Consider the following 225,465-nt stretch of genomic DNA (forward strand, 5'->3'; position numbering starts at 1 on the left):
CCCGGCATCCGGCGAAGCCCTGATGCCGGCTGTCTCCTCGAAGAAGGGCGGATTGGTGACGACGAGATCGGCGGGCACCGCAGGCGGCCCTCGACGATCGCCCGCCTGATCCGGGCAGGCTTCGGCAAACGAGGGCTCGCCGATGCCGAACACGTCGCACTCGAATGCAGCCACCCGGCCGCCGACGTCGTTCAGCCCGATGTTCTCGCCCGCGAGGGCGACGAGACCCGGCTCGCGCTCGATAAGGCTCACCCGCGCCGTCGGAACATGCGCAGCGATCATCAGCCCGACCGCCCCGCTCGCACTGCCGAGATCGATCACGTGCTCCCCCGCACGCGCCCCGCTCAGCCCTGCGAGAAGCACCGCATCGGTTCCCGCCCGATGGCCGATGCGCGGCTGCAGCAGCCGAACCCTCCCGCCGAGGAGCCGATCCTCGCTCGTCCGCTCGGGTTCAGGGAGCACGAAGTTCGGCCTCGAGCCCGGCCTCGACGACGAGGCGGCGCGCCTTGGACGCCCAATCGTCAGGGACGAGCAGGCGGCGCGGAAAGGCGCCGATGCCGCCCTCGAGCGCACTGATATGGCCGTCCGCCACGAGGACCGGCACGCGCTCGGCCTCGAGGAGGTTGCGCACGACGTCGATGAGGACGACGTCGCTGGTCCGGATGAGTTCGTGCATCGTCGCTCGGATCCCCGTCTGCTCTTGCGGCAAGCCGCGCGTTGCGGTGCCGCAAAGGGCATGCGAGACCATCATCCGATCGGCCGGCCGATCCGGCAACCGGGGGTACGGGTCTTGGGTGTGGTTCTTCCGTTCGAGGACAAGGCGCCGGGCACCGCGGCCGGGATCGACGATCTCGTCCGGCTGGTGAAGGCGGATATGGCGCGCGTGAATGCGCTCATCCTCTCCCGGACGGGCTCTCGCGTGACGATGATCCCGGAGGTCGCGAACCATCTCATCTCCTCGGGCGGCAAGCGCCTGCGCCCGATGCTGACCCTCGCGACCGCCGCGCTCTCCGGATATGGCGGCGAAGGCCATGTCCGGCTCGCCGCCGCCGTCGAGTTCATGCACACGGCGACGCTTCTGCACGACGACGTCGTCGACGCCTCGACCATGCGGCGGGGCAAGATCGCCGCCCGGATGATGTGGGGCAACGAGGCCAGCGTCCTGGTTGGCGACTTCCTCCTCGGCCAGGCCTTCAAGATGATGGTCGAGACCGGCTCGATGACCGCGCTCGACATCCTCTCCTCGGCCGCGACGGTGATCGCGGAGGGCGAGGTGCTCCAGCTCTCCGCCGCGAAGAACGTCGAGACGAACGAGGACGAGTACATGGCGGTGATCCGCGGCAAGACCGCGGAACTCTTCGCCGCCGCCTGCGAGGTCGGCCCGGTCATCGCCGACCGCCCCAAGGCCGAGCAGGCGGCCTGCCGCTCCTACGGCATGAATCTCGGGATCGCCTTCCAACTCGTCGACGACGCGCTGGATTACGGCGGGTCGGCTTCGGCGCTCGGCAAGAATGTCGGGGACGATTTCCGCGAGGGCAAGATCACCCTGCCGATCGTGCTCGCCTTCCGCCGCGGCGACGAGGCCGAGCGCGCCTTCTGGCGCCGCTCGCTGGAGACGGGCGAGATCGGGGACGGCGACGTCGAGCGCGCGATCGCGATCCTGCGCCGTCACCGGGCCATCGAGGACACGATCGAGCGCGCGCGCCATTACGGCAAGATCGCCTGCGACGCGCTCGCCTTGTTCCCGAACAGCGCTCACAAGGGCGCCCTCCTGGACACGGTCGAGTTCTGCGTCTCGCGAACGCATTGAGAGGGAGGAGCGAAAGGCCGTGAGGCGCACGCTGTCGGTCGCCGCTTTCTGCTCCGCAATAGGCGGGACATGCGGCACGGCTGCCCAGACCCTCAGCGCCCCCGATCTCCTAAGATTGCTCTCCGGCAATACCCTGACCGGTTACAACGGCAAGCTTTTGTTCAGCGAGTGGCATGCTCCCGACGGGCGCGTCCTTGGACATAATGGGGGCATAAAAAACCAGAATTCCTGCTGGACACTGCGAGGCGACGCCGTCTGCTACTACTATCCTCAGCACCGACAGAGCGGGCAGAACGCCCGCACCGAGTTCTGTTGGCATCTCGAATCGGCGAGCCCAACGGCCTACCGCCTCCGCGCCGTCGGCAAGCCGATCAGCGGGCTCGCATGGATCACGCCCGGCAATTCGCGGGACCATTCCGACGAGGGCAAAGCGTGGATCTGCGACACCCTGATGTCGCGGCGCAATCCGGGAGGGGCCGAGGTGGCCGACGCGACGGCACGGAGCGAGACCGCACAGCACTGACGGTGCCGATCGGCGACGAAACGAGCGAGCGCAAGACAGCCCTTGGCCCTCAGGTGCTGCGGAGTTGGACGCCCTGCCGGCCACGGTCGCGACGACGATCGATTACGAAACCCTCGTGGCCGACAGTGGTACCGAGGACGCGGCTGATGGGGCCGCCTTCGACGAGCCGATGGCCGCGCTCGAAAGCGGGGAGAATCATCATCTGAACCTCACACAGATGGTTTCCTTCTACGGCCGTCCCGACTTCTCGCGCGGCCTCTGTAAAGGCAAGGGTCCCGCTCGAAGCAGGTGGCCGAATCCGCTAGCATTCGGCAGGGATTCCTCTCCGACATCGAGTCCGAGCGCAGGAAGCCCTCCGATGAAACCCTGCGGAAGATCAGGGGGTCTGGAAGACTGATCCTTCTCGTTGACTCCTGCCTCGCCGGTTGCTCCCTTCCTATCAAAGTCGGATAGGAGGAAACGATGGCGACATCGGAGCAGGAGATTGAGGCTGCTCAACTAAAATACGCCGACCTTATGGAAGAGATCAAAACGCGAATTCGATACATAAACGCTGTCGTATCCAATGACATCTCACTTCCGGCGCGCATTGCTGAGGAATTCTGCTTCCTACAGGTGCGCATGGTTTGCGAGACGGTGGCCCTTGGGTGCTTGATCGCTCACGGAGACATAGAGTACGCAAACTCCAAGGCTATGCTACGCGCTTATGAAGCCAAGGTGATACTTTCAAAACTTGAAGCGCTCCGTCCGAATTTCTTCCCCCGTCGCCTTAAGGACGGTCAAGGCCGCGGGGGAGTTCGCTCGATGGAGGGGGACGACAGCCAGGAGCCGTTCACCAAGGACGAGCTCCTCGAATTGCACGGGCGCTGTGGCAATTACACACATCGAGGGCGTCTCGGAAGCTTAACCCTCATGCATAGTCAGTCGACCAATGACTTTATCGAGATGGCGCCAACGATGCAGCGTTTGGTTGATCTTCTATCGTACCATGCAATATTCTTCACAACCGACCGATTTTGGCTTTGTCACCTCCACACGAAGGAGAGTCAGGCTGTTCAGGTTTACGAGATGATCCGGGCCAAATCACCCCGATGATGTCATAGCCAAAGCCGCCGACGACGCCCGTTTGCGGGCGTCGCATCCCGAGGCTCTGCTCAGCCGAAGGCGGGACACCCAAACTAGCGATGCCATACACCACCTGCCCGCCTTCTCAGGAAGCAGATGAGCAGATCAGCGCAAAGCCTTGGAAAACGATGGTGCCCAGGGACGGAATCGAACCGCCGACACTGCGATTTTCAGTCGCATGCTCTACCAACTGAGCTACCTGGGCGTCCTCGGCCTAAGGCCGGGAGAGCGGCGCTTATATCAGGACATTTTTCTGTGTCCAGCACCCTCGTCGTCAGAAACGTCATCGTCCATTTCATCCTCGGCCACGGGGATGGCGTAGCTGCCCGTGAGCCAGCGGCCGAGATCGACATCCGCGCAGCGGACGGAGCAGAACGGACGGGTCTTGTCCGCCGCCGGCCGGCCGCAGATCGGGCAGGGCTTGAGCGCGATCGCGGTCATGCGGCCGCCTTCGCCCAGCCGCTTCGAACCGGGAACCCCTCCCCCTCGAGCAGGGTCGCGGTCTCGTAGAGCGGCAGCCCCACGACGCCGCTATAGGAGCCGATGAGGCCCAGCACGAAGGCCGAGGCGAGCCCCTGGATGGCATAGCCCCCAGCCTTGCCGCGCCATTCGCCGGACGCGAGATAGGCGTCGATCTCCGCCGGCGCGAGCCGCTTCACCTTCACCCGTGTCTCGACGAGGCGCTCGCGCAGCCGTCCGGCCGGCGTCACGAGCGCGACGGCCGTGTAGACCCGGTGGGATCGGCCGGAGAGAAGATCGAGGCAGCGGCGTGCGTCCTCCTCGCTCTCCGCCTTCGGCAGGATGCGACGGCCGGCTGCGACGACGGTGTCGGCCGCCAGGATGAAGGCTTCCGGCGTCCCGAGGGCATGACGACAGGATTCGGCCTTCTCGCCAGCGAGGCGCCGGGCATGGTGCGCCGGCAGCTCCGCCTTGCGGACCGATTCGTCGATGTCGGTCTGGTGCACGAGGTCGGGCCTGATCCCGATCTGCCCGAGAAGGGCGAGACGTCGCGGCGATGCGGAGGCCAGGATCAGGCGGGCTGGCCGGATGGGCCCGCTCAGGACGGCGCCCCCCCGCTCTCCGGGCGAGCTGGAACGCCCTCCGCAGGAGCTGGCGCCTGCGCCTCTCCGTCGGCCGGCAGGCTCGGCGCTGCGGCCTCCTTGCGCGCGAAGACACGGTAGCGCGAGACGCTGATGGGAATGGTCGCGAGGTAGAGGATCGAGAGCACCGCCATGGCCTCGAACGGAAAGCTGACCATCAGCCCGAACAGCGCTACGGTGAGCACGAAGAGCGGCAGCACCCAGTCGCGGGGGATGCGCTTGCCCCAGGTCTTGCCCGACCAGGTCGGGACGGTCGAAACCATCATGAGGGCGATGGCCAGCACATAGACCATGGCCACGGGCGCGGCCGCCTGGACCGGCACGCCGAGGAAATGCAGGTAGATCGGCAGCAGCGCCGCGCCGGCCCCGGCAGGAGCGGGCATGCCGACGAAGAAGTCCTTCTTCCATTCCGGCGTGTTCGGCTCGTCGAGCGCCGCGTTGAAGCGGGCGAGGCGCAGGGCGGCCGCGATCGCGAAGATGAGCGCCACCACCCAGCCGACCGCCTTGATCTCGTGCAGGATGAAGGAATGCAGCACGAGCGCGGGAGCGACGCCGAAATTCAGGAAGTCGGCCAGCGAATCGAGCTCGGCGCCGAAGCGGGAGGTCCCCTTCAGCAACCGCGCGACGCGGCCGTCGACACCGTCGAGAATGGCCGCGACGAGGATCGCGAAGACGGCCGGCTCCAGCCGGCCGTCGAAGGCGAGCCGGATCGCCGTCAGCCCGAGGCAGAGCGCGAGCAGCGTGATCAGGTTCGGTGCCACCATCCGGAACGGCACCGGCTTGAATCGGCGCTTCCTCGGCTCGGCCGGATCGGGCGCGTAGGGCTGGAAGAGGTCGCTCATGGCTCTCGGAAGGTAGGGGGCGGCCGGGACGCCATCAAGCGGCGCTCAGGCCTTTACGAAGCTGCGGGCACCGCTGCCGGGTCCGAGATCCGCGAGAGGGGTCTCGCCGGCGATCGCGGTCTGGCCCACGCCCACCAGCACCTCGGTGCCGAGCGGCAGGTAGACGTCGACGCGCGAGCCGAAGCGGATAAGGCCGAAGCGCTCGCCGACGGCGACGGTCTGTCCTTCGGACACCCAGCCGACGATGCGGCGCGCCACGAGGCCCGCGATCTGAACCACGCCGATCGTGTGGCGCCCGGTCTCGATCACGAGCGCGTTGCGCTCGTTGTCCTCGCTCGCCTTGTCGAGCTCGGCGTTGAGGAACAGGCCGGGCGTATAGACAATCCGGCTGATACGGCCGGGCACGGGCGCGCGGTTCACGTGGCAATCGAACACGTTCATGAACACGGAGATTCGAAGGAGCGGCGTCGGCGAAAGGCCGGTCTCCGGCGGAGGCATCACCGTCGTGATCATGCTGATGCGACCATCCGCCGGCGAGACCACGAGCCCGTCGCGGACGGGCGTGACGCGGGCGGGGTCGCGGAAGAAGTAGCAGACCCAAACCGTGATCAGCATCAGGAACCAGAACAGCGGCTGCCACAGGAAGCCAAGCGCGATCCCGAGCGCGAAGGCGATCCCGATGAAGGGGTAGCCCTCTTTCCTGATCGGCACGAAGATCCGCCGAATCGACTGCATGATGTCGTTCATGGGGAGTGTTGGTCCTCGGATTGTCTTGCCCCGACGCGGGCAGGAGGGGTCGCAGGCCCTGCCGCCGCCGTCAATCCGCCCGCTCCTTCCGAGAGGAGGAGACGATGGGTCGGCTCTTCGGCGGCCTCGGTCTCGTGAAGCGTCTCGCGCGCCTCGGCGGCGCGCCGCTGGCGATCCCACATCGCAGCGTATGTGCCATCGCTCGCGAGGAGGGCCTCGTGCGTGCCTCGCTCGACGATGCGTCCCCGGTCGAGCACGATGATCTCGTCGGCCGAGACGATGGTGGAGAGGCGGTGGGCGATGACGAGGGTCGTCCGCCCGCGAGAAACCCGTTCGAGAGCGTCCTGGATCTCCCGCTCGGTGAAGCTGTCGAGCGCGGAGGTCGCTTCGTCGAGGACGAGGATCGGCGGCCCTTTCAGGATGGTGCGGGCGATGGCGACGCGCTGCTTCTCGCCGCCCGAGAGCTTGAGACCGCGCTCGCCGACCGGCGTGTCGTACCCTTCGGGCAAAGCCTCGATGAAGCCGTCGATCTGGGCGAGCCGGGCCGCCTCGCGGACCTCGTCCTCGCTCGCGTCCCAACGACCATAACGGATGTTGTAGCCGATCGTATCGTTGAACAGCACCGTATCCTGCGGGACCATGCCGAGCGCGGCCCTCAGGCTCGCCTGTGCGACGCCGGCCATGTCCTGCCCGTCGATGAGGATGCGTCCGGATTGCGGCTCGTAGAAGCGGAACAGGAGGCGCGAGATGGTCGACTTGCCCGCGCCTGAGGGTCCGACGATCGCGACCGTATGCCCCGCGGGCACCGTGAAGCTCACACCCTTCAGGATCGGCCGCGCCGGCGTGTAGGCGAAATGCACGTCCTCGAAACGCACCTCTCCCGCCTTCACGGCCAGATCGGGCGCGCCCGGCCTGTCCTCGATCTCGGGATTCCGCTCGAGGATCCGGAACATGTCGTCGATGTCGATCAGCGACTGTTTGATCTCGCGATAGATCATGCCCATGAAATTCAGCGGCATGTAGAGTTGGATCAGCATCGCGTTGACCAGCACGAAGCTGCCGATGGACGCCTTTCCCGAGGCGACGTCCCGTGCGGCCAGCAGCATGACGATCGCCATGCCGGCGGAGTAGATGATCGCCTGGCCGCTATTGAGGATCGCAAGCGACGTGTAGGTCTGGGTGGAGGCGCGCTCGTAGCGCGCCATCGACCTGTCGTAGCGCTCCGCCTCGCGGGCTTCGGCTCCGAAATACTTCACGGTCTCGAAGTTGAGCAGCGAATCGACCGCCCGCACGTTCGCGTCCGTGTCGGATTCGTTCATCTGCCGGCGGATCGCGATCCGCCATTCCGTCGCCCGGTAGGTGAAGGCGAGATAGACCCCGATCATCGCGGCGACCACGACCGAGTAGATCCAGCCGAATTGCCAGGCGAGGATCGCGATCACCATCACGAACTCGATGATGGTCGGGATCAGCTGCAGCACGAAGAGGCGCGACAGCTCCTCGATCCCGTTCCGGCCGCGCTCGAGAACCCGGGTCAGTCCGCCGGTCTTCCGTTCCAGATGGAAGCGCAGCGAGAGCGCGTGCATATGCTCGAAGGTCCGCTGTGCGAGCCGCCTCACGGCGTCCATCGCGACCTTGGCGAAGACGCCGTCCCGGGCCTGGGTCAGGAGCGCCATCAGCGCCCGCGATCCGCCGTAAGCGACGGTGAGCAGGGCGGGAGCCGACCAGAGGAAGGCCGAATCCGCGGATACGAGCGGCGCCTTCCCCTCGGCGATGGCGACCAGCGCGTCGGTCGCCCACTTGAACGTGAAGGGCACGAGCATCGTCACGCCCTTGGCGACGAGCAGCAGGCCGAAGGCGATGAAGACCCTGCGCTGGAGGTCGCGGCGCCCCCTGGGCCAGAGGAAAGGCCAGAGTTTCAGGAAGGTGCCGACGAGACCGGGGCCGCCGACCGGAGCCGGAGCGGCCGTCGCGGGCGGCGTGGGGGCGAGCATCAAAATCTGTCCGGAGAGATTCCGGTCCCTATACAGCCGCCCGCTGCCGGATGCACGCCCGGTCGGGCGTCAGTGCTTCGCGGTTTCGCTGGACGGAGCCGGCAGGACGAATATCTGTCCGGGATAGATCAGATCGGGGTTCCTGATCTGCTTGGCATTGGCACCGTAGATCACGCTGTAGCGCCAGCCGTCGCCATAGGTCCGATGGGAAATCGCCCAGAGGCTGTCGCCCCGGGCCACGGTCGTCGTCGACACGGAGGGAATCACCACTATCGGCCCCGGAGGCGCCGACGAGGACGCCAGGTCGCTGCCCGCTCGCGAAGCGCCCGCATCGCCGGCATGCTGGGATCCCTTTTCCGTCCGCTCCCGAGGCTCGGGCGAGGATCCGGCGACGACGTCATCGCCCGCCGCGGCCATGCGCGTCTGCTCGCGCCCAGTCGCCGGAGCTGCGCCGGACGGAGCGGGAGCCTTGCCGCCGGCCAACTCGATCGGCATCTCGAACGGGACCTCGGCACGCGAGCGCACCTGCCCGGATACGGGGTCGATATCGTCCAGCCGCACCCTGTAGCTGCCCGGCCGGATGCCGCGGTCGATGGCGAAGGCGACGCGGCCATCGCCCCCGGCCGCTGCCGGCGCGATGAAGCTGTCATTGAGGTAGAGCCGCACGGTCGCGGCCGGCGCGGCGCTCGCCGAGACCAGAAGGCGACCTGCCCCCTCGACCTCGACGCTCGCGATCTGGATCGGGGGCCTGGACTTCGCCGGAGCCTGGACGGGCCGGGAGGGATCGGCCTGCACCGCGCCCCCCACCGGCTTGTCCGGCCGAGGCGGCGCTTCCGAGGACGCCCCCTGCCCTGCCGAACCCGGCCGCGGCGACGGCGAGGCCGGCGGGCTCGCCGATGCCACCTTCGGCTGCGCATCGGGGCGCGACAGGACGACCGCCGGCTGTCCCGGCGCCGTCACCGTCACGAGCGGCGCATCGAGCCCGTTATCGGCGACGACGACGGTGACGGTCTGCGTCGAGAAGAGCTTGCTTCCGTCCCCGTTCGGAACCTGCAGCACCAGCTCGTGACTGCCGCTCGGCAGCGGATCCGGGACCAGCGCGAAGAGCCCCGAAGGATCGGCGACGACGCGCGCATGGCGCCGTCCGTTGACCAGCAATTCGACCGTCGCGCCCGGCGCGGCACGCCCCGCGACCACGGTCTCGCCGGTCGGCTCGACCCGCACGACATCGAAAGCCGGTGAAGCGCCCGGCGCGGGGGCGGTGGAGGGTGCATCCGCGGCACGCTTCGCCGGTGCATCGGCTGACGGGGGCCTGTCGGCAGGCTTCTGCGCGACCGGCTTGGGGCCTGGATTGGCAGGAGGCGCCTCGGCGGCTGGCGCAGCGGAACCCTGTCCGGGATGGGACGGGTTCGATTGTGCAGGTGCAGGCGCGGGTCGGGTCGCGTCCGGGGCGGCCTCCGCGACCGTGTCCGCACCTCGGCCACCGCCATAATAGCGGTAGCCGTACCAGCCCAAGCTTGCGGCGAAGGCTGCGACCGCCAAAATGGGGAGTGCGAAACTGGATAGGCCTGCGCGCATCGTAATCCGATCTAACGCATCTATTGGGACAACAACAAGGAAGCGCGCATGCGTGATGAAAAATCGGCCGATTTGGCGCACCGGACGCGCGGATCGGCGAGCCGGCTCGGAAGCGTCTGCGTCTATTGCGGCTCAAGCCCGGGAGCGGACCCCGCGTTCGCGGCGGCCGCCGAGGAGCTCGGCCGCCGATTCGCCGAATCGGAGATCGAACTCGTCTATGGCGGCGGCAATATCGGACTGATGGGAACCGTCGCGCGGGCGACGCTGGATGCCGGCGGCCGCGTGACCGGCATCATCCCCGATTTCCTCAAGCGGGCCGAGCGCATGCTGGACGACGTCCAGGAGCTGATCGTCGTGCCGGACATGCACACCCGCAAGCAGTTGATGTTCGAACGGGCCGACGCCTTCGTCGCAATGCCCGGCGGCATCGGCACGCTCGAGGAACTGATCGAGCAGATGACCTGGGCTCAGCTCGGCCGGCACCGCAAGCCGATCCTGCTGCTCGACATCGGCGGCTTCTGGCGGCCTCTTCTGACGCTGATCGGTCACATGGGCGATCAGGGCTTCATCCGGCCGGGGCTCGAGCTGACCTATCTCGTCGCCGAGACGCCCGCCGACGTCCTCCCCATGCTGGAGCAGGCGATGCCGCCGCCCTCGGAAACGGCGCAGGACGAACTGGTGACGGAGCGCTTCTGAGACGGACCGACGACGCGGCCACGATCCGAGACCTGTCCCCAGCGAAGCCCCCGCGGGCCTTAGGTCGCACGGCCGCCGGCCTGGACAGGGGGGCGGCATTCTGGTCTCACCCCGCGCGTGGATCGCGAGGAGAGCATCATGACAAGAGCACGGACGGCGACATTCATGGCGACCGGGCTCCTCGCTGCGGTGCTCGGCGCGACCCCGGCGCTCGCTCAGCGCTCGCTCTTCGATCAGCCGATCCAGAACCCGACCGAGAGCCCCGCCCCGGAGCCGGCCGCTCCCGTCGCTGCCCCGGTCGCCCCGCCCGCCCCCGCGCCGACGGCCCAGGCCGCCCCTGCGGAGCCGGCGGCCGAGGAGGCCGCCGAGCCGGCGCCTCAAGCCAAGCCGAGGCCGCGCAAGCCCAGAGGCCCCGTCCCGGCCCGCTCGCTCGTCGTGACCAATGGCGGCCCGATCGGACTCGTCGCGCTCGAGGTGAGCCAGGACGGTCGCGGCGCCTCTCTCAAGGCACCGCTCGCGCCGGGCAAGAAGATCACGCTGCGGCTGCCGGCCTTCAAGGGCTGTGAGGTCAACGTCGTCGCCACCTTCGAAGGTGGGCAACCCGATACGCATCAGGTCGACATCTGCAAGGAAAAGACCCTCAACTTCAAAGGTTGACCGGTTTGGCCGACGAAGCGATTCCCGACGGCAGCGCACCTCGCTCCTTCACCGTCATCTACACCGAAGACGTGCTGCGCGACGCCGTGCGGACCTTCGTCTGGCGCCGCTTCGTCATCGATCAGGCCCGAATGTGGATCGTGGCGCTCGTGATGGCGGGCGTCGTCTTCGCGGGCCTCATGGAGGGCGGCTCTCAGCTCGGACTGACGCTCGCCGCCATCGCGACGCTCATTCCCCTCGCCTTGGCGCTGATCGCCTGGTGGGTGCACGGGTCGAGCACGCTCGGCGCCTTCCGCCGGATGCGGATTCCGCGCGCGACCTTCACCCTGCACGAGGACGAGATGGACATCGCCTCGGACATGGCGACGGGCACGGTGCCTTGGTCGGCGCTCACGGAGATCTGGGAGCGCCCGCGCTTCTGGATGATCTTCACGGCCAGGAACCAGTTCAACGTCATCCCGAAGGACAATGTGCCGGAAGAAACCCGCGCCTGGTTCAGGGCGCGGAACCGTCGCATCCTCAAGCAGATGTGACGTCGCCTGCGGTGAGCAGCAGGCGAAGCTCGCCCGGCATCAGATCCGGCAGATCCTCCGCGATCAGTCCGGGCCCGAACCGCCCGCCCGCCGCCGCATGCAGCCAGACCGCGGCGCATGAGGCCTCGAAGGCGTCCATGCCTTGCGCCATGAGACCGGTGATCAATCCGACGAGCACGTCGCCGCTGCCGGCCGTCGCGAGGTAGGCGGAGCCGTTCTCGTTGATGGCAGCCCTTCCATCCGGCGCGGCGATGACGGTATCGGGCCCTTTCAGCACCACCACGGCGCCCGTGTCGGCAGCCGCTCGACGAGCACGATCGAGCTTGGACAGGCCCGTGCCTTTTCCGAAGAGACGGGCGAACTCTCCCTCATGCGGCGTGAGCACGACGGGGTGCTCACGCCCTGCCCCGATCAGGTCCGCCAGGGCCTGCGCGTCGCCCGCGAAGCTCGTCAGGGCATCCGCATCCAGGACCGTCGCTCGATCCGATTCCAGGACGGCTGCGACCCATGCCCGCGTCGTCTCGCCGATTCCGAGGGCAGGCCCGAGAGCGACCGCGTTGAAGCGGTCGTCCATCAGAAGATCAGACAACTCGTCCGGCTCGTCGCAGACCCGGATCATGATCGCCGTCAGATGCGCCGCGTTCACGGACAAGGCGCGTGCGGAGGTGACGAGCGTCACGAGCCCGGCCCCGATCCGGAGCGCCCCTCGGGCGGCGAGGCGCGCCGCGCCCGTATGCGAAGGACCACCCGACAGCACCACCGCATGGCCGCGATCGTATTTGTGCGAGATCGAGCCCGGCCGCGGGAAGGTTGCGAGCCAGGCGGCCGGCTCATTCGCCACGGTGAGGACACCCGCACCGTGCGAGACCTCGGACGGAATGCCGATATCGGCGACCGTCACGCAGCCGCTGTATTCGCGCCCCGGCTGCAGCAGATGGCCGGGCTTGCGCGCAGCGAGCGCGATCGTCCGACCAGCCCTGATCGCGACGCCCCTGACCTGTCCGCTATCGGCGTCGACGCCGCTCGGAATATCGATCGCCACCACGGCGGCACCGCTGTCGCTGACGCGCCCGACGATTCCCGCGACCTCGCCCTCGAGATCGCGGCCGATGCCGGTGCCGAACAGCGCGTCGACGATCAGGTCCGCCGGGTCCGGCACGGCATCCTCGAGCGGAAGGACCGGGCCGGGCCAGTCGGCAGCGGCGAGAGCGGCGGCGCCGCGGAGCTCACCGCCGAAGGCGGCGACCCTCACCCTCCGTCCCGCCTCGGCCAGGAGCCGCGCCACGACATAACCGTCACCGCCGTTGTTGCCGGGTCCGCAAAGCACGAGAACGGGCGCGGAGCGCCAACGCGCCTCGGACAGGATGACATCGGCCACGGCTCGGCCTGCCCGGCGCATCAGATCGATCCCGGGCGTGCCCGACGTGATCGTTTCGGCATCCCACCGACGCATTTCTGCCGAAACCGGAAGCAGCTCGCCCCTCATGACTCTCCCCAACCGGCCGCCGCGGCCAAAATTGCTTACGAACTAGCCCATCTGCTCACGTTTTAGGCAGACACTGCCCACCGGGCCGGTGATTCGCCATGGCGGGCCAATGGGGGGAATGATAAGCCTTCGACATCGCTTCATTCCCAGGTGCCGAGCCATAGCTGCGATGAAAAAGATCGAAGCCATCATCAAGCCCTTCAAGCTCGACGAGGTGAAGGAAGCCCTGCAGGAGGTGGGCCTCCAGGGGATCACCGTCGTCGAAGCGAAGGGCTTCGGCCGCCAGAAGGGACACACGGAATTGTACCGCGGCGCCGAGTACGTGGTCGATTTTCTGCCCAAGGTGAAGCTTGAGATCGTGATCGGCGACGATCTCGTCGACCGCGCGGTCGACGCCATCCGCAAGGCGGCCCAGACCGGCCGCATCGGAGATGGCAAGATTTTTGTATCGAACATCGAGGAAGCGATCCGCATCCGCACCGGCGAAACCGGCTCCGACGCGATCTGACCTTCTACCTGTTGTTTGCAGCCTGCCTCCCGGCGCACCGCCGGGTTTTGTCGTGGACAAAAGAAAGGACCATCGTCAGATGAAGACGGCCAAGGATGTCCTGAAATTCATCAAGGACAACGACGTCAAATACGTCGATCTGCGCTTCACCGATCCGCGCGGCAAGTGGCAGCATGTCACGTTCGACCAGACGCTGGTCGACGAGGAACTGTTCGCCGAGGGCACCATGTTCGACGGCTCCTCGATCGCCGGCTGGAAGGCGATCAACGAGTCGGACATGATCCTCATGCCCGATCCGGCCACGGCCCAGATGGACCCCTTCTTCTCGGCCCCGACGCTGTCGATCGTGTGCGACATCCTCGAGCCGTCCACCGGCGAATCGTACGAGCGTGATCCGCGCGGCATCGCCAAGAAGGCCGAGGCGTACATGAAGTCGCTCGGCATCGGCGACACGACCTATTTCGGTCCGGAAGCCGAGTTCTTCATCTTCGACGACGTCAAGTTCACGGCCGACCCGTACAACACCGGGTTCAAGCTCGACGACGCCGAGCTGCCGACCAATGGCGACACGGATTACGAAGGTGGCAATATGGGCCACCGGATCCAGATGAAGGCCGGCTACTTCCCCGTCCCGCCGCTGGATTCCGCGCAGGACATGCGCGGCGAGATGCTGGCCGCCATGGCCGCCATGGGCGTCCGGGTCGAGAAGCATCACCACGAGGTGGCGTCGGCGCAGCACGAACTCGGCATGAAGTTCGACACGCTCGTCCCGATGGCCGACCAGCTGCAGATCTACAAGTACTGCATCCACAACGTGGCCCAGAGCTACGGCAAGACCGCGACCTTCATGCCGAAGCCCGTCTACGGCGACAACGGCTCGGGCATGCACGTGCACCAGTCGATCTGGAAGGACGGCAAGCCGGTCTTCGCGGGCGACAAGTACGCCGATCTCAGCCAGGAATGCCTGTGGTACATCGGCGGCATCATCAAGCACGCCAAGGCGCTGAACGCGTTCACCAATCCCTCGACCAACTCCTACAAGCGCCTGGTCCCCGGCTACGAGGCCCCCGTGCTGCTGGCCTATTCGGCCCGCAACCGCTCCGCCTCCTGCCGTATCCCGTGGACGCAGAACCCGAAGGCCAAGCGCGTCGAGGTTCGCTTCCCCGATCCGACCGCCAATCCGTACCTCGCCTTCTCGGCGTTGCTGATGGCCGGCCTCGACGGCATCAAGAACAAGATCGATCCCGGCCCGGCGATGGACAAGGACCTCTACGACCTTCCGCCGCGCGAGCTGAAGAAGATCCCGACCGTTTGCGGCTCGCTTCGCGAGGCTCTGCAGAGCCTCGACAAGGACCGCGCCTTCCTCAAGGCCGGCGATGTCTTCACGGACGCCTTCATCGACAGCTTCATCGAGCTGAAGATGACCGAAGTCGCCCGGTTCGAGATGACCCCGCATCCGGTGGAATTCGTGATGTATTACTCCTGCTGATCCGCAGGACATTCTGATCCGAGGAGGCCGCAGACTCGTGCTGCGGCCTCTTTCTTTTTGTGCTAAGGGCACGGTGCGGCGATTTCGCCGTGCTCGGAGAAAGGGACGGTGCCTGCATGGGCCGCCCCTTCATAGGACTACGTGTTCGAACTCATCATTGCCGTTGCCCTGATCGCGCTGAACGGGGTGTTTTCTCTCTCTGAGCTAGCCATCGTTTCGGCGCGCAAGTCGCGTCTGAGAGCGATGCGAGACCAGGGGCGGCGGGGGGCTCACGCGGCCGTTGCCCTCTCCGAAGATCCCGGTCGTTTTCTCTCGACCGTCCAGATCGGCATCACGCTCGTCGGCATCGTCGCCGGCGCATTCTCCGGCGCAGCCCTGAGCGAGCAGCTCACCGCCATCCTTCGCGAGGCGGGCGTCCGGGACAAGCTCGCACAGCCTCTCGGCTTCACGATCGTGATCGGCGCCATCACCTATCTGTCCGTCGTGGTCGGAGAGCTGGTGCCGAAGCATTTCGCGCTGCGGAATCCCGAGACCATCGCCTGCATCGTCGCACCGTTGATGCGGCTCCTGTCGCGCGTCGCGGCGCCGGTCGTCTGGCTGCTCGACACCTCGACCCGCCTCGTCTTCCGCCTTCTCGGCGTCAAGCCGGTCTCCGAGAGCGTCGTGACGGAAGAGGAGATCCGGACCCTCGTCGCGGAAGCCGAACATGCCGGGGTCATCGAGAGCGACGAGCGCTCGATGATCGCAGGCGTCCTGCGCCTCGGCGACCGAACCGTCCGCGGCCTTCTCACGCCGCGCACCGAGGTCGATTGGCTCGATCTCGACGACGACGAGGCGACCAACCGCGAGACGCTGTTCACGACGCACCATTCCCGCCTGCCCGTCATGAAGGGCGATCCGGACGACATTCAGGGCGTCGTGCATGTTCGCGATCTGCTCGCAGCGCTCGTTCAGGGCGAGCCGCTCGACATCGCCTCACGCCTGCGCAAGCCTCCGATCGTTCCCGATACGCTCGATGCGCTCGAGGTGGTGAAGGTGCTGCGCGATGCGGAGGTGCCGATGGCCATCGTGCATGACGAGTACGGACATTTCGAAGGCATCGTCACGCCCGCCGACGCGCTCGACGCCATCGTCGGCGCCTTCCGCTCGGACACCGACGAGGACGAGCCGGAGGGCGTTCGCCGCGAGGACGGCTCCTGGCTGATCTCCGGCGCGATGCCCTTCGACGAGATGGCGGACCTGATCGGGATCAGGGCGCCCGAGAACCGGGCCTACGAGACGGCAGCCGGTTTCGTGATCGACCTCCTCCAGCATCTGCCGGCGACCGGGGAGCATGTCTCCACCCAAGGCTGGCGGTTCGAGGTCATCGACCTCGACGGGATGCGGGTGGACAAGATCCTCGCCTCCCGCATCGGTCACGTGACCGAGGCCGCGGCCTGATGGCCGGGCGGAGATACGGAACAGCCCCCATATCCGGCGGACCGCGCGGTCGGCAGCGGGCTTAAAGGACGCAGATTGGCCGTTTCCACCAAGCGACCGGGCGGCGGCGCCGCCCTCCCCTCCCGGGACGAGATCGCGGCGTTTTTCGCCTCGGCGACGGGAAAGGTCGGCGCCCGCGAGGTCGCGCGCGCCTTCGGCATCGGCGCGGCCCAGAAGGGCGCGCTGAAGGATCTCCTGCGAGACCTCGAGGAGGACGGCACGCTGGCGCGGCGCGGCCGCCGCATCAGTCGCGCGGGGCAGCTTCCTCCCATCCTGCCCGTGACCATCGTCGCGCGCGACAAGGACGGCGAACTTTTAGCCGAGCCGCTCGATTGGGACAGATCGGACGGCCCGGCACCCCGCATCGCGATCCTCCCCGGCCGCAGGCTCGGCGGGCGCCAGCGGCCGGCCGGTCTCGGAGACCGCGCGCTCCTGCGGCTCGATCGGCGCGCGACGGCCGAGGGCGGCTATGTCGGCCGCATTCAGAAGGTGCTGCCGAACGAGCGGGCGACCATGCTCGGCGTGTTCCGGTCGCACCCGGCAGGAGGCGGCCGGCTCGTCCCGGTCGACAAGAAGGCGGCGGGGCGCGAGCTGACGATCAGCCCCGGCGACGAGAATGGCGCCGTCGATGGCGACCTCGTCTCTGTCACGCTCGCGGGTACGGGCGCATTCGGCGCCAAGACAGCAAAGGTGCGCGAGCGTCTCGGCTCGCTCACGTCCGAGAAGGCCGTCAGCCTCGTCGCGATCCACGCCCACGCCATCCCGCATGTCTTCGCCGCCGAAACGCTCGCCGAGGCCGAGCAGGCGAAACCCGCGACCCTGAAAGGGCGCGAGGACTGGCGCGCACTCCCCCTCGTCACCATCGACCCGCCCGATGCGAAGGACCACGACGACGCCGTCCACGCGGCCCCGGACGACGATCCGGGGAATGCCGGAGGGCATGTCGTCACCGTCGCGATCGCCGATGTCGCGGCCTATGTGCGCGAGGGCGCGGCGCTCGACCGGGAGGCGCTGGAGCGGGGCAACTCGGTCTATTTCCCGGATCGGGTCGTGCCGATGCTGCCCGAGCGCATCTCGAACGACCTCTGCTCGCTACGCGAAGGCGAGGCACGCCCGGCCCTCGCGGTGCGCATGGTCTTCGACAAGAACGGGCACAAGCGCTCCCATGCCTTCCACCGGGTGATGATGCGCTCGGCCGCAAAGCTCTCCTACGCCCAGGCTCAGGCCGCGATCGACGGGCAGCCGGACGACGCCACCGGCCCGCTGCTCGATCCCGTGCTGCGCCCGCTCTGGGCCGCCTATTCGGCCCTGGCGACGGCGCGGGATGAGAGGGGGCCGCTCTTTCTCGACCTGCCCGAGCGCAAGATCCTGCTGAAGCCGGACGGTACGGTGGACCGCGTCATCGTTCCCCAGCGCCTCGAGGCCCACCGGCTCATCGAGGAGTTCATGATCGCCGCCAATGTCGCGGCGGCCGAAACGCTGGAGAAGGCGAAGTCCCCGCTGATCTACCGCGTCCACGACGAGCCCTCGCTGGAGAAGATGCGCGCGCTCGGCGACGTTCTCGCCTCGGTCGGGATCAAGCTGCCGAAGGCGGGCGCCCTCCGACCGAGCCTCTTCAACGGCATCCTGCGCCAGGTGACGGGCTCGAAGCACGAGATCTTCATCAACGAGGTCGTGCTGCGTTCGCAGGCCCAGGCGGAGTACGCCGCCGAGAATTACGGCCATTTCGGCCTGAACCTGCGCCGCTACGCGCATTTCACCTCGCCCATCCGGCGCTATGCCGATCTCGTCGTCCATCGCGGCCTGATCCGCGCGGCGGGCCTCGGCGGCGACGGATTGCGAGGCGACGCGACGAGCGCCGATCTCGCCAAGATCGCCGAATCGATCTCGGTCGCCGAGCGGCGCGCGATGGTCGCCGAGCGCGAGACCGTCGACCGTCTGATCGCCTTCCATCTGTCCGACCGGGTCGGCGCGAGCTTCGCAGGTCGCATCTCGGGCGTGACGCGCTCGGGACTCTTCGTGAAGCTCGCCGAGACGGGGGCCGACGGATTCGTTCCGGCCGCGACGCTCGGCGCCGATTACTACCGTCACGACGAGGCCCGCCACGCGCTCGTCGGGCAGCGGACGGGCGAGACCTTCAGGCTGGGCGATCCGGTCGAGGTGCGGCTCGTCGAAGCCGCGCCGGTCGCCGGCGCGCTCCGCTTCGAGATCATGAGCGAGGGCGGTGCGACGCCTGGACGGGGCCGCAGGGGCGCCGGACGTGCTAGCGAGGCGCGGGCGTCGAAGGGCGCGGGCGGCCCCCGCAAGAGCAAGGCGAAGACACCGAAAGGACGATCGAGGGCATGATCACCATGGAGCCCGCCTCGCGGCCGAGCCATGCGAGGCCGGACGTGGTCCAGGCGGTCGGGCGGGGCCTCCGCTGCCGTTGTCCCGCCTGCGGCGAAGGTCGCCTGTTCGAGCGGTTCCTCAAGGTCGCTCCGTCCTGTTCCGAATGCGGACAGGCCTTCCATCATCACCGGGCCGACGACTTCCCCCCCTATCTCGTCATGTTCATCGTCGGCCACATCGTCGGCTACGGCATCTACGTCGCCGAGACGCGCTACGAGAACGTCCCCGTCCTGTTTCACGCGCTGACCTGGCCGACGCTTGCGGTCGTCCTCTGCCTGGCGCTACTCCAGCCCGTGAAGGGCGCAGTGATCGGCCTTCAATACGGCAACGGCATGCACGGCTTCGATCCGTCGCGTCCAGGACGCCAGGAGGAGACCGATGAGCGACGGAAACCCGACGACGGACGAGCGCGGCGAGAAGCTGCGGATGGCGTTCCAGACGGCGCAGCGCGAACGGACCTCGCCAAACCAGAGACCCCGTGACGCGGCGACGCTGATCGTCGTCGACCGGCGCGCCGCCGCGCCCAAGGTCCTGATGGGGCGCCGGCACGACGGCCACAAATTCATGCCGGGCAAGTTCGTCTTTCCCGGCGGCCGGCTGGAGCGCTCGGACCGCTTCATGCGCGCGGCCTCCGAACTCAGCCCCGAGACGGAGGTCCGCCTCGCCGCGAGAGTCGTCCGCCCCTCATCGAGCCGCGGCCGGGCGCTCGCCCTCACCGCGATTCGCGAAACCTACGAAGAGACCGGCCTCGTGATCGGCCGCTCCGCGCCGGCGCAGCCGGCCTCGTCCCGGCCGATCCCGGCCGGCTGGGCGCCGTTCCTGGGCGCCGGCGCCTTGCCGCATCTCGGCTCGATCGCATTCATCGGCCGCGCCATCACGCCCCCGCGGCGCCCGAAGCGCTTCGACACGCGCTTCTTCAGCGTCGACCGCGAGGAGATCGTCGCGACCGCCGATGGATTCGTCGGCCCTGACAAGGAACTCGTCGAACTGGTCTGGGTCGACCTCAGGGAGGCTCAACAGCTTGACCTTCCGCGCATCACGTCGATCATGCTGCAGGAACTCGAGGGCCGGCTGGAGGCCGGATTCCCCCACGACGCGCCGATCCCTTTCTACCGCGAACGCCACGGGCGCTTTCTTCGGGACCTTCTGTAGACGCGCTCGGTTCTTGACCTCGCGTGGCTTTTCGGCGAGTAGGACGCCTCGCTCGATTTCTGTCGTCTCAGACGATGCGTCGCTTCGCGACCATCGTCCACATCTCCTTTGGAGCTCGTCATGGCTAAGGCCGTCACCATCAAGGTGAAGCTCGTGTCGACCGCCGACACCGGTTATTTCTACGTCACCAAGAAAAACTCGCGGACGATGACCGACAAGCTCGCGGTCAAGAAGTATGATCCCGTCGCTCGCAAGCACGTCGAGTTCAAGGAAGCCAAGATCAAATAATTCCGGCTCCTTAGGCAGATTGTTCGTTATGAAACGCTCCGTTCAGGAGCGTTTCATGTTTCTGCAGGTTTGATTACGTCGACCACGCGGCGCAGCCGCGCGCCTGCAGATCCGACGATTGGAATTGACGACATGGCCTCCTGGGGAGACATCAACGCGGCACTCAACCGCCTCGTACGGGAAGGCGTCATTGCCGGGTTCAAGACGAATCGTGGCGACAAGTCCTCCCGCGACGGTCTCCACGTGGACATCGTGCCGGCCGCAGGCGGCGATGCCGAAGGGACCCGCCAGACGATTCTCGACCTCCTGACGCCGCTCGACGACGAAGTGACGGTGGCCGTGACGACGGCAACGCCGGCCAACGCCTGAGTCGCACCGAGGCGACGGCGCGATCGCCTTTCGGCGAAAGGTGGTATGTGTCGTCGCCCGGGCGCCCGCAGCGCCCCAAACCGTAGGTCCGACCATGCGTCTCGCCACGATCGCCGGCCTCCTTGTTGCGCTCTCTGGAATGGCGGCGGGCGGGCCGGCATACGCCCAGCAGAGCTGCAGCGCGCATCGGGCAGCCTGCGAATCGGTCTGCACGCCGAACTGGGTTTCGTATTACTACGCGGGCTCGATGCGCCGTTGCACGGCGAGCTGCGAGCCGCGCTGGCAGGAATGCCTTCGCACCGGCACCTGGGTCGATCTCGAGCGACGCCGGACGGGTTGGTGGGAAGTCGCCAAGCCGTACTGAACCCGCGGGCCCGGACCGGCCGAAAGGTGGCCGGCCGGGAGCGACTGTGAGGAGGCTGGTGCCGCTCCCGGGCCGGCCGTGCCCTCGAAACCCAGGAGATGCGGCGGACCTGAGCATCGTAGGGCATCCGCGAGCGCGTCTTGCGATGCGCCGAACACCGGAACGGACCCTACCGAACTCACCTGATGCAGCACAATACGCGTACGATGCGCCGCGGCATTAAATCTCTGTTTAGGTTAAGAACAGGTCATGTCCGCGGCGGTCAGGCCGCTGCGGCGACGACCCGGTTACGCCCGGCATTCTTCGCGCTGTAGAGGGCGACGTCGGCGCGCTTGAGCATCTCCGACGGTGCCGTGTCATCGGGCTCACGCGCCGCGACGCCGATCGAAACCGTCACCCTCAATCCGCCCAGCCTCTCGTTCGGCGTGAAGGGCAGCGTCCCGATCCGCTCGCGGATACGCTCGGCCACCGCCCGCGCCTCCGACAGGGAGGTGTCGGGAACCACCACGACGATTTCCTCGCCGCCATAGCGCGCGACGAGATCGACGCCTCGCGTCAACGTGCCGATCCGCTTGGCGAATTCACGCAGAACGGCGTCGCCGACATCGTGCCCGAAGCTGTCATTGACGGCCTTGAACCGGTCGATGTCCACCAGCAGGACCGCGATGCTCGCGTTACGGCGGGTGGCGTCGTTGAACAGCGCGTCGAAGTGGACGTCGAGATAGCGGCGGTTGTGAAGCCCCGTCAGGCCGTCGGTGACGGCCAGTTCGAGCGACGTCTGAACGCTGTCGCGCAGGCGTTCCGTGAAACGCTTGCGCCGGATCTGCGTCTTGACCCGCGCCACCATCTCGTTGCGGTCCACGGGACGGAGCAGGAAGTCGTTGGCGCCGATATCGAGCCCCCGGAGCACGCGTGCCCGGTCCTCGACCTCGGCCAGCAGCAGCACCGCGACGTCCCGCGTCCGGTCCAGCGACCGGAACTGCCCGCACAGCCGCAGGCCGTCGAAGTCGCGCAGCCCGAGGCTGACGAGCACAGCGTCGATCTCACCCTCCGCGCAGCGCATCAGGGCCGCGTGCGGATCCGGCTCGACATCGACGAAATGATAAACGCTGAGCGCGGCCCGCATGCGTTCGGCGGAATGCGGCCGATCGTCGACGATGAGGATCCGGCCGTTTTGCCCCGTCTCGGCGGTGGCTGCGAGAAGGGGATCCTCCCCCAACCCCCGCGATCCGACCACGCGGGCCCGCAATTCGTCCGTCACGGATTTGAGTCGCACGAGGCTCCGCACGCGGGCCAGAAGCGCCGTGTCGTCGACCGGCTTCGTCAGGAAGTCGTCCGCCCCCGCGTCGAGCCCGCGCAGCCGGTCGGCCGGCTGGTCCAGCGCCGTCACCATCACGACGGGAAGATGCGCCGTGGTCGGTGAGCTCTTCAGCCGGCGGCATACCTCGAAGCCGTCCATGCCGGGCATCATCACGTCGCTGAGGACGATGTCGCACAGGCCCTTCTCGCAGATCGCGATGGCATCGGCGCCGTTCGAGGCGGTGACGACCTCGAAATACTCAGCCGACAGCTTCGTTTCGAGGAGCTTCACGTTCGTCAAGACGTCGTCGACGATGAGGACCCGAGCGGACATTCACCCTGATCCTTAAGCGGCGTGCAGATAGGTGCGAACGGTCTCGAGGAACTTCGCAACCGAGATCGGTTTCGACAGATAGGCCTCGCAGCCCCCCTCGCGGATGCGTTCCTCGTCGCCCTTCATCGCGAAGGCCGTGACCGCGATGACGGGGATCGAGCGGAGCTCGTCATCCTCCTTGAGCCAGCGGGTCACGTCGAGGCCGGACACCTCCGGCAGCTGGATGTCCATGATGATCAGATCGGGACGATTCGCGCGCGCGAGCTCGATGGCCTCAACCCCGTTGCCGGTCTTGATGGTCGCATAGCCGTGCGCCTCCAGCAGGTCGCCGAACAGCTTCATGTTGAGCTCGTTGTCCTCGACAATGAGCACGGTCTTGTTCATCAGGGTCTGATCCAGGCGGAGCAGAGCGGAGTTGTCCCCCTGCCCCCTCGTGATGTCGACGGCAAACTATCGGAGACATCTTGATGAAAGGCGAATCCACTTTCCGAAATCGGCGACCTTTGCGGCTCTCGGTTGAGAGCGCCGAAGCCCTGGCGCTCGACTCGCTGCAATGCCTGGCGGCGGACGGGGAGAGGTTGGGCCGTTTCCTTTCCCTGAGCGGGCTCGATCCGACGACGATCCGCACAGCCTCCGCCGATCCCGGCTTCCTGCCGGCGGTGCTCGACTACATCGCGGCCGACGAGGAGCTGCTGCTCGCGCTCGCCCGCGAGACGGGCCATGCGCCGGAGCGCTTCGTCGAGGCTCGCCGCATCCTCTCTCCCGAGCCCGACTGGGGCGCATGATGGCGGTCGCGGCGCCGCGCATCGCCTGCCGGGATTGCGAGACGCTCGACCGGGCCAGGGACGGGCGCTGCCTCGCCTGCGGCTCGCCCCGCCTCGCCTCGCACCCCGAATTGTCGAGCCTCTCGATCGCTCATGTCGATTGCGACGCCTTCTATGCGTCGGTCGAGAAGCGGGACCATCCCGAGCTTCAGGACAAGCCCGTCATCGTCGGCGGAGGACAGCGGGGGGTCGTCTCGACCGCCTGCTACATCGCGCGCATCCACGGGGTGCATTCCGCGATGCCGATGTTCAAGGCCCTGCGGGCATGCCCCCAGGCGATCGTGCTCAAGCCCGATTTCCCGCGCTACGTGAAGGTCAGCCGCGAGGTCCGCCGGCTGATGCTCGAGCTGACGCCCCTCGTGGAGCCCCTCTCGATCGACGAGGCCTTCCTCGATCTCGGCGGCACGGAAACGGTGCACGGCGCCGTGCCCGCCGTCTCGCTGATCCGCTTCGCGGCAAGGGTCGAGCGTGAGATCGGGATCAGCGTCTCGGTCGGGCTCGCACCGAACAAGTTCCTCGCCAAGATCGCCTCGGACCGGGGCAAGCCGCGGGGCTTCTCGGTGATCGGGCGCGCGGAGGCCGCCGATTTTCTCGCGGACCAGCCGATCACCATCATGCCCGGGATCGGCCGCCAGACGCAGGCGCGGCTGGAGAAGGCGGGAATCACGCTCGTCCGCCACCTGCGCGAGCGCTCTCTCCACGATCTCGCGGGGGCGCTCGGACGCGAAGGCGACCGCCTCGCGCGGCTAGCCCGCGGGGAGGATCCACGGCGCGTCGAGCCGCATCACGAGGCGAAGAGCATCTCGGCCGAGACGACCTTCAACCAGGACCTCGCCGCGCTGGCCGATCTCGAACCGATCCTGTGGCGGCTCTGCGAGAAGGTCTCGCGCCGGCTCAAGGCGGCAACGCTCGCCGGCACGAGCGTGACGCTGAAATTGAAGGACCGCCATTTCCAGACCGTCACCCGCACGCGGTCCGGCCTTCCCGCGACGCAGCTCGCACGTCGCCTCTACGAGCCCGCGCGGGCTCTCCTGCGTGCCACGGCGACGGGAGCGGCCTATCGCCTGATCGGGATCGGCGCGGGCGACCTGTGCGGAGCGGAGTTCGCCGACCTCGGCGACCTCGCCGACCCGGATGTCGGGGAGCAGGCCCGGATGGAAGCCGCGATCGACCGGCTGCGCGACAAGTTCGGACCCGAAACGGTCCAGACCGGCCTCGCCTTCCCATTCCGTCAGCGCTGACAGCCGCTCCGATCGGGCAGCATGTCGAGCTGGACGAGGTCGCCGCGCAGGCTGGAATCGCCGTAATCCAGGCGCAGAGCGCGGCTGACGCCGTTGTCGTAGACGTCGAAGCCGAGCACGTAGCTCGGGGTCTGATCCGCCCGGCCGAGCGGGAAGTAGCTCAGCGTCACGGGCCAGCGCGAGCGCGTCGAGACGCCGTCCTGCCGCGCCGGCTTCTCGACCTCGCCGCCCTCCCCCGCCTTGATCTCGCGCCCGATGACGGCGAGCGTCTCGTAGACCTTGCGGCCGTCGTCCGAGCCGTCGAACAGCTTCATCTGCAGCATGGGCTTGCCCTCGCGCGCGGCGGCGATGACGTCCTTCATCTGGGCATTCGGGAAGATGGCATCGCCATCCAGCGACACCGATTGCCGCCGAGGCGTCCGCAACTGGACGGACAGCGGCGCCCCGGCGCGCCGTTCGGCCGTGCCGTCGACGCTCGTCGTCCGGCCCTGCACAACCGAATCGTTGCGGAAGCGGTAGCTCCGTCCGTCGCCGCTCTCATGGGTGGCCATGCGGAGATCCGACATGCGCGAGCCGCTTTCGGCGCTTTCGAGAACCGTGACCTGCCGGAACTTCATCGAATAGCCCTCGCAGGCATCGCCGGTGAATTCGAGCGCGATCCGCCCTCGCGCGCTCTCGACGCTGCGCATGCCGCGGCTCGAGACGAGGGAGAGGTCGTAGACGGCACGATGCGGTGCGAGGACGATGCGAGACGCGGAGGAGGACCCGGCATCTTGGCTGATGGCAGGGCCAACGGACAGGATGAGGGCCGCCGCGAGGGCGAGGCTTCGAATCGGCATGGAGAGCTTGGCGTATCCCGTTCCGCCGAGCTTAGCATCCGCACCTTTCCCCGCAACGAAGCCGCTTGCCGCGGGCGCGGCCATGGGTGAGAAAGCCCGCACGGCATGCCGCCGCACGGTAGGAGATGACGACGTGGGACGGATCGAGGCTCGCCTGACGGAACTCGGGATCACCCTGCCGAGCCCGGCCGCGCCGGTCGCGAACTACGTCGCCTTCGTCCGGGACGGGGACCTCGTCACGATCTCCGGCCAGCTCTGCCTCGGTGCGGATGGCAAGCTCGCTCCCGAGCATGTGGGGCGGCTCGGCGACGGTGTCTCGCCGGACGCGGCCAAGGCGGCTGCGCGCCTCTGCGCCATCAACGTGATCGCCCAGCTCCGCGCCGCGATCGGCGATCTCGACCGCGTCCGCCGCTGCGTGCGGCTCGGTGGCTTCATCGCCAGCAATCCCGATTTCACGGGCCAGGCTCCGATCATGAACGGCGCCTCCGACCTCATGGTCGAGGTGTTCGGCGATGCCGGGCGGCACGCCCGCTCGACGATCGGTGTCGCGGCGCTTCCGCTTGGCGCGGCCGTCGAGGTCGAGGCACTCTTCGCGGTCGAATGAGCACGCCGGCCTGGCTCGTCGCACGGCCCATCGCGCATCGCGGCCTGCACGACCGGGCGCGCGGCATCCCCGAGAATACGGTCGCCGCGGCCGAGGCTGCCATCGCCGGCGGCTTCGGCATCGAATGCGACGTCCAGCTCTCGCGCGACGGCGAGGCCATGGTCTTCCACGATCACACGCTGGATCGCCTGACGGCCGAGACGGGCCCGGTCCTCGACCGGAGCCGCGCCGAGCTCGAGGCGATCGCGATCGATGGCACCAGCGAGACCATCCCGACCCTCGCTGCCTTCCTCGACCGGATCGGCGGCCGCGTTCCGCTGGTCGTCGAGATCAAGAGCCGCTTCGACGGAGACGAGCGCCTCGCCCGCCGAACGGTGGAGGTCCTGGCCGGGCGGACGGAGCCGTTCGCGGTCAAGTCCTTCGATCCGCGCATCGTCGCCTTGCTGAGGCAGATCGCCCCGCGCATCCGCCGCGGCATCGTCGCCCAGACCCGATACGATGGTCCGGACTGGGGCGACACCAGCGCCGCCGAACGACGGTCGATGGCAATGTTCGGCCACTGGAACGAGACGCGCCCCGACTTCATCTCCTACCGCTATGCCGACCTTCCGAGCCAGGTGGTGGTGATGCCGCGCATCCTCTCCGGCATCCCGGTCATCACCTGGACCGTCCGCAGCCAGCAGGAAGCAGATCGGGCTTCGGCCTTCGCCGACCAGATCGTCTTCGAAGGCTTCGTCCCGGCGTGAGCGATCGGGCGGCCGAGACGCCCCCCGTCGAGGTCCGGCTCGCACAAGGTCTCGGCGCGGTCGCTGCGGCGGAATGGAATGCCTGCGCCAATCCCGGAACGCCTCATCCGGGTCTCGACGAGACCCACAATCCGTTCGTCTCGCACGCCTTCCTGTCGGCCCTCGAGGATTCGGGATGCGTCGGAAGCCGCACCGGGTGGAGCCCGGCCCATCTCCTGGTTCCCGGGGCAGACGGCCGGCTCGCCGCCGCGGCGCCCTGCTACCTCAAGAGCCATTCGATGGGCGAGTACGTCTTCGATTCCGGCTGGGCGGACGCCTACGAGCAGGCGGGAGGGCGGTACTATCCGAAGCTGCAGGTCGCCGTGCCCTTCACGCCCGTCTCGGGCCCGCGCCTGATGGTGCGGCCTGGCGCGCCGGACGAGGCGCGCGCGGCCCTGATCGGCGGCCTGAAGGCCCTGCGGACGCAGATCGGCGCCTCGTCGACCCATGTGACCTTCCTCGGCGAGCCGGATTGCGAGGCGCTGGCCGCGCGGGGCTACCTCGTCCGGACGGACAAGCAGTTCCACTGGATCGACGAGGGCTTTGGCGATTTCGAGGGCTTCCTTGCCGCCCTCGCCTCTCGCAAGCGCAAGGCCATCCGGCGCGAGCGGCGCGAGGCCCTCGCCACGGGCATCACGATCGAACGCCTGAGGGGCCGCGAGATCACGGAGGCGCATTGGGATGCCTTCTTCGCCTTCTACATGGATACCGGCTCGCGTAAATGGGGCCGGCCCTACCTCAACCGCCGGTTCTTCTCGCTGATCGGCGAGCGGATGGCCGAGCGCATCCTGCTCGTCATCGCCAAGCGCGACGGCCGCCCGATCGCCGGCGCCATCAATTTCATCGGCGACCGGGCGCTCTACGGCCGCAACTGGGGCTGCATCGAGGATCACCCGTTCCTGCATTTCGAGGTCTGCTATTATCAGGCCATCGATTTCGCGCTGGCACACGGGCTCGCCCGCGTCGAGGCGGGCGCACAGGGCGAGCACAAGCTCGCGCGGGGCTATCGGCCGGTCACGACCTTCTCGGCCCACGACATCGCCGATCCCGGCTTTCGCCGCGCGGTGGCGGATTACCTGAAGCGGGAGCGCGGCTACGTCGCCGCCGCCCAGGCCGAGTACGAAGGGGCCATGCCCTATCGCCAGGACAGCGGGACCGCGGGTCGCGACGACGATTGACGAGGCGCCGTCCGGAGCCGAAGACGGCTCCGACGCGAACCGAGACCGGGCGATCCATGACCTCCTACGATCCGAACAACGTCTTCGCCAAGATCCTGCGCGGCGAGTTGCCGAGCCAGACCGTCTACGAGGACGAGCGCACGATCGCGATCATGGACATCATGCCCCGCGCCGACGGCCACGCGCTGGTGATCCCGAAGGCGCCGAGCCGCACCTTCCTCGACATGGCGCCCGAGGACATCGCGGCCGTCTACCGGACCGTCCAGACGGTGGCCCGCGCGGCCAAGACGGCCTTCGCGGCCGACGGCATCACGATCCAGCAATTCAACGAGGCAGCCGGCGGGCAGGTCGTGTTCCACACCCATGTCCACGTCCTGCCCCGCAAGGCCGGCGTGCCGCTCCGCCCGCATACCGGCGAGATGGCGGCCAAGGAGGTGCTGGAGGCCCATGCGGCGAAGCTGAAGGACGCGCTGGCGAAAGCGGGCTGAAGGCTCGGGCGGAAGCCCTTCTCCCCTTGCGGGAGAAGGTGGCCCTGCAAAGCAGGGTCGGATGAGGGGTGGAGACTCGACGTCGACGGGAGCGTTACACCCCTCATCCGTCAGCGCTCCGCGCTGCCACCTTCTCCCGCAAGGGGAGAAGGAAACTCCCCGTCACCTCAGCAGAAGCGGTCCAGCCGGATGATGCGGCAGGCATCGCCTTCGGCGGCCGCCGGCTCGTGGGGCTTGCGGACGATGAGCGCGTCCGAGCCTGCGAGCACCGCCACCATCGAGGAATCCTGCCGGCCATGCGCCACGGCGCGGTCGGGCCCGTCCGAGCGGCGTTCCAGACGCGCTCGCATATAGTCCTGCCGCTGGTCGTTGGTCGGGAGCGCGGCACCGAGGACCGCCGCCTCCGTCGGGTCCTCGCCGGCCGCCGGATCGCCGAGCAGCGCGCGGATCGCAGGCACCACGAAGAGGATTCCGCAGACGATCGACGAGACAGGGTTGCCCGGCAGGCCGAGCAGCAGCATCCGGCCGAGACGCCCGTTCATCAGCGGCTTGCCGGGACGGAGCGCGACCCGCCAGAAGCCGAGTTCCATGCCGGCCCCCGCCAGCGCCTGCTGGACGAGATCGTGGTCGCCGACCGAGGCGCCTCCGAGGGTGACGAGAAGATCGGCCTTCGCGGCGCGGGCCGCCTCGATCCGGCGGCCGAGATCGTCGAGGGTGTCGCGCGCGATGCCGAGATCGAGCATCTCGCCTCCCGCGCGCTCGATCAGCGCACGAAGACCGTACGGGTTCGAGGCGACGATCTGGTCCGGCCCCGGTGTCTCGCCGGGTCGGACGAGTTCGTCGCCCGTCGCGAGCACGGCGACGCGCGGCCGCCGTCGCACGAGGAGGCTCGCACGACCCGCCGAGGCAGCGAGCGTGATCAGCCGCGCGTCGAGCCGCTGGCCGGCGCGGACAAGCGTCTCGCCCTGCCGGAAATCGAGCCCGGCCGGGCGGATGTAGCGGCCCGGCGGCTCCTTCGCACGCACGGCGACGGTGTCGTCCGCGGCTTCCGTATCCTCCTGGATGACGATGGCGTCCGCTCCCTCCGGGATCGGCGCGCCGGTGAAGATGCGGACGGCCTCGCCCGGTCCGACGATTCCGGGATGGCGGCGGCCGGCGACGCTCGTGCCGACGACGATCAGGCGCCGCGGGAGGTCGGCGAGGTCCGCCTCGCGCACGGCATAGCCGTCCATCGCGGAGGCGGCGAAGGGAGGCTGGTCGCGCGTCGCGGCGACGTCTTCGGCGAGGGTCCGGCCGATCGCGTCCGCGAGAGCCACCTCCTCACGTCCGACCGGTCCCTCGATCGAGCCGAAGACCCGCGCCAGAGCCTCCGCGACCGAGATCATCGCCATCGCGTCAAGCCTCGTAGGTGCCGGACCGGCCGCCGCTCTTGGCGAGAAGCCGGATGCCGTCGATCCGCATCGCCCGATCGGCCGCCTTGACCATGTCGTAGAGCGTCAGGCAGGCGACGGAGACGGCGGTCAGGGCCTCCATCTCGACGCCCGTCTGGCCCGAGACCGAGACCTCGGCCTCGACCCGGACGCCCGGCAGGGTGTCGTCGAGACGGCACTCGACCGCGACCTTCGTCAGCAGCAGCGGATGGCAGAGCGGGATCAGATCATGCGTGCGCTTCGCCGCCATGATGCCGGCGAGGCGGGCGGTGCCGAGCACGTCCCCCTTCTTGGCATCCCCCGCCCGGATGAGCGCGACCGTCTCCGGCAGCATCACGATCCGTCCCTCGGCCCGCGCGACGCGCTTCGTCGCCGCCTTGTCCGAGACGTCGACCATGTTGGCCGCGCCGGTACGGTCGAGATGGGTGAGCTCGGCCATCGCTCAGGCCGCGGCCGGAGACCGCGACAGGAGCCGGCGCGTCGCGGCGGCGACATCCGCCTGCCGCATCAGGCTCTCGCCGACGAGGAAGGTCTCGATGCCGACCGCGCGCAGCCTGACGATATCCTCGGGCGTCGCGATCCCGCTCTCGCCGACAATCATGCGGTCGGAAGGAATGCGAGGCGCAAGCCGCTCAGAGGTCGCGAGCGTCACCTCGAAGGTGCGCAGGTTGCGGTTGTTGATGCCGACGAGATCGGCCCCGAGCGCGAGCGCCCGGTCGAGCTCGGGCTCGTCATGGACCTCGACCAGCACGTCCATGCCGAGGGCCTTCGCCGTGTCCTGGAGCGCCCTCGCCTCCCCGTCCGTCACGGCGGCCATGATGATCAGGATGCAATCGGCGCCGAGCACCCGCGCCTCGTGAACCTGGTAGGGCTCGAACAGGAAATCCTTGCGCAAAGCCGGAAGCGAGCAGGCGTCCCGCGCCAGGGCCAGAAATTCCGGCCGGCCCTGGAAGGACGGCGCGTCGGTCAGAACGGAGAGGCAGGCCGCCCCGCCAGCCTCGTAGGCCCGAGCCAGCGAAGCCGGCTCGAAATCCTCTCGGATCAGCCCCTTCGACGGGCTGGCCTTCTTGATCTCGGCGATGAGGGCCGGCTCGCCGGCCGCATGCTTCGCCGCGAGAGCGCGGCGGAAGGGGCGGACGGGCGGCGCCGCGAGAGCGCGCTCGGCCATCCGCGCCTCGGGCACGGCCCGCTTGGCGGCCGCGATCTCCTCGCGCTTGTAGGCGGCGATCCGGTCGAGCACGTCGGTCACGGCGATACCCTGTTCGAGACCTCGACCAGACGGTCGAGCGTCGCCTTCGCGGCGCCGGTCTCGATCGCGGCGCGGGCCTTCGCGACCCCCTCGCCGAGATCGGCGGCGACACCCGCCACCGCCAGCGCCGCGCCGGCATTGATGAGGCCGATGTCACGATAGGCCGAGGGCTCGCCGTCGAGAACGGCGCGGAGCGCCCGGGCATTATGGGCCGGATCGCCCCCCTTGAGGTCGGCCGGCTTCGCACGGGGCAGCCCGACATCTTCCGGCGCCACGGTGATCTCGCGGATCTCTCCCCGCTCCAAGATGACGATCTGGGTCGGGCCGGTCGTCGTGATCTCGTCGAGCCCGTCCGAGCCGTGCACCGTCCAGATCACCTCCGAGCCGAGTTCCTTGAGGGTCTCGGTGAGCGGCCGCATCCAGGCGGTCGAGGGCACGCCGACGAGCTGCCGCTTGACGCCCGCGGGGTTCGAGAGCGGGCCGAGGAAGTTGAACAGGGTCCGGGTGCCGAGTTCGGACCGGACCGGCGCCACATGGCGCATCGAGGCGTGGTGCGTCTGGGCGAACAGAAAGGCGAGCCCGACCTCCGCAAGGCAGGTCTCCAGCGCATCGGCCGGCAGGCCGATCTTGACGCCGAGGGCCGTGAGCACGTCCGCAGCGCCCGATTTCGAGGAGGCCGCGCGGTTGCCGTGCTTGGCGACCGGCACGCCGCAACTCGCAACGATAATCGCGGCGAGGGTCGAGATATTGTAGCTGCCCGCGCCGTCCCCGCCCGTCCCGACGATGTCGATGGCATTCGGCGGCGCCGCGACGCGCGTCATGCGGCTGCGCATCGCCTCGACGGCGCCGACGATTTCCGGCAGCGCCTCGCCGCGCACGCGCAATCCCATCAGGAACGCGCCCGCCTGGGCATGCGTCACCTCCCCCGAGAGCAGCGTCTCAAAGGCGTCGCGCGCTTCTTCGCGAGTCAGCGCGGCGCCGGTCGCGATCTTGCCGAGATGGGGCTTGAACGAGTCCATGGCGGCTCAATGCACGCCGGACGCGCGGTTGTCACGGGCGAACGGACGCCGCGCGCTCAGAACGGCAGCTTGCCGCCGAACGAGGCGACGGTGCCGAAGACGATGGCCGCAGCCAGGACGAGGCAGACGAGCGCACGCAGCCAGACGTGAGAGGCCGGGACCATCTCCGGCTGGTCGGCATAATCCGCCGCGGGCTTCCGGCCCGTGACCATCGCGCGCACGAGCGGATCGCGCTTCACCCCCTCATAGAGCAGGTTCACCACGACGTGGACGACCGCGAAACCGAGGAAGAGGTAGAAGCCCTGGTGGTGCCAGCGTGACAAGGTCCGCTGGACCGGCGTCGGATCGCCGAAATCGAGATTGGCGAAGGGGCCGCCGCTGATCCCGTTGGAGTCGACCGTGAACAAGCCGCTGATGGCCTGCGCCGCCACGAACAGCAGCAGCACGACGATCATCCAGCCGCCGAGCGGGTTGTGACCGAGATAGCGCCGCGCCCGTCCGGTGACGAGGGCGCCGCCATAGGCCAGCGCGGACCAGGGCCAGGTGATCCAGGCCCCGAAGCGCGCGGTCGAGGAACCGGCGAAGCCCCAGAGGATGCGGAACGTGACGAGGATCAGCGCGGCATAGCCGTTCCAGATATGCCATGTCAGCGCGGCATCGCCGATCTGATAGGTCAGGTATCCGATCGCCACCGATGCGACGAGCGCCCATTTGAACAGCCGCGTCGGGCCATCCCATGCGCGCACGCTGTGGCGGGCGCCGGACGCCGTGCGGCGAGGGGCAGCGCTCACCCCGCCGTCTCCGCTCAGGTCTTGATGCGATAGACCTCGTGGCAGCCGCGACAGGAGCGCATGACGGAGCCGAACGACGCCTTGAAGCTGCCGAGGTCCTTCGTGTCCTCCGCCGCCTTCCGGATATCCGCACCCCAGGCGTCGAACTTCGCCTTGAACTCCGCCGGGCTCTCCCAGATCTTCGGGCTCGCCGACGTGCCGCCGCCGGTCTTGGACGTCTCGGGGTAATAGGTGTGGAAGGTCTCGGCTGCCGTCGCGTAGGTCTTCAGGACGTCCTGCGCCTTGGCGAGATCGAAGGGCGTTTCGCCCTTGACCATCTCCACCCCCGCCTTGGTGGCGGCGCCGACCCCCTTCATGACGTCGCGCCTTTGCGCGATCGGGTCCGTCTGAGCGACGACGACGGTGGCGAGCCCGAGAAGGACAGCCGTGGTCAACACGAAGCGGGTCATGAACGATCCTCGAGCCAGGGCGGCGATGACGAAGACGCTACCTGTCTCGAATTATTCCAGATCGATTCTGATTATCCAAGCCCGATATCGGCTGTGTCCGGCGGACCACCGCCGACCGCCGCGGTCTCGCGCCTATCGGGATCGAACCAGATATCCGCACCGGGATGTGGCCCGCGACGATCACCCTCGCGCCGCCTGATCGGCGGCGTTCCCTGCGGCTCGAACCGCCGGGACGCCGCCGCTCGCTACCGTCAGTGAGCCCCTTGCGGCACCGATCCCGGGCTCGGAGCCGGCCCGTCCGACGGCGGCTCCTGGGACGGGGGCGGAGATTTCCGCTTCCCGAGATTACCGAACCAGATCATCGTCGTGCGGATCACGATGTAGAAGACCGGCGTCAGGAACAATCCGAACACGGTCGCCCCGCTCATGCCGAAGAACACGGCCGTGCCGAGAGCCTGCCGCATCTCGGCGCCGGGACCGGTCGCGATCACCAGCGGCACGACGCCGAGAATGAAGGCGAAGGCCGTCATCAGGATCGGGCGAAGCCTCAGGCGGGCCGCCTCGACGACGGCCGGCACGGGAGCCTTGTTCTCGAGCTCCTCGATCTGCTTGGCGAACTCGACGATCAGGATCGCGTTCTTCGCCGCTAGGCCGATCAGTACGACGAGGCCGATCTGGGTCAGGACGTTGTTGTCCATCCCCCGGAGCCCGACGCCTGCCAGCGCCGCGAGAACGCCCGTCGGCACGACGAGAATGATCGCGAGCGGCAGCGACCAGCTTTCGTACTGGGCTGAGAGAACGAGAAACACGAACAGCACGCCGAGGGCGAAGACGTAGATCGCCGTGTTCCCGACGGCCCGCTCCTGGAATGCGAGCTCCGTCCATTCGTAACCCAGCGTGTCCGGGAGGCGGGCGGCGAGGCCCTCCATCGCCGAGAGCGCGGTGCCGGACGATACGCCAGGCGCCGAGTCACCCTGGATCGGCACGGCGGTGTACATGTTGTAGCGCTGCACGAGATCCGCGCCGGCCACGTCGGTGATATCGACGAGCGAGCCGAGCGGCACGAGCGCGCCGTTGGACGAGCGGACCTTCAGCCGCAAAATGTCCTGGCGCTCGGTCCTGAAGCGGTCGTCGGCCTGAATTCTGACCTGATAGACACGACCGAACACGTTGAAATCGTTGACGTAAGCGCCACCCAGATTGACCTGGAGGGTATTGAAGATGTTCGACAGCGGCACGTCGAGCATCCGCGCCTTGGTCCGATCGATGTTCAGATAGATCTGCGGCGTGTTGTTGCCGAAGGTCGTGAAGACGCGGCTCAGGTTCGGGTTCTGGTTCGCCTGGCCGATGACCTCCCCGGCGGACGCCAGAAGGGCTCCGAGACCGGCGCCGGTGCGGTCCTGCAGCATCATCTTGAAGCCGCCGGCATTGCCGAGGCCGCGAACGGGCGGCGGCGGCAGCGCGAAGATCATGGCCTCCTGGATCACCGACAGGCGCATGATCACCTGGCCTGCGATCGCACCCGCGGCGAGGTTCGGCGTCTTGCGCTGTTCGAACGGCTTGAGCGGCAGGAACATCACGCCGCCGTTGGTCGCGTTCGTGAAGGTCGCCCCGTTGAACCCGGAGATGCTGATGATGCTCTCGATCCCCGGCACGTCCGCGATGATCTTCTCGGCCTGCTTCATCACCTCCTCGGTGCGGTTCAGCGAGGCGCCATCGGGCAGCTGGACGACGGCGATCAGGTAGCCCTGATCCTGAGCGGGGATGAAGCCGGTCGGGGTCGTCCGCGCGAGGTACACGGTCGTCGCGATCATCGCCGCGTAGACGCCGAGCATAACCAGCCGCATGAAGACGCTGGACACGAGGAACCGGACCAGCGCCGCATAGCCGTTCGAGAAGACGTCGAACGTCTTGTTGAAGCCGTTCGCCAAGGCGGCGCCCCAGCGCGCGAGGAAGAAGCGGGGCTTATGGTGCTCGCCCCGATGGGGCTTCAGCAGCAGAGCGCAGAGCGCCGGCGACAGCGTCAGGGAGTTGAGCGCCGAAATGACCGTCGCCACGGCGATCGTCAGGGCAAACTGGCGGTAGAACTGACCCGAGATGCCGGGAATGAAGGCGGTCGGGATGAACACGGCGGACAGCACGAGCGCGATCGCGATCACCGCGCTTCCGACCTCGTCCATGGTCACGTGGGCAGCCTCGCGCGGCGTCTTCCCGTCTGCGATCTGACGCTCGACGTTCTCCACCACGACGATGGCGTCGTCGACGACGATGCCGATCGCGAGCACCAACCCGAACAGCGACAAGCTGTTCAACGAGAAGCCGAATGCGCTCATCAGCGCGAAGGTGCCGATGAGCGAGACCGGAATCGCGACGATCGGGATGATCGCGGTGCGCCAGCTCTGGAGGAAGACGAGAATGACGATGATGACCAGGATCACCGCCTCGCCGAGAGTCTTGTAGACCTCGAACACCGATTGCTCGACGAAGGTCGTCGGATTGTACGCGATCTTGTACTCGAGCCCCTTGGGGAACTGCAGCTGAAGCTGCTGCATCTTCGCGATGATGGCTTCGGCCGCCGCGATCGCATTCGTTCCGGGGCGCTGGAAGATGCCGATGCCGATCGCGGGTTTGCCGTCGAGGTAGGACCCCGTCGTGTAATCGCGCGCGCCGAGTTCGACCCGGCCGAGTTCCCTCAAGCGGACGAGGCGTCCGTCCACCGCCTTGACGATGATGTCCTGGAACTGATTGACGCTGTGGAACCGACCCTGGGTCTGGACGATGAGCTGGAACGCGCTGCCCTGGGGGGTCGGAGGTCCGCCGAGCGCGCCGCCGGCCACCTGAATGTTCTGCTCCTGCAGCGCAGCGGTGACGTCGGTCGTCGATAGCCGGTAGGCGGCGAGCTTGTTCGGATCGAGCCAGATCCGCATCGAGTATTCGCGCGCGCCGAACACGGTCACGTCGCCGACGCCTTCGAGGCGGATCAGCTCGTCGCGAACGCGGATCAGCGCGTAGTTCGAGATGTAGAGCTGGTCGAAGCTGTCGTCGGGCGACAGCATGTGGACGACCATCAGGAAGTCCGACGACGCCTTGCGGGTGACGACGCCGAGCGAGCGCACCTCAGCCGGCAGGCGCGGCGTCGCCGTGGCGACGCGGTTCTGGACGAGCACGTTCGCCTGATCGAGATTGGTACCCGGCTTGAACGTGATCGTCAGCTGCATCGCGCCGTCGGCGCTCGAATACGAGGACATGTACAACATGTCCTCGACGCCGTTGATCTCCTGCTCGATCGGCGTCGCCACGGTTGCGGCGACCGTCTCCGCATTCGCCCCCGGATAGGTCGCACGGACGGTGATCGTCGGCGGCGCGATCTCCGGGTACTGCGCGATCGGCAGACGCGTGTAGGAGACGTAGCCGACGAGGACGAGGACGATCGAAAGGACCGATGCGAAGATCGGCCGATCGACGAAGAAGTGGGCGAAGCGCATTTACTGACCGTTCACCGCTTTCACGGGCGGCAGTTCCTGCCGTTCCGGAGTGACCTTGATGCCAGGCCGAACCCGCTGCAGACCGTTGACGACGATCGTCTCGTCGCCGGTCAGGCCGCTCCGGATGAGCCGGTAGCCGTCGATGCGCGGACCAGGTCGAACGACCTTTGCCGACACGGTGCCATCACCGGCGACGACCCAGACGAATCTCCGGTCCTGGTCGGTCGCGATCGCCTCATCGGGGATGAGGACGCCTCGATGGGGCGGAGACCCCGTCACCTGAACCCGCCCGAACAGGCCGGGCACGAGCAACAGGTCCTTGTTCTCGGCGATCACGCGCGCCTGGATCGTGCCGCTCGCCTGATCGATCCGGTTGTCGATGAAGTCCATCTTGGCGGGGCGCTTGAACTCACGCTCGCCGGTCAGCGCCAAGAGCGCGTCCGAGGTCGGCTCGTTGCCCGATTGGCGGGCCATCAGCAGGACGCGCGAATAGGCGAGGTACGACCTCTCGTCGACATCGAAATAGAAATAGATCGGATCCATCGTCACGATGTTGGTCAGCAACGTATCGTTCGCGTTGACGAGGTTTCCGACCGAGATGTTTCGTCGGCTGATCCGGCCGGAGACCGGCGCCTTGATCTCCGTGAAATCGAAGTTGAGCTGGGCGTTGCGGAGAGCGCCCTGAGCGCTGTCGAGATCGGCGCGCGCGCTCACGTAGGATTGCCGGCGCTGATCCACCAGCTGATCCGAGATGTTGCCCGTCCGCTGCAGCGACTGGGCACGCTCGTAATCCGTCTGGGCGAAGGTCAGCCGCGCCTGGGCCGAGGCGACGCTCGCCTGCGCCTGATCGAGAGCGGCCTTGTAGGGCCGGCGGTCGATCACGAACAGCAGATCGTCCTTCTTGACGATCGCCCCATCCGTGAAGCCGACCTTCTCAAGGTATCCCGAGACGCGGGCCCGGACATCGACCGAATCGACCGCGGCGAACCGGCCGGTGAACTCGTCGTACTCGACGACGTCCTTGACCACAGGCTTCGCAACCGTGACCTTCGGCGGGGGACCGCCCGGCATCTGAGCAGTAGCAGCGCCGACTGCGAAGGCCGAAATAGCCATCGCAGCGGCCAATATCGCCGTCTTGGTCAACCGCATCGTCAATCCACTTCTGCAGCGCCCATAAAGGGCGCCACGTCGGAAGTCAGGTGTGAAGACGCACTCCCGCAAGCGGGCTACGCCCTACGAAGGTCTCATGTCGGGAGAGCGACGGCCCCGCCTTGTGCCACCCATCCCTTGAAACCGGGAGCAAGATGCTCGCGGACGTCGATCCCTGCCTGGCGAGCCGCCTCGATCGCGATGCGCGACCGAACGCCTCCCGCACAGACGAACACAATACGCCGGCCGTCGTCGACGGGCAGACCCGCCGGGTCGAATTCCGACAGCGGCATCGCGACCGAGCCCGGAATCATGCCCGCTGCGAGTTCCCTCGGTTCGCGCACGTCGACGACGATCATCGTGCCGTCTTCGATACCGCCGATGACCTCGTCGACGGTCAAATCGACGATCGCTCCAGAACCGGGCATCCTCATCCTTCCCGTCGACAGCTGCGGTTCGTCTGTAGCGCTACGCGCGGCGGCGTTCCAGAGACCTTCATCGGAACACGGGCGAAATCGGCGCCATCGTGAGGAGCTTCTCACCTCCTGCCGATCGCGCCGGCACTTCTCGCGATGATCGACGTTAAGGCTCGACCGCAAAGGAGCCTTCTACCGTGCAGGACAATGCGTGGCAGCCGATCGAGACCGCCCCGAAAGACTTGGACATTCTCGTCCATACACCCCCGTGGGGGTCGATCATCGCGCGCTTCAGCGAGGAGTTCGGGCAATGGTTGTCGCGGATGCAGATGCCGGCCTCGATCCAGGCTGCGGACGAGTTGCCGACCCACTGGCAGCCCCTGCCTGACGCTCCCGTGGGCAGCGAGGCGAAACCGCTCGCCAGGCCTGCTGCGATTTAGATCAGATCCAGCCTTGACAGGTTTCGAGAGCCGGTCAGATTGTTAGTGTACGAACGATCTGGCCACTCTGGCCCTGCGAGGGTGCATGTACCTTCGGCCGTCGACCCTGCGCGAAGCCTGTGAGGCCCTCGTCGAGGCGCCGGCCGCGATCCTGGCCGGCGGCACCGACTTCTTTCCCGCTCTGGCCGATCGCCCTCCCCCGCCCCGCATCCTCGACCTGTCCCGCATCGACGGGCTCGACGGACTCGAGATCATCGACGGCGTGCTGCGGATCGGCGCCCGCGTGACCTGGAGCCGGATCGCCAGGGCGCCGCTCCCGCCCTGTTTCGACGGTTTGCGGGCCGCCGCGCGCGAGGTGGGCTCGGTCCAGATCCAGAACGTCGCCACGCTCTCAGGCAATCTCTGCAACGCCTCGCCGGCCGCCGACGGCGTCCCTCCCCTTCTGACGCTGGACGCATCCGTCGAGCTTGCCAGTTCTTCGGGAACGAGATGCCTGCCGCTGGCGGCGTTCCTCCTGGGAAACCGACACACCGCGCGGCGCCCCGACGAGATCCTCACGGCGATCCTCGTCCCTGTGGCCAGCCCCGACGCCACCTCGTGCTTCCTCAAACTCGGCGCGCGGCGCTATCTCGTCATCTCGATCGTCATGGTCGCGGTGCTGCTCGAGGTCGCCGAGGGGCGGGTGCGCTCGGCGCGGATCGCCATCGGCGCCTGCTCGGCCGTCGCCACCCGCATGCCGGAGCTGGAGGCGGCGCTGATCGGTGCCTCGCCGGCCGCTCTGGGCAGCCTGGTGCGGCCACACCATCTCGAGCGTCTCGCTCCGATCGCCGACGTCAGGGCCACGGCAGATTATCGCAGCGAGGCGGCGCTCGAGCTCGTCCGGCGCGCGCTCCGTCGCTGTGACGGAGCCGCCGCATGAGCGCGGCCCTTTCGAGCACCTCGCCGATCTCCTGCCAGCTCAACGGCGCGCGCGTCACGTTCCCGCCCGACCCTTCGGCACGCCTCAGCAGCGCGTTGCGCGGGCTCGGCCTGACGGGCACGAAGGTCGGCTGCGATGCCGGGGATTGCGGCGCCTGCACGGTCCTTCTCGACGGCGCCCCGATCTGCGCCTGCCTGTGCTCCACCGCTCAGGCCGAAGGGCGGGACGTGCGGACGATCGAAGGCCTGACGGCGACGAACCCGGCGGCCGTCCAGCTTCAGGCCGCGTTCCTGCGCCACGGAGCCGCCCAATGCGGCTTCTGCACGCCGGGCATGATCGTCGCAGCGACCGCGCTGCTCGAGCGGAACTCCCGGCCGACCGAGGCGGAGGTGTCGGACGCCATCGGGGGCGTGCTGTGCCGCTGCACGGGCTACCGCAAGATCGTCGCGGCGATCCTCGACGTGCCCGCGACCGCATTCGACGGGCCGCAGCCGCCCTCCGGCACCGCGATCGGTGCCCGGATCGCCCGCCTCGACGGCAGGCGGAAGGTCACCGGGGCCGACAGCTACGGTGACGACGGAGCGCCTGCCGACGCGCTCGTGCTGAAGGTCGTGCGGAGCCCGCACCATCGCGCCGCCTTCGCCTTCGGCGACATCGGCGCATTCCTGACCGCGCATCCGGGTCTGATCGCCGTCCTCATGGCCCCGGACGTGACCGGCGTGAACCGCTTCGGCGTCATCGCGCCCTTCGCCGATCAGCCGGTCTTCGCCGAACGCGAAACACGCTTCAAGGGCGAGGCGGTCGCGGCGATCGTCGGCGAGGCGGAGGCCATGGCGGCGCTGGACCTCTCGGCGTTCCCGGTCGCCTGGACGGAGCTGCGCCCCGCGCTCTCTCCCGACGAGGCCCGTGCGATGGGAGCCAGCCGTCTGCACGAGAGCCGGCCGGACAACGTGCTCGTGCGAGGCCGAGTTGCCCGCGGCGATGTCGAGGCCGGCCTTGCCGCTGCGGCCGTCCGAGCCGAAGGGCTCTTCGAGACGGGCTTCGTCGAACATGCGCCGATCGAACCGGAGGCGGGATGGGCGCGCCGGGTCGGCGACCGGATCGAGATCCACGCCTGCACCCAGGCGCCCTACATGGACCGGGACGACGTCGCCGCGATCCTCGGCATCGCGCCCGAGGCGGTGCGGATCGTGCCGACGGCGGTCGGCGGCGGCTTCGGGACGAAGCTCGACCTCTCCGTGCAACCCTTCCTCGCCCTCGCCGCCTGGCGGCTCGGCCGGCCGGTGCGGATGACGTACTCGCGCCGCGAATCCATCATGACGACGACGAAGCGCCATCCGGCCCGCATCCGGATGCGGGCCGGGGCCGCATCGGACGGCCGCCTCCTCGCGCTCGACGTCGAGGCCGAATTCAACACGGGCGCCTATGCCTCCTGGGGACCGACCGTCGCCAACCGCGTACCCGTCCACGCCTCCGGACCCTATCTCGTGCCGAACTACCGGGCGCGGAGCGTCGCGGTGCACACCCATGTCGTGCCAGCCGGGGCCTTCCGCGGCTTCGGCGTGCCGCAGGCCGCCGTGGCGCAGGAGCAGATCTACGACGAACTCGCCGCGGCCCTCGGCATGGATGCGTTGGATTTCCGCATCCTGAACGCGCTCGGCCCGGACGATCCCACCGTGACGGGCCAGATCCTCGGCCCGGGCACCGGCATCCGTGCCTGTTTCGAGGCGCTGCGGCCGGCCTGGACCCGCGCGCGAGCCGAGGCCGCCGCCTTCAATCGAGGCCGCGCGGCGAACGGACATCTGCGCCGCGGCGTCGGCATCGCCGGGATGTGGTACGGCTGCGGCAACACCTCGATGTCGAACCCGTCCACCATGCGGATCGGCATCACCCATGACGGCCGCATCGTCCTGCATCAGGGCGCGGTGGATATCGGCCAGGGCTCGAACACGATCATCCCGCAGATCGCGGCGGACGCGCTCGGCGTGCCGCTCGGCGCGCTCGATCTCGCGCCGCCTGATACGGACCTGACGCCGGACGCGGGCAAGACCTCGGCCTCGCGTCAGACGGTCGTCAGCGGCAAGGCGACGGAACTCGCCTGCCGCGCTCTGCGCGCGGCGATCCTGCGAATGGCCAATGCCGGCAGCGACGCCACCATCCGGCCGGCCCCGGGCGAGCTCCGCGTCGATGAAGCCGGACATCGGCGCCTCATCCGCCTCGCCGATCTGCCGCTCGACGAGCGCGGCTACGCCATCTCGGCCGAGGAGACCTTCGATCCGCCGACGACGCCGCTCGACGAGGACGGGCAGGGACATCCCTATGCCGTCTACGGCTTCGGCGCGCATCTCGCCGAGATCGAGGTCGACCTCGCCCTCGGCACGGTGAAGGTCCTCCACGTCACCGCCGCCCACGATGTCGGCCGGGCGATCAACCCGACGCTGCTCGAAGGTCAGATCGAGGGCGGCATTGCCCAGGGGCTCGGCCTCGCCTTGATGGAGGAGTTCCATCCCGGCCGCGGCGAGAACCTGCACGATTATCTGATCCCGACGGTCGGCGACGTGCCGCCGATCACCACCATCCTGATCGAGGACCCCAACCCGGTCGGCCCCTCGGGCGCCAAGGGCATCGGCGAGCAGGCCCTGATCCCGACGGCGCCGGCGATCCTCAACGCCATCCACCACGCGACGGGAACCCGCATCCGGCGCGTGCCCGCGACGCCGGACCGCGTGCTGGCGGCGATCAGAGAAGCGCATCTTGCCGCCGATCCCTCCCCTCCAGGGGAGGGCGAGTCGGCGCCAGCCGACCGGGGTGGGGTGCTGCCCGGCTGGGGGTGTCCCCACCCCGGTTCGACGCTCCGCGTCGACTCGCCCTCCCCTATCGGGAGGGATCGGGACAGGACGGACCAAGGGCAGCGCCCATGAGCGAAGCGCTGTCGAAACCCGCCGACGACCGCATCCGCTGCGACGCCTGCCCGGTGATGTGCTTCATCCGGCCCGGCCAGGCCGGAGCGTGCGACCGCTACGCCAACCGGGACGGCGAACTGATCCGGGTCGATCCTCACGTCGTGCTCGAGCGGACCATCACAGCGAGCGGCGCCGTGGTGCCATTCGCCGGCGGGAGCGGCGGCCATGATTGGGACGGCCGGGTCGTCGGGAGGGAGCCGGTCTTCGTGACCGCCATCGGGGCCGGCACGACCTATCCCGACTACAAGCCGGCCCCCTTCATCGTCGCCTCGGAGGTCGAGGGCGTCGACATGGTCACGGTCGTGACCGAGGGGATCTTCAGCTATTGCGGCGTCAAGGTGAAGATCGACACCGACCGCCATCTCGGCCCCGAGAGCGCCACCGTGCGGGCCAAGGGCGAGGCCGTCGGGCATGTCACGACCGGCGAGTACGGCTCGCAGATGCTCTCGCTCGGCGGGGTCAACCACCTCACAGGCGGCTCGAAGAAGGAGGGCCGCGTCACCTGCGACACGCTTCTCGCCCTCTGCAACGGCGGGGCGGTCGAACTCGAGGTGGACGAGGGATCGACCATCGTCATCCAGGCCGGGCGGCCGCCCGAGGTCAACGGACATCGCGAGGAGCGCATGCGCGTCGGCTGCGGCTCGGCGACAATCGGCATGTTCGCCAAGCAATGGGAGGGCAAGGTGGACGAGGTCGTCGTCGTCGACGATCACATCACCGGCGTCCTCTCGGAGCATCAGGCCGGCAAGGTCCTCGGCATCCGCGAGACCGGCATCCGCATCAAGGGGCGCCGCTCGACGCCCGGCCGCTACTTCCAGGTCGCCGAGCCGGGCACGGGCTGGGGCGGCACCGACATCACCGACCCGCTCTCGATCCTCGGCGATTTCGACCCCAAGACCGCGCGGCCCGGCCTCTCGCTCCTGATGGTGTCCACGACCGGGGAGCAATTCGCCTATTACGAACTCGACGAGGCGCTGCGGCCCGTCGAGCGGGACCTGCCCCCGGATCTTCGACATTCCGTGGACCTCATCGAGGAGAATTGCGAGCCCGCTCTGTCGACGGTTCTGTTCATGGGCGGGGCCGGCGGCTCGCTTCGCGCGGGCGTGACCGAGAACCCCGTCCGCCTGACGCGATCGGTCAAGGAGGCGCTGACGACCGTCACCTGCGGCGGAGCGCCGGTCTATGTCTGGCCGGGCGGCGGCATCACCTTCATGGTCGACGTCACCCGCGTGCCCGAGAACGCCTTCGGCTACGTGCCGACGCCGGCTCTCGTCGCACCGATCGAGTTCACGCTGCCCCTCTCGGCGTACCAGGCGCTCGGCGGGCACATGGCCGACATCCGGCGCCTCTCCGACATCGCGGCCGACCCCGCCCGGCGGACGGTTTCCCAGGTCGGACGCAATCCCTGGCCGCTCGCGGCTCGCCCCCACCGGAGCCTCGGGTGATGCTGCCGCCGCAGATCTCCCTCCTGCCGGACGGGCGGCGGCTGCATCTGCAGCACGGCCCCATCGACCTCGTGGTCGAGGTGGACGGGGAGGAGGCCGCCGTCAGGGCTGCCTACGACGCCGCGGCGCGGCTGTTCCCGACCATCCTTCCGACGCTGTGCGAGGAACTCGTCACGCTGCGCCGCTGCGTCGCCCAGCCGGGCGGGCATCTGCGCGGGGCGGTCGCCCGGCGGATGCAGGCCGCCGTCATGCCCTTTGCCGCCGACGCCTTCATCACGCCGATGGCCGCCGTCGCCGGCGCCGTCGCGGAGGAGGTCCTGCGGACGATGCTCGCCGCAGCGCCGCTCCGACGCGCCTTCGTCAATAACGGCGGCGACATCGCTCTGCATCTCGCTCCCGGGGAGATCGCGCGCATCGGCCTCGTCGACCGGCCCGACCGCCCTGCCCTGTTCGGTTCGGCGGTCATCGATTCCGCGTCCGGGATCGGCGGCATCGCGACCAGCGGCTGGCGCGGACGCTCGTTCTCGCGCGGGATCGCGGATGCGGTGACGATCCTCGCCCGCACGGCCGCCGAAGCGGATGCGGCGGCGACCATCGTCGCGAACGCCGTCGATTGCCCCGGCCATCCTGCCGTGACGCGCGTTCCGGCCCGCGAGGTGCAGGCCGACAGCGACCTCGAGGATATCCTCGTCACGCGGGACGTCGGGCCGCTCGGGCCGGCCGAGATCGCCGGAGCCCTGGGCCGCGGCCGGGCCTGCGCCGAGACCTTGATCCGGCGCGGCCTCATCGCAGCGGCCGCCCTGCACCTCCAGGGCGAGACGACGGTGGTCGGGGAGCGGTTCGAGGCGCGTCCATCTCAGGCTACCGCTTTCGATCCCTCCCCTGCAGGGGAGGGCGAGTCGGCGCCAGCCAACCGGGCTGGGGTCTATCCGCAGCCGGATTACCCCGCCCCGGCTCGAAGCCTCGCTTCGACTCGCCCTCCCCTTCAGGGAGGGATCGGCAGTGCAACGAGCACCATCGGGAGGGCCGCATGAAGGCGGAGATTCGCAAGATCGTCGTCCTCGTCGAGGAGACGCTGACCGAGATGGGCCGGCCGGTCGCGCCGCCGACGCGGCGGGCGGCGGCGATCGCCGTCATCCGGAACCCCTTCGCCAGCCGCTATGTCGAGGATCTGTCCGACCTGATGGAGATCGGCGTCGAACTCGGCGGGCTGCTCACCCAGCGGGCGGTCGCCGCGCTCGGCATCCCGGGCACCGCCGTCCAGAGCTACGGCAAGGCAGCGGCCGTGGGCGAGGATGGCGAGCTCGAACACGCGGCAGCGATCCTGCATCCGAAGCTCGGCGCGCCCGTCCGGGCGGCGCTCGGCAAGGGGGCGGCGCTGATACCGTCCTCGAAGAAGCGCGGAGGCCCGGGCGTGCCCTTCGACATCCCGCTGGGACACAAGGATGCGGCCTTCGTGCGGAGCCATTTCGACGGGATGGAGGTGCGGATCACGGACGCGCCGCGACGCGACGAGATCGCCGTCGCCGTCGCCGTCACCGATTCCGGACGTCCCCTCCCGCGGGTCGGTGGGTTGACCATCGGGGAGGTCAAAGGAGAAGACGGCTTGCGATAGAGGCGATGGGGCGCGCCACGCGGCGCCAACCGAAGGGGAACGGCATGGATACGAGACGAACGATTCTCACGGGGATGGCGCTCGGCGCCGGCATGGCAGCCCTTCCGGCCCTCGCCCAGCAGGGTGAGATCAAGATCGGCGAGATCAATTCCTATTCGGGACTGCCGGCCTTCACCGAGCCCTATCGCAAGGGTCTCCAGCTCGCGGCGGAGGAGGTGAACGCCAAGGGCGGCGTCCTCGGCAAGAAGCTCGTCGTCATCACCAAGGACGATGCCGGCAAGCCGGCGGATGCGGTAACGGCTGCCAACGAACTCGTCTCGCGCGACGAGGTCGCCATGATCGCGGGCGCCTTCTTCTCGAATGTCGGCCTCGCGCTCGCCGATTACGCCAAGCAGAAGAAGATCTTCTATCTCGCGGGCGAGCCGCTGACCGACGCGATGGTCTGGTCGTCCGGCAACCGCTACACCTTCCGCCTGCGCCCCTCGAACTACATGCAGGCGGCGATGCTGGCGGAGGAGGCGGCGAAGCTTCCGGCCAAGAAATGGGCAACCATCGCCCCGAACTACGAATACGGACAATCGGCCGTGAAGGTGTTCAAGGAGCTTCTCTCGAAGAAGCGCCCGGACATCGAATGGGTCGGCGAGCAATGGCCGCCGCAGGGCAAGATCGACGCCGGCCCGGTCGTCCAGGCCATCGCCGCGCTGAAGCCCGACGCCATCCTCAACGTCACCTTCGGCCCCGACCTGATCAAGCTCGTGCGCGAGGGCAATACGCGGGGCCTGTTCAAGGGGCGCTCGGTCGTCTCCTTCCTCACGGGCGAGCCCGAATACATGGATCCGCTGAAGGACGAGACGCCGGAAGGCTGGCTCGTGACCGGCTATCCCTGGAACAACGTCAAGACTCCGGAGCACGAGGCCTTCCTCAAGGCCTATCAGGCCAAGTTCAACGATTATCCGCGGCTCGGCTCGATCGTCGGCTACTCGCTCGTGAACGCCGCTGCCGCCATCATCCAGAAGGCCGGCTCCACCGACACCGAGAAGATGATCGAGGCGGCGCGCGGCATCTCCTTCGACACGCCGTTCGGCAAGGCCACGTTCCGCGCGATCGACCAGCAATCGACCCTCGGCGCCTTCGTCGGCAAGACAGGCGTGAAGGACGGCAAGGGCGTGATGGTCGACCCCGTCTATCGCGACGGCGCGGATTATCTGCCGTCGGACGACGAGGTGAAGAAGATGCGGCCGCAGGACTGACCGGGTGACGGCGCTCGCCTCTCGACATCCGGCCGGATGTTCGGATCGCCGGCCGGGTTCGCCCTCCCCCCGTTTTCGGCGGGGAGGAGCGAGCCGCGGCGGTCCGGTCGGGGCTCGCCTTAGCTGATGGACTTCTACTTCTCCCAGTTCCTGACCGGGCTCGCCGGCGCCGCCTCGCTGTTCCTCGTCGCGTCGGGGCTGTCGATCATCTTCGGCGTCACGCGGATCGTGAATTTCGCGCACGGCGCCTTCTACATGGCCGGCGCCTACATCGCCTGGTCGCTGACGGAACGGCTCGAAGGGGCCGTCGGATTCTGGGGCGGGCTCGTGATCGCGGCGATCGCCGTCGCGGCGCTGGGCGCGCTCGTGGAGATCGTGCTGCTGCGCCGCATCTACCACGCGCCCGAACTCTTCCAGCTGCTCGCGACCTTCGGCGTCACCCTCGTCTTCCAGGACCTTGCGGTCATGATCTGGGGGCCAGAGGACCTCGTCGGGCGCAGGGCGCCCGGCCTCCGCGGCGCGGTCGACGTCTTCGGCCAGGCGATCCCGGCCTACGACCTGTTCCTGATCGTTCTCGGCCCGACCGTGCTCGGCCTGCTCTGGCTCCTGTTCCACAAGACGCGGTTCGGCGTCCTCGTGCGGGCGGCGACGCAGGATCGAGACATGGTGGCGGCGCTCGGCGTCAACCAGAAATGGCTCTTCACCGCCGTCTTCGCGCTGGGCGTCTTCCTCGCGGCACTTGGCGGCGCGCTGCAATTGCCTCGCGGCGGCGTGAACCACGCGATGGACCTCCAGATCATCGTCGAGGTCTTCGTGGTGGTCGTGGTCGGCGGGCTCGGCAGCGTGCCGGGGGCCTTCGTCGCAGCGCTGCTCGTCTCGGAGCTGAACGCCTTCGGCATCCTCGTCCTGCCGCAGGTCTCGCTCGTCCTCGTCTTCCTCGTGATGGCGGTCGTGCTCGTCATCAGGCCCTTCGGTCTGTTCGGCCGGCCCGAGGGGCCGGCGCGGGCCTCGGTCTCTGCCACCGTGCGGCCGTGGCAGCCGCTGGGGACGAGCGGAAGGGTCCTCGCCGTCGCCGCTATCGCCGCCGCCGCATGCTTGCCGCTCGTCGCGGGGAACTACATCCTCGCCGTCGGCTCCGAGCTTCTGATCTTCGCGCTGTTCGCGGCATCGCTGCAGTTCATCATGTCGACGGGCGGCCTCGTCTCGTTCGGCCATGCCGCCTATTTCGGCCTTGGAGCGTATGGGGCAGCGCTCGTCACGAAGGCCTTCGGCCTGCCCATGCTCGGCGGCATCGCCTCCGGCGTCGCACTCGCCTCGATCGGGGCCGTGGTGTTCGGCTGGTTCTGCGTGCGGCTGACGGGCGTCTATCTCGCCATGCTGACGCTGGCCTTTGCGCAGATCGCCTGGTCGGTCGCCTTCCAGTGGACGGCCGTGACGGGCGGCGACAACGGCATCCTGGGGGTCTGGCCGGACGGCTGGGCCTCGCGTCCCGGCGCATTCTACTGGCTCTGCCTGACGGCCGCGGCTCTCGGGATCGCGGCTCTGCGGGTCGTCGTCTTCTCCCCCTTCGGTTTCGCGATGCGGGCCTTGCGGGATTCGCCTCTGCGATCGGAGGCGATCGGGATCGACCGCAAGCGCACGCAATGGACCGCCTTCGTCATCGCCGGCGCGGCCGCCGGACTGGCGGGCGCCCTCTTCGCCTACCTGAAGGGGAGCGTCTTCCCGGACACGCTCGGCATCCCGACCTCCGTCGACGGGCTCGTGATGGTGCTGCTCGGCGGCGTCGAGACCGTGTCGGGCGCCGTCATCGGCGCGATCCTGTTCCGCGCCTTGACCATTTTCCTGATGAGCTACACGGACGCCTCGAAGCTCGTGCTGGGCCTTCTAATCATCGTCCTCGTCGTCGCCTTCCCGCGCGGCGTCGTCGGCACGCTCTCCGGCCTTCTCGCCCGGCTGGGGGCGAGGCCTTCGGCCACTCCGGCGATGGCAGGTTCCGGCCAGGCCCGGGGAGGCACGCCGTGACCCCTCCCCTCCTCCAGGTCGAGCATCTCTCGAAGGCCTATGGCGGCGTCCATGCGGTGCGGGATGTCTCCTTCTCGCTCGAGGCCGGCGAACTCCTCGCGATGATCGGACCGAACGGCGCCGGCAAGTCGACCTGTTTCAACATGCTGAACGGGCAGATCTGGCCGGATTCGGGCTCGGTGCGGATCGCCGGGCGCGATACGGCCGGGCTGACGCCGCGCGAGGTCTGGCGCCTCGGCGTCGGACGCACCTTCCAGATCACCGCCACCTTCCCGTCGATGACGGTCCGGGAGAACGTGCAGTTGGCGCTGCTGTCGCATGAGGGGCGCCTCTGGCGGCTGTTCGGCTATGCCGCCGCCGACATGCGCGGCGAGGCCGAGCGCCTCTGCGCCCTGGTCGGCATGGATCGGGCGCTCGACCGGCCCTGCGCCGAACTCGCCTATGGCGACCTGAAGAGGCTCGAACTCGCCGTCGCGCTCGCCAACGCGCCGAAGCTTCTCCTCATGGACGAGCCGACCGCGGGGATGGCCCCCGCCGACCGGGTCGCGATGATGCGCGTCGCGGCCGAGATCGCGGCCGAGCAGAGGATCGGCATCCTCTTCACCGAGCACGACATGGACGTGGTGTTCGAGCATGCGAGCCGGATCATCGTGCTCGATCGCGGCCGCATCATCGCCGCGGGCTCGCCGGCCGCCATTCGCGACGATCCGGCTGTGAAGGCGACCTATCTCGGCGAAGGACTGACCTTCTCGGCAGCCGAGGCGACCCATGCTTGAGGTGGGCGCACTCAACGGCTGGTATGGCCCGGCCCATATCCTGAGCGACGTCGACCTCGATGTCGGGACGGGCGATGTCGTCGCGCTTCTCGGGCGCAACGGCGCGGGGAAGTCGACCACCTTCAAGGCGATCGTCGGCCTCCTCGGCAAGCGGACCGGTCACATCGTCTTCGACGGCCGGGACGTCTCGACCGCATCGACCCACGCGATCGTCCGCGCGGGGCTCGGCTACGTCCCGGAGGATCGACGCATCTTCACCGAACTCTCGGTGATGGAAAACCTCGAAGTCGGCCGGCAACCGCCGCGGGCCGACGCGCCGACCTGGACGCCCGACCGCCTCTTCGCGCTGTTCCCGAACCTCGCCGAGATGCGGAACCGGCTCGGCGGCCGGATGAGCGGCGGCGAACAGCAGATGCTGACGATCGCCCGCACGCTGATGGGCAATCCGCGCCTCGTCCTTCTCGACGAGCCGTCGGAGGGGCTCGCTCCCAAGATCGTGGAGGAGATGGCGCATGCGATCCTCGCGATGAAGCGCGAGGGGCTGTCCATCGTGATCTCCGAGCAGAACCTGCATTTCGCGCGGCTGATCTGCGACCGGGCCGTCATCCTCGAATCGGGCCGCGTCCGCTTCAGCGGCACGATCGCGGAACTCGAGGCGCGCCCGGAGATCCGCGACGCCTACCTCGCCCTATGAGACCGATGAGCAGCGATCACCAGCCACCCGATTCCGTGACGCCCGCCCGGACGATCGCCGGCGTTCAGCTCACCTACGACGATCTGCTGGACGGCGCCCGAGCCCATTTCCGAGCGGCGATCCGGCGCCGACGGGTGCTTGTGATCGTGGCCCTCATGGTGGCGGCAGCCTTCGCCTTCGGGACCTGGGTCATCCCCTCCGGCGACCCCGACCCGACGACCGGAATCGTCTCGGGCGTCGTCGTCCTCGCCTATCTCTGCGGGCTCGCCGGACTGCTCTACCTCGTCTCGGTGCCGCGCGGCGTCCGCAAGGTCTGGCGGCAGAACAAGGTTCTGCACGAGACGATGGAGGTCTCCTGGGAGGGAGGGCGCTATCGGGTGAGCGGCGAGAACGTCAATTCGGACATGCCATGGTCCTACTATCTCGGCTGGCGCGAGACGCCGACCATCGTCCAGCTCTACTATTCGCCTGCGAACTATCAGATCCTGCCGAAACGCCATCTCGACGCCGCCCAGCAGGGGGACCTCAGACGCACGCTGGCGGAAGCCGGTGTCGAGGAGAAACGCGGTCCCGTCTGATCGCCGGTCTTGGCCCGGCGCCAAAGAAAAGGGCCGGCGTCGCCGCCGGCCCCTGTTTCCCTCGGCCTTGATGGGCGGCCGAGCCGGTCCTCAAGCGGTCTTGAGGTCGTCCGGAACCTTGCCGCCATTGGCCGCGAGCTTGGTCATGACCTGCTTGTGCAGCCAGATGTTCATCGACGCCGAGTCGTTCGTGTCACCCGTGTAGCCCAGTTCCTTGGCGAGCTCCTTGCGGGCGGCGAGCGAGCTGTCGAGCCCGAGCAGGTTCATCGTATCCACGATGGACTGGCGCCAGTTGGACGGCTTGCCGGACTTGTTGGCGAGGTCCTGCATCACAGCCTCAACATCGACCCCGCCACCGGCGCCTGCACCGGTTCCCGTGGCCGCCGGCGCGGAGGCAGACGCATCGGCCTTGGCTTCGCCGCCGAAGATCTTCGACATGATCGAACCGAAAATGCTCATCTGCTTCTCCCTGGAAAACACGTCTCTGAACCAAAACGTACCTTAACGATCCCCGCTGGCGAGGGGAACGATGAAATCCCCGATCGATCTTGCGATCGCCCGCCGGATCGACCGGCGCTGGACAATGGCAAACCCCGCCCGCGGTTCCGCCGATATCGGCACAACGTCGAGCTCGGACGCTGAATTCCGTCTGAACGGGGACTAATCCCCTCCGATGACGACAGCACGACCGCCGCTGCCGAAGCGCTCGGCATGGTGTGGCCTGTAAACCATGCCAAAGCAGAACGTGGCCGTTTGGCGACATTTTGGTGGTCCGATTGGAGCCAATGGCCAAGCTCAGCGTTAGGATCGCGCGAATCTCGCCGCCGTGGCGATTCACGTTCTCACGAGGGTCCGTATGCGTCGCTTCCTCCCCCTGCTGGCCGGGATGGCCTGTGCGGCCGCCGCCGCCCTTCCCGCCGCCGCCTATGAAATCGATCCGCTGACGCGCCAGCCGCTCATGCCCCTCGGCAACAGCGTGCCCCAGGCGACGGCGATCCCGCGCGAGGTGGTGTCGTATAGCGGCCGTCACGCGCCCGGCACGATCATCATCTCGACGACGGAGCGGCGCCTCTATCTCGTCCTCGGCGGCGGTCAGGCGATGCGTTACGGGGTCGGCGTCGGACGGCCGGGCTTCGACTGGGCCGGAACCAAGACGATCACCCGCAAGGCCGAATGGCCGACCTGGACCCCCCCGGCCCAGATGCTGAAGCGCCGCCCCGACCTGCCGCGGTTCATGAAGGGCGGGCCGGATAACCCGATGGGCGCCCGCGCGCTCTATCTGGGCTCCTCGCTGTATCGCATCCATGGATCGAACGAGCCCGACACGATCGGCCAGGCCGTCTCGTCGGGCTGCATCCGCATGCTCAACGACGACGTGATCGACCTCTACAACCGGGTCAGGGTCGGAACGCGCGTGGTGGTCCAGCGCTGAGCGAACGCGACCTCGCGTTCATTCGATCGACGGGGCGGCTTCGGCCGCCCTTGTCGTCTGTGAAGCGGACGATGGTCACTCGTGCGTGAGGCCGGCGGCCTGCAGTTCCTGCCGGTAGCGTTGGAGGCGACCCTCCGGGTCCTCCGCCATCCCCGCCAGGTATCCCCATCCGTAGATTCCGGTCGAATGGCCGTCCCCGAACACCAATCGCACGGCATAATTCCCGACCGGCTCGACCGAGGCGATCAGGACATCCGCCTTGCCTCCCACCAGCTTTCGCTCGGACGGCGAATGCCCCTGGACCTCCGCCGACGGGCTCTCGCAACGCAGCAGTTCCGCCGGGAGATCGGCCGTGCGCCCGTCGTCGAACGCGACCCGCAGCGACCTCCGGTCGGAGGCGAGGCGGATCTCGGTGGGCCAGGGCTGCGACACGGTGGTGATCCCGGAGCGATTCTGCACGGCGTCATTTGACGATAGGCGCATCGTCCCTAGATTAGAACGATGTCCCTCGTCGACGATCCGATGATGCCGCCGTTTGCCGAACACGGCTCGGACGGTGCGCTCGCGACGCCCTCTGCCAGGGGCGCGCGCGGCCTCGTCGATCCGTTCGGACGCCACGTCACCTATCTGCGCGTCTCCGTCACCGATCGGTGCGACCTTCGCTGCGTCTATTGCATGGCGGAGGACATGACGTTCCTGCCGAAGCGCGATCTGCTCACGCTCGAGGAACTCGACCGCCTCTGCTCCGCCTTCATCGACCGTGGCGTGCGAAAGCTCCGGCTGACGGGAGGAGAGCCCCTGGTCCGTCGCGACGTCATGCGGCTCGTCGGATCGCTGTCGCGCCATCTCGTCTCCGGGGCGCTGCAGGAACTGACCCTGACGACGAACGGCACCCTGCTCGGACGCTATGCCGACGAGTTGGCCGGTCATGGCGTCCGGCGAATCAACGTGTCCCTCGATTCGCTGGACCCGGCCCGGTTCAAGGCGATCACGCGGCGGGGAGACCTCGCCCAGGTCCTGCGCGGCATCGAGGCCGCCCGGCGGGCGGGCATCAAGGTTAAGATCAACACCGTGGCGCTTCTCGGCGTCAACGAGGACGAGATCGCCCCGATGCTCGAATGGGCGCATGGGGAAGGCATGGACCTCACGCTGATCGAGGTCATGCCGATGGGCGAGATCGAGCCCGGCCGACTGGACCAGTACCTGCCGCTCTCGGTGGTTCGCGATCGGCTCGCGGAGCGTTTCACGCTCACACCTCTTTCGGAGCGCACCGGCGGGCCGGCCCGCTATGTCAGGGTCGAGCAAACCGGGGGGAAGCTCGGCTTCATCACGCCCCTGACCCACAACTTCTGCGAATCCTGCAACCGCGTGCGACTGACCTGCACCGGGCAGCTCTACCTGTGCCTCGGCCAGGAAGACGCGGCAGACCTTCGTGCTCCCCTCCGCGCCTCGGAGGCGGACGACAGGCTGCGCGCAGCGATCGACGAGGCGATCACGCGCAAGCCGCGGGGCCATGATTTCGTCATCGACCGTGACCACACGGCTCCGGCCGTCCCCCGCCACATGAGCGTCACCGGCGGCTGACCGCCGAGACACCGGTCTCGTCCTTTCGACGGCCTTGACGTGAAGCCCCTTTCGGACCGAAGGCAGAACGCCGCGCAAGGCGGCCGCTGCTTTTGTCTGGGGAGGCCACATGGAAGCGTTACGGTCCGTGTGTCGTGGCATCGATCGCATCAGCCAAGGCTTTGCCTGGATCTCGGACTGGCTGGTTCTCTTCGCCGTGCTGATCAGCGCGGCGAATGCCGTCGTGCGCTACCTCTTCAGCTACTCCTCCAACGCCTTTCTCGAAGTGCAGTGGTACATGTTCGGCGCGATGGTCCTTCTCGGCGCCGCCTACACGCTGCGCATGAACGAGCATGTCCGGGTTGATCTGATCTACTCGGCGGTGTCTCCCCGGACCCAACTGTGGATCGATATCGTCGGGTTCGCCGTCTTCTTCTTGCCCGTGATGATCTATCTGACCTGGCTGTCGTGGCCGTTCTTCTGGCAGTCCTTCAAGAGCGGCGAGTATTCGAACAGCCCCGGCGGCCTGATCCTATGGCCGGCGAAGATGCTGGTGCCCATGGGCTTCGGCCTGCTGACGCTCCAGGGCTTCTCGGAACTCGCAAAGCGCATCCTCGCGCTCGAAGGGGTGATCGAGATCGACGCCCGTTACGAAAAACCCGTCCAGTAGGCCGACCGGCCCCGCTCCCGTCTGAAGAAAAGGCCGGCTCATGTTCGCCTACGGACCGCTTCCGCCTCTGATGTTCGGAGGAATGATCGCATTCCTCCTGATCGGCTTCCCCGTCGCCTTCTCCCTGTCCGCAGTCGGATTGCTCTTCGGCCTCTTCGGGATCTGGACGGCCCATTTCAGCCCCGACTTCCTTCAGGCGCTTCCGTTCCGCTTCTTCGGGATCATGTCGAACGAGCTGCTGCTCGCGATCCCCTTCTTCACCTTCATGGGCGCCATCCTCGAGAAATGCGGCCTCGCCGAGGATCTCCTGGAGGGCACGGGACAGCTGTTCGGCAGCGTTCCGGGCGGCATCGCCTATGCCGTGATCGTCGTCGGCGCGATCCTGGGCGCCATCACGGGCACGGTCGCGGCATCGGTCATCGCGATGGGCGTGATCTCCCTGCCGGTGATGATCCGCTACGGCTACGACATGCGCCTCGCGACGGGCGTCATCGCGGCTTCGGGCACGATCACGCAGCTCATTCCGCCCTCGCTCGTGCTGATCGTCCTCGCGGACCAGCTCGGCCGGTCGGTCGGCGACATGTACCTCGGGGCGATCGGGCCTTCGATGCTGCAGGTCCTGATCTTCGTCCTCTACATCGCCATCCTGTCGTTCCTGCGTCCAGGCTCGATGCCGCCGATTCCGCCCGAAGCGAGGACCGAGCGCGGCTGGCCGCTGATCCGGCGCGTCCTCTGGGGCATGGTGCCGTCGATCGTTCTGATCTTCCTCGTGCTCGGCACGATCTTCCTCGGCCTCGCGACGCCGACCGAAGCGGGCGCCATGGGCGCCGTCGGCGCCATCGGCCTCGCCGCCCTGCACCGCCGCCTGAGCTGGACGCTGATCCGGCAGAGCATGGAATCGACCATGCGGATCACCTCCATGGTGGTCTTCATCCTGATCGGCTCGACCTGCTTCAGCCTCGTCTTCCAAGGCATGGATGGCGGACGCTGGATCGAGCACCTGCTGTCCCAACTTCCCGGCGGTCAGGTCGGCTTCCTGATCTTCGTCAACGTGTTCATCTTCTTCCTGGCGTTCTTCCTCGACTTCTTCGAGATCGCCTTCATCGTGATCCCGCTTCTCGCCCCGGTGGCAGCGAAGCTCGACATCAACCTGATCTGGTTCGGCGTCCTCCTCTGCGTGAACATGCAGACGAGCTTCATGCACCCGCCCTTCGGTTTCGCGCTGTTCTACCTGCGCGGCATCGCACCGAAGACCGTGCGCAGCCGGGACATCTACTGGGGCGCCATCCCCTGGGTGGGCATGCAGATCCTGCTCGTCGTGATCGTCATCATGTGGCCCGGCTCCGTGACGTACTGGCTCGGAGGCCAGGTCCAGAAGGATCCGGCGGAAGTGGAGCGCTCCCTTCGCGACCTGCCCTCGCCCCTCGATGGCCCCGGCGGTCTGCCCGGCCTCGACGGCCCGCCGAAGATCGAGTGACCGCGATTCCGCCCATCGTTGCGACGAGGAGGCGCGCCGCTCGCGTGGCGCGGCTCGCTTTCGTCCTCGCCCTAATCTTCGGTCCGTCCGGCGCCCTCGCGCAGGCCCAGCTCCGCATCGCCGTCGAGGGCGCCTATCCCCCCTTCAACTACGCCGAGGGGCAGGAGCCGGCCGGCTTCGAGGTCGATCTCGGCCGTGCGCTCTGCGAGGCGATGGGCCTGCCCTGCACCTTCGTCCTGCAGGATTGGGACGGGCTGCACGCGGCCCTGAAGGAGAAGCGCATCGACGCCATCATGTCGTCGATGGAGATCACGCCCGAGCGGCGCAGCCGCTATCGCTTCTCGCGTCCGTATTACCGGATGCCCTCGCTCCTGATCGGGCGGCGGGACGCCGACATCCCCGATCCCTTCAACACCACGTCACTCGCCGGCAAGCGCGTCGGCGTCGTGGAGGACGGCGAGTTCGCGGCCTACCTCGAGAGCCTGCCCGCGAAACCCGAGATCCGGCTCTATCACAAGCTCGACGATGCCGAGCTCGACCTCCTGGCCGAGCGGCTCGACTTCGTCCTCGGCGACAAGCTCGAGATCCAGTCCTTCCTTCAGTCGCGCGAGGGAGGAGATTGCTGTCGGCCGGTCGCAGACCTGCCGGTCGATCGCGGCGAAGGCTATGGGGTCGCCGTCAGGAAGGGCGACCGAGGGCTGGCGGAGATGTTCGACGCCGCCATCGCGAAGGTGATCGCCGACGGAACCTATGATCGCATCCGCGCGAAATACCTGCCGTTCGATATCAAGTGAGCGCCGAACGGCGCAGACAAGGAGTAGATGATGGCGAAAGTGGCGTTCCTCGGCCTCGGCGTGATGGGCTACCCGATGGCGGGCCATCTCGCGAAGAAGGGCCATTCCGTCACCGTCTACAACCGCACGGCGGCCAAGGCGGAGAGATGGGCCGGCGAGCACGGCGGCGCCTTCGCCAAGACGCCGGCGGAGGCAGCCCAGGGCCAGGAGATCGTCTTCTGCTGCGTCGGCAACGACAACGACCTCCGCGAAGTGACGATCGGCGCCTCGGGTGCGTTCCAGGCGATGGGCAAGGGCACCGTCTTCGTCGACCACACGACGGCGTCCGCCAATGTCGCGCGTGAGCTCGACGCGGCGGCAAGGGCGGCCGGCTTCGGCTTCATCGATGCGCCGGTCTCCGGCGGTCAGGCCGGTGCCGAGAACGGCGTCCTGACGGTCATGTGCGGCGGCGATGACGCCGTGTTCCAGCGCGTCGAACCGGTCATCATGAGCTTCGCCCGGGCTTGCCGGCTGCTCGGTCCGACCGGGTCCGGCCAGCTCGCCAAGATGATGAACCAGATCTGCATCGCCGGCCTCGTCCAGGGCCTCGCCGAGGCCGTGGCCTTCGGCCAGCGGGCCGGGATGGACATCGAGGCCGTGATCGACGTCATCTCGAAGGGCGCGGCAGGCTCCTGGCAGATGGAGAACCGATACAAGACGATGAACCAGGGCAAGTACGATTTCGGCTTCGCCGTCGACTGGATGCGCAAGGACCTGTCGATCTGCCTCGACGAGGCCCGCAGCAACGGCGCCCTCCTGCCGGCGACCGCGATGATCGACCAGTTCTACGCCGAGGTGCAGCGCATGGGCGGCGGCCGCTGGGACACGTCGAGCCTCCTCGCGAGGCTCAACCAGACCAAGTAGGGCACATTCCGGGCTCCGCTGCAGCCGAGCCCGGACCGCTCTCGCAGGCTGCACACATGCAAACGCCGGCCAGTGGCCGGCGTCTGACGATCCGGGTTCCGCGTCGCGGAATCCCGATGGCGGTTGCGCCTTACTCTGCGCTGGCGAGGTACTTCATCGGGTCGACCGGGGTCGAGCCCTTGCGGATCTCGAAGTGCAGCTGCGGCGACGTCACGTTGCCGGTCTGCCCCGACCGGGCGATCGACTGGCCGCGGCTCACCCGCTGGCCGCGCTTGACGTCGATCTGGCCGTTATTGGCATAGGCCGAGACGTAGCCGTTGTCGTGCCGGATGAGGACGAGGTTGCCGTAGCCCTTCACCTCGGAGCCGGCATAGGCGACGGTGCCGTCGCCGGCCGCCTTCACCGGCGTGCCTTCCGGCACGGCGATGTTGATGCCCTCGTTGCCGCCGCTCCCGCCGAAACCGGCGATGACCCGGCCGCGCGCCGGCCAGCGGAAATCGGTCGTGCCGCCGGAGGCCGTGGTCTTGGCCGGCGCCGACGGCGCGATCGCTCCCGTCGACTCGGGCTCTCTCGCAACCGTCTTCGGCGACTCGGCCGCGGCCTGCCTCGTCGGAACGGTCTTGGCCGGTTCCACGGATGCGACCCTCACAGGCTCCTTCCGCGACGCCGCCGGTTTCGCAGGCTCGACCGGCTTCGATGCGGCCGCGGGCTGGGCCGAAGCGACGACCTTCCTCGCCGGGAGGACGATCTCCCGCTCCGCAACCCTGGCAGGCCGCGTCTCCGGCTTGGTGGCCGTCCTCGCGGGAACGGGGGGCGGCGCGCGGAGAACCTGCTGGCGCGCCTCGGCCACGCGCTGAGCGGGGGCGGCGCGGGTCGGCTCCGGGGCTTGCGCGACGACCGGCCGGCCGGGACGCATCTGAGGCTTCGGCGGGGCTGCCTCGGCGATCGTCCTGGGCGCCGACCTCGCGACGTCCATCCGCGAAGAAGCGACCACGCGGCCCGCGGGCTGGGGTGCCGGCGGCGCGGTGTAACGCACGGGAGCCGGAGCCTCGGCGCGGCGGGCAGGCGCCACGCCGGCATCTCCCCTGGCGCTGTAGACCGGAATGACGACCCGACGGCCGCCGGTCACATCCCCGTGCTTCAGCCCGTTGGCCGACAGGATGGCGTCGGCCGGAACGCCGTAGCGGCTGGACAGGGTCGTGACGGTTTCGCCGGGTCCGACGATGACGGTCGTGCCGCCGGTCGTCGACCAGCCGGGACCGCCGCTTGCAGTCCTCGGACGCGACGGCATCGCGTGGGACGGAGCCTCATACGGCGCCGCGCTGGACGTCCCGATCGGCGGCAGCGGCTGCGCGTCGATCGTGCTGCGGGGCATCGCAGCCGCAGGCGGCTCGCGATTGATGCTTCCCGTATGGATGGGATCCGCGCCCTGACCCGCGCTCGGGAAGGGATTGGAGAAGGGGTTGCCGCCGGCGAAGCGGTCGGTCGAGCAGGCTGCGGCCAGGCTCCCGACCATCCCGATGATCGCGAACCGCGACACGGCCCGCATCATCTCGCCCCCGAGTCCGTTACGCATCACTGAACGCCCCAAACGCAAAACCGTAGATCGGATTAAAGGCCTTTTGGGGTTAAGCTTCCGTTGAACGCCGCCCATTCGGATTCACGATATTGCAGGAAGGCGGATGGGCGCGCCCATCGAGACGGCGAGTTCCCCTTCGGAGGCGCACAGGACGGTCATGAGGCGGACGGAACCGGACGCGTCCCGGTTGCCCGCGACGAGCCGGCCGCCGGCCGCGAGCAGGGAGGTCAGAGATTCCGGCACGGTCCCTTCGGCGAGAGCCCCGTTGACGAGGATGCGATCGTACCGTGTCTCACGGCCGTCATCCGCAAAGCCGTCGCGGCAATCCATGCCGCAGCGCTCCGAGAAACCGGCCGCCTTGATCCTTTGCCAGGCGCTGTCCGCGAGGACCGGCCGCCGCTCGATGGAATCGACATCGCCCCCGAGGGCGCACAGCAACGCGGTCACGTAGCCGGAGCCCGTTCCGATCTCGAGGATGCGCTGACCGGATCCGACGCCGAGGGCCCTCACCATCACGGCGACCACGGTCGGTGCCGTCATCGTCTCGCCGCAGGGCAGAGGGAGCGCGATGTCGTGCCGCGCGAGATCCGCATAGCGGCGCGGCGCGAACAACTCGCGCGGCACCGTCTCCATCGCCCTCAACAGCGACAGATCGGCGATGCCTCTCGTCCGCAAGGCGAGGACGAAGGCGGCAGCCTCCGCCCGGGGCTCGTAGGCCCGGGTTTCATCGATGAGTGCGAAGGCGGCAGACACAACAAGCCCCCGAAAGGAATGCTCCATCCTCGTCGGGGGAGATTGACGTTTGGTGTGCGAGGTCTCGCCAGCGGTTGTGGACGCCGCCGCGAACGGCCGTCAGTTACCCTGCGCCAGAGCCTGCGCGAAATGGGTCATGGTCGGCTCGTCCGTCATGTCGAGGCGCAGCGGCGTCACCGAGATGCGGTTCTGGACGAGGGCCAGGAGATCGGTCCCGTTGCCGGGATCGTAGTGCTTGCGCGCGAAGCCGATCCAGAAATACGGATTGCCGCGCCCATCCGCGCGCTCCTCGATGGACAGCAACTCCTTGTCGCGCTTGCCCTGGGCGGTGACGGCGATGCCCTGCACCTCCTCCGGCTCGCAGTCGGGGAAGTTGATGTTCATCAGCGTCCCATCCGGGATGCCGACATCGACGATCCGGCGGATCGTCTCGGCACCGTGATGACGCGCGCAATGCCACTTGATGTTAGCGCGCCCGCTCCGGCCATAGGCCTGCGACAGGGCGATCGAGGGGATGCCGAGGATCGTACCCTCCGTCGCGCCCGCGACCGTGCCCGAATAGGTGACGTCCTCGGCGACGTTCTGGCCCCGATTGATGCCGGAGAGGACAAGATCGGGCCGCAGATCCTTGATCACGTGGCGCGTGCCCATGATGACGCAATCCGTCGGGGTGCCCTTCACCGCGAAGCGCCGCTCGGCGACCTGACGCAGCCGCAGCGGATCGGACAGCGAGAGCGAGTGCGACACGCCGGACTGATCGAATTCCGGCGCGACGGTCCAGACGTCGTCCGACAGCTCGCGCGCGATCTCTTCGAGGAATTCGAGGCCCGGCGAGTGGATGCCGTCGTCGTTCGTGATCAGAATGCGCAAGCGAACCTCCGGGTGACGCGGCCGTATCGCATCGGCAGCACCCGAGGTCCATGCCGGGCATGTGACGAGCCTGCCGTGAGCCGCGCCGCCGGCGCCCTAACCTCGTCGCTCAGGTACGGTCGCTCTCCCTGAGATCGGAGAAACTCCTGATCTTGACGGCGCGATCGGGGAACCTCGCAACGATCTCCAACTCGCCCCCCATCGCCTCGATGAAGCGGCGCAGGGTGCTGACATACATGTCCGTCCGCTTCTCGATCTTGGCGACCGATCCCTGGTTGATCTGGAGAGTCTGCCCGAGTTCCTCTTGGGACAGCTTCAAGGCACGGCGCACTTCGGCGAGGTCCATCTCCTCTCCGAGACGCCGGGCCTCGACCTCGGCTTCGGCCTGGGCCTCGGGCGACATGCGGGCGCGAAGCTCCGCGAAGCTACGCCGACCGGCCATCACCTCTTCTCCTTCTGCAACTCGGCGAGATGCTCGTCATAGAGGGCATCGGCGATCGGGATCATCCGCTCGTAGAACCGCCCGTCGCCCGTCTTGTCGCCGCCGATCAGCAGGATCGCTGTCCGGCGCGGGTCGAAGGCATAGAACACCCGCAAAGGCTTGCCGCCGCTCTGCACGCGCAACTCTCGCATATGAGCGTGGCGCGAACCGTTGAGTCCGCTCGAATAGGGGAACGGGAGATGGGGGCCGCGCTGCTCCAATTTCCGGACATGGGAGTCGAGGCCGATCTGCTCGGCTTCGGTGAGCGTGTCCCACCAGAGGCCGAACTCGTCGGTATACTCGACGGCCCATTCCATTAAGTGAATAGTATTCCTTTCACGCCCGCGATCAAGCGGCGTTTCATCCGCCTTTGTCCGCAGGCATCCGTCTGTCGCCCGGTAGCGCTACTCGATCCCGAGCTTCTGCTTCACCAGGGCGTTCACCGCTGCCGGGGCGGCCTTGCCGCCGGTCGCCTTCATGACCTGGCCCACGAACCAGCCGGCGAGGGTCGGCTTCGCCTTGGCCTGCTCCGCCTTGTCCGGGTTGGCCGCGATCACCTGGTCGACCGCAGCCTCGATGGCGCCGGTATCGGTGACCTGCTTCATGCCGCGCGTCTCGACGAGCTCGCGCGGATCGCCGCCCTCGGACCAGACGATCTCGAAGAGGTCCTTGGCGATCTTGCCGGAGATCACCTTCTCGCCGATCAGATCGACGATCGCCCCGAGCTGGTCGGCGGAGACGGGGCTGTTCTCGATCCCCTTCCCTTCCTTGTTCAGGCGGCCGAAGAGTTCGTTGATGACCCAGTTCGCTGCGGCCTTTCCGTCCCGGCCGCGGGCGATCTCCTCGAAGTAATCCGCGGTCTCGCGCTCGGCCGTCAGCACCCCTGCATCGTAGGGCGTGAGGCCGTAATCGCCGATGAAGCGCACCTTCTTCTCGTCCGGCAGTTCCGGCAGCGCCGCGGCGAGACCGTCGACGAAGACCTGGTCGAATTCGAGCGGCAGGAGGTCGGGATCGGGGAAGTAGCGGTAGTCGTGCGCCTCTTCCTTCGAGCGCATCGAGCGCGTCTCGCCCTTCCCCGCATCGAACAGGCGCGTTTCCTGGTCGATCGTGCCGCCGTCCTCGATGATCGCGATCTGGCGGCGCGCCTCGTATTCGATGGCCTGGCCGATGAAGCGGATCGAGTTGACGTTCTTGATCTCGCAGCGCGTGCCGAAGGGCTCTCCCGGCCGCCGCACCGAGACGTTCACATCGGCACGCAGGTTGCCCTTCTCCATGTCGCCATCGCAGGTGCCGAGATAGCGCAGGATCGTGCGGAGCTTCGTCACATACGCCTTCGCCTCGTCCGAGGAGCGCATGTCGGGCCGGGAGACGATCTCCATCAGCGCGACGCCCGAGCGGTTGAGATCGACGAAGCTCTCGGTCGGCGAGAGGTCGTGGATGGACTTGCCGGCATCCTGTTCCAGGTGGAGCCGCTCGATCCCGACGCGGATGCTCTCCCCGTCCGGCAGGTCCACCGTGACCTCGCCCTCGCCCACGATCGGGCTCTTGTACTGGCTGATCTGGTAGCCCTGCGGCAGGTCCGGATAGAAATAGTTCTTGCGGTCGAAGACCGAGCGCAGGTTGATCTGCGCCTTGAGGCCGAGGCCCGTGCGGACAGCCTGGGCGATGCATTCGGCGTTGATGACCGGCAGCATTCCCGGCATGGCCGCGTCCACGAGCGAGACGTGGTCGTTCGGTGCCCCGCCGAAGGCCGTGGAGGCACCCGAGAACAGCTTCGCCCGGCTCGTCACCTGGGCGTGGACCTCGAGGCCGATCACGACCTCCCAGTCGCCGAGGGCGCCGGAAATGAGCTTCTTCGGGTTCACGGGCGCGTTCATGCCGCCGGGTCCTCGCATTCTCTGTCGGCCCTCAGTAGGGAGACGGGCAGGCGCGGGTCAACCGCGCAATCCCGCCGGAAACAATCGCGGACATGGTGCGTTGTGTCCGCTACGGCGTCGAGGACGAGAACCATGGCCGTCCACCCCTTCCCCATCGACAGAGCCCGGCTCGCATCGATGCCGCGCGTGTCGCCAGACGATCGCTTCTGGATGCGACGCGAAGGTCCGGCTCTCCGGTTCAGCCGAGCGGGCGGCCTGCTGATCGGCTCGGCGATCGTCGGCGGCGCCATGCTCGCCTTCCATTCGGTCGAATCGCCCCGGACATCTCCGCCCGAGCTGCAGATCGTCTACGAGGCGGGACCGCTTGCGCACCCCGCCCGCTGACCGAGGCGATCAGCGACGACGCTCGTAAAGGCGGTGCGCGCCGTAGCCGAGACCGGCCCAGATCAGCGCCGCGACGCTCCGCACGGGCAGCAGCATCGGCCCTTCGCGCGACACGGGCGCGAGGGACGGGATGCCGATCCACGTGATCACCGCCTCGATGACGAGCGTGATGCCGATCGCGGCGATGGCGGCGATGAAGACCTTGCCGGCCTGATCCGCCTTCCAGCCGAGATAGGTCGCCGCGACGATCAGGATCGGATCGAACGCAGCCAGGATCCAGGTGGAGAAGGGAACCGAGGGAGCGATCAAGATCGCGGCTCCGGCAGGCGCCGTTCCTCGTAGGCGATCGTCCAGTCGATCATGGCGCGCCAGAGCGTTTCGGCGAGGTCGGGCGGAACGCCGCCCTGTGACGCTTTTTCCCGGACGTGCGCGACGACCTCTTCCACGCGATCTGGCAGGAGTGCCGGGAGCCCGTGCTCCTGTTTGATCGCGATGACGCGCTCGACGATCCCGAGGCGCCGCGCGAGAAGCCCGACGATCTCGGCGTCGACCGCGTCGATCTCCACCCGGAGCGGAGCGAGCGGGAATTCGTCGGAAGCGCGACCGGACATCACCGCCACCAAGGCTCGGGCAGCGTCACGGGGCCGGCGCTCTCCTCGATCACGCGGGCGGCGGCGAACAGCGTCTCCTCGTCGAAGGGACGGCCGATGAGCTGGAGCCCGAGAGGCAGGCCCTGCGCATCGAAGCCCGCCGGGACCGCGATGCCGGGCAGGCCGGCCATGTTCACCGTCACGGTGAAGACGTCGTTGAGATACATCTCGACCGGGTCGGCGCTGCCCTTCTCGCCGATGCCGAAGGCTCCGGACGGCGTCGCCGGCGTCAGGATGGCGTCGACGCCGGCCGCGTAGCATTCCTCGAAATCGCGCTTGATGAGGGTGCGGATGCGCTGCGCCCGCACGTAATAGGCGTCGTAATAGCCGGCCGAGAGGACGTAGGTGCCGATCATGATCCGGCGCTTGACCTCGCGGCCGAAACCTTCGGCGCGGGTGTTCTCGTACATCTCGGCGATGTCGCGGCCCGGCACCCGCAGGCCGTAGCGCACGCCGTCATAGCGGGCGAGGTTGGACGAGGCTTCGGCCGGCGCCACGATGTAATAGGCCGGCAGGGCGTATTTCGTGTGCGGCAGGGAGACCTCGACCACCTTCGCCCCGGCGGCTTCGAGCCAGGCCCGGCCCTGGTCCCAGAGCGCGCCGATTTCCGGCGGCATCCCCTCGATGCGGTATTCCTTCGGAATGCCGATGGTGAGCCCCTTCACGCCCCGGCCAAGCGCGGCCTCGTAATCGGGGACGGCGAGATCGGCCGATGTCGTGTCCTTGGGGTCATGCCCGGCCATGGAGCGCAACAGGATGGCGCAGTCCTGCACCGTCCGCGCGATCGGGCCGGCCTGATCCAGCGAGGAGGCGAAGGCGACGATGCCCCAGCGCGAGCAGCGCCCGTAGGTCGGCTTGATGCCGACCGTGCCCGTGAAGGCGGCCGGCTGGCGGATGGATCCGCCGGTATCGGTCGCGGTCGCGCCGAGGCAGAGGCGGGCGGCGACCGCGGCCGCCGAGCCGCCCGAGGAGCCGCCGGGCACGAGATGCGTGCCTTCGATATCGGCCCCGGCATTCGAGCCGTCGCGGCGCCAGGGCGAGACGACAGGGCCGAAGGACGAGGTCTCGTTCGACGAGCCCATGGCGAACTCGTCGTTGTTGAGCTTGCCGAGCATCACGGCGCCGTCACGCCAGAGCTGGGTCGTGACGGTCGATTCATAGGCCGGCGTGAAGTCGTTCAGGATGCCGCTGCAGGCCGTCGTGCGAACGTCCTTCGTGCAGAACAGGTCCTTGATCCCGAGCGGCAAGCCCTCCAGCGGACCGCCCTCCCCCTTGGCGAGACGTTCGTCGCTCGCACCCGCCATGGCCAGCGCCTGGTCGGGCGTCTCGAGGACATAGGCGTTCAGCGCCCTCGCACCGGCCACCGCCTCGACATGGGCCCGGGTCAGCTCGACCGCGGTGAAGTCCTTCGCGCGGAGGCCATCGCGGGCTTCGGCCAGGGAGAGTTGTGTCAGATCCGTCATGGTCTCGGGAATGTCCGGGGCGGCCGATGGCGCGGGTTCCGCGTCTCACATCGATGGCGATACGACAACCCGGCCTGTCGCCGGGCGGCGAAGGGCGCGGCCTATTCGACGACTTTGGGAACGAGAAAGAAGCCATCCTCGCTCGCGGGCGCATTACCGACGATGACGGCTGCCTTGCCGCCATCGGTCACGACATCCTCGCGCTGCTTCATGCGCATGGGCGTCACCGCCGTCATCGGCTCGACACCCGCGACGTCGACCTCGTTCAATTGCTCGACGAAGGCGAGGATCGCGTTGAGCTCGCCCTGCATGCGCGGCACGTCGGCATCCTCGATCGCGATCCGCGACAGATGCGCGATCCGCCTTACCGTTGCCTCGTCGACCGACATCCCGCGCTCCTTCTTGCGCGGGCGGCTATACCACCAGCCATCGACCGATCACAACGCGCCTCAGGTGATGCGATGCATTCGCTCCGAGGTCTCGGGCACGATGATCACGTTCTCGGCCGCGTGCTGGCGCCCGAGATAATAGGTGCCGGCGAGGGTCGCGACGAAGATCGCGAGAAACAGCATCTCGCGCAGCCAGGTCGGCACACGACGGCCATCCCCGGCGACATTGTCGTTGGCACAGCGGCGAGGCGCCGCCGTTTCAGCTGGCAGGAAAGATTGGCGCAGGCCCGAGCCAGAGACCGAGACGATGGAATCGGCCGGGATCCGGACCATCCGCCGGGCGACGGCGCGGCTCGTTCCCGAAAGGACCAACTCGGCCTGCCGCAGGGCAGGCACGTTCGCCGAACGGCGCTCGACGGGCTCGCGCGGCTTCTCACGCCGCGCGAACCAGGCGTGGCCGGCACGGGCCTCGACCTCGAACGGGCGCTGGACCGCGCCATCGTCCGACCCGGACGCGCCGAACGTGCGCCGCCTCCTCATCGCCGTCCACCATGGTTAAGAAATAGTGAACCACTATGGCACAACTCGATCGGCCCGGTCACGCTCCACGATGCGAAAGCGCGAACAAGGTTAACGCCGTTCAGAGCGTCACGGCCGTCCCGACATGAGGGGTCAGAACCTGCATGCCGCTGCCCTCCATCGCGGCCACGAAGGCATCGGCATTGGGCGCGATGATCGGGAAGGACCCGAAATGGCAGGGGATGACGGCCTTCGGCTTGAAGAAGCGCCGGACCGCGAACGCCGCACCCTCGGCCCCCATGGTGAAGCGGTCGCCGACCGGCACGATCACGACGTCCGGGCTGAACCGCTCCTGGAGCAGGGCCATGTCGCCGAACACGTCGGTATCGCCCATATGGTAGACGGTCGGCTCGCCGGGCGCCCGCACGATGATGCCGTTCGGAAGCCCCAGCGGCGTGAAGACATCGTCCTCGATCATGGTCGAGGAGTGATCGGCGCGGGTGAAGGTCACGGAGAAGCCGCCCTGATCGGTCGTTCCGCCCGTGTTCATCGGGTCGATGGCCTTCGCCCCCTTGCCGGCGAGGTACATGCAGACCTCGAAATTCGACACGATCTTGGCGCCGGTCCTCGCCTCGATCGCGAGGGCATCGCCGATATGGTCGCTATGGCCGTGCGTGATCAGGATGTGGGTGGCGCCGTCCGCGGCCTTCTCCGGATCGCCCTGGAAGCCGGGATTGCCGGTATAGAACGGGTCGATCAGCACGACCTTGTCCGCGAATTCGAGTCGGAAAGCCGAATGTCCCTGCCAGATCACGCGCATCATCTGTCCTCCGTTGTCGTTGCAGGCCATGTAGCGAGCACCGGCCCGGATCGGAACCCTTCTTCGAACACCCGACGGGACCAGAGCCGATGAGCGACATCAACGATCTGGCCGGAGTGCTGTCCCTGCCGAGGGGCGCACGGCTGCTCGGCTTCGATCTCGGCACCAAGACGATCGGCCTCGCCCTGTCCGACGTGGAGCGCAGCCTCGCCACGCCCCTCGAGACGATCCGGCGGACGAAGTTCACCGCGGACGCGGCCCGCATCCGGACCATCGCCGAGCAGTATCAGGTGGGCGGATTCGTCGTCGGGCTGCCTCTCAACATGGACGGCAGCGAGGGCCCGCGCGCGCAAGCGACGCGCTCCTTCGTGCGCAACCTCCGGCGGGAGATCGCCCTGCCGGCAGCGTTCTGGGACGAACGGCTGTCGACAGCCGCCGTGACGCGCGAGCTGATCAGCCAGGACGCTTCGCGCGCGAAGCGGGCTCAGGTCGTCGACCGGCTCGCCGCAGCCTACATTCTCCAGGGCGCTCTCGACCGGCTGCGAAGCCTCGGGCACGAGGCGACCGACGCCATGGACGATTGAACAGACAGCAATCCTCAATCGTGCGATACGCTTCATCACTCGCCCTGATTGCAATCAGAGGGCGCCCACGCTAAACCGTGGACGATCCACTCCTGCCAAAGGTCAGGGAGATGCACGGGTCGATGTCAAAGGAGCTGGAAAGAGACCCGGATGCCCCTTCGGAGCGGCTTCGTGGCACGGCCGAATACATCGCGGAGCTGAGCGACGAACTGGCCAAACTGGCCCGCGCGGAACGGCTCGAATTTCTCGGCACGTTGCTCGACATGGCGCGGCTGGAAGCGCGAACCGTGGCACAGCGCGCCCGCAAGAAAGGCACCGTCGGCGGTTGAGGCAGACCGCAGGAAAGCGCGATCTTGATCCAACAAAAATCATGATCTTACAGAAATTTATAGCGCGTTGCTGAACTACCAATGCAACCGCGCCGGCTTCACGCCTTGGCGCCGCCGAGCGGAGCAACGGCCTGTGACATTTGGAGCGAGACGGCGTTGCCGGAGTGCCGGATGATCGATCCCGACAGTTCGAGTTCGATCAGCGCCGAGTGGACCGCTCCGACCGGAAGCCCGGCCTGACGGGCGAGATCGTCGATCGCGACCGGACTGGCGCCGAGAAGCGCCGCGACACGCTCCCGGTCGCCGGGCGGAACCTCGTCGCCCGGTTCAGGCTCAGCCCATGACCCGATCGGGAAGCGCTCGTCGCCATCCTCGTCGGATCCCGATTCGAACTCGTCCCAGAACCGGTCGGCCTCGCTCAATCGTGATCCGCCCGCTGCCGGCTCGTGCCATGCCGGCTGTCGTTCGCCGATCCCCGTTCCCTTCGACAGGAGCGGCTCGAGCGCCGAGACGACATGGTCGGCGTCGGCGCAGAGGGTCGCGCCGCCGCGGATGAGATCGTTCGTGCCCTCGGCGCGCGGATCGAGCGGCGATCCCGGCACGGCGAAGACCTCCCTGCCCTGCTCGGCCGCGAGCCGGGCGGTGATCAGGGAGCCCGAACGCCGCGCCGCCTCCACCACGACCACCCCGTAGGAGAGCCCCGAGACGATGCGGTTCCGGCGCGGGAAGTCCTGCGCCCGCGGCTCCCAGCCGAACGGCATCTCGCTGACGACCGCTCCGCCCTCGCCGATGATGCGCTCGAGGAGGCCCTTGTTCTCGCTCGGGTAGATGCGGTCGTGCCCCCCGGCGAGGACCGCGACGGTGCCGGAGGCGAGCGCCGCGCGGTGCGCACGCGTGTCGATGCCGCGTGCGAGACCCGAGACGACGACGTAGCCCGCGGCGCCGAGCCCGGCCGCGAGACGCTCGGTGAAGGCGAGCCCCGCCGCCGAGGCGTTGCGCGAGCCCACGATGGCGACGGCCGGCCGCAGAAGCGCCGGTCCGTCGCCCCGCACGGCGAGAAGAGGCGGGGCGGTATCGATGGCGCGCAGGGGCGTCGGATAATCCCCCTCGACGCTCGCGACGAAGCGGATCCCGGCCCGCCCGGCCGCCTCGATCTCACGCAGGGCCTCGGCACGGGTCGTGACCTCGATCGCGCGGCCGGCCCGGCGTGCCAGACCCGGCAGCGCCTCCAGAACCTCTCGGGCGCCGCCGTGCCGGCTCATCAAGGCGCGAAAGGTGCGGGGACCGATCCGCTCGGTCCGGATGAGGCGAAGCCAGTCGAGCCGCTGCTCGTCGGTGAGCGGGGGCGGGCTCACCGACGGGTTCACCCCTTGCGGCCGATCTTGGTTTCGGTGCCCGCGATCAGGCGCTCGATATTCGGCCGATGCTTCAGCCAGAGGATCGCCGTCAGGACGAGGAGCGCGCCGCTCGTCGCCGGATCGCCGAGCCACCAGGGCAGGAGCGCGGAGACGAGGGAGGCCGAGAGGCCGCCGACCGAGGAATAGCGCGTGCCGAAGGCGGCTGCGAGCCAGACCAGGGCGAAGGCGACGAAGGCCCGCCAGTCGAGCGCGAGGAGGCAGCCCATGAAGGTCGCCACCCCCTTGCCGCCCCTGAAGCCGAGCCAGATCGGGAAGCAATGTCCGAGGAAGGCGCCGATCGCCGCGGCGAGCCCGGCCTCCGGCCCGAGCAGCGCCCGCGCGAGCAGGATCGCCGCCGTGCCCTTCAGGGCGTCGAGCAGCAGCGTCACAGCCGCGAGCGCCTTGTTGCCGGTCCGCAGGACATTGGTCGCGCCGATATTGCCCGAGCCGATGCCCCGGATGTCGCCGAGCCCGGCGGCTCTCGTCAGCAGAAGGCCGAACGGGATCGAGCCGAGCCCGTAGCCGAGGGAGAGCCCGGCGAGGATGGCCGGCCAGGGCCAGGCGGCGAGGGAGCCCATCAGGCCGCCCGCGCGGCGCCGTCGGCGCGCCGGTCGAACACGACTCGTCCGGCGACGATCGTCGCCTGAACACGGCCGGTGAGACGGGATTCGTCGAACGGCGAATTCTTCGAGCGCGAGCGCAACTCGCGTTTGTCGAGCACGTAAGGCTCGTCGATGTCGATGAGGGCGAGATCGGCCGGCGCGCCCTTCTGGAGGCGGCCCGTCGGGAGCGACAGGATCTCGGCCGGCCGGCTCGAGACGGCCCGCAGCATCGCCGGGAGGCTCAGCCGGCCGTCATGGACGAGCCGAAGCGAGGCCGAGAGCAGAGTCTCGAGCCCCAGCGCCCCGTCCGCCGCCTCCGCGAAGGGCAGCCGCTTCGTCTCGACGTCCTGCGGATTGTGATCGGAGACGACGACGTCGATGACGCCCTCCGCCAGAGCCTCGATCACGGCCTGCCGGTCATCTTCGTGGCGGAGCGGGGGCGAGAGCTTGCAGAAGGTGCGGTAATGGCCGACGTCGTTCTCGTTGAGCGTCAGGTTGTTGATCGAGACCCCGCAGGTGACGGGCAGCCCCGCCTCCTTGGCGCGGCGCACGATCTCGACCGAATCCGCGCAGGAGATCATCGCCGCGTGGTAGCGCGCGCCGGTGAGCCGCACGAGGCGCAGATCGCGCTCCAGCATGATGGTTTCGGCCTCCCGAGGAATGCCGGCCAGGCCGAGGCGGGAGGCGAGTTCGCCCTCGTTCATCACCCCGGTCCCGACGAGGCCCGGCTCGGCCAGGTGAGGCATCAGGAGCGCGCCGACATCGCGCGCATAGGTCAGGGCCCGGCGCATCACGGCGGCCGAGGCGACGGCGTGCTCGCCGTCGGTGAAGGCGACCGCACCCGCCTCGCGCAGAAGCCCGAGCTCGGTCATCTCGCGGCCCTGGAGGCCCTTCGTGATGGCGGCGGCCGGGTGGATATGGACGATCGAGGTGTCGCGTGCCCGCCGCAGCAGGAAGTCGACGATGGCCGGCCCGTCGACCACCGGGTTGGTGTCGGGCATCGAGACGATGGTCGTCACGCCCCCCGCCGCCGCGGCCTCGCTCGCGGTCTTGAGCGTCTCGCGATGCTCCGCACCCGGCTCGCCGACGAAGGCACGCATATCGACGAGGCCCGGCGCGACCACGGCACCGGCGCAGCCGATCACCTCCGCTCCGTCCGGAGCGTCGGGCGAAGCGCCCCAGGCGATATCGGCGATCATCCCGTCGCGGAGAAGGAGGCTGCCCCTTCCCTCGCGGCCCGAACCGGGATCGACGAGGGTCGCATCGGCCAGGATGATCGGTCTCACACTCGTCACGCGTCCTCTCCCGGCCGCTGCGCGGCCACCCTCTCCCGCCGAAGGGCAGAGGGTCAATACGCCTCGGCCATCAACGATTCGGCAGGTGGCCGGCCAGGGCTTCGAGCACGGCCATCCGCACCGCGACGCCCATCTCGACCTGTTCCCTGATCAGCGACTGCGCGCCGTCCGCGACCTCCGACGAGATCTCGACGCCGCGGTTCATGGGCCCCGGATGCATCACGAGGGCGTCCGGCGCGGCGCCCGCGAGCTTCTCGGAATCCAGGCCGTAATAGCGGAAATACTCCTTCACCGAGGGGACGAACGAGCCGTTCATCCGCTCCCGCTGAAGGCGCAGCATCATCACGATATCGGCCCCGGCGAGGCCCTGGCGCATGTCGGTGAAGACCTCGACGCCGAAGCGCTCGATCCCGGCCGGCATCAGCGTCGAGGGGCCGATCACCCTCACCAGGGCACCCAGCGCCTGAAGCAGGATGATGTTCGAGCGGGCGACGCGCGAATGCAGGATGTCGCCGCAGATCGCGACCGTCAGGCCCTGGATGCGGCCGCGGTTGCGGCGGATGGTCAGCGCGTCGAGGAGAGCCTGGGTCGGGTGCTCGTGCGCCCCGTCGCCGGCATTGACGACCGAGCAATCGACCTTCCGGGCGAGGAGATGGACCGCGCCCGCCTCCTGGTGGCGCACGACGATGATGTCCGGCCGCATGGCGTTCAGCGTCGCCGCCGTATCGATCAGCGTCTCGCCCTTCTTCACGGACGAGGAGGCGACCGACATGTTCATGACGTCGGCGCCGAGGCGCTTGCCGGCGAGTTCGAAGGAGGATTGGGTGCGGGTCGAGGGCTCGAAGAAGAGGTTGATCTGGGTCCTGCCCCGGAGCGTCGTCTTCTTCTTCTCGACCTGACGCGAGACCTCGATCGCCTCGTCGGCCCGGTCGAGCAGGAGCGTGATGTCACCCGGCGACAATCCCTCGATGCCGAGCAGATGACGGTGCGGGAAAGCGGGACAGGCCATGGTCCGCCGGGTTATGGGCTCCGCCGGCAAAAGGGAAGCGGGAGATGTGGATGGGCGCGGCCGCGACGGCGCCTCAGGCGGAGCAGAGGACGGACGATGCCCGGGCCTGGGCCGGCTTCGCGCGCCTTCTGATCGGCGCGACGATCGGCCTGCTGCTCGTCGGGATCGCCATCCTTCTCGCCATCGACCCCTACGATACCGGCCGCACCGGCTTCCTGCGGCCCGGCCTCAACCATCAATATCCGACCACCGCCAATGCGAGCCGAGCGCGCGATCCGCGGTTCGACTCGGCCGTTTTCGGCAATTCCCGCATGCAGCAGCTGCAACCCGCGCGGCTCGACGGGCTGACGGGCTGGTCCACGGTGTCGCTGACGATTCCCGGAACGCGCCCCGCCGACCAGTTCGCGGTGCTGCGCTGGTTCCTCGATAACCATGCGGCGCCGCGCGCGATCGTGATGGGAGCGGACGAGTTCTGGTGCGAGGCGGAGCCGGGCCACATCCCGAACTTCCCGACCTGGCTCTATGCCGAGAGCTTCCGCGACTATCTCGTCGGCCTCGTCCGATACCGCGCATTCGAGGGAGCGGCCTCTCGCATCGCCTATCTCCTGACGGGCAAGAAGGGCCTGCGCCCGGACGGCTATTGGGATTACCGGCCGATGTTCGCCAATCTCGGCCTCGCCGACCCGGACAAGCCCAACGCTCATCTCATGTCCCCCCGGCCCGGCCTCGTGAACGAGACGGGACGCTTTCCCGCCTTCGACCGGCTCCGGACCGTGCTGGCGACGCTGCCGCCCGAGACCGCGTTCATCCTGGTCCGCCCGCCCACGTACCGGACGGCCATCCCGGACGCCGGCAGCCCGGCGGCCCGCACCATCGCGGCTTGCGTCGCCCGGGCGCGCGAGGTGCTGGCGGGACGGCCCCGCACCGCCCTTCTCGATCTGCAGCAGCCCGGGGCGGAGGCAGACGATCCGCGCAGCTTCTACGACCCGATCCACTACCGCGATTCCGTCGCCGAGAGGATCGAGGCGCAGATCGCCGAAGCCTATGCGGCAATGCCGTTGGGGATGCCGCGCGAGCGACGAAGTGAAGGGAAGAAACCTGTCGCGAATTGACTTGCGCGCCGGCCTATCCCACGTAACGCCCCCTCACGCTCCTATCCGGCCTCCCGAAATCCCCGGTCGAATGCCGGGTCGGAGCACATTGTCACGGATCGCGGCATGAAAGTCGTCGTCGTCGAGTCGCCCGCCAAGGCCAAGACGATCAACAAATACCTGGGCAAGGACTACGAGGTCCTGGCCTCGTTCGGGCATATCCGCGACCTTCCGGCCAAGGACGGGTCGGTCGATCCCGACCAGGATTTCCGCATGCTCTGGGAGCTCGACTCCAAGAGCGGCAAGCGCGTCGCCGACATCGCCAAGGCGGTGCGGGGAGCCGAGAAGCTCATCCTCGCGACCGACCCGGACCGCGAGGGCGAGGCGATCTCCTGGCACGTCGTCGAGGCGCTCCGCGAGAAGCGGGCGCTGAAGGACGTGCCGATCGAGCGCGTGACCTTCAACGCCATCACCAAGGACGCGGTGGCCGCCGCGATGCGGGCCCCCCGCGAGATCGACGCCGCGCTCGTCGACGCCTATCTCGCCCGGCGCGCACTCGATTACCTCGTCGGCTTCCGGCTCTCCCCCGTGCTCTGGCGGAAGCTGCCGGGCGCCCGCTCCGCCGGACGGGTGCAGTCGGTCGCGCTCCGCCTCGTCTGCGACCGCGAGATGGAGATCGAGCGCTTCGTCGCCCGCGAATACTGGTCGCTGGTCGCGACTCTGGCGACCGAAGCCGGAGGCGTCTTCGACGCCCGTCTCGTCGGCGCGGACGGCAAGCGCATCTCCCGCCTCGACGTCGGCACGAAGGACGAGGCCGAGGCCTTCCGGCGCGATCTCGAACTCGCGACCTTCCGGGTGACGAGCGTCGAGGCGAAGCCGGCCAAGCGCCACCCGCAGCCGCCCTTCACCACCTCGACCCTCCAGCAGGAGGCTTCGCGCAAGCTCGGCTTCGCCCCGGCCCATACGATGCGGATCGCGCAGCGCCTCTACGAGGGCGTCGATATCGGCGGCGAGACGGTCGGCCTCATCACCTATATGCGAACCGACGGCGTCGACATGGCGCCCGAGGCGATCGCCCAGACGCGGCGCGTCATCACGAAGGATTACGGCGAGCGCTACTGCCCGGACGTCCCGCGCCGCTATTCGACCAAGGCGAAGAACGCGCAGGAGGCCCACGAGGCCGTCCGACCGACCGATCTCGGCCGCCGGCCGGGCATGGTCATGCGCCAGCTCGAACCGGACCAGGCGCGGCTCTACGAACTGATCTGGACCCGCACCGTCGCGAGCCAGATGGAATCGGCGCAGCTCGAGCGGACCACCGTCGATATCGACGCGCAGGTCGGCCCGAGGACGCTCCTCCTTCGCGCCACCGGCCAGGTGATCCGCTTCGACGGCTTCCTCACGCTCTACCGCGAGGGACGCGACGATCCCGAGGCGGACGGCTCGGGCGGGGACGACGAGGACGAGAAGCGCCTGCCTCCGATGGCGGCCGGCGACGGCCTCGAGCGCCGCCGCATCGCGGCCACCCAGCACTTCACCGAGCCGCCGCCGCGCTATTCCGAGGCGAGCCTCGTCAAGCGCATGGAGGAGCTCGGCATCGGCCGTCCCTCGACCTATGCCGCGACGCTCGCCGTTCTGCGCGACCGCGAATACGTGAAGATCGAGAAGAAGCGGCTGATGCCCGAGGACAAGGGACGCCTCGTCGTCGCCTTCCTCGAAAGCTTCTTCCGGCGCTATGTCGAATACGATTTCACCGCCGATCTCGAAGGCCAGCTCGACCGCATCTCGAACAGCGAGATCGACTGGAAGCAGGTGCTGCGCGATTTCTGGCGCGACTTCTCGGTCGCGATCGACGGCACCAAGGAGCTTCGCACCGGCGAGGTCCTGGACGCGCTGAACGAACTGCTCGGCCCGCACATCTTCCCGCAGAAGGCCGATGGCGGCGATCCGCGCGCCTGCCCGACCTGCGGGACGGGGATGCTGTCGCTGAAGCTCGGGAAGTTCGGGGCCTTCATCGGCTGCTCGAACTATCCCGAATGCCGCTACACCCGCCAGCTCGCCGTCTCCTCGGGCGAGGATGGCGAGGGCGGCTCGTCCGGCCCGCGCGTCCTCGGCCAGGATCCGCAGACCGGCCTCGACGTCTCGGTCCGCGACGGCCGCTTCGGGACCTTCATCCAGCTCGGCGAGGCCTCCGAGGGCGAGAAGCCGAAGCGCTCCTCGATCCCGAAGGGCATGGACGCGGCGAGCCTCGACCTCGAGCGGGCCCTCGCCCTCCTCTCGCTGCCTCGGGAGATCACGAAGCATCCCGAGAGCGGCGAGCCGATCCTCGCCGGGATCGGCCGGTTCGGCCCCTATGTGCAGCACGGCAAGACCTATGCGAGCCTCGGCCGCGACGACGACGTGCTCGAGATCGGCGGCAACCGCGCCATCGATCTCATCATCGCCAAGGAGCAGGGCGGCGGACGCGGCGGCCGTGCCGCAGATCCGGGCCGTCCTCTCGGCGAGGATCCGGAGACGAAGAAGCCCGTCGTCGTGAAGGCCGGGCGCTACGGCCCCTACGTGACGGACGGCGAGACCAACGCCACCCTCCCCCGCGGCAAGAGCGCGGAGGCGGTGACGCTCGAGGAGGCGGCCGAACTTCTCGCCGCCCGCCGCGCAGCCGGCCCCTCGAAACGAGCCGGCGCGCGCCGCGGCAAGACCACGAAGGCCGAGGGCACGGCCAAGAAGGCGGCGCCGAAGAAGGCCGCGGCGAAGAAGGCACCGGCCAAGGACGCCGCGGCCAAGAAGGCTGCGCCGAAGAAGCCGGCCGCCAAGAAGGCTGCTGCCAAGGCGTGATCGCTGCCCTCTCCGCTCGTCCCGGTGAAGGCCGGGATCGAGCCCGGGCATGACACTGGATCCCGGTTTTCGCCGGGATGAGCGGCGGAGAGGCCTCAGGCCGGGCGCCTGTCCCATCGACACGCTTGCGAGCGCCGGTGCCGGCCATTAAGCCCCGTGCAGTCCTCTCTGGAGCTGGTTTGATGACGACGCCGAAGCCTCACCGCCGGGCCGCTTTGGGCGCCGTCGCCGCCGCGAGCCTCCTCGCCTCGCCCGCCATCGCTCAGTCGTCTCCGACGATCCGCTGGCGGCTCACGTCGAGCTTCCCGAAGCAGCTCGACACGATCTTCGGCACGAACGTCATCCTGGCGAAATACCTCGCCGAGGCGACCGACAACCGCTTCCAGCTCCTGCCCTTCGGGCCGGGCGAGATCGTGCCGGGCTTCGGCGCGCTCGACGCCGTACAGAACAACACCGTCGAATGCGCGCAGACGGCGCTCTATTTCTACACCGGCAAGGAGCCTGCGCTCGCGGTCGGGACCGGCCTGCCCTTCGGCCTCAACGCCCGCCTCCAGAACTCATGGTGGCAGTTCGGCGGCGGCGAGACGATCACGAACGAGATCCTGGCGCGCTTCAACGTCGTGTCTTTCGCCTCGGGCAATTCCGGGGCGCAGATGGGCGGCTTCTTCCGCAAGGAGCTGCAGAGCCCCGCCGACCTGCAAGGCCTCAAGTTCCGCATCGGCGGTCTCGGCGGGCAGGTCCTGGCGAAGCTCGGCGCCGTGCCGCAGCAATTGCCGGCCGGCGACGTCTATCCGGCGCTGGAGCGCGGCACGCTCGATGCCGCCGAATTCGTCGGCCCGGCGGATGACGAGAAGCTCGGCTTCGGCAAGGTTGCCAAATACTACTACGCGCCCGGCTGGTGGGAGGGCGGCGCGATGATGCATCTCGTCGTCAACAAGGACCGCCTCGCCGAATTGCCGCCGTCCTATCGCGCCATCCTCGCCCAGGCCTGCGAGGCCGCGAATAACTGGATGCTCGGCAAATACGACGCCTCGAACCCGCCCGCTCTCCGCCGCATGCTCGCCTCCGGCATCGAATTGCGCGTCTTCCCGCAATCGATCATGGAGGCCTCGCTGAAGGCCGCGAACGAGCTCTACGCCGAGCTGTCGGCCAAGAATGCCGATTTCAAGCGCGCCTACGATTCGATGATGGCCTTCCGAACCGAGGCGCTGCCGTGGTGGCAGCTGAACGAGCTTAACTACGACATCTTCATGGCCCGTACGCGCGGCCGGAGCTGAGCCGCCGGCCCGCACCTGGGATGCGGCGTCCGATCACCGGATCCGGCGATCCCTTCGGCCTTTGATCCTCCGACCCCTGGATCCTCCGATCCCTGGATCCTCCGACCCCTGGATACTCGCATCCTGGGGCAGCATAGCGCTCGCCCACACTGATCCGCCGAGCCCAACTCTGCGAGTGCCACTCGGCGGGGGGACCGTCGCTGCTCAAACCAATCCTACCAATGCTACAACCACTCAAACCATATTGGTATTGCGCGGACTGGCTTGCTTAGGGCGGCGCCCGCACCTAGCTTCGTCGGCATGATCCGGTCAGCCCTCCCTATCCATGCCTTCGACCATTGAGCAGACCTTGCAAGAATGGTTGGAGCGGGCACCGCTCGGCCCCGACGGTCGCATTCCGGCCGAGCGGATCCTGGCCACCGAACTCGGCGTGTCCCGCGCGGAACTGCGAAAGGTCCTGGCCCGGCTGGAAGAAGATGGCCGCCTTCTGCGCCAGGTTGGACGAGGCTCCTTTCTTCAAGGGCGGCTCGAGGCACAGAGCCGTCCGGACGGGCGGCTAGCCTCCTCCGAACCATCCGACGACCTCGCCGCCTCGTCATCGCCTCGCGACGTCATGCAGGCCCGTCTCGTGCTGGAGCCTCTTCTCGCCGGCCTCGCGGCCGAGAACGCGACCGGCCGGCAGGTCGCGGGACTGCTCTCCCGGACCGAGGGAAGCGACCATGCATCCGCCGGCGATCGGGAGGCGGCGGATCGGGACTTTCACCACGCCATCGCCGAGGCGACCCGCAATCCGGTCCTGATCGCGGCCTATGAGCGCCTCGCCGAGGCGCGCCGCGGCGCCGGCTGGGAGCGCCTTGCATACCGCTTCGCGGCCGGCGCCTCCGACACAGAGCATCGCGCCATCGCGAACGCCATCGCCGACCGGAACCGCCATCTGGCCGAGAAGTCCCTCCGCCATCACCTCATGGTCGAGGCGAACACGATGCTCAGCGCCGGGGCTTGATCGTCGATTGGTTTGAGATGCCGACTTTTGGCCAAAACCAAAACCTTTCAAACCAATACGGTCCGGATAGCCGGCAAAAGCACAGTGCCGTATCGGAGTTCAGCTTTCCTCGACGCGCAGACAAACCACTTTGGTTTAATTGGTTAGAGGCATGATCGATGGCGGCTCGATCCTCCGGGATGGCGTCTGCCGACGAGATCGCGCATGACGCGCCGATGAGCATGCAGACCCGGCCCGAGGACGTCTGGAGCCCTTGGACGCCGACGGAACTCGCCTCCCGCCTCGCGGGCCTGTCCGCGCCGTGGTGTGTCGTCGGCGGCTGGGCGCTCGATCTGTGGCATGGTCGCGAGACGCGCGAGCACGAGGATATCGAGTTCACGATCCTCGCCGACGATCTGCCGCGCTTCAGGCGGGCGCTGGCCGGCATGGCGTTCCACACCGCTCATGACGGAACCGTCACGCCGCTCGCGCCGGCCGCCTCGCCCGGCCCCGGGATATCGCAGATCTGGTGCTGGGACCTCGCCGCGGGCTGCTGGCGGGCCGACATGATGCTCGAGCGTGGAACGCCCGAGACCTGGTTCTATAAGCGGGATCCTGGCCTCACCTGCACCGGGACGCAGCACGCCGGACATCGATGGACGCTAAGACTGCGGATGCGCGGTTCGCGCCGGAGGTTGGACCCGATGTCGACCCTCGTCCGGCTCATGCTCCCAGGGCTCGCTCTCCTTCTCGCCTGCCCCGGCTCCGCCAAGGAAACGATCGTCGGGACCTGGGCGATCGGCGGCGCATGCGGGAAACCCCTCTCGGTCGTCGTGATCGAGCCGATGGGCCTCGGCGGCGAGGATTTCACCTGCGCGTTCCGCACGGTCAGCCGTCGCGCCGATACGGTGCGCTGGTCCGGCCGCTGCAATTTCAGCGAAGGCGGCGACGAACCCGCGCGCGTCGTCGCGACGCTCGATGGCCCCCGCCTGCGCTACCGATTCGTCGGACAAGGCTGGAACGGACCGTTCCTGCGCTGCACAGGAAGGTGAGGCCGCGATGGAGCCCGAGGTTCAGCGGCAGATGCTGCCCGAGGATTATAACCGCCTAGCAAGGGTCACGCTCCTGCTGGCGGCGCCGGGTGCATTGCTCTCGTTCGTGCTGGCTGCCGTTCAGGGGGCGGACTGGCGGATGTGCTTCCTGCTCGCGGGCGTGACGGGTGTGGCCTGCCTCGGCGCCGCGGCGCTCATCCGCGTTCGCGGCTCGAAGGCCGCAGGCGACGCGGCCTGGATCGCCGTCCTGCTGAGGCTCATCGCGCGACGGTGAGGCCGAGCTACCACTCGATCCAGCGCTCGCCGTCGAAGATCCAAAAGCCTCCGCCGGCACGGCGCCGCAAATCCCCCGGCCTTGCCGCGTCGTCCTTCGGACGCTCATCGGTTTCGGACAGCGCAAGCAGATAAGCGAAGACCGGAAGGTCCGGATCGGTCGGACCGGGAGGAGAAGCGCGGTTCGTCTGCACGGGCGAATCTTGTCGTATCCGCAACAAGTTGTGCCGCTTGTGCCGAGACCCGTCCAGCGCTGCCGAGACGGCCCGACGAGCCAGCCCTGCCTTGACGATGGGCGGACCCAGAGTTAGCTAAGACCTTAGCTAAGGAGATGCGCGATGGCCACCATCACGATCCACGAGGCGAAGACGCAGCTCTCGAAGCTGATCGCGCGCGCCGAGGCCGGCGAGGACATCGTGATCGCACGCGGCAAGGAGCCCGTGGTGAGGCTGGTGCTGGTGGAGCCAAAGGCTCCGGTCCGCAAGGGTGGATGGCTGAAACACCTGCCGGAGTTGCCCGATTCCGTTTTCTTCGATCCTCTTCCGGAGGAAGAGCTTCGCTTGTGGGAAGGCCACGGTCCGGATCCCAACGACCCCCCTCCCGACCCGGATCCGGAGCGGTGAGGCTTCTTCTCGACACGCATATCTATGCATGGTGGGCTGGCGCCGATCGTCGCCTTTCGCGTGCGGCGCTTCATGCCATCGAGGGAGCGGGCGTGGAGCTTCTGCTGAGCGCCGTCGTTCCCTGGGAAATCGCAACCAAGTTCCGCATCGGCAAATGGGCGGGTGGAGGTGCGATCCTCGCCAATCTCGGCGAAGCCATCGAAGCCAAGCGTCTGACGCCGCTGCCGATCACCCTGGTCCACGCCGCCGAGGCAGGCCTTCTCCCCTGGGCGCACCGCGATCCGTTCGACCGCCTGCTCGCGGCGCAGGCGGCGCTGGAGAACGCGGTGCTCGTGAGTGCCGATCCGGTCTTCGCCGGCGCCGGGATCGAGATCCTGCGGTGAACGCGTCCGCGTTCAGCCCGCTTCGGCTTCCAGCGTGACGAGACGGGCGCCTTCCGCGACCTGAGTGCCGGGCTCGCCCGAGACCTCCGCCACGACGCCGTCGCGCGGGGCGAGCAGTGCGTGCTCCATCTTCATGGCTTCGACGACGGCGAGGCGCTGGCCCTTCTCGACCCTGTCGCCGGCCGCGACGAACAGAGCGACCAACTTGCCGTGCATCGGTGCGGCGATGGAATCGCCCGCGTCCAGATGCTCAAGATCGACCGCGAAGGGATCGAAGGACGCGACGAAGGTCTGGCGCCCGCCATCCAGGACATAGACGCCGTCGCCCCGCTCGACGAAACCAGCCTCCGGGAGGTCGCGGTAGCGGCCGAGACGACGTTCGGTCACGCTGCCGGACCGGACAGCGACATCCGCCTCGGCCGCATCGCCGCCCGAGACCGCCCACTCGACGGAGACGTCGTGCCGCGTGCCGTCGACGACGACCGGCATGACCTGCTCGCGGCGACCGACGAGCTGAAACCCATCCCGGCCATCCCAGGCCGATGATGCCCCCGCACGCGGCGACGCAGCCTTCATGTCGCGCTCGAGCAGCCGCAGGGCACCGAGGGCGACGGCCGTCTCGTCCACCCCGCGCTCGACGGCGCCGAGCGCGTCCAGATTGCGGTCGATGAAGCCGGTGTCGAAATCTCCGGCCCTGAAGCCAGGCGCGTCGGCGAGCGCCTTCAGGAAGGCGACATTGGTCCGCGGGCCCGCCACCCGTGTCTCGGCCAGGGCAGAGGACAGCCGCGAGAGGGCCGTCTCTCGGTCGGGGCCGTGGGCGATCACCTTGGCGATCATCGGATCGTAGAAGGGCGTGACCTCGTCGCCCTCGACGACGCCCGTGTCGATCCGCAGGCCCTCCCCCGTCGGGAACCGGAGCGCCCAGAGCCGTCCGGTCGAGGGCAGGAAGCCCTTCTCCGGATCCTCGGCATAGAGCCGCGCCTCGGCCGCATGGCCCTGGATCCGGAGGTCGTCCTGCGTGAAGGGCAGCGTCTCGCCAGAGGCGACGCGGAGCTGAAGCTCGACGAGATCGAGCCCCGTGATCGCCTCGGTGACGGGATGCTCGACCTGCAGGCGCGTGTTCATCTCCATGAAGAAGAAGCGGTCGGGCCGGAGCCCCTCGCGCGCATCGGCGATGAACTCGACCGTGCCGGCTCCGACATAGCCGACGGCGCGGGCCGCCTCGACGGCCGCGCGGCCCATGGCCTCGCGCGTCTCCGCCGTCATGCCCGGCGCCGGCGCCTCCTCGATCACCTTCTGGTGGCGCCGCTGGAGCGAGCAGTCGCGCTCGAAGAGATGGACGACGTTGCCGTGGCCGTCGGCGAAGACCTGGACCTCGACGTGCCGAGGCGAGAGCACGTATTTCTCGACCAGCACACGGCCATCGCCGAAGGCGTTCTGCGCCTCGCGCTGCGCACTTTCCAGAGCGGCCTCGAAATCGAGCGCCCGATCGACGCGGCGCATGCCCTTGCCGCCGCCGCCCGCGACCGCCTTGATGAGGACCGGATAGCCGATCTCATAGGCCTTCTGGCGGAGGAAATCCGGCTCCTGCTTCGCCCCGTGATAGCCCGGCACGACCGGGACGCCCGCCTGGGCCACCAGCGCCTTGGCCGCGTCCTTGAGCCCCATCGCCCGGATGGCGGAAGCCGGCGGGCCGACGAAGATGATGCCGTTCGCCTCGCAGGCCTCGGCGAATTCCGCGCGTTCGGACAGGAAGCCGTAGCCGGGATGGATCGCCGCCGCGCCGCTTCGCTTCGCGACCTCGAGGATGCGGTCGATCTTGAGATAGCTCTCGGATGCCGCGGCGGGGCCGACGAGATGGGCCTCGTCGGCCTCGCGCACGAAGAGCGCCTTCGCATCTGCCTCGGAATGCACGGCGATCGTGCGGATGCCGAGGCGTCGCGCGGTCCGGATGATCCGGACGGCGATCTCGCCGCGATTGGCGATCAGAAGCGATGGGATCAAGGGCTGCCCCGTTCGTGCGGCGAACGGAACCTTTATCGGGAGAGCGGCCGCGAAAGTCGAGCCGTCGGCGAGGGCCGCAGGATTTTCACCGGCCCGACATCGCCCCGGCCATCCTCAGGGGAGGCCGACATCCACGAACCGGTCGATGACCGGTGCGCGGGGAGCTTGGATGGCCGGGACAAGCCGGCCATCCGGAAGAGGCGTTTCCCGGCGGCAGCCGCGGATCAGAGATCGACCACCCCGCCCTTGCCCTTGGGCTGCGGCGCGGATCCCTTGCCGCTGCCGACCGTGATCTTCAGGTTGATCGTCTCCGTCGCGCCGTCCGAATCCTTCTGCTCGAAGGTCAGCTCGTCCGTGCCCTGGAAGTCCTTCTTCGGCGTGTAGATCAGCCGCTGGATGGCCGTATCGACGTTCGGGCAGCGGAAGCCGGCGGGCGTCTTGGCGCTTCCCTTCCAGAACCCGGTCGTGCCGTTCTTGGGCTGGGTGACGATGCGGAAGCTGCCGACCTCGCCGGCCCGGCAATCCTTCTTGAGCGCGGTGACTGTCGCGACGTTCGTCGGCTTGCCAGGTGCGATGATGGCGTTCCGGGTCGTCTGCGCCTGGGCGGCTCCGAGCCCCCCGAACAGGGCGAATGCGACGACGCTTGCAGCAAGGCGGGTCATGATGTGTTTCCGCTCCGTGGAATGACGGCCCGCCCTAGATGGTGCGCGGCCGGCCACGCGGGAGAGGCGAGCCGCGAAATTTTCGCCGGCCGCCGGATCCCGCCGGTTCAGCGACCGCCGCCGACCCAGCGCACGATATCGAGCAGGACACCGGACAGCGCACGATCAAGCCCCTGGGCGACGGTGGCCCCGCGCCCATCCGGCACCGGCACGCGCCGGCTGACGACCCGGCCGCTGACGAGCTTGCCGCTCTTCAGGTCGACGAGGTTGAGCGAGACCTCGACATAGGCCTCGCTGCGGCTCGCATCGAGCTGGAAGGCGCGGATGTTGGTGTTGAGCTGGTAATCGCCGACGACGCCGTCGCCGGGTCGGCTCGCCCGGACGCTCGACCCGTTTTCGAAGGTCTGGATCAGCCGGGCCTGGAAGAGACGCGGCAGCCGGTCGGCCCATTGCGCGCCCGAAATGTAGGAGATCGAGTTCGCCGCATCATGCGCGACGATGCGCTCGGCCTCGAGCGGGCCGATCGTGCTCGGCTCCGGAACGACGATCTGCCGGCCGGCGAGAGCGCTGCGACGGCTCGGCGAGGCGGGCGCCGTCAGGTCGAAGGCGGGCGCCGGCGGCGAGGAACATGCCGATACGAAGATCGGCATGGCCAGCGCGGCGACCAGCACCCTGGGGACGGAACGTCTGAAGCGGGAGCCGAAGCGGCCGCCGGTGGCCGGAATACGCACGGAGAGCACGATGGTTCGAGGTTGATCAGCGGCCACTATACTCGGGGATCGGCGCGCGGCCTGTGCCGAAAATGACAGAGGACGGATTTCTTTCGAGATTCCCGGCTGCGCGGCCGATCGTATTGACGGCCCGGCGGGCATCGGCGCCCAGCGAATCCACCTGCCGCGAGCCCGTCGCCGAGAGGCGCGACACCGCCGTTGCGATCTCCGTCGCCCTGCGGCTCAGGTTGTCGCTCGCCCGCTGGAAGGCGTCCATCGCGGTGCGAATCGAGGCGAAGGTGCTCTTGCCTTCCTCGCCCGCCGCCGAACCGAGGAAGCTTTCGGCCGCCTTCAGCACGCCGTCGAGACGACCGGACGCCGAATCGACGTTGCGGACGATCTGGCGCACACGCTCCGGCTCGACGGATCGGACGACGCTAGTCGCATCGTCCGTCAGCGATCCGAGCTTGGCCGCGACCGGCCCGATCTGGGTCGCCGCCTCCGCGACCGAGGCGATGAGGCGGTCGAGCTGCGGCGCGTTCTTGCCCAGCGCTTCGGAGAAGACCTCGAAGTTCTTGATCGAGGCGTTGATGGAGCCGCGATTGTCGCCGATGACCGAGTTCAGCGTGTCCAGCAGCACGTTGGCGCGCTCGACCGCACCTTTCGCGGACTGGATGATGCTGCCAAGGCCGCCAGGCTCCGCCGTGATCGTCGGATAGGGATCGTCGGGATGACGCTTCTGGAGCGCGGGCGCATCGTGCGCGCCGCCCATCAGGGCGATCTGCGCGACGCCCGAGAGCAGGTTCACGTCGAGCGACGCGCGGGTGTCGTCACGGATCGGCGTCGTCTTGGCGACCTGGATCGTGGCGAAGGCCTGGTCCGGAGCGGTCTCCGACAACTCGACGCTCTGCACGTCGCCGACGCGGATGCCGTTGAACAGGACGGGCGAGCCCTTCGACAGGCCGGCGACGGAGCCGGAGAACTCGATCCGATAGGTCGGCCGGTCCTTGCCGCTTTCGGTCCCGGCGAACCAGTAGACGAACCCGAACGCCGCCCCGAGGACGGCGATCGTGAACAATCCGATCAGAGCGTAGTTGGCGCGGGTTTCCATTCGCCTCGACTCATCCGTGTCGACTTATGCGTCTCGACTCACGCCGCGCCGGCCATGGCCGCCCGGGCACGCTTTCCGTGGAAGTAGGAGCGGACCCAGGGATCGTCCGATGCAAGCATAGCTTCGATCGGACCCTGGGCGATAATGCGACCATCGCCGAGGGCCGCGATCCGATCGCAGACCGTATAAAGGCTGTCGAGGTCGTGCGTCACCATGAAGACGGTGAGTCCGAGCGTACGCTGGAGCGTCGCGATCAGGTCGTCGAACTCACCGGCGCCGATGGGATCGAGACCCGAGGTCGGCTCGTCGAGGAAGAGGATTTCGGGATCGAGCGACAGGGCGCGCGCAAGCGCGGCACGCTTGATCATGCCTCCGGAAAGCTCCGACGGCAGCTTGTCGGCCGCGTCCGGCTTGAGGCCGACCATCTCGATCTTCAGCATCGCGAGTTCGTCCAGCAACCGCTCCGACAGGTTGAGGTATTCTCGCATCGGAACCTGGACGTTTTGCCGCACGGTCAGGGCGGAGAACAGGGCGCCCTGCTGGAACAGGACGCCCCAGCGGCGCTCGATCTCCTGCCGCGACTGCGGCGAGATCTCGTCGAGATTCTCCCCGAACACCTCGATCGTGCCCTCCCGCTTCGGCACGAGCCCGAGGATCGCGCGGGTCAGGACCGACTTCCCCTGACCGGATGGGCCGACGAAGCCGAGGATCTCGCCGCGATACACGTCGAGGTTGAGCTTCTTCATGATGAGACGCTCGCCGAAACCGACGACGAGGTCCTGCACGCGGATCACCGCTTCGCGGTCGCGTTCGTCCTGCGGCGTGATGGGAGGTCTCGGCATGTCTCAGAATTTGATCGCGGCGAAGAAGATCGCGAAGAAGCCGTCCAGCACGATCACCATGAAGATCGACTTCACGACGGAGGCTGTGACGTGGCGGCCGAGGGATTCGGCCGAACCCTGCACCGCCATCCCCTCGTTCGACGCGATGACGCCGATGACGATCGCCATGAACGGCGCCTTGATGATGCCGACGAGGAAGGTGCGCAGGTCGATGGTCGATTTCAGCCGGGCGAGGAAGACGTCGGGCGGGATGTCGCCGTAGATCCAGGCCACGACGCCCGAACCGAGGAGAGCGGCCATCGCCGCGAGGAAGGCCAGGATCGGCAGGCCGATCATCAAGGCCAGCACGCGCGGCACGATCAGCACCTCGATCGGGTCGAGGCCCATGACGCGCAGCGCGTCGATCTCCTCGCGCATCTTCATCGAGCCGATCTCGGCCGTGAAAGCGGAGCCGGACCGGCCGGCGATCATGATCGAGGTCAGCAGGACCCCGAGCTCGCGCAGGCTCAGGATGCCGGAGAGGTTGACGACGAAGGCCTGCGCGCCGAAGCGCTGCAATTGCACGATGCCCTGCTGAGCGACGATCGCGCCGACCAGGAACGAGATCAGCACGATGATCGGCACGCCGCGGAAGCAGATCAACTCGAGCTGGTTGATCAGCGCAGGCAGGCGGAAGCGGCTCGGCCGCACCAGCAGCCTCAGCATCGCCATCACGAGTTCGCCGAGGAAGCTGACGCCGCGCACGAGGTCCTTCCAGGCCTCGACCATCGTCTTCCCGATGTCGACGAAGATATCGACGACATTCCAGGTGTCCTTGACCGGCGCACCCTGGAAGCCGCGATAGGCGACCTCGTTCAGGAGAATGTTGTGCTCGGCCCGCGCGCCCACGAAATCGGCCGCGAGGCCTCGCTCGCCGAGTTCATGCCGCGTCCGGTCGAGGACCCACGCGCCGAGCGTGTCGAGACGGTCGATCCCCGAGAGGTCGAGCAGAACCCGACCGGCGTCGCCGACCGAGTTGGTGAGCGCCGCCATCGTGCGCTCGACGGCTCCCGCATGTTCGACGGTCCAGCGCCCCGACAACCGAGCGCGCAGCTCGTCGCCAGCCTCCCCGATCTCGGCTCTTGGCTCCCGCTCGGCGGAAGCGCCGTGCAGACCGCGTCCGTCGAGATCGTGTGCGCCGAGTTCACTCGCGGGCAAGCGATCGCCTTTCCGACTCTTGGCACCTGGGGATGCCGGTGATAGCCGCCAAGACCACGCGCGTCGAGCGCGGCCAGGTGGCACAGGATTCTGGAAGAGGACGGCATGGCACGGGCGCTGAAGGTCGAGATCGAACGCTTTCCGATCGCGGGGCGTTTCACGATCGCCCGCGGGAGTCGGACGGAGGCCGCCGTCGTGACGGCGACGATCACCGACGGGTCCGCCTCCGGCCACGGCGAATGCGTGCCCTATGCGCGCTACGGGGAGACCGTCGAGGGCGTGGCCGAGGCGATCGAGGCGATGGCCGCCCAACTCGGGGGCGGCCTGACCCGTCAGGATCTCCAGTCCGCCATGCCGGCCGGTGCCGCCCGCAACGCCGTCGATTGCGCCTTGTGGGACCTCGAGGCGAAGCTCACCGGCGTTCCCGCGCATGTCGCCGCGGGCATCGACCGTCTGCCGCCCGTGACCACGGCCTATACGATCTCGCTCGGCTCGGCGTCGGAGATGTTCGAGGCGGCGGCGAAGGCAGCGGCCCGGCCGATCCTCAAGATCAAGCTTGGAGCCCCCGAGGGCGATCCCGAGCGGATCGCGGCGGTGCGCAGGGCGGCGCCCGATTCCACCCTCATCGCCGATGCCAACGAAGGCTGGACCGAGGCCAACCTCGAAGAGAATCTCGCCGCCTGCGCTGCGGCCGGCGTGCAACTGATCGAGCAGCCGGTGAAGGCCGACGAGGACGCGATCCTCGCCCGCATCGATCGACGCGTCCCGCTCTGCGCCGACGAGAGCCTCCACGACCGCTCCGACCTCGAGCGGCTCCGCGGGCGCTACGACGCGATCAACATCAAGCTCGACAAGGCCGGGGGGCTCACCGAGGCGCTCGCGCTCGCCGACGATGCGCAGAAGCTTGGCTTCACGATCATGATCGGCTGCATGCTCGGCACCTCGCTCGCGATGGCGCCGGCGCTGCTGGTCTCCCCGAGGGCTCGGTTCGTGGACCTCGACGGACCGCTGCTCCTGGCTCGGGATCGCGAACCGGGCCTGACCTTCGAGGGCAGCCTCGTGCATCCGGCTTCTCGGGCACTCTGGGGCTGAGCCCGCTTACGGGAGCGTAAGACTTCCGGAGGAGACTGGGACGAACGTCTTTTCTTCGGGACCGGGATGCCAGAGACCGACGCTTCCGCCGCCTCGGCGAGCGCCTACGACGCGATCGTCGGCGCTCTCGCCTCGACGGCGCGCGGACGCGCCTTCCTCGCCGAGCACGCTCGCCGGATCCGTGCCGAGGAAACCGGCACGCTGCTGGATGCGATCGCGCGGCTCGACAGCCGCGTCTCCGACCTGCGGCCCCCACCCGATCGGAACGGCATCCGGTCGCGGGCCGAAGCCATCGAGGCTGCCATCCTCGACGTCGAACGGCAGCTCCGTCCGGACTGGCTCGGCGTCACCGCGGAGAACGATGCGGCTCGGAGGGACCTCGCCGACGCCGCACGCTGGGCCGCGGCGGCGATCACGAAGGAAGCCGAGGGCATCCAGGACACGGCCTGGATGATGCGCGAAGCCGGGTTCGACGCCGAACTCTGCGACCAGTTGGATCGGCACGCGATCGCCTTGGGAGATGCCGGCGCGGCCAGCCTCGCCGTCGCGGCGACGCTCGCCGCCCTCGCGCGAGCCGCGCGGGTTGCCGCCATGGAGACGGCGCGCCTGACGCACCTTACGCGTGGCCGGACGTCGGCCGTCCCGCCTGTGGGCGCCGAGGGCGTTGCCGCCGGACAATCCGAGCCTTCGTCACGGGACGAGACGGCGGCCGGCCGCTACGGCTCGCCGGCGGAATAGGCACAAGGCGACCGGGACGGCGCGTCGTCCGGGCTTCACCTTCTCCGCTGCGCAGGCCAAAGACAAATCCATGACGATCATCGCTCTCACCATCGCGGGCTCGGATTCCGGCGGGGGCGCCGGCATTCAGGCCGACCTCAAGACCTTCTCGGCCCTCGGCGCCTATGGCGCGTCCGTCCTGACCGCTCTCACCGCTCAGAACACCCGCGGCGTGCAGGCGATCCACGACGTCCCGCCGGATTTCGTCGCCGCGCAGATCGACAGCGTCATGACCGATCTCGACGTCGGCGCCGTGAAGATCGGGATGCTCTCGCGCCCCGAGACGATCGAGGCCGTCGCGAGCGGTCTCGTGCGGCACGCGGCGCGAAACGTCGTGCTGGACCCCGTCATGGTCGCCACCAGCGGCGATCGCCTCATCTCGCTCGATGCGATCGACACGCTCCGCTCGCGCTTGCTGCCCCTCGCCGCTCTGGTCACGCCGAACCTGCCGGAGGCCGCGGAACTCCTCGGGACCGAGATCGCGGAGACCGAGGATGACATCGCCGAGCAGGGTCGGCGCCTTCTCGCGCTCGGTGCCGGCGCGGTGCTGATCAAGGGCGGCCATGGATCGGGTCCGGAAAGCACCGATATCCTCGTGACCGCCGAGGGAACGCTCCGCTTGCCGGGGCCGCGCCTCGAAACCCGCAACACCCACGGGACCGGCTGCACGCTGTCCTCGGCCATCGCGGCCTTCCTTGCTGCCGGGCGGAGCCTGCCGGACGCCGCCTCGGAGGCGAAGTCGTACCTGTCCGACGCACTCAAGGCCTCCGACCGGCTCGCTGTCGGGAGCGGATCGGGGCCCGTGCATCACTTTCATCGGTGGTGGTAGGCGTCAGGGCCGGCGGTCAGGTTCACTGGACCCGCCGCATGGTCTAGCGTGCCCGAACACGCACAGACGGGTGCCGGTTCGCGTCCTCGTCTGGTGCGCAGTTGCCGAAAGTGAGCGGGATGGGCGTCGAGGGACGTGAGAGAGTACGAGGACTGGAGGCGGGAGCGCAGGAGCTCTCGGGCCACCTCGGCAAGACGATTCAACGCCTTCGGAAGGCCTACAACCTGTCGCTCTCCGAGCTCGCCGAGCAATCGGGCGTGGCGAAGTCGATCATCAGCCAGATCGAGCGCAACGAGACCAACCCGACCCTGGCGACGATCTGGCGCCTGAGCCAGGCGCTCGACGTCTCGATCGAGCGGGTCCTCGCGACGGCGGAAGACGATCCGTTCATCGAGAAGTCCTCGAAGGGCGACACCCCGATTCTCGTGTCGGATGACGGCCGGATGCGGCTCGCCATCATCGGTTGGATCAAGACCGTCGAATGGCTGCAATGGTATGATGTCGCGGCCGAGCCGGGCGGCGTGCTCGAATCGGACGCCCACCAGCGCGGCTCCATCGAGAGCCTGTCCGTCCGCACCGGCGAATTCGAGGTGGAGGTGGCCGGGATCGTCCAGCATGCCCGCGCCGGCGAGACGCTCCGCTATCGCTGCGACCGTCCCCACATCGTCCGCTGCGTCGGAGACGGACCGGGCGAGGCGAGCATGGTCTGCATCCTCAAGGCCGCCGTCATGGAATAGCGGGCGCGCCGCTATTCGCCCCGCTCTCGCCGAAGCTCCGCCCAGCGCTCGAGCCGCTCCCCGATCCGCGCCTCGAGCCCCCGCCCCGTCGGCTGGTAGAGGGTCTGGCGGCCGAGCTTCTCGGGCCAGTAATTCTGTCCCGAGAAGGCGTTGGGCTCGTCGTGGTCGTAGCGATAGGTCGCGCCGTAGCCCTCGCGCTTCATCAGCTTCGTCGGCGCATTGAGAATCGTCTTAGGCGGCGTGAGCGAGCCATGCTCCTTCGCCAGTGCCGTCGCCGCCTTGTAGGCGACATAGACCGCGTTCGATTTCGGCGCGGTGGCGAGATAGACGACGGTCTGGGCCAGCGCGAGTTCGCCCTCCGGCGAGCCGAGGAAATCGTAGGCGTCCTTGGCCGCGTTCGCGACGACGAGCGCCTGCGGGTCGGCCATCCCGATATCCTCGACCGCCATCCGCACGAGGCGGCGAGCGATGAAGAGCCTGTCCTCGCCCGCGTCGAGCATGCGGGCGAGATAGTACAGGGCGGCGTCGGGGTCCGAGCCGCGCACCGTCTTATGCAGCGCTGAGATGAGGTTGTAGTGCCCCTCCTGCGCCTTGTCGTAGATCGGCGCGCGGCGCTGGACGATGTCCTGCAGTTCGGCCGCCGAGAACACCTCGTCCGGCTTCGCGGACCGCCACACCTCCTCCGCGAGCGTCAGGGCCGCACGGCCGTCGCCGTCAGCCATCCGCGCCAGCGAAGCTCGGGCCTCCCCATCGAGCGGCAGCGCCTTGGCCTCCGCCTCCTCGGCGCGGACGAGAAGCTTGCCGATCGCCTCCTCGTCGAGCGCGCGGAAGGTCATCACCCGGGCGCGCGACAGCATCGCCGCGTTGAGTTCGAAGGACGGATTCTCGGTCGTCGCGCCGACGAGCGTGATGGTGCCGTCCTCCATGACCGGGAGGAAGGCGTCGAGCTGGGCGCGGTTGAAGCGATGGATCTCGTCGACGAAGAGAAGCGTGCCCTCCCCCGTCGCGCGGCGGCCGCGCGCCGCCTCGAACAGCTTCTTGAGATCCTGCACGCCCGAGAAGATCGCGGAAATCTGCTCGAACCGGAGCTTCGTCACGCCTGCGAGGAGCCGCGCGATGGTGGTCTTTCCGGTTCCCGGCGGCCCCCAGAAGATGAGCGAGCCGAGCGAGCCCGCATCGACGAGCCGGCTCAGCGCCCCGTCCGGCCCGACGAGATGATCCTGCCCCACGACCTCGTCGAGCTTCTGCGGCCGAAGACGATCGGCGAGAGGCCTCGGCGCGCCCCGATCGAGCCCGGCGGCTTGAAAGAGATCCGACATCCCTACTCCAGCAGAGGCCGGTGTCGGCCTCTCAAAATGCAGCGATCGAAGCTACGGATTCTTGGTGATGTTCCTCAACCAGGCAGTCACGGCCCGGTGCGACAACGGTCGGACAGCGCGAGATCTCTCATGCACGCCATCGTCGTTTCCGTCGCCGCCGCCATCATCCTGTCCTCGGTGGCGCCTGCCGATGCCCGCCCGCGCGCCCGGTTCAAGTCGTCGAACCCGAGCCCGGTTGCAAGTCCGGCCCACGCGGCGCCCCAGCCGATCCGTCCGGCCCACGGCTCCGGCGGCGTATTGCCGGCGGCGATCGTCGGCGGAGCGATCGGAGCCTCTCGCGGCGCGCGCGCCCGTGGCGACTCATCTGGCGACACGCCGACAGGCTCCACCATCCCTGCCTCCGACCGTGGAACGCTGGCGCCCCTCTCGCCGAGATCGACCTCCGCCGCGGCGCAACCGGCGCGGAAGGCCCGGCCGGCCTGTGCGGCCGGCGCGACGTTCGGCGGCGGCTTCTGCGCCGTGAACTGAGCCGGAGGCGTCAGCCGCCGAAGACGCTCGTCAGCACCTGGCCTGCGCGCCGGATCGAGACCTCCCAGCCCCTGGCACCATCCCGGACGATCCGATCGAGCTCGCGCGTCGTCCGGATGCGGTCGCCGTTGATGGCGACGATCACGTCGCCCTTGCGGAAGCCGAGGCGTTCGGCCGTCGTGCCATCCTCCACCTCCGAGACGACGACGCCTTCCTGCAGGTCGAGATGCATCTCGTCGGAGACGGCCGGGGAGAGATTGACGAGGGTCATGCCGGTAAAGGGCGTCCGCCCGCGCGGGCTGATCGGATCGCGCGCCGGGACCTCTGGCGGCGGACCGAGCTTGATCGTCAGGACCTCGCTCTTGCCGCGGCGATTGACCTTGACCGGGGTCTCGCCCGTCACGCCCTTCAGCGCGAAGCGCCAGCCGAAGGCATCGGGGTCGTCGACGATGCGCCCGTCGACCTCGAGGATCACGTCGCCGGTCCTGAGCCCCGCCTGCTCGGCGGGCCCGCCCGACCGCACCGACGCGACGAGCGCACCGGTCGGCGGGTCGATGCCGAGGCCCTCGGCGAGATCGGCACTCACCTTCTGCAGGGTCGCACCGAGATAGGGCCGCTGCATCGCCTTCGCGCCGGCCTTGGCCGACGCGACGACCGCGCGCACCATGTTCGAGGGGATGGCGAAGCCGATCCCGACGCTGCCGCCCGATTGGGAATAGATGGCGGAATTGATGCCGACGAGGCGTCCGGCCATGTCGACGAGGGCGCCGCCCGAATTGCCCGGATTGATCGAGGCGTCCGTCTGGATGAAGTAGCCGTAATCGCTCACGCCGATATTCGTCCGGGCGAGCCCGGAGACGATCCCCTGCGTCACCGTCTGCCCGACGCCGAAGGGGTTGCCGATGGCGAGGACGAGATCGCCGACCTGGAGTTCGTCGGGGTCGCCGAGGTCGATCGCGCGGTAGGTCCCCTTCCCTTTCAGCCTGAGGACGGCGAGATCGGTGCGCGGATCCCGCAGGAGGATTTCCGCCTCGACCTCGCGCCGGTCATGCAGCGCCACCTTCACCTCGGTCATGCTCGCGATGACGTGGTTGTTGGTGACGACGAGGCCCGAGGAATCCACGATCACGCCCGAGCCGAGCGAGCGCTGCGTGCGCTCCGGCGCCATGCTGGGCCCGCGCTCCCCGAAGAAGCGGCGGAAGAACTCGTCCATCTGCGCCATGCGCGGGTTCTTCTCGACCCGCGCGCCGTAGACGTTGACTACCGAGCCGACCGCGTTGCGGACGACGGGCGCGAAGGAGAGCTGAACCTGCGGCTGCCCCGTCGGCACGGTCCGCTGAGGTTCCGCCGCGCGGCCGTCGCGGAGCGTCTGGGAACTGGCCGGCACGGAAGCGAGCAGACAGGCGGCCAAGGCGAGGCCGACCGGTCCATGCAGGGTCGGACGCATGATCCCATCCTCTTGATCGCGAGCCTGTCGCTCCGGGAAGGAACGCGACTCGACGGCTGCGGGTCCCTTCTTCCGTTATGCCCTCCGCCGGCCCCGGGGAAGCCGGCCCGGCGGCCGCGAGACGATCGAGCGCTCCTTCTCGATTGCGTTAAGCGCGATGCAATCCCCACATGAGACGATCGCGAGCTTCCTCGTGGGAGGCCAGCCAAGGGCGCCCGCTTTGCACGTCGTCATCATCCTCGATCACGCCTACATCAATGGCGGGCAGGCCAATGTCGCGCTCGCCTCGGCTCTCGGGCTGAAGGCGCGCGGGCACGAGGTGACGGTGTTCGCCGCGGTCGGCCCCGTCGACCAGCGCCTGACGGAGGCCGGGATCGACGTCGTCTGCCTCGGCCAGGACGACGTGAACTCTCAAAAGAATCCGCTCGCCTTCGCCGTCCAGGTCATCTGGAACGCGCCGGCTCGCCGGGCGCTCGACAAGTTGCTGGCGACGCTCGATCCCGCCCGCAGCATCGTGCATGTCCATGGCTGGGCGAAAGCCCTCTCGCCCTCGATCGGCCGCGCGCTCAAGGCCCATCCGGCGCTGCCGATCGCCTATACGATGCACGAGTTCTTCCTCGTCTGCCCCAACGGCGGCTTCTACGATTACCCTGCCGAGACGGTGTGCCACCGGACGCCGATGTCGCTCGCCTGCATCACGCGCAATTGCGACAGCCGGAACTATCCCCGCAAGGTGCTCCGCCTCGTCCGCCACGCAGCGCTCGACCATCTCAGCGGCCTGCCCGAGGCCTGCCGGCACGTGATCACGATCAGCGATCTCCAGGTCGAGGTGGCCGGGCCCTATTTCCGACCCGGCACGAGCTTCTACCGCGTCGACAACCCGATCGACGTGCCCGATCTCGGCCCGAAGACCGATCCAGCCTCGGGCGGGTTCCTGTTCGTCGGGCGCCTCTCGCCGGAAAAGGGGGCCGCGCTCTTCGCCCAGGCAGCCGACCAGGCGGGCATCCCGGCGACCTTCGTCGGCGACGGCCCGAGCGGCGACGAGTTGCGGACGCGCTACCCCGGGGCGACCTTCCTCGGCTGGAAGTCGCCCGCCGAGGTGCGGATGCTGATGCGCGAGGCACGGGCGCTCGTCTTCCCCTCCGTCTGGTACGAGGGCCAGCCGCTCACCGTGCTCGAATCGCTTGCCGTCGGCACGCCGGTGATCGTGAGCGACGTCTGCGCCGGACGGGAATCGGTCGTCGATGGCGAGACGGGGCTCTGGTTCCGCACGAGCGATGTCGGCGACCTCGCCCGCTGCCTGACCACGCTCTCGGATGACGCGCTCGTCGCGCGGATGTCGCGCGCTGCCTACGACCGGTACTGGGCGCGTCCCCTGACGCTCGACGCGCATCTCGACCGCCTCGAGGAGGTCTATGCGCAGATTGCCCACCTTCAGGCGCCGGCGCTTCAGGCGAGCGTGATGTCGGACGCCCCGACGAGGCTCGCAGCCGGATCGCGCTCCTGACGGCCGGCCGGAGGGCTCTGCGCGTCCGGGTCAGGCGACAGGGCTGAGCGGCGGCACCGCCTCGTTGGGACGCATCGTGCGCGGCGGTCGGCCGACGAGCCACGCCGACAGCGCCGCCGTCACCGGCCGTTCGATCCATCGGTAGAGCAGCCAGGCCGCTGGGATCGTCGAGAGGACCGCGAGGACGAAATAGGCCGGAAGCCATTCCCGGCCGAATCCCAGCGTGATCCAGATCCTGGCCGTGATCGTCAGCACGAGCCCGTGCCCGAGATAGAGGCTGTAGGACGAATCGCCCACGGCCTTGAGAAAGAGCGCGAGACGCGTCTGCTCGAAGCGGCGATCCGGGATCGCGAACACGTTCACCGCGACGATGAGCCCGGCGACGCCCCAATGGAGCGGCCGCCAGCCGAGCGCCTCCGAGTCGGTCCCCGGAAAGAACGTCATTTCGATCACCGCGAGCCCGATGGCGATGACGAAGGGATAGGGGATCGGCAGCAGGCGCCCACGCTGCCGCGCGGCGAGATAGAGCCGCCCAAGCCCCACGCCGAGCAGGAACTCGAGCAGGAGCGGAGCGGTCCAGGCGACCGCGATCGTTCCCTCCGGCTGCGTCGCGTGCCCGAGCCCGACCAGGCCGATCATCCCGAGCCCGATCACGAGGAGCCCGAGATCCCGCCGCAGGACCAGCCCGAGCGCGAACAGGCTGTAGAAGAACATCTCGTAATTCAGGCTCCATCCGAGCCCGACCACCGGCCGGAACATGCCGTCCTGGAGGCCGTAGGGGATGAAGAGCATCGACAGCAGCACCTCGGTCGCCCCGAATGGCGTGCCGGCCGCATCGGGCTTGATGACCCGCAACAGCACCTCGATGGCGATGAACAGCCAGTAGAGCGGCACGATCCGGATGACGCGCCGGAGCATGAACCGGCCCGTCGCGCCCGGCTGCCCGAACTCGCCTGATGCCGTAACACACATCAGGAACCCGCTGATAACAAAGAAGATATCGACCCCGAACGTACCGTCGATCCGCAGGCCGGGCTGCGGCCAGCCCTGAATCTCGCAGATCCGGTCGACCTTGATCAGGCCGTGCGAGAGGACGACCAGCATCGCGGCCAGGCCGCGCAGGTATTGCAGGCGGTGAATGGTTCCCAAGACTGAAGCCGCTCCGGTCGGGGGTTCACTCTGCACCGGCGCAGGATGCCAAGAGTTTAACCCGATCGGCGAGAGTGACCGGAAACGAAAAAGGCCGCGACATCGTCGCGGCCTTCGAACTCGTGAGAGGACGTCGCCTTATGCGGCGGCTTCGTCCGTCTCGACCTTCTGCGACGGGCCGGAGTCCTTGCCCTTGGCATCGACGTCGCGATCGACGAACTCGATCACGGCGAGAGGCGCGTTGTCGCCCTGGCGGAAGCCGGCCTTCATCACGCGGCAATAGCCGCCGGAACGGTCCTTGTAGCGCGGGCCGAGCACGGCGAAGAGCTTCTTGACCATGTCCTCGTCGCGAAGCTGGGACATGGCGTTGCGGCGGGCGTGAAGGTCGCCGCGCTTGCCGAGCGTGATGAGCTTCTCGACGACCGGACGCAGGTCCTTCGCCTTCGGCAGCGTGGTGACGATCTGCTCGTGCTTGATGAGGGCCGCCGACATGTTCGCGAACATCGCCTTGCGATGCTCGGCCGAACGGTTGAAGCGGCGACCGCGGAATCCGTGACGCATGATGGGCTCTCCTGATCTTCACGGCCGCCGTGCCAAGGGTCGGCCGTTCCTTTTGAGTTGACGTTTTTTACCTCTCCCCTTGCGGGAGAGATCGCGTTGCGCGCCAGCGCAACCGGGTGAGGGGCGAGCCCCCCGAGTCTACCGGAGAGGAAATCCCCTCATCCGGCCGACGCCTCGCGTCGCTCGACTTCTCCCACGAGGGGAGAAGCGATCCGGCGCCTCAGTAGTGCTCTTCGAAGCGCTTGGCGAGGTCCTCGATGTTCTCCGGCGGCCAGCCCGGCACTTCCATGCCGAGATGCAGGCCCATGCCGGCGAGCACTTCCTTGATCTCGTTGAGCGACTTGCGGCCGAAGTTCGGGGTGCGCAGCATCTCGCCCTCCGACTTCTGGATCAGGTCGCCGATATAGACGATGTTGTCGTTCTTCAGGCAGTTCGCCGAGCGCACCGACAGTTCGAGCTCGTCGACCTTCTTGAGGAGCGCCGGATTGAACGGAAGCTGCGGCGCCAGGGCCTGGGCCTCCTCGCGGCGCGGCTCCTCGAAGTTCACGAAGACTGAGAGCTGGTCCTGGATGATGCGCGCGGCGTAGGCGACGGCATCCTCCGGCGAGACCGCGCCGTTGGTCTCGACCGTCATGGTCAGCTTGTCCTTGTCGAGATCCTGGCCTTCGCGGGTGTTCTCGACGCGGAAGGAGACCTTGCGGACCGGCGAGAACAGGCTGTCGACCGGGATGAGGCCGATCGGCGCGTCTTCGGGACGGTTGCGCTCGGAGGGGACGTAGCCCTTGCCGTTCGTGACCGTGAACTCCATCCGGATCTCGGCGCCCTCGTCCAGCGTGCAGAGCACGAGGTCGGGGTTCAGGACCTGGATGTCGCCCGTCGTGTTGATGTCGCCGGCGGTGACGGTGCCGGGACCGGTCTTGCGGAGCGACAGACGCTTCGGCGTGTCCGACTGCATCCGGATCGCGATCGTCTTCACGTTCAGGATGATGTCGGTCACGTCCTCGCGGACGCCCGGGATGGACGAGAACTCGTGCAGCACGCCGTCGATGTGCACGGACGTCACCGCCGCACCCTGGAGCGACGACAGCAGCACGCGCCGCAGCGCGTTGCCGAGCGTGGTGCCGAAGCCGCGCTCCAGCGGCTCGGCGACCATCGTCGCGACACGCTTCGGATCGTCGCCCTGCGTGATGGCGAGCTTGTTCGGCTTGATCAGCTCTTTCCAGTTCTTCTGAATCACGGGCCTACCCCTCGAACGGCGATCGCGGGACAGCGGTTTTGAGCCGCGCCCCGCCCGATCGCATGATTGGATGGGGCCGCAAGGCCCCGGATGCATCAGACGCGGCGGCGCTTGCGCGGCCGGCAGCCGTTATGCGGGATGGGCGTCACGTCCCGGATCGACGTCACCGTGAAACCGGTGGCCTGGAGAGCGCGAAGTGCCGACTCGCGCCCGGAGCCGGGACCGGACACCTCGACCTCGAGGGTCCGCATGCCGTGTTCGGAGGCCTTGCGGGCCGCATCCTCGGCCGCGACCTGAGCCGCGTAGGGGGTGGACTTGCGGGAGCCCTTGAAGCCCATCGCGCCGGCCGACGACCAGGAGATCGTGTTCCCCTGCGCGTCCGTGATCGTGATCATCGTGTTGTTGAACGAGGCGTGCACATGGGCGACGCCCGACACGATGTTCTTGCGTTCGCGGCGGCGGACGCGGGTTGCTTCTTTTGCCATGTCTCGTGAGATCCTTCAGGCGCGCCCGTATCTCCAGGCGCTCGGGATGGAGGTAATCGGCCCGGCGTACCGGGCGTCTGTCGTCCCGACCGCAGCGAGGCTGAGGACCAGGATCGGGTTGGGCATTCCGGTGCCCGATCCCCGGGACGAGCCCGGGGATGACCTGTCGCGCCGAAGGCGCGTCAGGTCACTTCTTCTTGCCGGCGATCGGCTTGGACTTGCCCTTGCGGGTGCGAGCGTTGGTGTGGGTGCGCTGACCGCGGACGGGCAGGTTGCGGCGATGACGGAGGCCGCGGTAGCAGCCGAGATCCATCAGCCGCTTGATGTTCATCGAGACCTCGCGGCGAAGATCGCCCTCGACCTGGTAATCCCGGTCGATCGTCTCGCGGATCTGAAGCACCTCGGCATCGGTGAGCTGGTTCACGCGGCGCTCGGCCGGGATCGAAACCTTCTCGACGATCTCCTGCGCCTTTCTGGCGCCGATACCGTGAATATACTGAAGCGCGATCACGACGCGCTTGTTCGTCGGAATGTTGACGCCTGCGATACGGGCCACGCCGCCTTCTCCTCGACACCTTCGGAAAGGTGTTTCTAAAACTGCTTTCGAGCGATTCTCCAGCCGTCAAACGCGCATAAAACGCAGGCACACCCTTTCGGGGAGCGCCGTGCGACGGTGTCTATCGGCTCGATGGACTGGTGCCCTTAAGGCCGAAGCCCGCAGGAGTCAACGATGTCTGCCTCGGCGCGGTCGACATGTCGACGCCAGCCCCGTGTTGCCGCCGCGCTGCGGACATCGCGCGCCGGATCGCGTAAGGCGGGATTTCGGTGAGGCGCCAGCGCGGCCCCGACCCGGAGACGAGGCCGTTTCGCCGAGCGGAGCGGTTCCAGAAGCCAAAGGGCCTGTTGCCGATGATCCGTCGCCTTCGAATCGCTCTGGCCGCCGGCGGGCTCGCCTTCGTCGGCGCCTGCGCGAATGACAGCTTCACGTATACGATGGAGCGTTACGGGGCCGTGAAGGGCGTCACGGTCAAGCTGCGCTGCCGCGACGCCTACGAGGTGTTCGACCGCTATGACGCGCGCTCGCTGATCGTGGTCACGAACCCTGTGAGCGAATTGGTCGGCGGCTGCCTCGAAGGCGGGGCCGATCGTGCGGTGCGCCAGCGCGAGGTCGCTCGAATCTATCTCGAGGAAAGGGCGAAGCGGCCGCTCTGCAGGATCACGCGGGAGCGCGACATCACCGGCCTGCAGCGGGAATTCGACTATCGGTGTCCGGACGATCCGAAAGCTGCGCCGCCTCGGCTGCAGCGGGGGTGAGGCGGCGTACGACGCCGCCTCACATCAAAGGACCCTAGCGGGTCTGACCTTCCGTGAACTGGCGCTCGAGCGCCTTCTCGCCGTCCCGGCGCGCGGCATCCTCCGAGCGCTGGAGCCGATCCGAGCGCTGAATCAGCTTGCCATGGCGCCGAATCGTCCATTCGAAAGCGCCCGGCGAGCGCGTGGAGACCTGAACATCGAGTGTGTAGGGATGGGTATTCATCCGGCGGCCATGCCACGAAGTTGGGGCAAGATCGTGGCTATGGGGAGATCTCCGTTCCGTATCGTGAACGCGCACCGTGCCGATCGCAGCGGCGTTGACCTGATTGACGGGATCGGCGAAGCCGCAGCTTAGATTGAATCCAGGTGTACCAGCCTTGAGCAAAGACGCGTTCCGAGCCCGTCTCGAAGGAACGGCCGCCGCGATCGAGAGCCTTCTCGACCGGCTGCTGTCATCCTCGCCGATGCCCGGCGAGATCGCACGGCCGCCCCGCGTCCTGGATGCCATGCGCTATGCGATGCTCGGCGGAGGCAAGCGCCTGCGGCCGCATCTCGTGGTCGAGACCGCCCGGCTCTTCGGGCGCGAGGACGAAGGCGTGCTCCGGGCCGCGGCGGCGGTCGAGTGCGTCCACGGCTACAGCCTCGTCCATGACGATCTCCCGGCGATGGACGACGACGAACTGCGTCGCGGCAAACCGACCGTGCATCGCGCTTTCGACGTCGCCACGGCGATTCTCGCCGGCGACGGCCTCCTGACCCTCGCGTTCGACATGCTGGCCGATACGCCGACCGATCCGGATCCGGCGGTGCGCATCGCGCTCGTCCTGGCGCTCAGCCGGGCCTCCGGCCTCGGCGGCATGGTCGGGGGCCAGATGCTGGACCTCGAGGCCGAAGGTCGGTTCGCGGCCGACGGCAAGCCCATCGCGGGCAGCGAAGAGGACACGCTGCGGCTTCAGGCGATGAAGACCGGCGCGATTCTCGCAGCCTCGGTGGACATGGGCGCCATCATCGGCCGCGCCGAGGACTCCCAGCGCAATGCCCTTGCGGCATACGGCCGGGCGCTCGGCCAGGCCTTTCAGGTCGCCGACGACCTGCTCGACGCCGAGGGAGAAGCCGACCTCGTCGGCAAGGCGACCGGCAAGGATGCCGCCCGCGGCAAGGCCACCCTCGTCTCCCTTTACGGAGTCGACGGGGCCCGATCGCGCCTGCGCCGGCTCGTCGACGAAGCGCGCGATTCCCTTACGGCTTTCGGACCGGCCGGGGATGCCCTCGCCCGCACCGCCGTCTTCGTCGCCGAACGGCAAAGCTGACGCCGAACTCCGCCGCCCCTCCCCTCAACGCCGCAGAGACGGGTTCTCTTTTGGCTCAAAAGGGTGCAGAGGTGTTTGGAACCAGATCAAGTTACGACGAGAACATCGTTGCCCGTTTCCACTCCGCTGCTCGACCGGGTCGACACCCCGGAAGACCTTCGCAAACTGCCCGAATCCCAGCTGACGACTCTGGCCGAGGAATTGCGCGCCGAGACCATCGACGCCGTCTCGGTCACGGGGGGGCATCTGGGCGCCGGTCTCGGGGTGGTGGAGCTGACGGTCGCTCTCCATTACGTCTTTGACACCCCGCGCGATCGTGTGATCTGGGACGTCGGCCACCAGGCCTATCCCCATAAGATCCTCACCGGCCGCCGCGACCGCATTCGCACCCTGCGCCAGGGCGGAGGCCTGTCCGGCTTCACCAAGCGGTCGGAGAGCGAATACGACCCCTTCGGCGCGGCCCATTCCTCGACCTCGATCTCGGCCGGCCTCGGCATGGCCGTCGCCCGCGACCAGCAGGGCGGCACGAACAACGTCATCGCCGTCATCGGTGACGGAGCGATGTCGGCGGGCATGGCCTACGAGGCCATGAACAATGCAGGCCATCTCAAGAGCCGCCTGATCGTCGTCCTCAACGACAACGACATGTCGATCGCGCCCCCGACCGGCGCGATGTCGGCCTATCTCGCACGTCTCGTTTCGGGAAAAACGTACCGGTCCTTGCGGGAAATCGGTAAGCATCTCGCCGAAAAGCTGCCGCGCTTTCTGCACGAGAAGGCGGCGAAGGCCGAGGAGTTCGCGCGCAGCTTCGTGACCGGCGGAACGCTGTTCGAGGAGCTCGGCTTCTATTATGTCGGCCCGGTCGACGGCCATAACCTCGACCACCTGCTGCCCGTGCTGAAGAACGTCCGGGACACGGAGACGGGCCCGATCCTCGTCCACGTCGTCACCCAGAAGGGCAAGGGCTACGCCCCGGCCGAGGAATCGGCCGACAAGTATCACGGCGTCGTGCCGTTCGATGTCGTCACGGGTACCCAGGCGAAGGCCAAGGCCAATGCACCGGCCTATACCAAGGTCTTCGCGGAGCACCTCGCCAAGGAGGCGCGCGACGACAGGCGCATCGTCGCCGTCACGGCCGCGATGCCGTCCGGCACCGGGCTCGACGCCTTCGCCAAGGAGTTTCCCGACCGGACGTTCGACGTCGGGATCGCCGAGCAGCATGCGGTGACCTTCGCCGCCGGCATGGCGACGGAGGGCCTGAAGCCCTTCTGCGCCATCTATTCGACCTTCCTCCAGCGCGGCTACGATCAGGTGGTCCACGACGTCGCGCTCCAGAACCTGCCGGTCCGCTTCGCGCTCGACCGGGCGGGCCTCGTCGGGGCGGACGGCGCCACCCATGCGGGCTCCTTCGACATCGCCTATCTCGGCTGCCTTCCCAGCATGACCATCATGGCGGCGGCCGACGAGGCCGAGCTTGCTCATATGGTGGCGACGGCGGCGGCCTATGATGACGGCCCCATCGCCTTCCGCTTCCCCCGGGGCGAGGGCGTCGGGGTCGAGATGCCCGAGCGCGGCCGCATCCTGCGGATCGGTGAAGGCCGGATCGTTCGCGAAGGGACCCGGGTCGCGATCCTGTCGCTCGGCACGCGGCTCGCCGAGGCCCTGAAGGCGGCCGAGGAACTCGAGGCACGCGGATTGTCGACCACAGTGGCCGATGCCCGCTTCGCGAAGCCGCTCGACGAGACCATGATCCTGCGCCTCGCCCGCGACCACGAGGTCCTCATCACGCTCGAAGAAGGTTCGGTCGGCGGCTTCGGCTCGTTCGTGCTGCAGCTCCTCGCGGAGCGCGGAATGCTCGATCGCGGCCTCAAGGTCCGGTCGCTCGTGCTGCCGGATACCTATCTCGACCATGACAAGCCGGATCGGATGTACGCTCAGGCGGAGCTGGATGCGGCCGCGATCGTCAAGCGCGTCTTCGACGTCCTCGGCAGCAATGCAGGCGGCCTGAAGGCCCGCGCCTGAGCGGCCCGCCGCTGATATGACGGAGCAGGCGACCGGAACGGTTCTCGTCACCGGTGCCTCGGGCTTCGTCGGCTCGGCGATCGCAGCCACGGCTCGACGAGCCGGATACACCGTCCGTGTCCTGATCCGGCCATCCAGCGTCCGCACCAACATCGATCCGGCAGATGACGTGTTCGTCGGCGACCTGAACGATCCCGCCTCCCTGCCGCCGGCGCTCGACGGCGTGCGTTACCTCGTCCATGCCGCGGCCGATTATCGTCTCTGGGCGCGCCATCCGGGCGAGATGGAGCGGACGAATGTCGAAGGCACGCGAAACCTGATGCGCGCCGCCATGTCCGCCGGAACCGAGCGGATCGTCTACACCTCGAGCACCGCGACTCTGAGGCCCGGCGGCAACGAAGCCGGCGCGCTGGCTCCGACGGAGGCGATCGGCACCTACAAGCGCAGCAAGGTCCTGGCGGAGCGCGCCGTTGAGGCGATGATCGCGGACGGGCTGCCGGCCGTCATCGTCCACCCGTCGACGCCGGTCGGACCGGGCGACGTCAAGCCGACGCCGACGGGCCGCATCATCGTCGAGGCGGCTTCCGGCCGGATGCCGGGCTATGTCGATACGGGCCTCAACCTCGTCCATGTCGACGACGTCGCGGCCGGACATCTCGCGGCGCTGCGCCGGGGTCGGATCGGCGAGCGCTACATCCTCGGCGGCGAGAATGTCCTGCTCTCCCAGTTGCTCGCCGATATCGCGGCGCTCGTGGGACGCCGGGCGCCGCGCCTGCGCTTCCCCCGGACTGCGATCTGGCCGGTGGCCGTGGTCGCGGAGGCGCTGGCCGTCATCAGCGGGCGAGAACCCTTCGTCTCACGGGACGCCCTGCGGATGGCGAAATATCGTATGTTCTTCGACGATCGGAAGGCGCGCGCGGAGCTGGGCTATGTCTCGCGGCCCTATCGCGAAGGCCTGGCCGACGCGGTCGCCTGGTTCCGTGGCGCGGGATATCTCACATGACCATCAGCGCCAGCGAGACGAAATCCGGAAAGGGGCACAAGGACGAGAACTTTCCCGTCGCCTCTCGTCTGATCCATCCGCGCCATCGCGGGCCGATTTTGGCCTTCTATCGATTCGTGCGGGCGGCGGACGACGTCGCCGATCACGCGGACCTGTCATCCGACGAGAAGCTGCGGCTTCTCGATGCGCTCGAGGCCTCGCTGCTCGGAACCGGGCCTTCGGATCCCGAGGCGGAGCCTCTTCGCCGCGCCCTTTCGGAACGTGGCCTCGCGCCGATCCACGCTCAGCATCTCCTCGACGCCTTCCGCCTTGACGCACGGAAATCCCGCACGCGCGACTGGGACGACCTCATGCACTATTGCTCGCTCTCGGCGATGCCGGTGGGCCGCTTCGTGCTCGACGTCCATGGCGAGGAAAGGTCGACCTGGCGCGCGTCGGACCCGCTTTGCGCAGCGCTCCAGGTGATCAACCACCTTCAGGATTGCGGCAAGGACTACCGGAACCTGGATCGCGTCTACCTTCCGGAGGATGCCATGGCGCGGCACGGCGCGACGATCGAGATGCTGGGGGCCGAGCGCGCCTCCCCTGCCCTCCTCGGCGTGATCCGCGAACTCGCGATGCGGACCTCGGGCCTCCTCGCGCAGAGCAGCACCTTCCCCGCCCTGATCGCGGATCGGCGGCTCGGGCTCGAAGTGGCGGTCATCCAGCGGCTCGCCGAGTCGCTCGTCGGAAAGCTCGAGCGGCGCGATCCGCTCGTCGATCGCGTCCATGCGGGCAAGGGAGAAGCCCTCGCCCTCGCCATCGCCGGCGTCGCGCGCGGCCTCTGGCAGCGAGGACGGGGAACACCGCCGGCATCGCTCGGAGCGGCCCGATGAGCGCTACGGCCGGCTCCGCGCAGCCCGCATCCGGCTCCTCGTTCTATCTCGGCATGCGGCTGCTGCCGAAGCCGAAGCGCGAGGCCATGTTCGCGATCTACGGCTTCTGCCGGATCGTGGACGACATCGCCGACGACGGCGGGCCGCGGCCCGAGCGGAAGATCGCCCTCGACCAGTGGCGGGAGGATATCGACGCGCTGTATCGCGGCGACGTCCGGCCGAACGTCGCCTTCCTCGCGCCTCACGTGGAGGCCTACGGCCTGGAACACACCAACTTTCTCGACGTGATCGACGGGATGGAGATGGATGTCACGGCTGACATCCAGGCGCCGGACTGGTCGACGCTGGACCTCTATTGCGACCGCGTCGCAAGCGCCGTCGGTCGTCTCTCGACGCGTGTCTTCGGCCTCGAGAAGGACCGCGGAGACGCTCTCGCCCATCATCTCGGGCGCGCCCTGCAACTGACCAACATCCTGCGCGACGTCGACGAGGACGCGGCCATCGATCGCCTCTACCTTCCCCGCGAGGCGCTCGAAAAGGCAGGGATGACGGACCTGTCGCCGGCCGCCGTCCTCGCCCATCCCGGCCTCGACGAGGCCTGCCGCGAGGTCGCCGCACGGGCGCATCACCATTACGAGCAGGCAGACCGGCTCATGCAGGGCCAGCCTCGCAGCATCGTGCGGGCACCGCGCCTCATGGAGGCGGCCTATCGGTCAGTGCTCGACCGGCTGCTGGTTCGCGGCTTCGCGCCGCCCCGGCCCCGCGTCGGAGTGCAGAAGGGCAAGCTCGTCCTCGCCCTGGTGCGGCAGTTCTTCCGATGACGGGCGGCAGGGTCCATGTCGTCGGCGCGGGGATCGCAGGCCTGAGCGCGGCGACTGCGCTCGCCGAGGCGGGCCGCGCTGTCGTTCTGTACGAGGCGGCGAAGGCGGCCGGCGGGCGCTGCCGGTCCTACTTCGATCCGGCCCTCGGTCTCGCGATCGACAACGGCAATCATCTTCTCCTGTCCGGCAACCGAGACGCGATGGCGTATCTGCGCCGGGTCGGTGGCCGGGACGCGCTCGAAGGCCCCGATCAGGCCGTGTTCGCGTTTCTCGACATACCCAGCGGCTTGCGCTGGCAACTCCGCCCCAATGCCGGCCGGCTGCCATGGTGGGTGGCCTTTCCGTCCCGCAGGGTGCCGGGCACACATCTGCGCGACTATCTCGCGCCGATGCACCTCCTGCGCGCCGATCACACCGCGACCGTCGGCTCGGTCATGCCGGATCGCGGGCTCCTTTGGCAGCGGCTCTGGCGTCCGGTGCTGCTCGCCGCACTCAACACGGAGCCGGAGGACAGCGCGGCTGGTCCGGCGGCGGCGATCATCCGCGACACGCTCGGGGCGGGCGGGTACGCCTGCCGGCCTCTGATCGCGACGCACGGGCTGTCTACGGCCTTCGTCGACCCTGCGCTCGGCTATCTCCTGGAGCACCGCGCCGAACGGCGCTTCGGAGCCCGGCTCCGGGCCATCGAGAGCGTGGACGGGCGCGCGTCCCGGCTCGTTTTCACGGACGAGTCGGTCGAGCTCGGCGCACAGGATCAAGTGGTCCTTGCCGTCCCGCCTTGGGTCGCAACGGAACTGCTGCCGGATATCTCGGCCCCCGACGAGTTCCGAGGTATCCTGAACGCGCATTTCGCCATCGCCCCGCCGGCGGGCCAGCCTCGGCTCCTGGGTCTCATCGGAGCGACGGCCGAGTGGCTCTTCGCCTATCCCGACCGCCTGTCGGTGACGATCAGCGCGGCCGACCGGCTGTTCGACATCCCGCGGGAAGAGATCGCAGCCCGAATCTGGGCGGAGGTCGCCCAGGCGACCGGCCTGCCGCGCGATCCGATGCCGCCCTGGCAGATCGTGAAGGAGAAGCGCGCGACCTTCGCGGCGCTCCCGTCCCAGGAGACGCGGCGCCCCGGTGCGCGCACGCATCTGTCGAACCTCGTTCTTGCGGGGGACTGGGTCGCGAACGGCTTGCCCGCGACGATCGAGGGCGCCATCGGATCGGGCGCTTTGGCCGCGTCCATGTTGCAGCACGATAATGGTATGGCGGCCGCTTCCATGGAACAAAGCCGATCGTGAACTTCATCAGCCCCATCGCGACCGATCTTCATCCCGCCGACGCCTCGCTCGACGCGTCCATCGCTCGGGCGACCGACGCCCTGCTCACGGCCCGGAAGAGCGACGGTCATTGGTGCTTCGAACTTGAGGCCGACGCGACCATTCCGGCCGAATACGTCCTCCTCGGTCATTTTCTCGGCGAGGAGCCCAATCTCGACCTCGAGGCGAAGATCGGCCGCTATCTGCGCCGTATCCAGGGCGAGCATGGCGGCTGGCCGCTCTTTCATGGCGGCGCCTTCAACATCTCGGCGACGGTGAAGGCCTATTACGCGCTGAAGATGATCGGGGACGATCCCGACGCCCCTCATATGGTGCGGGCCCGCGAGGCGACGCTCGCCTATGGCGGAGCCGAGCGCGCGAACGTCTTCACGAAGATCCAGCTCGCCTTGTTCGGCCAGATCTCCTGGCGCGCGATCCCCTCGATGCCCGTCGAGATGATCCTCCTGCCGCGCTGGTTCCCGATCCACCTGTCGAAGATGTCCTACTGGGCGCGGACCGTGCTCGCGCCTCTCCTGGTGCTGATGGCGCTGAAGCCGCAGGGCGCCAATCCGCGCGGCATCGGCGTGTCGGAGCTGTTCCTGCCGAAGGGCGCGCCGCGGCCGCCGAAGGAGAAGAGCCACGTGAAGCCCGGCTGGGCCGCCTTCTTCGGCGGCCTCGACGTCGTTCTGAAGGGCGTCGACCGGGCTTGGCCGAAAGGGACGCGCGAGCGGGCCATCGCCAAGGTCGTCGACTTCACCAAGGAGCGTCTGAACGGCGAGGACGGCCTCGGCGCGATCTATCCGGCCATGGCGAATGCCGTGATGATGTTCCACACGCTCGGCTACAAGCCCGACCACCCCGATTACGCGATCGCGCGGCTCGCCCTCGCCAAGCTCGTCGTCGAGAAGGACGACGAGGCTTATTGCCAGCCATGCGTCTCGCCGATCTGGGATACGGGTCTTGCCGCCCATGCCATGATCGAGACGGGCGATCCGCGTGCCGAGGCCGCCGCTGCAGAAGCCCTGCGCTGGCTGAAGCCGCACCAGATCCTCGATGTCGAGGGAGATTGGGCGGAAGCCCGGCCGGGGCTCCGGCCAGGCGGCTGGGCCTTCCAATACGGCAACGACCATTATCCCGACACCGACGACACCGCCGTCGTCGCGATGGCCATGGACAGGCTGAAGCCCAAGCTGGCCGACGGCGCGACCTTCGACGAGCCCATCAAGCGCGCTCTCGAATGGACCGAAGGCATGCAGAGCACGAACGGCGGCTGGGGCGCCTTCGATGCCGACAACACCTACCACTACCTCAACAACATCCCCTTCGCCGACCATGGTGCCCTGCTCGACCCGCCAACGGTCGACGTGTCGGCGCGCTGCATCGGCTTTCTCGCCCAGATGGGCGAGCCGAAGGATTCGCCGCGCATGCAGGCCGCGATCCGCTACGTCGAAGCGGAGCAGATGGCCGATGGAAGCTGGTTCGGGCGGTGGGGCGTGAACTACGTCTACGGCACCTGGTCCGCCCTCTGCGCGCTGAATGCCGCCGGCGTCGAGCCGACTGCGCCGAGCGTGCGCAAGGGCGTCGCCTGGCTCCTGTCCGTCCAGAACCCCGACGGTGGCTGGGGCGAGGATGCCGACAGCTACAAGCTCGACTATTCCGGCTACGAGCCGGCCCCGTCCACCGCATCGCAGACGGCCTGGGCCCTCCTCGGCCTGATGGCGGCAGGAGAGACGGACAACCCGGCCGTCGCGCGAGGCATCGCCTATCTCGTCGCACACCAGGAAGAAGACGGGCTCTGGGGGCAGGAACACTATACCGGCGGCGGCTTCCCCCGTGTCTTCTACCTGCGCTACCATGGCTATCCGAAGTATTTTCCGCTCTGGGCCATGGCGCGCTACCGCAATCTCAAGGCCTCCAACGTCAAGCGCGTGGCCTGGGGCGTATAAGACGGAGGACGAAGACGTGATGCGGCGCTTGATCCAGGCTTCCGCCGCTCTCGCCGTCGTGATGTCGATGGCGGGCGCGGCCTCAGCGCGCGAGCCGTCCGGCCCCGGCCGGCCGTGCGGGGGCGTCGCCGGCTTCCGCTGCGCGCCGGGCCTGACCTGTCAGCTCGAAAGCCGTCGCGGCACCGACCGGATGGGGGTCTGCGTGCGGCCGCGCGACGATCGGGTCATGTGCCCCATGATCTTCCGCCCGGTCTGCGGCCGGGACGGCCGCACCTATTCGAACGACTGCATGATGCGGGCGGCGGGCGTCAGGCTGCGCCACCAGGGCGCCTGTCGCGGCCGGTCGCGCTAGCCACCCCGCGCCGATGACGCTTCTGATCGTCTGCGGGCTGAGCCGGGAAGCGGATGCGGTGCCGGGATCGGGCTTCGCGCGCCTCGTCAGCGGCGGCAGGCGGTCCCGACTGGAACTGCACCTGAGCCGGACCGATCCGACGTCGATGTCCGGCGTCGTCAGCTTCGGCCTCGCCGGCGGATTGGAGCCGGGCCTCGGGGCCGGCGATATCGTGATCGCGGACGAGGTGCGCAGCGAGGACCGGTCCTACCCCTGCTCGGTTTCTCTCGTCGCGGATTGGATCCGGCGTGCGGAGACGGCCGGCATTCCCCTCGCAAGCGGCCGGGCGATGCTCGGCGTCGATGCGCCTGTCGCGTCGGCGGCTGAGAAGGCCGCGCTGCGCGCGCGAACCGGTGCGGCAGCTCTCGACATGGAATCGCATATCGTTGCGGACTGGGCCACGCGGCATGCCCTGCCCTTCGGCGTCCTGCGCGTGATCTCGGATGCCGCCGACGGAACGATCCCACCCGCTGCAATCGCCGCCATGCGCGAGGATGGCGGGATCGACGTTGCAGCGGTGATGCGCAGCCTCGTCCGCAATCCCGGGCAGATCCCCGCGCTCATCCGCACCGCGCGCGACGGCGCGGCGGCATTCCGGATGCTGCGCCGGGCGGCGTCGCTGCTGGCCTGACGCCGCTGCGACGCGGCGCAGGGTCCGTCAGGCCGCGTTGGCGGTCTTCTTGGCCTCGTCGGCCTTGCGCGCCTTCTCGGCGTTGATCTCCGACAGCTTCTGCTGCACGTTCCGCGAGAAGACGTATTCGGCCGGGCGCTGCTTGGAGATGTCGATCTCCTCGGCGAAGGCGCCCTCCGTCTTGATCCCGAAGAGCGACACTTTCGCGGCCTCCCACGGGCGCTTGAAGACATCGGTCACTGCCGTCGCCTCGAAGCCCGAATGGACCATGCAGTCGGCGCATTTCTCATAGTTGCCGACGCCGTAATTGTCCCAGTTCGTGTCTTCCATCAGCTCCTTGAAGGTCTTCGCGTAGCCTTCGCCGAGGAGGTAGCACGGCTTCTGCCAGCCGAAGACCGTGCGCGTCGGGTTGCCCCAGGGCGTGCACTTGTAGGTCTGGTTGCCGGCCAGGAAGTCGAGGAACATGGTGGACTGGTTGAAGGCCCAGCGCGCACCGCCCCGCTTGCCCTTGGAGCCGCGACCGATATGGCCGCGCCGGAAGACGCCCCGGAACAGCTCCTTGGTCGTGCGGCGATTGAGGAAGTGCTTCTGGTCGGGCGCGCGCTCGTAGGCGTAGCCCGGCGAGACGGTGATGCCGTCGACGCCCAGTTCCGTGACCTTGTCGAAGAAGTTCGCGACTTTCTCGGCATCCGCGTCGTTGAAGAAGGTGCAGTTGATGGTGACGCGGAAGCCCTTCTCCTTGGCGAGCTTCAAGGCCGATACCGCCTTGTCGTAGACGCCTTTCCGGCAGACCGACTTGTCGTGCATCTCCTCGTCGCCATCGAGGTGGATCGACCAGGTGAAGTAGGGCGAGGGCTTGTAGTCGTCGATCTTCTTCTCGAGCAGCAGCGCGTTGGTGCAGACGATCGCGTATTTCTTGCGCGCGATGATGCCCTCGACGATCTTCGGCAGGTCCTTGTGGATCAGCGGCTCGCCGCCCGCCATCACGATGACGGGCGCACCGCATTCGTCCACGGCACCCAGCGCGTCCTCGACCGAGATGCGCCGGTTCAGGATCTCGTCCGGATAGTCGATCTTGCCGCAACCCGCGCAGGCGAGGTTGCAGCGGAAGAGCGGCTCCAGCATCAGCACGAGCGGGTAGCGTTTTCGCCCCATCAGGTGCTGCTTGACCACGTAGCCGCCGACGTCGATGACCTGACGGAGAGGAATTCCCACGTTCGGTTCTCTCTTGCTTCCTAAGCCGCGTTCTGAGCAGCGGGCCCGGCCGGCTGCTGCGCGCGCAGGGCGAAGGGCAGGTTGAAGGTGATGTTCTCTTCGGTCCCGTCCAGAAGCTGGACCTCGACCGGCTCGATCTTGCGCAGCGCATCGATGACGCTGTCCACGAGCACCTCCGGCGCCGAGGCGCCGGCGGTCAGCCCGACGGTCTTCGCACCCACGAGCCAGGCCGGATCGACCTCGCTGCCGTCATTGACGAGATAGGACGGGATGCCCGCCTCCTCGCCGACGTCGCGCAGGCGATTGGAGTTCGAGGAATTGCTTGCGCCGACGACGAGCAGGACGTCCACCATGCCGGTCAATTGCCGGACCGCCGCCTGACGGTTCTGCGTCGCGTAGCAGATGTCCTTGGTGTCCGGCCCGACCACGTCGCTGAAGCGGGCCTTCAAGGCCTCGATGATGTGCTTCGTGTCGTCGACCGAGAGGGTCGTCTGGGTGATGTAGGCGATCGGCGCATCGAGGGCCAAGGGCAATGTCGGCACGTCGTCGATCGTCTGCACGAGATGGACCGGGCCATCGACCTGCCCGAGCGTGCCGACGACCTCCGGATGCCCGGCATGGCCGACGAGGACCAGCGTCCTGCCCTGGGTGACGTAGCGACGGCCCTGGTTATGGACCTTCGTCACCAGCGGGCAGGTCGCGTCGAGCACCGGAAGATCGCGCAGCTTCGCGTCGGTCTGGACAGACTTCGCGACGCCATGCGCCGAGAAGACCGTGACCGCGCCGGCCGGCACCTCGTCCAGTTCCTTGACGAAGATCGCCCCCTTGGCCTTCAGGCTTTCGACGACGTGCTTGTTATGGACGATCTCGTGGCGCACGTAGATTGGCGCGCCATACTTCTCCAGCGCCTTCTCGACGATGTCGATGGCGCGGACCACCCCGGCACAGAACCCTCGCGGCTGCGCGAGTACAACCTTCATCGTGTCGTCCTTGACTGGCGGGATCGGAGGATTCGAGGGACGGCTCTGCCCATGCTGCTCCGCATTATGCACCGGATCGGCGGCAGCGTCGAGGATTGCCGAGACAGGGCAGGCATCTCGCCGGGGCCGGCGTGCGGTGGTGCACGCGGGCTCCGGGTCTAGCGCGCCCGGGAAGCGGCGGCGCGGCAATCCTCCGCGAGCAGCGCCGCGAGTTCCTCCGCATAGAGGTAGCCGGGAGCGGCACCATCGAACCCCGCAGCCGTCGCGGGATGGGTGTAGATCTCGGTGTCGCCCGGCGGCAGCGCCCGCAGCAGCCCGGACATCCGATTCGTCGTCATCGCACCCGACCAGGCGAGGCCGAAGACCTGATCGGCCGTGCTCAGCCCCGCGCGGCGCACGCGCCGCTTGAGAAGATGCGCGTAGGGCCCGGCGAGCCGCGCCTCGAGGCCGGGCGCAACCGGCTCGACCTCCCGCAGCGCGCGGACGGGTTCGACCGGCACCCGCAGCCTCGTCATGCCGTAGCGGGGCCCGATCTCGAGCAGCAGCCCCGCGATGGTCGGATGCAGATGGAAATGCTTGTGCGCATCGACGTGGTGCAACGGCAATCCGGTCGCCGCGAAGGCACGGAACTGGGCCTCGATCTCCGCCGCGACCTGCCGCCTCACGGCCGGCCGGAAGAAGATCGCCGCACCGTAGCGCGCGAGGTCCGTGCGCAGCCTGCCGTTCCGCCCGAGCAGGTCCGGGATCGCGTTCGCCGGCAGAACCGCCCTGCCCTCCACCAGCGTCAGGTGGAGGCCGACACCGAGACCGGGCAGTCGCCGTGCCCGCGCGACGGCGTCCGCTGCATGGGGCTCGGCGACCATGAGGCTCGCGGCCGTCAGGATGCCCTCGCGGTGCGCGCGCTCGACCGCCGCGTTCACCTCCGGCGCGAGGCCGAAATCGTCTGCGGTGACGGTCAGGCGGCGGAGCGCCGCCAGCGGTGGCGTCATGTGGCGGGCGCCCCGGCATCGACGGCCAGCGGAGCCAGGATCGCGATCGACCGACCGACGCCCCGAAGCGGCTCTGTCGAGACCTCGCGCCAATGCGCCCGATCCTCGCCCGCGGCATCGATCACGTCGCTGGATGCGAGGATGGACTCGCCGAAGGTCTTGGTCGCGCTTTCCAGCCGGGAGGCGACGTTGACCGGCTCGCCGAGAACGGTGAATTCCAGCCGGTCGTCGTCGCCGACGACGCCGCAGAACACCTCCCCGCAATGGACGCCGATCCCGACCCGCACCGGCGGATCGAAGCCGCGCTTGGCGTTCCAGCGCTCGACGAGGTCCGCGAGGGTCAGCGCGCAGGCGAGCGCCCTCGCCGCGTCGTCCTCGCCCGGACGCGGCACGCCGAACACGACGAAAGCCCCGTCGCCGACGAACTTGTCGATGATCCCCCCATGTTGCGCGGCGGCGCGCGCGACACGGCGCCGGAAAGCCGTGATGAACCGAGCCAGCGCCGCGGGATCCATCGCGCCGCTCAACGCGGTCGAGCCGCGGATATCGACGAAGAGCAGCGCCACCGGCATCCGCTGTCCGGCCCTGAGCTCCTCGAACGAACCCTCGGAGAGGACGGGCGCGAGTTCCTGAGGCAGGTAGCGGGTGAGATTGAGCCGCAGTGCCATCTGGTGGACGGCATGCCCCAGAAGGCGTTGCCCCTGATAGGCGGCGAGGACGAGGACGAGCCCGCTCGCGACCAGCATCGCCATCCGGACCTCGTTCGGATTCTGCCCGAGAGACGACAGAAGCGGGAGGACCGCCTGCACCCGGTCGTCCCCTTTGACGTAACCCGCGGCAAGAGAGATGGCCGGAATACCGACGAGATAAATTGCGGTCGCGACGATCTGCAGCCCCGGCCGAAGGTAGATCGCGTTCGCCGCGAGCGCGATCGGCACGACCCAAATCACCGGGAAGAGGAAGGTCATGTTTCCCGGTATGCCGGTCGTCAAATGATTGTAGGCGAGGTTGCCGAGGATGAGGGTCGCGTCGGTCACGACCGTGACATAAGGCAAGACGAGGGTGCCGATATCCTTGCGCGCCAGGACGTGAACCATCAGTCCGATCAGACTGAAGACGATGACGAAGATCTTCCCGGCCTCGACTTGACGCTGGACTGCGATCTCGTCGGGCTGAAGATCCGAGCCGGCCGCTGCAATGACGACATAGAGAAGGATGCCGAGCACCGCCCGCACGAGTCCGGCTCCCTGGAGCGCCCGTCGATGCGCCTCCCGGAACATCCCGTCGGAGCGTGCGCCTGTGTCGGGGAGAGGCGAAGCCATGATGTCTCTATCCTGCGGCAGCCTCGTGCGAGACCGCAATCGTCGGCGATGTTCGTGAAGCTGCGTGCGATCCGATCCGCGTGCTTCAGCGCACCTCGTCCTCACCGACGGACGTTGCCGCCAAGGCGTCCCGCCCCAACACCAGCGTGGCGCCCTTGCCGCCGGGAGTGGAGAGAGCCTGAAGGAGACGCAGGTTCATCAGCTCCGGATTTCCCTTCAGCATCCGGGCCGCATTCGCCAGCGAGCGCAGGGATGCCTGTTCGCCGCGCGCCCGCTCGAGCGCAGCCTGACCTTCGAGGCGCGCCCGCTCGACCTCCGCGTAGAGCCGGCGCAGTTCCGGCGGCAGCGTCACGGCGGTGACGACGACCTGCTTGACGGTGCAGCCGCAGATCGGCTGCCCGAGCCCGGCGAGGATGGTCGCACCGAGACTGGCGCGTTCGCCGAGGACCGATTCCACGCTGCGCCCGGCGGCCATCTGGACGACGGCATCCGACACGGCGAGGCGGAGCATGTCCTGGTAGCGGCCCTCATGCGCGATGCGCGCGTCCGCGACCTCGAAGACGATCGTCGCTGAGAGCCGATACGACAGGCGCTCCGCGCTCGTGACCTCGATCTGATGGATCGTCTCCGGGATCGGGAATCGCCGCAGCTTCACGACGAGACGTTCGCTGAAACCGAGCGTGTTGTAGCGGCCCGGCGGCAGCGCCTCGACGAAGCGTCCGTCGACGTAGAGCAGCCCGAGTTCCCAGGCATGGACCGTCATGCGGCCCTGCTTCTGCTGGCGCACCCGGAACGCGATCGCGAAGCCGACCGCGGCAAGGATGGCGAGAAAGACGATCTCCACGTCGCGTCCTCGTGATTGATCCCTCCGGCGCCGCAGGAGACCGGGCGGGAGCCCGAAGCTCGCATGGCCCGATCCCGGCTGCCCGAAGGCCGGCGCCGGAGGGGTGCAAAGGCTGTTACGGAACAGCTTGGAGAGACGACGCCCTATGCCCGCTGACCGCGCCCGCAAGGGGCGTCGCGCGATCGGCCGCGCCTCGGTCGCATCTGTAGCACGGCCGAAAGGCGGACTGTCGAGATGAGACCGACGTCCCGCCCGCCGCCGCGCTATCGCGAGGCCTCAGGCAGCCTGACGGCGCTCCTTGAGAAAGCGGAAGAACTCGACGCCCTCGCGCAGGCGCCGCTTCATCATGTCGGGCTGCGTGACCATCTCGCCGACGATCGAGGCGATCTTCGGGATGCGGAAATAGAACTTCCGGTAAAAATCCTCGACCGAGTTGAAGATCTCGGTGTGGCTGAGGTGGTCGTAATGCAGCGGCGCGATCTGGATGCCGTTGTCGTTGATCAGCTCTGCGTTCCTCGCGTCGAGCCAGCCGTTCTCCAGCGCCTGCTTGTAGAGGAAGGTGCCGGGATAGGGTGCGGCGAGCGAGACCTGGATCGTGTGCGGGTTGATCCGCGTCGCGAACTTGATCGTCTCGGCGATCGTCTCCTTGGTCTCGCCGGGCAGGCCGAGGATGAAGGTGCCGTGGATGATGATGCCGAGTTCGTGGCAATCCTTCGTGAACTTCTCGGCGACCTCGACCCGCATGCCCTTCTTGATGTTGTGCAGGATCTGCTGGTTGCCGCTCTCGTAGCCGACGAGGAGGAGACGCAGGCCGTTGTCCTTGAGCACCTTCAGCGTCTCGCGCGGAACGTTCGCCTTCGCGTTGCAGGACCAGGTGACGCCGAGCTTGCCGAGTTCCTTCGCGATCGCCTCCGCACGCGGCAGGTCGTCCGTGAAGGTGTCGTCGTCGAACATCAGCTCCTTCATCTGCGGGAAGGCCTTGAGGATGTACTTCACCTCCTCGATGACGTGCCCGACCGAGCGCGTGCGGTAGCGGTGGCCGCCCACCGTCTGCGGCCAGAGGCAGAAGGTGCAACGGCTCTTGCAGCCCCGTCCCGTATAGAGGGAGATATAGGGGTGCTTCAGGTAGCCGATGAAGTAGTTCTCCATCACGAGGTCGCGCTTGTAGACCGGCGTCACGAAGGGCAGCGCGTCCATGTCGTGCATGATCGCGCGATCCTCGTTGTGCACGATCACGCCCTGGCCGTTGCGAAACGAGAGGCCGGGGATCGAGGCCCAGTCCTTGCCGTCGGCGACGTCCTTGATCGTGAAGTCGAATTCGTTGCGGGCCACGAAATCGACGACCGGCGCGTCCTTGAGGCTCTCGTCCGACTGGACGGCCACCTTCGCCCCGATCAGCCCGACCTTGAGGTTCGGGTTCGCCGCCTTCATGGCCTCGATCACCTTCACGTCGCTGCCGAAGGACGGCGTCGAGGTGTGGAGCACGGCGAGGTCGTAATCCTTCGCCTGCCCGACCACGTCCGAGACGCCCGTCCGGTGCGGAGGCGCGTCGATCAGCTTCGAGTTCTCGACCAGGGCAGCCGGCTGTGCGAGCCAGGTCGGATACCAGAAGGACTGGATTTCGCGCCGCGCCTGGTAGCGCGACCCGGCACCGCCGTCGAACCCCTCGAAGGAGGGTGCCTGGAGAAACAGCGTCCGCATCATCCTGCGTCCGACCTCGTGTTGGGCGTCACGCCCCTGGGAAGCAACGCACCTTTGCGCGTCACGTCGAATTGTCGGCCACGCCACTGCACCGAGCGGCCGAGGAAGCTCGCAGCATAGACGAAGAACGAGAGCAGGTCTCGCACCGGAATCAGCCAATAGGGATGCGGCGGCAGCCGGAAGGCGCGTTCGACCGCGATGCAGAGGGCGAGACGCGCCAGCAGCGCGGCTGCGACGAAAGCACCCGCAACAGGACCCGGCGCCAGGGCGAAGGCCGCGAGCGCAAAGGCCAGCGGATGCGTCAGGAGCGCGCCGACATGGCCCGCCGGCTCGATCTGGCGGATCGTCCGTGACCAGCGCAGTTCCTGAGCGAGGAGTGCGGCAGCGCTGTCCTGCACGCAAATGTGACCGAGCGAGAACGGCGTCGTCGCGATCGCCAAGCCCTGCCCACGGATCCGACGGCCGAGCTCGTGGTCGTCGGCGAGGGAATCCGCGATGGCTTGAAAGCCGCCGATCGCCTCCAGCGTCTCCCGCCGCAGAGCGATGGTCGAGCCGAGGCAAGGATGTCCTATCCCGAGGCCCACGCTCACGGTGACGCCCGGAAGGAAATGCGTATCGATGCCGAGGGCGACGAAACGCGCCGGCAGCGGCGGGAGCGCGATCCCATGATAGGGGCAGGTGACCGCCCCGACGCCCGGCTCGGCGAGGCACGCGACGACGCCCCGCAGATAATCCCGGCGGACCCGCATGTCGCTATCGGCCAGGACGACGACCTCGTGGCGCGCCCGCTCGGCGAGGTTCGCGAGGTTCGAGACCTTCCGGTTCTCGCCCCAGCTTCGCTCGTCGACGACGAGCGCGAGGTCGCGATCCGGATAGGCCTCGATCAGCCGGCGGACGATGGCGACGGCCGAATCCCCGGGCCGCTGCACCCCGAACAGGATCTGGACCGGACCCGGATAATCCTGCTCGACGAAGGAGGAGAGGTTTTCGAACAGGCGCGGCTCCGCGCCGTGAAGCGGCTTCAGGATCGAGACCGCTGGCCAGGTCGCGGGCTCGGGCGGCCGTCGCGCCGCGAGCCGGAACACCATCGCGCAGGCAAGCACGAGGTAGAGGATCCCGGCGCCGGCAAGGGCCAACACGACGATGGCTGCGGCGTTCATTGGCGGGGCTCTGTGACGGCGTCGTCGGGTTCGGAGCGGCGGAAAACCCTCCGTCCCTCCAGAAGCTGCCATGCGATCAGCGCCGGGAGCCCGAGTGCCAGTTCCGCAACGCGCTTGAGAATTGACAGCGCCAGAGCGGGGCCGGGTGGAATGCCGAAAAGAGCGCAGAGCGCGACGAGGCCGCCCTCCTGAACCCCGAGACCGCCAGGCACCGCGAAGGCTGCCCCCCTGACGGCCTGGCCGAGACTTTCGATCACCAGAGCCTCGGCGAACGACACCGGGTAACCCATGAAATGCAGCGCGACCTGAACCTCGAAGGTGCCGGCGATCCAGACGAGCATGTGGACGAGGGTGGAGCGCGCGACGCGGCCCGGGGCGGCATAGATCGCGGCGAGGCTGCTCCAGAGCCGTTCGACGAGTTCGGTGGCAGTGCCTTTCACGCCGAGGCGGGCCAGGAGGGCGTTCAGAAGCCGCGAGCCGATCCGGGCCTGGGCGACGAAGAAGGCGGCGATCAGCAGCACGGCGACGGCAGCGCCCATCGCGGCATAGCGGACGAGCGGGCCGTCGCCATGGAGCCACATCAGGACGCCGATCCCGAGGATGGCGAAAGCGGCCGACGTCGCGGCCTGGATCGCGACGTCGGCGATGGTCGTCGCTCCGGCAACCGACAGGTTCACCCGCCAGAAGGTCGCCAGCCGCGCTCCCACGACGTCGCCCCCGACCATCGCGACGGGCAGCAACGTGTTGACGCCCTCGCGGACGAAACGCAGCCCAATGGCGACCCAGACAGGCAGCCGATGTTCCGGCGGAAAGAGCAGGTGCCAGGAGAGGCCGCAGCCGGATATCACGACCGCTCGGATCAGCACGACGAACAGCGTCGCCCAGCCGGCGGCCGCAACTGCGCTTCCGACGTCGCCAAGACCCGAATAGGCCACGAGGCCGCCGAAGAGCGCGATTCCCGCGATGGCGGCGAAGACCACGAACCCCTTCATCCCGTCCGACGGATCCTGCGACTTCAACGCTCAAGCTTCATCGCGTCCGTAACGCAGTTCGCTCAAGATTGCGCGGTCAAAGTCTGTCCGAGGTGTTCCAGGGCACCCCTCCTTGGAACCGACCGCCGAGGCTTGTATGACACGCTGACAATCGGATGTTTGCGTCGGAGAATCGATGTCCTTGGCTCTGGAACTCGCGCGTTTCGTGACCGATTCTCCGGCCATTCCCGGTCTCGCTCTCGACCGTGCGAAGGCCAGCCTCGCGAGCACGGTCGCGAGCGCCGCGATGGGACAGCGCATTCCGTCTGCGGCCATCATTAGGAAGCTCGCGCTCGTCGACGGCGGCCAGCCGGCCGCGGCCCTGTGGTTCGACGGCGCGCGCCTGCCCCTGGCGGCAGCGGCCCGGGTCAATGCCGTCGCGAGCGATGCCGCGGCCTCGGACGACAGCGACCTGCGCAGCATCGCCCATATCGGCACCATCATCTCGACGACCGCGATCGCGGTCGGCGAGATGCGAGGCGCAAGCGGCGCCGAGATGCTGCGGGCCATGGTGCTCGGCTACGAGATCGCCGGGCGCATCGACGAAGCGCTGACGCCGGGGCGGATGCAGCGCGGCTTCCACGGCTCGGTCTCCACGATCTTCGGGGCGGCCGTCACCGCCGGATGCCTCCTCCGCCTCGACGCGGCCCGGATGGCTCAGGCGATTGCGCTTGCGGCCACGTCGGCGGCCGGCATGGCGATCGCGGCCGATACGAGCACGGCGCGCGAGTACCACGCCGGCCTCGCCGCGTCCGGCGGCATCCAGGCCGCGCTCGCGGCCGAAGCCGGGTTCAAGGGCGAGACCGACGTGCTCGACAAGCCGCGCGGCTTCCTCGACGCCATGAACGGCCAGGCCGCCGAGGACATCACGCGCGGTCTCGGCGAGGACTGGGACATCGTCACCGACATGGCGATCAAGCTGATGCCGGGCGCGCATCCGTTCCACGCGACGGCCGAGGCCGCGGAGGAGGCGGGACGCCTGGCGCAGGCGAAGCCGGAGGAGATCGAGAGCATCCTCATCTCGTCCTCGGTGCAATGGACGAAGTTCAAGGGCGCCCCGCACCCCCGCAACCTCGTCGATGCGGCCCATTCGCTCTATTATTTCGTCGCCGCCTCGATCGTCGACGGCCGTTTCTCCTGGCAGCATATGGGCGAGGCCAAGATGGCCGATCCCGTCATCGCGGCTGTGCAGGAGAAGGTCGTCTTCGATCCGAACCCTGCCCCCCTCCCCGACCGCTTCCCCCACCGCCACGGCGGCACGGTGACGATCCGCACGACGGACGGCCGTTCCTTCACCAGCACCTGCAAGGCGCCGCGCGGCTCCGGCCCGCGCGGAGTCGACTGGGCCGACATCGATGCGAAGTACCGCGCGCTCGTGCCGCTTTCCGGCCTGTCTGCCGAGCGCCTCGACAACAGCCTCGCCCTGATCGCGCGGTTCGAGACCGAAGCGGCGCCGAAGCTGACAGAGCTGCTGGTGGTCGGCTGAAGCCGCTGATGGCCGCGTTCAGATGACGCTGTCCCAGCCGGCCCAAGCGAGCGTGCTGGGGATGAACATGGCGGGCTCCACCAATGGAATTGCGTCTGCAGCCGCAAGATCGGCGGGCGCGCCGGGCATCTTGAACAGCCCGTCGGAGAACCAGAGCTGCTCGATATTGGCGAGCCGGTCGGTCCCTTCCGGGCTGCGATTGCGCAGATCCGTCAGCACGAACTCCCCGTTCACGACCGACAGATCGTAATCCGACCGCTTGCCGGAGTAGCGCGCCGTGTCGAACCCCGTACCGCCATTGAGGATGTCGTTGCCCTGCCCGCCGTTCAGGTAATCGTCCCCGGCGCCGGCCGAGAGCGTGTCGTTGCCCGCCCGACCCAGCAGATGATCGTTGCCCGCACCGGTCTGAACACTGTCCGAGCCTGACCCGGCATCGACGATCATCCTGGCGCCGCCAGAGTAAGCGTTCGCATAGATCGAATCGTCCTGAGCAGACCCGTCGATTCGAGCATTGGCCTTGAACTCGCTGTAAATATAGACCCCAGCCCCCATTAGCCCTCTGGCGTCGATTGTCTTCACAACCGACCCATCGCTCCCGACAGGCACGATGAGCCCGGCGAGACCGTTGTCGACCACGCTCAACGTCGACCCGTAGACGTTGATATCGACACGGTCATAGCGAGACGTCGAAGCCGCAGAACCCGAAATCGACAACGTCCCCTGGACCAGAGCAGCCGAGATGTTCGTCGGCGCCTCCGGCATCTTGAACAGCCCATCGGAGAACCAGAGCTGTTCGATATTGGCGAGCCGGTCGGTTCCCTCCGGGCTGCGATTGCGCAGATCCGTCAGCACGAACTCCCCGTTCACGACCGACAGATCGTAATCCGACCGCTTGCCGGAATAGCGCGCCGTGTCGAACCCCGTACCGCCATTGAGGATGTCGTTGCCCTGCCCGCCCTGCAGGTAGTCGTCCCCGGCGCCGGCGATGAGGGTGTCGTTGCCGGCCCGGCCGAGCAAGTGATCGTTGCCCGCACCGGTCTCGACGCGATCCGAGCCCGCTCCGGCATCGACGATCATCCTGACAGCCCGAGACGAAAACGCGTTCGCATAGATCGCGTCGTCCTGCGACGATCCGTAGATTCGGGCACCGACGTAGAGGTCGCTATAAATATAGACGCCTGCCCCGGTCAGCCCTCTGGCGTCGATCGTCGTCACAACCGACCCATCGCTCCCGACAGGCACGATGAGCCCGGCGAGACCGTTGTCGACCACGCTCAGCGTCGAGCTATAGACGTTGATATCGACAGTGTCGTAGCGAGACGTCGACGCCGCAGAACCCGAAATCGACAACGTCCCCTGGACCAGAGCAGCCGAGATGTTCGTCGGCGCCTCCGGCATCTTGAACAGCCCGTCGGAGAACCAGAGCTGCTCGATATTGGCGAGCCGGTCGGTCCCTTCCGGGCTGCGATTGCGCAGGTCCGTCAGCACGAACTCCCCGTTCACGACCGACAGATCGTAATCCGACCGCTTGCCGGAGTAGCGCGCCGTGTCGAACCCCGTGCCGCCATTGAGGATGTCGTTGCCCTGCCCGCCCTGCAGGTAGTCGTCGCCGGCGCCGGCGATGAGGGTGTCGTTGCCGGCCCGGCCGAGCAAGTGATCGTTGCCCGCACCGGTCTCGACGCGATCCGAGCCCGCTCCGGCGTCGACGATCATCCTGACAGCCCGAGACGAAAACGCGTTCGCATAGATCGCGTCGTCCTGCGACGATCCGTAGATTCGGGCACCGACGTAGAGGTCGCTATAAATATAGGCTCCAGCCCCCGTTAGCCCTCTGGCGTCGATCGTCGTCACAACCGACCCATCGCTCCCAACAGGCACGATGAGCCCGGCGAGACCGTTATCGACGACGCTCAGCGTCGAGCTATAGACGTTGATATCGACACGGTCGTAGCGAGACGTCGACGCCGCAGAACCCGAAACCGACAGCGTCCCGCGGACCAAGCTTGCCTTGAGCGCCATGGTCTCCCCACGAATTTATCGCGGACACGCTAGCGCCCGCAGATGCTACCACAAGGCGAAATCCGAGCGCTTAAGTTGATCGCGCGGCATCGTTGCGACTCGGTCACAGGGCCGAACGGTTGAGGTGAGTCCGCTGCGACGGTAGGGACAGGGACGGATGCTGCCGTCGCGACAGACCAGAAGGCCATGCTGATCCAGTCGGACCACCTCGCTCAGGACACCGCCACCCGATCGGAGCCGGACGAGCCACAGGCCGGACGATCGTCCGTGCCCGTCGTCAATTCCTGGAACGAGTGGGATCCGCTGGAGGAGGTCATCGTCGGCCGACTCGAGGGGGCGACGATCCCCTCGGACCACGTCACCGTCACCTTCAACCTCCCTCCCCTCGCCGCGAAGCTCTATCGGTTCGTCGGCGGCTATCGCTATCCGGGCTGGATGAAGAAGCTGGCGCAGAAGGAGCTCGACGGCTTCATCGCCATCCTCGAAGGCGAAGGCGTCAAGGTGCGCCGTCCGGACATCGTCGATTTCAAGCGCAAGTTCAGAACACCGGCCTGGTCCTCGCGCGGCTTCTGCACGGCCTGCCCGCGCGACGGCTATCTCGTCGTCGGCGACGAGATCATCGAAAGTCCGATGTGCTGGCGCACGCGCTATTTCGAGGGCGACGCCTATCGCTCGCTGTTCAAGGAATACTTCCTCGCCGGCGCGCGTTGGACCTCGGCGCCGCGGCCGCAGCTCCTCGACGACCTCTATCACCACGACTACCGCATCCCTGCCGAGATCCCCAAGGCGGGCGAGCCGATGCGCTACACGATCAACGAATGGGAGCCGGTCTTCGACGCGGCCGATTTCGTGCGCTGCGGGCGCGATCTCTTCGTGACGATCTCGAACGTCACGAACCGCTTCGGCGTCGAGTGGCTGAGGCGGCATCTGGGTGAAGGGTTCCGGATCCATGAGATCCCGAGCCTGTGCAAGCAGCCGATGCACATCGATTCGACCTTCATGCCGCTCGCACCCGGCAAGGTGCTCGTGAATCCCGACTATTGCGACGTCGAGAACCTCCCGGCCGCCCTGAAGCATTGGGACGTGCTGGTCGCCCCGCGGCCCGATCCGCAGGAGGGCATCATGGCGAAGATTTCGATGTGCTCGCCCTGGACCTCGATCAACGTGCTGTCGATCTCGCCGACGAAGGTGGTCGTCGACGCCTCGCAGCCGACCCTGATCAAGGCTCTGAAGGATTGGGGCTTCGATCCGATTCCGTGCCCGTTCCTCGCCTATGGCCCGTTCGGCGGCGCCTTCCACTGCGCGACCCTCGACACGCGGCGGCGGGGCACGCTCGAAAGCTATTGCTGATCGCGCGCGAGGGTCTTCCCGGCCCGCGGATCATCGTCTGACACCGGACAGATCGGGCGCCGCCCTCGGCGTCGACACCGTCCGTTCGGCGAAGACCTGATGTCCGGAGAGCACAACTCCGCGCCGAATGCATGTGGAGGCCCCGTCGGCGCTGTGACGGCGCGCTCGATCACGCTAACTGTTTCCTCATCAGATTGGCGCGATGTCGACGCGACGTTGCGTAAGGAGAAGCGGGTGACGACGCGCAAGATCGGATTGGCGCTGGGATTGACGGCGCTCGGCGCGACTTCGGCGCTGGCCCAGCAGGACTTCACGTCGAGGTTCGCTCCCGTTTCGGACGCCAAGAGCAGCGACTATATCGTCACGCTCAACGCCAACGGCGTCGTCCAGCCGAGCTTTCCGGGCTCGGACCGCTCCTCCGTCAGTTTCTTTCCGTCGCTCAGCTACCGGAAGGTGGGCGAGCCGGTCCGCTTCTCGGCTCCGGACGACGGCATCTCCATCTCGATCATCGACAACCCGACCTTCCGCATCGGGCCTGTCTTCCGCTTCCAGTCCGGCCGCTATTATACCGACGACAAGCTTCTCTACGGCCTGCGCAAGAAGAATTACGACGTCGAATCGGGCGTGTTCATCGAATACTGGCCGATCTCGTTCATCCGGGCGCGGGCGGAATTGCGGCACGGCTTCCGTAGCGATTCGGGCCTCGTTGGTCATGTCGGCGTCGATTACGTGCAGCCCGTCGGACAGTTCGCCTTCTCGGTCGGACCGCGCCTCTATTTCGGCGACAAGCGCTACGCCGACCGCTGGTACGGGATCCGCCCCGACGAGGCTGCGCTGAACGGCTTCGTGACCCCCTACAGCCCGGGCGGCGGCGTGAACGCGGTCGGCGCCATGGGTGCGGTGACCTACAAGTGGGACGATTCCTGGTCGACGACCGGCTATGTCAGCTACAAGCACCTCGTCGGCGACGTCGCGAAAAGCCCGATCGTGACCAAGATCGGCTCGAAGGATCAGTTCACCTTCGGCGCTCGCGTGTCCTATTCCTTCGCGTTCACCCCGTGGTGGTGAGCGCACCTTGCGCAAGATCGTCGTCCTCAACGGGCCTAACCTGAACCTTCTCGGCACACGCGAGCCGGGCATCTACGGGACGACGACCCTCGCCGATATCGAGACTCGCCTTCGCGAGCGGCTCGGACTTCGGGCCGAACTGGACTTCCGTCAGTCGAACCACGAAGGCGAACTCGTCGGCTGGATCCAGGAAGCCGGCCGGGAGGGCGCGGGCATCATTCTGAACGCGGCAGCGTATACCCACACCTCGGTCGCCCTGCGGGATGCGATCTCGGGGTCGGGCGCGGCGGTGATCGAGGTGCACCTCTCCAACGTCCACGCCCGGGAACCTTTCCGGCACAAATCTTTGATCGCGCCTGTCGTCCGCGGCGTGATTGCCGGGTTCGGCCCCCTCTCCTATGACCTTGCGCTGGAGGCGCTCCTCGCCTCCTAACAAAAGGCAGGAAGCGCATGATCACGCTCTGGGGGCGAGACAGCTCCATCAATGTCCAGAAGGTGATGTGGTGTCTGGACGAGCTCGGCCTCGCCCATGAGCGCAAGGATGCCGGCGGCGCCTTCGGCTATCCCGCCGATTACGCCGCGATGAACCCGAACCCGCTGGTGCCGACGCTCGAAGAGGACGGCTTCACGCTGTGGGAATCGAACGTCATCGTCCGCTATCTGTGCGCGAAACACGCGGCGGGTACGCTGTATCCGGAGGATCTGCGCGTCCGTGCCGATGCCGAGCGCTGGATGGATTGGCAGACGACGAACGCGACGGCCGCGATGCGGGACGTGTTCTGGAACCTCGTCCGTCTGAAGCCCGAGGAGCGCGACGCAGCCGCCACCGCGAAGTCGACGGAAGCCAGCGAATCGAAGGCGCGTATCCTCGACGCTCATCTCGCGACGCGCCCCTACATGGCCGGGGACACCTTCACCATGGCCGACATCCCGATCGGCCTGCACCTGAACCGCTGGTACCTCCTCCCGATCGAGCGGCCCGACCTGCCCCATGCCCGCGCCTATTGCGAGCGGGTTCGGGCGAGGCCCGGAGCGAAGACCGTCATGGCCCTGCCGCTCACCTGAGCGCCGGGGCGTCAGAGGGCGCCGACCTTCTCGAGCGCGGCGCGCACCTCGCGGCGCCCGGCCTCGTCGAGCGGCTCCTGCGGGGCGAGCGGCGCGCCGACCGGGAAGCCCTGGAGTTCGAGCGCGCCCTTGATGCAGGCGGCGAGGCCGTATTTCGCGAAGACCTGATTGATCGCCCAGAGCGGGCGCTGCTTCTCCATAGCGGCACCCCAGTCGCCCCGGCGGCACAGATCGTAGAGCTCGACGCTTTGGCGCGCGACGATGCAGGCGGGGCCGGCCATCCAGCCGACGCCGCCGATCAGCATCACGCAGGCCGGGATATGGGCCGAGGCGGCGAAAACCTTCATCCGCCCCTCGGTCGCGTTCATGATCGAGAGGAGGCGGCCGGTATTGGTCGATGCATCCTTGATGTAGCCGATCGTCGGCGAGGAGGCGGCGAGGCGCTTCAGCACCGGGATCGAGATGTCCGAGCGCTGGAAATTCGGGTTGGTGTAGAGACAGACCGGCAACGGCGTCGCCGCGCCGATGGCCTCGAAATACGCCGCGACACCGTCGTCCGAGACGGGGAAATAGGCCTCGAGGATAGCGAGGATGCCGTCCGCCCCGAGTTCCTGCGCTTCCCGCGCCATCGAGGCCGCCTCCCGCGTCGTCGTCGCCGCGATTCCTGCGATCACCGGAACCCGCCCGCGCGCCGCCTCGACCACCGTCGCGATGATCTCCGCCTTCTGCGACCGGTCGAGATAGGCGAATTCGCCCGTCGAGCCGAGCGGCGTCAGCCCGTGCACGCCCTCGCCGATCAGATGCTCCACGAGCCGCGCCAGGACGTCCCGCATCACCCGTCCGTCCGGGCCGATCGGCGAGACGAGATACGGCATCACGCCGTGAAGCTGGGGTGCGGGCATGCTCTGGTTTCCTCCTGTCGGCAGGGACTATCGCACAGGCCTTCGAGCGTTCGCAGGGGAGCCTGCGCTCCGACCCTGCCCTGGAGGATGAGCGCCGGCCGCGGCGCGCGAATGCCACCGCCGTGCCCGGCAAAGGGGTTTCCAGTTGACCTTGCTCGAGGCCGGGCCTCTCATGCCGGCTCTTGTTCCGGAGCCCACGATGCCGAAAGCCCATCTCGTCCAAGCCAACGGCGCCACGATCCCGGCCATCGGGCTCGGCACCTTCAAGCTGGAGGGCGAGGCCTGCGCACAGGCTGTCAGCACCGCGATCGAGGCCGGCTACCGGCATGTCGACACGGCCAAGATGTATGGGAACGAGGCGGCGGTCGGCGAGGGATTGCGGGCCTCCGGCGTGCCGCGCGACGAGATCTTCGTCACGACCAAGGTCTGGTGGGAGGACATCGCCCCGGGCGACCTCGAACGCTCCGCCGAGGCCAGTCTCGGGCGGCTCGGCCTTGATGCCGTCGACCTCCTGCTGATCCACTGGCCGAACCCGGCGATCTCGCTCGCCGGCTCCATCGAGGCCCTGTGCAGGGCGAAGACGAAGGGTCTCGCGCGCCATATCGGCATCTCGAACTTCCCGACCGCCCTGATCCGGGAGGCTCTCGACCTCGCGACCGAGCCGCTCGTCGCCAACCAGGTCGAGTATCATCCCTGGCTCGACCAGTCGGCCGTCCTCGCCGCCTGCCGGGAGGGCGGTCTCGCTCTCACCTCGTATTGCCCGCTCGGCCGCGGCGAACTCGTGAACGATCCGGCCGTCATCCGGATCGCCGAGGCCCACGGCAAGACGCCGGGCCAGATCATCCTGCGCTGGCAGGTCCAACAGCCGGGCGTCGTCGCGATCCCGAAATCGGGCACGCCGCGCAACATCCTCGCCAATCTCGACGTGTTCGACTTCGCGCTCGGCGAGGACGAGATGAAGACGCTCTCCGCGCTCGCCCGGCCGAACGGCCGCATGGTCAAGCCGGACTTCGCCCCCGCCTGGGATTGATTCCGACGCATCCGCGAACCCCGCGGCGGGACGGCGCGTATTCCGCTTGCGCGCGCCTCTCGCTCACGCGAAGAGCAGGCGAACAGACCTCTTCTGCGCTCCCCGGAGAACCACCATGCTCGACAAGGCCATCGCCGATGCTCTCCGTGCGACATCGACCGGCACGATCACCACGATCCTCCTGAAGAAGGGCGTCCGCCGCACCTGGATGCGCGGGCCGAAGCCGACCTTCCATGCCTCCGAACGGATCGTGGGCCAGGCCTTCCCGCTTCGCTTCGTGCCGGCGCGCGAAGACCTCGCGACGCCCGAATCCTGGTCCTCGCCGAAATCCACCCGCGCGGCGATCGAGGCCATGCCGGAGGGCGCGGTCGCGATCGCCGATGCGATGGGCGTCTCCGATGCCGGCATCTTCGGCGACATCCTCTGCGCGCGGATGAAGAAGAAGGGCGTGGCCGCGCTCGTCACGGACGGCGTCATGCGCGACGGCGCGGGCTGCGATGCGACGGGGCTGCCGATCTGGTGCGCGGGCGTCGCGGCGCCTGCCTCCGTCTCGAGCCTGACCTTCGTCGGCTGGGGCGAGCCGATCGGCTGCGGCGGCATCGCGGTCTTTCGCGACGACGTCATCGTGATGGACGGCGACGGCGCCGTCGTGATCCCGCAGAAGCTCGTCGAGGAGGTCGCCAAGCTCGGCCCCGAGCAGGAGCTCCTCGAGATGTGGATCATGAAGGAGGTCGAGCGCGGCGTGCCCCTGCCGGGCCTCTACCCGCCGAACGACGAGGCGAAGGCCCGCTACGAGGCCGATCGCCGGAAGGCCTGATCGCCGGACGGGTCGGTGTTCGCCCTCTCCAAGGTCGGCTGGTTCCTCGCGACACCGTCGAACCTCTTCGTGATCCTCGGCCTCATCGGCGCCCTCGCGGCCTTCCTGCCGCGCGGGCGGCTCTCGCGCTGGGGCCGCCGGGTCGCCGCGGGGATGCTCGTCCTCCTGGCGATCCTAGGGATCGCTCCCGTCGGCACATGGCTGCTGATGCCCCTCGAGGAGCGGTTCCCGGCCTATGCCGACGACGGCACGCCGCTCGCGGGCGCCATCATCCTCGGCGGCGGAGTGCTCCCGAACATCTCGCTCGCGAGGGGGCAACTGACGCTCGGCGATGCCGGGGAACGCGTCGTCGCGCTGAGCGACCTCGCACGGCGGCGGCCGGACCTGCGCCTGGTCTTCACGGGCGGCAGCGGCGCTCTCCTCGGCGCCGATGCGCCGGAGGCCGTCGCCCTGTCGAAGTTCGGCGCGACGCTCGGGCTGGAGGCTGGCCGCGTCGCCTACGAGCAGCAATCCCGAACCACCTACGAGAACGCCCGCGATACGCGCTCCCTCCTCGCCCCCGACGCCGACAAACGCTGGCTCCTCGTCACCTCGGCCTGGCACATGCCGCGCTCGATCGGGACGTTCCGCGCGGCGGGGATCGATGTCGTGCCGTATCCGGTGGATTACCGGACGGGGGACGGCGACCGCTGGTGGCGGCCCGAGCCGTCGGTGTCCTCGGGCCTCGACCGCGTCGACATCGCGGTGCGGGAATATCTCGGGCTTCTCTACTACCGGCTCCTCGGCCGCAGCAGCGCGCTGTTCCCCGCTCCCTGACCTGCCCCCGCCGCTCTCCCAGCCCCGACCTCATCGGGGTGAGCGCAGAGTAAGGCGGCCCAAAACTACTCCCCTGCCTCCGCCGGCCCGATCCGATACACGCCCCGGAAATCGTCGGGATCGACCACCTTCCCCTTTCGGCGGATGGCGACGCGTCCCTCCTTCGTCAGTCTGACCGCCGTGCGGCGGACCAGCGGCATGACGCGGCCCCAGGCGTCGGGCTCCTTGCCGGCGAGCGCCCGGGCCGCCTCGGAGGGGCAGATCGTCTTGCCCGCGCCGCGCTCGGCCACGAGGTCGAGGATCGTGCGTTCGAGATCGTCCTCGCTCGGCATCCGCCGCGTCCTGTCCGTCATCACGGTTTCTCCGGCCAGGGGCCGCGCTGGAGCGCACCGAGCGCGTCCGAGGCGAACTGGCGATGCCACATCACGTAGAGCACGAACGCGGTCGAAGCGATCAGCACATACGCGCTCACGAACCAGCCGAGATACGCGAGCGCGAAGAAAAAGGCTCTCTGCCCTCGGTTGAAATGCCGGCCGGCGACGGTGTTCATGGACGCCGCACGCCACGCGGCGAGTTCGATGGTCTCGTCCGAGTCTGCGCCCTTCTCAGGAACGGCCCCGATCAGGATCGCGGCATAGTTGAACAGGCGATAGGACCAGGCGAACTTGAAGAAGGCGTAGACGAAGATCACCGTCAGCCCGATCACCTTCATCTCCCAGGCGCCGCGCGACGTCGGCACGCCGAGCGGCAGGTGCCCGAACAGCGTGATCACCTCGTCCGAAAAGCGCAGCAGCGTGAGCGAGCCGCCGATCGCGATGAGGGAAGTCGAGGCGAAGAAGGCCGTGCCGTTCTGCAGCGACGCGTTGATGTTCGCATCGATGATGCGGTTGTCCCGTCCGGCGAGCACGCGCTTCCACTGGTAGCGATGCCGGTTCATCAGCCGGTTCAGGCTGACGGCGCCGACCTTGGTCCGCTCCACGGCGACGTAATACGTCACCCACGCTCCGACGAAGGAAACGAGACCAACATAATCGATGAGCGAGAACCCGTTCAAACCCATGGATGCCCGTTGACCTCCGCGGCCGCCGGCCGCCTTATCGCGGCTCGAAGGAGAGAACGCCACATGCCCCAGACGATCAAGCGCGGCTACAAGGCCATGGTCGACGACGCCAATGCCCGCATCGAGACCATCCCCGCCGAAGAGGCCGTCAAGCTCGTCGGCCGCGACGACGTCGTCCTCGTCGATATCCGCGATCCGCGCGAGCTGGAACGCGACGGCAAGGTGCCCGGCGCCTTCCACTGCACCCGCGGCATGCTCGAATTCTGGATCGACCCCGCGAGCCCCTACCACAAGCCGATCTTCACCGAGGACAAGAAGTTCGTGTTCTTCTGCGCCGGCGGGATGCGCTCCGCGCTCGCGGCGGGAACGGCCGACGAGATGGGACTGACACCGGTCGCTCACATCGAGGGCGGGTTCGGTGCCTGGAAGAAGGCGGGCGGCCCCGTCGAGGCGTGGACGCCGAAGGCGAAGGGCTAGCCCGACCGAGCGGCGCGGCCGAGGACGGTCACTTTGCGATCGGCCTCGACCTCGCGCACGAGGCGCGTATCGCCGATCACCGTCAGCTTCGGCCTCTCCGAAAGCGCATGCACCTCCATCGCACCGCTGCGTCCCCGCAGACGGTGTCGGCCGAGGGCCTCGGCTTCGATCCCGTCAGGAAGAACGGGGATCCGGGCGAGGACAGCCTCCGAGATCAAGACCGACCGCTCCGTTTCGCGGCACAGGCCTTCCAGCCTGGCCGTCGCATTCATGACGTCGCCAAAATAGGCGATCTTGTGCCGGTCGACGCCGACCTCGGCCGTCACGACGCTCCCGCCATGCAGCGCGGCACGCATCTCAGGCAGCATTCCGAAGCGGGCGATCCACCGGTCGCGATCCTCGCCGAGAGCCCGGCGGATCGCGAAGACGCAGGCGACGCAGCGTCCCTTTTCGATGCCGCGCACGAGCGGCCAGGAGATGATGACCTGATCGCCCACATAATCGTCGACCTGGCCTCGGTACCGGCGAACCGGCTCGGCGATCGTCGCGAAGACGGCCTTGAGCAGCTCCTGTGCGGCAAGATCCCCGTGCTTCTCGGCATAGGCCGTCGATCCGACGAGATCGAGAAACAGGAAGACGCGCTCCTCACTGACCGGACGATGATAGCGCCCGAGCAGGAGATGAGCGAAGGTCTGGCTGCCGATGAGGTCGCGCACGCGCAGCACCGATACGATGATCGCCGTGACCGCCATCGCGAAGAGGACGGGTGGAAGTTGCGGCGTGATGGCTTCGAGGAACGTCTTCTCCTTGATCCCGATCGCCCACATCACCGCACCGATCGCCGCCATGCCCGCGACGACGACCAGGAGCATGCTGACCTCCGCTGCCGCGAAATAGGCAAGGGTCGGGAGACGGCGGAGACGCCGGCTGTAGCCGGCGAGGAAGACCCCGCGCTCATACGCGATCGCGAGGACGCCGATGCACGTGCCGTAGACGACGCCGTGAACCGTCGGCCCGTCCGTGAACAGCACGCCGTACAGCGTGCCGAAGGCCGCGCTGGTCGCGGCCATGGTGATCCAGAAGGTCGCGCTGCCGCTCGTCATCGTTGCCGTCCGTTCGAGACCTGGACGAACGGACTGCGCAATCACGACGGTAGCGTGTCCATCGAGAAGCCATCGGCTCCGTCCGTGTCGCGCTGTGCGCCCGGGCACCCCATCCCCACGCGCGTCGCTGACGATCGCCCGGATCAGCCTCGCGCCGCGGCTGCCGTCTCAGCGTCTCCTGTCGGAACGAGCCAGCCCCGATAATGCACGACGAGCCCGATCAGCGGCAGCGCGATCGGGACGTCGAAATGGAAGCGGCCGTCCCGTTCGACCTCGCTCGCCTCGCTCCGGGGCGCCAGCGCAGGGGGAAGAGGGATCCCGAAGAGGCTCCACCCCCGCATCACCATCCGCAGGCCGCTCTCGTCGGTCGGCAGATCGAAGGCGAAGCGGAACGGCCCGAACCGCTCGGTCAGACGCCCGTCCCGCTCGGACAGATGGCTACGGAAGAGGCGGCCGGAAAAGTCGCGGGTCCACGTCTCGACGCCGTCGTTCTCCTCGAAATGGACGTGGATTTGATGCTCGCCCTCGGCCGGGAAACGCATCAGCGCAGCGACGAGCCGCGCGAGCGGGTTCGACCCGCGCTTCACCTCCGCACGTCCCGTCGCGCCGGCATCGCCGACGACCTCATGCATCCGCCGGACGGATGCGGGGAGCCGCGCGAAGGCCTCGCCCAGGACGCGCGCGTAGACGGGCGGTGGCAGGGGCGTCTCCTCGACGCCGTGACGGATGGCGAGCGTGGCGAAATCGGCCTCGAATTCCGCAAGATCGAGGCTCTCGCCGGCATCGCGGGCACCCGGCGGGATGCCGCCGGCGGCGATCCTGTCGGCCAGGATGGCCGCCGCGAGGGTCGGGATCTCCGGCCCGTCGCCCTTCTGCGCGACAAGCGTCCAGCGCCGCAGCACGGGCCGGCCCGAGGTCGAGCCGATGAGGGCAACCGTCATGCCGGAGCGGTCGCTTCCAAGCCTCCGCATCAGCTTTTGGAGCGCCAGCAGCCAGGGCGCGAGCGGCCGCAGCGACGCCAGCCATCCCCAGCGCACGGGCCAGCTCGCCAGCCATAGCCCGACCGTCTGAAGCGCGATCTCGGTACCTGCCCGGAACATCGTCGCAGGCGCTCCCGGCACTCGTTCGGGCAGCAGAGCGAGGTCGGGAACATCCGCGAGCGCGACCCAGCGGGGACCGAGATCGGGCCCGCCCCGGAGCCGGATCCGCTCGCGCCGCAGATCCTGCCAGCCGAAGGCGCGCGCCCAGCGGCCGCCCCGCCACACACGAACCGGACGACCGGCATAAGCCAGGATCGCGCTCGCGACGGAGGTGCCGGCGGTCGCGCGGTTCGAGGCGCTGATCGCGATCTCGACGCGCGTCACGCGCTCCATCCCGTCGGCGAGCCTTCGCACGACAGCGCCAGACAAGGCCGGCACGCTGGAAGCGCCCGAAATCACCGGCACGCCCGCCTCGCGAGCCTCGGCATCCAGCGCGCCGATGCCGAGGACAAAATCCTTTCCATCCGCGAGGTCGAGATACGGAATCCGCGCCGACAGGCAGGCGAGCGGCACGCCGTAGCCGCTGCCCTGGAACGGGCCGGCGGCGTCGATGACGAGGTCGGCCTGCGTCTCCGCGAGGATCGGGCCGAGATCGCCGTTTCGATCCGCGACGACCGGCTCGGTCCCCGGCACGGACGCGCAGAAGGCCTCGGCCGCCGCACGTCTCCGGCCCGCGACGAGCACCGTATGACCGCGTGCCGCGAGGCGGCGCGACAGCCGCGCCCCGAAGCCGCCATAGCCGCCGAGGACGAGGATGCGGCTCATGTCACGCGGAAAGCTGCCTCAAGCCGTCTCGCCGGCGAGCCGGGCACGGCTGCGGTCCGGCCCGATCAGCGGCAGGAGGGAGGCGAGATCCGGCCCGTGATCGAGCCCCGTCAAGGCGAGGCGCAAAGGCAGGAAGAGTGCCTTGCCCTTCCGGCCGGTGGCGTCCTTCACCGCGGCGGTCCAGGCCTTCCAGGTCTCGTCCCCCCAAGGGGCCGGCGGCAGGAGATCGGCGGACTGCCGCGCGAAGGCTGCGTCCTCGATGGCGGGCGCGACGGGGCCCGAGACCACACGCCACCACAGCGCGGCATCCGCGAAGCGGGCGAGGTTCCCCCGCACGGCAAGCCAGAACTCCTCGCCGCCGCCGATGCCGAGAGCGGCAAGACCAGGCGCGGCGGATGCGAAGGGCATCGCGTGCAGGAGGCCGGCATTCAACCGATCCAGTTCGCCCTCGTCGAATTTCGCTGGCGCACGGGAAATGGCACCGAGATCGGCGAGCCCGGCGAGTTCGTCCATCGTCTCGACGGGCCGCACCGCCTCGGCCGAGCCGACGAGCACGGCGAGCGAGGCGACGGCCATGGGCTCGAGCCCGCTCTCGCGGAGGCTGCGCAGGGACAGCGAGCCCGTCCGTTTGGACAGCCCCTCCCCGCTCGCGGCCGTCAGGAGATTATGATGCGCGAAAGCCGGGACCGGCGCGCCGAGCGCCTCGAAGAGCTGGATCTGAACCGCGGTGTTGGTGACATGATCCTCGCCGCGGATCACATGGGTGATGCCGAGCGCGGCATCGTCCGCTACGGACGGCAGCGTATAGAGATAGCTGCCATCCTCGCGGATCAGGACCGGATCGGAGAGCGAGGAGGCATCGACGCGGCTGTCGCCTCGCACGAGATCGCGCCACGTCATCTCGCGCGCCTCGAGCTTGAAGCGCCAATGCGGCCGCCGGCCCTCCGCTTCGATCTTGCGGCGGTCGTCATCCGTCAGGGCGAGCGCCGCGCGGTCGTAGATCGGCGGCAGACCCCGGGCGAGTTGGACGCGCCGACGGCGCTCCAGCTCTTCCGCCGTCTCGTAACAGGGATAGAGGCGCCCGCCCGCCTTCAGACGCTCGGCCGTCTCGGCATAGAGGGGCAGCCTTTCCGACTGCCGCACGACGAGATCGGGCTCGATCCCGAGCCAGGCGAGATCCTCCTCGGTCGCATCGGCGAATTCGCGGCGGGAGCGCTCGGGATCGGTGTCGTCGAATCGGAGGACGAAACGCCCGCCGCCCCGGCGTGCGAACAGCGCGTTCAGCAGCGCCGTCCGCGCATTTCCGATGTGGATGAGGCCGGTCGGGGACGGCGCGAAGCGCAGCACGGGCGGAACGGCGGGAAGCTCGGCGGATGTCATGGCCAACGCCCTACCCTCTTCCCGGTCCGATGTCGCCCGGCGCGCTCGGGCCGGGCCTGCCCGTCGGATCGACACCGACCGTTCCACGATCCGTTCGCCAACCGCCAAAAACCATGGAACCGGTCAAGCTTGTCGAAGTTGGTGATGCATATTCGCGACGGAGGAACAAGACGATGATGAAGGGTGGCCTTCTGTGGCTGGTCGGAATTCCAATCCCGATCATCCTGATCCTGTTTTTCATGGGCTACCTGAGCTGATCGTCAGGATGCCTGATGGCAAAGGGGCGGCTCCGGCCGCCCCTTTTCGTGTTCACTACATGAGGATTATTCAGCTGCTTCCGGCAGCTTCACCCCGCGCCGATCGCGTTCGCGCTTGATCAACTCGGCCGTCATGAAGGCGATCTCGAGCGCCTGATCGGCGTTGAGGCGTGGGTCGCAATAGGTATGGTAGCGGTCCTGAAGGTCCGCATCCGTCACGGCCCGGGCGCCACCCGTGCATTCGGTGACATCCTTGCCGGTCATTTCGAGGTGCAGCCCGCCGGCATGCGTTCCCTCCGCCTGATGGATGGCGAAGAAGCTGCGGATCTCCTGCACGACGAGTTCGAACGGCCGGGTCTTGAAGCTGCCGGCCTTCACGGTGTTGCCGTGCATCGGATCGCACGACCACACCACGGGCCTCCCCTCGCGCTCGATGGCGCGGATGAGGCCCGGAAGATGGTCGCCGACCTTTCCTGCGCCGAAACGGCAAATGAGCGTGAGCCGGCCCGGCTTCCGGTCCGGATCGAGGAGGTCGGCGAGACGGAGCAGGCCGTCGGGCGTCAGCGAAGGCCCGCATTTGATGCCGATCGGATTGCGGATGCCGCGCAGATACTCGACATGCGCATGGTCCGGCTGCCGGGTGCGGTCGCCGATCCAGAGCATGTGGCCGGAGGTGGCGTACCAATCGCCGCTCGTCGAATCGACACGGGTGAAGGCCTGCTCGTAGCCCAGCAGCAGGGCTTCGTGGCTCGTGTAGAAATCCGTCGTCCGCATCTCGGGATGCGTCTCGGGATCGATGCCGATCGCACGCATGAAGGCGAGCGTCTGCGTGATCCGATCGGCGAGTTCGGCGTAGCGCGAGGATTGCGCCGGGTCCCGCACGAAGCCGAGCATCCAGCGATGGACGTTGTCGAGATTGGCGTAGCCGCCGGTCGCGAAGGCACGCAGCAGGTTCAGCGTCGCGGCCGATTGCCGGTAGGCCTCGAGCTGGCGGCGCGCATCGGGCTCACGCGCAGCGCCCTCGAAGCCGATGTCGTTGACGATGTCGCCGCGATAGCTCGGCAAGGTGGCATCGCCCACCGTCTCGGTATCCGAGGAGCGAGGCTTCGCGAACTGGCCGGCGATCCGCCCGACCTTCACGACGGGGGACGAGCCGGCGAAGGTCAGCACCACCGCCATCTGGAGGAACACGCGGAAGAAGTCGCGGATGTTGTCGGCCGAATGCTCGGCGAAGCTTTCGGCGCAATCGCCGCCCTGAAGCAGGAACGCATCGCCGGCCGCCACCTTCGCGAGCGCCGCCTTGAGCTTCCGCGCCTCGCCTGCAAAGACGAGCGGAGGGAACCCGGCAAGCTGGCCCTCGACGGCGGCGAGCCCTTCTGCATCGCGATAGACCGGCATCTGCTGGATGGGCTTCTCCCTCCAGCTCTTCGGCGACCAGACCTGCTCCACCATCATCCCGACCCCGTCATCCACCGGCCGACGAGCCGGCGGGAAGGCCGGGCTTATAGCGTTCGCGCGCGGGGATGGCGAGGCAGGCAGGACGGCGGTTTTGGCCTGGCCTGCGAGTCGGTCCTCGCCCTCGGACTCAGCGCGCGCAAGCGGCGACGCCGTCGCCCCGCATGATGTAGGGTCGCGGCCAAGAACGGATCGGGGCGTTCGTCCCCGCGGGAGGAAGAATGTCGGAGCTTTGCAGGTTGAGCGCCGTCGAGGCGGTCGAGCGCCTACGGTCGGGAGAGGTCTCGCCCCTCGAGATGGTGGAGGCGGCCATCGCGCGGATCGAAGCCGTCGACGGCGAGGTCAATGCCCTGCCGGTGCGGCTCTTCGAGCAAGCGCGCGCCAAAGCGCGCCAATTCGACGTCGCGGCCGGCGAAGGCCCCGGCTGGCTCGCAGGATTGCCGGTGGCCATCAAGGAATTCAACGACGTCGCGGGCGTCCCGACGACATACGGCTCGCCCATCTACGCCCGGAACATCCCGGAGCGATCGGACCTCACGGTCCGCAATCTGGAGGCTCATGGCGCCATCGTCCTCGCCAAGTCGAACGTGCCCGAATTCGCGGGCTCGAACACGTTCAATCCCGTCTACGGCACGACGCGCAATCCTTGGGATCTGCGGATGACGGCCGGTGGCTCCTCCGGAGGAGCGGCGGCGGCGCTCGCGGCCGGCGAGGTCTGGCTGGCGAATGGCAGCGATCTCGGAGGGTCGCTGCGCATTCCGGCCAGCTATTGCGGCATCGCCGGCCTGCGGCCGAGCGTCGGGCGCGTTCCAAGAGGCGAAGGTCTGCCCGCCTTCGATCCCTTATGGGTCGAAGGGCCGATGGCGCGCAGCGTCGCCGATCTCGCGCTGATGCTGGATGCCCAGGTCGGACCCGAGCGGGAGGATCCCTACGCCCAGGCCGTACCCGGGCAATCATTCGGCGCCGACCTGACCACGGCGAAGCCGCCGCACCGGGTCGCCTTCACGTCCGATCTCGGCCTCGGACGACAGGTCGATTCCGAAGTCGTCGCCCTGTGCCGCACCGCGACGGCGCGGTTCGGCAGCCTGGGCGCGGAGGTCTACGATGGCGGTCCGGACCTCTCGGGCAGTATCGAGAGCTATCAGACGCTGCGGGCGCTCATGATCGCGAATGTCCGCGGCGGCCTCCTTCCCGAACATCGCGAACGCATCGCTCCCGAGATCGTCTGGAACATCGAGAAGGGCTTCAACCTGACCGCCGCCGAGATCCTGGCGGCGGAGGCAGCGCGCCACCGGATCTTCAATGCGATGACCGGGTTCTTCCGCGGCACGGACATTCTCGCCTGCCCGACGGTCGTCCTGCCGCCGTTCCCGGTTGAGGAGCGCTTTCCGACCGAGGTCAATGGCGAGCCGCTCGAGACCTATATCGACTGGATGTTCCTCACGTTCTGCCTGAGCCTGACCGGTTGTCCGTGCCTGTCGGTGCCCATCGGCCTGACGAAGAGCGGCCTGCCGGTCGGATTGCAACTCGTCGCCCGCCCCCATGCCGACGCCGACCTGCTGGCAGCCGGGCACCTCCTGGAGAAGGCGATCGGACTGCCGTCACTGCCGATCGAGCCCCGGCGCGGACCGGCTGTGGCAGGGTGATGGAATCGCGCTACCTCGCCCGAACCGGATTGTTCTCGACGACCTGCTGGTAGGCGGCGAGATCGAGGAACGCTTCCGCCTCGACGACGCGGCCGTCGCCCATCCGGAAGATCCAAACGAACTGGTTGCGGTAGGGATGGCCGGCCGTGGTCGTCGCCGCCCCGTCGAACCGAACGATCACCGTGTCGCCGGCCGCCCAGATATGGCGAACATCGGGAACGATGGGGGTCGCCAGACGGCTGACGAGCGGCCGCGAGGCCTTCTCGACGAAATCGGTGAAGCCGCGATAGGTGCCAGCGACGGGGCCCGAACCCGGGATCGTCCAGACCACATCGGGCGAAAGCAGGAGCGGGAAGACGTTCTCGCCCGCAGCCCAACGCTCGAAGGCCTGACGCACGATGGTCTCGTTTCGCGTCGTCGCGGACGTGTCCGACCAGGCCGGCGCGGCGAATGCCGGCATCATCGCGGAGACGATTGCGGCGGCGAGGACATGGCGGCGGGCGGGGATCGCAAGCGGGCGGTTGAGGTTGAGCGTCATGGCATCGTTCCTTCTGCAATTCCGCGTGAGCGGGTGGGGGATGGTGCTCGTCAGTGGGGCGACCGCGTCGGCCGCAGCACAATCTCGCTGACGTCGACGTCCTCGGGTTGCTCCAGCGCGTAGCGGACGGCCCGACCGATGGCGTCCGGCTCCAGGGCAACGGCGCGGAAGCTCTTCATCGCCTCCGCCGCCACGGGATCGGTGATGGTGTCGGCCAGTTCGCTCGTCACCACGCCCGGATGGATGCAGGTCACGCGGATGTCGCGCCGTTCCTGACGCAGACCGTCCGAGATCGCGCGAACCGCATATTTGGTCGCGCAGTAGACGGAAGCCGTCGGGGAGACCGACAGGGCACCGATGGAGCCGATATTGACGATGTGGCCCGAGCCCCTCGCCGTCATCTCCGGCAGAACGGCGGCGATCCCGTAGAGCACGCCCTTGATGTTGACGTCGACCATCCGGTCCCACTCGTCGACCTTCGACGAGGCCAGCAGCGAGAGCGGCATCACGCCGGCATTGTTGACGATGACGTCGATGCGTCCGAACGCCCTCCGTGCGGCATCGGCGAAGGCCAGAACATCCTCGCGGCTCGTCACGTCGAGACGCCGAAACTCGACCTCGCCGCCCGCCTGCCGGAGTTCGGCCGCGAGCGCCTCCAACCTGTCGGTGCGTCGCGCCCCGAGCATGAGGCGCGCTCCCGCACCGGACAATTCGCGAGCGATGCCGACGCCGATCCCGCTCGATGCTCCGGTGATCAAGACGGTCTTGTCCATGCAGCAGCCTCCTGGTCGCGCCACCGAAGACCTCGAGGTCCGAGGTCCCGTGGCCCGTCTTCTGGAAGGTAGGCAGAAGAGTCTGTCGCGATAAGCTGGCCAGCGTTCGACAGGTTGGTTAGCTTGTCTTTCCAATGGACCACGATCTCAACGCCCTCACGACCTTCCTTCTCGTCGCTGAAGAGCGCAGCTTCAGGGCGGCCGCCGACCGCCTGGGCGTGACGCGCTCGGCGGTCAGTCAAGCCATCCGGCGCCTCGAGAACCGGGTCGGGTTGGCCCTCGTCCTCCGGACGACCCGCAGTGTCGGCCTGACCGAGGCCGGCGCGCAGCTCTACGCCGACATCGCCCCGCCTCTTGCCGACATCCGGGCGGCAATGGAGGCGACGCATCATCTGGGGGCGGAACCCCGCGGTCGCCTGCGCCTCGTCGTCTCCTCCATCGCGGAGGGTTTTCTGTCGGGAAGGCTTCTGACCGAGTACGCCGAGGCCTGCCCGGGCGTTCAGCTCGACGTGCTGGTGAGCGACGAGGAGATCGATATCGTCGCCCACGGCTTCGATGCGGGCGTGCGGCTCGGCGAGGTCGTCGAACAGGACATGATCGCGCTCCCGGTCTCGGGCGATCAGCGGCAGATTGCGGTCTGCTCCCCGGCCTATCTCGCCCTCCGGGATCCGCCGGAGCATCCTCGCCAGTTGAGCGCGTATCGGTGCATCGGCTGGCGGTCCGCCCCGCAGGCCGCTCCTTTCCGCTGGGAGTTCACGGAGGCCGGTCGCGACTTCGTCGTCGACGTCGAGCCGGACGTCACGACCAACGACATGGCCCTGATGATCCGCATGGCCCTGTCCGGCGCCGGCATCACCTTCGGCATGGAGGAATCGTTCCGGCCGCATCTCCAACGAGGCGAGCTGGTTCCCCTTCTCGAAGACTTCTGCCCGCCTTTTCCAGGCTTCTTCCTCTATTATCCGAGCCGGCGGAACATCGCGCCGAAGCTGCGATGTCTGATCGATCTCGTTCGCCGCAGCCGCAGTGTGGAGGTCGCGCCGGACAGGCCGGGCGGTCGAGCCTGAACCGACGTCGCCCGCGCCGAGGCGACGTTCTGCGCGGCGGGGAGCAGCTCCACGCTTCCCTCCTCCCGCCGCCCCGGTCTATGGATTTTCCTCTTCGGGAGGAAAGACGAAAATGGCAGCGAAGATTGCGATGGTGACGGGCGCCGGCACGGGCGTCGGCAAGGCCGCGGCTCTGGCGCTCGTGAAGGATGGCTGGAACGTCGTGCTGACGGGCAGGCGCATCGAGCCGCTGGAAGAGGTCGCGGCCATGGCCGAAAAGGGCCGGATGCTCGCGGTGCCGACCGACGTGACCGACGATGCCAGCATCGAGAACGCCTTCAAGAAGACGATCGAGACCTATGGCCGCCTCGATCTCCTCTTCAACAATGCCGGGCGCGGCGCTCCGGCCATTCCGATCGAGGACCTGCCGGCCGAGACCTTCCGGGAGGTCGTCGCCACCAACCTCACCGCCATCTTCATCTGCACCCAGCACGCCTTCCGCATCATGAAGGACCAGTCGCCGCGCGGCGGACGCATCATCAATAACGGCTCGATCTCGGCGCATGCTCCGCGCCCGTTCTCGATCGCCTATACCTCGACGAAGCACGCCGTCACGGGGCTCACCAAGTCGACCTCGCTCGACGGGCGCGCCTACGACATCGCCTGCGGGCAGATCGACATCGGCAATGCCGACACGGCCATGGGCGGGCGCATGAAGGCGGGCGTGCCTCAGGCGGACGGCTCGGTCCGGGCCGAGGCGGTGATGGATCCCGACCTCGTCGGGAAGGCCGTCGCGCAGATGGCCGCCCTGCCGCTCGAGGCGAACGTCCAGTTCATGACCATCATGGCGACCAAGATGCCGTTCGTCGGCCGCGGCTGACACCCGGACGTCATTTTCACCCTTCGCGTCGAAATCAGTCGCTCATGTCCGCGCCATCCGTTAGGAGGCCGGGCATGACGACACGCGACATAGCCGGAGAAGCGGGCGCCGCGCTGCTGGACCTGTTCGAGAAGCAGGGCTTCCGGCGCATGGAGCCGCCCGTCCTCCAGCCGGCCGAAATCTTCATCGACCTGTCGGGCGAGGATATCCGCCGGCGGCTCTACCTGACTCAGGACCAGCAGGGGCGGGACCTCTGCCTGCGGCCCGAATACACGATCCCCGTCTGCCGCGACCACGTCGCCTCGGGCCGCGAGAGCGCCGAGTATTGCTATCTCGGCCCGGTCTTCCGGCTCCGCCAGGAGGGGTCCGGCGAATTCCTCCAGGTCGGCTTCGAATCGATCGGAGGGGACGACCAATGTCCGGCGGATGCCGATGCGCTCGGCCTCGCCCTCGACGGCTACGCCGCAGGCTGGAGCACCGAATACGAGGTTCGGCTGGGCGACATGGGCATGCTGGAAGCCGTCTTCGACGCCCTGTCGATTCCGGCCAACAAGCGTCGGCGCCTGGCCCGGAGCCTCGCCGCCGGCAAGGGTGCGGCCGCCATCGGCAGCAAGCCGACGCGGCAGGACGCGACGGCCTATTCCGGCCTCCTCGCCGCCATCGAGGGGCAGGACCCGAAGGCCGCGCGCGCCTTCGTCGAGGACGTCATCTCCATCGCCGGCCTCTCGCAGATCGGGGGGCGGACCGCAGCCGAGATCGCCGATCGCTTCCTCGCCCAGGCAGAGAACGGGTCGGGCGAGGTCTCCGACCGGGCCCGCTCGGTGCTGCGGCGCTATCTCGCCATCCGCGGCGATCTCGACGACAGCGCGGATGCGATCCGCGCGCTCGCGCGGGACGAGGGCCTGGATCTCTCGGTCGCGCTCGACCGCTTCGAGGACCGGACCGGCTTCATCGCGGCCAGAGGAATCGACCTGTCGCGGCTGCTCTTCGCGGCCGATTTCGCCCGCGGCCTCGACTACTACACCGGCTTCATCTTCGAGCTTCGCGAAGCGGGGAGCGCCGAGGGCTCCTACGTGGCGGCTGGAGGGCGGTACGACCGGCTCTTCGAACATCTCGGGCCGGGCCGGGCGATCCCGGCCATCGGCTGCTCCTTCTGGCTCGACCGGTTCGCGGGAGCGTGACGATGAGCGATTCCCCCCTCGTCATCGCGGTCCCGTCCAAGGGTCGCCTCCAGGAGAACGCCAACGCGTTCTTCAGCCGTGCCGGCCTGCCCGTCAGCCAGGCGCGCGGCTCGCGGGATTACCGCGGCTCGATCCTCGGCCTGCCCGACGCGGAGGTGATGTTCCTCTCGGCCGGCGAGATCGTGAACCAGCTCGCGAGCGGCGCCGTGCATCTCGGCGTGACCGGCGAGGACCTTCTCCGCGAGGGCGTGCCCGATGCGGACCGCAAGCTCGAGCTGCTGACGCCGCTCGGCTTCGGCTTCGCGAACGTGGTCGTCGCGGTGCCCCAATCGTGGATCGACGTCCGCACCATGGCGGATCTCGACGAGGTCGCCGAGGCCCTGCGCGCGAGGCATGGCCGGCGCCTGCGCGTCGCGACCAAGTACATGAACCTGACGCGCTCGTTCTTCGCCCGCATGGGCGTCTCGGACTACCGCATCGTCGAGAGCCTCGGCGCGACCGAGGCGGCGCCGCAGGCGGGCACGGCCGACATCATCGTCGACATCACGACGACGGGCGCCACCCTCGCCGCCAACGGCCTCAAGCTGCTCGACGACGGGACCATGCTCCGCTCGGAGGCGAACCTGGTCGCGTCGCTGGCGGCGCCCTGGGGCCGGCGCGCCCGCGACGCCGCGCGGACCGCCCTCGCCCGCATCGCGGCCGAGGAAGCGGCACGGTCGACGCGCGAGATCCGCGCGGTCCTCGACCGGTCTGGCCTCGACCTTGCCGGGCTCGCTGCGCGCACCGGGGCACGCATTCCCGCAGGGCGCGAAGGAGCGCACGAACTCGTGATCCACTGCCCGGGCCGCCATGTCTTCGCGGCGGTCGAGGAACTCCTGGCGGGCGGCGCGGAAGACGTGACCGTGCGCACGCTCGACTACGTCTTCCGGAGCTCCGTCCCGCTCTCCGAGCGGCTCTTCCACAGGCTGGACGGAACCGGCTAGCATCGCGGCACATCGTCGGAAGCCGCCATGCTGCCCTAAAGTTGCGCGATTCGCGTGCTTTTGAGATGGCATCTGCTCCTTGCCGCGGACAACAATGGGGACACGAATGCGGACGTTCGGCATCATCGCCCTGACAATGGGTATGGCGGTCGCCACGGCCGCCCAGGCGCAGAGCCTCGGCAATTTCGGCTGGGGGCAGAGCGGCGGTGGCGGCGGGGGCAACGAATCCCAGCAGCAGGGCGGTCAGAGCGGCCTCTCGTCCATCAAGAAGAGCCAGGAGAAGCGCTTTCCGCTGGGCGCGGCCTGGATCGCCGTCAGCCTGAACGGCAAGGCCTATTCGGGCTCCGAACGCCCCGCCTTCCGCCTCGACGACCAGTTCCGGGTCCACGGCTTCGGCGGCTGCAACAGCTTCTCGACCACGGCCTATCCTCTGCGCGAGCAGGGAATCGCGGTCGGGCCGCTCGCGCTGACTAAACGCAATTGCGACAAGGGCGTGATGGCAACCGAAATGGCCTTCCTCACCGCGCTGCGAACCTCCGCCAAATGGGACACGATGGTCGGCACGCTGATCATCAAGGGCCCGAACGGCGAGATCCGCTTCGAACGCTCGCTCTGAGCCGGCGCTCGGGAGCGACCGCAAGGCCGTGCGACCGCACGGCCTTTTGCGTTTCCAGCCCCTCTACGCTCCGCTAAGAGAACGGCCGCATCGGTCGTTCGCACCGATGTGGCGGCTCGCCCGAGCCGCAGATCCCACCCACGCTTGCCTCCGGAGCCCGCGATGACGGCGCTGAGCCTCGTGATCGGAGCGTTCTCGCTCGCGACCCTGTTCTTCGGCGTGGCGAGAGGAGGCTCCTTCGGCGACGTGCTCCTCGGCGGGCCGCTCCCCGCCTATGTCCCACTGACCGGCGCCGTCCTCGCGGCGATCGTCTTCCTGTCCCGGTCGATCTCGCCCTATCTGCGCATCTTCGTGACGATGTACGCGCTGGGCTTCCTCTTCCTGGCGACGCTGTCGCTGCTCGGCGGGCTCGGCTTCCTGCCGCAGATGGTGACGGAGCTCCTGCCGCCGGCCTTCTCGGCCTCCGCCGCCGCCGTCTTCGCGCTGATCGTCTACGGCGTCTCCTTCATTCCCGTGATCCGCACGATCACGACCCTCGCCGATCCCTATTTCCGCGCCGAGACACCCTCCTCCGACTTCGGCCGCCCCTTCGCGTGGCTGGGCTCGCGCGAGGGGCGGGTCGGCGCGCGACTCGTCGGCCTGCTCATCGGGATCAATTTCTTCCAGGTCGCGATGAACATCCGCTTCAACAGCTTCTACCGCGACCTGTTCAACGCCCTGCAGGAGAAGAATGTCGACGCGTTCTGGCATCAGATCCTCGGCGTCTTCGCGCCGCTCGCCGCGATCTGGATCGCGGTCGCCGTCTACGAGATCTTCGTCGACAACGCCCTCCTGATCCGCTGGCGCTCCTGGCTGACCCAGCGCACGACCCGGCGCTGGCTCGAGAACGGCACGCATTACCGCATCCCGCTCCTCGGGCACGAGACCGACAACCCGGACCAGCGCATCCAGGCCGATATCCGCCTCTTCATCGACCAGCTCATGAGCCTCTCGATCCGGCTCCTGTCGCAGGCGGCGACGCTCGTCTCCTTCGTGATCATCCTGTGGCACCTGTCTCGCGACTTCGTGCTGCCGGGCACGGAGATCACGATGCCCGGCTTCCTCGTCTGGCTCGTCATCGTCTACGCCGTCGTCGGCACCTGGCTGACGCATCTCATCGGCCGGCCGCTCATCGGGCTCGACTTCCGGCAGGAGAAGGTGGAGGCCGATTTCCGCTTCTCGCTCGCGCGCCTTCGCGAATACGGCGAGCAGGTCGCGCTGCTGCGCGGCGAGAAGGCCGAGACCGCCCGGCTCGAGCGCAGCTTCACCGAGGTCGCGCGGAACTTCCTGCAGATCCTCAGCCGGCGCATGAAGCTCACGAGCTTCACCGCGGGCTACAACCAGCTCAGCGTGATCTTCCCTTACGTCCTTGCGGCGCCCTCCTACTTCATGGGCCGCATCACGCTCGGCGTCTTCCAGCAGACGGCGAACGCCTTCAGCCAGGTGCAGAGCGCGATGTCGTTCTTCATCTCCGCCTATGTGACGCTCGCCGCCTTCAAGGCGAATGTCGACCGCCTGACGACCTTCAACGACTCGATGGCCGAGGCGGAGGCCGCGGGCCTCGCGAGCGGGATCGACGTCGCGCCGCAGCGCGGCGGGCACGCTCTCGCCCTCCAGGGCATGCGCCTCGCCCTGCCGGACGGCCGCGAGATCGTCGACGTCAAGGACTTCGCCTTCGAGGAGGGACGCTCGGTCCTGATCACCGGCCCCTCGGGCTCCGGCAAGTCGACGATGTTCCGCGCCATCGCGGGCATCTGGCCGTTCGGACGCGGCCATGTCGAGATCCCGGTGGGCAAGCGCGTGATGCTGATCCCGCAGAAGCCGTACATCCCGGTCGGCACGCTGCGTGCGGCCGTAACCTATCCCGGCCTGGACGAGCATTACGACGACGAGGCGATCCGGAAGGCGCTCCTCGCCGTCAATCTCGGCCAGTTCGTCGACAAGCTCGACATCGAGGATTACTGGGGCCAGCGCCTCTCCGGCGGCGAGCAGCAGCGGCTCTCCCTCGCCCGCGCGCTCCTCGCCAAGCCCGACTGGCTCCTCCTCGACGAGGCCACCGCCTCGCTCGACGAGCCGATGGAGGCCGCCGTCTACGACATCCTCAAGCGCGAGCTTCCCGACACGACGGTCGTCTCGATCGGCCACCGCTCGACGCTGATCGGCATGCACGACCGCCAGGTCGTGATGACCAAGGAGCCGGACGGCCTCTACGACCTCCGCGACAAGAACGCGGCGGCGCCGGCCTGACGCGCCCCTCGCGCACCCCTCTCCCGGCGGGAGAGGGCGGACTCGGGCGGCAGCCCGAGCCGGGTGAGGGGCGGACGCGTCCGCAATCCGTCCGGTTGCGTCGCCGCCTCGCTCCCCGCACAGTCCCGGCGTTTCGGACCGGGGAGCCGTCGACATGAACGCGATCCACGCAGCGCGCCGTCCCATCCGCCGGCCCTGCCCCGGCGCGGCATGACGACGAGATCCGTCGCCCCCGACATCCCCTTCGCCCGCGGCACCATGCGGATGGGCCTCTCGCCCATCGACGCCGCCGAGTGGATCCAGTTCGGCGAGGATACCGCCGCGCAGATGGCGGAGAAAGCGAGGCTCCTCGCGACGCGCCGAGACGACGTGCTCGCCGCCCTCCCCGGCTCCGAGGATGCGGCGGCGGAGGTGCTGGAGCTTCTCCGCGCCAATCTCCGCCTCCACCATCCGGGGCGCCTCGCGGATGCGCCGGAGGACGTCGCCGAACCTCCGCTCGCCCGCGCGGCGCGGCTCGTGCAGGAGGATGTCTGCATCCTCCTGCCGGCGGAGGGCGGCTACCGGCTCGTCGCCGGCTGCGTCTGCTTTCCCTCGAACTGGATCCTGCGCGAGAAGCTCGGCCATCCGCTCGGCGAGATCCACGGCCCCGTCCCGGGCTACGCACCCGCCCTCGCCGCCCCTGTCGGCCGCTTCTTCGAGCGGCTCGCGCCGGGCCACATCGTCGCCCGGCTGAACTGGCTGGTCCACGACAATGCCGACCTCTTCCAGCGCGGCCGCACGGCCGACGCGCCGGCCGTGACGGCCGACAATGCCGGCGACGTCCTCCGGCTCCGCACCGAGCGCCAGGTCCTCCAGCGCCTGCCGCGCACGGGCGCGGTGATCTTCAGCATCCGGACCCGCCTCCACCGCCTCCGCGACGCCGTCCCCTCCCCGGCCAAGGCCACAGAGCTCGCAACCGCCCTCAGCGCCATGCCGCGGGAGTTGCAGGCCTATCGGCATATGGGGCCGTTCCTCGCGCCGCTGCTGGGGTGGCTGGATGCGATGGCGGGGCCTCCCGAAGCGCCGCCATCCTGAGCAGGCGGAAAGACGCCGTCTTTGCGAGCACAGCGAAGCAATCCACCCCGTCCGCACTGCGCCGCCCCCTGGATTGCGTCGTCGGCTCCGCCTCCTCGCAAAGACGGCGGGGGCTCCCCTCTCCCCTTGCGGGAGAGGGCGGACTCGGGCGGCAGCCCGAGCCGGGTGAGGGGAGACCCTATCCGCAAGTTCTACCGCTAGTACGGGCTCCGCCCCTGCCGCCCTGCCCTCCCCTCCGCCGACCCCCCCATCCCGCTTCGCGGGCGGGGTCCCCTGGTCGGCTACGCCCTGTCCCTCTCCCTCCCGGGACAGGGGACGCAGGTGGCGCGTCCTGCGACGGGCCGAGCGCCATCGCCCGCGCCGTCCGGTGGGTGATCCGATCCGTGGTTCGACCCTTCGAGACGCCCCGTTCGGGGCTCCTCAGGATGACGCATCGAGGGGACCCGAAACGCCGGGGACTCGATCTGTTGGGTTTTGGAGAGCCGTCCGTCGTCTCGGGTTCGGCGATTTTGGGCTGGGCCGGCCACTCGTCACGGGATCGGAGACGGTCCCGCTGTTTGGCCTCCACTTCTCTCGCGGAGAGGTCTGTCGAGCAAGCGGGCTGTCGTCTCTCTAGTCGAGCGCGGCATGAAGGGCGTCTATCAGCACTGCGGCGACAAGCACCTGCACCGCTACTTCGCCGAGTTCGTCGACTTCCGCTACAATCAGCAGGTCGCGCATGGTGCAGATGACACGATGCGGGTGGAACGCGCCCTGAAGGGATAACGGGAATGCGGCTCACGGACCAAACTGCTGGTAGGGCCTAAGGTCGCAAGTAGCTTCGGTGAGAGCCAAGGCTACTATTCGTCATCTCTTTCGACGATTGCCGCTATGTCAGCCGGATTTGACAAGCTGAGAAGCTCGAAGTCGACCTTGTCCTGATTAGTTGCATACACGGTTGTAGTGGTCTGGCGGAGACGAGCCGTATAGCTTCGGCCCAACGTGATCTCCGTGTTCCTGTTGAAGTCGAGCGAAATTCTTCCTCGATAAGACTCCCCGCCGGGGACAACTAAATGAAACTGGTTTGTTTCAATATCGCCACCGACCAGAGCGCCCTTCAATAGAGGGTAAGAGACTTTCTCGTCTGATGTCGCCACAATCAAGTCGACGATTTTTCCTAAGCGGTCGCGCTCGACAAACTGTCCGAGTTTCCGCCCGTCAGATCGGCTCCATTGGACGTCTGTTGAGAAGCCACCGTCTAAATTGGCGCGCGACCAGTCATGCAGGCGCTTCACAACACTGTTTCCAAGCTCGTCCGCAACCTGTCGGACATCTGCCCGTGAGGCGATATTCATGACTTCAAAAAGTTTGGCTATAGAATCATCAAGCCTGCCTTCAAAGAAATTACGCTCGCTCTGCACAAATAGTACTATTCCAAGCGATCCGCTATAAGAATAGGCAAGCTCAAGAGCACTCTCTAGCTCTTCGTTCCTACCGAAGACCGCCTTTCCCTTCGGACCATTTTTTAAGGCGTCGTATATCTGGCTAAACAGATTTTGATACTCAATTAGAGACCTCGAAACGGCGGCAACGCGAAATGTAGGTTGCTCCTCTGTGGCGAGTCTATAGTTACATACCTCAACACGCTGATACTCAGATATGCTCATGAGATCAGACTGGCTGCTCTGTGCTCGTTTAGCCGCAGCGGCCAGATTGATCTGCAATGCTCGATTGCCAGGGTCGCGAGCGAGCGCACCTTCCAGCCGCGAGACGGTAGCGAAGGCGCGGCGTGTCCGATCAACGACTGATGCGAAGTCCGACATCGGTTTCCCACAGTCTTAGGACCACGTAGCCCTTTAGATGCCTCTGACCATTTTCCAGCCCATAGCCTTCGCTCGCCGCGTCGGCGTCTAGACCACGTCCGAAATTTTCACTCTCCCGAGTATAGTTCACCCAAACGGTGCAGTCAAGTCCTACAAATAGTTCTGAGGTGTTTAAATCGAAAATCAATGCATTCTGTTCAGGTGTCAACAGGCCGGAGACATCTTCGTCCAAAGCGACAACTACGTCTATGTCTGACGGCTCTGGCTTTTTTGTGAGAAAACTCCCGTCAAGTCTCACTTCGCAAGGAATGCATCTTGTAAGTAGAGCCTGAACGAGCTGCTCAAACGAGCCAAATAGTGCCTCGCGTCGCGTACGCGCTTTTCCTTCGAAGCTGGCGACGAACAAGCGCTCAACATCCGGCAACGCCAAACGGTGCCGGCCTGGTGCCAATAGCGGCTGGTAATCGTACTTTCGAACCCCCATTCAGGAATGTTAGCCCGTCGTGGTCAGCCGAGTCACTTCAGGCCGGACTGCGTTGTCAGCCGCACGCCGGAAGAGGCGTACCCTATGGCACCGAATTCACCAGCCAAGAAGGTGAGGCAGACCGGTGACGGTCGTTCCACCAAACTGACCGAGCTCGGCGCCGAACAGCTAACGCCTGCCGAGCAGAAGCGCCGATTGATCGAAGCCATACGGAAAGCCGGCGCGAGCGAGAGCGAATTTGATAACGCTCTCGGAGAGATGGCGAAACAGCAGGACTGACTGGTATGGGCGACGGGATCGAACCCGCCCGGGTTTACCCCAGCACGAGGGGTGCACACTCGAGGCGATGAGGGCAATATAGAGCAATATATATTTTCACATGGCCCCGAGCGCCAATTAGGTCAATGGTGTTTTGATTACTCCGCAGCCTCTCGCTTTACCCCCGCAGCAGCCTTCGCCCGCGCCTTCTTCGCCGGCTTCGCCTCGGCCCCCTCCCCCGCCCGCACCAGCGGGCGGCGGGCGAGGACCTCGCGCAGGAACCGGCCCGTGTGGCTGGCCTCGCTCTTGGCGATGTCCTCCGGGGTGCCCTGGGCGACGATCCGGCCGCCGCCGTCGCCGCCTTCGGGGCCCATGTCGATGACCCAGTCGGCCGTCTTGATGACCTCGAGGTTGTGCTCGATCACGACAACCGTGTTCCCTTGCGCCACCAGTTCGTGGAGCAGCTCCAGGAGCTTGGCGACATCGTGGAAATGGAGGCCCGTCGTCGGCTCGTCGAGGATGTAGAGGGTGCGGCCGGTCGAGCGCTTCGACAGCTCCTTGGCGAGCTTCACGCGCTGCGCCTCGCCGCCCGACAGCGTCGTCGCCTGCTGGCCGACATGGACGTAGTCGAGCCCGACGCGGGCGAGCGTCGCCATCTTCTCGCGGATGCCGGGGATGGCCTTGAACAACTCCGTCGCCTCCTCGACCGTCATGTCGAGCACGTCGGCGATGGATTTGTCGCGGAACTTCACCTCCAGCGTCTCGCGGTCGTAGCGGCGGCCCTTGCAGACGTCGCAGGTGACGTAGACGTCCGGCAGGAAGTGCATCTCGATCTTGATGAGGCCGTCGCCCTTGCAGGCCTCGCAGCGCCCGCCCTTGACGTTGAAGGAGAAGCGGCCGGGGCCGTAGCCGCGCGCCTTCGCCTCCGGCAGGCCCGCGAACCAGTCGCGGATCATGGTGAAGGCGCCGATATAGGTGGCCGGGTTCGAGCGCGGGGTGCGGCCGATCGGCGACTGGTCGATGTCGATGACCTTGTCGAGCTGCTCCAGCCCCTCGATCCGCTCGAAGGGGGCCGGGTGCTCGGCGGCGTTGTTGAGCTTGCGCGCCACGGCCCGGTAGAGCGTGTCGATGACGAGGGTCGACTTGCCGCCGCCCGACACGCCCGTGATGCAGGTGAAGAGGCCGAGCGGCACCTCGGCGGTGACGTCCTTGAGGTTGTTGCCGCGCGCGCCGACGAGCTTGATCTGCCGCGCGCGGTCGGGCTTGCGGCGCTTCGGCGGGATCGGCACGGTTTTCCGGCCGGTGAGATAATCGCCCGTCAGTGAGTTCGGATCGGCCATCACCTCGTCGGGCGTGCCCTGGCTGACGATGTTGCCGCCATGGATGCCAGCGCCCGGCCCGATATCGACGACGTAATCGGCCTGGCGCACCGCATCCTCGTCATGCTCGACGACGATGACGGAATTGCCGAGGTCGCGCAGCCGCTTCAGCGTACCGAGCAGGCGCTCGTTGTCGCGCTGGTGGAGGCCGATGGAGGGCTCGTCGAGCACGTAGAGGACGCCCGTCAGCCCCGAGCCGATCTGCGAGGCGAGGCGGATGCGCTGGCTCTCGCCGCCCGACAGCGTGCCGGAGGCGCGGGCGAGCGAGAGATAGTCGAGCCCGACATCGGAGAGGAAGGTCAGCCGGTCGCGGATCTCCTTGAGGATCCGGACGGCGATCTCATTCTGCTTCGCGGTCAGGCTCTCGGGCAACGCGCGCGCCCAGGCGACGGCCTCGCGGATGGAGACGGCCGTCGCCTCCGAGATGTCGAGCCCGTCGACCTTCACCGCCAGCGCCTCGGGCTTGAGGCGCTTGCCGCCGCAGGCCGCGCAGGGCGTCTCGGACATGAAGCGCGAGATCTCGTCGCGCGCCCAGTCGCTCTCCGTCTCGCGGTAGCGCCGTTCGAGATTGGTGATCACGCCCTCGAAGGGCTTGTTGACCTCGTAGGCGCGCAGGCCGTCGTTATAGGCCATGCGGATGGCCTCGCCGGCCGAACCGTAGAGGACGACCTTGCGCACGGCCTCCGGCAGCGCGCTCCATTTCGCGCCGGTCGAGAAACCGTAATGCTTGGCGAGCGCGTCGAGGGTCTGGCCGTAATAGGGCGAGGTCGATTTCGCCCAGGGCGCGATGGCGCCGCGCTTCAGCGTGATCTCGCCGTTCGGCACGATCAGGTTCGGATCGATCCGCATCTCGTGGCCGATGCCGGCGCATTTGGTGCAGGCGCCGGTCGGCGAGTTGAACGAGAACAGCCGCGGCTCGATCTCGGGGATGGTGAAGCCCGAGACCGGGCAGGCGAATTTCTGGCTGAAGGTGATGCGGCGCGCCTCCGCCTCGCCCTCCGCCCGGTCCGCGAATTCCACCACCGCGATGCCGTCCGCCATGTCGAGCGCCTGCTCCAGCGAATCGGCGAGGCGGGCGCCCATGTCGGCGCGGACGACGAGCCGGTCGATGACGACGTCGATGTCGTGCTTGTACTTCTTATCGAGCGCCGGGACCTCGTCGATGGGGTAGAACTGGCCGTCGACCTTGAGGCGCTGGTAGCCCTTCTTCTGGAACTCGGCGATCTCCTTCCTGTACTCGCCCTTCCGGTCCCGCACGACGGGGGCGAGCAGGTAGAAGCGCGTCTTCTCCGGCAGGGCGAGGATGCGGTCGACCATCTGCTGGACGGTCTGGCTTTCGATCGGCAGCCCCGTCGCCGGCGAATACGGCACGCCGACCCGCGCCCAGAGAAGGCGCATGTAATCGTAGATCTCGGTGACGGTGCCGACGGTCGAGCGCGGGTTCTTCGAGGTCGTCTTCTGCTCGATCGAGATGGCGGGGGAGAGCCCATCGATCTGGTCGACATCGGGCTTCTGCATCATCTCGAGGAACTGGCGGGCATAGGCCGACAGCGACTCGACGTAGCGGCGCTGGCCCTCGGCATAGATCGTGTCGAAGGCGAGCGAGGACTTGCCCGAGCCCGACAGCCCCGTGAACACGACGAGCCGGTCGCGCGGGATGGTGAGATCGACGTTCTTCAGGTTGTGCTCGCGCGCGCCGCGCACGGAGATGACGCGCTGATCGCCGAAATCGCGGGGACGCGAGCGGTCGAACAGGCCGTCGAGCGTCGTCTCTTGCGGCTTCACGTGAGGCTTCTTGGACATCCAGGATCCGGTCGGGCAAAGGCGGTCGCGGCGGGGCCTTCACAGATAGGCATCCCGGCCGCTTTCGCACCTGTCTCGGGCAGGACAGACTAGAACAAATCCGGTACGAACCTCAATCGCCCGGATTCGCAGGGCCGCCCCGCGCCCCTCACGTATCCGCGGAGCGGTACGACAGGCCCGGCCGGAGCGCCCGCATCGCCTCGGCGAGTTCGCGGGCCGGCGTCGCGTCGGACGCGCCGAGACGGTCGGCGATGGCGACGTGGTCGACGTCCGGCTTGTGCTGGTTCAGCTTGTTCTGGCCTTCGATGCGGTCGACATGCAGGTCGACCACCGTGATGGCGCGCAGCATCCCCTCGCGCTTGACGGGCTCCATGCCGGCGAGCGTCCAGGGCTCCTTCGGCAGGAGCCGTTCCTCCGTCGCGGCGAGGAGGGAATCGCCGTGGGGCCTGTTCCCGTCGAATTCCCGCCTGTGCGCGACGCCCGAGAGGTGCACGGCGCGGTAGAGCCAGGTCGAGACCTGGTCCGGCGTGTCGTACCAGTCGTTCGAGACATAGGCGTCCGGCCCGGCGACGACGAGCAGGAAGCGTCGCCGCCCGTCGGCCAGGGCCGCGAGCGGATTGCGGGCCGTCAGATGCGTCTGGACCACGGTCTCGCCGCCCTCGCGGCGCTCGACGACGAACGGCACATGGGACCCGCGCGGGCCGTCCTCGTCCGACGCGATCAGCGTGCCGAAGCCACGCTGCGCCGCAAAGGCGAGAGCCTCGTCGTCCGTCATCGCGAAGGCGGGTCGTAGGATATGCATGGCGTCATCGTGTCACGAAGATCGATGGAATCCAATTGCTTGATCGGGCGGAAACCCGATCCCCGGCACCGGGATGCGCAAGCGAACATCGTGTATTGCGCTGCGGAATATCAGCAATCCTCAGTATTAGACCGAAGTTCCGATTGATCTTTCCTGACACCGAGTCCAATATCCTCGCAACAATCGATGGAAACCGACAGCATCGGCGCATGAGACCGGGCGACAGATCCGGCTGCGTCTGCGCGCGGCTTCCCGAAAGAGATCACTGGGAGGGAACGGAATGGCCTTCACTCAGCCGACTCGTCGTCGCGTCCTTCAGACCAGCGCGGCCTCGGCAGCCGCCCTCGTCTCGGCGCCCTATGTCAGCGGCGCGCATGCAGCCGGCAGCCTCTCGGTCGGCTTCTGGGACCACTGGGTGCCGGGCGCGAACCGCGCGACCGAGGAGATCGTCAAGGCCTGGGGCGAGAAGGAGAAGGTCGCCGTCAAGGCCGACTTCATCACCTCTCAGGGCAACAAGAATCTCCTCACCATCGCGGCCGAGGCCCAGGCCAAGTCCGGCCACGACGTCTTCGCCTTCCCGACCTGGTACATCCACGAGCACGCGGCCATGCTCGAGCCGGTCGACGACATCATGGCCGACCTGATCAAGCAGAACGGCGCCGTGAACGGCACGGTGGACTATCTCGCCAAGGTCAAGGGCCGCTGGATGGCGATCCCGGCGACGCCGGGCAGCCAGATCAAGGGCCCCTGCTCGCGCATCGACCTGATGAAGCAGCATGCCGGGATCGACGTCCAGGCGATGTATCCGGCCGGCGCGGCGCCCAAGGCCGACAACTGGACCATGGACACCTTCCTGACGGCCGCCGAAGCCTGCCACAAGGCGGGCTTCCCCTTCGGCATCGGCCTCGGCCAGACGACGGATTCGGTCGATACGGCGGGGGCGATCTTCCAGTCCTTCGGGGCCGCGCTCGTCGACAAGGACGGCAAGCTCACCGTGAAGTCGGATGCCGTCCGGCAGGCGATGGAATGGTACGCGAAGCTCGCCAAGGTCCTGCCGCCGGACGCTCCGGCCTGGGACGATGCCTCGAACAACAAGTGGCTCGTCTCCGGCCGCGGCGCCTTGATCTGCAATCCGCCGAGCTCCTGGGCGGTCGCCAAGCGCGACGCGCCGGACATCGCGCGGCAATGCTGGACGCACGGCATGCCGGCCGGGCCGAAGGGACGGTTCGCGCCCTATCTGCCCTATCTGTGGGGCATCTGGTCCTTCTCGAAGAACAAGCCCGCCGCGAAGAGCCTGCTGCGCGCGCTCTCGACGCATGACTCCATCGCCAAGATGGTCGCGGTCTCCGTCGGCTACGACCTGCCGGCCTATGAGGGGCTGACGACGCTGAAGACCTGGGCCGAGGAAGAGCCGCCCAAGGGCACGCTCTACCACTACCCGAACCCGCACAACCACCAGACGCTCTCGATCGCCGCCGCGCCCGCGCCGCCCGAGATCGCGAACCAGATCTACAACCAGGCCATCATGACCAAGATGGTCGCCCGGCACCTCGGCGGCGAGAAGATGGAAGCGACGCTGACCTGGGCCCAGAACGAGGTCGAGGGCTTCATGCGGGGCTGAGACGGCGAACGTCGGCGTCTCCACCCCTCATCCGACCTCGGCTGACGCCGAGGCCACCTTCTCCCGCAAGGGGAGAAGGACGATGCGGAACGCCGACGCTCCCTTCTCCCCTTGCGGGAGAAGGTGGCACCGCGAAGCGGTGACGGATGAGGGGTGCGACGCCGACCCGACCGCAACGCCCTTCGCTGGCACCGAGGTACTCGATGTCCGATCTCGCCGTCCGAGACGTCCAGGCCGCATCGAGCCATCGCCAGCGGTCGCGGATCGGCAACTTCCTGCGCGGGCGCTCCTTCGTCGCCTTCCTGTTCACTCTGCCGCTGATCGTCCTCGTCAGCGTGCTGGTGATCTATCCAGCCTTCTACGCCCTGCACCTCGCGACGCTGAACAAGCGGATGACGCAATTCGTCGGGCTGTCGAATTTCAGCTTCCTGTTCACCCGCGAGACGTTCTGGATGGTGGTGAGGCAGAGCTGCATCTTCGCGGTCACGGCGGTGATCTTCAAGGCGCTGATCGGCTTCATCGTCGCCCACCTCGTCAACGCCATCCCCGACAAGGGCCAGCGCAAGTGGCGCGGGATGCTGCTGATCCCCTGGGTCATCCCCCCTGCCCTCTCGACCCTGACCTGGCTCTGGCTGTTCGACCCGTCCTACAGCGCCTTCAACTGGCTGTTCGGCCTCGTCGGCATCGGGCCGGTGCCCTGGACGGGCGATGCGACATGGGCCCGGTTCTCGGTCATCCTGGTCAATATCTGGTACGGCGCGCCCTTCTTCATGATCATGTATCTGGCTGCGCTGAAATCGGTGCCGGCTGAACTCTACGAGGTCGCGGCGATCGACGGGGCGACCTTCTGGCAGAAGCTGTTCTACATCACGCTGCCGATGATGCGGAACATCATCGCCATCACGACCCTGTTCTCGCTCATCGTCACCTTTGCCAATTTCGACATCGTCTGGATCCTGACGGCAGGCGGGCCGATCGACCGGACCCACGTCTTCGCGACCTGGGCCTTCCGGCTCGGCATCCAGGGCGGCGACATCCCGCTCGGCGCCGCCGTTTCGCTCTTCATGGTGCCGATCCTGGCCGTCGCGGCGATCTTCATCCTGCGGGACGTCAACAAGCGCTCGGAGCGGATGTGATGGCGGCACCAAGCGATCCGTTCGCCGGGACCACCGCAGGGCTCACCATCGCCAAGTGCGTCACGGTATCACTTTATCGCTGTGACAGAGACACGCGCTCCTCCCCTCCCCCTTGCGGGGAGGGGCTGGGGGTGGGGGGCGCGCCGCTCGCGGAGAGCGCGACGCGGAGGCACCGCCCCCCATCCGGCCCTCCGCTTCGCTCGGGACCACCTTCCCCGCAAGGGGGAAGGAAGCCCTCGCGCCCGCGAAACACGAGATGTGAATTCGCTCGCGCGATGCGAGTTTCACCCTTCGCCGTCGACCCTCCCCCTCCCGGGGAGGGTTTGGCCGCGCATTCGCTTTCGAAGGGATCCTAATGGCCGCGACCGCAACCTTGGCTCCCGACGAGACCACCTCCGGCACGGTTCTCGGCGACCGCCGCTGGGCGGTGCGCTGGGCCTATGTGTTTCTCGTCCTCTTCGTCGCCTTCGCGCTGTGCCCGCCCTTCTACATGCTGCTGACGGCGCTCAAGACATCGAGCGAGATCTCGGCGGCGACCAATCCGTGGTGGGTCTTCAACCCGACGCTCGCGAACTTCACCGAACTCCTCGGCTCGCCTCTCTTCCGCACCTTCTTCGTCAACTCCGTCCTCGTCGCGGTCCTGACCGTGATCATCACGATGCTGATCAGCGTGCCGGCGGCCTTCGCCCTCTCGCGCATGAAGTTCTGGGGCTCGGGCGTCCTCGCGACGGGCGTGTTCCTCACCTATCTCATCCCGGAGACGCTGCTCTTCATCCCGCTCTTCAAGATGTTCGCGACCTTCCGCGACTGGACCGGGATCGAGCTGATCAACAACTGGTACGTGCTCGTCCTCGTCTACCCGACGCTGACGGTGCCGTTCTGCACCTGGATCATGATCGGCTACTTCGCCTCGATCCCGAAGGAGCTCGACGAGGCGGCGCTGATCGACGGCGCCTCCTGGACGCAGACGCTGCTGAAGATCTTCGTGCCCGTCGCGCTGCCCGGGCTCATCGCCGCGACGATCTTCGCCTTCACCGTCGCCTGGGCGCAGTTCCTCTATCCGCTCGCGCTCACGACGAGCCAGGACCAGCTCGTCCTCTCGGTCGGCATCGCGACGACCCTCATCAAGGCGGACGTCTTCAACTGGGGGCAGATCATGGCTGGCGCGCTGCTCGGCGCCCTGCCCCCGCTCGTCATCTACGCCTTCCTGATGGACTACTACATCGCCGGACTGACGGCGGGCGCGACGAAGGGGTGATCAGGAACAGCGCTCGGTGTCGCCGAGCCCCTTCAGGAGGGAGCGTCCACGCGGCGAGAGACGATAGCCGACATCCAGGCTCTCCGTCAGGCCGAGCGCCTTCAGCTTGCGCATCCTTGCCTTGAAGGCCGGTTTGTCGAGTCCGACCGCCTCGGCAAGATCGGCGGCCCTCAGGCCGGGTTCCGACGCGACCAGTTCCATCGCGCGTCGCGTCCATGGCTCCGCCCCGTCGAGACGATCGAGGCGAGTCTGCAGCGTCGCGATCTCCTCCGCGCCCAGGCGATCATCCGCCCGCAGGGCGATGCGCGGATCGGCCGACACCAAGCGAACGGCGATGCGGTAGAGCTGCCCCTCCGGCCGCCCGCTCAGTTCGTTCCTCAGTTCCGCCGCCGAGGCATAGCCCGCCCGCCGAGCATCAGCATCGCCAATCTCCTCGGCCGACACCGGGTCCAACGCGTCGATCGCGATGATGCCGATCGAGGTCGTCAGTCGGCCGCCCGTCTTCACGCTCGGACGCCGCCAACGGCGGAAGACAAGCGAGATCGACCCCTCCGCGATCCTCTCGAGGATCCCCCGCTTCAAGAGCATGCGACATCCCTCCCCGAACGCATCGACCGCCTTTTCGCGCGCCGATCAGACCGCGGCCCGACGCCGTCGCCCCGCCAGGACCAGCGCGGCCGCACCGAGGTCGATCGCCGCGCAGATGACGAGCGCCAGGCCGTAGCCCCCGCTCGCATCCCGGAGCCAGCCGAGGGCGCCCGGGCCGAAGGCGTAGACGACCTGGCCGATCGCGGTGGACAGGCTGATCACGGTGCCGAACGCGGCCGCGTCGAATTCACGGTGCACGATCAGCGCCGGCAGGGTGATGAGATTGCCGACCGACAGGCCGAACAGGATGCAGCCGGCGAGGAGCAACGGATACGTCCCCGCCGCCGCGACGATCAGCAGCGCGACGACCTGGATGGCGAGCGAGCCCGCGCCGGCAGCCCGCGGATCGAGGCGATCGACGACGGTGCCGAGGGCGAGCCGTCCCACCACGGCGGCGACGGCCGTGGCCGAGACCGCGATGCCCGCGGCCCGGGAGCCCGCGATCGGCGTGATCATCGTCACGAGATGCACGATGAAGCCGACCTGCACGAAGAGGCCGGCGGCGAAGGCGAGGCTCATCGTCCAGAAGGCCGGCAGGCGCAGGGCCCTGCCCCGCATCGCGCTGCCGGTGGCGACCGGCCCGGTCTCGGCACGGGCCGGCGGCAGGTCGGCCGGCCATGCGAAGAGCAGCAGCGGCCCGACCACCGCCAGCATGATGCCTCCCCCAAGGGCGAGCGCGGCGGCGAAGCCGAGATGATCGCTCGCCCAGACGAGCATGGGCGCACCGAGGACGCCGCCTGCGCTCGCGCCGTTCAGCGCGAGGCTGATGGCGAGGCCGCGCTTCGCCTCGAACCAGGTTCCGATCGCACTCGTGATCGCCGCGATGCTCGTCGCCGCCCAGCCGCAGGCGAGGAGCATGTAGGCCCCGTAGGCCTGCGGCAGGGTCCGGGCCTGCCCGGTCGCGGCGACGCCTGCGGCGAGGAAGAGGATGCCGAGGCCGATGACCCGCCGCGGCCCGATCCGCGCGAGGGCATCGCCGGCGAAGGCGACCAGCACCGCGCTCGTCAGGTAATAGATCGTGGCGGCGCTCGCGACGGTCGCGACCGGCCAGCCGTGCAGGGCGCTCAACTGCGCGACGTAGACGCTCTGGCCATAGAAGCCGAAGGCCCAGCTGAACACGGCGAGCACGAAGCAGACGAGAACCACCCGCCAGCCGGGATATGACCGATCACCTTCCTCGCGCGTCGTCCCGCCTCCCCTCATCGCCTGCGACTCCGTCATGTCTGGCCCTCCGCATCGCACATTGACGGAGAGCTATGGTTTGGCAATCATCGAACTATGCGCGATGGCCCGAACATCTCCTTCGTGGCGGCCCTCATCGGGAACCCCGCCAACGCCAACATGCTCCTGGCGCTGATCCCGGGACCGGCCTTGACGGCCACCGAACTCGCCAACGAGGTCGGGCTGACGCTCTCGACCGTCAGCGGCCATCTGGCGCGGCTCGGCGAAGCCGGTCTGGTCCAGGTCTCGCGCCAGGGGCGGCATCGCTACTACAGGCTCGCCGATCCCGACGTCGTCGCGCTTCTGGAGGCGCTTCTTCCCGTCGCCGAGCGTGCCGGCCATCGGCGCACGCGCACGGGGCCGCGCGACCCGCAGATGCGCAAGGCCCGCTCCTGCTACGATCACATGGCGGGCGATCTCGCGGTCCGAATGCTCGACGGGTTCCTGGCGACCGGCATCGTGAGCCCGGACGGCGAGGTCACGGATGCGGGCCGGAAGGAACTCGGCACGCGCGGAATCGACATCGACCGGCTCGCACAGGAGAAGCGGCCTCTCTGCCGATTCTGCCTCGACTGGAGCGAACGCCGCAATCACCTCGCCGGCTCGCTCGGTGCGGCGATCTTCGGGCATTTCGAGCGTCAAGGCTGGGCATCGCGCCGCGCGGGCTCCCGCATTGTCCATTTCAGCGCCGACGGCGAGGCGGAGATCGAGCGCTGGTACAGCCGCGGCTGACGGCGTGACGGATCGGCAGGCGCCGCCTTGCCGTCCTTGACGGTTCTGGCTAAGCGCGAAGCCATGCCGGCCCCCGATTGCATCTTCTGCCGGATCGCCGCGAAGACGATCCCCGCCGAGATCGTCTTCGAGAACGAGCGGCTCGTCGCCTTCCTCGACATCGCGCCGATCCGCCCGGGCCACGTGCAGATCGTGCCGAAGGACCACCACGCCACGTTCGACGACCTGCCGCCGGATCTTCTGGCGGAGATCGGCGCGCTCGCACAGCGCATCGCCAAGGGGCTGAAGGCGATCTACGGCGTCGAGCGGGTCGGCTTCGCCTTCACCGGCACCGACATCGCCCATGCGCATGGCCACGTCGTGCCCCTCGTCGCCAAGGACGACCTCACCTCGCGCCGCTACATCGCCGAGGAGATCGTCACCTACCGAAACCCGCCTCGCCCTTCGGCCGACGATGTCGCGGCCACGGGCGAGCGCATCCGGGCCGCCCTGGCCGAACAGACCCCGAGGACCTCATGAGCGATCCGTCCAAGCTCGAACCCTGGCAGTGGCCGGAGGCGCATTGGCGCGGCCTCGTGAACCATGTCCGTGCCGGCCGGACCTTCAAGCCGTCGCGCTGGAAGGACGGCGCCCGGTGCGCCTTCGCCCTGTCCTTCGACAGCGACCACGAGACGAACGAGCTTCGCGACGGCGGCAAGTCGATCGGGCGGATGGCCTGGGGCCAGTACGGCAACCGGGTCGGCGTGCCGAACATCCTGAAGCTCCTGGCGAAACACGCCGTGCCGGCGACGTTCTTCGTGCCGGCCGTGGCGGCCCTGATCCATCCGGACGAGCAGCGCCGCGTCGTCGCCGAGGGCCACGAGATCGGCCTCCATTCCTGGATCCACGAGCTGAACTCGGTGCTCGGCTACGAGGACGAGCGCGGCATCATGCTGCGAGCGGCCGACACGCTCGAGCAGGTCTCGGGCATGCGGCCGGTCGGCTCGCGCACGGCCTCCTGGGACTTCTCGCCCCACACGCTGCGCATCACGAAGGAGATGGGGCTCCTCTACGATTCCTCGCTCATGGCCGATGTCGATTGCTACGAGCTCCTGCTCGACGGCGAGCCGACGGGCGTCGTCGAGCTGCCGGTGGAATGGATCCGGGACGACGCGCCCTATTTCATGATGCTGCGCTTCCAGGGCCTGCGCCCCTACACCCCGCCCGAAGGCGTCTTCGACGTGTTCCGGCGCGAATTCGAGGCGGCCTACGAGGAAGGCGGGGTCTTCCAGCTCACCTGCCATCCCCACATCATCGGCTATCGCTCGCGGCTCTGGATCATCGAGGAGCTGATCCGGCTCGCCAAGGCGAAGGGCGACGTCTGGTTCGCCACCCACGCCGAGGTCGCCGCCTACGCGCGCGACAACGCGGCCTGACGACAGGCCTGATCCCTCCCCTTCAGGGGAGGGCGAGTCGGCGGCAGCCGACCGGGGTGGGGTGCCGCGACGCCCGGGATGTCCCCACCCCGGCTCGAAGCTCCGCTTCGACTCGGCCTTCCCCTCCGGGGAGGGATCGGCCGCCGGTTACGTGCCGACCCGCAGCGGTGCGTGGAGCTTGCGGAGGGCGGCGAGGACGGACTGGGCCGTGATCCGGCCGGTCTTCGGGTTCTCCGACGGGATGTTCTCGATCGCGAGGCTCAGCTTCGCCGAATCGGAATCGACCTTGATGGAATGGCAGTTCCGGGTGACGGCGGGATCGGCCCAGATCTCGATCGTCGTCTTGTCCGGCCCGATCCCGGCGAGCGAGAGCGCCACCGCGACGTTGACATTGGCCGGGAAGCCGGCGGCGGCCTCGCGCGCGGTTCCGGCGAAGATGCGCTTCGCCTCGGTCAGGCCCTCGACCGAGATGCCGTTCTCGACGAGGTAAGGCGCGCCGGCGAGCCCCTTGGGCGGCTTGCGCGTGATCATCCGAACGGAGGCGATCTCGCCTTCCGCGGCGGCCGTCACCGCGTCGAGGCCGAGCAGCGCGCCGGTCGGCACGATGATCTGCCCGCCATGGGTCTTCGCCAGTTCGACGATCTCCGGATGCGGCAGGAGAGCGCCGCAGCTCAGCACCATCACGCGCTTGCCGGCTTCGAGCATCGGCCGGCAGATCTCCGGCACGAGGCGGCCGGGCGCGCATTCCACGACGAGGTCGGCATGGGCCGGGAAGTCGGCGAGGTCGACGACGGGCACGTCGATGCCCTGCTCGCGCAGCCAGGCCTGCGCCTTCTCGCGCCCGCCCGAGGCCACGGCCGACAGAACCAGCCCCGGCAGGTCGCCACCGGCGATGCGTTTGGCGAGCGCGCGCCCGATTGCACCGAGACCCGCTATACCGATCCGCGTCGTTGTCATAGCTTCCGCCCTGCGTCCCGCCGGCCCGTTTCTTGCGGCCGGCTCGCCTCTACGAAACTTCGAACGAGGGAACAATGATCGCACGCTTCTTTGCAGCCACGGTGCTATCCATCGCCACCGTGGCGGGCGCAGCTTCGGCCCAGGATTATCCGACGCGCCCCATCACGATGGTGATCCCCTTCGCCGCAGGCGGGCCGACCGACGTCCTCGGCCGCGTCATGGCCGAGCGCATGAGCCAGACGCTCGGTCAGCAGGTCATCGTCGAGAATGTCGGCGGCGCCGGCGGCATGACGGGCTCGCAGCGCGTCGCCAAGGCGCAGCCCGACGGCTACAGCTTCCTGCTCGGCACGGTCGGCACCCATGCCCAGAACCAGACCCTCTACGCGCGTCCTCTCTACGACGCCGAGAAGGACTTCATGCCGGTGGCGCTGATCGCCGAGGTGCCGCTGATCCTCGTCACGCGCAAGGACTTCCCGGCCAACACGCTTCCCGAGTTCGTCGCCCATGTGAAGGCGAACCAGGACAAGCTGAACTTCGCGTCGGCCGGCAACGGCTCGGCCGTGCATCTCGGCTGCCTCCTCCTGAACGCGGCCATGGGCACGAAGGTGCAGCACATCCCCTATCGCGGCTCGGCTCCGGCCATGACGGATCTGCAGGGAGGACGAACGGACTTCATGTGCGAGATCGTCTCGACCGCCCTCCCCCAGATCGAGGGCGGCACGATCAAGGCGGTCGCGACGCTGACCAAGACCCGCTCGCCGGTCCTGAAGGACCTTCCGACCGCGGATGAGAGCGGGCTCAAGGGCTTCGAGGCCTATACCTGGAACGCCTTCTTCCTGCCGAAGGGCACGCCCGCCCCGATCGCGAAGAAGCTGCACGACGCGACCGTCGAGGCCATGGGCAACGAAGCGGTCAAGAAGCGCCTCGAAGGTCTCGGCGCCATGCTCGTCTCGGCCGACCGGACCTCGCCGGAATACCTGTCGACGTTCATCGCGTCGGAGGTCAAGAAATGGGCCGAGCCGATCAAGGCGAGCGGCATCTCGATCCAGTAACGGACGACGCATCACGGGACCGGGCGATCAAGCCCGGCCCCGTGACCGGATCGGACGAAAGGCGCCCGCCGAGTCTCGTTCAGCCGCCGACGGACAGAGAGCACGCCGGATCGAGCGGCTTCGTCACGTCCCCGGCCGGCACGGTGGCGAGGACCTTGTAATAGTCATACGGATACTTCGACTCTTCCGGCTTCTTGATCTCCATCAGATAGTAATCACGCATGACACGGCCATCCTTCCGGATGACGCCGTTCTTGATGAGTCCATCGTTGATCTTCGTGTCCTTCATCACGACGGCGGTCTTCGCAGCGTCGGTCGAGCCGACCTTCTCGACGGCGCGGAGATAGTGGATGATGCCGCTATAGACGGCGGCCTGATAGGCGGTCGGAGCCTTGCCTCCGCTCCTGGCCATGAAGCGCTTCGACCACGCCCGCGTCTCGTCGTTCAGGTCCCAGTAGAACGCTTCGGTGACGACGGTGCCCTGGGCGTTCTTCAAGCCGATCGCATGGACGTCGTTGATGAAGAGCACCATGGCGGCCGTGCGCTTGCCCTTGCCGGCCATGCCGAATTCCTGGGCCTGATTGATGGCGCGCACCGTATCCCCGCCGGCATTGGCGAGCGCGACGACATCGGCTCCGGAGCCCTGCGCCTGCAGCAGGTAGGAGGAGAAGTCCTGCGTCGAGAGCGGGTGCCTCACGGCGCCGAGCACCGTCCCGCCCGCCGCCTTCACGGCAGCTGCTGCGTCCCGCTCGAGCGCATGTCCGAAGGCATAATCGGCGGTGATGAAATACCAGGTCTTGCCGCCCGCCTTCACGAGGGCCTGCCCGGCGCTCGAGGCCATGGTGAAGGTGTCCATCGGCCATTGATTGGCGTAGGGCGCGCAGGCCTTGCCGGTGAAATCCGACGAGGCTCCGCCGGTATTGAGGAAGGTGCGGCCCTTCTCCTTCGTCAGGGCCTGGATGCCGAGGCCGATCGAGGACACGGGGACGTCCACGATCGTGTCGACGCCCTCGCTGTCGAGCCATTTGCGAGCGATCGCGAGACCCACATCGGGCTTGTTCTGATGGTCGGCCGACACGATCTCGACGGGCTGGCCGAGCGCCTTGCCGCCGAAATCCTCGACCGCCATGTTGGCCGCGATCACGGATCCCGGCCCCGTCAGATCGGCGTAGAGGCCGCTCATATCGCTGAGCACGCCGATCTTCACCTTGCCATCGGCAGCCAAGCTCGTCGCCCCGCCCGCGAGCAACAGCAGCCCAGCGGTCATCCACCTTGAAATCATCGCGTCCTCCAACCGGACTCTGTGGCCCGTGCTGGCGATGGGAGCGGAGTGTCACATGGCTGTCAATCGAGCTCGGTCGATCTCGACGGCCGCACGATCACCCCACCGGCGCGGTATCGGCGTCCGATCAGGGAATGTTCGGATAGGTCGGAGGAATCTGCTCGATCCGGCAGGTGCCGATCAGCGAGAAGCTGACCTCGTCGCCATCCTTCGTCCGCCATTTGGCGATCAAGCGGCCGTCGGGCTGGGCCTTGCCGTGGCGCTTGTTCAGCTCGGCCCGGATGGCGTCGCAATCGCCCCCCTCGAGCGGGCGGAGCCCCACCGAGTTGAGCCGGCCATCCTCATCCCGGAAGCGGAAATCGGCGCGCATTCCGATTCGGCCCCACGCATGAGGTGCCGTCAGGAGCGTCTTGAAGCCGTTGCCGTCGAGGTCCCGGTCGGCGTTGTCGGCGGCCTTCCCCTTGGTCGCCGCCTTCACCTCCTCGACGCTCATGCCCCAGCGCGTGTAGTCCCAATGCGCCGAAGCCGGCTGGGCCAGGACCAGCCCCGCCAGGGTCGTCGACAGTACAGCTCGCAATCCCATGGCCTTCGCTCTCCCAAACGACGCGTTCTCGCATGCGCATTCAGGGTTGTAGTGGCCCTTGCCCGGTCTTTCAGGGCCAGGCGGCAGGTCATCCACCGTCATTGCGGGCGAAGCGAAGCCGTGCAGCGCGGCCGCCCCCTGGCTTGCTTCGTCGGCTTTGCCTCCTTGCGATGACGGACAGCCGGATCGCTTGAATCTCGCCTTCCGCGGCGGCATATCGCGGCGAATTCCCAAGGGAGCCCAGCCTTGTCCGACACCGAGACCGTCGAACGCCACGCCTTCGGGGCCGAGGTCGAGCAATTGCTCGATCTCGTCGTCCACGCCCTCTATTCCGACCGCGAGATCTTCCTGCGCGAACTCGTCGCCAACGCGGCGGACGCGACCGACCGGCGCCGCTTCGAGGCGCTGACCGGCAAGGTGCCCGCCGCGCCGGCCGATGCGAAGATCCGCATCGCGCCCGACAAGGCGGCGCGGACGCTCACCCTCACTGATTCCGGCATCGGCATGACCAAGGAGGAGCTCGCGGCCAATCTCGGCACCATCGCGCGTTCCGGCACCAAGGCCTTCAGCCGCGCCCTCGCGGCCGATGCCCCGGGCGGAGCCGACAAGCCGAGCCTGATCGGCCAGTTCGGCGTCGGCTTCTACTCGGCCTTCATGGTGGCGGACCGCGTGGAGGTGACGTCGCGCCACGCGGGCGAGGACGCGGCCTGGACCTGGGCCTCGGACGGGCGCGGCAGCTACACGCTGGCTCCTGCCGAGAAGGAGGAGGCGGGGACCGAGATCGTCCTGCACCTCAAGAGCGATGCCGACGAGTTCCTGGAGCCGATCCGCCTCCAGCACATCGTGCGCAAATGGGCCGACCACGTCGCCCTGCCGATCGTGATCGCCAGCGACGGCGAGGAGACGGCCGGCAACGAGGGCACGGCCCTGTGGCGGAAGCCCAAATCCGAGATCGACGAGGAGGCGTACACGGCCTTCTACCGCCACCTCAGCCACAACTTCGACAAGCCCTGGGCGACCCTCCATTGGCGTGCCGAGGGCGCGACCGAGTTCGCCGCGCTCCTCTTCGTGCCGAGCATGAAGCCCTTCATGGCCGTCGAGGACGAGCGCCGGAGCCGCGTGCGGCTGCATGTGCGGCGCATGTTCATCAGCGACGAGGCGGAGCTGCTGCCGCCCTGGCTGCGCTTCGTGCAGGGCGTCGTCGACACGGACGACCTGCCCCTCAACGTCTCGCGCGAGATGCTGCAGGCGACGCCCGCCCTCGCCCGCATCCGCAAGGCCGTGACGGGCCGCGTCATGACCGAGCTCGGCAACCGCGCCAAGAACGACGCCGAAGGCTACGCCGCCTTCTTCGAGGCCTTCGGGCCGGTGCTGAAGGAGGGCATCTACGAGGATGTCGAGCGCCGGGCCGAGATCGCGGGCCTCCTGCGCTTCAAGTCCTCGGCCACCGAGGGCTGGACCAGCCTCGCCGATTACATCGGGCGCATGAAGGACGGGCAGAGCGAGATCTACTATCTCGTCGCCGACGATCCGGAGGCGCTCGCCCGCTCGCCGCAGCTCGAAGGCTTCAAGGCGCGCGGCCTCGAGGTGCTGCTCCTGTCCGACCATGTCGACGCCTTCTGGCCCGACCAGCTCCGCGAGTTCGAAGGCAAGGCCCTGCGCAGCATCACCCAGGGCAATCTCGACCTCTCCTCCTTCAAGCCCGAGGGCGAGCCGGAGGCCGAAAGCGGCGATGTCGGCGCGATCGTCGCGGCGTTGAAGGAGGCGCTCGGCGAGGAGGTGGCGGATGTCCGCGCGACGGACCGCCTCGTCGACAGCGCGGTGGTGCTGGCCTCCGGCGAGCACGGGCCGGACCTCCAGATGCAGCGGCTCCTGCGCCGGGCCGGCCGCGCCTTCGGGCCGGATCGCGCGGTGCTCGAGATCAATCCGCGCCACGCGCTGATCCGCGCCCTCGGCGAGCGCGTCGCCGCCGGCACGTCGATTGCCGAGGAAGCACAGACGCTGCTCGACCTCGCCCGCATCCAGGACGGCGACATCCCGCGCGACCCCGTCGCCTTCGCCCGCAAGGTGGCAGCGGCCCTCGCGGGCTGAGGGCTCACTCCGTTGCAGGGCAAGGGCGAGCCCAGAGGGCCGTGGCGAGGCCGCCTTACGTCGTCCTTCCCCCTTGCGGGGAAGGGAGGAGCGCCGTCGACGACCGCCCTTGAAGGCTCGCGCGCTACGAGAAGGTCACCGTCGCGCCTGGCAGCGCGAGGCCGCTGAGGCTCGTCGTCCAGGTCTCGCCCTTCTCGACCGGGAAGGCGCGCGTGACGGTGCCGGTCGAGACGATCTCCCCGGCCGCGAGCGGCGGGCTGTCCCGATCCGCCTCCAGCAGCTCGACGAGATGGCGCAGGGCGACGAGCGGGCCGCCGCAGAGGACGTTCTCGGCATAGCCCGTGTCGATCGCCTGCCCGTCCCGACTGAGCGCGATTTCGAAACTCGCGAGCGCCTCGACCCAGGCCGCCTCGGTGCCCGGCTCGACCGGTGACGGCTCGCCCGTCAGCAATGCGCCATGGAGTCCGAAGGCCGCGACGGTGTCGGCGGGCGAGAAACGCCAATCGGCGAAGAGGGACTGCACGATCTCGAACCCGTGCGAGACGTGGCCGATGCAGCCCATCAGCGCGAGGTCGTCCATGTCGGGGCGCGGAGCCTCGACGAGGTGGAGCATGATCTCCGGCTCGATCCGCGGCTCGGCGAGACCCGTCAGGTCGAAGCTGACGCCGGGTCCCGCGAGGTCTTGCCGCGTCGTCGCGTAGACATAGCCCCAGATCGGCGCGTGGACGTCGTATTCGTCCCAGATGGTGGTGTTGGTGAAGCCGATCTTGCGGCCGATCACCCGCTCGCCCCGCGCCTCGCGCAGCCCCCGCGCGGCGGCCGTCACGCGATAGGCTTCGGGCAGGCCGAAGCCGGGATCGCGCGCGGAGAGCGACCCGATCTGCCGCGCCTCGTCGAGGGCGGACAGGAGTTCGCGCGCGGTCGTGTCGGTCGGAAGCTTCGTCGAGGCGAGGGTGATCATGGCGGCCCCTTATCACCCGGCTGCCGCCTTCGGAACCGCGCGGCAGCCGTGCTGCCAGGGCAGGACGAAGGCGTCGGCCTGTCATTCGCACGTCACGCGATCACGGCTTGCCTCCCCGGCGCGACGGACGATGCCTGTGTCTTCCGGACGCCAGCCGGATCGGGTGCGCTCCGGTAAGGATTTCCATGTCCGCGGGGGCGGCTTTGGCGGGGACGAAAGACATGGCGCTCATGGCCAAGGGGGAGGCGGCGCGACGGCTGGCCGGCGCCGTTCTCGGCGCCTGTCTCGCCGGCGCGGCTCTCGGCCCGACGGGGGCAAAAGCGCAGGAGGCGGCGGCGCAGCAGGAGGTCTACGACAACGCGACCTCGACCCGGAACGGCGGCGTCGCCGCGTCCTCCATCGCCAACACGCTGCCCCGCCGGGGCGATCCCTACGGCATCCGCCAGACGCTCGCGCGCCACGGCTTCTCGTTCGACGTGATCTACACGGGCGAGGTTCTCGGCAACGTGAAGGGCGGTCTGCGGCGCGGCTCGCTCTACGGCGGCAAGCTCGAAGCGAACTTCGCCGGCGATCTCGAAAAGGCGCTCGGCCTGCCGGGCCTCAGCTTCTATGTGAACGCCTTCCAGATCCACCAGACGCGGGGGATCAACCGCAACCTCGTCGGCAACCTCAACACGATCAGCGCCATCGAAGCCCTGCCCTCGACGCGCCTGTCCGAAGCCTGGCTGGAGCAGAGGCTGTTCGGCGGCCTCGCGAGCATCCGCTTCGGCCAGCTCGCCGCGGATACCGAGTTCACGATCGCCAATTACAGCCTGCCCTTCATGTCGAGCGACTGGCCGGGCATCATGGCGGACAACCTGCCCGGCGGCGGGGCCGCCTATCCCTTCGCGACGCCGGGCATCCGCCTCAGGATCGATCCCGACAAGCAAAGCTCCCTGCTCTTCGGCCTCTATAACGGCGACCCCGCCGGACCCAGCAGCAATCCGGAAACCCGCAACCGCACGGGCACGAACTTTCGCATGAAGGACCCGGCGCTTCTGCTCGCCGAGTACCAGTACCGCACCAACCAGGGCGACAAGGATACCGGCCTCGCCCGGATCGTGCGCCTGGGCGGCTGGTCCCATCTCGGCCGGTTCGACAGCCAGCGCTTCGACGTGAACGGGCTCTCGCTCGCCTCGCCCGGCAGCGTCGGGATCGCGGCGCGCTATCGGGGCGACGCCGGCCTCTACGGCATCATCGACCAGCAGCTCTACCGTCCCGAGGGCGGCTCGCCGAACGACGGCATCGCCATGTTCACCCGGCTCTTCGTGAGCCCCAACGACCGCAACCTGATCGGGCTGTTCTGGGACGCGGGCATCCTCGCGAGTGGCCTTGTGCCCGGTCGCCCGAACGACCAGTTCGGCGTGACCTTCCTCTATGCGAAGCTCGGCCGCGACGCCGCCGCCTATGACCGCGACTTCGTCGCCCAGAACGGGCTCGGCCGGTCCAAGGCCTCGGGCGAGCTGTCCGTCGAGTTCAGCTACGTCGCCGAGATCAGGCACGGCTGGACCATCCAGCCGAGCATCACCCACGTGGTCCGTCCGGGCGGCGGCCGGGCCCGGATCGAGCCGACGACGGGCCTCGCCCTGCCCCCGCCGAAGGATGCGACGGTGCTCGGGCTGCGGACGACAATCTTCTACTGAGAGTCCCGGCAGGCTCGCCGGGGTCGGACGACAGACCCGGCGACCGCCTCGCGCCGTCGGCGCGTGCCGCTTTTTGGCCACACACCGCGTCCCATCGCGCCGCGACCCCTTGAGGCCCGTCATTCTCTATGTGATGTTATGTTGTAACATTTAGAGACCCTGTCGCGATGACGCCCCGCTCCTCAGCCCTCTCACTCGCCACCCTGGCTCTGCTCGGATTGTCCGCGACCGATGCGACCGCCCAGGGCGCCGCCCTGCCCCCGGTCGTCGTCACCGAGCCCGCGCGGCCGAAGCCGGTCCGCCGGGCCGTGGCCTCTCCGGCCGCCCCTTCCGCGGCCGCAAGGGCCCAGCGACAGGCGTCGGAGCGGGCGAGCGCCAGGGCCGCCGCCCGGCCCCGTGCGGCGCCGGCCGCGCCGCCGGCCTCCGCGCCCGCTGCGACGAGCACAGCCGCAGCGAGCGATTTCCAGGATCCGACGCTCGTCACCCGCACCCAGATCGAGCGGACCATGCCGACGACGATCGGCGGCGCGCTCGCCGACCGGCCCGGGGTCTCGACGACGGGCTACGCCCCGGGCAGCGCGGAGCGGCCGATCCTGCGCGGCCTCGATTCGGAGCGCGTCCGCATCCAGGAGAACGGCCTCGGCTCGCACGACGTCTCGGCGCTCGGCGAGGATCACGCCGTGCCGATCAACCCGCTCGTGCAGGATCGGATCGAGATCGTACGCGGCCCCGAGGCCCTGCGCTACGGCTCCCAGGTCGTCGGCGGCATCGTCAACGCCGAGAACAACCGCATCCCGACCTTCATTCCGCAGGGCGGCTATCAGGGCCGCGTGCTCGCGGGCTACGCGACCGGCAGCAATGCCAGCACGGTGGCCGCGAGCATGGATGCCGGGGCCAACGGCGTCGCCATCCATGCCGACGGCTTCCGCAGCCAGAGCGACGATTACCGCACGCCGCGCGGGCGGCAGTTCAACTCCGCCGGCCGCAGCGAAGGCGGCGCGATCGGCATCTCCCTCATCGGCGATGGCGGCTTCATCGGCATCGGCGCGAGCCATTCCTACTCGGTCTACGGCATCCCCGGCGGCGAGGCGGCCGAGGGACGCACGAAGCTCAATCCCGTGCAGGAGAAGGTCTATGCCCGCGGCGAGCGGCGCTTCGAGGCCGGCCCCTTCTCGGCCTTCCGCTTCTGGCTCGGCTCCTCCACCTACCGCCACGACGAGACGAGCCTGAACGACGAGGGGTTCCGCCAGATCGGCGCCACCTTCCGCAACCGCGAGGTCGAGGCGCGGGCCGAACTCGACCACGTTCCGGTCGAGACCGGGATCGGCATCCTCAAGGGCACCGTCGGCATCCAGGCGGGCCGTTCGCGCATCGGCACCGCGGGCGAGGCGGGCGGGCTGCTCTCGCCCGCCAATTCCCGCACCCTCGCGGGCTACCTCGTCGAGGAGCTGTCGCTCGGCGGCGGTCTGAAGGTCCAGGCCGCCGGGCGGATCGAGACGACGCGGGTCAACGGCCTCGCCGGGCTCTATCCCGCCGATTACCTGCCGGGCGGGGGCGTCGACGAGCCCTCGTCCTACCATTCCTCGCGCCGCTTCACCGCCGGCAACGCCGCGCTGGGTCTCGTCCAGGCCCTGCCCTACGGCTTCGAGGCGAGCCTGACGGCGCTCCATTCCGAACGCGCGCCGACGGCGCAGGAACTCTATTCGCGCGGCGCGCACGAAGCGACGGCGACCTTCGTGATCGGCGATCCCAACCTCAAGCTCGAGCGTGCCCAGAGCCTCGAGATCGGCCTGCGCCGCAAGGAAGGCGCCTTCCGGCTGGACGCCACCGCCTTCTACACGCGCTATCGCGGCTTCATCGCCAAGGTGCCGACGGGCGCGACCTGCGACGACGATTTCTCGACCTGCGGCAGCGGGGACGAGCTGACCCAGGTCCTCGTCCGGCAGATGGACGCGACGTTCTGGGGCGCGGAGATCGCGGGCCAGCTCGACCTCTTCACCCTGCCGATGGGCGTCTTCGGGATCGAAGGGCAATACGACTTCGTCCATGCGAGCTTCGGCAAGGCGGGACCCGTGCCCCGCATTCCCGCGCATCGTCTCGGCGGCGGCGTCTTCTGGCGCGACGGCGGCTGGTTCGCGCGGGTGAACCTGCTCCACGCCTTCGACCAGAACCGCCCCGGCCCCTACGACACGCCGACGAAGGGCTGGAACAACCTGCGCGCCGAGCTCAGCTACACGCAGCAGCTCGACCGGGCGGCGACGAGCCTGCGCGAGATCACGCTCGGCGTGCGGGGCAACAACCTCCTCGACGACGACATGCGCAACGCCGCCTCCTTCCGGAAGGATCTCATCCTCCTGCCCGGCCGCACGGTCAGCCTGTTCGTCAGCGCGAAGTTCTGAGCGCGGTCGTCGCCGCCGCGCCGAAAGGCTCGGCGGCGGCCTGAGCCGGGGCGCTCGGCGCGTTGCGCAGCGCCTCGCCGATCAGGACGATCACCGGGCGCCCCTCCGGCAGGCCGATCCCCGCCTCGGCGAGGGATGCGAGCGTGCCGCATTCGCTCGCGGCACCGGGGCGGGAGACGTCGCTCATGGCGATGGCGGGGGTCGCCGCCGCCAGCCCCTGCGCGATCAGCCGCTTCGCCAGCGCCGCGGCCGTCCTTCGCGCCATATAGACGACGAGCGTCGCGCGCGGATCGGCGAGGGCTGCGAAGTCGAGATCGTCCGGCAGCCGGCCGGAGCGGTCATGCCCGGTCACGAACTGCACCCGCCGCGCGTGGTCGCGATGGGTCAGCGAGGTGGCGAGGGCAGCACTCGCGGCACTCGCCGTCGTCACGCCGGGCACGATGCGAACGGGCACGCCCGCCTCCTGGCAGGCGGAAACCTCCTCGCCGGTCCGCCCGAAGATCGCCGGATCGCCGCCCTTCAGCCGCACGACGCGCTCTCCCGCGAAAGCGAGATCGACGAGAAGGGCCGAGATGTCCTCCTGGCGGCAGGAGGCGCCGTGCCCCTCCTTGCCGACATGGACCCGGCGGGCCTCGCGCCGGCCGAGTTCCAGGATGCCCGGGGTGACGAGGCGATCGTAGACGATGACGTCGGCCGCCTGGAGCTCCCGCATCGCCTTCAGCGTCAGCAGCTCGGGATCGCCCGGCCCCGCGCCGACGATCACGACCTCGCCGATCCGTCCGGGTCCGTCGGAACCCGGCCCGACGGCGGCGGCCATCCGTTCGAGCGCCGCACCCTGCTCCCGTTCGTCCAGCGTCGAGGACAGGGATGCGTCGGCGAAACGCTCCCAGAACGCGCGCCGGTCGGTCCTCGCCGGCAGCAACGCCCTGAGCCGCTCGCGAAAAGCCTTCGCCGAGCGCGACCAGGAGGCGACGGAGGCCGGCACAACCGCCTCGATCCGGCGACGGATCGCCTGGCCGAGGATCGGCGCCGCCCCGTCCGTCATGATGCCGATCACGACCGGCGAGCGGTTGACGATGGTGCCGAACTGGAAGTCGCAGAAGGCGGGCCGATCGATCACGTTGAGGAGGAGGCCGCGCTCCCGCGCCGCCTCCCGCAGCCGGAAAGCCTCGTCCGGTTCGTCGATGTCGGCCACGACCAGCGCCGCGCCGTCGAGGTCGCCCGGCTCCCAGGTGCGCCGCGCGACCCGGATCGCCTCGTTCGCCGCCGCGAGAGCGAGCAGATCCGGATGCGGCGCCTCTGCGATCACCTCGACCCGCGCGCCGGCGGCGGCGAGGAGCTCGGATTTCCAGACGACCGGCTCGGCGCCTCCGACCATGACGACGCGCCGGCCCGCGAGATCGACGAAGACCGGCAGCTTCGCGAGGGGCGCCAGCCTCGGCGGCGCAGCGATGACGGGAGCGACGGGAAAGGACATGCGCAGCCCCAAGCAAGGGCTGCGCCGACGCGGCGACGAAGCGTGCCGCGCACCCGATCAGCGCGCGGCGGGGCTGCCGGCAGGCGGCTCGACGGCCGGCACGACCGGACCGGATGGCGACGGCGCGGAGCCCTCGGCCGCCGGAGCGGTCAGGTCCGTGATCTCGTCGAGAACCAGCTGGTTCATGGCGCAGATGAAGGAGGAGAGCATGTAGCCGTCATGCCGGGCGAGCGCGGTGTCGAAGGCGCGCAGGTTCCAGAAGGGATCGTTCGCCCGCGTGATCGGCGCGAGGCCGGCCTTGTCGAAGCCGTGCTGGAACAGGAGCGCGGGCGCCGCCTCCCCGGCATCGGAACTCGCCCAGAACGTGCTGCGGCGGTTTCCGTCGCGCGCGGCCTGTTTTTGGCGCGCGAGGCCGAGCCAGCCGCGGGCCTCGGGGCAGGTCGCGGAGGGCGAGACGATCTCGCCGTAATCGACCGGGATCTCACGCGGATCGTCGAGCCGGCTCGCCTTGCGCGGCGCCCCGTCGCCGCGTCCGCGCAGCTCGTGCGTGGTCCCGAAAGGCCGGCCCGAGAAGAAATCGTCCGAGCCGCGCGGCGAGGCGGCCCGCCCCCGCGGCGCGCGCGGCGGATCGAGATGGCCGATCGTGCGGGTCTGCTCCGGATCGGTCTGCTGGAACGGCGCGAAGCGGAGGAGATCGACGAGGCCGCGGGCCGCCTTCCGGGAGAGGCCCGCCTCGCGATCGTCGCAGGCGTCGCGTGGATCCTCGCGGGTCAGCACCCGCTCGATCGTGTCGGAGACGGGCCGGAAATCGAACTTGAAGGCCGGGAAGAGATCGTAGGTCGCCCAGTCATAGGCGACGCCGCGCCGAGCGAGAATCTGCGTCTCCTGCAGCTTGTTCCGTTCGATCTGCGCAGCCGCGTCGCGGGCGTGACGCGAGGCGCAGTCGAGTTCGCGCGAGCCGCCGGGGGGCCAGTCGCGTGCCGCTGTCGCGGCGATCACCGTCGGACGCTGATCGTCGCGGAAGAAGTGGTGGCCGGCCTCGTAATCCAGCCTCCGCTCGGAGGGGCTGAAGGAGATCCGCCGCCAGACGGCGCGCTGGATGTCGGTCCATTTGGTCGCCTCCGACGCGGGGTTGATGAGCACGACGAGGTCGCCGAGCGCGGGGGGCAGATAATGGCCCGGCACATGCCGCGAGACCTGCTTGATGAGGTCGTCGCGCAGGGCCGCCGCCAGCATGTTGCCGCCGAGCGAATGGCCGAAGACGATCATGCGGTGCGGGCTGCGCGCCGGCAGCCCTATCTCCGAGGGCGCCCCCGCGAGGCCGAGCGTCTGCTCGATCGCCCGCAGGCCCGCGAAGACGGAGGGCGCCACGGCCTCGCTCACGGGCTTGCGGTCGAACAGGGTCGGGATCGCGAGAAGCTGGCCGATCCAGGCTCCGGCATGGCCGAAGCTGCGCTGGAGCCTCGCCTCGTCGGTGCGCGCCCCGCGCCAGCCGACGAAGACGGCCGTCACGCGGCGCTTCGGCTCGTCGGGATGGGCCGCCTCGCGGTCGGCCAGGAAGCGCGCGGCATGGGCGGCGTAGTGGCGGAATTCCGAGACGTTGGAATCGCCGAGGCCCGAATTGTGCCGCCAGCCATGGACGAAGACCATCACGTAATGCGGCCCACCGTTGCAGGTGCCCGTCCGACGCCGCCCGCACAGGTGATCGAGCAGGGCCTCGAGCTGGTACTGGCTGCCGCGCGAGACAGGGCCGTAGCCCTCGTCGACGCAGCCCGGCACGGCGCCGGAGCAGCGGTTTCGCAGCGCGAAAGGCTTGCCGTCCTCCTGGAACTCCAGAAAGGCGAGGTCGTAGCTCAAGGCGCGCTCCTCGCCCGTCGGGCCGCGATAGCCCGGCAGGACATGGCGCTGGATGGAGCAGGCGAGCCGCGCCCGCCAATCCGGCCCGTGGCTTCGGATGGCCGCGACCTCGTCATTGGCGACGAAATGCGGATCGCCGGGCCGCGCCGGCCGCGCGAGGACATCCCAGCCGGCCTCCCCGCCCCCGAAACAGAGGTCGGAGCGCGGATCGAGCGAGCGGTTCGCGACGCCGATGGGGGCCGAGTACCAGAGGTTCCCGAGCGCGAGCAGCACCACCGCGGCGATGACGGCGACGAACGCACCCTGCGCGAGGCGCACGACGAGGCGCCAGGCCCGGTAAGGCAAAGACAGGAGCGCCCGCAGAACGTCGCGGGCGGCAGTCGAACGGGGGAGCAACCGCATCCGAGCTCTCCAGGCCGGAACCCGTCGAGGCGGAGCGAACCACGAAGCAAGGGGCTGCGCAAGGCGGCGACGCGCGCGGATCCGCCATTCGGTCGCGCAGCCTTAAGGCGCCATCGAACTTCTTGCGACCTTCGCGCTTTATTTCGGGCCCGGGCCGTTCGGCTCGGGCACCCTCGATTGACCGGCCCTCCAGGGGCCGACGCTGAAAGGGACCGGGCCATGCGAAGGAAGCTTCTGTTCGGTCGAACGGCGCTCCTGGCGCTAGGAGCGCTCGCGATGAGCGCCACGGCGTCACTCGCGCAGACGACGCTCCTCAACGTCTCCTACGATCCGACGCGGGAACTCTACCGCGACATCAACGCGGCCTTTGCGCGCCATTGGAAGGAGACGGAGGGGCAGGAGGTCACGCTCCGGGTCTCGCATGGCGGCTCGGGCGCGCAGGCCCGCACCGTCATCGACGGCCTCGACGCGGATGTGGTCACGCTCGCGCTCGCCTCCGACATCGACGCCATCGCCCAGCGGACGAAGAAGATCCCGGCCGATTGGCAGACGCGCCTGCCGCACAATTCCTCGCCCTATACCTCGACGATCGTGTTCCTCGTCCGGAAGGGCAATCCGAAGGGCATCAAGGACTGGGACGACCTCGCCAAGCCCGGCATCCAGGTCATCACGCCCAACCCGAAGACGAGCGGCGGCGCGCGCTGGAACTACCTCGCCGCCTGGGGCTACGCGCTCGACAAATGGGGCAGCGAGGAGAAGGCGCGGGACTTCGTCGCCTCGATCTTCCGGAACGTCCCCGTGCTCGATACGGGCGCGCGCGGCTCGACGATCACCTTCGCGCAGCGCAATCTCGGCGACGTGCTCCTCGCCTGGGAGAACGAGGCCCATCTCGCGACCAAGGAATTCGGCGCGGACAAGTTCGACACGATCGTGCCGCCGCTCTCTATCCTTGCCGAGCCTCCCATCGCCCTCGTCGAGGGCAATGTCGACAGGAAGGGCACCCGCAAGCTGGCGGAGGCCTATCTGCAGTTCCTGTACACGCCCGAGGCGCAGACCATCATCGCGCGCCATCATTACCGCCCCTCGAGGCCCGAGACCGTCGCCGACAAGGCGCTGATCGACGCCCAGCCGAAGCTCAAGCTGATCACCATCGATGAGGTCTTCGGCGGGTGGGCGAAGGCGCAGCCGACGCATTTCGGGAATGGCGGCATCTTCGACAGCTTCGCCAAAGCCAGACGCTGAGAACCGGCCATGGCGGCGGGCGCGCTCTCCATCCTGCCGGGCAGACGCCGGAGCGCGATCCCGGGTTTCGGGCTCGCCTTCGGCTACACGCTGACCTATCTCGGCCTCATCGTCCTGATCCCGCTCGCGGCCCTCCTCATGAAATCCTCGGAGGTGGGCCTGTCGGGCTTCCGGGAGGTGCTCGCGGACGAGCGCGTGCGGCATGCGCTGTGGGTGAGCTTCGGCACGTCCTTCGCCGCGGCGCTCACGGCCTCGGTCTTCGGTCTCCTGATCGCCTGGGTCCTCGTGCGCTACGAATTCCCCGGCCGGCGGATCGCCGACGCGGTGGTCGACCTGCCCTTCGCCTTGCCGACGGCGGTCGCCGGCATCGCGCTCGCGGCCCTCTACGGGCCGAACGGCTGGATCGGCGGCTTCTTCGAGCGCAGGATCGCCTTCACGCCGCTCGGCATCTATCTCGCCCTCGTCTTCGTCGCCCTGCCCTTCGCGGTGCGCACCGTGCAGCCGCTGATCGAGGAGATCGACCGCGAGATCGAGGAGGCGGCCGCCACGCTCGGCTCCTCGCGCATCCGCACCATCCTCACGGTGATCCTGCCGCCGCTCGTCCCCGGCCTGCTGACGGGGTTCGTGCTGGCCTTCTCGCGGGCGGTCGGGGAGTACGGCTCGGTCATCTTCGTCGCCGGCAACCTGCCCTATGTCTCTGAGATCGCTCCGCTCCTGATCGTCATCAAGCTCGACGAGTTCGACATCGCGGGGGCGACCGCCATCGCGACCGTGATGCTCGCGATCTCCTTCGCGGCCCTGCTGCTGATCAACCTGATCCAGGCGGCCTCGCGCCGGAGGTTCGGCCATGTCTGAGATGGCGGCGACCCCGGCCCGAGCCCGGCGCGGTAGGCCGCCGGCCCTCTACCGCGTCGCGACCGAGGCGCCCCTCGCCCGCTGGGCGCTGATCGTCCTGGCACTCGGCTTCCTGACGCTGTTCATCGCGCTGCCGCTCGCCGTCGTCCTGACGGAAGCCTTGCGCAAAGGCCTCGGCGCCGCCGTCGCGGCGATCCGGGAGCCCGACACGGTCTCGGCGATCTGGCTGACGCTGACCGTGGCCGCCATCGCCGTGCCGCTGAACCTCGTCTTCGGCATCGCCGCCTCGTGGTCGATCGCGAAATTCGACTTCCCCGGCAAGAGCCTCCTCATCACGCTGATCGACCTGCCGTTCTCGGTCTCGCCGGTCGTCGCGGGGCTGATCTTCGTGCTGGTCTTCGGGGCCGAGAGCTGGCTCGGGCAATGGCTCATCGAGCACGACCTCAAGGTGATCTTCGCCCTGCCCGGCATCGTCCTCGCGACGGTCTTCGTGACCTTTCCCTTCGTCGCGCGCGAACTCATCCCCCTGATGCAGGAGCAGGGGACGGCGGACGAGGAGGCGGCGCTGACCCTCGGCGCCTCCGGGCTCCGCGCCTTCCTCACCGTGACGCTGCCGAACATCCGCTGGGCGCTGCTCTACGGCGTCCTGCTCTGCAACGCCCGCGCGATGGGCGAATTCGGCGCCGTCGCCGTCGTCTCCGGCCACATCCGGGGCCTGACGAACACCATGCCGCTCCAGGTGGAGATCCTGTACAATGAATACGCCATCTCTGCCGCCTTCGCCGTCGCTTCGCTCCTCGCTCTCCTGGCCCTCGTCACCCTCGCCCTCAAATCCTTCCTCGAGTGGCGGCACGGCGACAAGCTCGCCTCCCGCTCGCGGCACTAGGGCGGGACGCATGCGCGCGACCGAGGTCCGGATCCATGGCGTCAACAAGGCCTTCTCGGAGGCGGCGGCGCTGTCCGACATCGATTTGACGGTGCGCGAAGGCGAACTCCTCGCGCTGCTCGGCCCGTCCGGCTCGGGCAAGACGACGCTCCTGCGCGTGATCGCCGGGCTCGAGATCCCGGATTCCGGCCGCATCTTCTTCGGGGCGGACGACGTGACCGACCGGCCCGTGCAGCAGCGCGGCATCGGCTTCGTCTTCCAGCACTACGCGCTCTTCAGGCACCTGTCGGTGTTCGACAACATCGCCTACGGGCCCCGTTCGCGGCCGCGCGCGCGCAGGCCGTCGGAAGCGGATCTGCGGCAGCGCGTCCACGAGCTGCTCGCCCTCGTCCAGCTCGAGGGGCTCGACCGGCGCTTCCCCGCCCAGCTCTCGGGCGGGCAGCGCCAGCGGGTCGCCCTCGCCCGCGCCCTCGCCATCGAGCCGCGCGTCCTCCTGCTCGACGAGCCCTTCGGTGCGCTCGACGCACAGGTGCGCAAGGACCTCCGGCGCTGGCTGCGCGCCATCCACCGGGAAACGGGCCAGACGACGATCTTCGTCACGCACGACCAGGACGAGGCGCTCGAACTCGCCGACCGGGTCGCGATCCTGAACGGGGGGCGGCTGGAACAGGTCGCCTCCGCCGACGACGTCTACGACGCGCCGGCCTCGGCCTTCGTGATGTCCTTCATCGGCGAGAGCAGCGCCGTGCCGGTCAGAATCTCGGGCGGCCGGGTCCTGTTCGGGGACCGGGCTCTGCCCGTCCCGGCCGCCGGCATTCGAGACGGCGAGGCCGATCTGTTCGTCCGCCCGGGCGACCTGTCCGTCTGCGATCCCGGGTCCGGCGATCTGCACGGGCGGGTCGTCGGGCTGCGGCGCGTGGGAATGACCCGGCGCGCGGATATCCGCCTCGCCGGGACGGAAACGGATGCCGAGCTCGATTCGTCGGGCCGCGACCTGACGCTCGGCGAGGACATCGCCCTCTCGATCGAGGCCGGGCGGGTGTTTCCCCGCTGAGGCCGCCTTCCCGAGGCGGCGCGGTCAGGTTCCCGGGAGGCGGTAATCCGCGAAGCGCCGGCGCAGCTCGGTCTTGAGCAGCTTGCCGGTCGCCGTGTGCGGCAGTTCCTCGACCACCACCACGTCGTCGGGCATCCACCATTTGGCGATCCGAGGACGCAGGAAGTCCAGGACGTCCTCCCGTTCCGGCGCGGCGCCGGGCTTCGCCACGACGATGAGGAGGGGACGCTCGTCCCATTTGGGATGCGCGACGCCGATCACCGCCGCCTCGGCGACGGCGGGGTGGCCGACCGCGAGGTTCTCGAGGTCGATGGAAGAGATCCACTCGCCGCCCGACTTGATCACGTCCTTCGAGCGATCGGTGATCCGCATGTAGCCGTTCTCGTCGAGCGTCGCGACGTCGCCGGTGTCGAAATAGCCCTCCTCGTCGAGGATGTTCTCGTCCTCGCGCTTGAAATAGCGCCGCGCGACGGCGGTGCCGCGCACCTTGAGCCGGCCGAATGTCTTGCCGTCGCGCGGCTGTTCCTTGCCGAGGTCGTCCGTGATCTTCCACTCGACGCCGAAGGGCGCGTAGCCCTGCGTCGACTTCACGGCGAGAAGTTCCTCGTAGCGCTCGCTCGCGGCCTCGGGCTTGATCGAGCAGATCGAGCCGACCGGGCTCATCTCCGTCATGCCCCAGGCATGGAGGACCTCGACGCCGTATTTGGTCTCGAACGCCTCGATCACGGCCGGCGGGCAGGCCGATCCGCCGATGCCGACGCGCTTGAGATGCGTCAGCCTGAGATTGTTCTGCTCCATGTGCTGCAGCAGCGCGAACCAGATCGTCGGCACGGCCGCGGTGAAGGTCACCTTCTCGGTCTCGAGGATGTCGTAGACCGAGGCGCCGTCGAGCTTCGGTCCCGGCATGACGAGGGCCGACCCCGCCATCGGCGCCGCGAAGGCGAGCGACCAGCTATTGGCGTGGAAGAGCGGAACGACCGGCATCACGACCTCCTTGGTCGAGAGGCCGAACGCATCGGGCATCACCGTCATCATGGCGTGAAGGACGTTGGAGCGGTGCGAGTAGAGCACGCCCTTCGGCTCGCCCGTCGTGCCCGAGGTGTAGCAGAGCCCGGCCGCATCGGTCTCGGCGACGTCGAGCCAGCGGAAATCGTCGTCGACCTCCCCGATCCAGTCCTCGTAGGCGATGGCACCGCGCAGGCTCGTCTGCGGCATGTGGGCGGCGTCGGTGAGGATGACGTAGCGCTCGATCGTCGGAAGTTGAGCGGCAAGCTTCTCGATCAGCGGCACGAAGGTGAGGTCGAGGAGGAGGATGCGATCCTCGGCGTGGTTGACGATGTAGACGATCTGATCGGCGAAGAGGCGCGGATTGACCGTGTGATAGATCGCGCCGATCCCGGCGATACCGTACCAGGATTCGAGGTGGCGATGGTTGTTCCAGGCCAGCGTCGCGACACGGTCCCCGGCTTCGATACCGTCCTTCTGGAGGCGCTTGGCGACCCGCAGCGCTCGTCGGCGGACGTCGCCGTAGGTCGTGCGGTGCATGGGGCCTTCGGTGAGGCGGGAGACGACGGCGCGGCCGGGATGCTCCGTCGCCGCGTAGTCGATCACCTTGTGGATCAGCAGCTTCCAATCCTGCATCAACCCGCGCATGCGCCGACCTCCCGCCGCGCCGCGTTGTCCGCGGTCGCTTCCAGCGTCGAAGATTAGGACAGGCGCCGCGCTCCGCCAATCGGACCTTCGGCGGGCGCCGGCTTCGGCCGTCCGCCGATCCTGCGGAGGGCATCGAGAGCCGCCACGGCGAGGCCGGCCGCGAGGACGGACCAGCCGGGCCTCAGCCCGATCGAGACATCCGTGAGCGTCGCCGCGTATTGCGGCAGGAACTCGAACAGGGGTTGCCTGAAGGCGAGGGCGATGCCGATGCCCTCCCCGAGGAAGGTCAGGGCGGAGACGACGAGCGCGAGCGCGGCGAGCGCGAGCGGCGTCAGCGCGGCCTCCCCGCGCCAGGCCGCCAGAAGCCGATAGGCCATCAGCCAGCCGAACAGCCCGGCATAGAGCGTCGGCACGCTGACATCGGCCTTCGTCTGCTGGAAGAAGTGGATCAGCGCGAGAAGCGTCGCGACGTAGCTGGCCTGATGCAGGCGCCGCCAGCGCAAACCGCCGAGGCGCTTCACCATCGCGTCGTTCGAGGTCGCGCCGAGGACGACGAGCGCGATCAGCGCGACGAAGCCGATCGTGAGGTAGAGGCGCGAGGCGATCTCGACGACGGCCTTGAGAAGATCGAACTTGAGATCGGCGACGAACAAGAGGACGTGCGCCACGGCATAGAGGCAGGCGGCGACGCCGATCATGCGCCTCACGTCGACGAGCTTCGCAAGGCGTGCCGAGCGGCGAAGGGGCGTGACGGCGAGAGAGGCGAGGAGAAAGACCAGCGCCCACCAGCCCGTGCGGTGGATCAATTCGTTCAGGGGTCGACCGCCGAGAGCCCCCCTCCCCGCATCGATCGCCATGAGCAGCACGGGCCAGAGGAGGATCGCGAGCGTCGCGATCCGCAGGCCCGAGAGCCGTCCGCGCCGATCGCGCCAGAGAACGAGAGCATCCAGCATGGCCAAACCGTGTGACCCGAGCCGCGCCCGGAACGTGGTATCGCCGCCGTCCCTGGCCAAGTGCCGTCCGGCACGGAGCGATCAGGCGGCGATCTTCTCGACGTCGAAGACACGACCCGCCGGCGTCTGACGCTCGCGCATGACGATGCGGTCGCTCGGCCCGAGAATGCCGAGCGGCACGTCGCGATCCGGCAGGATCACCGTCGCGCTCTTGTTCAGGAACACGATCACCTGCCGTCCCCGGGCCACGGCGCCGGCGGCCCATTGCTTCAGGTGTCCGTAATAGGGATTGCCGCGCCAGGCGTTCGGGGCGCCGGGATCGACCTGGACGAGGAGGAAGCTCGTCACCGGATCGACCGTCAGCACCATCTTGGCGCGTTCGGGCTTCCATTCCGGCCCGAGCCAGGTCTGCGTCATCCAGAGGCAGAAGAAGGCGCGGCAATGATCGGGCCGCGTCGCGTGGATGCCGCAGCCGCGGCCGGGCTTGCAATGGTCGCACCAGCGCCCCGCCGGCTTCTCCAGCGCGGGCACGTCATAGACCTTGCAGCAGAGGGTGCAGGATCCGCAGTTCCGCCCCGCCGCAGGTTCGACCGCAAAGGAAGCCGGATCCAGCATGGAACCGCTCTAACCCAGGCGATCCCATCGGTCGAGCGGGGCAACCGATCAGACGGCATCCGACCGGGGCGTGAGGAGGCGGCTCGCGCTCGCGAGCGCTCCGAGAAGGGCGATCGCGGCACCGACGACGAGCGCCTTGTGCTCTCCGCCTCCGGCCGGATTGAGGGCGAACAGGATCGCGACCATCGTCGCCCCGCCCGTCTGCCCGGAGAGGCGCGCGGTGGCGAGCATGCCGCCGGCCGCTCCCGCCCGTGCCCTCGGCGCCGAGGCGACCATGGTGCGGTTGTTCGGCGCCTGGAACAGGCCGAACCCGAAGCCGCAGAGCGCCATCCGCCAGGCGACATCGAGGAAGGTGGCATCGACCGGCAGCCAGGCGAGGGCCGCGAGCCCCGCCGCGAACAGAAGAAGGCCGATGCTGCCGAGCAACGCCGCCGGGACCCGGTCCGAGAGCGACCCCGCGAACGGCCCGACGATGCCGACGGCGATCGGCCACGGGGTCAGGAGGAGGCCGATCTCGGCGGGGCTCCGATGCATGACGTGATCGAACAGGAACGGGAGCGAGACGAGCGCGAGCATCTGGGCGCAGAAGGAACAGATCGACGTCGCGACCGACAGGCCGAAGATCGGAATGCGCAGGAGATCCATCGGCAGGATGGGGTTCGCCTCGTTGCGTCCCTTCAGCGCAAGCAGCACGAAGCAGCCGAGTCCGGCGAGGGCGAGGGCGATGCCGAGATATGATCGCTCGGACCGCGTCGCGAGATCGACGCCTCCGATGAGAAGCCCGAAGGCGAGCGCGTTCAGCGCCGCGCCGGAATAGTCGAAGGGCCGCGCCGTGGTCTCCGTATGCGGCAGCGCCCAGGCGGCAAGCGCGAGCGTGACGATCCCGACCGGGATGTTGATGGCGAAGAGCCAGGGCCACGTCGCGACCGACAGGATCGCGGCCGCGACGGACGGACCGGCGGCGGAGGCCAGCGACACGACCATCGCGTTCAGCCCGATCGCGCGTCCCAGAAGCCGCTGCGGATAGGTGAAGCGCACGAGCGCCGCGTTGATCGCCATGATCCCCGCCGCGCCGAGCCCCTGGAAGACTCGCGACACGAGCAGCGTCGTCAGCGATTCGGAGAGCGCGCAGGCGAGCGAGGCCGCCGTGAACAGCGCGAGACCGACGAGATAGACCCGGCGGTAGCCGAAGATCTCGCCGAGCGCGGCCATGGGCAACAGCGCGACGACGATGACGATCTGATACGCGTTCACGATCCAGATCGCCTCGTGGGGGGCGATCTGGAACTCGCGCGAGATCGTCGGCAGGGCGACGTTGACCACCGCCGAATCGAGGACAGCCAGCGTGATGGCGAGCCAGATCGCGAGCACCGACCAGTAGCGCTGCGGTACCGGCAACCCGTCCTGGGACGGCGGATCCTTCGTCAACCGGGCGATTCCTCCCTCCCCGAATCTGTCGCGCGAACGCGACCGGTCTGCAATCGTCCAACAGGCGCGCGGCCGATCGGACCCGCTCGTTTTTTGCTCAGGTCCGGAATAGGCTCCGACATTCCGGCGTCATCCGCGCAGCGCAAGGCGAACCGGTCCCATCGGCGCAGAGGGAGAAGGTCATGGTCTCGAGGCGTATCATCATGTCGGCGGGCGCCCTGGCCGCCGCGGGCCTCTCGGCACCGGCGATCGTCGGGCGGGCCGAGGCCCAGGCCGCACGGCCCGCCGCCGACGCGCCGCCCCGGCAATCGGGCTGGTACCGCTACACGATCGGCGACGTCGAGGTCACCGCCATCCATGACGGCCACGCCATGCGCCCGCTGGAGGGCTTCGTGCGCAATGCCGAGCTTGCCGACGTCAAGAAGGCGATGGCCGACGCGTTCCTGCCGGAGGCGGCCCTGCCGATCACCTTCACGACTCTGGTCCTGCGGACGGGCGGGAAAACCGTCCTGATCGACACGGGCAACGGCAATAGCGGCGCACCGACGACCGGCCGCTGGATGGTCAACTTCCAGGCCGCCGGCTTCGACCCGGCCCAGGTCGATGCCGTGATCATCAGCCATTTCCACGGCGACCACATCAACGGCCTCCGGCTCAAGGACGGAACGGCCGTCTTCCCGAAGGCCGAGATCAGCGTGCCGGACACCGAATGGGCCTATTGGACCGACGACGCCAAGATGTCGGCGGCGCCGGACGGGCTCAAGCCGGCCTTCCAGAACGTGCGTCGGGTCTTCGGTCCGCTCGGCAAGGACGTGAAGACCTTCGCGGCCGGCAAGGAGGTCGCGCCGGGCCTCACGGCTGTCGCCGCGCCCGGCCACACCCCCGGCCACACCGCCTTCACGCTCTCGTCGGGGGGCGGCAAGCTGATGATCCTCTCGGACCTCACCAACCATCCGGCGCTCTTTGCCCGCAACCCGACCTGGGCGGCGGTCTTCGACATGGATGCGGACAAGGCGCGCGAGACGCGCATCCGCATGCTCGACATGGCGGCGACCGAGAAGGCCCAGCTCGCCTTCTACCACGCGCCCTTCCCCGCGACGGGCTTCATCCAGAAGGACGGGTCCGGCTTCCGCTTCGTGCCGGCGCAATGGATGTGAGCGGGGGCGGCTTCCCCCGCCCTCCCCGCCTCGTGTAGACCCGGCCTGCCCGGCCTTTCCCGGGCGGGGGTGAGGTGAGATGGGGCGCCGTTACGCGAGCGTGGCCTTCGTCGCGAGCCCGACGCCGGAGGCGGAGGCCGCGGCGGTGGCGCTGAAGGCCGAGTATCCGCATGTGGCGCCCGACGAGGCGGACGTCGTCGTCGCGCTCGGCGGCGACGGGCTCATGCTGTCGACGCTCCACGAGTTCCTCGGCTCGGGGAAGCCCATCTACGGCATGAACAAGGGCACGGTCGGCTTCCTGATGAACGAGTTCAGGACCGAGGGCCTCATGGACCGTCTCGAGGCGGCCCATCGCAGCGTCGCCCATCCGCTTCTCATGAAGGCGACTGACGTCGCGGGGGGCGAGAACCGCGCCTATGCGATCAACGAGGTGCACATGCTGCGCCAGACCCACCAGACGGCGAAGCTGAAGGTCGAGATCGACGGCCGCGTGCGGCTGGAGGAGCTGATCTCGGACGGGATCCTGATCGCGACGCCGGCCGGATCGACCGCCTACAACCTCTCGGTGGGCGGCCCGATCCTGCCGCTGGAAGCCTCGCTCCTCGCCCTGACGCCGATCTCGGCCTTCCGGCCGCGTCGCTGGCGCGGGGCGCTCCTGCCGGACAAGGCGGCGATCACGATCTCCGTCACCGATCCCGAGCGGCGGCCCGTCAGCGCCACCGCGGACCATGTCGAGTTCCGCCGAATCGCGCGCGTGTCGGTCGCGATGGACCACGACGTCGACCTCGTCATGCTGCACGATCCCGGCCACAGCCTGGACGAGCGCATCCTGATGGAACAGTTCGGGTCCTGACCGCTGCCGTCGAACCGGTTTTCGCGTCAGGGGTGATCCATGTCCGTCTTCCATGACGTTCCCGGGGGCGCGGCGCTCGTCGACTGGTTCGGGCACGCCCCGCGCTTCCACGATGCCGTCCTGCTGGAGATCGGTTTCGCCAGCAAAGGTCGAGGAATGCTGCGCATTCACGCCTGGACCATGACGGACGCAGTGGATGCCGAGGGCCACTTCATTCTCGACAAGCACGCCGTGGTCACGCTGGCTCTGCAGGATGTCAGCCGGATCGATTGCACCGATTTCGACATGGTGCCGGGGATCATCTTCGACCTGTCGATTTCCCAGGTCGACGAGCATTTCCATATCGAATGGAATGCCAGCTACGGAATCGTCGGATCCATCCGGTCGAAGCAGATGGAGATCAGCTTCAGGCCTGGAAAACCCGATCAGGTGGGTGGGCTCCGAGACGGATAGCTCGCGGGCACGCTGGTGCCTGCACAGGCCCCGAAGGACCTGACGCGCCCATCGGCGGCCCGATCCCGCTCACGCCCAATGGCGCTGGTAGAACGGCGTCAGGCCGGCATCCGCGAACGCCCGGTCGCTCGAGAAGAGATCGGCGTAGTGCAGCAGATAGGCCTCGTGGGTGCTGCCATGGAAGGGCGCGTTCATGGCATGGGTCGAGACCGTCGCGACCACGAGATCGTCGAAGCCGAGATCGCGAAGCAGCATCGCCCCGACGACGCCGTGCGCCATCTGCTTCGACAGGGGCGTGAACACCACGATCCCGTCCCGCCGCTCGAACAGAAGCGGCTTGTCGATGTCGTGCAGCACGAGAATCGGCACGAAGGTCTCAGGGTCGACCCGTCGCCCCCATTCCTGCTCGGCCCGGCCGGCGAGGACGAGGCCGGTGCGGACGACCTCGTTGACGTGCGACAGGAGCGAGAAGCCGTCGACATCGGGAGAATAGGGCATCTCCTCCAGCGTCGCATGGCTGCTCGACGACCAGGCGCTGACCCAGGCGGTCACGATCCGCTCGCGCGTTTCGCTGGAGACGAGATCGAGCCCGTGCAGGGCCGCCTCGACGGCCCGGCGCTTGTCCGGCGAGCCCCGTTCGATCGTGAAGAATGCCATGACGATCCTCTCTCACCCAGGCGACGAATCGGCCCTCACGCGCCTGCGAAGCGGCGTTCCATCTCCCGGCGGTAGCGGTAGGTCTCGTCCTGTTCGTCGACCTCGACATCGTCCCAGGTGAGGCGCGCGCCCGCCGCCACGGGCCGCTTGATCCGGATATCGCCCGCGAGGCCGATCGGCAGGCCCCCCACCGCGAGGCTGTCGCGGGCGGGCATGACCTTGCCCCAGACGCAGTAGCCGCCCTCCCCGTCCAGCATGTCGCCGGGCGCGAGGTCGCGTTTCGCCGTCGCGACGACGTCGGCGACGAAGGCCTGGGGCGAGCCCGTCGCCTCGTGCCGGAAGGCGGCCGAGAAGATCGAGACGTTGAGCTCCAGCCCTATGAGGTGGAACGGGCGGTGGAGCGCCGCGAGCGTGCCCGTCGCATCGGTCTCGACGCCGTATTCGCGGAAGCAGCGCTGCGTGTACGGACCCGGCGCGGCGAAGACGACGAAGACGCCCCAGCGCAGGTTGTTCGGCACCGTCGTGCCGTCCCGTTCGACGCTCGAGACGACCTCGACCTGCCCGCGATGATGCAGATTGGCCTCGGACAGCACGCGGGGCAGATCCTCGGCGGAACTCGGCGGGAAGGCGAGCCCCTCGGGTGCCGGCGAGAGGCCGGTCGCGTTCGAGACCGCCGCCATCTCGATCCCCGATTTCGTCCCGTCGATGAAGGAGTTGAACATCTGCGCGTTCATGCCGCCGAGCTTCGCGTCCTTCGGGTCGACGCCGCGATGGTGCCAGACGGTCTCCGGCGTCGAGCTGTGGAAGACGGGCAGGTATTTTGTGCCCTTCCCCGCCGCGACGACCTCGAAGCCGCAGCTTCGGGCCCAGTCGACCATCTCGCAGATGAGGGCGGGCTGGTCGCCATAGGCGAGCGTGTAGACGACGCCCGCCTCGCGGGCCTCGAGGGCGAGGAGCGGGCCTGCCAGGACGTCGGCCTCGACATTGACCATCACGACATGGCGGCCGGCGGCGATCGCGGCCCGCGCGTGCCGGATGCCGGCCGCCGGATGGCCGGTCGCCTCGACCACGACATCGACGTCGTCGCGCCGCACCATCGCGGCCGCATCCTCGGTGAAATGGGTGCCCGCCACGAGATCGTCGGACCAGCCGACGCCGCGGCAGGCCGCCCGCGCCCGCTCGACGGACAGGTCGGCGATGACGGTGACGGCCAGGCCGATCGTCGTCGGGACCTGGGCGAGGAACATCGAGCCGAACTTGCCCGCTCCGATCAACCCCACCCGCACCGGACGTCCGGCCTTCGCCCGCTCCCTCGCGATCGCATGCAGATTCAACGTGATTCCTCCCTCGGTCGGTCCCGTTGCACGCAGGCTGAACGCTGCTTCGATCGGCACGGACCCGTTCCGTCGAGAACCTCCTGTCCGCGCGGTTCGGCGCCGTCAAGGCGACTCGGGACGGCTCGACCCGCCGCGCGACGGATGTCCTTCTCGCCCGCCGCCGCGCCTGTTACTGATTCATCATGTCGCTGAAGGATCCGGATTCGAAGTTCGACGACCTCCAGGCGCGGATCGACCGCGCCCGAGGTGAAAGCTTGCCCGAGCCCGCGCCCCGCACCTCAGGCGGCGCCGGAGGCCTTGCGACCGCGCTGCGCCTGTCCAGCGAACTCTTCGCGGGCGTCATCGTCGGAGGCGGGCTCGGCTATTTCGTCGACCGCTTCGCCGGGACCTCGCCCTTCGGGCTTATCGTCTTCATTCTCATCGGCTTCGCGGCCGGGACGACCAATCTCGTGCGGGCCGCATCGCGGCGCACAAATGGTCCCGGAACCCCGCCGGAAACCCGGTCCGGGGGTTGACTCACCGGACGAGAGCCCGCATGGCCTCTCTCGCATTTTGACCGGCCGCCGCGGGGGCACCGGCATGCGCATCAAGGACCGAGAGCGGCGGAATGGCGGCCGGTAAAATCGACCCGATACACCAGTTCGAGATCAGCACGCTGGTGCCTCTCGGGAACACCGGCTTCGGCCTGACCAATTCCGGTCTGTTCATGATCCTGGCGACGGGGCTGATCACCGCGCTGATGGTCTTCGGCGTTCGCAATCGCGAACTGATCCCCGGCCGGCTCCAGTCGCTGGCCGAGATGTCCTACGAATTCGTGGCCTCGACCGTCCACTCGACCACCGGACGCGAGGGGATGAAGTTCTTCCCCCTCGTCTTCTCGCTCTTCATGTTCGTCCTGTTCCTGAACATGCTCGGCATGCTGCCGGGCGGCTTCACGGTGACGAGCCACATCATCATCACCTTCGCGCTGGCGCTTCTCGTCATCCTGACGGTGATCGTGGTCGGCTTCTCGAAGCACGGCCTTCACTTCCTCAAGCTCTTCGCGCCCTCGGGGATCCCGATCTACGTCCTCCCGATCATCACGGTGATCGAGGTCGTCTCGTTCCTCGCCCGGCCCGTCAGCCTGTCGATGCGTCTGTTCGCCAACATGATGGCGGGCCACATCGCACTGAAGCTCTTCGCCACCTTCGTCGTGACCATGGCGGGCGTCGGCTTCTTCGGGGTGCTCGGCGCGGTGCTGCCGCTCGGCATCGCCATCGCGCTGACCGCGATGGAGTTCCTCGTGGCCTTCATCCAGGCCTACGTGTTCACCATCCTGACCTGCATCTACCTCAACGACGCGCTGCATCCGGGCCACTGAGCCGGACGCCGCCGACGCCCTTTCACCTCACGTTCCATCCAGTTCCTTAGGAGAGACCAAAATGGACGCGACTGCCGCCCAACTCATCGGTGCTGGCCTTGCTTGCCTCGGCATGGGCCTTGCCGCCATCGGCGTGGGCAACATCTTCGGCAACTACATCGGCGGCGCGATGCGCAACCCGTCCGCGGCTGACGGCCAGTTCACCCGCGCGATCGTCGGCGTCGCCTTCGCCGAAGCGCTCGGCCTGTTCGCCTTCGTCATCGGCATCCTGCTTCTGTTCCGCTGAGACGGGAGCAAGGGCGGCTCGCCCGTCCGATAGCCTGACATGGCCACTCCCCAGCAAACGACCAGCACCGTCGGGCATCCGGGTGATCAGCATCTGGAAGCAGGATTCCCTGCGTTCCGGACCGACACCTACGCCACCCAGCTCGTCTGGCTCGCCATTGCGTTCGGCGGCCTCTACTACCTGATGTCCAAGATCGCGCTGCCGAAGGTGGCCGAGGTCTTGGAGAATCGGCGGGAGAGGATCGCGGCCGATCTCGATGCGGCGGCCAAGGCGAAGCAGGAAAGCGAGGCGGCGGCCACGGCCTACGAGGAAGCCATCGCTTCTGCGCGGGCGAAGGCCGGTGCGCTCGCCAAGGAGACGCAGGATCGTCTGGCCGCCGAATCGGCCGAGGAGCGCAAGCGCCTCGAGGCCGAGCTCGCAGCCAAGCTCGATGCGGCCGAGCGCACGATCGCCGAGCGTAAAGCTCAGGCGATGACGAATGTGCGCGGGATCGCGTCGGACGCGGCCTCCGCGATCGTCGAGCGTCTCACGGGTCGGCCCGCCGACCAGAAGGCGATCGACACCGCCCTGACCAACGCGAAGGTCTGAGGGCGGCGGGGCGCGCCTTCGGGCGCGCCGTCCTTACAGCGGCGCCTCTTCGCCGTTGCCGCGATTTTCGATTCACCTTGCGGCTGGCTGAGCCTGTCGCACGGTCCGAAGGAGTTCCACGGTGTTCGCCACGCCTGATTTCTGGGTCGCGGTCTCGTTCTTCGCCTTCCTCGGTCTTGTCTGGAAGGCGGGCGGGTTCCGCATGATCATCGGGGCGCTCGACAAGCGCGGCGAGCGCATTCGCCATGAACTCGACGAAGCCAAACGGCTGCGCGAGGAGGCGGCGGCCCTGTTGGCCGATTATCAGAAGAAGCGCGGCGAGGCCGAGAAAGAAGCGGAGGAGATCGTCTCCAACGCCCGTTCCGAGGCCGAGCGCGTGGCCCGCGACGCGAGCGAGCGGCTTGCCGACTTCGTTCAGCGCCGGACCGCCGCGGCCGAGACCCGGATCGCTCAGGCCGAGGCCAAGGCGACCCAGGACGTTCGGGACGCTGCGACCGAAGCCGCGATCAAGGCGTCGGAGACGGTGCTGCGCGACCAGCTTCGCGGCGACGGCAGCCGGGAACTTCTGGAGCGCTCGCTCGGCGAAGTCCGCACCAAGCTGCATTCCTGAGATCGCGTTCCCTGAACGCAAAATCAGCCGGCCTTCGGGCCGGCTTTTTTGTGCCTTGGTGCGCCCCCTCCCCTGGAGGCCAGCTCACGCCAGCCCGCCGGTGAGGTGACGGACGAGTTGCCGCGCATGAGCCGGCAACGCCGACACGCTGCGGGCGCAGAGCGTCAGATGCCGGAGCGCCCAAGCGTCGCTCAGCGGTACCGCCCGGATCGCATCGCGCTCGCCTGAGCGCCGCGCAGCGGCCTCGGGCACGATCGCCACCCCGACCCCGCCGCCGACCATCCGGCAGACGGCGTCCAACCCGCCGACCCGGACGCGAAACTTGAGCGAGCGGCCGGCCTTCGCGGCGTGACCGGCGAGGTGCGACTGAAGGGCGCTGCCATGCGCGAGGCCGACGAAGGCCTCGTCCAGAACGTCCCTGAAAGCGACGTCCGGCCGCTCTGCCAGGCCGTGACCGATGGGGACGACGAGAACCAGCTGGTCCGTCCGGAAGGGAAGGGTCTCGAGGGTGCCGAGATCGACGCTGTCGGCCACGATGCCGAAATCGGCGAGCCCGCCCGCGACGGCCGTGACGATGTCCCGGCTCGCCCGCTCCTCGAGGTCGACATCGATCTCGGGGTGGTCGGCCAGGAAGGAGGCCAGGGCGTCGGGCAGGAATTCCGCCAGGGCGGCGGTGTTCGCCAGCACCCGCACATGCCCGCGCAGCCCTCTGGCATATTGCCCGAGCTCGCCCCGCATCTGCTCCCATTGCCCGAGGACGACGCGCGCGTGATGGGCGACGGCCTGCCCCGCCGGAGTCGGGCGGATGCCGCGAGGGCGACGCTCCAGCAGCGGCACGCCGCCGCTCGCTTCCATGCCGCGGATCCGCTCGCTCGCGGATGCGAGGGCCATCCCGGCACGCTCCGCCCCGCCCGTGATGCTCTCGGCCTCGATCACGCGGAGGAACAGGCGCAGGTCGGTGAGATCGAAACGCATCCGCGATTGTCGGTCCTCGCGGCACACCCGGCAAGCGCATTCGGAAAAGCCGAAGGCGAAAGCCGGGAAGTTCCGCATTGTCGGAGACGGGCGGTGCGGGCAGGCTGCATCGATCCCTGCCGATGCCGATGACGCCATGTCCTTCGATGCCGACCCGTTCTCCATCGCCGTCGCGACGCTGACCTTCCTTCTCGCCGGCTTCGTCAAGGGCGTGATCGGGCTCGGCCTGCCCACGGTGGCGATGGGGCTGCTGAGCACGGTGATGGCGCCGGCCCAAGCGGCCTCGCTTCTGATCGTGCCCTCCTTCGTCACGAATGTCTGGCAGCTCGCGGCCGGGCCGCGTTTCGGCGCCTTGGCCCGCCGGCTCTGGCCGATGATGATCGGCGTCGTGGCGGGCACGCTCGCCGGCACGGGCTTCATGCAGGGAGGCCGCGCCGAACAGGCCGCGATCGCCCTGGGCGTCGCCCTGATCGCCTATGCGGCGCTCGGCCTGTCCGCGCTGCGTTTCTCCGTCCCGCCGCGCGCCGAAGGGTGGCTCGGCCCCGTGATCGGTCTGGTGACAGGCCTCGTGACGGCGGCGACGGGCGTGTTCGTGATCCCGGCCGTCCCGTATCTCGGCGCGCTCGGATTGAAGAAGGAGGAACTGATCCAGGCGCTCGGCCTGTCCTTCACCGTCTCGACCGTCGCGCTTGCCGCCGCCCTCGCGGGAGGCGGCTCGTTCGAAGCGGGCGTGGCCGGCGCGTCGGCCGCGGCGCTCGTCCCGGCCCTGATCGGGATGATGTTCGGCGGATGGGTGCGCGGTCGGGTGAGCGAGCCCGTCTTCCGCCGATGCTTCTTCCTCGGCCTCCTCGCCCTCGGCGCCCATCTCGCCTCGCGTGCGCTGTACTGACGGCCCGGTGTTGACGTGTCTGGCCCGATCGCGTCCGAATGCGTTGGGCTGGGACATGGCGATGACGACGACCCGCAGACTTGTCCTGCTCGGAGCAGCAGCCTTGGGCGCGGGCGCGATCGGCTCGGTCGCGCATCAATCGTACCTCTCCTCCACCCATCGCCGCACGGCGCCGGGTGTCCTTCCTCCGATCCCCGTCTTCGATCTGCGCAAGTCCGATCCCGCCGCGCATGCCGTGGACGGAAAGGAACGGACCCTTGCGCTCGCGGATGCCTGCCTCGGCCCGCTGACGCCTGCGGCGCGCCTCGCGGTCTCAGGCGCGGATGCGCTGGCGCGGCGCTGGCTCCTCGCCTCGGGAACGCCCTATGCCGACGAGATCGCGCGGATCGCCGCCGGCACGGGCGTCGATGGCGCTCATCTCCTGAACGCCAGCTACGAATGGGGCTGCACCGCGCTCGCCGCCCCGGCGCCCGATGGCGAGTCCGCCCGGCTTCTGCGGACGCTGGACTGGCCCTTTCACGGGCTCGGGCAGCGCGTGGAGCTCTGGCGGCAGCGCGGACCGGCCGGCGAGTTCGCGCATCTCTCGTGGCCCGGCGCCGTCGGGCTCCTGACGGGGATGGCACCGGCACGCTTCGCCGCCGCGATCAATCAACCTCCGCTGCGCCGCCGTGCACCCATCGATGCCATCGCCATCGATGCGGCGATCGCGACCCTGTCGACGTGGCGATCGAGCGGCCGGATCCCCGCCCTGCACCTGCTGCGCCGCGTCTTCGAGACGGCACCCGATTTCTCCGCGGCCCGGGAGATGCTGGAGAGGACGCCCATCGCCGCGCCCGCCATCTTCACGCTGGTGGGCCTCGCGCCCGGCGAGACCTGCGTGATCGAGCGCGACATCGAGGCTTTCGAGACGCGCCAGGGCGTCGCGAGCGCCGCCAATACCTGGCGCTATGCGAACTTCCCCGGCGAGTGGGGCACCGGGCGGGCCTCGGAGCAGGCCCATGACAGCGACCAGCGGGCGGAGATGATCGAAGGCTGGGCCGGGCGCGCGGGCGCCCCCTTCGAATGGGTGAAGGCGCCGATCCTCAACGGGATGACGCGCCTCGCCGTCGAGGCCGACCCGGCCAAGGGCACGCTGCGCGCGCTCGGATACGAAGAGGCCCCGAACGACGCGGACAGCGCCGTCCCGGCGACGCTGCCGCTCGATTGGAGCGCCGCCGCGTAGCGGCCCCGCCTCCCGGAACCGCTACCCCTGCGCGACCTCCGCCAGCAGCGTGTCCGCCGCAAGCTTGCCGAGAGCGTTCCCAGCGAGCGGGCTGTCGCCGGTCAGCAGCTTGCGATCGCGATGCGTCATGCCGGAAATGTCGGAATTCACGATCTCGCAGCCCAGCGCCTGCAGCTTCTCGCCGAAGGCCCAGGTGAGGTGTCCCGGCATGTAGCCGATGTCGGGGGTCTGGGCGTCGAGCGCGTCCGGGAAGGCGGCGATCTTGTAGCCGTTGTAGATGAAGCTCTCCTTCGTCTCCCCGAGCCCGGCCGCGAGCAAGGCCGCAGGGCCATGGCAAAGCGAGATCACGAACTTGTCCTTCGCCGCCGCCCATTGGAGGACGGCCTTCACGTCCTCGCTTTCGGGCAGGCCGATCAGCGCCCCATGGCCGCCGGGGATAAAGACGGCGATGTAGTCGGAATCGTCGCCGAGATCGGCCGCGATCACGTCGGAGAGCTTCCGCGGCTCCCTGAACTGCTCCCGGTAGCGCGCATGGAAGCCCTTCACGGCCTCGTCCTCGGACGGCATCGCCCAGAACTCGAACTTGACGGGATTGCCGGAGAGCGTCGCGACGTCGAAGGCGAAGCCTGCCTTGTCGAGATGGTACATCGGCAGCAGCGTCTCGACCGGATGGTTGCCCGTCGAGAACAGCGTGCCGTTATCGGTCGGCAGGTAGCGCTCGTCGGCGCCGATCATCAGGATCTTCCAGCGGCCGCCCGCGTAGGGCTTGGGATAGTCGGCGCCCGCGAGATCGGATTTCGGTGAGGTGAACCGGCTCAGGGAATAGGGCGACGGAAAGAACGCATTCTCCTCCGCAGGGTCGGGGGTCGGACGCTTGTCGTCGGATTGCGTGTCGGCCATCGGCCACGGTCCTCGGTTCGAATGATCCTCACCGACAGAGATACGACGTCAGCCTCCGACGACAAGGTGTGCGGTACCTTCACGGCCTCGGGGCAGGTCACGCCATGCGGCCGCGGGCGGCGACCGGCCAGAGGCATTCGACCCGGCCGCGCCGGACGCCGACATACCAGTCGTAGCGGTCGACCGTCGGGTCGCAATGGCTCGGCACAAGGCGCAGCTTCTCGCCGAGCTTCGGCGCCGTTGTCTCCGGCGTGAAGGCGATGTTGCCGTGCTCGTCCGAGGCGCCCGTGAGCCGGAGGTCGGGGCGCCGCCAGACCTGCGGCAGGCCGCTATCGACGCCATAGGCCTTGTGGCCCGCATCGCAGATCGCGAGGCCCGGTGCCGCCCGGCTCATCACCGTCGTCAGGACGAAGAGCGCCTGCCGGAAGGTCGAGACCGCAGCGCCGCTCCTGTCGAGATTGAGCGCGTAATCCGAATCCATGAAGCAATAGCTGCCGGCCTGGATCTCCGTATAGACGCCCGAGGCCATCTCGAACGGGAAGGTGCCGGTGCCCCCTCCCCCGACGATCGGGCAATCGAGCCCGACCTGGCGCAACTGCTCGACGGTGCGGCGGGCATGGGCCGCGGCCTCGGCGATGACGCGCTCGCGCTCCTCCTCGCGCCGCAGATGCTGCGCCCGGCCGTGATAGGCCTGGAGCCCGCCGAAGATCAGATGCGGCGAGCCGGCGATCCGCTGCGCGAGTTCGACCGCGGGCGGCCCGGGCTGGACGCCGCAGCGGCCCGCCCCGACATCGATCTCGACGAGAACCGAAAGCCGCCGTCCGGCCGCGTCCGCGGCCCGCTCGGCCGCCTCGACCTGCGCGCCGTCATCCACGCAGACGGCGACCTTGGCGATGCCGGAGAGCGCCAGAAGCCTCGCGAGCTTCGCATCACCCACGACCTCGTTGCTGACGAGGATGTCGGGCACGCCGCCCCAGGCGAGCGCCTCCGCCTCGCCGACCTTCTGCACGCATTGCCCGACCGCCCCGCGCCGCATCTGCCAATGCGCGATCACCGGCGATTTGTGGGTCTTGGCGTGAGGCCGCAGGGCGACGCCGCTCGCGCTGGAGAACTCCGCCATCCGGTCGAGATTGGCCTCGAAGGCGTCGAGGTCGACGACGAGCGCCGGGGTGTCGATCTCCTCCTCGGACTGGCCGGGCCGGGCCGGGGGGACCTGAATCATGGAAGGCGCTCCGTCTGTCGGCGCGGAGCTTCGCCGCTCCGGCCCTGGAAGACCATCCCGGCCAGGCGCTATTTCGCGCGGTCGAGGACGCCGCGGATCGAGGCGCGGGCGTCCTGCACGAGCTTGCCGAGATCGATCCCGAGGAGCTCGAAGTCGCGCTTGACGATGCGGCCGCCGACCATGACCAGCGCGACGTTGCCGGGACGGGCGGAATGGACGAGGAGCGCCGACGGATCCCCGCCATCGTCGCCGACGAGGTTGAGGGCGGAGAGGTCGATCATCTGGAGGTCGGCGCGGCGGCCGATCGTCAGGCTGCCGATCTCGTCGCCGAGGCCGAGCGCCTCCGCCCCGCCCCGCGTCGCGAGGGCGAGGAGCCGACGCGGCTCGACCGCCGTCTCGTCGCGGGCACCGCCCGTCTCGACCAGCGACAGGACTCGCAGCGTCGTGAACATGTCCGCCGTGCCCGCGAGCGCGATCCCGTCGATCCCGAGCCCGAGACGCCGGACTCCCCGATAACGGTCGTATCGCGTGAGGCCGAAGCCGACGCGCTGCTCGCTGAGGGGCGTCAGGACGAGCGAGGCGCCGCTCTCGTTCAGGGCGGCGAGCTGGTCGGGCCGCGCATCGCTGCCGTGGATGACGGCAAGCGCGGGGAAGAGGAGACGGCGCCGGATCAGCGCGTCGAACATCGCCGGCCCCTGGCCGCTGACATGGACCTGGACGGGCAGGCCGAGCCGGCGCCCGGCCTCGACCTCCCGCATCTTGACGGTCCAGGCAGCCTCGTCGTCGAGATTCGGCGGCAGGCGCCAGGCGATCCCGAGCGACAGCCGGCCGCCGTCGGACATCGACGGCAGTTCCGCCTGCAACGCTTCGAGATGGGCGAGATCGATCGGATCGGCCGTCGTCTTGCTCTTCTGGCCGTAATACAGGCGCCCCCGGACCGGAGCGTCGCGCAGGGCGCGGAGCCCCGCGAGCGCATGGTCCCGGTCGCGCACCCCGTCGAAGAAATCGGCGACCGTCGTGATGCCCGATGCGACCGATTCGACGGCGCCGAGATGCATGCCGAGATAGGTGTCCTCCGGGCGATACTGCGCCTGGAGCCGGCTGACCCGCTGGAAGAAGCGCGTCTCCTGCGTCGCCCCGAACAGGCCGCGCATCTGCGTGATCGCGCCATGGGTATGGGCGTCGACGAAGCCGGGCATCGTCACGCAGCCCGTCCCGTCGATGACATCGGCACCGGCAGGCGCCGCGATGGTCGGCGCGATCTGCGCGATTCGGCCGTCGCGGACGAGAAGGTCGGCGCGGCGCGGCTCGTCGTCGCCCGGCACCATGGTCAGGACCGTGCTGCCCCGGACGAGGACCGGAGCGGCGCTCGCCTGCGCGCGCGCCGCCTTCGGCAACAGGCCGGCGAGGCCCCCGGCCGCAGCGAGGCCGAGGAGGTGTCGTCGATCGATCTGGGTCACGGTCCCTCCTGAGGCCGCGACCTGGACGCCCGGACGACAAAAGTCCACCGCCGGGGAGTGCTTGCCCCCACTAGCTGACCACCCCGCTTCGGTGCAGAAGGCGGCATGGCCCCCTCCCGGTCGCGGCTCGTCGTCCCCATCGCCTTCGCGGCGCTCCTCGCTCTGTTGTTCCTCGTCTCGCTCGGGATCGGGCCGGTGAGGCTCGCGCCCTGGACGGTCGCACAAGCGCTGTTCGGCCGGGGCGACGAGACCGCGCGCATCATCGTCGCCGAGATCCGCCTGCCGCGCGCGATCCTGTCGGTCGCGATCGGCGCCATGCTGGGGCTGTCGGGAGCGGCGATGCAGGGGCTGCTGCGCAACCCGCTGGCCGCGCCATCGCTTTTCGGCGCCCCGCAGGCCGCGGCCTTCGGGGCCGTCGCGACGATCTCGCTCGGGCTCACCGACGCCCTCTCCCTGTGGTTGCCCGCCGCCGCGATGGTGGGGGCCTTCGTCTCCGTCTTCCTCCTTCTCGCGGTGGCGGGCCGCAATGCGGGGCTGACGCTCCTCATCCTCGCCGGACTCGCCATCTCGAGCCTCGCCGGGGCGGCGACGGCGCTGGCGATGAACCTCGCGCCGAACCCCTTCGCCGCGCTCGAGATCGCCTTCTGGCTCCTCGGCTCGCTGGAGGACCGCTCGATGCGCCACGTCGCGATGACGCTGCCCTTCATCGCCGCCGGTGCCGTGATCCTCTTCGCGAACCGGAACGCCTTCCGCGCCCTGACGCTCGGCGAGGACGCGGCGGCGAGCCTCGGCATCCGCGTCGCGCGGCTCCGTCTCGCCGTGATCGCGGGCGTCGCCATGGGGATCGGCGGGGCCGTCGCGGTGGCGGGCACGATCGGCTTCGTCGGGCTCGTCGCTCCCCATCTCGTGCGACCGCTCGTCGGCTACGATCCGGCCCGGCTTCTCCTGCCGGCCGCGCTCGCGGGCGCGTGCCTGCTGACGGCCGCCGACATCGCCGTCCGCATCATCCCCTCGACGACCGACATCAAGGTCGGCGTCCTGACGGCGCTGATCGGCGTGCCGTTCTTCCTCTACCTGATCCTGCGCGAGCGCCGCCGCCTCGGTGCGGGGCTCCTGCCGTGAGCCTCGCGGTCGAGGATCTCGGCGTCGCGCTCGGCGGCCGGAGCGTGGTCGAGGGCGTCTCCTTCGCGAGCCCCGCCGGCCGCTTCCTCGCGCTGGTCGGCCCGAACGGAGCCGGCAAGACATCCCTCCTGCGCGGCCTCGCCGGCCTCGTCCGGGCGTCCGGACGGATCCGGCTCGGCGAGGACGACCTCGCTGCGCTTGCGCCCCGCGAGCGCGCGCGCCGCGTCGCCTATCTGCCCCAGGGGCACGAGGCGCATTGGCCGTTGCCGGCGCGCGACATCGTCGCCCTCGGTCGCATCCCGCACGGCGCGGGCGATCCGACCCGCCTGTCGCCCCGCGACGCCGAGGCGGTCGAGGAGGCGATGCGGCTCACCGATACGCTCGCCTTTGCCGACAGGGCCGTCACGACGCTGTCCGGCGGCGAGCGGGCGCGCGTCGCCCTCGCCCGCGTCTTCGCGGTCGGCGCGCCGTTGGTGCTGGCGGACGAGCCGACCGCCGCGCTCGATCCGGGCCATCAGATCGCCGTCATGCAGGCCCTGCGCGGCGCGGCGCGAGCCGGGGCGATCGTCGTCGCCGTCACGCACGATCTCGGCCTCGCCGCGCGCTTCGCCGACCGGGTGCTGGTGCTGGATGGCGGCCGGATCGCGGCGGATGGCGAGCCGGAGGATGCGCTCTCCGCCGAAACGCTCCGCCGCGTCTTCGGCGTCGAGGCCTATCGCGACCGGTTCCGCGACGAGGCCGTGCTGGTGCCCTGGGCGTGAGCGGCCTCCCGCAAAGCCTCGCGCAAGCGCGCGAACCCGGCTTCGTCCGGCGGCAGGCCGAAGCGCAGGAGATCGGGCGCCCAATCGAAGCGGCGGCACCAGACATGTGCGGCCGCGAGACGCTCGTGCAGATCCGCCGCCTCGGGATGCCGCACCAGCCGGTAGAGGCCCGTTCCGCCGCCGGGAGAGAGGCCGGCCTCGCCGAGCACCGCATCGAGCCCGGCCGCCTCCTGCGCCAGCCGAACCCGCATCGCGGCGGCCCAATCCTCGTCGGCCAGGGCCGCCGCGCCGACCGCGAGGGCCGGGCCGGATACGGCCCAATCCCCGAGCGCCGCCCGAAGCCGCTCCGCGACGGCCGGCTGCGCGACCGCGAAGCCGAGGCGCAGCCCCGCAAGGCCGTAGAACTTCCCGAAGGAGCGCAGCACGATCACCGGCAGGTCCGGCACGAGGGAGGCCGCCGTCATCGCGGGGTCGAGATCGGCATAGGCCTCGTCGACGACGAGCCAGCCGCCGGCCCGAGCGCAATCCTCCGCCATCGCGGCAAGAGCAGCAAGGCCGAGGATGCGGCCGTCCGGATTGTTCGGGTTCACCACGACGCGGTGGGTGGGGGAGGCGCCGCCGATCCCTCCCTGAAGGGGAGGGTCGAGTCGCTCCCGGACTTGCTCCGGGAGCGAACCGGGGTGGGGACATCCCCGGCCGGGCAGCACCCCACCCCGGTCGGCTGGCGCCGACTCGCCCTCCCCTGGAGGGGAGGGATCGGGGGCGGGGATCACGTCCCGCCCCGCCGCGCGCCAGGAGGCGGCGTGCTCGGCATAGGTCAGCCCGAGCACGGACACGGCCCCCGGCGGGGCGAGGCGCGGGAGCCATTGGATCAGCGCCTGGGTGCCGGGCGCCGCGACGATCTCGGCTCCCTCCGGCACGCGATAGGCCTCGCGGGCGGCGTCGAGCAGCGCCCGCATCGCGGCGCTGCCCGGAAGCCGCTCCCAGCCGGCATGACGCAGCGCCGCCGGCACGGGCCAAGGATGCGGGTTGAGACCCGTCGAGAGGTCGAGCCAGGCCGGATCGCCCTCGCCGTGACGGGCCTTGGCCTCGAACAGATCGCCGCCATGTTTCATGAGCCCCGCATCGCGCGGCGGGCCTCCGGCCGCAAGAGCCGCGCGGACCGATGCTGAGCGCACCCGACGCCTTGTGGGTGCTCCTCGGCGCGCTGATCGCGGATGCCGTCATCGGCGATCCGGACCCGGTCTGGCGCCGGCTGCCGCATCCCGTCGTCTGGCTCGGACGGCTCGTCGCCCTCGGCGACACGAAGCTCAACCGGGAAAACTGGAGCCGGAGCCGGCGCAAGGCGGCGGGGATCGCCTGGCTCACCCTGCTCCTCGGCACGGCGATCGGGGCGGGATGGCTGATCGAAACGGCTCTGCGCGCCCTCCCCTTCGGCCCCGTCTGGGTCGCCCTCGCGGCCTCCCTGCTGATCGCGCAGCGCAGCCTCTACGACCACGTCGCGCGGGTCCGCGACGCTCCGGGTCTCGAAGCGGCCCGCCAGGCGGTCTCTATGATCGTCGGACGGGAGACGAGCCGGCTCGACGAGGCCGGCATCTCGCGCGCGGCGATCGAATCGGCGGCCGAGAACTTCTCAGACGGCATCGTGGCGCCGGCCTTCTGGTTCGCGATCGGCGGGCTGCCGGGGCTGGTCGCGTACAAGGCGGTGAACACGGCCGATTCCATGATCGGCCACCTCTCGCAGCGCCACCGCGATTTCGGCTGGGCCTCGGCGCGCCTCGACGATCTCCTCAACCTCGTCCCGGCCCGGCTCTCCGCGCTCCTGATCGCATTCGCGGCGCCCCTGGCCGGCGGCTCCGTCGGCCGGTCGCTCCGGACCGCCTGGCGCGACGCCGGCACGCATCGCTCGCCGAATGCCGGCTGGCCCGAGGCGGCGATGGCCTCCGCCCTCGGCCTCGCCCTCAGCGGCCCGCGCCTTTACGCGGCCGGGCCGGTCGAGGCGCCGTTCCTGTGCCCCGAGGGCCGGCGCGACGCGCGCCTCGCCGATATCGGACGCGGATTGAGGGTGATGGCCGGCGCCTGCCTGCTCCAGGGCATCGCGATCGCCGCCCTCGCATGGGCGCTATGACGTCTCCCAATCCTCGACCGCGAGGCCCTCGACGCGCTGGAACTCGCGGATATTGCGGGTGACGACGATGAGGTCCCGCCGCAGGGCCTGTCCGGCGATCAGGATGTCGTGAGGTCCGATGGGCGTCCCGGCCGCTTCGAGCTTCGCGCGCACGTCGCCCGCCCACCGGGCGTCCTCCTCGGTGAAGTCGAGCACGGTGAAACCAAGGCCACGGACGCGCCGGTCGTTCTCCGCGTAACGCGCGCTCTTGCGGGCACCGAAATGCAGTTCGTACGCGACGATGGCCGACAGAACGATGTCGTCGGGAGTACAGGCCCTGACGAGACGATCGACCTGCTCATGTCCCCTGAGGAGCGCGATGACGGCGTTCGTATCGAACAGGTATCTCACTTGAAGAGGTCGTCGAGTTCGGGCCGCTCCTGCTGGGGTAGGTCCTCTTCCGTGGCCCGGACGAAGTCCTCGTCCAACGGACCCTGGATGGCGTCCAGCCAAGCCCAATCCTTCGCGACCGGCTCAAGGATCACGCGGCTCCCCTCCTTGCGGATCAACACGACGTCGCCGTCGAACCGGAATTCCTTCGGAAGTCGCACGGCCTGCGAACGGCCGGTCCAGAACACCTTCGCCGTCGTCATGGCTTGAGCTCGCCTCGCTGCTCGATACCAGTGATATATATCACGGCGGCAGCCGAGCTCAACGCCCGCGCGCGATCGCGAGCATCGCATCGAGGTCGAGATGGCCCTCGACCGCATCGGCGAGCTCGTCCAGGGCCGCCTCGATCCCCGCCTCGTAGGCGAGTGTCGAGGCTGTCCGAAACCCGGAGAGGTAGGCCGCCCTGAAGCCATCCGAGGCGAAGAGGCCGTGGACGTAGCAGCCCTGGACGCGCCCGTCGGGGCTCGCCGCGCCGTCGGCCCGCCAGCCGGCCCCCTCGGCGATATCGAGGAGAGGCCGCGTGCAATCCGGCCCGTCCGTCCGGCCGAGATGGATCTCGTAGCCGGAGACGGAGAGCCCCGAGGCGCGATGCCGGGCATGGGCCGGAGCCGTCACCTTGTCGGGCGTCAACACCGTCTCGACCTCGAGAAGGCCGAGGCCCGGCACCGTGCCGGGCGGCCCCTCGATCCCCTCGGGATCGGCGATGCTGCACCCGAGCATCTGGTAGCCGCCGCAAAGCCCGAGGACATGGCCGCCCCGGCGGCGATGGGCGGCGATGTCGACGTCCCAGCCCTGGGCGCGCAGGATCGCGAGATCGCCGATGGTCGATTTCGAGCCGGGCAGGACGACGAGATCGGCATCGCCCGGCAGCGCCTGGCCCGGCGGGACGAGGACGAGGTCGACGCCCGGTTCCTGCCGGAGCGGATCGAGATCGTCGAAATTCGCGATCCGCGCGAGGATCGGCACCACGATCCTGAGGCGCCTTCCCTCCCCCGCCGCCGGGGGGCGCGAGAGATCGAGCGCGTCCTCCGCCGGCAGCCGCAGAGCGGCCGGCAGGAACGGCAGGATGCCGAGGCAGGGCCAGCCGGTATGCTCGACGACGGCTCGCGCGCCGGGCTCGAAGAGCGAGGCGTCGCCGCGGAACTTGTTGATCGCGAAGGCTGCGATGCGCCGCCGGTCCGCCTCCTCCAGCACGGCATGCGTGCCGACGAGGCTCGCGATGACGCCGCCCCGGTCGATATCGCCGACGAGGACGACCGGCACATCCGCCGCCTCGGCGAAACCCATATTGGCGATGTCGCCCGCCCGCAGGTTGGTCTCGGCCGGGCTGCCGGCGCCTTCGACGAGGACGAGGTCCATGCCCTCGCCGAGCTTGGCGAAGCTCTCGATAACCGCCGGCAGAAGCTGCGCCTTGCGCGAGCCGTAGTCGCGCGCCCGCAGCGTGAAGGCGCGCCGCCCCTGCACGATCACCTGGGCGCCGGTCTCCGTCTCCGGCTTCAGCAGCACCGGGTTCATGTGGACGGAGGACGCAAGGCGGCAGGCCCGCGCCTGTACGGCCTGAGCCCGCCCGATCTCGCCGCCGTCATCGGTCGCGGCGGCATTGTTCGACATGTTCTGCGGCTTGAACGGCGCGACCCGGAGCCCGCGCCGCACGAAGGCCCGGCACAGGGCCGCGACGAGCGTCGACTTGCCCGTGTTCGAACCCGTGCCCTGGATCATGAGGGCGGGGATGCGGACGGATGCCCGCCGCGATCCGGTCGACCCCATCGCGTTCACGACGTCGGCGTCTGTTGATCCGCCAAGGCTTTCCGGACGATCTCCGGCTCGCGCTCGATGACCTTCAAATATGCCCGGGCAGCGGTGTCGGGCTGGCGCCGTCCCTGTTCCCAGTCCCGGATCGTGCCGGCCGAAAACCCAAAAACCTCTGCGAACCGCGTCTGGGTCATCCTCAGCCCCGCGCGGATCCCCGCGACGTCGACCGTCGCAGGCACATGCACGCGATAGCTGGACGGATCGGCCTCGCCACGCGCGATACTGCGTGCTTCCTTCGCCGCGACGATCAGGCGCTTTCCAAGACTGGTCATCGTCCGCCTCTCCTCCGCGTCGCCCCAGCTCGGCCCGCCCGATACTCGTCCGCGAGCGTCACCAGGATGCGTCGCAGCTCATTACGTTCTGCGCTCGACAGGTTCGCGCGCTCGCCCTTGTCGATGAGGGCCAGCAGGAACACGGGGACATCCTCCGCCGCAAAATAGGTCACGATCCGATAGCCACCGGATTTGCCTTTGCCTCGGCGCGCGACCCTGAGCTTCCTGGCTCCGCCGGTGCCGACCATGAGATCGCCCGCCATCGGGTCGCTCGCGATGATCGAGACGATGGCGGCCATCTCATCGGCATCGAGACCAGCCGCCCTCGCATCGGCGAGATAGCTGCCTGTCTCGATCACGCCGTGCATGCCGCAACCGTATACGGCAATGCCGTATACGGGACAAGACCAGCTTAGGGTTCGTTCCTCAATACTCGATGCCCTTCTGCGCCTTGATGCCCTGGCGGAAGGGATGCTTCACGAGAGTCATCTCGGTCACGAGATCGGCGATCTCGATCAGCTCCGGCTTGGCGTTGCGGCCGGTGACGATCACGTGCTTGTCCGCCGGCTTCTCGTCGCGGAGGAAGGCGACGACCTCCTCGACCGGCAGGTAGTCGTAGCGCAGGACGATGTTCAGCTCGTCGAGGAGGACGAGCCGGTGGCGCTCGTCCCGGATCAGCTCCTTGGCGCGTTCCCAGGCGCTGCGGGCGACGGCCATGTCGCGGGCGCGATCCTGCGTATCCCAGGTGAAGCCCTCTCCCATGACGTGGAGCGTGACGAGATCGGGGAAGCGGCCGAGCAGCTTCGCCTCGCCCGTCTCCCAGCTCGGCGCCTTGATGAACTGGACGATGCCGACCGGCCAGTCATAGGCGATGTGGCGCATCACCATGCCGAGGGCCGCCGAGGTCTTGCCCTTGCCCGCGCCGGTATGGACGATGAGCAGGCCCTTGTCCGCGCTCTTGCCGGCGAGCAGCTTCTCCTTGCTCGCCTTGTGCTTCTTCATCTTCTCGGCATGGCGGGCATTGGCCTCGGCTTCGGTCTCGACGGTCATGGACGAACCTTTCTGCACGCCCTCTCGGCGGCCTCGTTCTCGGGTGATAAGAGCGCTCGCGGCCCGACGATCCCGGGCCGAAGGCAGATGACAGAGGAGACCTGATGGTCGTCATCATCGGCGTTCTGGCGATCGTCGGCGGCATTCTGATCTGGGTGCTTCGCGCCCACAGCGCCGTCACGGCCGTGCGCGACCTCGACCGGGACACGAAGGGACTGCGCCGGCGCATCCGGCATGCGGTGCAGGATTTCGCCGGCGGCGCCCTGCGGCGGATCAACGACCCGCGCCTCGCCGCGGCGATCCTGATGATCCAGCTCGTGCGCGCCGAGGGCGCGATGAGCGCGGAGGAGAAGACCGAGATCCTCGACGTGATGGAGACGAAGCTCGGCCTGCCGGATCCGGCCGCGACCTTCGAGAAGGCCTGGGGCTATACCGAGCCCGGCCGCCCCTTCTCGATCTTCGCCGACGAGCTTCTGCCCCTGTTCCGCAAGAGCCTCGACGCCCGCGAGCGCGACGACCTCGTCGGCATGCTCCGGCGCATCGCCGCCGCCGACGCCCCGCCGAGCGATCTTCAGGGCGAAGCCGTCATCCGCCTGAAGAAACGCCTGAGGTCCTGAGCGGTCAGGCTGCATCGGAGGTCAGTCCCGCCAGCAGCGCCCCGGCCCGGTTCGAGCGCGGCTGCCACAGGCCACGGCGAAGGGCCTCCTCGAACCGCGCCGCCGTCTCGCGCAGGGCCGCGGGGTTCGCCTCCTCCATGAAGGAGCGCACCGCCTCGTCCTCGAGATAGGCCGCGAAGAGCTGGTCGAAATGGTGCGATTTCACCGCATCGGTCGTCGCGGCGAAGCCGAAGAGATAATCGACGGTCCCGGCGATCTCGAAGGCGCCCTTGTAGCCATGGCGCATCACGCCGGCGATCCATTTCGGGTTCGCCGCCCGGCCGCGCACGACGCGGGCGATTTCCTCCGACAGGGTGCGGGCCAGGGGCGCCTCGGGCCGCGAGGTGTCGAGATGGAAGACGGGCGGCGCCCGCCCGGACACCGTCTCCACGGCCGCCGCGAGGCCGCCCATGAACTGGTAGTAGTCGTCGGAATCGAGGATGTCGTGCTCGCGGTTGTCCTGCGCCTGCACGACGGCATCGATGCCGGCGAGCCGATCCCGGAAGCCCGCATCGTCGGCCTCGCCCTCGCGCCCGCCGCCATAGGCGAAGCCGCTCCAGGCGAGATAGGCACCGGCGAGGTCGTCGCGGCTCTGCCAGCCGCCCTCGTCGATCGGCGCCTGGAGCCCGGCCCCGTACGCGCCGGGCATCGAGCCGAAGATCCGCGTCGAGGCGCGGCGGCGCGCCTCCTCGCTCCCTCCCGCCGCCTCGCTCTCGGCCCGCACGCGGGCGGCGAGCGGGTTCTGGTCGTCCGGCTCGTCGAGCGCGGCGATGGCGCGCACCGCGGAATCGACGAGGTCCATCTGGACCGGGAAGGCGTCGCGGAAGAGGCCGGAAACGCGGAGCGTGACGTCGACGCGCGGGCGCTTGAGTTCCATGAGGTCCATGATCCGGAAACCCGTCACCCGGCCGGAGCCCGGCTCCCAGACAGGCCGCGCGCCGAGAAGGGCGAGCGCCTGGGCGACGTCGTCGCCGCCCGTGCGCATATTCGCCGTCCCCCAGAGCGAGAGCGCGATGGCGCGGGGCCAGTCGCCCTCCTCCTGCACGTAGCGCAGCACGAGTTCCTCGGCGGCCGCGCGTCCCGTCCGCCAGGCCGCCTCGGTCGGAACCGCCCGGCTGTCGACGGCGAAGAAGTTGCGGCCGGTCGGCAGCACGTCCGGCCTCCCGCGCGTCGGGGCTCCGGACGGCCCCGGCGGCACGAAATGCCCGTCGAGCCCCGCGAGGCACGCGCCGATCTCCGCCTCGCCGGACGCGGCGATGGCGGGGCGGAGCTCCTCCGCGATCCAGCGCAGCACCGGCAGCGTGCGGGTCCAGGCCGGATCGGGCGTGGCGCGGCCGCACACCAAGGCCTCGGCCAGCGCCTCGATGCGCTCGACGGTATCCCCCGCGATGCGCCAGGGGGGATCGCTCCGTGCACTTGCGCGGCCCTCATCCTGAGGTGCCTCGCGGAGCGAGGCCTCGAAGGACGCAGAACGGGTGTGCGTGCTTCGAGGGCCGCCTGCGGCGGCCACCTCAGCATGAGGATGGTGGGAACAGGATCGCGCTCCGACCCGGGTCAACACCTCCGGCTTCGGCCCCGCATAGGCCGCCGCGAGGTCTCGCGTCAGGGGGTCGAAGCCGAGGCCGAGATCCTCGGCGAGGGCGCGGTGGAGGGAGGCGTCCTCGGGGCGGAGGTCCGAACGCGGCAGGCGTGCGATCGCGACGAGCAGCGCATCCAGCGCCCCCGCCTCCGGCGCGCGGCCGAGGATATGCAGCCCGTCGCGGATCTGCATCTCCTTGAGGTCGCACAGATGCGCGTCGATGCGCCGGAGCGTCTCGTCGGGCGACGTGTCGGAGGCCAGATCGAGATCGGCATCGAGGCGCATCGTGCTCGAGAACGCGAGGATGTCGGAGGTCAGGGCATCTGCCCGCTTCGGATCGAGATCGGCCGCCGTCGCGTATTCGTCGACGAGCGCCTCGAGGCGCGAGAGGTCGCCGTGGAGCTCGGCCCGCGCCAGCGGCGGCGTCAGGTGGTCGACGACGACCGCCGCGATCCGCCGCTTCGCCTGCATCCCCTCGCCGGGATCGTTGACGATGAAGGGGTAGAGGTTCGGCAGCGGCCCGAGCAGCGCCTGGGGGAAACAGGCCGCCGTGAGCCCCGCCGACTTCCCCGGCAGCCATTCGAGGTTGCCGTGCTTGCCGAGATGGACCGCCGCATGCGCATCGAAACCGCGCCGGAGCCAGAGATAGAAGGCGAGGTAATGGTGCGGCGGCGCGAGATCCGGCGCGTGATAGGTCTCCTTCGGGTCGATGTTGTAGCCCCGCGCCGGCTGGATGCCGATCACGACATGGCCGAAGCGGTGCAGGCCGAGCCGGAAGGCTCCGGCCTCGACATGCGGATCGTCCTCCGGCTCGCCCCAGCGCGCCTCGACGGCCGCCCGCGTCTCCTCGGGCAGCATCGCATAGGCGGCGCGATAGGCGTCGAGCGGCCAGCGCACGCCCGCGCCTCGTCCGATCCGCCCGGAGCGGCGGCGGGCGAGGTCGTTGGTCGGACCGCTCGTCAGGAGCGCCATCAGGTCGGCCGAGGTCTCGGGCGCCGCGTCGAGCCGGTAGCCCTCCTCACGCAGGGCCGCGAGCAGCATCGCCGTGCTCTCGGGCGTGTCGAGCCCGACACCGTTGGCGAGGCGTCCGTCGCGGTTCGGATAATTCGCAAGGACGAGCGCGACGCGGCGATCGCCCGGAGCCGCGCGCCGCAGCCTCACCCAGGCGGCGGCGAGATCGGCGGCGGCCGCGATCCGATCCGGCACCGAGCGGCTGACGACAGGGCCTCCGGCCTCGCCCTCCTTGAAGGCGACGGCGCCCGCGAAGATGCGCCCGTCCACCTCCGGCAGGACGACGTGGATGGCGAGATCGCGCGGCGTCAGCCCGCGCGGCGACGCCCGCCACGCCGCTTCGCTCGTCGAGGCGAGGGAGACTTGCAGGACCGGGCAATCGGCGTTCGGGAGGGAGAAAGCCGGTCGGCCCGCACCAACCCTCCCCCCGCTTGCTGAGGGGAGGGCGGACTCGGCCGAAGGCCGAGCCGGGTGGGGGGGCTGTCCGCCTTCCCGACAGTCGAGTCTTCGCGTCGACACCCCCCACCCCGGTCCTCCGCTTCGCTCCGGCTCGCCCTCCCCACCGCTCCGCGGGGGGAGGGTTAGGCCCGCCACGCCCACCGCGAAGGCGGTAGCGTTGAGGATGATGTCGGGCGGTGCGGCCGCGAAGGTCGTCGCGACGAGGGCGGCGGAGGCTTCGTCCTTGAGGCTCGTCACGTAGATCGGCTGGGCGGCGATGCCGCGATCCTCGAGCGCATCGCGCAGGGCCTCGATCGGCTCGGTCATCCCGCCCTGGACGAGCGCCCGGTAGAACAGGATCGCCGCCCGGGGCCGCCCGTCCGGTGGGACGACCGAGGGCCAGAGCCCCGCCGACGGGACGGGCCGCGGCGGAGGCGGCGCCTCCCCTCGCCCCAGCGCATGGGCGAGGAAGGCGAGCGCGCCCGCGACGTTCTCCGCCCCGCCCTCGGCGAGATAGCGCCAGAGCACGCGGGTCTCGGCCTCTCCGGCCGTGCCGCGCGCCGCGAAATCGGCGTCCCAGCGCGTATCGCCCGGCACGCAGTACAGGGACATGCCCCGCTGCAACGCCGCGCGGCGGAGCTGTTCGATGCCATAGGGCCAGTAGCTCTCGCCGCCGAGGAGCCGCAGGACGACGACCCGCGCCTGCGCCAGCGTCCGCTCGACGTAGAGATCGACCGAGAGGGGATGGCGGAGGGCGAGGAAGTTCGTCAGCGCCACCGAGGGCGCGCCCTCCGGCTGCTGCTCCGCCGCCCGGCCGAGGGCCGCGAGCTCCGTATCGGCCGCGGAGAGGATGACGATCTCGGCCGGGTCCTGGTTCAGGTCGCGCGCGGCCGAGCCGTCATCCAAGCCTTCGGCGGGGGCGAACTGGATATGCATCAGACGGCCGCCGCAGGATCGCCCTTGAGCCGCAGCGGCAGGCCGGCGGCCACGAAGACGACCGCGGGAACCGCCGCAGCGACGGCCTGGTTCAGCCGGCCCTGCGCATCGCGGAAGCGCCGGCCGAGCGGCGTTTCGGGCACGAGCCCCATCCCGACCTCGTTCGAGACGAGCACGACGGGAGCGGGAAGCCGGCCGAGCGCCGTGCACAGGCGCTCCGTCTCGGCGTCGAGGTCGCGCTCGGCGAAGACAAGGTTCGACAGCCACAGCGTCAGGCAATCGACGAGGACCGCCCTGCCCTCCCGAGCCTCGGCGCTCAGCGCCTCGGCGAGGGCGAGCGGCTCCTCGCGCGTCGTCCAGCCGGGTCCGCGCCGCGCCCGGTGCAGCGCGATGCGCTCCCCCATCTCCGCATCGCCGGCCTCGGCCGTCGCGAGGTAGAAGGGCGCGAGCCCGCTGTCGCGCACGAGCCGTTCGGCATGAGCCGACTTGCCCGAGCGGGCGCCGCCGAGAACGAGAGTCGTGACGAGGGGCGCTGAGGCGCCGGACATGGACATTCCCCTCCCGGCCCGCCGCCGGAATCGTCTTCGGAGAGGTCGTGGGACCCCGATGTCCGGCCGGTCTCCTGGCTCGCGGATCGACGCCTCGCCCGTCTTCCCGGTCGGGATGGAACCCTTGACCAGTGACGTTTGGGCGAGGCTCTCCGCCTACAGTTGCGGGGGCAGCCGCGGCATGAGCCCTCCGTCGAGCCCGTCCCGCATTCCCGTTTCACCCCTCGCGGGGCACCGGACACGGACTCACCAAGCACGACGGGGCGGCGGCGGCAAGCGGAGGCGGGCGCCCGGCGGAGCTGCCGATGCGTGCTTCGAGACGCCGCCCGCTCCGCGACCGGCTCCTCACAGCCGTCATGGCCGGGCCTGTCCCGGCCATCCACGCGGTGTCCCTGCCTGAGCGTCGAGGGCTCGCGGGCGACGGCCGTGTCGTGGATGGCCGGGACAGGCCCGGCCATGACGGCGTGTGCGTCAAACGGGGCGTCAGAGCCGGTAGCGGATCTGGTCGGTCCAGAAGCGCTCGAGGCGCACCAGGGACTGGTTCAGGCGCTGGAAATCGTCGGTCGAGATGCCGCCGATGGGCTCGATCGTCCTGGCGTGCTTGTCGTAGAGGCCGGAGACGATGTCGTGAACCTGCTTGCCCTTGTCGGTCAGGCTGATCCGCACCGAGCGCCGGTCGATGCGCGAGCGGGCGTGGTGGAGATAGCCCATCTCGACCAGCTTCTTGACGTTGTAGGAGACGTTCGAGCCGAGATAGTAGCCGCGGGTGCGCAGCTCGCTGGCGGTCAGCTCCTTGTCGCCGATATTGTAGAGCAGGAGCGCCTGGACGCTGTTGACGTCGTCGCGGCCGCGGCGCTCGAACTCGTCCTTGATCACGTCGAGCAGGCGACGGTGCAGGCGCTCCACGAGGTGCAGGGCCTCGAGATAGGTGGGGCGGACTCCCGCCTCCTGCACGTCGTTGGCGACCTCGACCTTCTTGGCTGCGTTGCTCATCGGATGCCTCATCTTCGTCGCGAACCTGGCTGAACCGGTCCGCTTATGAGGCCAATTTAGGTCGACCGAATGAAGACCACTTTAAGTAACAGGATGAATCGGGGCTTTACCCATTGACGTAAACAAGAGCTAAAATTAGCGACGATCAACCTTTCCGATCGGTTTACGCAATGTAATGGATTCACTCCTCCACCGAGGCGAGCCAAGATATCGTCAGATACATCATGATAGCCACAATGAAGAGGGCGATCAGTAACGTGCTGTCCGACACGAAGCGCGGAAAGAACACGGCGATGATCAGATGGCTCATCACGGCGAGGAGCCAGAGAACACCGCCCCAGGTCGAGGTCAGCCACAAGCCGATCGCCGCCACGATGTCGATCACGGCGAAATAGACGATGCAGGCCTGGTAGCCGGTCGAACTGCCCTCGAAGGGCGCGAAGCCGGTCTTGACCCCGAGGATCATCCCCCAGGCGGCGAGGCCCTTGACCAGCCAGGCCAGCGACAGGCCCCGCATGAACCAGACGAGGATCCGGTTCCAGCGCGGACGCTCCTCGTCCGGAAGATCGACGATGATGTCGTCGGGCCGCTCGCCCTGGGCGGCAGATCCCCGCCGAAGGAGACCGATCACACCGGGTCCCTCAACTCACGTCCGGGCAGCGGCTCGAAATGGGACGCAGCGAAGCCCGGGTCGAGATCCTCGAGCCGCGCCGGCTGCCATCGGGGCGCGCCGTCCTTGTCGATGATGGTGGCGCGGACCCCTTCGTAGAAGTCGTGGCCCTCGGCGATGCGCGAGACGATCCGGTATTCCGCCGCCATCGTGTCCTCGAAGCTCATGGCCGGCGCGCGCCGGATCTGCTCGAAGGCGATGGCGACGCTGGACGGCGCCTTCTTGCGGATCGTCGCCGCGGTCTCGGCCGCGAAGTCCGACCCGTCCGCATCGAGCGCGGCGAGGATGGCGAGCGGGGACGACGCGCCGAAGCAGCGCGCGATCACGTCGCTATGCGCGAGAAGCGGCGCATCGGCGACCGGCCGGGATGAGGCGGCGAGCACGCCGTCGACCGGCTCGCCCGCGACGAGCGCCTCCTCCAGAGCCGCCATCCGCTCCGACGGCACGCGATGGGTCGCAAGGCCCAAAGCCGCGGCGTCGTCCGGGCCGATCCTCGCGCCGGTCAGGGCGAGATAGGTGCCCATCTCGCCCGGCAACCGGGCGAGAGCGTACATGCCGCCGACATCGGGAAAGAAGCCGATGCCGACCTCGGGCATCGCGAAGCTGTAGCGGTCGCCGGCGACGCGGTGGCTGCCGTGCAGAGAAACTCCGACGCCGCCCCCCATCACGATCCCGTCGATCAGGGAGATATACGGCTTGGGATAGCTCCTGATCCGCACGTTGAGGATGTATTCCTCGCGCCAGAACGTGAGCGAGGGCGTGATGTCGCCCGCCCGGCCGGCCTCGTAGAGCTTGCGGATGTCTCCGCCCGCGCAGAAGGCGCGATCCCCTGCCCCCGTCACCACGATGCGGGTGATTCCGGGGTCGCCTTCCCAGGCATCGAGGGCTCGCGCCATCTCCCGCACCATCCCGAGGGTCAGCGCATTCAGCGCCTTCGGGCGGTTCAGAAGGATGGCGCCGACGCTTCCGCGCCGCTCGCACACGATCTCGGCATCGCTCATGGGTCGGGGGTTAGACCGCAGGGATACCGAGGCGTCAAATCCGTTCTGCGACGATCGCGACTATTTTGGACCGGTTCGAATGTGCTACGGCTCTGCCGTCATACGGAAAAGAAGATGTCAGCCAGGATTACGCCTTTCGCCCGACCCGCCGCCCGCGAGATCGCGCGGGATGCGGCCGAGACCGTTTCGGCCCTCTCGCTGCGCAACCGACCGCGCCGGAACCGGAAGGCGGAATGGTCGCGTCGGCTCGTGCGCGAGCATGTCCTGACGACCGATGACCTGATCTGGCCGCTCTTCATCGTCGAGGGCGACTCGCGGCGGGACGAAATCGGCTCGATGCCCGGCGTCGAGCGTCTGGGCATCGACGAGATCGTGCGCGAGGCCGAGCGGGCGGCGGCCCTCGGCATCCCCGCCCTCGGCCTCTTCCCCTATACGGACCATGCCCTTCGGGACGCGCGCGGCTCGGAAGCGCTCAACGCGCAGAACCTCGTCTGCCGCGCCGTGCGGGCCGTGAAACAGGCGGTGCCCGGCATCGGCCTCATCACGGATGTCGCGCTCGACCCCTATACGAGCCATGGCCATGACGGCCTTCTCACCGAGGACGGGCGCATCCTCAACGACGAGACCGTGGCGGTGCTGGTCGAGCAGGCGCTGATCCAGGCGGAGGCCGGGGCCGACATCATCGCTCCCTCCGACATGATGGACGGGCGGGTCGCGGCGATCCGGGAAGGTCTCGACAAGGCCGGGTTCCTGGACGTGCAGATCATGTCCTACGCGGCGAAATACGCCTCGGCCTTCTACGGCCCGTTCCGCGACGCGCTCGGCACGACGCTGATCGGCGACAAGCGCACCTACCAGATGGATTCCTCGAACGATTCCGAGGCGATCCGCGAGGTTGCTCTCGATCTGGACGAAGGCGCCGACATGGTCATGGTGAAGCCCGGCCTGCCCTATCTCGACGTCATCCGCCGGGTGAAGGACAGCTTCGACGTCCCGACCTTCGCCTACCAGGTGTCGGGCGAATACGCGATGATCCAGGCTGCGGCCCTCAACGGCTGGATCGACGGCGAGAAGGCGATGCTCGAGAGCCTGATCGCCTTCAAGCGCGCCGGTGCCGACGGCGTCTTCACCTATTTCGCCCCGCGCGTGGCGGAGCAGCTGAAGCGGGGCTGAAGCGCCCCAACCGCGCAAGAGGTCGCTCTCCGCCCTTATGGCCGCGATCCCTCCGTTGAGGAGGGGCGAGTCGGCGCCAGCCGACCGGGGTGGGGTGCCGCCACGGCCGGGATGTCCCCACCACCCCGGCTCGAAGCTCCGCTTCGGCTCGGCCCTCCCCTCCGGGGAGGGATCACGGCCTCAGCGGTTCGGATCCCGGCTTTCGCCGGGATGAGCGGGTTTGGTGAACTCACCCCGCCCGAAAAGCCCTCAGGCGGCCGAGCAGCGGCGTGTCGCGCTCGCCCGGCGGCGTCTCCTGCTCGGCGATCCAGGCGAAGACCTGAGGGTCAGGCAGGTCCATCAGCGCCTCGAACTCGTCGAGCTCGGCCTCGGACAGGCCCGCCATCTCCCGGTCCGCGAAGCGGCCCATGACGAGATCCATCTCCCGCATCCCGCGATGCCAGGCGCGGAACAGGGCGCGCTTGCGGCGCGGGTCGAGAGCGGCGGCGGCCGCGGTATCGCGAGGAGCGGACATCGGAGCCCTATAGCGCCAATCAGGATCGCGCTAAAGCGGATGCTCCATGTCGCTCCGCCCCGCCCTTCTCGATCCCGTCTTCGCGCCGCTCTCCTCGCTCGCCGGGATCGGACCGAAGGTTGCCGCCGCCTTCGACAGACTGCTCGGCGAGCCGGGCCGGCCGGCCCGCGTCGTCGATCTCCTGCTCCACCTGCCGAGCGCCTCCGTCACGCGCGAATTGATGGGCTCGATCGCCGAGGCGCCCGCCGGCACGCCCGTCACGCTCGCGGTGCAGGTGACGTCCCATCGCCCTCCCCCGCCGGGCCGCGGGCGGGCGCCGTTCCGCGTCCTGGTCGAGGACGGGACCGGCGACGTGACGCTCGTCTTCTTCGGCCTGCCGGCCCCGCGCGTCGTCTCGATGCTGCCGATCGGCGCCCGGCGCTTCGTCTCGGGCACGATCGAGCTGTATGACGGCCAGCGCCAGATGGTGCATCCGGCCCGCATCCTCGACGAGAGCCGGGCCGAGAGCGCCGGCGAGAGCGAGCCGGTCTACGGCCTCACCGAGGGCCTCTCCTCCCGCCTCGTCGCGAAACATGCCGGAACGGCGCTCGCGAAGCTGCCCCCGCTGGCGGAATGGCAGGACCCGGCCTGGCTGTCGCAGCAGGGCTGGCCGCCCTTCGCCGAGGCGCTGAAGGCGGCTCATGCCGGAGCGGGCGAACCTCAGCGGGAGGGCGAGGAGGCGCCGCCCGATCCTGCGCGCCGCCGCCTCGCCTATGACGAGATCCTCGCCTCGCAACTCGCGCTCGCGCTGGTCCGGGCCGCGAACCGCTCCCGGCGCGGCCGGCCCAATGCCGGCGACGGCAGCCTCATGCGGCGCATCACCGAGGCGCTCCCCTTCCCGCTCACCGGCGCGCAGGAGCGCGCGATCGGCGAGATCCGCCGTGACCTGAAATCCGAGGAGCGCATGCTGCGCCTCCTCCAGGGCGATGTCGGTGCCGGCAAGACGCTCGTCGCCCTGCTCGCCATGGCGAGCGCCGTGGAAGCCGGGCGGCAGGCGGCCCTCGTCGCGCCGACCGAGATCCTCGCCCGCCAGCACGCGGAGCGCATCGCCACCATGGCCGAGCCGGCCGGATTGCGCATCGGCATCCTCACCGGACGCGACAAGACCCGCGAACGCCGGGAGACCCTCGCCGCGCTGGCCGAGGGCCGGATCGACATCGTCGTCGGCACCCATGCCCTGCTCCAGGGCGAGGTCGCCTTCCGCGATCTCGGCCTCGCCGTGATCGACGAGCAGCACCGCTTCGGCGTCCACCAGCGCCTTGCACTCGGCCAGAAGGGCGAGGCGGTGGACATGCTGGTGATGACGGCGACGCCGATCCCGCGCACGCTCGCCTTGTCGGCCTTTGGCGACATGGACATCTCCGTCCTCGACGAGAAGCCGCCGGGCCGCCGGCCGATCGACACCCGCCTCGTCTCGTCCGACCGGCTCGACGAGGTCACGGATGCGGTGGCCCGCGCCATCGGGCGGGGCGATCTCGTCTATTGGGTCTGCCCGCTCGTCCAGGAATCGGAGGCCGTCGACCTCGCCGCGGCCGAGGACCGCCACCGCGACCTCGCCGCGGTGCTCGGCGAAGACGCCGTCGGCCTCGTCCACGGCCGCATGGCGCCGCGCGACAAGGACGCGGTGATGACGCGCTTCCAGGGCGGCGAGATCAAGGTGCTCGTCTCGACGACGGTGATCGAGGTCGGCGTCGACGTCTCGCGCGCCACGGTCATGGTGATCGAGCATGCCGAGCGCTTCGGCCTCGCCCAGCTTCATCAGCTGCGCGGCCGGGTCGGGCGCGGCGAGCGGCCCTCGGTCTGCCTTCTTCTCTACAAGGGCCCGCTCGGCGAGGCGGCGAAGGCCCGCCTCGAGACGCTGCGGCGGACGGAGAACGGGTTCGAGATCGCCGAGGAGGATCTGCGCCTGCGCGGCGAGGGCGAACTCCTCGGAACGCGGCAGGCGGGGGCCGCGAATTTCCGCATCGCCCGGCTCGACACCGACGCCGATCTCCTGCCCGCGGCCCGGGACGACGCGCGGCTGATCGTCGAGCGGGACCCGACGCTCTCAGGCGAGCGCGGGGAGGCCCTGCGCCTCCTCCTCTATCTCTTCGAGCGCGACGCCGGCGTCCGCTTGCTGCGGGCGGGCTGAGGGGTCATGCCGTGACGCGGCGCGCGGCGACGCCGTTCAGGCGCCACCAATCGATCGGGCTCGAGGACCGTCCGGCCTCGGCCTCGCCCTTCGTCACCGTCATCAGGACATGGGCCTCGCCGAGGCCGCCGTTCTCGGCCCGGTGCGGCAATTCGGAATCGATGAAGATCCCGTCGCCCGCCCGGAGCCGATGCTCCTCCCCGGCGACATGAAAGATCACCTCGCCCGAGAGCACGTAGCAATGCTCCTGGCCGGGATGGGAGACGAGCGCCTCCATTCGGTTCTCCTCCGGGAAGACGAGGTGGAACACCTCGATCCTGTCGAGCGCAGCGCCCCCGGCGAGCGCCTTCCAGCGGTAGCCCGTGCTCTCGATCTCGGTGAACCCGCCGGGCGAGGAACGCCTGTGCACCGACACGCTCGTGCGGGCCGGGGCGCTGTCCTCGTCGACGAAGAGGTCATTCAGACTGAGCGAAAGCGCCGCGACGATCTGGATGAGATTGGCAATCGAGCTCGAGGCCTGGCCGCGCTCGAGCTTCGAGAGAAATCCCTCCGATAGCTGCGTGCGCTCGGCGAGCGTGCTGAGCGTCATCCCGGAGGCGAGCCGGGCCCTGCGGATGCGCTGACCGATCTCGCGAGTGGTGCGCGCGGTGGCGTCGTCGTGCTGCATGACCGCGACGTAGCGTGGTCTTTCATGACGTGCAAGCCGCCAACCATGCCGACGGGATAGGCAACTGCCGCCGCGCAAGGCTGAACCTGGATGAAAATTATACTTGCATCATATGCAAGTTCAGCATTCAGTATGTCACCTCATGCAAACACGGAGTTCGGTCGTGACCTCTTTCCGTCGCTGGGCCGCCTTGCTGGCAGCCTCGGCCGCCCTCCTCGCAACGCCCGCCCAGGCGCTCGATCGCCCCGTCAAGATCGGCATCCTGAATGACCAATCCGGTCTCTATGCCGATCTCGCCGGGCCCGGCTCGGTCGAGGCGGCGCGGCTCGCCATCGAGGATTTCGGCGGCTCGGTCCTGGGGCGGCCGGTCGAACTCGTCTCGGCCGACCACCAGAACAAGGCCGATATCGGGGCCGGCATCGCCCGGCTCTGGTTCGACAAGGAAGGCGTCGACGTCATCGCCGACTTCTCGAACTCCGCCGTCGGCCTGGCGGTGCAGGCCATCGCGAAGGACAAGCAGAAGGTCACGATCGTCGCGGCCGCCTCCTCCGCCTTCACGGGCAAGGCCTGCAGCCCGAACTCGGTCCAGTGGGTCTATACCAGCCGAACCAACGGCTACGGCCTCGCCAAGGTCCTGTCGGCCCGCGGCGCCGATAGCTGGTTCCTCATCACCGTCGACTACGCGTTCGGCCATGCCTTCGCGGACGAGATCCGCAAGGCCGTCACGGAGGCGAGGGGCAAGGTCGCCGGCGAGGTGCGCCATCCGCTCGCGACCCAGGACATGAGTTCCTACCTCCTCGCTGCGCAGGCCTCGAAGGCGAAGGTGATCGCCCTCGCCAGCGCCGGCAGCGACATGACGACGACGGTCAAGCAGGCAAGCGAGTTCGGCGTCGCCGGCGGCGCGACCATCGTGACGCCCATCGTCTTCCTGACCGACGTCCACGCCATGGGACTCAAGGCCGCGCAGGGGCTGCAGTTCCTGACGGCCTTCTACTGGGACCGCGACGAGGCGAGCCGCGCCTTCGCCAAGCGCTTCTACGACCGCCACAAGGCGATGCCGACCATGACCCAGGCAGGCATCTACTCCTCCGTGCTGCACTACCTGAAGGCGGTGAAGGCGGCCGGCACCAACGACGCTTCAGCCGTCATGGCCAAGATGCGCGAGATCCCGGTCAGCGATGCCTTCGCGCCCAAGGGCTTCGTGCGCGAGGACGGCCAGATGATTCACGACATGTATCTCGTCGAAGTGAAGAAGCCCGAGGAGTCGAAGGGACCCTGGGACTACTACAAGGTCCTCGCGACGGTGCCGGGCGAAGAGGTCTTTCAAAGACTCTCCGAGAGCGAATGCCCGCTCGTCAAGAAATAACCGCCGCCGGAAACAGGTTCAGGGAAGGAACGATCATGCAAGACGCCATCCGCCTGTCGTTGGACGAGGTCCACGACACCGCCAAGTCGCTGCTCTCGGTTCAGGGCTTCAGCGAAGCCCACGCCGCCGCCATCGCCCGCACGGTGACGGCGGCGGAGCGGGACGAATGCCGCCATCATGGCCTCTTCCGCATCTCCTTCTACGTCAATTCACTGAAGGCCGGGCACGCCTCCCCCGATGCGGAGCCCGACGTTTCCGACCTCGCACCGTCGGTTGTTCGGGTCGATGCGAAGCGCGGCTTCTCCCCCCTCGCCCTCGAATACGGCTACGCGCCGCTGATCGAGCGGGCGAAAGCCCAGGGCATCGCCGCCCTCGCCATCAACAACGCGCTGAACGTGGCGGCGCTCTGGCCCGAGGTCGAGCATCTGGCGGAGGCGGGCCTCGTCGCCTTCGCCTTCGTCTCGGCCGCACCCTATGTCGCGCCGGCCGGCGGCACGAAGCCGCTCTTCGGCACGAACCCGATGGCCTTCTCCTGGCCGCGCTCCGGCGGACATCCGCTCGTCTTCGACCAGGCCTCGAGCGCGAGCGCGCGCGGCGAGATCCAGATCAGGCTGCGCGACGGCAAGGCGCTGGAGGACGGCTGGGCCATCGGCCCGGACGGCAGGCCGACCACCGATCCGCGCGCGGCGCTCGCCGGCGCGCAGCTTCCTTTCGGCGGCGCGAAGGGCTCCTCGATCGCGCTGATGGTGGAGCTTCTGGCGGGGCCGCTCGTCGGCGATCTCCTGAGCTTCGAGTCGGGCGAGGACGACAAGGCCGGGACGGGCGCTCCATGCGGTGGCGAGCTGATCATCGCGATCGACCCGGCGCGCTGCCTCGTCGGCGGCGACCGGCAGGCCCAGCTCGCGCATGGCGAAAGGCTCTTCGCGAGAATCCTCGAACAGGAGGGCACGCGGCTTCCGTCCGATCGTCGCTACCGCGCCCGCGAACGCACGGCACGCGAAGGGGTCCTCGTGCCGCGGTCCCTGTTCGACAGCCTGAACGAGCTGCGCGCCGGCGCAAGCTCGGTTCGGCTCCAGGCCTATGAAGGCGACCATGTCCTGCGCGACGACGCGGCTTGACGGACGGGAGGCGAACCATGTCGACGACAGCCTATGCGCCAACCCCCACCACCAAGCTCCGGCTGCGGCCCGATCGCGGGACCTACGACCGGGCAAAGGTCCATGCGATCATCGACGAGGCGCTCGTCGTCCATGTCGGCTTCGTCGCGGGCGGCCTGCCCCGCGTCATCCCGACGGCCGTCATCCGCATCGACGAGGACGTCTACATCCACGGCAGCCGGAACAACTACCTCCTGAACTCGCTGGAGGACGGCTCGCCCGCCTGCCTCACGATCACGCTGGTGGATTCCATCGTAGCGGGTCGCTCCGGCTTCGGCTGCTCGATGGATTATCGCTCCGTGATGATCTTCTCTAAGGCGGAGATCGTGACGGACGAGGCCGAAAAGAAGCGTCTCGTCACGGCCTTCGTCGAGGACATCATCCCCGGCCACGTGGTGCGCGAGCCGAAGCGCAAGGAACTGGGCGCAACCCATTTCCTGCGCTTTCCGATCCTCGAGGTTTCGGCCAAGATCCGCGACGTCGGCGTGCTCGACGTCGAGGGGGATTACGAGCTTGACCTCTGGGCGGGCCGCATCCCCCTGACGCTTGTCGCGGGCGAGCCACAGACCTGCCCACGCGTCCCGGCGGGGATCGACACGCCGAATTACGCGAAGGGCTATTCGAGAACTTCGGACGTAAAATAGGAAACACCGGCGTCCTCATGCTGAGGTGGCGACGGGAGGTCGCCCTCGAAGCACGCGAAACGGTCGCGCGTCCTTCGAGGCTCGGCTTCGCCAAGCACCTCAGGATGAGGGGCCAAGGTGTGTTCAGCCGGGCGCCGCGAGCCGGCGCAGGTTGTCCGGTGCCGGCTCAATCGACGCGCGCCTTGCAAGCGCAGCCGTTCGGCCCCATATTGCAGTCACGGCCCCGCTCGGTTCGGGGTGCATCGCTGGAACTGTCACGCTTCGAGAGCGTTGCGACCAGCCCGATTTCATCTTCCGAGATCAGTGCCGGCATGACGTCAAACGGACGTCATGGTGTTTCGTTTACCTCGCCCCATCACGGCGACAAGAAAGATCAACGTGCATACAACAATCGAGACCAAGACCCCTGTTCACCATCGGCCGCACCTCAAGACGCGGGCCGCCAAAGCCATCCGCCAGCCCGCCTGGCGCCCTCAGACGGT

225 protein-coding genes, 1 tRNA gene, 1 pseudogene and 1 riboswitch (1 of these 228 running past the window's edge) are annotated in these 225,465 nt (G+C 68.6%); of the genes and pseudogenes, 118 read left to right on the forward strand and 109 right to left on the reverse strand.

From position 1 onward, the window contains the following. Positions 1-462 carry the 5' portion of a tRNA1(Val) (adenine(37)-N6)-methyltransferase gene (locus tag EV668_RS08140; protein WP_133769269.1) on the reverse strand. The gene continues 327 nt to the left of window position 1, outside the view, so the window shows 462 of its 789 coding nt (coding positions 1-462); it begins with the start codon at positions 460-462; its stop codon lies off the left edge, out of view. Then, positions 452-676 carry a putative signal transducing protein gene (locus EV668_RS08145; RefSeq protein ID WP_133769270.1) on the reverse strand — a complete coding sequence of 75 codons (225 nt, stop codon included), beginning with the start codon at positions 674-676 and terminating at the stop codon, positions 452-454. The genes EV668_RS08140 and EV668_RS08145 overlap by 11 nt, the downstream gene beginning before the upstream one ends. A gap of 114 nt (positions 677-790) precedes the next feature. On the opposite strand from EV668_RS08145, the gene EV668_RS08150 reads away from it, so the two are divergent. The 4 genes from EV668_RS08150 to EV668_RS08160 all read left to right on the forward strand — a co-directional run bounded on the left by EV668_RS08150 (position 791) and on the right by EV668_RS08160 (position 3,428). Then, positions 791-1,810, forward strand: coding sequence for a polyprenyl synthetase family protein (locus EV668_RS08150; RefSeq protein ID WP_133769271.1), 1,020 nt, complete (start codon positions 791-793; stop codon positions 1,808-1,810). Positions 1,811-1,829: 19 nt separating this feature from the next. Beyond that, positions 1,830-2,333: a hypothetical protein gene (locus tag EV668_RS08155; RefSeq protein ID WP_133769272.1), complete on the forward strand. Its 504-nt coding sequence runs from the start codon at positions 1,830-1,832 to the stop codon at positions 2,331-2,333. Between the two features lie 288 nt (positions 2,334-2,621). Next, on the forward strand, positions 2,622-2,786 hold the full coding sequence (locus EV668_RS25745; RefSeq protein WP_425359593.1) for a hypothetical protein: 165 nt from the start codon (positions 2,622-2,624) through the stop codon (positions 2,784-2,786). A 9-nt stretch (positions 2,787-2,795) separates the two neighbouring features. Next, positions 2,796-3,428 (forward strand): hypothetical protein, encoded by a 633-nt coding sequence (locus EV668_RS08160; protein ID WP_133769273.1) that lies wholly within the window; start codon positions 2,796-2,798, stop codon positions 3,426-3,428. 159 nt (positions 3,429-3,587) lie between these two features. Here EV668_RS08160 and EV668_RS08165 read toward each other — a convergent pair. The 7 genes from EV668_RS08165 to EV668_RS08195 all read right to left on the reverse strand — a co-directional run bounded on the left by EV668_RS08165 (position 3,588) and on the right by EV668_RS08195 (position 9,365). Then, positions 3,588-3,663, reverse strand: a tRNA-Phe gene (locus EV668_RS08165). 35 nt (positions 3,664-3,698) lie between these two features. Further along, a complete protein-coding gene (gene yacG / locus EV668_RS08170) occupies positions 3,699-3,899 on the reverse strand; it encodes a DNA gyrase inhibitor YacG (RefSeq protein ID WP_133769274.1) in 201 nt (66 codons plus the stop codon). Further along, on the reverse strand, positions 3,896-4,519 hold the full coding sequence (locus EV668_RS08175; protein ID WP_133770075.1) for a Maf family nucleotide pyrophosphatase: 624 nt from the start codon (positions 4,517-4,519) through the stop codon (positions 3,896-3,898). Before EV668_RS08175 ends, yacG begins: the two co-directional genes overlap by 4 nt. Further along, positions 4,516-5,400, reverse strand: coding sequence for a CDP-alcohol phosphatidyltransferase family protein (locus EV668_RS08180; RefSeq protein WP_133769275.1), 885 nt, complete (start codon positions 5,398-5,400; stop codon positions 4,516-4,518). The genes EV668_RS08175 and EV668_RS08180 overlap by 4 nt, the downstream gene beginning before the upstream one ends. A 45-nt stretch (positions 5,401-5,445) precedes the next feature. Then, entirely contained in the window at positions 5,446-6,147 is a 702-nt protein-coding gene (locus tag EV668_RS08185; protein ID WP_133769276.1) for a phosphatidylserine decarboxylase, read from the reverse strand. Further along, positions 6,144-8,141 (reverse strand): ABCB family ABC transporter ATP-binding protein/permease, encoded by a 1,998-nt coding sequence (locus tag EV668_RS08190; protein WP_133769277.1) that lies wholly within the window; start codon positions 8,139-8,141, stop codon positions 6,144-6,146. Before EV668_RS08190 ends, EV668_RS08185 begins: the two co-directional genes overlap by 4 nt. Before the next feature lie 69 nt (positions 8,142-8,210). Continuing rightward, positions 8,211-9,365, reverse strand: a complete 1,155-nt coding sequence (locus EV668_RS08195; RefSeq protein ID WP_133769278.1) for a LysM peptidoglycan-binding domain-containing protein — start codon at positions 9,363-9,365, stop codon at positions 8,211-8,213. 402 nt (positions 9,366-9,767) lie between these two features. Between EV668_RS08195 and EV668_RS08200 the strand changes: the two genes are divergently transcribed. The 3 genes from EV668_RS08200 to EV668_RS08210 all read left to right on the forward strand — a co-directional run bounded on the left by EV668_RS08200 (position 9,768) and on the right by EV668_RS08210 (position 11,605). Beyond that, positions 9,768-10,415: an LOG family protein gene (locus EV668_RS08200; protein WP_133769279.1), complete on the forward strand. Its 648-nt coding sequence runs from the start codon at positions 9,768-9,770 to the stop codon at positions 10,413-10,415. A 138-nt stretch (positions 10,416-10,553) separates the two neighbouring features. After that, entirely contained in the window at positions 10,554-11,072 is a 519-nt protein-coding gene (locus tag EV668_RS25030; protein WP_133769280.1) for a hypothetical protein, read from the forward strand. A 5-nt stretch (positions 11,073-11,077) separates the two neighbouring features. After that, complete coding sequence (locus tag EV668_RS08210) at positions 11,078-11,605, forward strand: YcxB family protein (protein WP_133769281.1); 528 nt, start codon at positions 11,078-11,080, stop codon at positions 11,603-11,605. Here the strand turns inward: EV668_RS08210 and EV668_RS08215 are convergent. Next, on the reverse strand, positions 11,592-13,091 hold the full coding sequence (locus EV668_RS08215) for an NAD(P)H-hydrate dehydratase (RefSeq protein ID WP_133769282.1): 1,500 nt from the start codon (positions 13,089-13,091) through the stop codon (positions 11,592-11,594). The genes EV668_RS08210 and EV668_RS08215 overlap by 14 nt on opposite strands. 169 nt (positions 13,092-13,260) lie before the next feature. On the opposite strand from EV668_RS08215, the gene EV668_RS08220 reads away from it, so the two are divergent. The 9 genes from EV668_RS08220 to EV668_RS08260 all read left to right on the forward strand — a co-directional run bounded on the left by EV668_RS08220 (position 13,261) and on the right by EV668_RS08260 (position 21,128). After that, positions 13,261-13,599, forward strand: coding sequence for a P-II family nitrogen regulator (locus EV668_RS08220; protein WP_133770077.1), 339 nt, complete (start codon positions 13,261-13,263; stop codon positions 13,597-13,599). Between the two features lie 79 nt (positions 13,600-13,678). Beyond that, positions 13,679-15,088 (forward strand): type I glutamate--ammonia ligase, encoded by a 1,410-nt coding sequence (gene glnA / locus EV668_RS08225; protein ID WP_133769283.1) that lies wholly within the window; start codon positions 13,679-13,681, stop codon positions 15,086-15,088. A gap of 141 nt (positions 15,089-15,229) precedes the next feature. After that, complete coding sequence (locus EV668_RS08230; RefSeq protein ID WP_133769284.1) at positions 15,230-16,528, forward strand: hemolysin family protein; 1,299 nt, start codon at positions 15,230-15,232, stop codon at positions 16,526-16,528. A gap of 75 nt (positions 16,529-16,603) precedes the next feature. Then, on the forward strand, positions 16,604-18,913 hold the full coding sequence (gene rnr / locus EV668_RS08235) for a ribonuclease R (protein WP_133769285.1): 2,310 nt from the start codon (positions 16,604-16,606) through the stop codon (positions 18,911-18,913). Continuing rightward, entirely contained in the window at positions 18,910-19,437 is a 528-nt protein-coding gene (locus EV668_RS08240; RefSeq protein ID WP_245512932.1) for a DUF983 domain-containing protein, read from the forward strand. The genes rnr and EV668_RS08240 overlap by 4 nt, the downstream gene beginning before the upstream one ends. Further along, positions 19,334-20,107, forward strand: a complete 774-nt coding sequence (locus tag EV668_RS08245; RefSeq protein ID WP_245512934.1) for an NUDIX hydrolase — start codon at positions 19,334-19,336, stop codon at positions 20,105-20,107. The genes EV668_RS08240 and EV668_RS08245 overlap by 104 nt, the downstream gene beginning before the upstream one ends. 120 nt (positions 20,108-20,227) lie before the next feature. Then, positions 20,228-20,395: a 50S ribosomal protein L33 gene (gene rpmG / locus EV668_RS08250; protein WP_133769286.1), complete on the forward strand. Its 168-nt coding sequence runs from the start codon at positions 20,228-20,230 to the stop codon at positions 20,393-20,395. A gap of 132 nt (positions 20,396-20,527) precedes the next feature. Then, positions 20,528-20,764, forward strand: a complete 237-nt coding sequence (locus tag EV668_RS08255) for a hypothetical protein (RefSeq protein WP_133769287.1) — start codon at positions 20,528-20,530, stop codon at positions 20,762-20,764. A 94-nt stretch (positions 20,765-20,858) separates the two neighbouring features. Next, positions 20,859-21,128 (forward strand): hypothetical protein, encoded by a 270-nt coding sequence (locus EV668_RS08260; RefSeq protein WP_133769288.1) that lies wholly within the window; start codon positions 20,859-20,861, stop codon positions 21,126-21,128. A gap of 262 nt (positions 21,129-21,390) precedes the next feature. Here EV668_RS08260 and EV668_RS08265 read toward each other — a convergent pair whose 3' ends face one another. Together EV668_RS08265 and EV668_RS08270 are read right to left on the reverse strand one after the other, a co-directional pair. Next, positions 21,391-22,761: a PleD family two-component system response regulator gene (locus tag EV668_RS08265; protein WP_133769289.1), complete on the reverse strand. Its 1,371-nt coding sequence runs from the start codon at positions 22,759-22,761 to the stop codon at positions 21,391-21,393. Between the two features lie 12 nt (positions 22,762-22,773). After that, the gene (locus EV668_RS08270) at positions 22,774-23,145 is read right to left on the reverse strand and encodes a response regulator (RefSeq protein ID WP_133769290.1); all 372 of its coding nucleotides are present in this window, start codon (positions 23,143-23,145) and stop codon (positions 22,774-22,776) included. 83 nt (positions 23,146-23,228) lie between these two features. On the opposite strand from EV668_RS08270, the gene EV668_RS08275 reads away from it, so the two are divergent. After that, positions 23,229-23,546, forward strand: a complete 318-nt coding sequence (locus EV668_RS08275; protein WP_133769291.1) for a DUF3572 domain-containing protein — start codon at positions 23,229-23,231, stop codon at positions 23,544-23,546. Further along, positions 23,546-24,826 (forward strand): DNA polymerase IV, encoded by a 1,281-nt coding sequence (locus EV668_RS08280; protein ID WP_133770083.1) that lies wholly within the window; start codon positions 23,546-23,548, stop codon positions 24,824-24,826. The genes EV668_RS08275 and EV668_RS08280 overlap by 1 nt, the downstream gene beginning before the upstream one ends. Here the strand turns inward: EV668_RS08280 and EV668_RS08285 are convergent. Then, positions 24,817-25,665: a cell envelope integrity EipB family protein gene (locus EV668_RS08285; protein WP_245512938.1), complete on the reverse strand. Its 849-nt coding sequence runs from the start codon at positions 25,663-25,665 to the stop codon at positions 24,817-24,819. The genes EV668_RS08280 and EV668_RS08285 overlap by 10 nt on opposite strands. A 133-nt stretch (positions 25,666-25,798) precedes the next feature. On the opposite strand from EV668_RS08285, the gene EV668_RS08290 reads away from it, so the two are divergent. From EV668_RS08290 to EV668_RS08305, 4 genes are read left to right on the forward strand one after another with little or no spacing between them, the layout of a single operon-like run. Continuing rightward, positions 25,799-26,269 (forward strand): RidA family protein, encoded by a 471-nt coding sequence (locus EV668_RS08290; protein ID WP_133769292.1) that lies wholly within the window; start codon positions 25,799-25,801, stop codon positions 26,267-26,269. Continuing rightward, complete coding sequence (locus tag EV668_RS08295; protein ID WP_133769293.1) at positions 26,266-27,015, forward strand: glycerophosphodiester phosphodiesterase family protein; 750 nt, start codon at positions 26,266-26,268, stop codon at positions 27,013-27,015. Before EV668_RS08290 ends, EV668_RS08295 begins: the two co-directional genes overlap by 4 nt. Continuing rightward, positions 27,012-28,232: a GNAT family N-acetyltransferase gene (locus tag EV668_RS08300; RefSeq protein WP_133769294.1), complete on the forward strand. Its 1,221-nt coding sequence runs from the start codon at positions 27,012-27,014 to the stop codon at positions 28,230-28,232. The genes EV668_RS08295 and EV668_RS08300 overlap by 4 nt, the downstream gene beginning before the upstream one ends. Before the next feature lie 56 nt (positions 28,233-28,288). Continuing rightward, a complete protein-coding gene (locus EV668_RS08305; protein WP_133769295.1) occupies positions 28,289-28,720 on the forward strand; it encodes an HIT family protein in 432 nt (143 codons plus the stop codon). Positions 28,721-28,887: 167 nt separating this feature from the next. Here EV668_RS08305 and EV668_RS08310 read toward each other — a convergent pair whose 3' ends face one another. The 9 genes from EV668_RS08310 to EV668_RS08350 form a co-directional block, all read right to left on the reverse strand. Beyond that, positions 28,888-30,111: a molybdopterin molybdotransferase MoeA gene (locus EV668_RS08310; protein WP_133769296.1), complete on the reverse strand. Its 1,224-nt coding sequence runs from the start codon at positions 30,109-30,111 to the stop codon at positions 28,888-28,890. Between the two features lie 4 nt (positions 30,112-30,115). Further along, positions 30,116-30,589, reverse strand: coding sequence for a cyclic pyranopterin monophosphate synthase MoaC (gene moaC / locus EV668_RS08315; protein ID WP_133769297.1), 474 nt, complete (start codon positions 30,587-30,589; stop codon positions 30,116-30,118). A 3-nt stretch (positions 30,590-30,592) separates the two neighbouring features. After that, positions 30,593-31,399: an indole-3-glycerol phosphate synthase TrpC gene (gene trpC, locus EV668_RS08320; protein ID WP_133769298.1), complete on the reverse strand. Its 807-nt coding sequence runs from the start codon at positions 31,397-31,399 to the stop codon at positions 30,593-30,595. Next, on the reverse strand, positions 31,396-32,418 hold the full coding sequence (gene trpD, locus EV668_RS08325; RefSeq protein WP_133769299.1) for an anthranilate phosphoribosyltransferase: 1,023 nt from the start codon (positions 32,416-32,418) through the stop codon (positions 31,396-31,398). Before trpD ends, trpC begins: the two co-directional genes overlap by 4 nt. Positions 32,419-32,474: 56 nt before the next feature. Further along, a complete protein-coding gene (locus EV668_RS08330) occupies positions 32,475-33,209 on the reverse strand; it encodes a cytochrome b/b6 domain-containing protein (protein ID WP_133769300.1) in 735 nt (244 codons plus the stop codon). A gap of 14 nt (positions 33,210-33,223) precedes the next feature. Beyond that, positions 33,224-33,658: a c-type cytochrome gene (locus tag EV668_RS08335; protein ID WP_133769301.1), complete on the reverse strand. Its 435-nt coding sequence runs from the start codon at positions 33,656-33,658 to the stop codon at positions 33,224-33,226. A gap of 251 nt (positions 33,659-33,909) precedes the next feature. After that, positions 33,910-37,143, reverse strand: a complete 3,234-nt coding sequence (locus EV668_RS08340; protein ID WP_133769302.1) for an efflux RND transporter permease subunit — start codon at positions 37,141-37,143, stop codon at positions 33,910-33,912. Further along, a complete protein-coding gene (locus tag EV668_RS08345) occupies positions 37,144-38,256 on the reverse strand; it encodes an efflux RND transporter periplasmic adaptor subunit (RefSeq protein ID WP_245512940.1) in 1,113 nt (370 codons plus the stop codon). A 131-nt stretch (positions 38,257-38,387) separates the two neighbouring features. Then, positions 38,388-38,693, reverse strand: coding sequence for a rhodanese-like domain-containing protein (locus EV668_RS08350; protein ID WP_425359594.1), 306 nt, complete (start codon positions 38,691-38,693; stop codon positions 38,388-38,390). Positions 38,694-38,905: 212 nt separating this feature from the next. On the opposite strand from EV668_RS08350, the gene EV668_RS08355 reads away from it, so the two are divergent. The 11 genes from EV668_RS08355 (at position 38,906) to EV668_RS08405 (ending at position 51,410) form a co-directional block, all read left to right on the forward strand. Continuing rightward, a complete protein-coding gene (locus tag EV668_RS08355; protein ID WP_133769304.1) occupies positions 38,906-39,148 on the forward strand; it encodes a hypothetical protein in 243 nt (80 codons plus the stop codon). A gap of 85 nt (positions 39,149-39,233) precedes the next feature. Beyond that, a complete protein-coding gene (locus EV668_RS08360) occupies positions 39,234-40,067 on the forward strand; it encodes an FAD binding domain-containing protein (RefSeq protein WP_133769305.1) in 834 nt (277 codons plus the stop codon). Continuing rightward, positions 40,064-42,988, forward strand: a complete 2,925-nt coding sequence (locus tag EV668_RS08365; RefSeq protein WP_133769306.1) for a molybdopterin-dependent oxidoreductase — start codon at positions 40,064-40,066, stop codon at positions 42,986-42,988. The genes EV668_RS08360 and EV668_RS08365 overlap by 4 nt, the downstream gene beginning before the upstream one ends. After that, positions 42,985-44,475: a 6-hydroxynicotinate reductase gene (locus EV668_RS08370; RefSeq protein ID WP_133769307.1), complete on the forward strand. Its 1,491-nt coding sequence runs from the start codon at positions 42,985-42,987 to the stop codon at positions 44,473-44,475. Before EV668_RS08365 ends, EV668_RS08370 begins: the two co-directional genes overlap by 4 nt. Further along, positions 44,475-45,509 (forward strand): UPF0280 family protein, encoded by a 1,035-nt coding sequence (locus EV668_RS08375; protein ID WP_342636822.1) that lies wholly within the window; start codon positions 44,475-44,477, stop codon positions 45,507-45,509. The genes EV668_RS08370 and EV668_RS08375 overlap by 1 nt, the downstream gene beginning before the upstream one ends. Next, entirely contained in the window at positions 45,506-46,090 is a 585-nt protein-coding gene (locus EV668_RS08380) for an amino acid synthesis family protein (protein WP_133769309.1), read from the forward strand. The genes EV668_RS08375 and EV668_RS08380 overlap by 4 nt, the downstream gene beginning before the upstream one ends. A gap of 44 nt (positions 46,091-46,134) precedes the next feature. Next, on the forward strand, positions 46,135-47,340 hold the full coding sequence (locus EV668_RS08385; protein WP_133769310.1) for an ABC transporter substrate-binding protein: 1,206 nt from the start codon (positions 46,135-46,137) through the stop codon (positions 47,338-47,340). 126 nt (positions 47,341-47,466) lie between these two features. Continuing rightward, complete coding sequence (locus EV668_RS08390; RefSeq protein WP_133769311.1) at positions 47,467-49,362, forward strand: ABC transporter permease; 1,896 nt, start codon at positions 47,467-47,469, stop codon at positions 49,360-49,362. Then, positions 49,359-50,138, forward strand: coding sequence for an ABC transporter ATP-binding protein (locus EV668_RS08395; protein WP_133769312.1), 780 nt, complete (start codon positions 49,359-49,361; stop codon positions 50,136-50,138). The genes EV668_RS08390 and EV668_RS08395 overlap by 4 nt, the downstream gene beginning before the upstream one ends. After that, positions 50,131-50,832 carry an ABC transporter ATP-binding protein gene (locus EV668_RS08400; RefSeq protein ID WP_133769313.1) on the forward strand — a complete coding sequence of 234 codons (702 nt, stop codon included), beginning with the start codon at positions 50,131-50,133 and terminating at the stop codon, positions 50,830-50,832. The genes EV668_RS08395 and EV668_RS08400 overlap by 8 nt, the downstream gene beginning before the upstream one ends. Before the next feature lie 5 nt (positions 50,833-50,837). Continuing rightward, positions 50,838-51,410, forward strand: a complete 573-nt coding sequence (locus tag EV668_RS08405; RefSeq protein WP_166652385.1) for a YcxB family protein — start codon at positions 50,838-50,840, stop codon at positions 51,408-51,410. Positions 51,411-51,500: 90 nt separating this feature from the next. Here EV668_RS08405 and EV668_RS08410 read toward each other — a convergent pair whose 3' ends face one another. Continuing rightward, positions 51,501-51,869 (reverse strand): DUF3597 domain-containing protein, encoded by a 369-nt coding sequence (locus EV668_RS08410; protein ID WP_133769315.1) that lies wholly within the window; start codon positions 51,867-51,869, stop codon positions 51,501-51,503. Positions 51,870-52,266: 397 nt separating this feature from the next. Between EV668_RS08410 and EV668_RS08415 the strand changes: the two genes are divergently transcribed. Then, positions 52,267-52,842 carry a L,D-transpeptidase gene (locus tag EV668_RS08415; RefSeq protein WP_133769316.1) on the forward strand — a complete coding sequence of 192 codons (576 nt, stop codon included), beginning with the start codon at positions 52,267-52,269 and terminating at the stop codon, positions 52,840-52,842. 75 nt (positions 52,843-52,917) lie between these two features. On the opposite strand, the gene EV668_RS08420 is transcribed toward EV668_RS08415, so the two are convergent. Next, positions 52,918-53,274, reverse strand: coding sequence for a gamma-butyrobetaine hydroxylase-like domain-containing protein (locus EV668_RS08420; protein WP_166652430.1), 357 nt, complete (start codon positions 53,272-53,274; stop codon positions 52,918-52,920). Between the two features lie 69 nt (positions 53,275-53,343). Between EV668_RS08420 and moaA the strand changes: the two genes are divergently transcribed. The 5 genes from moaA to EV668_RS08445 all read left to right on the forward strand — a co-directional run bounded on the left by moaA (position 53,344) and on the right by EV668_RS08445 (position 58,249). Beyond that, positions 53,344-54,426, forward strand: a complete 1,083-nt coding sequence (gene moaA / locus EV668_RS08425) for a GTP 3',8-cyclase MoaA (RefSeq protein WP_245512944.1) — start codon at positions 53,344-53,346, stop codon at positions 54,424-54,426. Positions 54,427-54,535: 109 nt separating this feature from the next. Then, the gene (locus EV668_RS08430) at positions 54,536-55,075 is read left to right on the forward strand and encodes a TRAP transporter small permease subunit (RefSeq protein WP_133769318.1); all 540 of its coding nucleotides are present in this window, start codon (positions 54,536-54,538) and stop codon (positions 55,073-55,075) included. A gap of 40 nt (positions 55,076-55,115) precedes the next feature. Continuing rightward, positions 55,116-56,552: a TRAP transporter large permease gene (locus EV668_RS08435; RefSeq protein ID WP_133769319.1), complete on the forward strand. Its 1,437-nt coding sequence runs from the start codon at positions 55,116-55,118 to the stop codon at positions 56,550-56,552. Between the two features lie 44 nt (positions 56,553-56,596). Continuing rightward, the gene (locus EV668_RS08440; protein WP_166652386.1) at positions 56,597-57,346 is read left to right on the forward strand and encodes a transporter substrate-binding domain-containing protein; all 750 of its coding nucleotides are present in this window, start codon (positions 56,597-56,599) and stop codon (positions 57,344-57,346) included. A 30-nt stretch (positions 57,347-57,376) separates the two neighbouring features. Beyond that, positions 57,377-58,249 carry an NAD(P)-dependent oxidoreductase gene (locus tag EV668_RS08445; RefSeq protein ID WP_133769321.1) on the forward strand — a complete coding sequence of 291 codons (873 nt, stop codon included), beginning with the start codon at positions 57,377-57,379 and terminating at the stop codon, positions 58,247-58,249. A gap of 130 nt (positions 58,250-58,379) precedes the next feature. Here the strand turns inward: EV668_RS08445 and EV668_RS08450 are convergent, their stop codons facing one another. From EV668_RS08450 to gatB, 6 genes are all read right to left on the reverse strand, one after another. Further along, positions 58,380-59,825: a peptidoglycan DD-metalloendopeptidase family protein gene (locus EV668_RS08450; protein WP_133769322.1), complete on the reverse strand. Its 1,446-nt coding sequence runs from the start codon at positions 59,823-59,825 to the stop codon at positions 58,380-58,382. 84 nt (positions 59,826-59,909) lie between these two features. Further along, positions 59,910-60,581, reverse strand: a complete 672-nt coding sequence (locus tag EV668_RS08455; RefSeq protein WP_166652387.1) for a protein-L-isoaspartate O-methyltransferase family protein — start codon at positions 60,579-60,581, stop codon at positions 59,910-59,912. A 99-nt stretch (positions 60,582-60,680) separates the two neighbouring features. Then, positions 60,681-61,451, reverse strand: a complete 771-nt coding sequence (gene surE, locus EV668_RS08460) for a 5'/3'-nucleotidase SurE (protein ID WP_133769324.1) — start codon at positions 61,449-61,451, stop codon at positions 60,681-60,683. A gap of 109 nt (positions 61,452-61,560) precedes the next feature. Continuing rightward, a complete protein-coding gene (locus EV668_RS08465; RefSeq protein ID WP_133769325.1) occupies positions 61,561-61,893 on the reverse strand; it encodes an XRE family transcriptional regulator in 333 nt (110 codons plus the stop codon). Continuing rightward, positions 61,893-62,249, reverse strand: coding sequence for a type II toxin-antitoxin system RelE/ParE family toxin (locus EV668_RS08470; protein WP_133769326.1), 357 nt, complete (start codon positions 62,247-62,249; stop codon positions 61,893-61,895). Before EV668_RS08470 ends, EV668_RS08465 begins: the two co-directional genes overlap by 1 nt. An 87-nt stretch (positions 62,250-62,336) precedes the next feature. Continuing rightward, positions 62,337-63,809, reverse strand: coding sequence for an Asp-tRNA(Asn)/Glu-tRNA(Gln) amidotransferase subunit GatB (gene gatB / locus EV668_RS08475; protein ID WP_133769327.1), 1,473 nt, complete (start codon positions 63,807-63,809; stop codon positions 62,337-62,339). A 132-nt stretch (positions 63,810-63,941) separates the two neighbouring features. Here gatB and EV668_RS08480 point away from each other — a divergent pair, with 132 nt between their 5' ends. Next, on the forward strand, positions 63,942-64,193 hold the full coding sequence (locus EV668_RS08480) for a hypothetical protein (RefSeq protein WP_133769328.1): 252 nt from the start codon (positions 63,942-63,944) through the stop codon (positions 64,191-64,193). Positions 64,194-64,202: 9 nt separating this feature from the next. Here EV668_RS08480 and EV668_RS08485 read toward each other — a convergent pair whose 3' ends face one another. The 6 genes from EV668_RS08485 to EV668_RS08510 form a co-directional block, all read right to left on the reverse strand. After that, a complete protein-coding gene (locus EV668_RS08485) occupies positions 64,203-64,502 on the reverse strand; it encodes a hypothetical protein (RefSeq protein ID WP_342636823.1) in 300 nt (99 codons plus the stop codon). Continuing rightward, the gene (locus EV668_RS08490; protein ID WP_133769330.1) at positions 64,499-64,804 is read right to left on the reverse strand and encodes a chorismate mutase; all 306 of its coding nucleotides are present in this window, start codon (positions 64,802-64,804) and stop codon (positions 64,499-64,501) included. Before EV668_RS08490 ends, EV668_RS08485 begins: the two co-directional genes overlap by 4 nt. Then, the gene (gene gatA, locus EV668_RS08495) at positions 64,804-66,306 is read right to left on the reverse strand and encodes an Asp-tRNA(Asn)/Glu-tRNA(Gln) amidotransferase subunit GatA (RefSeq protein ID WP_133769331.1); all 1,503 of its coding nucleotides are present in this window, start codon (positions 66,304-66,306) and stop codon (positions 64,804-64,806) included. Before gatA ends, EV668_RS08490 begins: the two co-directional genes overlap by 1 nt. A gap of 101 nt (positions 66,307-66,407) precedes the next feature. Beyond that, positions 66,408-66,695, reverse strand: coding sequence for an Asp-tRNA(Asn)/Glu-tRNA(Gln) amidotransferase subunit GatC (gatC, locus tag EV668_RS08500; protein WP_133769332.1), 288 nt, complete (start codon positions 66,693-66,695; stop codon positions 66,408-66,410). Positions 66,696-66,755: 60 nt separating this feature from the next. Next, on the reverse strand, positions 66,756-67,235 hold the full coding sequence (locus EV668_RS08505) for a hypothetical protein (protein WP_133769333.1): 480 nt from the start codon (positions 67,233-67,235) through the stop codon (positions 66,756-66,758). Between the two features lie 100 nt (positions 67,236-67,335). Next, positions 67,336-68,034, reverse strand: coding sequence for a metal-dependent hydrolase (locus EV668_RS08510; protein ID WP_133770091.1), 699 nt, complete (start codon positions 68,032-68,034; stop codon positions 67,336-67,338). Positions 68,035-68,123: 89 nt separating this feature from the next. On the opposite strand from EV668_RS08510, the gene ruvX reads away from it, so the two are divergent. Both ruvX and EV668_RS08520 read left to right on the forward strand, forming a co-directional pair. Beyond that, a complete protein-coding gene (gene ruvX, locus EV668_RS08515) occupies positions 68,124-68,618 on the forward strand; it encodes a Holliday junction resolvase RuvX (RefSeq protein WP_133769334.1) in 495 nt (164 codons plus the stop codon). A gap of 122 nt (positions 68,619-68,740) precedes the next feature. Then, positions 68,741-68,947 (forward strand): hypothetical protein, encoded by a 207-nt coding sequence (locus EV668_RS08520; protein ID WP_133769335.1) that lies wholly within the window; start codon positions 68,741-68,743, stop codon positions 68,945-68,947. A 98-nt stretch (positions 68,948-69,045) separates the two neighbouring features. Here the strand turns inward: EV668_RS08520 and dprA are convergent, their stop codons facing one another. The 4 genes from dprA to EV668_RS08540 form a co-directional block, all read right to left on the reverse strand. After that, complete coding sequence (dprA, locus tag EV668_RS08525) at positions 69,046-70,302, reverse strand: DNA-processing protein DprA (RefSeq protein ID WP_245512946.1); 1,257 nt, start codon at positions 70,300-70,302, stop codon at positions 69,046-69,048. Between the two features lie 8 nt (positions 70,303-70,310). Beyond that, positions 70,311-70,922, reverse strand: coding sequence for a glycerol-3-phosphate 1-O-acyltransferase PlsY (gene plsY, locus EV668_RS08530; protein WP_133769336.1), 612 nt, complete (start codon positions 70,920-70,922; stop codon positions 70,311-70,313). Continuing rightward, complete coding sequence (locus tag EV668_RS08535; protein ID WP_133770095.1) at positions 70,922-72,232, reverse strand: dihydroorotase; 1,311 nt, start codon at positions 72,230-72,232, stop codon at positions 70,922-70,924. Before EV668_RS08535 ends, plsY begins: the two co-directional genes overlap by 1 nt. A 79-nt stretch (positions 72,233-72,311) precedes the next feature. Continuing rightward, entirely contained in the window at positions 72,312-73,250 is a 939-nt protein-coding gene (locus EV668_RS08540) for an aspartate carbamoyltransferase catalytic subunit (RefSeq protein WP_133769337.1), read from the reverse strand. A 50-nt stretch (positions 73,251-73,300) separates the two neighbouring features. Between EV668_RS08540 and EV668_RS08545 the strand changes: the two genes are divergently transcribed. From EV668_RS08545 to EV668_RS08570, 6 genes are all read left to right on the forward strand, one after another. Then, a complete protein-coding gene (locus EV668_RS08545) occupies positions 73,301-74,362 on the forward strand; it encodes a hypothetical protein (RefSeq protein WP_133769338.1) in 1,062 nt (353 codons plus the stop codon). Positions 74,363-74,467: 105 nt separating this feature from the next. After that, complete coding sequence (gene topA, locus EV668_RS08550; RefSeq protein WP_133769339.1) at positions 74,468-77,176, forward strand: type I DNA topoisomerase; 2,709 nt, start codon at positions 74,468-74,470, stop codon at positions 77,174-77,176. A 182-nt stretch (positions 77,177-77,358) separates the two neighbouring features. Then, a complete protein-coding gene (locus tag EV668_RS08555) occupies positions 77,359-78,453 on the forward strand; it encodes a TRAP transporter substrate-binding protein (protein WP_133769340.1) in 1,095 nt (364 codons plus the stop codon). Between the two features lie 325 nt (positions 78,454-78,778). After that, complete coding sequence (locus EV668_RS08560) at positions 78,779-79,456, forward strand: FadR/GntR family transcriptional regulator (RefSeq protein WP_133769341.1); 678 nt, start codon at positions 78,779-78,781, stop codon at positions 79,454-79,456. A gap of 179 nt (positions 79,457-79,635) precedes the next feature. Beyond that, a complete protein-coding gene (locus tag EV668_RS08565) occupies positions 79,636-80,487 on the forward strand; it encodes a nucleotidyltransferase domain-containing protein (protein WP_133769342.1) in 852 nt (283 codons plus the stop codon). 7 nt (positions 80,488-80,494) lie between these two features. Beyond that, the gene (locus tag EV668_RS08570; RefSeq protein WP_133769343.1) at positions 80,495-80,761 is read left to right on the forward strand and encodes a hypothetical protein; all 267 of its coding nucleotides are present in this window, start codon (positions 80,495-80,497) and stop codon (positions 80,759-80,761) included. Between the two features lie 7 nt (positions 80,762-80,768). Here EV668_RS08570 and EV668_RS08575 read toward each other — a convergent pair whose 3' ends face one another. Then, positions 80,769-80,954 carry a hypothetical protein gene (locus EV668_RS08575; RefSeq protein ID WP_133769344.1) on the reverse strand — a complete coding sequence of 62 codons (186 nt, stop codon included), beginning with the start codon at positions 80,952-80,954 and terminating at the stop codon, positions 80,769-80,771. A gap of 144 nt (positions 80,955-81,098) precedes the next feature. On the opposite strand from EV668_RS08575, the gene EV668_RS08580 reads away from it, so the two are divergent. After that, entirely contained in the window at positions 81,099-81,383 is a 285-nt protein-coding gene (locus EV668_RS08580) for a type II toxin-antitoxin system Phd/YefM family antitoxin (protein WP_133769345.1), read from the forward strand. Further along, positions 81,380-81,766 carry a type II toxin-antitoxin system VapC family toxin gene (locus EV668_RS08585; protein WP_133769346.1) on the forward strand — a complete coding sequence of 129 codons (387 nt, stop codon included), beginning with the start codon at positions 81,380-81,382 and terminating at the stop codon, positions 81,764-81,766. The genes EV668_RS08580 and EV668_RS08585 overlap by 4 nt, the downstream gene beginning before the upstream one ends. 12 nt (positions 81,767-81,778) lie before the next feature. Here the strand turns inward: EV668_RS08585 and EV668_RS25750 are convergent, their stop codons facing one another. The 6 genes from EV668_RS25750 to EV668_RS08615 form a co-directional block, all read right to left on the reverse strand. Next, on the reverse strand, positions 81,779-83,770 hold the full coding sequence (locus EV668_RS25750; RefSeq protein WP_133769347.1) for an acetyl/propionyl/methylcrotonyl-CoA carboxylase subunit alpha: 1,992 nt from the start codon (positions 83,768-83,770) through the stop codon (positions 81,779-81,781). A gap of 224 nt (positions 83,771-83,994) precedes the next feature. Then, the gene (locus EV668_RS08595; RefSeq protein WP_133769348.1) at positions 83,995-84,432 is read right to left on the reverse strand and encodes an Ig-like domain-containing protein; all 438 of its coding nucleotides are present in this window, start codon (positions 84,430-84,432) and stop codon (positions 83,995-83,997) included. Positions 84,433-84,539: 107 nt separating this feature from the next. Next, positions 84,540-85,163, reverse strand: coding sequence for an ABC-type transport auxiliary lipoprotein family protein (locus EV668_RS08600; protein WP_166652389.1), 624 nt, complete (start codon positions 85,161-85,163; stop codon positions 84,540-84,542). Between the two features lie 25 nt (positions 85,164-85,188). Further along, positions 85,189-86,253, reverse strand: coding sequence for an MlaD family protein (locus EV668_RS08605; protein ID WP_133769350.1), 1,065 nt, complete (start codon positions 86,251-86,253; stop codon positions 85,189-85,191). Between the two features lie 38 nt (positions 86,254-86,291). After that, a complete protein-coding gene (locus tag EV668_RS08610; protein WP_208111493.1) occupies positions 86,292-87,095 on the reverse strand; it encodes an ABC transporter ATP-binding protein in 804 nt (267 codons plus the stop codon). Positions 87,096-87,098: 3 nt separating this feature from the next. Further along, the gene (locus EV668_RS08615) at positions 87,099-88,292 is read right to left on the reverse strand and encodes an ABC transporter permease (protein ID WP_425359595.1); all 1,194 of its coding nucleotides are present in this window, start codon (positions 88,290-88,292) and stop codon (positions 87,099-87,101) included. Positions 88,293-88,397: 105 nt separating this feature from the next. Here EV668_RS08615 and dgcA point away from each other — a divergent pair, with 105 nt between their 5' ends. From dgcA to EV668_RS08635, 4 genes are all read left to right on the forward strand, one after another. Then, positions 88,398-89,384, forward strand: coding sequence for an N-acetyl-D-Glu racemase DgcA (gene dgcA, locus EV668_RS08620; protein ID WP_133769351.1), 987 nt, complete (start codon positions 88,398-88,400; stop codon positions 89,382-89,384). 66 nt (positions 89,385-89,450) lie between these two features. Beyond that, positions 89,451-90,122 (forward strand): hypothetical protein, encoded by a 672-nt coding sequence (locus tag EV668_RS08625; protein WP_133769352.1) that lies wholly within the window; start codon positions 89,451-89,453, stop codon positions 90,120-90,122. 70 nt (positions 90,123-90,192) lie between these two features. After that, positions 90,193-90,990 carry a bifunctional hydroxymethylpyrimidine kinase/phosphomethylpyrimidine kinase gene (thiD, locus tag EV668_RS08630; protein WP_133769353.1) on the forward strand — a complete coding sequence of 266 codons (798 nt, stop codon included), beginning with the start codon at positions 90,193-90,195 and terminating at the stop codon, positions 90,988-90,990. A gap of 119 nt (positions 90,991-91,109) precedes the next feature. Continuing rightward, positions 91,110-91,727: a helix-turn-helix domain-containing protein gene (locus EV668_RS08635; RefSeq protein ID WP_133770101.1), complete on the forward strand. Its 618-nt coding sequence runs from the start codon at positions 91,110-91,112 to the stop codon at positions 91,725-91,727. A gap of 11 nt (positions 91,728-91,738) precedes the next feature. Here EV668_RS08635 and EV668_RS08640 read toward each other — a convergent pair whose 3' ends face one another. Then, on the reverse strand, positions 91,739-93,046 hold the full coding sequence (locus EV668_RS08640; RefSeq protein WP_133769354.1) for a replication-associated recombination protein A: 1,308 nt from the start codon (positions 93,044-93,046) through the stop codon (positions 91,739-91,741). A gap of 129 nt (positions 93,047-93,175) precedes the next feature. Here EV668_RS08640 and EV668_RS08645 point away from each other — a divergent pair, with 129 nt between their 5' ends. Beyond that, the gene (locus EV668_RS08645) at positions 93,176-93,574 is read left to right on the forward strand and encodes a hypothetical protein (RefSeq protein ID WP_133769355.1); all 399 of its coding nucleotides are present in this window, start codon (positions 93,176-93,178) and stop codon (positions 93,572-93,574) included. A gap of 10 nt (positions 93,575-93,584) precedes the next feature. Here the strand turns inward: EV668_RS08645 and EV668_RS08650 are convergent, their stop codons facing one another. Continuing rightward, positions 93,585-95,021 carry a Do family serine endopeptidase gene (locus EV668_RS08650; RefSeq protein WP_133769356.1) on the reverse strand — a complete coding sequence of 479 codons (1,437 nt, stop codon included), beginning with the start codon at positions 95,019-95,021 and terminating at the stop codon, positions 93,585-93,587. Between the two features lie 220 nt (positions 95,022-95,241). Between EV668_RS08650 and EV668_RS08655 the strand changes: the two genes are divergently transcribed. Further along, positions 95,242-96,528, forward strand: a complete 1,287-nt coding sequence (locus EV668_RS08655; protein WP_133770103.1) for a glycosyltransferase family 4 protein — start codon at positions 95,242-95,244, stop codon at positions 96,526-96,528. Between the two features lie 30 nt (positions 96,529-96,558). Here EV668_RS08655 and EV668_RS08660 read toward each other — a convergent pair whose 3' ends face one another. The 5 genes from EV668_RS08660 to rpsM form a co-directional block, all read right to left on the reverse strand. Next, entirely contained in the window at positions 96,559-97,677 is a 1,119-nt protein-coding gene (locus tag EV668_RS08660) for an acyltransferase family protein (RefSeq protein ID WP_133769357.1), read from the reverse strand. A 138-nt stretch (positions 97,678-97,815) separates the two neighbouring features. Next, complete coding sequence (gene rplQ, locus EV668_RS08665) at positions 97,816-98,238, reverse strand: 50S ribosomal protein L17 (RefSeq protein ID WP_133769358.1); 423 nt, start codon at positions 98,236-98,238, stop codon at positions 97,816-97,818. A gap of 220 nt (positions 98,239-98,458) precedes the next feature. Further along, complete coding sequence (locus EV668_RS08670) at positions 98,459-99,475, reverse strand: DNA-directed RNA polymerase subunit alpha (protein WP_245512948.1); 1,017 nt, start codon at positions 99,473-99,475, stop codon at positions 98,459-98,461. Positions 99,476-99,570: 95 nt separating this feature from the next. Continuing rightward, positions 99,571-99,960, reverse strand: a complete 390-nt coding sequence (rpsK, locus tag EV668_RS08675) for a 30S ribosomal protein S11 (protein ID WP_133769360.1) — start codon at positions 99,958-99,960, stop codon at positions 99,571-99,573. Between the two features lie 187 nt (positions 99,961-100,147). Continuing rightward, on the reverse strand, positions 100,148-100,516 hold the full coding sequence (gene rpsM / locus EV668_RS08680) for a 30S ribosomal protein S13 (RefSeq protein WP_133769361.1): 369 nt from the start codon (positions 100,514-100,516) through the stop codon (positions 100,148-100,150). 353 nt (positions 100,517-100,869) lie between these two features. On the opposite strand from rpsM, the gene EV668_RS08685 reads away from it, so the two are divergent. Next, positions 100,870-101,274, forward strand: a complete 405-nt coding sequence (locus EV668_RS08685; RefSeq protein ID WP_133769362.1) for a hypothetical protein — start codon at positions 100,870-100,872, stop codon at positions 101,272-101,274. A 34-nt stretch (positions 101,275-101,308) separates the two neighbouring features. Here EV668_RS08685 and EV668_RS25275 read toward each other — a convergent pair whose 3' ends face one another. After that, positions 101,309-101,659, reverse strand: coding sequence for a hypothetical protein (locus tag EV668_RS25275; protein ID WP_245512950.1), 351 nt, complete (start codon positions 101,657-101,659; stop codon positions 101,309-101,311). Between EV668_RS25275 and EV668_RS08695 the strand changes: the two genes are divergently transcribed. The 9 genes from EV668_RS08695 to EV668_RS08735 all read left to right on the forward strand — a co-directional run bounded on the left by EV668_RS08695 (position 101,652) and on the right by EV668_RS08735 (position 111,577). Next, positions 101,652-102,584 carry a polyprenyl synthetase family protein gene (locus EV668_RS08695; protein WP_245512952.1) on the forward strand — a complete coding sequence of 311 codons (933 nt, stop codon included), beginning with the start codon at positions 101,652-101,654 and terminating at the stop codon, positions 102,582-102,584. The genes EV668_RS25275 and EV668_RS08695 overlap by 8 nt on opposite strands. Positions 102,585-102,692: 108 nt before the next feature. Then, positions 102,693-104,606, forward strand: a complete 1,914-nt coding sequence (gene dxs, locus EV668_RS08700; protein WP_208111494.1) for a 1-deoxy-D-xylulose-5-phosphate synthase — start codon at positions 102,693-102,695, stop codon at positions 104,604-104,606. 16 nt (positions 104,607-104,622) lie between these two features. Beyond that, positions 104,623-105,609: a hopanoid-associated sugar epimerase gene (gene hpnA, locus EV668_RS08705; protein WP_133769364.1), complete on the forward strand. Its 987-nt coding sequence runs from the start codon at positions 104,623-104,625 to the stop codon at positions 105,607-105,609. Next, complete coding sequence (gene hpnC, locus EV668_RS08710; protein ID WP_133769365.1) at positions 105,606-106,484, forward strand: squalene synthase HpnC; 879 nt, start codon at positions 105,606-105,608, stop codon at positions 106,482-106,484. The genes hpnA and hpnC overlap by 4 nt, the downstream gene beginning before the upstream one ends. Beyond that, complete coding sequence (gene hpnD, locus EV668_RS08715; protein WP_133769366.1) at positions 106,481-107,305, forward strand: presqualene diphosphate synthase HpnD; 825 nt, start codon at positions 106,481-106,483, stop codon at positions 107,303-107,305. The genes hpnC and hpnD overlap by 4 nt, the downstream gene beginning before the upstream one ends. Next, positions 107,302-108,591: a hydroxysqualene dehydroxylase HpnE gene (hpnE, locus tag EV668_RS08720; protein ID WP_133769367.1), complete on the forward strand. Its 1,290-nt coding sequence runs from the start codon at positions 107,302-107,304 to the stop codon at positions 108,589-108,591. The genes hpnD and hpnE overlap by 4 nt, the downstream gene beginning before the upstream one ends. Beyond that, positions 108,588-110,555 carry a squalene--hopene cyclase gene (gene shc, locus EV668_RS08725; RefSeq protein WP_425359596.1) on the forward strand — a complete coding sequence of 656 codons (1,968 nt, stop codon included), beginning with the start codon at positions 108,588-108,590 and terminating at the stop codon, positions 110,553-110,555. Before hpnE ends, shc begins: the two co-directional genes overlap by 4 nt. A gap of 19 nt (positions 110,556-110,574) precedes the next feature. Next, positions 110,575-110,907: a Kazal-type serine protease inhibitor family protein gene (locus EV668_RS08730; RefSeq protein ID WP_133769368.1), complete on the forward strand. Its 333-nt coding sequence runs from the start codon at positions 110,575-110,577 to the stop codon at positions 110,905-110,907. A 13-nt stretch (positions 110,908-110,920) separates the two neighbouring features. Then, complete coding sequence (locus EV668_RS08735) at positions 110,921-111,577, forward strand: phosphorylase family protein (protein ID WP_133769369.1); 657 nt, start codon at positions 110,921-110,923, stop codon at positions 111,575-111,577. A 27-nt stretch (positions 111,578-111,604) separates the two neighbouring features. Here the strand turns inward: EV668_RS08735 and hpnH are convergent, their stop codons facing one another. The 8 genes from hpnH to EV668_RS08775 all read right to left on the reverse strand — a co-directional run bounded on the left by hpnH (position 111,605) and on the right by EV668_RS08775 (position 120,807). Beyond that, positions 111,605-112,792: an adenosyl-hopene transferase HpnH gene (gene hpnH / locus EV668_RS08740; protein WP_133769370.1), complete on the reverse strand. Its 1,188-nt coding sequence runs from the start codon at positions 112,790-112,792 to the stop codon at positions 111,605-111,607. Positions 112,793-112,812: 20 nt separating this feature from the next. Further along, a complete protein-coding gene (gene ispH / locus EV668_RS08745; protein WP_133769371.1) occupies positions 112,813-113,772 on the reverse strand; it encodes a 4-hydroxy-3-methylbut-2-enyl diphosphate reductase in 960 nt (319 codons plus the stop codon). A 158-nt stretch (positions 113,773-113,930) separates the two neighbouring features. Then, entirely contained in the window at positions 113,931-114,761 is an 831-nt protein-coding gene (gene hpnK / locus EV668_RS08750; RefSeq protein ID WP_133769372.1) for a hopanoid biosynthesis-associated protein HpnK, read from the reverse strand. Beyond that, on the reverse strand, positions 114,758-116,083 hold the full coding sequence (locus EV668_RS08755; RefSeq protein ID WP_133769373.1) for an adenylate/guanylate cyclase domain-containing protein: 1,326 nt from the start codon (positions 116,081-116,083) through the stop codon (positions 114,758-114,760). Before EV668_RS08755 ends, hpnK begins: the two co-directional genes overlap by 4 nt. A gap of 85 nt (positions 116,084-116,168) precedes the next feature. After that, positions 116,169-116,927: an SPFH domain-containing protein gene (locus EV668_RS08760; protein WP_133769374.1), complete on the reverse strand. Its 759-nt coding sequence runs from the start codon at positions 116,925-116,927 to the stop codon at positions 116,169-116,171. 276 nt (positions 116,928-117,203) lie between these two features. After that, on the reverse strand, positions 117,204-118,628 hold the full coding sequence (hpnJ, locus tag EV668_RS08765; protein WP_133769375.1) for a hopanoid biosynthesis associated radical SAM protein HpnJ: 1,425 nt from the start codon (positions 118,626-118,628) through the stop codon (positions 117,204-117,206). Beyond that, the gene (gene hpnI, locus EV668_RS08770; protein WP_166652390.1) at positions 118,628-119,788 is read right to left on the reverse strand and encodes a bacteriohopanetetrol glucosamine biosynthesis glycosyltransferase HpnI; all 1,161 of its coding nucleotides are present in this window, start codon (positions 119,786-119,788) and stop codon (positions 118,628-118,630) included. The genes hpnJ and hpnI overlap by 1 nt, the downstream gene beginning before the upstream one ends. After that, on the reverse strand, positions 119,785-120,807 hold the full coding sequence (locus EV668_RS08775) for a lysylphosphatidylglycerol synthase domain-containing protein (RefSeq protein ID WP_133769377.1): 1,023 nt from the start codon (positions 120,805-120,807) through the stop codon (positions 119,785-119,787). Before EV668_RS08775 ends, hpnI begins: the two co-directional genes overlap by 4 nt. 148 nt (positions 120,808-120,955) lie before the next feature. Between EV668_RS08775 and EV668_RS08780 the strand changes: the two genes are divergently transcribed. Next, positions 120,956-122,305, forward strand: coding sequence for an MmgE/PrpD family protein (locus EV668_RS08780; protein WP_133769378.1), 1,350 nt, complete (start codon positions 120,956-120,958; stop codon positions 122,303-122,305). A gap of 18 nt (positions 122,306-122,323) precedes the next feature. On the opposite strand, the gene EV668_RS25280 is transcribed toward EV668_RS08780, so the two are convergent. Then, positions 122,324-124,324 carry a calcium-binding protein gene (locus tag EV668_RS25280; RefSeq protein ID WP_133769379.1) on the reverse strand — a complete coding sequence of 667 codons (2,001 nt, stop codon included), beginning with the start codon at positions 124,322-124,324 and terminating at the stop codon, positions 122,324-122,326. 186 nt (positions 124,325-124,510) lie between these two features. Between EV668_RS25280 and EV668_RS08790 the strand changes: the two genes are divergently transcribed. The 4 genes from EV668_RS08790 (at position 124,511) to EV668_RS08805 (ending at position 127,807) form a co-directional block, all read left to right on the forward strand. Then, positions 124,511-125,674, forward strand: coding sequence for an amidinotransferase (locus EV668_RS08790; RefSeq protein ID WP_245512953.1), 1,164 nt, complete (start codon positions 124,511-124,513; stop codon positions 125,672-125,674). 234 nt (positions 125,675-125,908) lie between these two features. After that, entirely contained in the window at positions 125,909-126,742 is an 834-nt protein-coding gene (locus tag EV668_RS08795) for a MipA/OmpV family protein (protein ID WP_166652391.1), read from the forward strand. 7 nt (positions 126,743-126,749) lie between these two features. Beyond that, positions 126,750-127,175: a type II 3-dehydroquinate dehydratase gene (gene aroQ / locus EV668_RS08800; RefSeq protein WP_133769381.1), complete on the forward strand. Its 426-nt coding sequence runs from the start codon at positions 126,750-126,752 to the stop codon at positions 127,173-127,175. A gap of 17 nt (positions 127,176-127,192) precedes the next feature. Further along, positions 127,193-127,807: a glutathione S-transferase family protein gene (locus EV668_RS08805; protein ID WP_133769382.1), complete on the forward strand. Its 615-nt coding sequence runs from the start codon at positions 127,193-127,195 to the stop codon at positions 127,805-127,807. Positions 127,808-127,818: 11 nt separating this feature from the next. Here EV668_RS08805 and EV668_RS08810 read toward each other — a convergent pair whose 3' ends face one another. Then, entirely contained in the window at positions 127,819-128,709 is an 891-nt protein-coding gene (locus tag EV668_RS08810) for a dihydrodipicolinate synthase family protein (RefSeq protein WP_133769383.1), read from the reverse strand. A 199-nt stretch (positions 128,710-128,908) separates the two neighbouring features. Between EV668_RS08810 and EV668_RS08815 the strand changes: the two genes are divergently transcribed. The 3 genes from EV668_RS08815 to EV668_RS08825 all read left to right on the forward strand — a co-directional run bounded on the left by EV668_RS08815 (position 128,909) and on the right by EV668_RS08825 (position 131,372). Continuing rightward, the gene (locus EV668_RS08815; protein ID WP_133769384.1) at positions 128,909-129,739 is read left to right on the forward strand and encodes an aldo/keto reductase; all 831 of its coding nucleotides are present in this window, start codon (positions 128,909-128,911) and stop codon (positions 129,737-129,739) included. Positions 129,740-129,854: 115 nt separating this feature from the next. After that, complete coding sequence (locus EV668_RS08820; protein WP_133769385.1) at positions 129,855-130,556, forward strand: ribonuclease activity regulator RraA; 702 nt, start codon at positions 129,855-129,857, stop codon at positions 130,554-130,556. 15 nt (positions 130,557-130,571) lie between these two features. After that, entirely contained in the window at positions 130,572-131,372 is an 801-nt protein-coding gene (locus EV668_RS08825; protein ID WP_133769386.1) for a YdcF family protein, read from the forward strand. 65 nt (positions 131,373-131,437) lie between these two features. Here the strand turns inward: EV668_RS08825 and EV668_RS08830 are convergent, their stop codons facing one another. Next, positions 131,438-131,725: a DUF3253 domain-containing protein gene (locus EV668_RS08830; protein ID WP_425359597.1), complete on the reverse strand. Its 288-nt coding sequence runs from the start codon at positions 131,723-131,725 to the stop codon at positions 131,438-131,440. Beyond that, positions 131,725-132,432, reverse strand: coding sequence for a DUF599 domain-containing protein (locus EV668_RS08835; protein WP_166652392.1), 708 nt, complete (start codon positions 132,430-132,432; stop codon positions 131,725-131,727). Before EV668_RS08835 ends, EV668_RS08830 begins: the two co-directional genes overlap by 1 nt. Before the next feature lie 63 nt (positions 132,433-132,495). Between EV668_RS08835 and EV668_RS08840 the strand changes: the two genes are divergently transcribed. Next, the gene (locus EV668_RS08840; RefSeq protein WP_133769387.1) at positions 132,496-132,909 is read left to right on the forward strand and encodes a rhodanese-like domain-containing protein; all 414 of its coding nucleotides are present in this window, start codon (positions 132,496-132,498) and stop codon (positions 132,907-132,909) included. Here EV668_RS08840 and EV668_RS08845 read toward each other — a convergent pair. The 4 genes from EV668_RS08845 to EV668_RS08860 all read right to left on the reverse strand — a co-directional run bounded on the left by EV668_RS08845 (position 132,906) and on the right by EV668_RS08860 (position 138,903). Further along, on the reverse strand, positions 132,906-134,012 hold the full coding sequence (locus EV668_RS08845) for an adenylate/guanylate cyclase domain-containing protein (RefSeq protein ID WP_133769388.1): 1,107 nt from the start codon (positions 134,010-134,012) through the stop codon (positions 132,906-132,908). The genes EV668_RS08840 and EV668_RS08845 overlap by 4 nt on opposite strands. 143 nt (positions 134,013-134,155) lie before the next feature. After that, complete coding sequence (locus tag EV668_RS08850) at positions 134,156-135,817, reverse strand: SDR family oxidoreductase (RefSeq protein WP_133769389.1); 1,662 nt, start codon at positions 135,815-135,817, stop codon at positions 134,156-134,158. An 18-nt stretch (positions 135,818-135,835) separates the two neighbouring features. Continuing rightward, a complete protein-coding gene (locus tag EV668_RS08855; RefSeq protein WP_133770117.1) occupies positions 135,836-137,197 on the reverse strand; it encodes a glutamate--tRNA ligase in 1,362 nt (453 codons plus the stop codon). A 323-nt stretch (positions 137,198-137,520) separates the two neighbouring features. Beyond that, complete coding sequence (locus EV668_RS08860; protein WP_425359613.1) at positions 137,521-138,903, reverse strand: class II 3-deoxy-7-phosphoheptulonate synthase; 1,383 nt, start codon at positions 138,901-138,903, stop codon at positions 137,521-137,523. Between the two features lie 245 nt (positions 138,904-139,148). On the opposite strand from EV668_RS08860, the gene EV668_RS08865 reads away from it, so the two are divergent. Further along, a complete protein-coding gene (locus tag EV668_RS08865) occupies positions 139,149-140,555 on the forward strand; it encodes an amidase (RefSeq protein ID WP_133769390.1) in 1,407 nt (468 codons plus the stop codon). A gap of 10 nt (positions 140,556-140,565) precedes the next feature. On the opposite strand, the gene EV668_RS08870 is transcribed toward EV668_RS08865, so the two are convergent. Continuing rightward, positions 140,566-141,093 (reverse strand): nuclear transport factor 2 family protein, encoded by a 528-nt coding sequence (locus EV668_RS08870; RefSeq protein WP_133769391.1) that lies wholly within the window; start codon positions 141,091-141,093, stop codon positions 140,566-140,568. Between the two features lie 50 nt (positions 141,094-141,143). Then, positions 141,144-141,866, reverse strand: coding sequence for an SDR family oxidoreductase (locus tag EV668_RS08875; RefSeq protein ID WP_133769392.1), 723 nt, complete (start codon positions 141,864-141,866; stop codon positions 141,144-141,146). Positions 141,867-142,000: 134 nt separating this feature from the next. On the opposite strand from EV668_RS08875, the gene EV668_RS08880 reads away from it, so the two are divergent. The 8 genes and pseudogenes from EV668_RS08880 to EV668_RS08915 form a co-directional block, all read left to right on the forward strand. Further along, positions 142,001-142,930, forward strand: a complete 930-nt coding sequence (locus tag EV668_RS08880; RefSeq protein WP_133769393.1) for a LysR family transcriptional regulator — start codon at positions 142,001-142,003, stop codon at positions 142,928-142,930. Positions 142,931-143,042: 112 nt separating this feature from the next. After that, a complete protein-coding gene (locus EV668_RS08885; protein ID WP_133769394.1) occupies positions 143,043-143,789 on the forward strand; it encodes an SDR family oxidoreductase in 747 nt (248 codons plus the stop codon). A gap of 74 nt (positions 143,790-143,863) precedes the next feature. Beyond that, on the forward strand, positions 143,864-144,970 hold the full coding sequence (locus tag EV668_RS08890) for an ATP phosphoribosyltransferase regulatory subunit (protein ID WP_133769395.1): 1,107 nt from the start codon (positions 143,864-143,866) through the stop codon (positions 144,968-144,970). Positions 144,971-144,972: 2 nt separating this feature from the next. After that, positions 144,973-145,953 (forward strand): ATP phosphoribosyltransferase, encoded by a 981-nt coding sequence (hisG, locus tag EV668_RS08895; protein WP_133769396.1) that lies wholly within the window; start codon positions 144,973-144,975, stop codon positions 145,951-145,953. Positions 145,954-146,095: 142 nt separating this feature from the next. After that, complete coding sequence (locus EV668_RS08900) at positions 146,096-146,569, forward strand: META domain-containing protein (RefSeq protein WP_245512954.1); 474 nt, start codon at positions 146,096-146,098, stop codon at positions 146,567-146,569. Positions 146,570-146,731: 162 nt separating this feature from the next. Beyond that, positions 146,732-148,855 (forward strand): ABC transporter ATP-binding protein/permease, encoded by a 2,124-nt coding sequence (locus tag EV668_RS08905; protein ID WP_133769397.1) that lies wholly within the window; start codon positions 146,732-146,734, stop codon positions 148,853-148,855. Between the two features lie 210 nt (positions 148,856-149,065). Continuing rightward, positions 149,066-149,929 carry a heme-dependent oxidative N-demethylase family protein gene (locus EV668_RS08910; RefSeq protein ID WP_133769398.1) on the forward strand — a complete coding sequence of 288 codons (864 nt, stop codon included), beginning with the start codon at positions 149,066-149,068 and terminating at the stop codon, positions 149,927-149,929. A 609-nt stretch (positions 149,930-150,538) separates the two neighbouring features. Then, positions 150,539-150,735 (forward strand): annotated as a pseudogene (locus EV668_RS08915) (IS1595 family transposase); the annotation flags it as partial. 33 nt (positions 150,736-150,768) lie between these two features. Here the strand turns inward: EV668_RS08915 and EV668_RS08920 are convergent. Together EV668_RS08920 and EV668_RS08925 are read right to left on the reverse strand one after the other, a co-directional pair. Beyond that, entirely contained in the window at positions 150,769-151,731 is a 963-nt protein-coding gene (locus EV668_RS08920; protein ID WP_133769399.1) for a hypothetical protein, read from the reverse strand. After that, positions 151,706-152,215, reverse strand: coding sequence for a DUF6932 family protein (locus EV668_RS08925; protein ID WP_425359598.1), 510 nt, complete (start codon positions 152,213-152,215; stop codon positions 151,706-151,708). Before EV668_RS08925 ends, EV668_RS08920 begins: the two co-directional genes overlap by 26 nt. Before the next feature lie 84 nt (positions 152,216-152,299). On the opposite strand from EV668_RS08925, the gene EV668_RS08930 reads away from it, so the two are divergent. After that, entirely contained in the window at positions 152,300-152,494 is a 195-nt protein-coding gene (locus EV668_RS08930; protein ID WP_133769401.1) for a hypothetical protein, read from the forward strand. Positions 152,495-152,631: 137 nt separating this feature from the next. Here EV668_RS08930 and uvrA read toward each other — a convergent pair whose 3' ends face one another. Both uvrA and EV668_RS08940 read right to left on the reverse strand, forming a co-directional pair. Further along, complete coding sequence (gene uvrA / locus EV668_RS08935) at positions 152,632-155,655, reverse strand: excinuclease ABC subunit UvrA (protein WP_133769402.1); 3,024 nt, start codon at positions 155,653-155,655, stop codon at positions 152,632-152,634. Positions 155,656-155,803: 148 nt separating this feature from the next. Further along, positions 155,804-156,457, reverse strand: coding sequence for an FMN-binding negative transcriptional regulator (locus EV668_RS08940; RefSeq protein WP_133769403.1), 654 nt, complete (start codon positions 156,455-156,457; stop codon positions 155,804-155,806). Positions 156,458-156,737: 280 nt separating this feature from the next. On the opposite strand from EV668_RS08940, the gene EV668_RS08945 reads away from it, so the two are divergent. The 3 genes from EV668_RS08945 (at position 156,738) to EV668_RS08955 (ending at position 160,472) form a co-directional block, all read left to right on the forward strand. After that, complete coding sequence (locus tag EV668_RS08945) at positions 156,738-158,078, forward strand: ABC transporter substrate-binding protein (RefSeq protein ID WP_133769404.1); 1,341 nt, start codon at positions 156,738-156,740, stop codon at positions 158,076-158,078. Between the two features lie 203 nt (positions 158,079-158,281). Further along, entirely contained in the window at positions 158,282-159,214 is a 933-nt protein-coding gene (locus EV668_RS08950) for a carbohydrate ABC transporter permease (RefSeq protein ID WP_133769405.1), read from the forward strand. Positions 159,215-159,569: 355 nt separating this feature from the next. Next, entirely contained in the window at positions 159,570-160,472 is a 903-nt protein-coding gene (locus tag EV668_RS08955) for a carbohydrate ABC transporter permease (RefSeq protein WP_133769406.1), read from the forward strand. Here the strand turns inward: EV668_RS08955 and EV668_RS08960 are convergent, their stop codons facing one another. Then, a complete protein-coding gene (locus EV668_RS08960) occupies positions 160,473-160,916 on the reverse strand; it encodes a winged helix-turn-helix domain-containing protein (protein WP_245512956.1) in 444 nt (147 codons plus the stop codon). Positions 160,917-161,105: 189 nt separating this feature from the next. Further along, complete coding sequence (locus tag EV668_RS08965) at positions 161,106-162,341, reverse strand: MFS transporter (RefSeq protein WP_245512958.1); 1,236 nt, start codon at positions 162,339-162,341, stop codon at positions 161,106-161,108. Between the two features lie 84 nt (positions 162,342-162,425). Here EV668_RS08965 and EV668_RS08970 point away from each other — a divergent pair, with 84 nt between their 5' ends. From EV668_RS08970 to EV668_RS08980, 3 genes are all read left to right on the forward strand, one after another. Continuing rightward, positions 162,426-163,073, forward strand: coding sequence for an ArsR/SmtB family transcription factor (locus EV668_RS08970; protein WP_342636824.1), 648 nt, complete (start codon positions 162,426-162,428; stop codon positions 163,071-163,073). A gap of 63 nt (positions 163,074-163,136) precedes the next feature. Beyond that, positions 163,137-163,592, forward strand: a complete 456-nt coding sequence (locus EV668_RS08975) for an HIT family protein (protein WP_133769409.1) — start codon at positions 163,137-163,139, stop codon at positions 163,590-163,592. Then, positions 163,589-164,488, forward strand: coding sequence for a polysaccharide deacetylase family protein (locus EV668_RS08980; protein ID WP_133769410.1), 900 nt, complete (start codon positions 163,589-163,591; stop codon positions 164,486-164,488). The genes EV668_RS08975 and EV668_RS08980 overlap by 4 nt, the downstream gene beginning before the upstream one ends. A 147-nt stretch (positions 164,489-164,635) precedes the next feature. Here the strand turns inward: EV668_RS08980 and EV668_RS08985 are convergent, their stop codons facing one another. Beyond that, positions 164,636-165,445, reverse strand: a complete 810-nt coding sequence (locus EV668_RS08985) for an aspartate dehydrogenase (RefSeq protein WP_133769411.1) — start codon at positions 165,443-165,445, stop codon at positions 164,636-164,638. Between the two features lie 74 nt (positions 165,446-165,519). On the opposite strand from EV668_RS08985, the gene EV668_RS08990 reads away from it, so the two are divergent. Next, positions 165,520-166,497, forward strand: coding sequence for a Bug family tripartite tricarboxylate transporter substrate binding protein (locus tag EV668_RS08990; protein ID WP_133769412.1), 978 nt, complete (start codon positions 165,520-165,522; stop codon positions 166,495-166,497). Positions 166,498-166,576: 79 nt separating this feature from the next. Here EV668_RS08990 and EV668_RS08995 read toward each other — a convergent pair whose 3' ends face one another. Further along, a complete protein-coding gene (locus EV668_RS08995; protein ID WP_133769413.1) occupies positions 166,577-167,764 on the reverse strand; it encodes an ABC transporter substrate-binding protein in 1,188 nt (395 codons plus the stop codon). Between the two features lie 142 nt (positions 167,765-167,906). After that, positions 167,907-168,683 carry a hypothetical protein gene (locus EV668_RS09000; protein ID WP_133769414.1) on the reverse strand — a complete coding sequence of 259 codons (777 nt, stop codon included), beginning with the start codon at positions 168,681-168,683 and terminating at the stop codon, positions 167,907-167,909. On the opposite strand from EV668_RS09000, the gene htpG reads away from it, so the two are divergent. Further along, positions 168,609-170,453: a molecular chaperone HtpG gene (gene htpG / locus EV668_RS09005; protein ID WP_133769415.1), complete on the forward strand. Its 1,845-nt coding sequence runs from the start codon at positions 168,609-168,611 to the stop codon at positions 170,451-170,453. The two genes, EV668_RS09000 and htpG, sit on opposite strands and share 75 nt — an antisense overlap. 124 nt (positions 170,454-170,577) lie before the next feature. Here htpG and EV668_RS09010 read toward each other — a convergent pair whose 3' ends face one another. Then, positions 170,578-171,414: a 2-keto-4-pentenoate hydratase gene (locus EV668_RS09010; protein WP_133769416.1), complete on the reverse strand. Its 837-nt coding sequence runs from the start codon at positions 171,412-171,414 to the stop codon at positions 170,578-170,580. Positions 171,415-171,635: 221 nt separating this feature from the next. On the opposite strand from EV668_RS09010, the gene EV668_RS09015 reads away from it, so the two are divergent. Next, positions 171,636-173,096, forward strand: a complete 1,461-nt coding sequence (locus EV668_RS09015; RefSeq protein WP_166652393.1) for a carbohydrate porin — start codon at positions 171,636-171,638, stop codon at positions 173,094-173,096. A 167-nt stretch (positions 173,097-173,263) separates the two neighbouring features. Then, the gene (locus EV668_RS09020; RefSeq protein ID WP_133769418.1) at positions 173,264-175,495 is read left to right on the forward strand and encodes a TonB-dependent receptor; all 2,232 of its coding nucleotides are present in this window, start codon (positions 173,264-173,266) and stop codon (positions 175,493-175,495) included. Here the strand turns inward: EV668_RS09020 and cysG are convergent. Further along, positions 175,479-176,972: a siroheme synthase CysG gene (gene cysG / locus EV668_RS09025; protein WP_133769419.1), complete on the reverse strand. Its 1,494-nt coding sequence runs from the start codon at positions 176,970-176,972 to the stop codon at positions 175,479-175,481. The genes EV668_RS09020 and cysG overlap by 17 nt on opposite strands. Before the next feature lie 57 nt (positions 176,973-177,029). Further along, the gene (locus tag EV668_RS09030; protein ID WP_133769420.1) at positions 177,030-179,231 is read right to left on the reverse strand and encodes a hypothetical protein; all 2,202 of its coding nucleotides are present in this window, start codon (positions 179,229-179,231) and stop codon (positions 177,030-177,032) included. A 276-nt stretch (positions 179,232-179,507) separates the two neighbouring features. Between EV668_RS09030 and EV668_RS09035 the strand changes: the two genes are divergently transcribed. From EV668_RS09035 to EV668_RS09050, 4 genes are read left to right on the forward strand one after another with little or no spacing between them, the layout of a single operon-like run. After that, entirely contained in the window at positions 179,508-180,473 is a 966-nt protein-coding gene (locus EV668_RS09035; RefSeq protein ID WP_245512960.1) for a sulfate ABC transporter substrate-binding protein, read from the forward strand. 9 nt (positions 180,474-180,482) lie between these two features. Further along, complete coding sequence (gene cysT, locus EV668_RS09040) at positions 180,483-181,328, forward strand: sulfate ABC transporter permease subunit CysT (RefSeq protein WP_133769422.1); 846 nt, start codon at positions 180,483-180,485, stop codon at positions 181,326-181,328. Next, positions 181,321-182,214 carry a sulfate ABC transporter permease subunit CysW gene (gene cysW, locus EV668_RS09045; protein ID WP_133769423.1) on the forward strand — a complete coding sequence of 298 codons (894 nt, stop codon included), beginning with the start codon at positions 181,321-181,323 and terminating at the stop codon, positions 182,212-182,214. The genes cysT and cysW overlap by 8 nt, the downstream gene beginning before the upstream one ends. Positions 182,215-182,224: 10 nt before the next feature. Then, positions 182,225-183,268, forward strand: a complete 1,044-nt coding sequence (locus EV668_RS09050; RefSeq protein WP_133769424.1) for a sulfate/molybdate ABC transporter ATP-binding protein — start codon at positions 182,225-182,227, stop codon at positions 183,266-183,268. 24 nt (positions 183,269-183,292) lie between these two features. Here EV668_RS09050 and EV668_RS09055 read toward each other — a convergent pair whose 3' ends face one another. The 4 genes from EV668_RS09055 to EV668_RS09070 form a co-directional block, all read right to left on the reverse strand. Further along, entirely contained in the window at positions 183,293-184,921 is a 1,629-nt protein-coding gene (locus EV668_RS09055) for a long-chain-fatty-acid--CoA ligase (RefSeq protein WP_133769425.1), read from the reverse strand. Between the two features lie 53 nt (positions 184,922-184,974). Next, positions 184,975-185,874, reverse strand: coding sequence for a protein-methionine-sulfoxide reductase heme-binding subunit MsrQ (locus EV668_RS09060; protein ID WP_133769426.1), 900 nt, complete (start codon positions 185,872-185,874; stop codon positions 184,975-184,977). Between the two features lie 81 nt (positions 185,875-185,955). Next, positions 185,956-186,489 carry a hypothetical protein gene (locus EV668_RS09065; protein ID WP_133769427.1) on the reverse strand — a complete coding sequence of 178 codons (534 nt, stop codon included), beginning with the start codon at positions 186,487-186,489 and terminating at the stop codon, positions 185,956-185,958. A gap of 48 nt (positions 186,490-186,537) precedes the next feature. After that, positions 186,538-187,917: an MFS transporter gene (locus EV668_RS09070; protein WP_208111496.1), complete on the reverse strand. Its 1,380-nt coding sequence runs from the start codon at positions 187,915-187,917 to the stop codon at positions 186,538-186,540. Between the two features lie 182 nt (positions 187,918-188,099). On the opposite strand from EV668_RS09070, the gene EV668_RS09075 reads away from it, so the two are divergent. From EV668_RS09075 to EV668_RS09085, 3 genes are all read left to right on the forward strand, one after another. Further along, complete coding sequence (locus EV668_RS09075; protein ID WP_133769428.1) at positions 188,100-189,074, forward strand: MBL fold metallo-hydrolase; 975 nt, start codon at positions 188,100-188,102, stop codon at positions 189,072-189,074. 79 nt (positions 189,075-189,153) lie between these two features. Next, positions 189,154-189,927: an NAD kinase gene (locus EV668_RS09080; protein ID WP_133769429.1), complete on the forward strand. Its 774-nt coding sequence runs from the start codon at positions 189,154-189,156 to the stop codon at positions 189,925-189,927. A gap of 39 nt (positions 189,928-189,966) precedes the next feature. Then, a complete protein-coding gene (locus tag EV668_RS09085) occupies positions 189,967-190,380 on the forward strand; it encodes a hypothetical protein (protein ID WP_133769430.1) in 414 nt (137 codons plus the stop codon). Positions 190,381-190,449: 69 nt separating this feature from the next. Here EV668_RS09085 and EV668_RS09090 read toward each other — a convergent pair whose 3' ends face one another. Both EV668_RS09090 and EV668_RS09095 read right to left on the reverse strand, forming a co-directional pair. Further along, entirely contained in the window at positions 190,450-191,037 is a 588-nt protein-coding gene (locus EV668_RS09090; protein ID WP_133769431.1) for an HD domain-containing protein, read from the reverse strand. Between the two features lie 35 nt (positions 191,038-191,072). Continuing rightward, positions 191,073-192,371, reverse strand: a complete 1,299-nt coding sequence (locus EV668_RS09095) for an NAD(P)H-dependent oxidoreductase (RefSeq protein ID WP_133769432.1) — start codon at positions 192,369-192,371, stop codon at positions 191,073-191,075. Positions 192,372-192,556: 185 nt separating this feature from the next. Between EV668_RS09095 and EV668_RS09100 the strand changes: the two genes are divergently transcribed. The 5 genes from EV668_RS09100 (at position 192,557) to EV668_RS09120 (ending at position 195,218) form a co-directional block, all read left to right on the forward strand. After that, positions 192,557-192,889, forward strand: a complete 333-nt coding sequence (locus EV668_RS09100) for an AtpZ/AtpI family protein (protein ID WP_133769433.1) — start codon at positions 192,557-192,559, stop codon at positions 192,887-192,889. A 92-nt stretch (positions 192,890-192,981) separates the two neighbouring features. After that, positions 192,982-193,734: a F0F1 ATP synthase subunit A gene (locus EV668_RS09105; protein ID WP_133769434.1), complete on the forward strand. Its 753-nt coding sequence runs from the start codon at positions 192,982-192,984 to the stop codon at positions 193,732-193,734. Positions 193,735-193,795: 61 nt separating this feature from the next. Continuing rightward, entirely contained in the window at positions 193,796-194,020 is a 225-nt protein-coding gene (locus tag EV668_RS09110; protein WP_133769435.1) for a F0F1 ATP synthase subunit C, read from the forward strand. Between the two features lie 39 nt (positions 194,021-194,059). After that, entirely contained in the window at positions 194,060-194,608 is a 549-nt protein-coding gene (locus EV668_RS09115; RefSeq protein WP_133769436.1) for a F0F1 ATP synthase subunit B family protein, read from the forward strand. A 121-nt stretch (positions 194,609-194,729) separates the two neighbouring features. After that, positions 194,730-195,218 carry a F0F1 ATP synthase subunit B family protein gene (locus EV668_RS09120; RefSeq protein WP_133769437.1) on the forward strand — a complete coding sequence of 163 codons (489 nt, stop codon included), beginning with the start codon at positions 194,730-194,732 and terminating at the stop codon, positions 195,216-195,218. An 84-nt stretch (positions 195,219-195,302) separates the two neighbouring features. Here the strand turns inward: EV668_RS09120 and EV668_RS09125 are convergent, their stop codons facing one another. Beyond that, complete coding sequence (locus EV668_RS09125) at positions 195,303-196,193, reverse strand: LysR family transcriptional regulator (protein WP_133769438.1); 891 nt, start codon at positions 196,191-196,193, stop codon at positions 195,303-195,305. A 136-nt stretch (positions 196,194-196,329) separates the two neighbouring features. Here EV668_RS09125 and EV668_RS09130 point away from each other — a divergent pair, with 136 nt between their 5' ends. Continuing rightward, on the forward strand, positions 196,330-197,082 hold the full coding sequence (locus tag EV668_RS09130; protein WP_133769439.1) for a sulfite exporter TauE/SafE family protein: 753 nt from the start codon (positions 196,330-196,332) through the stop codon (positions 197,080-197,082). 61 nt (positions 197,083-197,143) lie between these two features. Next, positions 197,144-198,304 carry an Ntn hydrolase family protein gene (locus EV668_RS09135; RefSeq protein WP_133769440.1) on the forward strand — a complete coding sequence of 387 codons (1,161 nt, stop codon included), beginning with the start codon at positions 197,144-197,146 and terminating at the stop codon, positions 198,302-198,304. A gap of 21 nt (positions 198,305-198,325) precedes the next feature. Here the strand turns inward: EV668_RS09135 and hchA are convergent, their stop codons facing one another. The 3 genes from hchA to EV668_RS09150 form a co-directional block, all read right to left on the reverse strand. Next, positions 198,326-199,204: a glyoxalase III HchA gene (hchA, locus tag EV668_RS09140; protein ID WP_133769441.1), complete on the reverse strand. Its 879-nt coding sequence runs from the start codon at positions 199,202-199,204 to the stop codon at positions 198,326-198,328. Positions 199,205-199,301: 97 nt separating this feature from the next. Next, on the reverse strand, positions 199,302-200,426 hold the full coding sequence (locus EV668_RS09145) for a DSD1 family PLP-dependent enzyme (protein ID WP_133769442.1): 1,125 nt from the start codon (positions 200,424-200,426) through the stop codon (positions 199,302-199,304). Positions 200,427-200,494: 68 nt separating this feature from the next. Further along, entirely contained in the window at positions 200,495-201,886 is a 1,392-nt protein-coding gene (locus tag EV668_RS09150; RefSeq protein WP_133769443.1) for an amidohydrolase family protein, read from the reverse strand. Between the two features lie 105 nt (positions 201,887-201,991). Between EV668_RS09150 and EV668_RS09155 the strand changes: the two genes are divergently transcribed. Further along, the gene (locus EV668_RS09155) at positions 201,992-203,008 is read left to right on the forward strand and encodes a FecCD family ABC transporter permease (protein WP_133769444.1); all 1,017 of its coding nucleotides are present in this window, start codon (positions 201,992-201,994) and stop codon (positions 203,006-203,008) included. Next, entirely contained in the window at positions 203,005-203,769 is a 765-nt protein-coding gene (locus tag EV668_RS09160) for an ABC transporter ATP-binding protein (RefSeq protein WP_133769445.1), read from the forward strand. The genes EV668_RS09155 and EV668_RS09160 overlap by 4 nt, the downstream gene beginning before the upstream one ends. Here the strand turns inward: EV668_RS09160 and cobD are convergent. Then, complete coding sequence (gene cobD, locus EV668_RS09165; RefSeq protein WP_425359599.1) at positions 203,721-204,947, reverse strand: threonine-phosphate decarboxylase CobD; 1,227 nt, start codon at positions 204,945-204,947, stop codon at positions 203,721-203,723. The genes EV668_RS09160 and cobD overlap by 49 nt on opposite strands. Between cobD and cbiB the strand changes: the two genes are divergently transcribed. Then, a complete protein-coding gene (gene cbiB, locus EV668_RS09170) occupies positions 204,935-205,897 on the forward strand; it encodes an adenosylcobinamide-phosphate synthase CbiB (protein ID WP_133769446.1) in 963 nt (320 codons plus the stop codon). The genes cobD and cbiB overlap by 13 nt on opposite strands. Here the strand turns inward: cbiB and EV668_RS09175 are convergent. From EV668_RS09175 to cobO, 6 genes are read right to left on the reverse strand one after another with little or no spacing between them, the layout of a single operon-like run. Then, on the reverse strand, positions 205,892-206,287 hold the full coding sequence (locus tag EV668_RS09175; protein WP_133769447.1) for a type II toxin-antitoxin system VapC family toxin: 396 nt from the start codon (positions 206,285-206,287) through the stop codon (positions 205,892-205,894). The genes cbiB and EV668_RS09175 overlap by 6 nt on opposite strands. Beyond that, complete coding sequence (locus EV668_RS09180; RefSeq protein ID WP_133769448.1) at positions 206,284-206,529, reverse strand: antitoxin; 246 nt, start codon at positions 206,527-206,529, stop codon at positions 206,284-206,286. The genes EV668_RS09175 and EV668_RS09180 overlap by 4 nt, the downstream gene beginning before the upstream one ends. Positions 206,530-206,587: 58 nt before the next feature. Continuing rightward, the gene (locus EV668_RS09185; RefSeq protein ID WP_133769449.1) at positions 206,588-208,093 is read right to left on the reverse strand and encodes a cobyric acid synthase; all 1,506 of its coding nucleotides are present in this window, start codon (positions 208,091-208,093) and stop codon (positions 206,588-206,590) included. 5 nt (positions 208,094-208,098) lie between these two features. After that, positions 208,099-208,410 carry a helix-turn-helix domain-containing protein gene (locus tag EV668_RS09190; RefSeq protein ID WP_133769450.1) on the reverse strand — a complete coding sequence of 104 codons (312 nt, stop codon included), beginning with the start codon at positions 208,408-208,410 and terminating at the stop codon, positions 208,099-208,101. Next, the gene (locus EV668_RS09195; RefSeq protein ID WP_133769451.1) at positions 208,407-208,778 is read right to left on the reverse strand and encodes a type II toxin-antitoxin system RelE/ParE family toxin; all 372 of its coding nucleotides are present in this window, start codon (positions 208,776-208,778) and stop codon (positions 208,407-208,409) included. Before EV668_RS09195 ends, EV668_RS09190 begins: the two co-directional genes overlap by 4 nt. 58 nt (positions 208,779-208,836) lie before the next feature. Further along, entirely contained in the window at positions 208,837-209,460 is a 624-nt protein-coding gene (cobO, locus tag EV668_RS09200; protein WP_133769452.1) for a cob(I)yrinic acid a,c-diamide adenosyltransferase, read from the reverse strand. Between the two features lie 104 nt (positions 209,461-209,564). Here cobO and EV668_RS09205 point away from each other — a divergent pair, with 104 nt between their 5' ends. Continuing rightward, positions 209,565-210,077, forward strand: coding sequence for a TerB family tellurite resistance protein (locus tag EV668_RS09205; protein WP_133769453.1), 513 nt, complete (start codon positions 209,565-209,567; stop codon positions 210,075-210,077). A gap of 4 nt (positions 210,078-210,081) precedes the next feature. On the opposite strand, the gene EV668_RS09210 is transcribed toward EV668_RS09205, so the two are convergent. The 5 genes from EV668_RS09210 to EV668_RS09230 form a co-directional block, all read right to left on the reverse strand. Further along, positions 210,082-214,080: a cobaltochelatase subunit CobN gene (locus EV668_RS09210; RefSeq protein ID WP_245512962.1), complete on the reverse strand. Its 3,999-nt coding sequence runs from the start codon at positions 214,078-214,080 to the stop codon at positions 210,082-210,084. Then, the gene (gene cobU / locus EV668_RS09215) at positions 214,080-214,634 is read right to left on the reverse strand and encodes a bifunctional adenosylcobinamide kinase/adenosylcobinamide-phosphate guanylyltransferase (RefSeq protein WP_425359600.1); all 555 of its coding nucleotides are present in this window, start codon (positions 214,632-214,634) and stop codon (positions 214,080-214,082) included. The genes EV668_RS09210 and cobU overlap by 1 nt, the downstream gene beginning before the upstream one ends. Before the next feature lie 41 nt (positions 214,635-214,675). Then, a riboswitch (cobalamin riboswitch) is annotated at positions 214,676-214,882 on the reverse strand. Between the two features lie 229 nt (positions 214,883-215,111). Continuing rightward, on the reverse strand, positions 215,112-215,621 hold the full coding sequence (gene ldtR, locus EV668_RS09220; protein ID WP_133769455.1) for a transcriptional regulator LdtR: 510 nt from the start codon (positions 215,619-215,621) through the stop codon (positions 215,112-215,114). A 181-nt stretch (positions 215,622-215,802) separates the two neighbouring features. Next, positions 215,803-216,252 (reverse strand): DUF6163 family protein, encoded by a 450-nt coding sequence (locus EV668_RS09225; protein ID WP_133769456.1) that lies wholly within the window; start codon positions 216,250-216,252, stop codon positions 215,803-215,805. Next, positions 216,249-217,292 carry an enoyl-CoA hydratase/isomerase family protein gene (locus tag EV668_RS09230; protein WP_133769457.1) on the reverse strand — a complete coding sequence of 348 codons (1,044 nt, stop codon included), beginning with the start codon at positions 217,290-217,292 and terminating at the stop codon, positions 216,249-216,251. Before EV668_RS09230 ends, EV668_RS09225 begins: the two co-directional genes overlap by 4 nt. Positions 217,293-217,406: 114 nt before the next feature. Between EV668_RS09230 and hemB the strand changes: the two genes are divergently transcribed. Further along, a complete protein-coding gene (gene hemB / locus EV668_RS09235; RefSeq protein WP_133769458.1) occupies positions 217,407-218,465 on the forward strand; it encodes a porphobilinogen synthase in 1,059 nt (352 codons plus the stop codon). 229 nt (positions 218,466-218,694) lie between these two features. Here the strand turns inward: hemB and EV668_RS09240 are convergent, their stop codons facing one another. Then, positions 218,695-218,979, reverse strand: coding sequence for an FAD assembly factor SdhE (locus EV668_RS09240; protein ID WP_133769459.1), 285 nt, complete (start codon positions 218,977-218,979; stop codon positions 218,695-218,697). Positions 218,980-219,025: 46 nt separating this feature from the next. Here EV668_RS09240 and recG point away from each other — a divergent pair, with 46 nt between their 5' ends. Continuing rightward, on the forward strand, positions 219,026-221,149 hold the full coding sequence (recG, locus tag EV668_RS09245) for an ATP-dependent DNA helicase RecG (RefSeq protein WP_133769460.1): 2,124 nt from the start codon (positions 219,026-219,028) through the stop codon (positions 221,147-221,149). A 4-nt stretch (positions 221,150-221,153) separates the two neighbouring features. On the opposite strand, the gene EV668_RS09250 is transcribed toward recG, so the two are convergent. Then, the gene (locus EV668_RS09250; RefSeq protein WP_133769461.1) at positions 221,154-221,816 is read right to left on the reverse strand and encodes a helix-turn-helix domain-containing protein; all 663 of its coding nucleotides are present in this window, start codon (positions 221,814-221,816) and stop codon (positions 221,154-221,156) included. 142 nt (positions 221,817-221,958) lie between these two features. Between EV668_RS09250 and EV668_RS09255 the strand changes: the two genes are divergently transcribed. The 3 genes from EV668_RS09255 to EV668_RS09265 are packed head-to-tail and all read left to right on the forward strand — an operon-like array spanning position 221,959 to position 224,983. Then, complete coding sequence (locus EV668_RS09255; RefSeq protein WP_133769462.1) at positions 221,959-223,182, forward strand: ABC transporter substrate-binding protein; 1,224 nt, start codon at positions 221,959-221,961, stop codon at positions 223,180-223,182. A 35-nt stretch (positions 223,183-223,217) separates the two neighbouring features. Next, on the forward strand, positions 223,218-224,300 hold the full coding sequence (locus EV668_RS09260; RefSeq protein ID WP_133769463.1) for an Ldh family oxidoreductase: 1,083 nt from the start codon (positions 223,218-223,220) through the stop codon (positions 224,298-224,300). A gap of 17 nt (positions 224,301-224,317) precedes the next feature. Beyond that, positions 224,318-224,983 carry a pyridoxamine 5'-phosphate oxidase family protein gene (locus tag EV668_RS09265; RefSeq protein ID WP_133769464.1) on the forward strand — a complete coding sequence of 222 codons (666 nt, stop codon included), beginning with the start codon at positions 224,318-224,320 and terminating at the stop codon, positions 224,981-224,983. The last annotated feature ends 482 nt before the right edge of the window (positions 224,984-225,465 follow it).

It is taken from the genome of Enterovirga rhinocerotis (assembly GCF_004363955.1).
Classification (GTDB): Bacteria; Pseudomonadota; Alphaproteobacteria; order Rhizobiales; family Beijerinckiaceae; genus Enterovirga; species Enterovirga rhinocerotis.

Coding starts and splice junctions, on each gene's coding strand:
- EV668_RS08375 (WP_342636822.1), top strand. CDS start 44,475: ATGCTGCCGCCGCAGATCTCCCTCCTGCCGGACGGGCGGCGGCTGCAT.
- EV668_RS25280 (WP_133769379.1), bottom strand. CDS start 124,324: ATGGCGCTCAAGGCAAGCTTGGTCCGCGGGACGCTGTCGGTTTCGGGT.
- EV668_RS08975 (WP_133769409.1), top strand. CDS start 163,137: ATGCCGGCCCCCGATTGCATCTTCTGCCGGATCGCCGCGAAGACGATC.
- EV668_RS08260 (WP_133769288.1), top strand. CDS start 20,859: ATGCGTCTCGCCACGATCGCCGGCCTCCTTGTTGCGCTCTCTGGAATG.
- EV668_RS09255 (WP_133769462.1), top strand. CDS start 221,959: ATGCAAACACGGAGTTCGGTCGTGACCTCTTTCCGTCGCTGGGCCGCC.
- EV668_RS08340 (WP_133769302.1), bottom strand. CDS start 37,143: ATGCGCTTCGCCCACTTCTTCGTCGATCGGCCGATCTTCGCATCGGTC.
- EV668_RS09065 (WP_133769427.1), bottom strand. CDS start 186,489: ATGCTGGATCCGGCTTCCTTTGCGGTCGAACCTGCGGCGGGGCGGAAC.
- trpD (WP_133769299.1), bottom strand. CDS start 32,418: ATGGACTCGTTCAAGCCCCATCTCGGCAAGATCGCGACCGGCGCCGCG.
- EV668_RS09060 (WP_133769426.1), bottom strand. CDS start 185,874: ATGCTGGATGCTCTCGTTCTCTGGCGCGATCGGCGCGGACGGCTCTCG.
- EV668_RS08490 (WP_133769330.1), bottom strand. CDS start 64,804: ATGTCCGGTCGCGCTTCCGACGAATTCCCGCTCGCTCCGCTCCGGGTG.
- plsY (WP_133769336.1), bottom strand. CDS start 70,922: ATGGGCTCCCTCGCCGCCTGGCCCTGGCCGGCCATCCTCGCCGGGCTC.
- EV668_RS08940 (WP_133769403.1), bottom strand. CDS start 156,457: ATGCATATCCTACGACCCGCCTTCGCGATGACGGACGACGAGGCTCTC.
- EV668_RS08185 (WP_133769276.1), bottom strand. CDS start 6,147: ATGAACGACATCATGCAGTCGATTCGGCGGATCTTCGTGCCGATCAGG.
- EV668_RS08190 (WP_133769277.1), bottom strand. CDS start 8,141: ATGCTCGCCCCCACGCCGCCCGCGACGGCCGCTCCGGCTCCGGTCGGC.
- EV668_RS09105 (WP_133769434.1), top strand. CDS start 192,982: ATGGCGGCCGGTAAAATCGACCCGATACACCAGTTCGAGATCAGCACG.
- EV668_RS08880 (WP_133769393.1), top strand. CDS start 142,001: ATGGACCACGATCTCAACGCCCTCACGACCTTCCTTCTCGTCGCTGAA.
- cysT (WP_133769422.1), top strand. CDS start 180,483: ATGGCGGCGGGCGCGCTCTCCATCCTGCCGGGCAGACGCCGGAGCGCG.
- EV668_RS08755 (WP_133769373.1), bottom strand. CDS start 116,083: ATGGCTTCGCCTCTCCCCGACACAGGCGCACGCTCCGACGGGATGTTC.
- cysW (WP_133769423.1), top strand. CDS start 181,321: ATGTCTGAGATGGCGGCGACCCCGGCCCGAGCCCGGCGCGGTAGGCCG.
- EV668_RS08470 (WP_133769326.1), bottom strand. CDS start 62,249: ATGGAATGGGCCGTCGAGTATACCGACGAGTTCGGCCTCTGGTGGGAC.
- EV668_RS08365 (WP_133769306.1), top strand. CDS start 40,064: ATGAGCGCGGCCCTTTCGAGCACCTCGCCGATCTCCTGCCAGCTCAAC.
- EV668_RS08980 (WP_133769410.1), top strand. CDS start 163,589: ATGAGCGATCCGTCCAAGCTCGAACCCTGGCAGTGGCCGGAGGCGCAT.
- EV668_RS08400 (WP_133769313.1), top strand. CDS start 50,131: ATGCTTGAGGTGGGCGCACTCAACGGCTGGTATGGCCCGGCCCATATC.
- EV668_RS08570 (WP_133769343.1), top strand. CDS start 80,495: ATGGAGCCCGAGGTTCAGCGGCAGATGCTGCCCGAGGATTATAACCGC.
- EV668_RS08410 (WP_133769315.1), bottom strand. CDS start 51,869: ATGAGCATTTTCGGTTCGATCATGTCGAAGATCTTCGGCGGCGAAGCC.
- EV668_RS08215 (WP_133769282.1), bottom strand. CDS start 13,091: ATGAGGGGCGAGCTGCTTCCGGTTTCGGCAGAAATGCGTCGGTGGGAT.
- EV668_RS08870 (WP_133769391.1), bottom strand. CDS start 141,093: ATGACGCTCAACCTCAACCGCCCGCTTGCGATCCCCGCCCGCCGCCAT.
- EV668_RS08990 (WP_133769412.1), top strand. CDS start 165,520: ATGATCGCACGCTTCTTTGCAGCCACGGTGCTATCCATCGCCACCGTG.
- rpsK (WP_133769360.1), bottom strand. CDS start 99,960: ATGGCAAAAGAAGCAACCCGCGTCCGCCGCCGCGAACGCAAGAACATC.
- EV668_RS08480 (WP_133769328.1), top strand. CDS start 63,942: ATGGCCGTCCACCCCTTCCCCATCGACAGAGCCCGGCTCGCATCGATG.
- EV668_RS08510 (WP_133770091.1), bottom strand. CDS start 68,034: ATGCGCGTGATCTGGCAGGGACATTCGGCTTTCCGACTCGAATTCGCG.
- EV668_RS09180 (WP_133769448.1), bottom strand. CDS start 206,529: ATGACGACGGCGAAGGTGTTCTGGACCGGCCGTTCGCAGGCCGTGCGA.
- EV668_RS09075 (WP_133769428.1), top strand. CDS start 188,100: ATGGTCTCGAGGCGTATCATCATGTCGGCGGGCGCCCTGGCCGCCGCG.
- EV668_RS08820 (WP_133769385.1), top strand. CDS start 129,855: ATGCTCGACAAGGCCATCGCCGATGCTCTCCGTGCGACATCGACCGGC.
- gatB (WP_133769327.1), bottom strand. CDS start 63,809: ATGAACGCGCCCGTGAACCCGAAGAAGCTCATTTCCGGCGCCCTCGGC.
- EV668_RS08435 (WP_133769319.1), top strand. CDS start 55,116: ATGTTCGCCTACGGACCGCTTCCGCCTCTGATGTTCGGAGGAATGATC.
- EV668_RS08310 (WP_133769296.1), bottom strand. CDS start 30,111: ATGGCGATGATCTCGGTCGCGGAGGCTCTGGCGCGGGTCTTCGGCTCG.
- EV668_RS09035 (WP_245512960.1), top strand. CDS start 179,508: ATGAGCGCCACGGCGTCACTCGCGCAGACGACGCTCCTCAACGTCTCC.
- EV668_RS09050 (WP_133769424.1), top strand. CDS start 182,225: ATGCGCGCGACCGAGGTCCGGATCCATGGCGTCAACAAGGCCTTCTCG.
- cbiB (WP_133769446.1), top strand. CDS start 204,935: ATGCTGAGCGCACCCGACGCCTTGTGGGTGCTCCTCGGCGCGCTGATC.
- EV668_RS08900 (WP_245512954.1), top strand. CDS start 146,096: ATGGCGGTCGCCACGGCCGCCCAGGCGCAGAGCCTCGGCAATTTCGGC.
- EV668_RS08220 (WP_133770077.1), top strand. CDS start 13,261: ATGAAAAAGATCGAAGCCATCATCAAGCCCTTCAAGCTCGACGAGGTG.
- EV668_RS08790 (WP_245512953.1), top strand. CDS start 124,511: ATGCTGATCCAGTCGGACCACCTCGCTCAGGACACCGCCACCCGATCG.
- EV668_RS09230 (WP_133769457.1), bottom strand. CDS start 217,292: ATGAGCGATGCCGAGATCGTGTGCGAGCGGCGCGGAAGCGTCGGCGCC.
- uvrA (WP_133769402.1), bottom strand. CDS start 155,655: ATGTCCAAGAAGCCTCACGTGAAGCCGCAAGAGACGACGCTCGACGGC.
- EV668_RS08415 (WP_133769316.1), top strand. CDS start 52,267: ATGCGTCGCTTCCTCCCCCTGCTGGCCGGGATGGCCTGTGCGGCCGCC.
- EV668_RS08835 (WP_166652392.1), bottom strand. CDS start 132,432: ATGGGTTTGAACGGGTTCTCGCTCATCGATTATGTTGGTCTCGTTTCC.
- EV668_RS08650 (WP_133769356.1), bottom strand. CDS start 95,021: ATGCGTCCGACCCTGCATGGACCGGTCGGCCTCGCCTTGGCCGCCTGT.
- EV668_RS08685 (WP_133769362.1), top strand. CDS start 100,870: ATGATCCGTCGCCTTCGAATCGCTCTGGCCGCCGGCGGGCTCGCCTTC.
- EV668_RS08240 (WP_245512932.1), top strand. CDS start 18,910: ATGATCACCATGGAGCCCGCCTCGCGGCCGAGCCATGCGAGGCCGGAC.
- hchA (WP_133769441.1), bottom strand. CDS start 199,204: ATGGCCGACACGCAATCCGACGACAAGCGTCCGACCCCCGACCCTGCG.
- EV668_RS09055 (WP_133769425.1), bottom strand. CDS start 184,921: ATGCGCGGGTTGATGCAGGATTGGAAGCTGCTGATCCACAAGGTGATC.
- EV668_RS08850 (WP_133769389.1), bottom strand. CDS start 135,817: ATGAGCCGCATCCTCGTCCTCGGCGGCTATGGCGGCTTCGGGGCGCGG.
- EV668_RS08505 (WP_133769333.1), bottom strand. CDS start 67,235: ATGAGGAGGCGGCGCACGTTCGGCGCGTCCGGGTCGGACGATGGCGCG.
- moaA (WP_245512944.1), top strand. CDS start 53,344: ATGTCCCTCGTCGACGATCCGATGATGCCGCCGTTTGCCGAACACGGC.
- ruvX (WP_133769334.1), top strand. CDS start 68,124: ATGAGCGACATCAACGATCTGGCCGGAGTGCTGTCCCTGCCGAGGGGC.
- glnA (WP_133769283.1), top strand. CDS start 13,679: ATGAAGACGGCCAAGGATGTCCTGAAATTCATCAAGGACAACGACGTC.
- EV668_RS08780 (WP_133769378.1), top strand. CDS start 120,956: ATGTCCTTGGCTCTGGAACTCGCGCGTTTCGTGACCGATTCTCCGGCC.
- EV668_RS08875 (WP_133769392.1), bottom strand. CDS start 141,866: ATGGACAAGACCGTCTTGATCACCGGAGCATCGAGCGGGATCGGCGTC.
- EV668_RS09010 (WP_133769416.1), bottom strand. CDS start 171,414: ATGATCACCCTCGCCTCGACGAAGCTTCCGACCGACACGACCGCGCGC.
- gatA (WP_133769331.1), bottom strand. CDS start 66,306: ATGACGGATCTGACACAACTCTCCCTGGCCGAAGCCCGCGATGGCCTC.
- EV668_RS08885 (WP_133769394.1), top strand. CDS start 143,043: ATGGCAGCGAAGATTGCGATGGTGACGGGCGCCGGCACGGGCGTCGGC.
- EV668_RS09020 (WP_133769418.1), top strand. CDS start 173,264: ATGACGCCCCGCTCCTCAGCCCTCTCACTCGCCACCCTGGCTCTGCTC.
- EV668_RS08925 (WP_425359598.1), bottom strand. CDS start 152,215: ATGGGGGTTCGAAAGTACGATTACCAGCCGCTATTGGCACCAGGCCGG.
- EV668_RS08520 (WP_133769335.1), top strand. CDS start 68,741: ATGTCAAAGGAGCTGGAAAGAGACCCGGATGCCCCTTCGGAGCGGCTT.
- moaC (WP_133769297.1), bottom strand. CDS start 30,589: ATGGCCGAGCTCACCCATCTCGACCGTACCGGCGCGGCCAACATGGTC.
- ldtR (WP_133769455.1), bottom strand. CDS start 215,621: ATGAGCAACGCAGCCAAGAAGGTCGAGGTCGCCAACGACGTGCAGGAG.
- EV668_RS09145 (WP_133769442.1), bottom strand. CDS start 200,426: ATGATTCAGGTCCCCCCGGCCCGGCCCGGCCAGTCCGAGGAGGAGATC.
- yacG (WP_133769274.1), bottom strand. CDS start 3,899: ATGACCGCGATCGCGCTCAAGCCCTGCCCGATCTGCGGCCGGCCGGCG.
- EV668_RS08995 (WP_133769413.1), bottom strand. CDS start 167,764: ATGACCGCTGGGCTGCTGTTGCTCGCGGGCGGGGCGACGAGCTTGGCT.
- EV668_RS08730 (WP_133769368.1), top strand. CDS start 110,575: ATGCGGCGCTTGATCCAGGCTTCCGCCGCTCTCGCCGTCGTGATGTCG.
- cobO (WP_133769452.1), bottom strand. CDS start 209,460: ATGACCGTCGAGACCGAAGCCGAGGCCAATGCCCGCCATGCCGAGAAG.
- EV668_RS08560 (WP_133769341.1), top strand. CDS start 78,779: ATGCCTTCGACCATTGAGCAGACCTTGCAAGAATGGTTGGAGCGGGCA.
- EV668_RS08845 (WP_133769388.1), bottom strand. CDS start 134,012: ATGACGAGCGGCAGCGCGACCTTCTGGATCACCATGGCCGCGACCAGC.
- EV668_RS08540 (WP_133769337.1), bottom strand. CDS start 73,250: ATGGCCTGTCCCGCTTTCCCGCACCGTCATCTGCTCGGCATCGAGGGA.
- EV668_RS08385 (WP_133769310.1), top strand. CDS start 46,135: ATGGATACGAGACGAACGATTCTCACGGGGATGGCGCTCGGCGCCGGC.
- EV668_RS09265 (WP_133769464.1), top strand. CDS start 224,318: ATGTCGACGACAGCCTATGCGCCAACCCCCACCACCAAGCTCCGGCTG.
- EV668_RS08580 (WP_133769345.1), top strand. CDS start 81,099: ATGGCCACCATCACGATCCACGAGGCGAAGACGCAGCTCTCGAAGCTG.
- EV668_RS08955 (WP_133769406.1), top strand. CDS start 159,570: ATGGCCGCGACCGCAACCTTGGCTCCCGACGAGACCACCTCCGGCACG.
- EV668_RS08405 (WP_166652385.1), top strand. CDS start 50,838: ATGAGCAGCGATCACCAGCCACCCGATTCCGTGACGCCCGCCCGGACG.
- EV668_RS09085 (WP_133769430.1), top strand. CDS start 189,967: ATGTCCGTCTTCCATGACGTTCCCGGGGGCGCGGCGCTCGTCGACTGG.
- hemB (WP_133769458.1), top strand. CDS start 217,407: ATGTCAGCCAGGATTACGCCTTTCGCCCGACCCGCCGCCCGCGAGATC.
- EV668_RS08635 (WP_133770101.1), top strand. CDS start 91,110: ATGGGCGTCGAGGGACGTGAGAGAGTACGAGGACTGGAGGCGGGAGCG.
- hpnK (WP_133769372.1), bottom strand. CDS start 114,761: ATGACGCCACCGCTGGCGGCGCTCCGCCGCCTGACCGTCACCGCAGAC.
- EV668_RS08565 (WP_133769342.1), top strand. CDS start 79,636: ATGGCGTCTGCCGACGAGATCGCGCATGACGCGCCGATGAGCATGCAG.
- EV668_RS08245 (WP_245512934.1), top strand. CDS start 19,334: ATGAGCGACGGAAACCCGACGACGGACGAGCGCGGCGAGAAGCTGCGG.
- EV668_RS09125 (WP_133769438.1), bottom strand. CDS start 196,193: ATGCGTTTCGATCTCACCGACCTGCGCCTGTTCCTCCGCGTGATCGAG.
- gatC (WP_133769332.1), bottom strand. CDS start 66,695: ATGTCGGTCGACGAGGCAACGGTAAGGCGGATCGCGCATCTGTCGCGG.
- EV668_RS08285 (WP_245512938.1), bottom strand. CDS start 25,665: ATGCCGATTCGAAGCCTCGCCCTCGCGGCGGCCCTCATCCTGTCCGTT.
- EV668_RS08610 (WP_208111493.1), bottom strand. CDS start 87,095: ATGCCGAGACCTCCCATCACGCCGCAGGACGAACGCGACCGCGAAGCG.
- topA (WP_133769339.1), top strand. CDS start 74,468: ATGAAAGTCGTCGTCGTCGAGTCGCCCGCCAAGGCCAAGACGATCAAC.
- EV668_RS08555 (WP_133769340.1), top strand. CDS start 77,359: ATGACGACGCCGAAGCCTCACCGCCGGGCCGCTTTGGGCGCCGTCGCC.
- ispH (WP_133769371.1), bottom strand. CDS start 113,772: ATGAAGGTTGTACTCGCGCAGCCGCGAGGGTTCTGTGCCGGGGTGGTC.
- EV668_RS08160 (WP_133769273.1), top strand. CDS start 2,796: ATGGCGACATCGGAGCAGGAGATTGAGGCTGCTCAACTAAAATACGCC.
- EV668_RS09260 (WP_133769463.1), top strand. CDS start 223,218: ATGCAAGACGCCATCCGCCTGTCGTTGGACGAGGTCCACGACACCGCC.
- recG (WP_133769460.1), top strand. CDS start 219,026: ATGTCGCTCCGCCCCGCCCTTCTCGATCCCGTCTTCGCGCCGCTCTCC.
- EV668_RS08280 (WP_133770083.1), top strand. CDS start 23,546: ATGGCGGTCGCGGCGCCGCGCATCGCCTGCCGGGATTGCGAGACGCTC.
- EV668_RS09190 (WP_133769450.1), bottom strand. CDS start 208,410: ATGACCAGTCTTGGAAAGCGCCTGATCGTCGCGGCGAAGGAAGCACGC.
- EV668_RS08270 (WP_133769290.1), bottom strand. CDS start 23,145: ATGAACAAGACCGTGCTCATTGTCGAGGACAACGAGCTCAACATGAAG.
- EV668_RS08605 (WP_133769350.1), bottom strand. CDS start 86,253: ATGGAAACCCGCGCCAACTACGCTCTGATCGGATTGTTCACGATCGCC.
- EV668_RS08815 (WP_133769384.1), top strand. CDS start 128,909: ATGCCGAAAGCCCATCTCGTCCAAGCCAACGGCGCCACGATCCCGGCC.
- EV668_RS08965 (WP_245512958.1), bottom strand. CDS start 162,341: ATGACGGAGTCGCAGGCGATGAGGGGAGGCGGGACGACGCGCGAGGAA.
- EV668_RS09205 (WP_133769453.1), top strand. CDS start 209,565: ATGGTCGTCATCATCGGCGTTCTGGCGATCGTCGGCGGCATTCTGATC.
- EV668_RS08945 (WP_133769404.1), top strand. CDS start 156,738: ATGGCCTTCACTCAGCCGACTCGTCGTCGCGTCCTTCAGACCAGCGCG.
- EV668_RS08735 (WP_133769369.1), top strand. CDS start 110,921: ATGACGCTTCTGATCGTCTGCGGGCTGAGCCGGGAAGCGGATGCGGTG.
- EV668_RS09195 (WP_133769451.1), bottom strand. CDS start 208,778: ATGCACGGCGTGATCGAGACAGGCAGCTATCTCGCCGATGCGAGGGCG.
- thiD (WP_133769353.1), top strand. CDS start 90,193: ATGACGATCATCGCTCTCACCATCGCGGGCTCGGATTCCGGCGGGGGC.
- EV668_RS08265 (WP_133769289.1), bottom strand. CDS start 22,761: ATGTCCGCTCGGGTCCTCATCGTCGACGACGTCTTGACGAACGTGAAG.
- EV668_RS09185 (WP_133769449.1), bottom strand. CDS start 208,093: ATGGGGTCGACCGGATCGCGGCGGGCATCCGTCCGCATCCCCGCCCTC.
- EV668_RS08180 (WP_133769275.1), bottom strand. CDS start 5,400: ATGAGCGACCTCTTCCAGCCCTACGCGCCCGATCCGGCCGAGCCGAGG.
- rplQ (WP_133769358.1), bottom strand. CDS start 98,238: ATGCGTCACGGATTCCGCGGTCGCCGCTTCAACCGTTCGGCCGAGCAT.
- EV668_RS25030 (WP_133769280.1), top strand. CDS start 10,554: ATGACAAGAGCACGGACGGCGACATTCATGGCGACCGGGCTCCTCGCT.
- cobU (WP_425359600.1), bottom strand. CDS start 214,634: ATGTCCATGTCCGGCGCCTCAGCGCCCCTCGTCACGACTCTCGTTCTC.
- hpnA (WP_133769364.1), top strand. CDS start 104,623: ATGACGGAGCAGGCGACCGGAACGGTTCTCGTCACCGGTGCCTCGGGC.
- EV668_RS09015 (WP_166652393.1), top strand. CDS start 171,636: ATGGCGCTCATGGCCAAGGGGGAGGCGGCGCGACGGCTGGCCGGCGCC.
- EV668_RS09090 (WP_133769431.1), bottom strand. CDS start 191,037: ATGGCATTCTTCACGATCGAACGGGGCTCGCCGGACAAGCGCCGGGCC.
- EV668_RS09080 (WP_133769429.1), top strand. CDS start 189,154: ATGGGGCGCCGTTACGCGAGCGTGGCCTTCGTCGCGAGCCCGACGCCG.
- EV668_RS09250 (WP_133769461.1), bottom strand. CDS start 221,816: ATGCAGCACGACGACGCCACCGCGCGCACCACTCGCGAGATCGGTCAG.
- EV668_RS09100 (WP_133769433.1), top strand. CDS start 192,557: ATGTCGCTGAAGGATCCGGATTCGAAGTTCGACGACCTCCAGGCGCGG.
- EV668_RS09115 (WP_133769436.1), top strand. CDS start 194,060: ATGGCCACTCCCCAGCAAACGACCAGCACCGTCGGGCATCCGGGTGAT.
- EV668_RS08890 (WP_133769395.1), top strand. CDS start 143,864: ATGACGACACGCGACATAGCCGGAGAAGCGGGCGCCGCGCTGCTGGAC.
- EV668_RS08810 (WP_133769383.1), bottom strand. CDS start 128,709: ATGCCCGCACCCCAGCTTCACGGCGTGATGCCGTATCTCGTCTCGCCG.
- EV668_RS08840 (WP_133769387.1), top strand. CDS start 132,496: ATGCCCCAGACGATCAAGCGCGGCTACAAGGCCATGGTCGACGACGCC.
- EV668_RS08645 (WP_133769355.1), top strand. CDS start 93,176: ATGCACGCCATCGTCGTTTCCGTCGCCGCCGCCATCATCCTGTCCTCG.
- EV668_RS08295 (WP_133769293.1), top strand. CDS start 26,266: ATGAGCACGCCGGCCTGGCTCGTCGCACGGCCCATCGCGCATCGCGGC.
- rpmG (WP_133769286.1), top strand. CDS start 20,228: ATGGCTAAGGCCGTCACCATCAAGGTGAAGCTCGTGTCGACCGCCGAC.
- EV668_RS08985 (WP_133769411.1), bottom strand. CDS start 165,445: ATGACAACGACGCGGATCGGTATAGCGGGTCTCGGTGCAATCGGGCGC.
- EV668_RS08905 (WP_133769397.1), top strand. CDS start 146,732: ATGACGGCGCTGAGCCTCGTGATCGGAGCGTTCTCGCTCGCGACCCTG.
- EV668_RS08805 (WP_133769382.1), top strand. CDS start 127,193: ATGATCACGCTCTGGGGGCGAGACAGCTCCATCAATGTCCAGAAGGTG.
- EV668_RS08545 (WP_133769338.1), top strand. CDS start 73,301: ATGGGCGCGGCCGCGACGGCGCCTCAGGCGGAGCAGAGGACGGACGAT.
- EV668_RS08275 (WP_133769291.1), top strand. CDS start 23,229: ATGAAAGGCGAATCCACTTTCCGAAATCGGCGACCTTTGCGGCTCTCG.
- EV668_RS08255 (WP_133769287.1), top strand. CDS start 20,528: ATGGCCTCCTGGGGAGACATCAACGCGGCACTCAACCGCCTCGTACGG.
- EV668_RS08855 (WP_133770117.1), bottom strand. CDS start 137,197: ATGACATCCGCCGAGCTTCCCGCCGTTCCGCCCGTGCTGCGCTTCGCG.
- hpnD (WP_133769366.1), top strand. CDS start 106,481: ATGAGCGCTACGGCCGGCTCCGCGCAGCCCGCATCCGGCTCCTCGTTC.
- EV668_RS08920 (WP_133769399.1), bottom strand. CDS start 151,731: ATGTCGGACTTCGCATCAGTCGTTGATCGGACACGCCGCGCCTTCGCT.
- EV668_RS08360 (WP_133769305.1), top strand. CDS start 39,234: ATGTACCTTCGGCCGTCGACCCTGCGCGAAGCCTGTGAGGCCCTCGTC.
- dgcA (WP_133769351.1), top strand. CDS start 88,398: ATGGCACGGGCGCTGAAGGTCGAGATCGAACGCTTTCCGATCGCGGGG.
- EV668_RS08380 (WP_133769309.1), top strand. CDS start 45,506: ATGAAGGCGGAGATTCGCAAGATCGTCGTCCTCGTCGAGGAGACGCTG.
- EV668_RS08830 (WP_425359597.1), bottom strand. CDS start 131,725: ATGACGGACAGGACGCGGCGGATGCCGAGCGAGGACGATCTCGAACGC.
- hpnE (WP_133769367.1), top strand. CDS start 107,302: ATGACGGGCGGCAGGGTCCATGTCGTCGGCGCGGGGATCGCAGGCCTG.
- cysG (WP_133769419.1), bottom strand. CDS start 176,972: ATGTCCTTTCCCGTCGCTCCCGTCATCGCTGCGCCGCCGAGGCTGGCG.
- EV668_RS08305 (WP_133769295.1), top strand. CDS start 28,289: ATGACCTCCTACGATCCGAACAACGTCTTCGCCAAGATCCTGCGCGGC.
- EV668_RS08390 (WP_133769311.1), top strand. CDS start 47,467: ATGGACTTCTACTTCTCCCAGTTCCTGACCGGGCTCGCCGGCGCCGCC.
- EV668_RS09210 (WP_245512962.1), bottom strand. CDS start 214,080: ATGCATATCCAGTTCGCCCCCGCCGAAGGCTTGGATGACGGCTCGGCC.
- EV668_RS08930 (WP_133769401.1), top strand. CDS start 152,300: ATGGCACCGAATTCACCAGCCAAGAAGGTGAGGCAGACCGGTGACGGT.
- EV668_RS08370 (WP_133769307.1), top strand. CDS start 42,985: ATGAGCGAAGCGCTGTCGAAACCCGCCGACGACCGCATCCGCTGCGAC.
- EV668_RS08625 (WP_133769352.1), top strand. CDS start 89,451: ATGCCAGAGACCGACGCTTCCGCCGCCTCGGCGAGCGCCTACGACGCG.
- EV668_RS08335 (WP_133769301.1), bottom strand. CDS start 33,658: ATGACCCGCTTCGTGTTGACCACGGCTGTCCTTCTCGGGCTCGCCACC.
- hpnC (WP_133769365.1), top strand. CDS start 105,606: ATGACCATCAGCGCCAGCGAGACGAAATCCGGAAAGGGGCACAAGGAC.
- EV668_RS08445 (WP_133769321.1), top strand. CDS start 57,377: ATGGCGAAAGTGGCGTTCCTCGGCCTCGGCGTGATGGGCTACCCGATG.
- EV668_RS08910 (WP_133769398.1), top strand. CDS start 149,066: ATGACGACGAGATCCGTCGCCCCCGACATCCCCTTCGCCCGCGGCACC.
- EV668_RS08200 (WP_133769279.1), top strand. CDS start 9,768: ATGCGTGATGAAAAATCGGCCGATTTGGCGCACCGGACGCGCGGATCG.
- EV668_RS09030 (WP_133769420.1), bottom strand. CDS start 179,231: ATGCGGTTGCTCCCCCGTTCGACTGCCGCCCGCGACGTTCTGCGGGCG.
- EV668_RS09135 (WP_133769440.1), top strand. CDS start 197,144: ATGACGACGACCCGCAGACTTGTCCTGCTCGGAGCAGCAGCCTTGGGC.
- EV668_RS08950 (WP_133769405.1), top strand. CDS start 158,282: ATGTCCGATCTCGCCGTCCGAGACGTCCAGGCCGCATCGAGCCATCGC.
- EV668_RS09240 (WP_133769459.1), bottom strand. CDS start 218,979: ATGTCCGCTCCTCGCGATACCGCGGCCGCCGCCGCTCTCGACCCGCGC.
- hisG (WP_133769396.1), top strand. CDS start 144,973: ATGAGCGATTCCCCCCTCGTCATCGCGGTCCCGTCCAAGGGTCGCCTC.
- EV668_RS08595 (WP_133769348.1), bottom strand. CDS start 84,432: ATGACCCGCCTTGCTGCAAGCGTCGTCGCATTCGCCCTGTTCGGGGGG.
- EV668_RS09155 (WP_133769444.1), top strand. CDS start 201,992: ATGGCCCCCTCCCGGTCGCGGCTCGTCGTCCCCATCGCCTTCGCGGCG.
- hpnI (WP_166652390.1), bottom strand. CDS start 119,788: ATGAACGCCGCAGCCATCGTCGTGTTGGCCCTTGCCGGCGCCGGGATC.
- EV668_RS08145 (WP_133769270.1), bottom strand. CDS start 676: ATGCACGAACTCATCCGGACCAGCGACGTCGTCCTCATCGACGTCGTG.
- EV668_RS09130 (WP_133769439.1), top strand. CDS start 196,330: ATGTCCTTCGATGCCGACCCGTTCTCCATCGCCGTCGCGACGCTGACC.
- EV668_RS08465 (WP_133769325.1), bottom strand. CDS start 61,893: ATGGCCGGTCGGCGTAGCTTCGCGGAGCTTCGCGCCCGCATGTCGCCC.
- EV668_RS08450 (WP_133769322.1), bottom strand. CDS start 59,825: ATGCGTAACGGACTCGGGGGCGAGATGATGCGGGCCGTGTCGCGGTTC.
- EV668_RS08640 (WP_133769354.1), bottom strand. CDS start 93,046: ATGTCGGATCTCTTTCAAGCCGCCGGGCTCGATCGGGGCGCGCCGAGG.
- hpnJ (WP_133769375.1), bottom strand. CDS start 118,628: ATGCGGACGCTGTTTCTCCAGGCACCCTCCTTCGAGGGGTTCGACGGC.
- EV668_RS08430 (WP_133769318.1), top strand. CDS start 54,536: ATGGAAGCGTTACGGTCCGTGTGTCGTGGCATCGATCGCATCAGCCAA.
- EV668_RS08345 (WP_245512940.1), bottom strand. CDS start 38,256: ATGGCTATTTCGGCCTTCGCAGTCGGCGCTGCTACTGCTCAGATGCCG.
- EV668_RS09110 (WP_133769435.1), top strand. CDS start 193,796: ATGGACGCGACTGCCGCCCAACTCATCGGTGCTGGCCTTGCTTGCCTC.